Source organism: Pseudomonas sp. BS3782 TE3695 (genome assembly GCF_050435305.1).
GTDB lineage: Bacteria > Pseudomonadota > Gammaproteobacteria > Pseudomonadales > Pseudomonadaceae > Aquipseudomonas.
In genome coordinates, this window is record NZ_JBNDKB010000001.1 from 3,107,854 (window position 1) to 3,338,539 (window position 230,686).

Sequence of the window (230,686 nt, forward strand, 5' to 3'; positions counted from 1 at the left end):
TCGCTCAGGTGTTCGATTGAAGTCATCCGTGCGCATCCTCTTTTCTATCTTTTTATCAATCAGGCGCAGGGCGTTGGCGACCCTGGAAACCGGCAAAGGTGGCTACGTTTGGTGTCCGCTGAAATTTAGTGTCTGCGATACAGGGCGGCATATTTATTACAAATGAGATCTATTATCAATCTTATTCCTTTATTTTTTTTTTTGGATTAGACTCCCGCCGGCTGGGGAAACACAGCGTTCTGGACATAGAAAAAACACCAATATCTGTCGCAGGGGAACGGGGCGTGAACTTCAAGAAAACTACAATGGCACTGGCTGTGGGGTCGGCGATCTGCCTGTCCAACACTGTGTGGGCAGCTGAACAATCCAACACGATGGAGATTGCTCCAATCACGGTGAAGGGTGAAAAAATCGACCGCACCCTGGAGCAAACCCAGTCGAGTGTCGTCGTGGTCACCGACAAGCAACTGCGCGAGAAGGAGGATCACAGCCTCGTCGACGTGTTCGCCCGAACGCCAGGTGTCTACAACCAGTCAGGTAACGAAAACTGGGGTATTCGCGGCGTACCGGTATCCGGTTTCGAAGACCAGGGCCCGGCCACGCTCAACGGTGCGGTTTCGGTGTTCGTCGACGGCGCCGTGCAACCGAACCGCGCACTGACCCTCAGCCCGATGCCGCTGTGGGACGTCGAGCAGATCGAAGTGTTCCTCGGTCCGCAGTCCACTACCCAAGGCCGCAACTCGCTGGCCGGTGCGGTCGTCATCCAGACCAAGAACCCGACTTTCGAACCAAGCCTTTCATTACAGGGCAACATGGGCAGCTACGGTGAGAGCGGAGGGGCGTTTGCCGGTGGTGGCGCGATTGTCGATGACAAGATCGCCGGTCGTATCGCTGTGGATTACCAGGACGGTGATGGTTACATCGACAACATCGCGCTCGACAATGATGCCAACCCGACCCGCACCTACAATGCCCGGGGAAAACTGCTGATCCTGCCGAACGACGATCTGGATGTGCTGCTGACTTACGCCCATGGTGAAAGCCGCAAGGGTGACAACTCGGTCATGCGCGAAAACGGCAAGGTCCGCTATTACGACGTGTCGTCCGACACCAAGGCTTACGACAAACTCGAACAAGACACCCTCAGCGCCAAGGTGGATTACCGCCTGGACGATAACTGGTCCATTACCAGCCTCACCGCCAATACCCGTTCGGACTATGACGCCCGCCTGGACTTCGACCAGACAGCCGATGCCAACCAGGTCGTTCTGCGCAAGCAGGATGGTGACCTGTTCAGTCAGGAGCTGCGCCTGAACTACGCCGGTGACACGGTGAAGAGCTTCATGGGTGTCTACTACGGGCACAACACCAACAACTTCCACGACCGGTTGTTGTTTGGCAACGAGCTGATCGGCACCGTCAAGGGTGATACGACGATAGAAAACAAGGCGGTGTTCGGTGAAATCAACTGGACGTTCGCCCCGCGCTGGACACTGATCACCGGGCTGCGCTACGACCACGAGAAGAACGACACCGATATCGAACAGGACGACTTCTCCACCTCGGGCAAAACCAGCAAGTCGTTCGATGCCGTATTGCCGAAGCTGGGTATCGACTATGAACTGGCTGCCAATCAGTACGTAGGCTTCATGGTGCAGAAAGGCTATCGCGGTGGTGGCGTCAACGTTCGTACCGGTACCGGTCACGAAGCCTACGATCCGGAATACACCACCAACTACGAGTTGTCCTACCGCGGCTCGTTCTTCGACCAGACCCTGCGTACCCGCGCCAACCTGTACTACACCGACTGGAAAGACCAGCAGGTCAGTGTGCTGGATACGAACACTGACTTCGTTCACGTGTTCAACGCCGGGAGCAGTGACATCAAGGGCCTGGAAGTCTCCGTCGAGAAGGACTTCACCGAACAGCTGACCCTGACGGCCGGTGCCTCCGTTACCGATGCCAAGTACAAGGACTTCGTCACGGGCGATGGCAGGGACATGAGTGGCGAGGACTTCCTCTATTCGCCCAAGTACAAGATGTCGCTGGGCGGTACCTATCGCTGGAATGACCGGTTGACCCTGAACACCGACCTCATTTACCAGAGCACCTCACCGTCGGAGTACGAGTTCGATGACGCGGGTCAAGTCACTAATGAGCGCAAGAGCGACGCTTACTGGCTGACCAACTTCAACGCCGAGTACAAGATCACCAAAAACGTCGCAGTGTCCGGTTACGTGAAAAACGCCTTTGATAAGGAATACATCACCAACAACCGCGGCGGCGACATCATCGATGTCGGCGCACCACGCACCGTGGGTCTGGTTCTGCGCTACGACATGTAAAGCGACGACGAAATGGAAGCGGGGGAAGGATTTCCCGCGTCCGGTTTCACGGCTATCGATCTGAAGCATTCGTTTCAGGCAGCCCTGTTCCCTTCCAAACCCAGCCTCCCTGGAGGAAATCATGAGTGCTTTTTCGAATGTCACATTGGGTGGCGCGCAACAGCTACGCCTGTTGCATAGCGGTCTGTCGAGTCCGTACTGCCTTGATCCGACGCCGATGCTGGAACGCCAGCAACAGCAGGAGTCCAACGCCCGCAGTTACCCTCGGCGTATTCCGCTGGTGCTGGAGCGGGCCCACGGCATCTATGTGCAGGACAGTCGTGGACAGGTGTTCGTCGATTGCCTGGCCGGTGCCGGCACCCTGGCGCTGGGTCACAACCATCCGGTGATTATCGAAGCCATCACTCAGGTCATGGCCTCGGGTGTGCCGATGCATACCCTTGACCTCATGACCCCGGTGAAGGACGCATTCGTACAGGAAATCTTCGGCTGCCTGCCAGCCGACTTTGCGCGTAACGCGCGCATCCAGTTTTGTGGCCCCAGTGGTGCCGATGCCGTGGAAGCAGCGCTCAAGCTGACCCGCACCGCCACTGGCCGGCATTCGGTACTGGCCTTTGAAGGGGCCTACCACGGCATGACTCTGGGGACGCTGGCGATCAGCGGCAACCTGTCGCCGAAAAACGCCCTGGGCGGTTTGATGGCCGGCGTACAACGTCTGCCGTTCCCCCACGATTACCGTTGCCCGTTCGGGGTGGCTGGCGACCAAGGCGTAACGCTCAACGTGCGCTACCTCGAACATTTGCTCAATGACCCGGAAAGTGGCGTCACCGCGCCGGCAGCGATGATTCTTGAACCGATCCAGGGTGAAGGCGGAGTGATTACCGCGCCCGATCGCTGGATGCAGGAGTTGCGTCGCCTGACCCTGGCCCACGGCATTCCGTTGATCGTCGATGAGATTCAATGTGGCATCGCCCGCAGCGGCAGGATGTTCGGCTTCGAGCATTCGGGCATCATCCCGGACGTGATTACCTTGTCCAAGGCCATCGGCGGCGGCCTGCCGTTGTCGGTGATGGTGTACAACGATTCCCTGGACGTCTGGCAACCGGGCGCCCACGCCGGCACGTTCCGTGGCAATCAGCTGGCGATGGCGGCGGGTACCGCGACCTTGCGTTTCATCCGCAACGAAGGGCTGGTGGCCCACGCCGAGAAGGCTGGCGCGCATTTGCGCAAACAGTTGCTGGCGCTGCAAAGCGAATTTGACTGGATCGGCGATGTGCGTGGCCGCGGTCTGATGCTCGGCATGGAAATCGTCGACCCGCAGGGCGCCCTTGATGTTCAAGGCCATCCACCGGTGGATACCGCCCGGGCCAAGGCCTTCCAGCAGGCGTGCCTGCAACACGGTCTGATCGTCGAGTTGGGCGGTCGACACGGTGCTACCGTGCGCTTCCTGCCGCCATTGATCATCACCGAACAGGAAATCGATTTCGTCGCGCAAATCCTGTTCCGCGCGGCCTGTGCGATCAGCGAGCGTCCGCTTCGCTGAATCGCCGCAGCAGGGGGCCTGCCGAGCGCAATCGGCAGGCCTTTTTTCATTGGACAGGGAGTGACAATGCACACAGCTTTTGCCTCGATGAAACCCGCCTGGCTGTTGCTGACGGTGCTTGGATTAAGCGCTTGTGGTGATCAGAAACCGCCTGCCGAGTCCAGTGCGTCGATACCGCACGTAAAGACGCTAACGGTAAAGCCGCGAGCGTTTGCCATGACCACCGATTTGCCGGGGCGAGTTGAACCGGTGCGCATCGCCGAGGTGCGCGCACGGGTGGCCGGTATCGTATTGACCCGGCATTTCCAGGAAGGCAGCGACGTCAAGGCAGGCCAGTTGCTTTTCAGTATCGACCCGGCCCCGCTCAAGGCGGCGCTGATGCGAGCCGAAGGCGCGTTGGCCAAGGTCGAGGCCGATGTCTATCGCGCCAACGCTCAGGTCCAGCGCTTCAAACAATTGGTCGAAATCAATGCCGTCAGCCCGCAAGCGTTCGACGACGCCATGTCCGACCTCAAGAGCGCCCAGGCCAATCGTCTGGTTGCCCAGGCCGACCTGACCAGCGCACGGCTTAACCTCGGTTACTGCCAGGTACGGGCGCCAATCAGCGGCCGTGTCGGTCGAGCGCTGGTGAGCGAAGGGTCGCTGGTGGGCCAGGATGAGGCGACGCAAATGGCGCGGATTCAGCAACTGGACCCGATCTACGCTGACTTCACACAGTCCGCCGATCAGGTCGTGGCCTTGCAGCAGGCCTTGGCCAGCGGGCGCCTGACCCTCAATGGCAGTGGTTCGGCCAAAGTGACGGTGCAAGTGGGCACTCCCGCCCAGACCCGCCATGGCACCTTGATGTTCTCTGACATTTCCGTGGATCGCAGCACCGGGCAGGTGACCTTGCGCGGCGAGTTCGCCAACCCGGATTACCTGCTGTTGCCCGGCATGTATGTACGCGTGGTGGCACCGGCCGGGGTCGATCCGCAAGCCTTGTTCGTACCGCAGCAAGCGGTGCAACGCGGTGCCGACGGCCAGGCACGGTTGATGCTGGTGGATGCCAATGGCGTGGTGCGCGAACGAGTGGTCAGTACAGGCGTGATGGTCGGCTCCGACTGGCAGATCGCTCAGGGGCTGGTGGCCGGCGAGCAGGTGGTGATCGAGCGTGTCGACAAACTCAGCGCCGGGACGCAGGTCAACGTCATCACCTTGGCCGAGCAGCAGGCTCGCAACTGACGGCCAGTGGCCTTGGAAAGCAATCAATGCCCGATTTTTTCATCAACCGCCCGAACTTCGCCTGGGTCATCGCGCTGTTCATCTCGCTCGCGGGGTTGCTGACCCTCGGCACCTTGCCGGTCAACCAGTACCCGGACGTGGCGCCAACGCAAATCACGGTCAGCGCCAACTACCCTGGCGCCTCGGCACAAATCGTCAGCCAGAATGTCACCAGCCTGCTCGAAGAAGAACTCAACGGTCTGCAAGGCCTGATCTATTACGATTCCAACAGCGCCAACGGCGGTGCCGACATCACCATCACCTTCAACCCGGGCACCGACGCCGACATGGCGCAGGTCGATGTGCAGAATCGTTTGCAACGGGTGGTTGGTCGCTTGCCCCGGGCGGTGATCGAGCAAGGCCTGACAGTGGAGCAGTCGCGTTCCAATTTCCTGTTGGTGTATGCCTTGTCCTACACCGACGGCCAGCAGGATTCCATCGGGTTGGCGGACTATGCGGCCCGGGCCATCAACAATGAAATTCGCCGGGTCGCCGGGGTGGGGCGGGTGCAGATGTACACCGCCGAACGGGCGATGCGCATCTGGGTCGATCCTGCGCGATTGGTGGGCTACAACCTGTCCATGGCCGATGTTGGCAAGGCCATCGCCGGGCAAAACGTGCAAGTGCCTGCGGGCAGTATGGGGGAGCGACCGGGACCCGCCGACCAGCACATTACCGCCACGGTGATGGTGCAAGGCCAGCTCGAATCGGTGGAGGCGTTCGGCAATATTGTATTGCGGGCCAATGACGACGGTTCCAGCGTCCGGATCCACGATGTGGCACGCGTCGAACTGGGGCGACAGGACTACCGGTTCGACGCGCGCCTCAATGGCAAACCGGCAGCAGCCATGTCGGTGCAGTTGGCGCCCGGCGCCAACGCGCTGCAAACAGCGGAAGCGATCAAGGCACGGCTTGAACAGCTGTCGAGCACGCTGCCGGCGAACATGACGCTGAACGTACCCTACGACACTTCGTACTTTGTCGAGGTGGCGATCAAGCAAGTGATCTACACCCTGATCGAAGCCATGGTGCTGGTATTCCTGGTGATGCTGCTGTTCTTGCAGAACCTGCGCTACACGCTGATTCCGGCAGTGGTGGTGCCGGTCTGTCTGCTGGGGACGATTGCGGTCATGGCGCCGCTGGGGTTCTCGATCAATATGATGACCCTGTTCGGCATGGTGCTGGCCATCGGGATTCTGGTGGACGACGCCATTGTGGTGGTGGAAAACGTCGAACGGCTGATCACTCAAGAGCATCTGTCGCCCAAGGCCGCGACCCGCAAGGCCATGCAGCAGATCCGCGGGGCGATTGTCGGCATCACCCTGGTGCTGGCGGCGGTGTTTCTGCCGCTGGCGTTCATGGGCGGTTCGGTGGGGGTGATCTATCAGCAATTTGCCATGGCGCTGTCGGTGTCGATCCTGTTCTCCGGTTTTTTGGCGCTGACCCTGACCCCGGCCCTGTGTGCCACCGTGCTCAAACCCTTCGACCCCGTGCTTCAAGCCCGGCCCAACCGCTGGGCAGACGCTTTCAATCGACGCTTCGATGCCCTGGCCCGGCGCTACGAACGGCTGGGTGCGAGCTGGGTTCGACGCCGTTCGCGCAGCATGTGTCTGTACCTGATGTTGCTGCTGGTACTCGTCTTTGCCTATCAACGGTTACCGTCCTCGTTCTTGCCGGCCGAGGACCAGGGTTACATCGTCACCGATATCCAATTACCGCCCGCGGCGTCGGCCTCGCGCACCGACGTAACGGTCCAGGCGTGGGAGCGGTATGCGCTGGCGCAACCTGCCACCGACCAGGTGCTGGCGATCATGGGCTTCAGTTTCTCCGGGGAGGGTGCCAACGCGGCGTTGTCGTATGTCACCCTCAAGGACTGGTCGCTGCGAGACAGCGGGCAGGCCAGCGAGGCGGTGGCCGAGCGAGCGAACGAAGCTTTTGAACACGTCGCCGACGGCACGCTGTACAGCGTGGTGCCGCCGCCGGTGGATGGCCTCGGCAGCTCCAGTGGTTTCGATTTGCGTTTGCAGGATCTGGCGGGGCAGGGGCATGAGGCGCTTTTGAAGGCTCGAAGCCAATTGCTGACGGCCGCCAAGGCATCGCCGGTGATCGGTCACTTGATGGAGGACGGCCTGGCCGATGCGCCGCAAATCAACGTCAGCATTGATCGCGAAAAGGCAGAGGCCCTGGGCGTGAGTTTTGATGTGATCAGTGCGGCGCTGTCCTCGGCGTTGGGTTCGGAGCAGATCAACGAATTTGCCAATCAAGGGCGGATGCAGCGTGTGATCATTCAGGTGGATGGCATCAGCCGGCAGACGCCCGAAGCGCTGTTGCGCCTGCAAGTGCCCAACCGACAGAACCGCCTGGTGCCACTGGAGGCATTCAGCCGCTTCGAGTGGCAGGTCGGGCCGTTGCAGATCGCGCGCTACAACGGCTCGGCGTCGTTGCATTTTACCGGTGATGCCGCGCCGGGTTACAGCACCGGTCAAGCCATGGAGGAAATGCAGAAAATCTCCCGTCAGTTACCGGCCGGTTTCAGCCTGGAATGGTCCGGCCTGTCATTGCAGGAACAACAGGCCAGCGATCAGGTGCCGATGTTGGTGGGCTTGTCGTTGACCATGGTGTTGCTGGTACTGGTCGCACTGTATGAAAGCTGGGCGATTCCCTTTGCCGTGCTGCTGATCGTACCGGTGGGCATGCTCGGTTCTGTATTGGCGGTGACGGTGCTGGGCATGCCTAACGACGTCTATTTCAAAGTCGGTTTGATCACCATCATCGGCCTTTCCGCCAAGAACGCCATCCTCATCGTCGAGTTCGCCAAGGCGCTTCACGGGCAGGGGGCAAGCCTTGCGCAAGCCGCTGCGCAAGCGGCGCGTTTGCGTTTTCGTCCGATCGTCATGACGTCCATGGCGTTCATTCTCGGTGTACTGCCCCTGGCATTGGCCAGCGGTGCGGGCGCCGCCAGCCAGCGAGCCATTGGCGTTGGCGTCATCGGCGGCATGCTGGCGGCGACAGTGCTTGGGGTATTGTGCGTACCCGTATTTTTTGTCTGGGTCCTGTCTTTGGCGAATCGCTTGCGCCGTCGCCATGGGGCCAATATCCAGCCGGTTATTGAAGAGGAGGCGCGATGACAGGCCTGTGCGTTGGCGTCTCGCTGGCTGCATGCGTGAAGTGCCTAAGCGTCTTTGCCAAGAGGGTGTCGGTTCTCAATGATCGCAAAGACCTTCAAAGGTATTGCCTGAGGTAACGTATAAATTCTCGCGCCAGTTGTGACGGCTCTTCCTGCGTGGGAAGCAGCAGCGCAATTTCGTATTTGATCGCTGGCAAGAAAGGCTTCAGGACAAGATTACGGGTGAAGGGCAGGCTGACCACCGGATCTACGATACCGACACCCATACCGGAGCAGACCAGTTGGCATGCCGTCGCGAAGAACTCTGTTTCGGCCACGACGTTCCAGGATGACCCGTACGTCGAAAAAGCCATGGCCAACTGCTGGTAGACAGGGTCGCCCTTGAACAGCGAAACGAATGGCACGCCGTCCAGATCCGCGGGAGTAATCATGTCCAGTTCTGCGAGAGGGTGACCGATCGGCACCATGCACTGGCACTCATACGAAATCACCTCCATACAGGACGCCGGGTAGTCGAGCGGCAACTCGGCAATGGCCAGGTCGAATTGCTGCGTCGTTATCAACTCACGAACAGACTGGGAGTTTCGGGTGATGATCTTGAGCTCGAGCCCCGGACGCTCTTTGGCGAATTCGGCCATCAAGCGTGGTAGCAAGTCGATCGAGATACTGGGATAGGCGGCGATCGCCAGATGGCCTCGTTTTCCCGTCCGGATTTCCTTGGCGATGCGCTGGGTTTTCTCCACGGCTGCCAGCGCGCGTTCAGCCTCGACGAAAAACAGTCGGGCTTCTGGAGTGGGTTGCAGGCGACCACCTTTGCGCACGAATAGCTTGAGGCCTGTCTCATGCTCCAGATTAGCGATGGTGCTGCTTATGGCTGGTTGAGAAATACTCAAAAGCTCTGCTGCGCGGGTCATCGTGCCGTGGATCATCAAGGTTCTGAAGCATTCAAGCTGTCGGATTCGCATAGCCACCCTATAGATTTAACTTATACCGTGGCCACTTTATATTATTGGTTTGAGGTTTTCTTCTGTGTTTTCCTTGACTGCAGGCACACAACCGCCGTCTACCAGCCTTGAAGAAGAGAGCCGTGACATGAACACAATGACTTCGATTTGCCCCAGTGAACTGGTCCGCCTCCCTGCTCGGCATGGTGTCGCCATTCGGTTGAACCCGGGGCAAACCATCAAGGTGATTAACACTCATGGCAAACAGGTGGTAGACACCTGGGCTTTCAACCCGCATGACCTCTATGAGGCCATTTCGATGGAACACAGTCGTCCCTTCTGGTTGAAGCTCAACCCTCACAAAGGAGACAGCCTGCTCACCAACAAACGCCGGAAGATCCTGACGCTCGTCGAGGACACCACACCGGGTATCCACGACACCCTGGTTGCGGCTTGTGATCCGACTCGTTACGTTCAACTGGGAGTTGAGGGCCATCATGACAGCTGCAACGAAAATCTCTTTCTCGCCCTGGATGCCATCGGCCTGGTTGCGCCTGAAACGCCGAGTCCCTTGAACCTCTTTATGAACGTTCCGGTTCATCCGGACGGGCGCATAGAGTTCGCGCAGCCGGTCAGTGAACCTGGGCAGTACGTCTGCCTTGAAGCGCAAATGGAGGTTATTGTGGTTCTCTCTGCCTGTCCTCAGGACATCACTGCCGTCAATGGAATGCGGCCCCAGGACGTTCATTACTGCATCCTGTGATGCGCTGTCCATCGGCAGGAAACTGCATCCATCGCTTGCACACAGTCAGTGCCTGGAGAAAGCCATGCGCAAAATACCACCTCTGAATTCCGTGCGAGCGTTTGAGGCTGTAGCACGTCACCAGAGTTTTTCCGCTGCTGCGAACGAACTCTCTGTGACGGTCGCGGCAGTCAGTCATCAAGTCCGGCAACTGGAAGACGGGTTGGGGCAAAAGCTCCTGGAAAGGGGACGGACGGTGACCCTCACGCCGGCTGGCAAAGCGATCTATCCGCTGTTGCGAGACGGCTTTGACCAGATTGCCCAGGCGTTCGCCCTGCTAGGTGCGACAAAGGAGGGCGATGCTATCCAGGTTTCCACCACCCGCGCATTCGCGGAACGATGGCTCATGCCACGCCTGGCGAAGTTCAACGAGATTTATCCGAACATCGTGGTGTCTATCCACGCCTCGGAGAAAGTAGTGGATTTGCGTTCAGAAACCGTTGATCTGGCGATTCGATATGGTCCGGTCGATGCCGATGTGCGCGGGCCGGTGTTGTTCGAGGATCGGTACATCGCAGTCGCGGATAAGAGCATCTGTCCAGTGGATCGCAACGCAACCATCAACGACTTTCATAATCGCCCGCTGCTGGCGTTCAAATGGAAGAATCAGGCACTCGAGGTACCCTCATGGTCAGTGTGGCTGGCCCGGGTTGAACACGATACCTCCAGGGATTTGCGCATCTCGTGGTATAGCGAGGAAACTCTTGCACTGCATGCGCTAGAGAGAGGGCTAGGCCCTTTGTTGTGCAGCGATGTATTGATTGACGATGAGCTTCGCGCTGGTCGGATTCGTCGGGTGGAGGGCCCGACGTTGGCAGGTTTTACCTACCACCTGATCGAAGACAACAATGGCAGTCCACGGCGCAGCCTTTCGTTGTTCAGGGAATGGCTTCTGAGCGAGGCAAAGTCATTCAGGGCAAATACCCTGAATGACGTGGCAGGCCATCAACTGGCGCTTACGTCCTGAGACCTGTTGCCAGAAGCGTCGATTCTATCGCCAGGCATGCACCGAGCAATTGATCATCGCCACCTCGGGTCGTCGAGAACAGGGTCGAGGTGGCATACCCGATACAGTCCTTCCCGGAAGGGATTGCCACCCCCGGCATATCCAGCAGACTCCCGATCATGGTGAGCGACAAGGTTTCAAGGTTGATGGCGGCAAACAGCGCGTCGTCATTCTCCAGGGGCGCCATCGGCGGGGCGACATGCTTGACCGTTGGCATGACCAGAATGGCCCCGTCCAGCTCCCTCTCGATTGCAGACATCAGCTCCACGCGCAGATGCCGAATCCTGTCTTCGGTAGCCGAGTCGATTTTCTTGGCCGAGCGCAGGCGAGCACGCACCCGGCTGTCCATCCGAGAGCCTTGCGGCCCCTCCACTATCGGGCCCAGGAGGCGCCAGGCTTCTATCGCCCCCAACCAGCCTGCGCGGGCAATAAGTTCACGTGTACGGGCGATTGCGACCATCGGCCGATACTCAACCTGCGCACCGGTCACGCGAAGCCGTTCCATCATCCAGACAAGGTTTTGTTGTACCGCTGGCTGTAACGCCGGGTCAGACATCACGCCCTCGTCGACCACAAAACGCAGGCCTGAAAGATTGGCGGCCCGGGTGACCGTGTCTTTGAAACCACGCATCGCCGCATCAAGCGCAACGCAATCGGCTACGGTATGGGCGAAAGCGCCCAGGCTATCGAGCGTGATGGCCAGCGGGTGAACACCTTCCATGCTGTAACGACCAGTGGAGGCCTTATAGCCAACCAATCCATTGAAAGCCGCAGGAATGCGAATCGAACCGGCGGTGTCAGTGCCGATGGCACTATTGACGATACCCTGTTGAACCGCAATGGCCGAGCCGGAAGAAGAGCCGCCAGGAACGCGTCTTTCGCCAACCACGAGGTCACAGGTCGGCGTTCCAAAATGAGGATTCAGGCCCAGACCGGAATAAGCAAATTCAGTAAGGTTGGTTTTACCCAGCGGGATCATCCCCAGCGCCGTGAGTGCTGCGATGACTGCCGCATCCTCGACCGCTATTGGAGCGTCGACCCGAGTAATGGAACCGGCAGTTGTTCGACTACCGGCAACATCCAGCAGGTCCTTGACCGCATAGGGGATACCGTCAAAAGCGCTCAACTGAGCCCCTCGATGCCATCGCCGGGTTGACGCCTCAGCGTCATTAATGGCGCGCTGTTCAAGTATGGAAATGAACACGTGCTCCGAGTTTTTGGCTGCCGCCAATGCGGATTCGATCAACTCATCGGGTGTTGTAAGGCCCTGCCTCAATTGCTCAGCTGTTTGCAGCATAGTGATCATGATTTCTCCCGTTTTTGGCGGCGGTACGGAGTAGTCAAGCCGGGGACAGCTGGCTTTGTCGTTCTTCAATCATTTGCCTGGCCAGAACCGGAACGGCATCGAAAGCATCCGCGATGGAAGCTTCATGGCGAGCGTCGCCAAACTCCTGGTAGTCGATGGCGATGACATGGGTTTCATTCACGCCCAGATAGTGCGCGCAGGTCTGAATATGAGTGTCCAAATGGTTCATGGATTCGCGTACACCACCGGGACCAAATCCAAATTCGCCCCGGGAAGATAAAATGACCAGCTTCTTGCCGCTCATGATGGGTTCCAGGGGATAGTCGCCGCGGTCCAGATCAAACGTGAAGGTCTTTCCGATACGAATCACTTTGTCAAACCAGGACTTGAGGGACGCTGGCATTCCGTAGTTGTACATCGGGGTACCGATAACGATGACGTCGGCGCGATCGATTTCATCGATCAACTCATCCGAGAGCCGGATCTCCTCGCGCTTTTCGGGCGTCATGTGCTCTTCGGGTGTAAAGACCGCGGCAATCCAGGCTTCTGTCACGAAAGGAGGCGGGTTGTGCCCCACGTCGCGGGCGATGACGTGCGTCTTGTCATCGTGCTCGACCCAAGCCTCGACAAATGCCTGGGACAGTTTACGGCTCAGGGAGCGGTCAGATCGTGCGCTGGCATCAATATGAAGAAGGGTGGTCATGTAATGCTTCCTGTTAATCCTGAAGTGGAATTACCTCAGTAATGAAGCAAGTTGGCCACGACCCTCGACGGTTCGGCTATTGACATTTATTTGAGTGATGTCAAATAAAACTCAATGAGCAAATTTTCTTTGTCGAAGTGGGCTGAAAGACCTTTTGTTTCGAGGCTGGAATGGATGTTCCATGTTTTGGTGATTTACACAATTGAGTAAAACTTAATGCGGCAATTTTTCTAAAGAGCGGTTTAGTTATTATCAATTACGTAAAAGTACAGACCTCGCTTTAATGACTCGGGGCGATTCACGTGGTCGCCGGTCAGCGAGGAAAACAATAATGTCAACGCGTCGCGAGTCTGAAAAAAACTTAATTAACGAGGCCGATTATGATGCACTGGGCATCGAACCTGTGCCCGATAGCCATCGTACTTCAACGCCGTTAGACCAGTTCTGGATCTGGGCTGGGGCGAATGTGGCGCCGATCAACTGGGTGTTGGGTGCAATCGGTATCCAGCTGGGCTTGAGCCTGATTGAAACCCTGCTGGTGATTGTGGTCGGCAATCTGTTGGGCGCCGCGTTGTTCGGTGCCATCTGCATCATGGGCCACCGCACGGCGGTGCCCCAAATGGTGTTGTCCCGGCTGGCGTTTGGCCGGCGCGGTGCCTACCTTCCCACCATCATGCAGGTACTGATGCCGATGGGGTGGGTGGCCACCAACACATGGATAGTCCTGGACCTTGCGGTGGCCGCCCTGGAAAAAGTCGGCATCAGCGGTGGCATGGAACTCAAGTACGGTATCGCCTTGGGCGTCATGATTATCCAGGTTGGTATCGCGGCCTGGGGCTTTAATGCCATCAAGTGCTTTGAGCGCTACACCATGCCAGTGATTGTGCTGATCATGGTGGTGATGACCATGCTGGCCTTCACCCATGTGGATATCCAGTGGCAAACCTCGACCACCGAGGGCATCGGCAAACTGTCGGCCATGAGCAGTCTCATGACGGCGATAGGCATCGGGTGGGGCATTTCATGGCTGGTATACGCCTCGGATTACACCCGCTTCACCCAGAGCAAACTGTCTGATGGCCAGGTGTTCCGGTCGACATTTCTCGGCATGTTCCTGCCCACCGTATGGCTGGCCTTTCTTGGCGCTGCAATCGCTTCCGCGGGTGCAGGGTCGGACCCTGCGCAGCTCATCATTGCAGTCTTCGGCACGATGGCGTTGCCGGTACTGCTAGTGCTGTTACATGGCCCGGTAGCAACCAACATCGTGGTCATTTACTCGGCGGCACTGGCAACGCTGTCGCTGGATTTGCGAGTGCCACGCTGGATTGTTTCGACGGTCTCGGGAGTGGTGGCGCTATTCATACTCTATTTGTTCCTGCAATCAGGCGAGTTTGTGCATGCCTTTGAAAACCTGATGGTCTTTTTCGTGGTGTGGATCAGCCCTTGGGCAGGCATCACGCTGGTCGATTTTTTCCTGATTCGCCGAGGTCAGGTCGATCTGAAGTCGCTTTATTGCCATCACTCGCAAAGTACATGCACTGACGTGAACTGGAGAGGTGTATTTGCACTTGCAACGGGCGTGCTGGCGGCATGGTTATTCCAGGTGGGAACCATTAAATCGCTACAAGGCCCCCTTGCAATGGCATTGGGTGGAATTGATTTGTCCTGGTTGGCGGGGTTTGGTGTGGGAGGCGGTATTTACTACTTGTTGCACCGCTCACGACGAGCAGAAGTTGTTCGCTCATCCGTGTTGGCTAAGTAAAAGTTAGTGTTGTGCAACGATTAATTCATTAAAGAGGTAATCCAATGTCTCATCTTGAACAAACCAATGTACTGGCAGCGTTGAACGCCGGAGCCGAAATCGACGCGTTCCTGGGCAACGTCGTGGAGATTGCGATCGTTACGCGTGATCACAAGCGCACCATGGATGGCTTGCTCAAACTTGGGATAGGCCCATGGCGCGTGTACACCTTCAGCCCGGAAAATACCCAAAACCAGACTTACCACGGTGAACCGGCCGACTTTGTGCTGAAAGTCTGCTTCGCACAATCCGGAAACATGGTCTGGGAGCTGATGGAACCCGTCTCGGGGCCGACGATTTTCGCCGATTTCCTGGACAAGCATGGCGAAGGTATCCAGCACGTCGCCTATGACTGCAACAACATTCCGTTTGAGGATCGTATCGCTGAACTGCAACGACGCGGCTTCAAATGCGTGCAATCCGGTTCCTGGATGGGCGTGAATCATTTCGCTTTCTTTGGCACCGAGACAGATACCACCACGGTATTTGAAACCTATGCGTTTCCTTCCGATTGGGATTATCCGGAACCGGAGTCGTGGTATCCGCCGCGAGCGTAAGCCCATACGCGATTGTCTCGGCGCTGATGGCAAGCGCTGAGGCATTCGCCCTTCGAAATCACACCGGGAGTACAGTCTCATGAACAATGTTCGTATGGATAACATCAGCTGGGTCGAATATGAGCACCGGGTGCAATCAGGTGCGGTGGTCTTTTTGCCCATCGGCGCGACTGAACAGCATGGACCTCATTTGCCTTTGGGAACCGATGCATTGCTGGCCAGCGCAATCAGTGAAGATGTGGCCCGGGAAATCGATGGCGTCGTAGCCCCGGCGTTGTCCTACGGGTACAAATCCCAGCCAAAATGTGGAGGAGGGCAGCACTTTTGCGGAACCACCAGTGTCGATGGCACGACCCTGATTGCAATGGTGCGAGATGCCGTACGTGAGTTTCATCGCCATGGTGTGAAGCGCCTGGTTCTGGTGATTGGTCACTACGAGAATCAGTGGTTCGTGACCGAAGGCATTGAGCTGGCGATGCGGGATGCAGGGCCGAATACCGGATTGGAGGTCATGCGCCTCGAGCACTGGGAGTTCGTGAAGCCGCAGACGCTAGACAAGATCTTCCCCGACGGTTTTCCAGGCATTGCGCTGGAACATGCCGCGGTCATCGAAACATCGATGATGCTGCACTATTACCCGCAGCTGGTTTCGCTGGACCAGATTCCCGATCATGGCCCAGCCGAGTTCCCTGTTTACGATATGTATCCGACGCGGACCGAATGGGTACCCGCCAGTGGCGTGCTTTCGTCTGCGCTGGGCTCCAGCGCAGACAAGGGAAAATTACTGGTCAATGATGTTATCAGCGGAATCGTTCAGGCTGTTCGGTCAGAGTTCAGACTCGTCGCTCCATCTGCAGCCCGGATTATTTAGTACGCCGGGCCGCAGGCAGACTGACCAGCGTTTTCGCTGGTGAAACGACGCACCTGTGCCGCAACCAAGTGCGGCACAGGTGGATCAAGAGGTTGAATACTCGATATACAGCCTTTCCAGAGCCTCTTGGTATTTGTCTCCCTTGAGCGTTTTTTTCAGCACTGCCAGTGCCTCGAGCGCTGAGGCCGCAGCCAGCGCCTCGTTCTCTCCCCGGTAGGCGGCGCGCAGCCGTGCTGCTGCGATTATCGATTCTTCAGTCGTTGGCATGTTATTGCCCTCGAAGGTTTGAATCTCACTGATAGTCGCAACCTTCAAGGAATTCAAGTCCAGGGCGATGGCGTGAATCGAGCGCCTTCACCGAAAGGCCTTGGCCTGCCCGGTGAAGGCGATCCGATCAGCTTTGCACCGCCCCAATCCCATCCATTGCCACCGATTTATTTCGCACGCTCCTGTACAACACGCTGGACACCATGAAGCCGACAATGGCCAACAGACTCATCAAACTGAAGACATAGTTATAGCCTTGCTGACCCGGGAAATGGTCGAGGATTGCGCCGTAGATGACATAAGCGAACATGCCCGGTGCGTAGCCGATCAGGCAGCCGATGCCGAAGGCTGAACCGGTGATGTGCGCAGGGATGCCGACTTCGCCCATGGGCGCCCAGAACACGCCGCGCATGGAAAACACAATCAGCGCGAACGACAGCGTGGCAGCCATGCCCGCATAGATGAAGCCCGGGCTTTTCGGGATCAGCAGGATGACGCCCATCAGCGGCAGTAAGGCCAGGAAGGCCCATTTCAGATAGCGGCTGGTGCTCTTGAACTGCTTGTCGGCAATGAACCCTCCCGCAGGGCCGCCGAGGATCTTGAGGAAGTACTGATTGATGATGCCGTAAGCGCCCACCAGTGCCACGGGCAGCCCGTACATTTCCTTGAGGTAGGGAATGAAATAGGTCAGGCCACAGTAGACGATGTAAACCATGAACACGTTGAGGCTGACCAGCCAGATACCCGGTACCTTGATGGCCTCAAGGAGGTTCGCCAGACTGTTCTTCGGCTTGGCAATCGACTGCGCACTGCCGCCCTTGAGCAGGAACCAGGTCAGGGTTCCGGCCAGAATGTCGATGACCGAGTAGAAGAGAATGGCCGATTTCAGACCGGTTTCACCGGAGCCCATGGCGACGAAAACGCCCAGTGCAGAAAAGGCGACCAGGGTATCAATGACGCCACGCCCACCTTCCAACAGTCCAAATAACCGACCCTGTTCCTGATCGTCGCCCAGATTGCGGATGGCTTTGAGCAGCGAGGGCCAGAAGAAGCAATCGGCGCAGACGGCCAGCAGGCTGAATACGATCAGCAGATTGCTGAACGGCGGAAAGGTTGCCAGATACAACCCCAGGCCGCCGGTACCGATCAGGCCGATCGGAATCATTTTGCGCGTATCGTAGCGGTCGGCGAGCATGCCGCCGACGACAAACAGTGCGGTGGCGATGATGGCGTTGGCGCTCAGCAGCAGGCCGATTTCAGTGTGGCTCAAGCCCATGAATTCTTGCATGGGGATGTAGAAGGCGTCCTTGAGGTTCGCCAGTTTGTAGATGGTGCCACCACCGAGGATGAGAATCAGGAATCTGAGCCATTTGGCCTTGTCACGAGTTGTCATTATTGTTCTCCAGGCGTAATCAGGTAGTAACGTCAGGTTCAGGGATTAACGCGGTTGGCCAGGGTCAACTCGGCCAGGGTTCGGAACTCGGCCAACAGGCCTCGTACATAGGCGATCTGGTTGTTCGCCCAGCGGTGTTCGTCGGCGAGCATTCGTTCGAGCGAATAGCCGTCCGGGAGTGGCGTGTCACTCATTTCCCGGTACGCAATGAAGGGATCGGCAGCCTCAGAGGTCTGGCGGAACGCCGGGGCGATGTAGTGGTTTTCCTGCTCGAGAATGAAGGCGATCACTTGCGGGGTTGAGTCGCCGAGCATCAACAGTTCGAACAACATGCGGGCGCTTGGCAGGTCGTCTTCGTCGCTGCCCTGCAGCACGCCGTAATGGCCGAATCCGTGTTGCTCGGGGACGATGCGCACACCCTTGAGGTGAGTCTGGCGTATGTGCGGTGCCAGAGTCCGCAGCGCCGGCAGGGGCTGTTCGCAGGCGTTGATCATGTTGCCGAAGTCGAACAAGGCGTGCAGCCGTGGGTGGTTCAGCCGGCTCAGCAGTTGCGCGATCTCGGCGCTCTTGAGTTCCTCATGCTGCTCGAAGTCGAAGAACAGATCGTGTTCATCGGCCTGCTGCGCGAGGTAGTGCAGGTCTGACTCGATCACATCCATGACCCGGGACAGCGTCCCCTCGTAACGTGAGTAAACGCGGATGTTGCGAACCCCCAGCGCCTTGGCGATGGCGATCACCTGATCGACGTCTTTTTTCAGCGTGCTGCTGATTTCCAGGTGCACATCCAGTGCGAGCGCATTGGCCTTGTCGGCAAACGCTTGCAGCTGCGCGGGTGTCATTTGGCTCAGGCTGTTTTCTTCGCCGTCGAGCAAATGCAGGCTCAGACCCTGCTGCTCGTGGCGATAGGCGAAATCCAGCAGGTCGGCGGGCGTGACACGGCCATGGGTGAGGTTGGTCAGCAAGGGGTAGGCATGCGCAAACAAGCGCACCTGCCCGAGGCGGTCGAGCAGTTGGCGGGCCAGTGCTTCAGTCAGCAGGGGAGGTGTTCCATCCTCGGCAGCCTTGTGGCTGAGCAAGGCATTGAATCGCTCTTGGATCTTATTGTTCATTTCGAGTCGTTCCTGGTCAGACGCCGGGTCTACCGGCGCAGCCTTTATCGCGCCAGTCAGGAACTCTCGATAGATCCATTATCAGTTAAGTCATAAGACCACTTGCCTTGCTTCAAGTGGCCTGCAGGTACCCCATTTTGCTCAAGGCCCGGGCCAGCGCCTCGACGCGCTCTTGCGCCTGGCTCTCAGGCGTACCGGCAAAACCGATGAGCAGCGCCGGTGGCAGGACATGCTCAAGGCAATAGTCGCTCAAGGCATAGGTGTGGATATTGTGCTGGGCCAGTTCCCTGGCGATGGCGTCGTCATCAAGGGTGGGCGGCAGCCAGGCGATCAAGTGCATGCCGGCGTCCACCGGAGTGATATTGAAGAAGCCGCCCAGCTGTCGCTGAAGTTGCTCGAGCAGTGCTTGCTGGCGGGCCTGGTACAGCGCAAGCATGCGGCGAATATGGCCGAGGAAGTGGCCTTCGCGCATGAAGTCCGCCGTCGTCGCCTGGAGCAGCGTGGGCGGGCTGCGATCCATCACCGCGCGCAGGGTACAGAAGGGTTCGATCAGGGCTTGGGGCAATATCACATAGCCCAGCCTCAGGGAGGGGAAGAGCACTTTGCTGAAGGTGCCGACGTAGATCACTCGAGCCATCCGGTCCATGGCGTAGAGCGCGGGAAGGAGGCGGCCGCTGTAGCGAAATTCACTGTCGCAATCGTCCTCGATGATCCAGCTCTGATACTGCGCGGCCCAGTCTATGAGTGCCTGGCGCCGCGCATAACTCATGGTCACGCCCAAGGGATGCTGGCGAGAAGGCGTGGTAAACACCAGGCGGGCGTCAGGGCACTCGGCCAGGCCTTGCTGAATATCAATCCCCTGTTCATCGATCCGCAACGGGACCACTTGAGCCCCCTGGGCCTGCAATGCAATGCGCGCCGCGATGTGTCCCGGGTCTTCCATCCACACGCTGTCCTGCGGATTGAGCAACAGCATGCCTAACAGGTTGAAGGCTTGCTGCGCCCCTGAAACGATCACCACCTGCTCGGCACTGCAATCGATGCCACGGGCATCAAAAACGTACTCGGCAATCGCCGCGCGCAAGGCCTGTAACCCTTGCAGTTCGCCATAGCCAAGCATGGCTTTGGTCGGCTTGAGCAGGTGGCGGTTCATCAAGCGCCGCCATACCGCGAGCGGGAACGCGTCGTAGGTACTGTGGCTGGGCAGGAATGAGGTAGGGGTCGCGGGGTCCCAATCGGTATAGGAAACCCCACGAAAGTGACGGCTGCGCAACGACAGCATGGACTGGCTCAGGTCTGACAGGCGCGGTGGCTGGCGCTGCTGCTCTTCGTCGGCAATCCCTCGGCTCTCCCACTCATTGCCGACATAGGTGCCCGCTCCGGTGCGCGAGGCCAGGAAACCTTCGGCAATCAGCTGATCGAAGGCATTGAGAATGGTGATCCGCGACAGCGCCAATTCTTTGCTCAGGGTCCGCGTCGACGGCAGGCGCACGCCCCCTTGCATCTTTCCGCTGAGAATCTGTTTGCGAATCTGCAAATAGAGTTGGCGGTACAGGGGGATGGTGCTGGCACGGTCCAGCTCGATAGCCGATAGCAGCAAACCTGCAGGGGATTTCATTACATGCTCTTCTGGAGGGAGGTGGTTTGACCTGGAACACCATCAGGTACCCGCAGGGTATCGAGAGGCACTGGATAAGTCATCCATGGCCGCTGTTGATGCAATGCCCTTCTGTCATGAAATGAAAAGCCATTGTCGTCTGATGAGAAGCGACCCTGCAGACGGCGTCCTACAGTCCAATCAGCGCAATTCGACGCAGTACGCCCAACTTGAGACTGGAGAATAAGAAAAATGGCCAAAGCCGTACGCTTTTACGAAACTGGTGGTCCCGAAGTCCTTCGTTATGAAGAGGTCGACGTCGGCGATCCGGGTCCAGGCCAGGTTCGTCTTCGTCATGTGGCGGTAGGCCTGAACTATGCCGACACCTACTTTCGCAACGGCACTTACCCGATCCCGATGCCCAATGGCATGGGGGTTGAAGCGTCCGGTGTGGTCCAGGCCATCGGCGCAGGGGTGACCAACGTTCAAGTCGGTGATCGCGTCACCTACACCGGTTTTCTCAATACATTGGGCGCCTACAGCACCGAACGTCTGATCCCGGCCGCGCCGCTGATCAAATTGCCGGAAACCATCAGTTTCGAGACTGCCGCAGCCATGACCATGCGCGGCCTGACGTCCTCGTACCTGATGCGACGCATCTACGACTTCAAGCCCGGCGACAGCATTCTGTTGCACGCCGCTGCCGGTGGTGTGGGCCTGATCGTTTCGCAATGGGCCAAGCTGCTCGGCCTGAACGTCATTGGCACCGTGTCCACCGAGGCGAAGGGTGAAATCGCCCGGGCCCACGGCTGCGAGCATGTCATCAATTACAGCCATGAAGACGTCGCCCAGCGCGTTCGAGAGCTGACGGACGGCGTGGGAGTCAACGTGGTGTTCGACAGTGTTGGCAAGAACACCTTCATGGGCTCGCTGGACTCGCTCAAGCGTCGCGGTTTGATGGTGTGCGTCGGCACGGCATCCGGCCCGATCCCGGCTTTCGATCCGGTATTGCTGGCGATGAAAGGCTCGCTGTTCCTGACCCGTCCGGCCCTGGCCGATTACATCGCCGACCCGGCGGAAAAAGCCGCGTTGGCGGGCGAATTGTTCGATCATGTCGGCAGCGGCCGAATCAAGATCGAGATCAACCAGCACTATGCTTTGCAGGATGCCGTGCAGGCCCATCGCGACCTGGAATCACGCAAAACCACGGGCTCATCGATTTTCGTCATTTAAGGGAGTCGTCTGCCATGAAAGTCGAACAATTGACCTGCAACATTGGCGCGGAACTGGTGGGCGTCAACCTCGCCGATGCAGTCCATGACGACGGTCTTTTTGCCGAGATTCGTGCTCAGTTGCTCAAGCATAGGGTGGTGTTCCTGCGTGATCAGGACATCACACGCGAGGAGCACGTGGCCTTCGCCCGACGCTTTGGCGAACTGGAGGATCATCCGGTGGCCGGCAGTGATCCCGACCATCCCGGGCTGGTGCGTATCTATAAGAACCCGGACCAGCCGATGGATCGCTACGAAAACGCCTGGCACACCGACGCGACCTGGCGCGAGGCACCGCCGATGGGCTGTGTGCTGCGTTGCGTGGAGTGCCCTCCGGTGGGCGGCGACACCATGTGGGCCAACATGGTCGAGGCCTATGCGCGCTTGCCCGAAGACGTGAAGGTGAAGATCGCCGACCTGCGCGCGCGCCATAGCATCGAAGCGAGTTTCGGTGCCGCCATGCCGATCGAAAAGCGTCTGGCGCTCAAGGCGATGTACCCGGATGCCGAGCACCCGGTGGTGCGTACCCATCCCGAAACCGGGGAAAAGGTGCTGTTCGTCAACGCCTTCACCACGCACTTGAGCAACTACCACACCCCCGAGCGGGTGCGCTTCGGCCAGGATGCCAACCCGGGTGCAAGCGAGTTGCTGCGCTACCTGATCAGCCAGGCCTACATCCCCGAGTATCAGGTGCGCTGGCGCTGGAAACCCAACAGCATCGCCATCTGGGACAACCGCAGCACCCAGCACTACGCCGTCATGGATTACCCGCCGTGCCATCGCAAGATGGAACGCGCCGGCATCATCGGCGACAAGACTTACTGATCGACCGCCACTGCATTCGCACTCGTAAACACGCCTGCCCGGCACGATCCCGGGTGGGCGGGACAATCATAAGAACAGGAGTAACTCATGCAATTCTTCGACGATTCCCTGCACCCGGAAAACATGGAAAAGGTGGTGATCACCGTGGCCCCGTATGGCCCCGAGTGGATGCCGGAAGACTTCCCCGAAGACATCCCGCTGACCATGGACGAGCAGGTGCAGAAGGCGGTTGAGTGTTATGAGGCGGGTGCAACGGTATTGCACCTGCACGTGCGTGAATTGGATGGCAAGGGTTCCAAGCGTCTGTCCAAGTTCAACGAATTGATCGCCGGTGTGCGTGAAGCCGTGCCGGACATGATCATCCAGGTCGGCGGCTCGATTTCCTTCGCCCCCGAAAGCGATGGCGAAGCCGCCAAGTGGCTGTCTGACGATACCCGGCACATGCTGGCCGAGCTGACGCCAAAACCGGATCAGGTCACGGTGGCCATCAATACCACCCAGATGAACATCATGGAGCTGCTGTATCCGCAATACCTGGAAGGCACGTCCCTGGCCAATCCTGCCTATCAGGCGGCGTACAGCGAAATGACCGTGCCGGCCGGCCCGGCCTGGGTCGCCGAGCACCTCAAGCGTCTGATGGACAACGGCATCCAGCCGCATTTCCAGCTGACCGGCATGCATGCCATGGAAACCCTTGAGCGTCTGGTGCGCAAGGGTGTCTACAAGGGCCCGTTGAACCTGACCTGGATCGGTATCGGCGGCGGTTTCGATGGCCCCAATCCGTTCAACTTCTTCAACTTCATCCACCGCGCGCCAGACGGTTGCACCCTGACCTCCGAGTCGCTGCTCAAAAACGTCATGCCGTTCAACACCATGGCGATGGCCATGGGTATGCACCCGCGTGTGGGCAATGAAGACACTATCATTGATCACAAGGGCGATCGTTTCGGCTCAGTTGCGCAGATCAAGCAAACCGTACGCATCGCCCATGAACTGGGTCGCGAAATCGCCACGGGTAAAGAAGCCCGTGAGATCTACCGCATCGGTGTGCAGTACCAAAGCATCGAAGAAACCCTGTTGGCCAATGGCATGGCCCCCAACCGCAAGGCCGGGCAGAAAGGTGTGCCGCAACGCGGCTGATCGGCAGACGCAGCGGGGGGCAATGGCCTCCCGCTCGCTGCACTGCAACACGCTTGATAACAACAATAAAACGAAGCTTTGAGGAGGCTGCATGGCCTTTCACCCAATCGCCGCAGACGATGATGACTGCAGTGGCGTCGGCGTTGCGCGCAAGTACGCCTGGATTGTCTTTGCGCTGACGTTCGGTTTGTTGATTTCCGATTACATGTCGCGTCAGGTGCTGAACGCGGTGTTCCCGATGCTCAAGGGCGAATGGGCCCTGAGCGACGGCCAGCTCGGCCTGCTCAGTGGCATTGTCGCCCTGATGGTGGGGCTGCTGACCATTCCCCTGTCTTTGCTAGCGGATCGCTTCGGCCGGGTAAAAAGCCTGGCGCTGATGGCTTTGCTGTGGAGCCTGGCGACGCTGGGCTGCGCATTGGCGCAGGACTATCAGCAGATGTTCATTGCACGGTTCATGGTTGGCGTCGGCGAAGCGGCGTATGGCAGCGTCGGCATCGCCGTGGTGATCTCGGTGTTCCCAAAACACATGCGTGCAACGCTTGCCAGTGCGTTCATGGCGGGTGGCATGTTCGGTTCGGTGTTAGGGATGGCGCTGGGCGGTGCCATCGCCGCCAAGCTTGGCTGGCGCTGGTCGTTTGCCGGCATGGCGTTGTTCGGTCTGCTGCTGGCGGTGCTTTACCCGGTCATCGTCAAGGAAGCACGCATTGCGCCGCAACGTGCCGCTCAGGCGGCGAACAAGACGGCTGCCGCGGTCAAGCGTCCGTTGCGTACGCTGTTTTCCAGCCGCTCGGTGATCGCGGCCTACATCGGCAGTGGCTTGCAACTGTTCGTCGGCGGCACCGTGATTGTGTGGATGCCCAGTTACCTCAATCGTTATTACGACATGGCCACCGACAAGGCTGGTGGCCTCGCGGCGATCATCGTGCTGTGCAGCGGCGCGGGGATGATCCTGTGCGGCATGCTCAGTGATCGTCTGTGCCGCCATTCGCCGGAGCGCAAAGTCGCTTTGGCCATCGCTTATTGCCTGGGCAGTTGCCTGCTGCTGTCGGCGGCGTTCGCTCTGCCGGCGGGGCCTGGGCAATTGGTGCTGATCTGCCTGGGCATGTTGATTGCCGCCGGCACGACCGGCCCTTGCGGAGCCATGGTTGCCAACCTGACCCATTACTCGGTGCATGGCACGGCCTTCGCCACGCTGACCTTGGCCAACAATATGCTGGGGCTGGCGCCTGGGCCGTTCATCACCGGCAGGGTGTCCGACCTTATCGGCTTGCAGGCTGCTTTTCAGCTGGTGCCCCTGGTCAGCATCGCGGCAGCGGCGGTGTTCTTTTATGCCAAGTGTCACTACCGCAAAGACATTGCCCGGCTCAAGGGCGAGCAAGTTCTCGATTCGATTGGCAAAGCGGCGTTAGAGGTGAAGTTGTGAGTGGTCGTTTACGTATTGATGTGTTTTTCGATTTCATCTGCCCGTGGTGCCTGATCGGCAAGCGTCAACTGGAGCGCGCGCAAGACCTGTTGCGTGTGCAGCAACCCGAGGTGGAGATCACTACGGTGTGGCACGGGGTGCAATTGCTGCCGCAGCTGCCGGCACAGGGTGAACCCTTCGCCGATTTTTACCTCAAGCGTCTGGGCAGCCGCGAAGCGGTAGCGATGCGCCAGGCCCAGGTGCAGCAGGCGGCGATGGCGGTGGGCGTGCCCATCGATCTGAGCCGAATTCCCAACATGCCCAATACCGCCGATGCCCATCGCTTGCTGGAGCGGGCGAGGGCGCTGGGCAATAGCACCCAATGCGATGTGTTGCTGGAGCGTTTGTTCGCGGCTTACTTCCAGTTTGGCGAAAATCTTGGCTGCCCGGACACCTTGCTGCTCATTGCCCGCTCGTGTGGCTTCAACGCTGCGGCGATGGCGTCTTTCCTGCAAGGTGACGGCGATCCTTACGTCGGCAACGAGGCGGGAGCGGCCAGCGGCGTACCCAATTTTCAGTTCGACGGACGCCTGACATTGGTGGGCGCACAGCCTGTCGAGGTGCTGCTGGAGGCCATGTGCGAAGCCTTGGTTGAAAGTACTCGCAAGCGGCAACCGGCATGAGTCTTCGTATTCCCGTGCCTGCCGCAAAACTCCCGCCGGCAGGCGGTCGTGCGCTGTTCGAATTCGATGGCAAAAGCCTGGCGTTATTCAACGTCGAAGGTGACTTGTTCGCCATCGACGACAGTTGCCCGCACCAGGGCGCCTCGCTGTGTGGCGGGCGTCTTGAGGGGCGGGTGATTCAGTGTTGCGCCCATGGCCTGCGCTTCGATCTGCGCAGCGGTTACTTGCTCAATTCAACCCAGCTCAAAGTCGCCAACTACCCCGTCGAGATCATCGACGGTCAGGCATTCATCGTCATCGTTCCCCAGGAGTCCGTGCCATGAGCGCTCTCGCTCTTACCCGTATCCATAGCCGAACGCGCGAACTGGCGCCGGGTTTTGTCGTCAGCCTGATCGTAGCGGCGGCTGCGTCCTTTTTGTCCGAGCATTATGGCGCGCCGGTGATGCTGTTCGCGTTATTGCTGGGCATGGCGCTGAATTTTCTGGCCGGTGACGGCGCCTGCAAGGCGGGCATCGAGTTCACGGCACGCACGGTGTTGCGCATTGGCGTGGCGTTGCTGGGCATGCGCATCACCCTCGAACAGATTGCCGCGCTGGGCTGGAAGCCTGTGGCATTGGTGGTGATTGTAGTGGTGGTGACGATCGGCGTCTCGGTGATTGCGGCCAAAGCGCTGGGGTTTCAACGCTTGTTCGGCATGCTTACTGGCGGGGCCACTGCGATTTGTGGTGCGTCGGCGGCGTTGGCGCTGGCGGCGGCATTGCCGAACCATCCGCAGAAAGAACGCGCAACGTTATTCACGGTGATCGGGGTGTCGGCGCTGTCGACCCTGGCGATGATTGTGTACCCGATGATTGCCAACTGGCTGTCGTTGTCGCCGCAAGTGGCGGGCGTGTTCCTGGGGGCGACCATTCACGATGTCGCCCAGGTGGTCGGTGCCGGTTACAGCATGTCGACCGAGACCGGCGATACGGCCACGGTGATCAAGCTGATGCGGGTTGCCATGCTGCTGCCGGTGATCGTCTGCGCCGCGATGATTACCCGCATGCAAGGCGCCGACCCGACCGGCAAACGACCGCCGCTGCTGCCTTGGTTCGCCGTCGGCTTTCTGATTCTGGCCTGTATCAACAGCACCGGCTGGATAGCCCCGGTGGTGCAGGGATCGGTCAATGACTTGTCGCGCTGGTGCCTGGTGGTTTCCATCAGCGCCCTGGGCATGAAAACCCAGCTCAAGGAGCTGGCGGCGGTGGGCATCAAGCCGATCCTGCTGATGCTGGGGGAAACGGTGTTCCTGGTCGTGCTGGTGCTGCTGTTGCTGCGCTGGGGAATGTAGGCACACAAAACAGTGGCGAGGGAGCTTGCTCCCGTTGGGGTGCGAAGCGCCCCCTTTCCAAGGCCACTGCAACTTTTTCAGAAAGTACGCGGCGACCCGTTTTGGGGGCTGCTTCGCACCCCAGCGGGAGCAAGCTCCCTCGCCACAGGACTCCTCGGCCGGTGTGTCATAAGCACCGGTTCTTTTGCGGCGACTGTGCCAGCAGTCGCCGTTTTTTTTTGCCTGTTTTGCGTCCGCTTCAGGGTTCGCTGGAGCCGGGCAGGGGGCTCAGGTCCGACGGTGCTTTGGCGGGGTGCTTTTGCGCGCTGCGCCATGCGGCGGGCGGCATGCCGAACTGGGTGATGAACCAGCGTGTGAAGGAACTCGCCATGGAGTAGCCGAGCATGTCGGCAATGCGTCCCAACGAGTAATTCGGATTTTCCAGGTAGCGCAACACCAGGTCGCGGCGCACGTCGTTGATCAGGTCGTTGAAGGCGCAGCCATCGTCTTTCAGGCGACGTTGCAGGGTGCGTACGTTCATGCCCTGGGTCTGGGCGATCTGCTCGATGGTGGCGCGCCCCATCGGCAGCAGCAGGTAGATGGCTTTGCGCACCTCGAACAGCATCGAAGGACCTTCGTGGCTGAGCAGCGAGTCGAGGTAGCTCTGGGCGTAACGAGCCATGGCCGGGTCGGCATTGGGGTTGGTCACGTCGAGGCTGGCGTCGGAGCAGACGATGCCGTTGAACTCGCTGCCGAACTCCAGCTTGCAACCGAACAGGCGCCGATGCAGTTGCAGGTTGTCGGGAGGCTGGTGCGTGAAGTTGACGCTGTAAGGGTGCCAGTGGGTGCCGAGCAGCGCGGCGCACAGACGGAACATCACACCGATGGCCAGCTCAGTGGCTTGCCGGCTGGGCATTGGCGATTCGGTGACCACCTCTTCGCGAATGATCACCATCTTGCCGGCCTCTTCAATGAAGATGGCCAATGAATCGTTCATCAGATGACGGTAATGCACCACCACCTGCAAGGCGTCTCGCAGCGTTCGCTGGTGGCTGAGCAGCAGGCTGACCACGCCGAAGTCCGACAGCTGACGCGACTCGGCCATGCTCAGGCCGAAGCTCTGGCAGCCACTGGCGGCGGCCGAATCTTCCAGCAGGCGTACGGCGGCATCAATGGGAATGCGGTGCTCGGGCGCTTGCAGCAGCGCTTTGCTCAAGCCGACGCCGGCCAGTACATCACGCGGGTTGAACCCCAGGTATTGGGTGACCTCCAGGTAGTTGGTCAAGACAGCGGCGCGAACAAGCTTGGGCATGCGAAGTTCTTTCCTGGGCCGGTTGCGATTCGGATGAGCGTGGCGACTATATCCAGCACATCAGCAATTGAACAGTTGTGACGTTGTCGAGGTGACTCGCCCGATTCTGTCCAGAAGCCCCTGCGTGGTTGTCGAGCAAACGACGCTCACCCATTGATTACAGTGACCCACAGCGAAGCTGCGGGCTTTTTCGACCAGTGGTCGGGGCACGCCAGCCTCGGCAAATCTGTCATGAAAAGAAAAGTGCCTGACGTCCAATGAAAAGCACCTGGGGTGGGGGCTCTTTAATGTCAGTCCTACAAAAAGCCCCTGGCGTATAGAGCCAGTCGAGTCATCGAGAAAGCGAAGGTGTTGAAGTGGACAAACTGCAAACTGCCGCAACCGTTCTGATCGTACCGGGTCTGCGCGAGCACGTTGCCGAGCATTGGCAAACGCTGCTTGAGGCAAGACTCTGCAAGGTACGCAGTGTGCCGCCCCTGGAAACCGACAAGCTCGATTGCGCCAAGCGGGTCGAAGCGATCCAGCACGCACTGGAGCAGATCGACGGGCCGGTGATCCTGGTCGCTCACAGCGCCGGTGTGCTGATGGTCGCACATTGGGCAGCGCAGCACAGTCGGCCGATCAAGGGCGCGCTGCTGGCCACGCCTCCGGACCTCGATGCTCAATGGCCGCAAGGCTACCCATCCGCCGAAACCCTGCGTACCCAGGGTTGGAATCCTCTACCCAAAGAGCCACTGCCGTTCCGCAGTCTGGTGGCCGTCAGTACCAACGACCACCTTGCCAGCCTGGATGCCGCCACTCGCCTGGCGCACAGCTGGGGCAGTGAACTGCTCAACCTGGGCGAGGTGGGTCATCTCAATCCGGCAGCAGGGTTTGGCCACTGGCCGCAAGCCGAAGCACTCATCCTGGAGCTGGACCGCTAGTTCAGGCGCCGGTTGGCCCCAGCCATCCGGTATTTGCCCTCATTCCTGAAAAACGTAAGCCCGTGAAAGGGTTGCGCGAGGGCGGCTGCGCTTAAAACAAATACAAAAAGGCGGAGAGACAACGCAATGCACAACAATAAGAGTCACGACTTCGCACCCTCGCGATACACCTTGTTGGCCTCGGCCATTCTGGTCGCAGCCATGCCGGTCGCGCAGGCGGTCGAATTCGAGACAGGTAATCCGGACTGGACCGTGCGTGTTGATAACACCGTGAAGTACAACTACGGCGTGCGCACCGAAAGCGCCGACAAGCGGATGTTGGCGACACCGAACAACAACGATGGCGATTACAACTTCCGCAAGGCCGGAACCAACATCACCAACCGCATCGACCTGTTGACCGAAATGGATGTGGTCTACAAAAACCACATGGGCTTTCGCGTCAGCGCCGCTAGTTGGTACGACAAGGCCTACGAGAACACCGGTTCCAATTCCAATCCGTTCGTCAACGGCAATGACGCAAGGTCGGGTCTGGTCGCCAACGATCCACGCCTGGCCGGGGTCACCGGCGACAATGTCGGCAATGGCAGCCCGCACCTGAGCAACTACGCCCAGCGTTACTACACCGGTCCATCCGGCGAAATTCTCGATGCCTTCGTGTTCTACAGCACCGAAGTGGGCGAGGAGTCGCTGTTGAGCGCCAAGGCCGGCCAGCACAACGTGTTTTGGGGAGAAACCATCCTCAACCCGGTGCACTCGATCAGTTATGGCCAGTCCGGCCTGGACCTGGCCAAACTGGCCGCCTCGCCGGGGACCGAAGCCAAGGAACTGTTCGTTCCGCGTAACCAGTTGTCGATGTCGTTCACCGTCAATCCCGAGTTGACCGTAGGAGCCCAGTATTTCCTGGATTGGGATGCCGCCCGCCTGCCTGAAGCCGGTACTTACTATGGCGGTTCCGATCTGGTCGGCTTCGGTGCGCAATCGTTCCTGCTGGGCAACACCAATGGCGTGGTGCCGGGCAGTCCGCTGGGTTGTGGTCTGGCGCCCTGCAACGGGCTGACCAATGTGCGTCGCGGTCACGACCTGACGCCAGACAAGCGCGGAGACTGGGGCGTGATGGCCAAATGGTCGCCGGCCTGGCTGGATGGCACCCTCGGCGTTTACTACCGCGAAACCTCGGAAATCCTGCCGCAAGCCTGGCTGGATGCCAGAGGCCTGAGTTCGGCCAACCCCAACGGCACCCGGCCGGCAGGGCAAGTGCCTGCGGTGATCAACACGCTCAACTCGCTGAGCACCGCCACCTATCAAATGGCCTATGCCGACAACATCAAGATCGTTGGCCTGAGCCTGTCCAAGGACGTTGGCGGGATCAGCGTCGGGTCGGACCTGAACATTCGTCACAACATGCCGTTGGCCAGTATTCCGGCGATTGTCAGCACTAACAGCCCACTCGGTCTGGGCGCGGGCCTTGGCCTGTTGCCGGGGCGTACGGCGGCCACCGGTGTGGTTTATGACACCCCGCAGAAGGGCGACAGCATGGCCGCCACCGGTGACACCTTGCACTGGACGCTCAACGGTCTGATGACCTTCCCGAAAACCCCGGTGTTCGATTCGGCCAGCCTGCTCGCCGAGTTGTACTACAGCAACTTGCTCAAGCTCGATAGCAAGAACGAGGCGCTCTACAAGGGTAAGGATACCTATCGCGGCATCGACCAGCCGACCCGGGACAACTGGGGCATCGCGGTCAACTTCACACCGACCTGGTACCAGGTGTTTCCCGGTGTCGACCTCAACGCACCGATGTCCATCAACATCGGTCTCGATGGCGTGTCACCGGTGTCCGGTGGCGGTGCCAAAGACACCGGCAACTATGCCGTGGGCGTAGGGGCTGTTGTGTACAACAAATACTTCATCGACCTGAAGTACGTGGACTCCTTCGGCAAGACCGACAAGTGCGACACCAGCGGTCTGAGCAGCGGCGCGGCCAATGCCGGCAGCGGCGACGGTTCCACCCCCAATGCCTTTAGCGGCAATGAAAACTACGCGTGTTACGGCGGCGGCTACTCGGCCTTCTCCGGTGGTGGTGCCACGACTGAGGACCGTGGCGCCGTTTACCTGACGATGAAAACCACTTTTTGATGCACCACTGATTTGCTCAACGCAAGCAGGAGAATAACAAGATGAACTACGCAAAAACCGTGTTGGCCGCTTCGCTGGCCTTGGTCCTTGCCGCCCAGGCACAGGCCGCTGTTTCAACCCAGGACGCTGCCAGATTGGGCAGCAGCCTGACCCTGGTCGGGGCCGAAAAGGCTGCAAATGCCGACGGTTCCATTCCCGCCTATGACGGTGGCCTGACCACGCCGCCGGCCAGTTTCAAGTCCGGTGACAGCATGCGTCCGGATCCTTTCGTCAACGAAAAGCCGTTGCTGGTCATCGACGGCAAGAACGTCGATCAGTACAAGGGCTTGCTCAGTGCAACCACGGTGGAATTGGCCAAGCGTTTCCCAAGCTTCCACGTCAATGTCTACCCGACCCACCGCACCGTCTCGTTGCCCAAGGCAGTGCTGGACAATGGCGTGAAAAACGCCACCGGCGCCAAGTCCCTGGAAGGCGGCCTGGCGATCGATAACGTGCTGCCCGGTGTGCCGTTCCCGATTCCGCAGTCGGGCAACGAGGCGATGTGGAACTTCCTGTTGCGTTACCAGGGCGTCAACATCAACTCCAAGTACGACTCCTGGAACGTCGACTCCGCTGGCGTGCCGAGCCTGGCGACCACCGGACTGGCGTTCATTTCCTATCCGATCTACGAAAACCTTTCGCAGCCGATCAGCAGCGCCGACGTGTACTACCAGATGAAGCTGTCTTACACCGGCCCTGCGCGCCGGGCCGGTGAAGCGGTGATGCTCAAGGACGCCGCCAACCCGCTGCAGCAACCGCGCCGCGCCTGGCAATACTTGCCGGGCCAGCGTCGGGTCAAACTGGCACCGAACCTGGCTTACGACACGCCTAACCCTGGCACCGCTGGCGCCGGTACTTACGACGATGTTTTCGTGTTCAACGGTGCACTGGACCGCTACGACTGGAAGCTGGTGGGCAAGCAGGAAATGATCGTCCCTTACAACACCTACAAGCTGACCTACGCCCAGGACCCCAAATCGCTGACCACCGCCAATCACCTGGCACCGGATTACGTGCGTTGGGAAAAACACCGGGTCTGGGTGGTGGAGGGCAACCTCAAGTCCGGCGCCCGGCACATCTATCAGAAGCGTCGCTTCTACCTCGATGAAGACAGCTGGACCGCTCTGGCCTCTGACCAATATGACGCCCGTGGTCAGCTGTACCGTGGTTCCTTCGCATTCCTCAGCCAGAGCTACGACAAGCAGATCCCGGACTCCACGCCTTTCATGATCTATGACCTGGTGGGTGGCTCCTACAACATCAACGGTGTGGTCGGCCCTTACGGCGGCATCAAGTACATCGATCCGCTTTCCAAGGCGCAGTGGTCGCCTGAGTCCCTGGCCGGTAACGGGATTCGCTAAACAAACCGTGACAAAGCGTCCGTGCGGTCCACCGCCTGCCAGGCAGGGGACCGCACGACGGTCGGTGCATGCCGATCGTTTCGGGCGCCAGGTTGGAACGTCAGGCACACGGACGTGTGTCCCGACGCGGTTTTCCGAAGAGGACGCGGTATGTGTTCGTACAAGAATTATCTGCAGTTGGCGCTCGGCGCCTTGCTTGTAACGTTGCAGGGCCTGAGCCAGGCGTCCGCTTATGTCGACGTGCTGGATCTGCCGGCCAGGGTCAGCGCCTTGGCCGTCAACAGCCCGCTATCGGGCATGACCCGTGCCGGCGAGCGTCTGGTTGCTGTCGGGCAGCGTGGCCACATTCTGTATTCCGATGATGTCGGTAAACACTGGCAGCAGGCCGCGGTGCCGGTCAGTGCCGACCTCAATGCCGTGAGTTTTCCTTCCGCCACCCAAGGCTGGGCGGTGGGCGGTGACGGCGTGGTGTTGCACAGCAACGACGCCGGTGCGACCTGGCGCAAGCAACTGGACGGTCGTGAGATCGGTGCCTTGCTGGTCAAGCATTACGGCGCGTTGGCCAGTGCAGAACCGGGTAACGAACAATGGCCACTGCTGGTCGCCGAAGGTGAGCGCCTGATGGCGCAGGGCGCCGACAAACCGTTGCTCGATGTCTGGTTCGCCAACGAGCGCCTCGGTTATGTGGTCGGGGTGTTCAACCTGATCTTGCGCACCGAAGACGGCGGCCAGAGCTGGACACCGTTCCAGGACCGCACCGACAACCCGCAGGGCTTTCACCTCAACGCCATCGCCTCCACTGGCGATGCGCTGTACATCGCCGGGGAGCAAGGCCTGCTGCTCAAGTGGGATGACACCCAACAGCGCTTCGCCGCCGTGCAGACACCCTATCAAGGCAGTTTTTTCGGCGTGCTCGGCAAGCCTGGGGAAGCGCTCGTCTATGGCTTGCGCGGCAATGTGCTGCGCAGCACCGATGGCGGTCTGAGCTGGACCCTGCTGGACACTGGCCTGCGCGTCAGCATCACCGCCGGCCTGGTCGATGGCCATGGTAACTACCGCTTGTTCACCCAGGGCGGGCAGATGCTGGTCAGCCAGGGCACAGGCGCGCAATTGCATCTGGTTCAGCAACAGGCACCGACACCGGTGACCGGCGCCACTCAGTCAGCCGACGGTGCACTGGTGGTGGTTGGCAGCCGTGGTGCACGGACGCTGTCCGTCGATAAGCCCTCGAACCCTTAGAGCGAGTACCCAGACATGGGCAATATCAAACAAGAAACCATGCCGGTGATCCGCGAACTGCGGGATTTCGACCGCCATTCCGGCAACCTGCTGGAGCGGCTGGTATTCAACTACCGTCCGCTGTTCATGCTGCTGATGGCGCTGGCCACCGTGGTGTTGGGCTACATGGCCGCAACGCGCCTGGAGCTGCGCCCCAGCTTCGAAAAGATGATTCCGCAGAGCCAGCCGTACATTCAGAATTTCCTGGAAAACCGCCAGTCGCTGCGCGGTCTGGGCAACTCGGTACGGGTGGTGGTGGAGAACACCCAGGGCGATATTTTCGATCCTGCTTATCTTGACGTGCTCAAACAGGTCAACGATCAGCTGTTCGTCACCGAAGGCGTCGACCGCGCCTGGATGAAGTCGTTGTGGAGCCCGGCGGTGCGCTGGACCGAAGTCACCGAGGAAGGTTTCCAGGGTGGCCCGGTGATGCCCGATACCTACCAGGGCAAGCCGGAAGAAATAGAACAGTTGCGCCAGAATATTTCCCGCGCCGGTATCGTCGGCAGCCTGGTGGCCAGCGACTACAAATCGAGCATGCTCATTGTTCCGCTGCTGGACAAAGCCACGGCCAGCGGTCAACGCATCGACTACCACGCCTTTTCGCAGATGCTTGAAGAGCAGTTGCGCGACAAGATCGAATTCGCCGGCGACAGCGCTGCGCGCAAGGCCGGGGAGGAGGGCAAGGGCCAGTACAAAGTCCGGGTGATCGGTTTCGCCAAATTGATGGGTGACCTGATCGACGGCCTGATCCAGGTGATGATGTTCTTCGGCCTGGCCGTCGTCACGTCGCTGATCATTATTTACGCCTACACCCGTTGCGTGCGCAGCACCTTGCTGGTGGTCGGCTGCTCGCTGATCGCGGTGGTCTGGCAACTGGGCATCGTCGCCTGGCTGGGCTATGCCATCGACCCGTATTCGGTGCTGGTGCCGTTCCTGATCTTCGCCATCGGGGTGTCTCACGCGACGCAGAAAATGAACGGCATCATGCAAGACATCGCCCGTGGCACCCACAAACTGATCGCCGCGCGCTACACCTTCCGCCGCCTGTTCATTGCCGGTGTCACCGCGCTGCTGGCCGATGCTGTCGGGTTCGCGGTGTTGATGCTGATCGATATTCCAGTGATCCGCGACCTGGCGATCACCGCCAGCATCGGTGTGGCGGTGCTGATCTTCACTTCGCTGTTGCTGATGCCGGTGGCATTGTCTTATGTCGGCGTCGGCACCAAGGCGGCCGAGCGTGCGTTGAAAATCGACACCCGTGCAGACGGGCACAAAGGCTTCGGCAAACTGTGGGACTTGCTCGATCGCTTCACCACGGCCAAATGGGCCACGGGAGCGGTTCTGGTTGCGGCGCTGATGGGCATCGGCGGCTTCATGGTCAGCCTGCAGTTGAAGATCGGCGACCTGGAAAGTGGCGCACCGGAGTTGCGTGCCGACTCTCGCTATAACCGTGACAACGCCTACATCACCAGCCACTACGCGCTGTCCAGCGACCTGTTCGCGGTGATGATCAAGACCGCACCGGAAGGCTGCTTGAACTACAAGACGCTGGTCCTGGCCGACCGCCTGGCCTGGGAGCTGCAGCAGTCTCCAGGCGTACAAGCCACGGCGTCGTTGGTCAACGCGGTGCGGCAAATCACCGCCGGTACTTATGAAGGCAACCCCAAGCTCAACAGCATCCAGCGCAATCAGGACGTGCTGAACTATGCCGCGCAACAAGCCTCGGTCAACTCTCCGGAGTTGTTCAACACCGATTGCTCGTTGATGCCGGTGATCACTTTCCTCAAGGACCACAAGGCCGAGACCCTCGATGCCGTGGTGGGCATCGCCGAAAAGTTCGCCCGGGAGAACAACAGCGCAGATCGCCAGTTCCTGCTGGCGGCCGGGTCGGCCGGGATTGAAGCGGCGACCAACATTGTGGTGCGCGAGGCCAATCGCACCATGCTGCTTTACGTCTATGCGGCGGTCACGCTGTTCTGCCTGATTACCTTCCGCAGCTGGCGCGCCACGTTGGTTGCGTTGTTGCCGCTGGTGCTGACTTCGATCCTTTGCGAAGCGTTGATGGTGGCCATGGGCATTGGCGTGAAAGTCGCGACCCTGCCGGTGATCGCATTGGGCGTGGGCATCGGCGTGGACTACGCCTTGTACCTGCTCAGCGTGCAGTTGCATTACCAGCGCCAGGGCCTGCCGCTGAGTCAGGCTTACCGCAACGCCGTGTCGTTTACCGGTCGGGTGGTGGGCCTGGTGGGCATCACCCTGGCGGCGGGCGTGGTGTGCTGGGGCTGGTCACCGATCAAGTTCCAGGCCGACATGGGCATCCTGCTGACCTTCATGTTCCTGTGGAACATGCTCGGCGCGCTGATCCTGATTCCAGCCCTGTCGTACTTTTTGCTGCGCCACCCGGTTGCGCAAGCCGATGTGGCGCAAACCGGTGAAACCGGTACATCCCAACGTCAGGACATGTCGCATGCCCTGACCACTTCCGAGTAAGCCAACTATGTCTGATTACAAAGCTCCTTTGCGCGACATGCGCTTCGTGCTCAACGAAGTCTTCGAGGTGTCCCGCCTATGGGCCCGATTGCCTGGCCTGGCCGAGGTGATTGATGAAGAAACGGCCGCCGCGATCCTTGAAGAGGCCGGCAAGATCAGCGCCGAAGTGGTCGCGCCGCTGAACCGCAGCAGCGACGAGCAGGGCTGCACCTGGAACAACGGCGCGGTCCAGGCGCCGGACGGTTTTGCCGCGGCCTACCAAGCCTTTGCCGAAGGCGGTTGGGTGGGGGTGGGTGGCGATCCGCAGTTCGGTGGCATGGGCATGCCCAAGGCCATTTCGGCTCAGGTCGAAGAGATGGTCAACTCAGCGAGCCTGTCGTTCGGCCTGTACCCGATGCTGACCGCCGGTGCGTGCCTGTCGATCAATGCCCACGCCAGTGAAGAGCTCAAGGAACGCTATCTGCCGAACATGTATGCCGGCACCTGGACCGGCTCGATGTGCCTGACCGAGGCGCATGCCGGCACGGACCTGGGCCTGATTCGCACTCGCGCCGAACCTCAGGCCGACGGCAGTTACAAGATCAGCGGCAGCAAGATTTTCATCACTGGCGGCGAGCACGACCTGACCGAAAACATCATTCATCTGGTGCTGGCGCGGTTGCCGGATGCACCGGCCGGTCCCAAGGGGATTTCGCTGTTTCTGGTGCCCAAGGTGCTGGTCAATGACGATGGCTCGCTGGGTGAGCTCAACTCGCTGTCCTGCGGTTCTATCGAGCACAAGATGGGCATCAAAGCCTCCGCTACGTGCGTGATGAACTTTGACGGGGCGACCGGCTGGATCGTCGATGCGCCGAACAAGGGCCTGGCGGCCATGTTCACCATGATGAACTACGAACGTTTGGGCGTGGGTATCCAGGGTCTGGCGTTGGGTGAGCGTTCGTACCAGAACGCCGTCGAATACGCCCGTGACCGCCTGCAAAGCCGTTCACCGACCGGCGCGCAGAACAAGGACAAGGCCGCCGACCCGATCATCGTGCACCCGGATGTACGACGCATGCTGTTGACCATGAAAGCCTTGAACGAGGGCGGGCGTGCGTTCTCCAGCTACGTGGCGCTGCAACTGGATACCGCCAAGTACAGCGATGATGCGGCCACCCGCACCCGCGCCCAAGAGCTGGTATCGCTGCTGACCCCGGTGGCCAAGGCGTTCCTCACCGACATGGGCCTGGAAACCACCGTGCATGGCCAGCAGATCTTCGGCGGCCACGGCTACATTCGCGAATGGGGCCAGGAGCAACTGGTGCGCGATGTGCGCATCACCCAGATCTACGAAGGCACCAACGGCATCCAGTCACTGGACCTGGCCGGGCGCAAGATCGTCGCCAGCGGCGGGGCGCTTTATCGCTTGTTCGCTTCCGAAATCCGCAATTTCACCGCCAACGCCGATGCCGACCTCGGCGAGTTCTGCAAACCACTGGACGCCGCCGTGGACACCCTCGACGAACTGACCGCGTGGTTGCTGGATCGGGCTATCAGCAATCCCAACGAAATAGGCGCGGCCTCGGTCGAGTACCTGCAGGTGTTCGGCTACACCGCTTATGCCTACATGTGGGCACTGATGGCCAAAGCGGCCATGGGCAAACAGGCTGAGGATGATTTCTACGCCAGCAAGCTGGGTACCGCGCGCTTCTACTTCGCCCGCCTGCTGCCGCGCATCCACTCGTTGAGCGCGTCGGTCAAGGCCGGCAGCGAATGCCTCTACGAGCTGGAACCCGCGCACTTCTGATCGAAAGGACAAGGAACCCCAACCATGATGGCGACAAAAATAATTCCGCCCGCCGATGGCGCCTATGCCTATCCCTTGCTGGTCAAGCAATTGTTGCTGTCCGGCGTGCGCTACGAACCGGGACGGGAAATCGTCTACGCCGACAAATTGCGCTACAGCTATCAAACCCTCAACCAGCGGATCCGCAGGCTGGCCAACGCCTTGACCGCTGCCGGCGTCAAGGCCGGCGATACCGTGGCCATGCTCGACTGGGACAGCCACCGCTACCTGGAATGCTTCTTTGCCGTACCGATGATCGGTGCGGTGCTGCACACCGTGAACATTCGTCTTTCGCCGGATCAGGTGCTCTTCACCATGAACCATGCCGAGGACGATCTGGTGCTGGTGCATGATGATTTCCTGCCGCTGATTGAACAGATTCAGGGGCAGCTCAACACCGTCAAAGGTTACCTGCAGCTCACGGATGACACCGCAACCGACACGTCGTTACCGGTGCTGGGGGAATATGAAAACCTGCTGTCCAGGGCTTCGGACCAGTATGACTTTCCTGACTTTGACGAAAACTCGGTGGCGACCCTGTTCTACACCACCGGCACCACGGGCGACCCTAAAGGCGTGTATTTCACCCACCGCCAATTGGTCCTGCACACCTTGAATGCCGTGGGCACGTTGGGCGTCTATCAAGGCCTGCCGTTGCTGCGTTCCGATGATGTGTATATGCCGATCACCCCGATGTTTCACGTGCATGCCTGGGGTGTGCCTTATGTCGCCACCCTGATGGGGCTCAAGCAGGTGTACCCCGGCCGCTACGAACCCAACAGCCTGGTCAGGTTGTATCGTGAGGAAAAGGTCACTTTTTCCCACTGTGTGCCGACCATTTTACAAATGATCCTGAGCTGTGAAGAAGCAGCCCAGACCCGTTTCGATGGCTGGAAAATGCTTCTGGGTGGCAGCGCACTGCCGCTGGGAATTGCCAGCGAAGCGAGTGCCAAAGGTATTGAGGTGCACAGCGGTTATGGCATGTCGGAAACCTGCCCATTGCTGTGCCTGACCTACCTGCGAGATAAAGACCTCGAGCTGCCCATGCAGGCCCAACTGGCCTCCCGCATCAAGACTGGCACGCCGGTGCCGATGGTCGACCTGAAAATCATCGATGCCAATGGCAATGACGTTGCCCACGATGGCGAGTCTCTGGGCGAGATCGTAGTGCGCGCACCCTGGCTGACCCAAGGCTATTTGAAGGAGCCCGAAAAGGGCGCCGAGCTGTGGCACAACGGCTGGATGCACACCGGCGATCTGGCCTCCATCGACGCCTTGGGCTGGGTGGAAATCAAAGATCGAATCAAGGATGTGATCAAGACGGGCGGGGAGTGGATCAGCTCTCTGGAACTGGAAAGCCTGATCAGCGAACACGCGGCGGTGAAGTCAGTCGCGGTCGTGGGCATTGCCGATGAGCAATGGGGCGAACGGCCGATGGCGCTGGTGGTGTGCGAGCCTGGGCAGTATCTAGACAGCAAGATCCTGGAGGCGCACCTGCAAGGGTTTGTCGAGCGTGGGCGCATCAACAAATGGGCGATCCCCAAGCAGTTCAAATTCGTCGCCGAGATTCCTAAAACCAGCGTCGGGAAGATTGACAAGAAGCTGATCCGGCAAAACGAATTGGGGTGAAAAAGAAGAAGAGGACCTAGGGGCGAGTGTTCGAATCACACCGTCCCGACCCTATGATTCAATGACTAGTCCAATCTGAAAAGGTTGGGTTTTTCATGCCCGAAAAATACCCCCGATTAAAAAACGATCAGTAGTCACTCATTCCCCGGCTTTCGTCGATTTGATGAGATTGTTGCGCAGCTTCACGATCGCATTCTGCATCTGCGTGAACTCGTCCGGTGTCAGGCCCGTTGCGTCGGAGAGGCCCATTTCGGGACGGCCTTCACGCAACTCTCGACCATTCTTCGTCAGACTGATCCGCACCTGCCGCTCGTCCTCGGGATCACGCTGCCTCTGTAGATAGCCCATCGCTTCCAGCTTCTTCAGGATAGGTGTGAGTGTGTTCGATTCGAGAAACAGCTTCTCGCCCAGGCTGCCCACGGTTTGATTGTCTTCCTCCCATAACGCAACGATGGTGATGTATTGCGTATAGGTGAGCCCCAACTGCTCGAGTATCGGCTTGTAGGCCTTGCCGAAGGCCAGGTTCGTGGAATAGACCGCAAAACACAGGAAGTCGGAGAGCTTCAGGCTGGCGGGAGCCGTCTTGTCGGTGGGTTTCATGTGCTTCCTCGTTGGCCGTAGGAGCTGCCGAAGGCTGCGATCTTTCGATGCCGCCAAACATAAGCTCGTAAAGGCAAAATATACCGCGTATGCGATTGTGTCGGAACAGCTCTGATTGTCGACGTGGCCGGTTCGACAGTACGAAGGGGGTTCCAGATTCGCATGCGCTTAAAGCGCATGCGATATATACATGGAAAAAAAGGGCCAATCGCAGTGCGTCATGCCGTAAGAACATTCAAGGCCACGTCGATATTGCCCCGCGTCGCTTTCGAGTACGGGCAAATTTGATCTGCGGTATGCGCCAGCGTCGTCGCGATGTCATGCGCCAGACCTGGTACGCGCAGAGTCAACCGAGCCTGGAGGAAGTACGCCGCACCGGTCTGACCCAGATCGACTTCGATGTCGACGGACAGATCAGACGGTAGCACCACGTTCATTTCATTGGCCACCAGCCCGACGGCGGCGGTGTAGCAGGCCGACCATGCGCCGGCGAACAGCTGCTCGGCGGTTGGATGCGGTGCAATGGTTTTGAACTCGTGCGCCAGTTTCGCGTTTCCAGGCGACGAGAGCTGGATGTCGAGGCTGCCGCTATGGCCACGCGAAGTGTTGCCAGCGGCGCTAACGGTGGTGTGAGTCTTGCCGGTGGCCAGTACTTTTTCGATCTTGCTCATGGGGTGGATCCTCAACGTTTCAAAAGATGTGATTTATGTGTCGCATACGTTTGTATCGTATGCGATGTAATAATAATTGCGCAGCCCCCCATCGATGTCAATTGATCGCGTTGCGTCTGCCGACGAGTGGTGCGGCCACACAATAACGTCGACCGTTTCAACGATATGCCGAATTCGTCATCAACCCGACCTAAAGCGATCAAGCCGTGAGCCTTGGAGTGGCCCACCCTGACCGGTCTGTCCAAGGAGATGAGCATGATCCGACTGACCCTGATCGAAGCCCGCGAGTTGGCCGAATCGATCCTGTTGCACAACGGTTTTAATCTGGCCCACGCACAAGCGGTGGCGGCGACGGTGATCGCCGGCGAGCGCGATGGCTGTGCCTCCCACGGTTTGTATCGGATTCTGGGCTGCGTGAATTCCCTGCGGGCCGGCAAGGTCTCGGCCGATGCCGTGCCGCAGGTGATCGACCAGGCGCCGTCGATCGTGCGGGTAGACGCCGGGGGTGGTTTTTCACAGTTGGCGTTTCAGGCGGGGCTTGGGTTGCTGGCGGAGAAAACCCGGGCCAACGGGGTTGCGGCGTTGGCGATCAATCGCTGTGTGCATTTCTCGGCGCTGTGGGTGGAGATCGAGCAGTTGACCGCCGTTGGGTTGGTGGCGCTGGCGTGTAATCCGAGTCATGCCTGGGTAGCACCGGCCGGGGGACGTGTGCCGGTGTTCGGCACCAATCCCATTGCCTTTGGCTGGCCGCGGGCGGGGCAGGATCCGTTTGTGTTTGACTTCGCCACCAGTGCGATTGCCCGTGGGGATATCGAGTTGCATCGGCGTGCCGGCAAGGCGATTCCCGAGGGGTGGGGCGTGGACGCTGAGGGTCGGCCGAGCACCGATGCCAACGTCGTGCTCGACAGCGGCGCGATGCTGACGTTCGGTGGGCACAAGGGCTCGGCGCTGGCGGCAATGGTGGAGTTGATCGCCGGGCCTTTGATCGGTGATTTGACCAGTGCCGAATCGCTGGCCTATGACGCGGGCAGCAAGTCATCGCCCTACCATGGCGAGTTGATCATCGCGCTGGACCCGCGACGTTTTCTGGGGGCGGCCACCGAGGAACATTTGGCTCGGGCCGAAGTGTTGTTTCAGGGCATTGAAGGCCAGGGCGCACGCTTGCCGTCGCAACGGCGTTATGCGGCGCGGGCGCGCAGTATGGTGGAGGGAATACAGATTCCCGAGGCGCTGTACAACGACCTGAACGCACTGCTTGCTTGAATACGATGAACCTCCTGTAGGAGCGAGGCTGTGTGGCGAGGGGGCTTGCCCCCGTTGGGTCGCGAAGCGGCCCCTGCATTTCATATAACGGTTTTACGACTGCTGCGCAGCCGAACGGGGGCAAGCCCCCTCGCCACACAGGAGGTTGTGTTGTTAAACCGGTTCGCGGTGGATGTTGCCATCAACCAGTCGCGCAATGCCCAGCGGATTGGCGTTTTTCAGGGCGTCGGGCAGCAAGGCGTCCGGGCAGTTCTGGTAGCAAACCGGGCGCAGGAAGCGCTCGATGGCCAGGCTGCCGACCGAGGTGCCACGGGCATCGGAGGTCGCCGGATAAGGCCCGCCATGCACCATGGCGTCGCAGACTTCGACGCCGGTGGGGTAGCCGTTGAACAGCACGCGGCCGACCTTTTGTTCCAGCAGCACCAGCAGACCGGCGTGTTCTTTCAGGTCCTGTGCTTCGCCAATCAACGTGGCGGTGAGTTGACCGTGCAAACTGTTCAGCGCTTGTCGCAGCTCAGCCTCGTCGGCCACTTCGACGACAATGGTGGTCGGGCCGAACACTTCTTCCTGCAACAGTGGATCACCCTTGAACAGCAGACTGACGTCGGCCTTGAACAGTTGCGGCAGCGCCTGATTGCCGTGCTGATTCTGGCCCGCCAGGCGGGTTATTCCTGGATGGTCGAGCAAGGCCTGCACGCCTTTTTCGTAGCTGCCGAGGGTGCCTGCGTTGAGCATCGTTTGCGCCGGTTGTTCGGCCATCAAGGCACTGAGCCGCGCGATGAACGCACTGAAGCGGGGTGAGCGCATACCGATCACCAACCCCGGATTGGTACAGAACTGACCGCACCCCTGGACCACCGACGCCACCAGCTCACCGGCGATTTTCTCGCCGCGTACTTGCAAGGCTCCGGGCAAAACCAGCACCGGGTTGATGCTGCTCATTTCAGCGAACACCGGGATCGGTTGTGGCCGTGCAGCGGCCATGTCGCAGAGCGCGCGACCACCTTTTAACGAGCCGGTGAAACCGACGGCCTGGATCGCCGGATGCTTGACCAGCGTTCCACCGACGCCTGCACCGTAGATCATGTTGAACACACCTTTGGGCATGTCGGTTTGCTCGGCGGCGCGGATGATTGCATCGGCCACGCGTTCGGCGGTCGCCATGTGTCCGCTGTGGGCCTTGAACACCACCGGGCAACCGGCGGCCAGGGCAGCAGCGGTGTCACCGCCGGCGGTAGAAAAGGCCAGCGGGAAATTACTGGCGCCGAACACAGCTACCGGGCCGACGCCGATCCGGTATTGGCGCAGGTCGACCCGTGGCAGTGGCAGACGTTCGGGCAAGGCGCGGTCGATGCGCGCACCATGGAAATCGCCCCGGCGCAGAACCTGAGCGAACAGGCGCATTTGGTTGCTGGTACGACTGCGTTCGCCTTGAATGCGCCCGGTCGGCAGCGCGGTTTCGCGGGTGACCAGAGCGACGAATTCATCATCCAGTGCATCCAGTTGCGTGGCGATCGCTTCAAGAAATTCTGCACGGCGGGTTGCCGGTAGATTGCGGAAGGCCGGGTAAGCGGCAGCAGCGGCCTGGGCGGCGGCGTCCACTTCTTCCACGGTGGCTTGCATGAAAGAGAAGGGCAGCGCTTCGCCGGTGCTGGCGTCGTGGCTGTGCAGAGTGATGCTGCCGGCGGCGCTGCGGGCACCGCCGATGTAGTTGTGGCCGATGATCTGGGACATGGAAAAACTCCTGTCGGGAAAGGTGAGGCAGGACCGTTGCAAGTCAATCAAGGTGCTGAGCCGTGCGCTGTTTTGTGGCGAGCGAGCTTGCTCGCGTTGGGCTGCGTAGCGGCCCCAAAATAGCGGCAACAATTGTCTATTTTGCGAGTGCTGCGCACTCGAGCGGGAGCAAGCTCCCTCGCCACAGGGAAGGGTGTGACAGGTGCAAGGCTCAAGCCAGCGAATCGCCCCCAGCAATCACTCAGAGACCGACGTCTGGCAACTCCGGACGGTTAGCCAGGGCCTTGGCCATGATCTGCTCGACGAACACCCGATCGGCTTCCGGCAGGGCCAGGCGTGGCGGACGGGTCAGCGCGCTGCCGCGACCGGCGATGGCTTCGCAAAGCTTGATGCACTGCACCAGGTCGGCACGGGCATCGAGGTGCAGGATCGGCATCAGCCATTCGTAGATCGGCATGGCTTCGGCGAAGCGACCGGCCTTGGCCAGACGGAAGATGGTTTCGCCTTCTTTCGGGAACACGTTAGACATGCCCGAGACCCAGCCCTCGGCACCCACCGCGATGCTTTCCAGCACCACGTCGTCGAGACCTGCGAACAGCACGAAACGGTCGCCGACTTCATTGCGCACGTCGATGAAACGACGGGTATCGCCGGACGAATCCTTGAAGCACACCACGTTGTCGCAGTCGGCCAGGGAAATCAGGATGTCCGGGGTGACGTCGTTTTTGTAGATCGGCGGGTTGTTGTAGACCATCAACGGTACGTCGGCGTTTTTCGCCACGTAGCGGTAGTGCTCGGCGGTCTCGAACGGCTTGGAGCCATAGACCAGCGCCGGCATCAGCATCACGCCGTCGACGCCGACCCGGCGCACGGCATTGGCGACCTTGGCCGCTTGCACGCTGGTGAACTCGGCCACACCGCAGATCACTGGCACGCGACCCCGGGAGGCGTCGACCGCGACTTCGGTCACGGCGATTTTTTCTTCGGCGGTCAATGAGGTGTTTTCCCCCACCGAACCACACACCACCAGGCCCGAGACGCCGTCGCGGATCACGTTGGAAATCACCTGATGGGTTTTTTCCAGGTTGATGGAAAAGTCATCGTTGAATTGAGTGGTCACCGCGGGGAAGACGCCACTCCAGTTAATTCGTTTGCTCATTGTTGCCTCCGGTTCGTTAATTGTATTTCGTATACGATATTTCAAGTGGCAATATTCGGCTAGTGGTTTTTTCAATCAATCAGGGGGTGAGAAATCACTGTGGGGCGGTAGCTTGTGTGGAGAGGCAGCCCTTGTGGTAAGGGGGCTTTTGTGGCGAGGGAGCTTGCTCCCGTTCGGCTGCGCAGCAGTCGTGAAACCAGAGTACCGATTGTTTCAGACGAACTGCGATTACAGCATAGGGCTGCTGCGCAACCCAGCGGGAGCAAGCTCCCTCGCCACAAAAGCTGCCTTGCCACAAAAGCGCCTTCTCCATACAAACATCCTCGCCACAAAAGCTCCGTTTCGGCCTCAGCCCCCCGGCCACGTGTCTGACAGGCGATAGCCCTGCGGCCACGGATCGCTCGGATCGAGCAGCAATTGGTGGGTGCCGGTGATCCAGGCTCGGCCGGAAATGCACGGGTAGATCGCTGGGCGTCCGGCCACTTCGGTCAGGGAATCGATGCGGCAATGGAACTCGGAACCGATGATCGAACGGCCAATAAAGCGCTCGCCCACTTGCATCAGCCCCTTGGCCTGCATCACCGCCATGCGCGCCGAGCAACCAGTACCGGTGGGCGAGCGGTCGATCTTGCCGGGTTGAATCACCACCGCGTTGGCACCGGTGGCAATGCCGTTCTCCATGACGATGGGCGCGGCAATCTGGCAGAAGGAAATATGCGACCACTCAGGGTTCAGCGGATGGACGAAGCCCAGTTGTTCATTGGCCGCGCGAGTGATTTTCAACCCGACCGCCACCAGGTCGGCAGCCTCATCGGGACGAATGGAAAAGCCCAGGCGTTCGGCGTCGGCGATCACAAAGCTGTCGCCGCCGTACGCGGTATCGACCTGCAACGAGCCGAGGCCTTCGACTTCGATCCAGGCGTCGAGGCGATCAGCGAAGGAGGGTACGTTCTTGATTTCTACCCGCTCGACCTTGCCATCACGGCAGTCGGCCACGGCCTCGATCAACCCGCCGGGCGCTTCGAGTATCAGTCGGGTTTGCGGTTCGGTCATTGGCAGGATGCCGCTGTCGAGTAACACTGTGGCCACGCACAGTGAATTGGAGCCGGACATCGGTGGCGTGTCTGCCGGTTCCATGATGATCCAGGCCATCTGCGCCCGCGGATCCTTGGCCGGCACCAACAGGTTGACGTGACGGAACACACCGCCGCGAGGCTCGTTGAGCACGAAGTTGCGCAGAGTCTGATCCTTGGCGATCCAGCGCGATTGTTCCCACACGGTGGCGCCCGGTGGTGGGGCGACACCGCCGACGATCACATCGCCGACTTCACCTTCGGCGTGACAGCTGACTACATGAATGACTTTCGATGAGCGCATTGCCTGCTCCTTGTTTTGTCTGTTAGGGCCCCTTCGCGAGCAAGCCCGCTCCCACACTGGATCTGTGTCGCACTGAAGATCAAATGTGGGAGCGGGCTTGCTCGCGAAGGGGCCAGCCGTTACTTCACCGATTTCAGAAACGCCGCCGTTTCCGCCTGCTCCGGATTACCAATCACCTGATCCGGCGAGCCAATCTCATGCACCAGGCCATTGCGAAAGAACGCCACGCGGTCGGAGACGTCGCGGGCAAAGCGGATTTCGTGGGTCACCAGCACCATGGTCATGCCGTCTTCGGCAAGCATGCGCATGGTGTCCAGCACCTCCCCGACCAATTGCGGGTCGAGGGCCGAGGTGGCTTCGTCGAACAGCATGTAGTCCGGCGACATGGCCAAGGCGCGGGCAATCGCCATGCGCTGTTGCTGACCGCCGGACAACTTGCCAGGGAAGGTCTTGAGCTTGTCGGCAAGGCCCACGTGGGTCAGTTGCTGCACCGCCAGTTCCTCGGCCTCGCGCTTGCTTTTACCCAAGACTTTGCGCGGCGCCAGCATCACGTTTTCCAGCACCGTCAGGTGCGGGAAGGCGTTCCATTGCTGGAACACAATGCCGATTTTCTGCCGCAGGCGATTGAGGTCGGTGGCGCGGTCATGGACCTCGACGCCGTCGACGCGGATGTTGCCTTTCTGGATCGGTTCCAGGCCGTTGATGCACATCAGCAGGGTCGATTTGCCGGAGCCCGAGCCGCCGATGATCGACACCACCTCGCCCTTGTTCACTGTCAGGCTGACACCCTTGACTACTTCGAGGTCGCCGAAGGATTTATGTACGTTGTCGATCTCAATCATTTTCTTGCCACCTTCTTTCCAGACGAGCGCCCAGGCGTGCGACCACCAGGCTCATGACGTAGTAAATAAGGCCCGCGATGCACAGCACCAGCAATGGTTCCTGGATGCGGGTGACGATGGTTTGCGAGGCGCGCAGCAGTTCGACGATGCCGATCCACATCACCAGCGCGGTGTCTTTCATCACGCCGAGCACCAGGTTCAGCCAGCCGGGGAATGCCACCCGGGTGGCCATCGGCAGGACGATCCAGCGCAGGTCCTGCAGGAAGCTCAGGCCCAGCGAGCGACTGGCCCGACGCAGGGTGAACGGCACCGACAACACGCCAGCGCGCACGATCTCGGTGAAGTACGCGGCGGCGTAAACCCCCAGCACAATGCAGCCGACGCTGAAGGCGCTGATGTTCAAGCCGACGATGCTTTTGAGCGAGTTGAACAGCACGAACTGGATCAGCAACGGCACGCTGCGAAACACGTCCAGCACCCAGGCCAGGGGCAAACTGGCCCGCGGCAACAAGGCCCGCAGCAGACCGAAAAGCAAGCCTGCGAGGGTGCCGAGCATGATCGACCAGAACGTCAGTTGCAGCGTGACCCAGGCGCCATTGAGCAGGAACAACAGGTCATTGGAGGAAAAACCGGTGGCAAACATGCACAGCTCCTCAGTAACGGAACAACCGCCAGGCCATCAGCCGGGCTGCCGCGACGATCGCCTTGGCAATCAGGTAATACAGCACCGCTGCGATGGCGAAGAACTCGAAGGTGCGGAACGTTTTGACGTTGTAGTCCTGGGTCACGCCGGTCAGGTCATTGTTCAGCCCGACGATCACCCCCAGCGACGTCATCAGCACCGCCCAGACCATCTGATTAGTCAGTGGGTAGAAGACGATCCGCAGCAGCTGCGGGACGATGATCATGCGGTAGGCCTGAAAGGCGCTCATGCCCAGCGAACGTGCAGCGCGCACTTGTGTGTTCGGGACGGCCTTGAGGCCACCGCGAAAGTTCTCCGCCAGATATCCGGCATTGTTGAAGGTGATCCCGGCCAGCAGGGCCAGCCATGAACTGACGTGCAGGCCCAGCGAGCCGAGGCCGAAGTAGAGGACGTAGATCTGGAACAGCGACGGGGTGTTGCGTGCGATCGATACCCAGCCGTTGCCGATGCCGCGCAGCAGCGGGTTTTTGCTTTCGCGCATCACGGTCAGGGCCAGGGCAATCAGCACGCCGAAGATCATCGACAACGCCGCGGTCTCGAAGGTGACCAGGGCACCGGCGAGCATGTCCGGCAGGGCGCGCAGCGCTGAGCGCCATTGGAAGCTGTAATCAAACATGCGCAGGGCTCTCCAGTAGGGCGGCAGGTTGTAACCACGCCGGCAGGCGCCCGCTGGCGGTGCCCTTGCAGGCGGCATCGACGCATTCTTTGATGCTGGCGAAATGCACCTTGCGGCCCGTCAGGCCAGGTGCGTAATGGGCGTACTTGCCGGAGTTGGTCATCAGGGTTTTTGCGGCTAGCGGGATCACCGGCTCGCCGAGCATGCACCAGCAGGTATCGGTGACCAGGGTGGCGCCGAAAGCTTCGATCACGGCGATATGCCCGGCTTCGCGAGCCTGCTCCAGCACGGCGCGGCCGCAGGTAATGGCGAGGACCACGTCAGGGTGTTTATGCCGACCGAGACATAGCCGCGTGAGGTGGGCGAATTCGCTGAGGGAAAAATGCGGGTTGCCCAGCGAGACCACATCCACCCGATTGTCGCGAGCACTGTTGAGTTCGCGCCAGCTAAGCAATAGATCGTTCAGGCGGATTTTTTCTACGGGTAGAACCCCATCCACTTCCAGCACCTGCGCTGGGTCAATGGCCTCCGGGGTGACCCCAGCGATATGGAATAAGGGCGCGGCGGAGGTGGTGGCAAATGCCGCGCCGAACGCTTTGAGGTCGTCCAGGCTCGGGTTGCGGTTTTCCAACCCGCGCACCAGTGGAATCCGGCTGCCCGCCAGCGTACCGATGTGGTACCCGAGCAGCGGGTAGAAAGCGTCGTCCAGTTCACCCAGGGCGGACAACTCGATCTGCAGTCGGGCCTTGCGTTGCGCGTCCAGGTGGCAGCCGATCAACGGGGCGCGGCCGGTCAGTGCGATGCAGATGTCCAGGTAGTCCGGGTATTTGAGGGTACGTGCGCCGAGCACGCTGTTGGCGTAGACCACTGCATTGGATTCGGCCCAGACGATCTGCTCGCCAGCCTTCGGCGCGCTGTCGAGCAGGTAGGGCGCGCAGGTGAAACTCAGCTGTGCACCCATCGCCATATAGGCATCGCCCAAGGCACTGGCCGGTTCACCGAGAGCCGGGTCGATGCCCAGCTCGCGCCAGTGGCGCTGGTCCACGGAAATCGAATTGAGGGTGGTGGGTACCCGCACTGTTGCTCCCCATTGCACCAGCTGTTGGGCAAAACGCAGGCTCGCCGGTCCCGTGTAGATACAGCCGTCGATGTGCGCCTGGGTGACGTCCACCAGATGGCGGGCACCTTGCAGTTCGGCCATGCGCAGGATGATCTGCATCGCCACCTGTGCGGCTTTGCCATGCTGGCCGTCGAGCAGCGCCCGGTCGTGTTCGGTGAGTTCGATCAAGGCGCTGGTTTCTGCAAGTTGCGATGGGCTGTCGATTGCCTGCCAGTCATCGTCCGGCAGGTGCTCGAACAGGCTCAGTGTTGTGTCCTCGACCCGAGCGAAGACCTTGCCGCGCAGGGCGGCGAAGGCCTCCCGGCCGATGCACAGCACCGGCAGGGAACGCTCGAAAATGGTCTGTGCAACCAGCACGCCCAGGGTCAGGATCTCATCGGGTTCGGCCAGCACCAGTGCGGCCGGTGCGTGACCGTTGCTGATCAGTTCCATCAACACGCTACTGCCGGTGCACGAACCGCGACTGCCGGGGATGGCCAGCACGCGGCCGGCCAGGTATTCGCCGCTGAGTGGGTGGTGACGGTCAATGATCTCGCCGCTATACGGATCGACCCCGCCCCAGAAACTCAACCCGATCTCGGCGAACAGCAGGGCACCCTCGGCGGTGCCCGCGACCAGGCTGCGACCGGTCACAGAAGTGGGCCTAGGCATGCCGGACACCTTAGTAGTAGACCTGTGGCACGGTCAGGTTGGTCGGCGAAATTTCAGTGCCAACCCATTTGACGAACAGCTCGTTGTAACGACCGGTGCGCACCTGCTGGTTGACGAACAGGTTGAGGTAATTGAGCAGGCCATACTCATTGCGCTTGGCGCCGAGGGACACGTAATCGATCACGTATGGCGCGTTACCGGCGACTTTCAGGTTTTTGTATTTGCCCGACTTGAGAGTGGCGGCGGCCACGGTGTTGGTGACCACGGTGGCGGCGATATGGCCTTGGGCGACGGCCAGCAGGGTGTCGTTCTGCGACTGATAGGCGCGGAAGGTGCCGGTGCCCCAGCTCTTCACGTCTTTCTCCAGGGCGATGGCCTCATAAGTGCCGCTGGTGTTGCCGACGGGTTTGCCCTTGAGATCATCGAAGCTGTTGATGCCAGTGTCGTCGCGGGTCAGTACGACCATCTGGAAGGCAAAATAAGGCACGGTGAGGCCGACGGTCTTGGCCCGCTCGAGGGTGTCGGAGGTAGAGGCGACGATCACGTCGGCCCGTCCGGAGACCAACGCCGGAATACGGTCCGGGAACGGCGTCTCGACCACTTCGGCATCGACCCCGAGGATTTTCGCCAGGTCATGGCAGTAGTCCACGTCGAAACCGGCCGGGTTGTTGCCCGCATCGCGAAAACCCATGGGCGGGAAGTCCAGGGTCACGGCGCAGCGCAGTTTGCCCGAACCGATGAAGTCGTCGAGCTTGTCGGCTTGGGCGGTGGCGATAAAGGAGGTACTGAGAACAGCGCTGAGGGCTACGGCAAATGCGGGGTTTTTCATAGAGGCCTCGTTGATGTGAAGTGCTGTTGGATATCGTATTGGGGATTTCGTATACGATATTAACAATAGCAATCAACGTGCCTATTGCCAGGTCGAAGCGCGAATTTAGTGTCAGGGCTTGAAGTAGAGGTGTTGGATTGGCGCAATTGGAGGGGAGTGACGCCGTGAAGACTTGGGCCCGCAAAGGCAGGTGTTACAGATGGGAGCAATGGTTGTGCGGAGCGCCCCTTTAAGGAACACCGGCAGCTCCTGCCGGCAATTGTGTGCGACTGCGATAGGGCGGCGAACACCGAACCCTGTAGGAGCTGGCGAAGCCTGCGATCTTTTGATCTTTTGATCTTTGGCATTTTCGAAACCGCTGAAAATCAAAAGATCGCAGCCTGCAGCAGCTCCTACAGGTTCGGTGCTCGCCGCCATACCGGGTCGAACACAAATCCTCTGTAGGAGCTGGCGAAGCCTGCGATCTTTTGATCTTTCTGGCTAACCTCGCGGATCGAAATTATCCAGCACCCGGTTCACCGCCAGCTCCCCGAGCATCACCACCGATTGAATCCCCAACATCATGTTGCGATGGGGCATGTCCATCAATCCGGCGAACTCGCTGAGCATCATGCTGGCTGACGCCAGGGATTCGCAGGCGTTGACCAGCAGGGTTTCGTTATCGACCTCGGGGTCGACGTGGTAAATGGTGCTGGGTTTGCGCTTGGTGTCTTTGGGGATGGGTGGCTTGAGGTAATGGTCGAGGGCGCGGTCGGCGGCTTCGTTGAGCTTTTTCGAATCCAGGGATTCGTAGGGGGATGTTGGGTCGGTTTCCGGTGGGTTGGGTGTGGCTTTGAACATGGTGAAGCTCCTTGATGACTGGAGCTGCCGCCGTTCGCGGTCAAACGAACAAGGTGGCAGCTGTACGCGGGTTGACCGACCGGACATCAAGGAATCCGGCACACCCGAAGGTGTCCCACGCACAGCCACCGCGACACGATATTTCAGACAATGCCTGAATTAGGTCTTGGACGCTGGCGCGCCTTGATTGATTCGGACGGTCAAATCCGATCGCTGATTCGTCAGCGACCCGGAAACGATAGAGCCCGGCCTCAAGGCGCACAAGCCGGCGGATTCTGGCGCAGTCGTAGGCAACGGCGCAAGGATGTGTAGCCTGGGTGAGTGTCTGGAGATGTCCGTTAAACATCGCCTGTTTATCGGTCTGACACCGAGCCTTGTGGTGGCTGTACCGGCCTCTTCGCGAGCAAGCCCGCTCCCACACTGGATCTTCTGTGAACACATTATTTGTGTCCGACACAAATCAAGTGTGTGCGGGCTTGCTCGCGAAGAGGCCCGGAAGAACACCCTCCATCTCTCGGCCAAACCACCAGAAAATGAATCCGGAACAAAAAAATTGCGTACCTCCACCTAGCGTGGATTATCCCGAAACTGGCTCGGCGACAAACTGGTCAACCCGCGGAACTGTCGGCTGAAAGCACTGTGGTCGGTGTAACCGCAGCGCAGGGCGATTTCGGTGATGGGCAGGTCGGTGTGCAGTAACAGCCGCGAACCTTCTTCCAGGCGCGCCTTGTGAATCATCTGCCGTGGGGTGAGCTGGAACACTCGTTTGCAGTGACGCTCCAGTTGCGCCACGGAATAGCCGGCGATGGCGGTCAGTTCGGCGAGGCTGATGGCGCGGGCGAAGTGGCTGCGGATGTGCGCATCCACGGCGGCGAGTTTCTGGAAGGCGGGATGGTTGGACTGGGGGGATTGCAGGTCGCGGGAGATCCCGGCCAGGCCAACGATCTGACCCTGTTCATCCTGCAAGGCGAGTTTGTGGGTGAGGCACCAGATCGGCTGGTTGCCGTAATACAGGTGCAGCTCCAGTTGGTCGGACAGTTCGCGGCCGCTGGACAGGACCCGTCGATCCTGTTCGGTGTACAGCGGGCCGAAACGTTCCGGGAAGACCATTTCGGCGGTGAGCCCCAGCAGCTCTTCGCGATGTTTGAAACCGCAACGCCGGGCCAAAGTCTGGTTGACGAAGGCGTAGCGGGCTTGGCTGTCCTTGATGAAAAACACCACATCCGCCAGGGTATCGAGCAGCGGCGCGATCGGCTGCAGGCTGTTCAGCAGCGTTGGCAGGTCGCAGGGTTTGAAGGTGCTGAGCGAGGGATACATGGCGCTGGGGTCTGAGGGCGACCCCGGGATCATAGAGGCTCGGCAGCGTGGCCGAAACCCCCGAGGGGGAATCAGGCTGGCGGGGTGTCGTCCAGGCACATCAAGGTCTCGATTCGCGCCGGGCTGAAGGGTGGGCGGGGCGCGGAAGGTTGCCAGCCGAACAGGTGCTGCACCGCACCGCCGCACACCCGGCCCTGACAGGCGCCCATGCCGCAGCGACTGGCCAGCTTGGCTTCGCGCCAGTCCGTGTGCGAGGCCAATGCGGCGTAAGGCACGTCTTCGCAGCGGCAGACCAGGGTGTCGGGTTGGGCCAGGGACTTGAGTGGCGGGGCGAGGGCGAATGCCTGATTCAGTGCCTTGGCGAAACCCTGCCAGCGTGCCCGGCGTGGCCACAATTGGCGGGCCGCTTCAAGGTTACCGACCGCCGCGTGACCAGCAATTGCACCTTCGACCAACGCCAGTTCACTGCCACCAAACCCGGTGCATTCGCCTGCCGCATAATGATCGGCGCGGCTGCTCGCCTGCCAGGCATCCACCGCCAACGCCTGACCTTCGATGGCGTAACCCAGTGCCTGGCCCAATTGAATGTTCGGGATCAAGCCGAAACCACAGGCCAGCCGATCACATGCCAGTTCGATGATTTTGCCTTGCTGTTGCAGGCGCACACCTTCCAGTCGGTCAGTGCCGAGGGCGGCCAGTACATGAGTCGCGGTGCGGTAATGGCGGTCAAACAAGCTGAACGATTGCATCAGTTTGTTGGGCCAGCGGGGCAGTTGCGCGGCGAAACCGGCGACGGCGATGCGCGAGGCTTGCTCGGCGATGCGTTGTACCTGCGCCCCCTGCTTTTTCGCGGTGGCGGCACTCGCCAGTAATAGCGGGCCGCTGCCGGCGATCACCACGCGCTCACCCTGCACCGGCACACCCGCCTTGATCAGCGCCTGCAAGCCACCGGCCCCGGTCACGCCGGGCAATGTCCAGCCGGGGAAGGGCAGCAGCAATTCGCGGGCGCCGGTGCACAGAATCAGTTTCTCGTAACTGATCAACCAGCCATCGTCATCATCTTCGACCAACAGTTGTTTCGGACTGGGACTGGCGATCACCCGGGTGCCAGCGTGATGGCGGATGTTGCTGCAAGCCTGCAAACGCTCACGCAGGCGACGGGCCTGATCGGGCACGTTGGCTTGAGGGCCGTCACGCCAGATTTGCCCGCCCGGCAGCGGATTGTCGTCGAGCATGACAATGTGTGTGCCGCTGGGGGCGGCGGCGAGGGCGGCGGCCATGCCAGCGGGGCCGGCACCGATGATCAGCAGATCGGCGTATTCGTTCATGGGCATGTCTGCACCTGCATGCCGTCTCGGCACAAAGTCTGGCAGGCCAGGCGTCGCCGGCCGTCGATGGTCACCCTGCATTCCTGGCAGATGCCCATGCCGCACAGCGGTGCGCGGCGCTGACCACTGACCGACGTGCGCGTGCAGCCGTCGCTGCCCAACGCCAAGGCAGCGGCGACGCTGGTGCCCTCGGCCACCTTCAAGGCGCGGCCGTCCAGCAGTAATTCAGGCATAGGCAGTTTCTCCGAGAAAACGCTGGGGCAGATAGGGTTGTGCGGCCAGTGGCGGGGTTTCGTTGAACAGTTGCGCCACCAGCAAGTCGGCGGTGCCGGGGGCCGTGGTGACGCCCAACCCTTCATGACCGACCGCCAGCCACAAGCCTTGTCGCTGCGGGTGTTGGCCCACCAGCGGCAGGCCGTCGGGGCTGGCGGCGCGAAAGCCGGTCCAGGCGCGGATGCCGTTGAGCCGGGCCAGCCCCGGCATGTACTCGGCGGCACGCTTGAGCATTTTCGCCAGCATCCAGCCTTCGACTTGCGGGTCGGTGGTACCGAATTGCCGCGAGGCACCGATGAACAATTGCCCGGTGGGACGCGGCTGAATATTGCAGGCGGTCGACGGCCCGGTGGCGTTGTGGGCGCTGGTGACGTAACCCAGTTCCACCAGCGTGTGGGTGACGGTGCGGGGGTAGCGATCAGTAATCAGCAGATGACCTTTCTTCGGCTCGATGGGCAACTCCGGGCACAGTTCGTTAGCCTGAATCCCGTTGGCCAACACCACCGCTTCGGCACTCAACCAGTGGCCGTCATCGAGGCATACGCGGTTGCCATCGACCGCGCTGACCCGTGCCCGGCGTTGACGGATGTTCGGCGTGTCGAGCATCCAGCTGGCCGTCGCCGGCGCATAAAGAATGCCGTCGCCATTGATCAACAAACCGCCTTCCAGACCCTCGCGCAGTTCCGGTTCACGCTGGCGCAAGGCACTGGCGCTGATCAATTCGCACGCCACGCCCTGGGCTTTCAGGTTCAAGTATTTGCCATGGGCGACCGCCATTTCCTCGGCGTTGGCCGCCAGCCACAGCGTGCCGTTGTTGCGGTAGGCGCAGTCGTCGGGCAGGGCCGGCGCCAGTTCGCGCCAGCGTTGCAAGGAATATTGACTCAGGGCCAGCTCGGCCGGGTTGTCGTCGAGCACCAGCAAGTGGCCCATGCCCGCCGCCGTCGCACCGTGCAGGCCGGCGTCGAGCACCAGCACCTGCAAGCCACGACGGGCCAGCGCCTGGGCACAGGCGGCGCCGATGATGCCGGCGCCGATCACGATCACATCGGCCACAAGGCCCTCGTTCATGGACGAATGCCCCAGGCGAACGGGTCATCCTGTTCGATGATCAGACTGGCTTCGGCGCTGATAAAAGCGCGGCCGCGAATGGTCGGCACGATGCGCTCGCCCTGCCATTCATAAGAGCCTTCGAACTCGCTGCCGATGACACTGGCCTGGCGCCAGATCTGCCCCGGTTGCAACTTGTCGTCCGCGGCCAGGCACGCCAGTTTGGCACTGGTGCCGGTGCCGCACGGTGAGCGGTCATAGGCCTTGCCGGGGCAGAGGACAAAGTTGCGGCTGTCGGCGTGATCGTCATCGCTGAACAGCTCGACATGGTCGATCAGCCCGCCGTCTTCGCCACGTATACCCTGGGCCTCCAGCGCCTGTTGCACGGCGTAGGTGTAAGCGGTCAGCGCGTCGAGGTTATCGCCGTCAACCCGCAGGCCATGCTCGGCGATCAGGAAAAACCAGTTGCCGCCCCAAGCGATATCACCGACCACTTGACCGATTCCCGCCACCTGCAACACCAGCGCCTTGCGGTAACGGTAGGCCGGCACATTGCGCACGCTCACCGAATGGTCGTCGTGCAAAGTCGCCTGCACCGTACCCACCGGCGTCTCGATGCGATGGACGCCGGGGCTGATCTTGCCCAGATACGCCAACGACGCCACCAGGCCAATCGTGCCGTGGCCGCACATGCCCAGGTAACCGGTGTTATTGAAGAAAATCACCCCGGCACAGGCGCTCGGGTCGACCGGCTCGCAAAGCAGGGCACCCACCAGCACGTCGCTGCCACGGGGTTCGAGCACACAAGCGGCGCGCCATTGATCGTGATGTTCGGCGAGCAGCTTGCGGCGTTCGGCCATGCTGCCGGTGCCCAGGTCAGGGAAGCCGGCGATCACCAGACGGGTCGGTTCGCCGCCGGTGTGGGAGTCGATCACGGTGATGCGTTTCATGGGAGGGCCACGTCCGTTCAGATGAGTGAACGAAAGAGTGGCCTGTGCAGCGGGGTGTCGGCTTGATGGATTTAACCTGTGCCGATGACGAAATCAGCATAGCGTCCCGAAGACTCAGTGCGCGTGAGGCAGGTGTTCGAACAAGGTCTTGCAGACGCCGGCAATGTGCTCGTCCAGCAGCTTCACCGCCAGATCCACATCCCCGGCACGACAGGCTTTGATGATCTCACGGTGCTCGTGATCAGCCCGTTCCTTGCCGGCCGACAGGCTCATCTGCATACGCAGGTAGCGCTCCAGCTTATCGTTGACCGAGCGGATCAGGCTGATCAGAAACGGCCGTTGCGCCGGCTCGTAAAGGCAAGCGTGCAGCTCCCAATTGAGTTCGGCCCAGCGGCCCACGTCGTCTTCGCCAATGAATTCCTGACAGATACGCTCGGCACGGGCGAAGGTTTCTTCGGTCATGTTGGGAATGGCCAGGCGCAGTATCTTGTCCTCGAGCAACATCCGCACTTCGAACATCTGCGCCAGTTCGGCGTCGGAAACCCGCGTGACCATCGCCCCGCGATTGCGCTGGAACATCACCAGCCCTTCGGCCTCCAGCCGCTTGAGGGCCTCGCGCACCGGGATCTTGCTGACGTTGAACTGGCGAGCGATGTCGTCCTGGCGAATCGGCTCATCTTCGGCGAAATGCCCGGCGACGATCGCATCCCGCAGGTGACGGGTGATGATTTCCGAAGTCGAAGGGGTATTGCCAAGGTCGGGGGCGTTGAGTTTGGGTAGGTTCACGGCAGCGGTCGTTTGGAGTGAGATGGCGATAGGGTATACGAAATTCTTTCGCTGCGAAGTTCCGGGCGATGGTCGCCTCGAAGAAATGGCAGGATTGGCACCCGCCCGTTCCTGCAAGGGAGAGGGCAATGTGCGGTATCAGAAAGCGTTGAGCGTTAGCGCTTACGCCGATGGCCAGTGATCATCGACAGCGGCAGGTTTTCACGCAGGCGTATGCTCTCCACCAACGCCGCGACGATATGTACACAAACCAATGCGAGCAGTGCATTGGCCATCAACTCGTGGACATCACGCAGCCAGTCTTCGCCCCAGAAGTAATCCACTTCTTCCATCAAGAATCCGCTGATACCCAGACCGGTCATCAACAGCAGCATGAGAACCATCACCAGCGCACCGATGGGCGAATGACCCATGCGGTGATAGTCCTTGCCGGAAAACAGCGCGCGGCCATGCTGGACGACCCGCGTCGGCGTCGGCCAGAAGTCTGACCAACGCGCCGATGGCGGGCCGATGAACCCCCACACCACACGCACCAGCACGACAGCCACGGCGTAATAGCCGAGCCAGCGATGCCAGCTGTCACCTTCCTCATTGAGGAAGTAGTCGCTGATGAAGACAACCACCAGGGACCAGTGGCAAATGCGTACGAGCGGGTCCCAGAGGCGCAGGGTTTCAGCGTTCACCGGGGGCCTATTCGATCTCTTCTTTCACAACTTTTCCGCTGACCGGGTCGAAGTAGATCTCGACTTTGCGCTTGTCTTTGTCCCAGCCGTAGATCTCGTAGCAATTGCCGCTTGTGACCTTGAATTTCTTGATGTCATAGCCCTTGGCCTTGAGCTCTTCCTGAAATTTGGCCTGGTCTTGCCATTGAGCCTTGTCGGTGGTGGTGCATTCAGGGCCGGCGAAGGCCACGGGGGAGGCGGCAAGAAGCGAGAGCAACAGAAGTTTACGCATGGGTTTTCCTCTGAGTATTGTTGTCTGACAACGCGAGAGATTCTCATCACTCTGTGCGCGCTGAAGGTTAGTCGAGCTTTTGATCGCTGTCACGATGTCCTATTCACTGAAGATAGTCTTGAGTCACCGACATCTGTGGCGAGGGAGCTTGCTCCCGCTTGAGTGCGTAGCACTCACAAAAATCGGCAATGATTGTCAGATTTTTGGGGCCGCTACGCAGCCCAGCGCGAGCAAGCTCGCTCGCCACAAAGGTAAGCATGACTGAGGAATAGTGCTTGATTAGCATTGCCTGGGAGGCAGGCATTTGCTTTCAAATTTCCACTCAGAACCGGTAGTTGGTGCTCAGCTCCAGAGTTCGCGGTGCTCCGGGGGTGATCAAGTCCACCGAACCATGGGCCGAGGCGTAATAGTCTTTGTCGAAGACGTTACGCAAGCGCAGCGCCATGTCCCATTTCGGCAGGTTGTAGAGCAACGCCGCGTCGAAGGTGGTGTAAGCGGGCATGACCACCTGGTTATCCAGGGCGGTATAACGGTCATCGACATAGTTCGCCCCCATGCCTACGCGCCAGGTGTTGGTCAGCGAGCGCACCAGCCAGAGGTTGGCGCTGTGACGCGGGGTCAACGTTGGTGTCTGGCCTTCGTTGGCAACGCCATTGGTTCGGTTGTTGGACTTGGTGATCTCGGCGTCCAGATAGGCGTAGCCGGCATAGACCTGCCACTTGTCACTCAACTGCCCGCTGGCGGTCAATTCAAGGCCGTCGGTGCGCTGCTCGCCAGCCAGGACCAGTTTGGTCGGGTTCGCCGGATCGGTCGTTTTGATGTTGGTGCGTTCCAGCCGAAACAGCGCCGCGGTCAACTCCAGGCGATTGTCGAGCAGGTCCCACTTGCCGCCGATCTCGTAGTTGGTGGTTTGCTCTGGTTCAAGGTCCTGGTTGGTAGTGCTCAGGGCGAAGACTTCGGAGGAGGGTTGATAAGAGCGACTCACCGAAATGTAGTAGGACTGAACCTGGTCAGGCTGATAGACCAGGCCTGCACGCGGGCTCCAGGTGTTGTCGGTTCGGGACATGGAGGCGCCCGTCAGATCATCCGAATACTCCTGATCGAACACGTCATAGCGCACGCCCAACAGGGCTTTCCAGTGTGGGGTCAGTTCAATCAGATCCTGGACGTAGAAACCGGCCGTGTCCTGGGTGGTGGTGCCCTTGGCGGTTTGTCGGTTGGCCTGGAACGGCACGTCGACCAAACCATCGCGGTACACCGGAACCCGCGCCACGTTGCTTTGGCTGAAGACCGATTGATCCTTGACCTGACGTCCCAGTTCAACGCCATAAAGAAGGTTATGGTTCATCCCGGCCAGCGTGGCCTGTTGCTTCAGTTCGGTCTGGTTGAACCAGCCGTCTTCCTTGCGCTGCACGTTGCCGCGATTGAGTTTGACCAGCAATTCGCCGTTGGGGGCGGTGACGAAACGTGTCGGGCTGGAGTCGGCAAGTGTGTTGTTGCGATCCAGATCGTAGTGGTAATAGCGGCTGGTGTTGCTCAGGGTGAAATCGTCGTTGATGCGATAGTCGACGCCGGCCGTGAACGAAAACACTTCGCTGCGGGTGTAATCGTCATCCGGGTCGGCGGAACCGAAGCGCTTGTCCCGATCGACATCGACCGGGCGATCGCCCCGCGCGGGAATGCCGAAATCGATCAAGCGTTTGTCGTAGAGGTACGTCGCCCCCAGGTTCAGCTCAAGATCGTCGGAGAGCTTGAAGTAGGCTGAAGGCGCAATGGCCTTGCGATCGATATAGCCGTCATCGCGGAAGGTGTCGCTGTTCTCCAGCGCGCCGGTCACCCGGAATGCCTTGTCGTTTTGCTGCTGATCGGCCCAGCCAGCGTCGAACTGCGTGCGCTTTTTACCTTCGCTGTCGACGCTGACACCCACTTCCTGCTTGGGGGTGAAATTGGGCTTTTTACTGATGCTGTTGATCAGGCCACCGGATGAACCGCGACCATAGAGCACCGCTGCCGGCCCCTTGATCACTTCCACGCGCTCGACGTTGGACAGATCGCGGAAGTAAAGCGCGTCGTCGCGAACGCCGTCGACGTACATGTCGCCGATGGCACTGAAGCCGCGAATGGTGACTTGGTCGCGCTGGCCATCGCCATTGGAAAGACCGATGCCGGGGACGTTCTTCAACACGTCTTCCATCGACTGTGCGCCCTGATCCTTGATCACGCTCTGAGGGATCACGTTCACCGTTTGCGGGATATCCCGCAGCGGGGCGTCGATCTTCAGCGCACTGCGGCTGTCGGTCGGCCGATAGCTCTGCTCGCTGTAATCACTGGTCACAGCGGTTGCAGGCAGGGCCAATGTCGATTGGGTTTGTGCTTGCAAATCAGGTACTGCAAAAAGCCCCAACAGTGAGAGAGAGGCGGGGTGAATGCGCGGTAAAGCCACCATGAGCTCCTTTTTTAATTATCGCGTGAATGATAACGATTATCCTTTGTAAGTAAATAAATATCATTCACAGACGAAGTCGACACATTGGTCGTTGAATTTCACATGCGGAAAAACGTATATTCGGTAAATCGCATATGAGCGGCCCAACCCGGAGAAACCCAATGGCTGAACATCTGACGCCGACCACTGTTTTCAAATGCCTGGCTGACGACAACCGGGTCCGCATGATGCTGCTCATCGCCCATGAGGGAGAGCTGTGCGTCTGCGAGCTGACCTGTGCGTTGGATGAGAGCCAGCCCAAAGTCTCCAGGCACCTGGCGCAGTTACGCACTTGCGGATTGCTCTCGGACCGGCGGCAGGGCCAATGGGTTTACTACCGACTGCACCCGAATCTTCCGGGCTGGGTGCATCAGGTGCTGACCGTGGTGCTCGAGTCCAACAGACATTGGTTGAGCCCGGATGCCAAACGCCTTGAACAAATGGGTGACCGTCCCGAACGCGCAGCGGCTTGCTGCCCGGCTCGATGATTTCAGACGCGCTATTGCGCAGGACAATGACCATGCACGATGACCACATGCCCCATCTCGATACCGAACTGGTTGATCTCCCGTCGACCGACAAGCTCGGCATCGAACACACTTCCAGCCACAAACCGCGCATTTTGCTGTTGTACGGATCGACCCGTGAGCGCTCCTTCAGTCGCTTGCTGGTCGAGGAAGCTGCCCGTTTGCTGGAGCATTTCGGTGCCGAAACACGGGTGTTCGATCCGTCTGGTTTGCCGCTGCCTGATGATGCTGGCGACGATCACCCACGGGTGCAGGCGCTGCGCGAATTGATGATGTGGTCGGAAGGGCAGGTCTGGTGTTCACCCGAACGTCACGGTTCGATGAGTGCAGTCTTCAAGGCGCAGATCGACTGGGTGCCGCTCGCGATGGGCGCCATACGCCCGACCCAGGGCAAGACCCTCGCCGTGATGCAAGTGTGCGGCGGTTCGCAGTCGTTCAACGTAGTCAATCAGTTGCGGGTGCTGGGGCGCTGGATGCGCATGTTCACCATTCCCAACCAATCCTCCGTGCCGAAGGCCTATCTGGAATTCGACGATAACGGCCGGATGAAACCTTCGCCGTTCTACGACCGTGTCGTGGATGTGATGGAAGAACTGGTGAAATTCACCTTGCTGCTGCGCGATCGTCAGGACTATCTAGTCGATCGATATTCCGAACGCAAGGAATCGGCGCAAGCCCTCATGAAACGTGTCAATCAGCGCTCTATTTGAAGGAGGAAACATGACGATCAAAGTAGGCATCAATGGTTTTGGCCGTATCGGTCGCCTCGCACTGCGAGCAGCCTGGAGCTGGCCAGAGTTTGAATTCGTGCAGATCAACGATCCGGCAGGCGACGCAGCAACTCATGCGCACCTGCTGAACTTCGACTCGGTGCACGGCCGTTGGAATTATCAGGCGGACGCCGAAGGTGATTGCGTCGTCATCGAAGGCAAGCGAATCAAGGTAACGACCAACAAGGCGATCGCCGACACCGATTGGTCGGGCTGCGATCTGGTGATCGAAGCCAGCGGCAAGATGAAGACCGTCGCGGTGCTTCAGGCTTACCTCGACCAAGGCGTGAAGCGTGTGGTGGTCAGCGCCCCGGTGAAGGAGAAGGGCGCGCTGAACATCGTCATGGGCGTCAACCATCAGCTGTTCAACCCGGCGGAACATCGTATTGTCACCGCCGCGTCGTGCACCACCAACTGCCTGGCGCCGGTGGTGAAGGTGATCCACGAGAAACTGGGCATTCGCCACGGTTCGATCACCACCATCCACGACCTGACCAACACTCAAAGCATCCTCGATCAGCCGCACAAGGATCTGCGCCGTGCCCGTGCATCGGGCATGAGTTTGATCCCGACCAGCACTGGTTCGGCCACCGCCATTGCCGAAATTTTCCCGGAACTGCGCGGGCGTCTCAATGGCCACGCCGTGCGCGTACCGTTGGCCAACGCTTCGCTGACCGATTGTGTCTTTGAAGTCGAGCGCGCCACCACCGTCGAAGAAGTGAATCAGTTCCTCAAGAACGCGTCCGAAAACGAACTGAAAGACATTCTCGGTTTCGAGGAGCGTCCGCTGGTGTCCATCGACTACCGCACCGATCCACGCTCATCGATCATCGATGCGCTGTCGACCATGGTCATCAACGGCACCCAGGTCAAACTCTATGCCTGGTACGACAATGAATGGGGTTACGCAAACCGCACCGTCGAACTGGCCAGAATGGTCGGCCTGGCCGTTTAAGGAGCGCTGATGAAAGCGTTGTCAGCCCTCACGCCTCAAGTGCGGCAGTACCTGCTCGTGACGGGCAATTACTGGGCCTTCACCCTCACCGACGGTGCCTTGCGCATGTTGGTCGTGCTGCACTTTCACGCGTTGGGCTACAGCCCGCTGCAAATCGCGGCGTTGTTTCTGTTCTATGAACTCTTTGGCGTGATCACCAATCTGCTGGGCGGCTATCTCGGCGCTCGACTGGGCCTGAACCGGACCATGAACATCGGGCTGGGGATGCAGGTTGTGGCGCTGTTGATGCTGACGGTGCCAGTGGCCTGGCTGACGATTCCTTGGGTGATGGGCGCGCAGGCGCTGTCGGGGATCGCCAAAGACCTGAACAAAATGAGCGCCAAAAGCTCGATCAAGCTGTTAGTGCCCGATGGGCAACAGGGCAAGCTTTACCAATGGATAGCCATCCTCACCGGCTCAAAGAATGCACTCAAGGGTGTCGGTTTCTTTCTTGGCGGGGCATTGCTCGCCCTGATCGGGTTCAAAGGGGCATTGCTGGCCATGGCGGGGGTGCTGGCGTTGATCTGGGTCAGCAGCTTGATCCTGTTGAAAAAGGATCTGGGCAAGGCCAAAGCCAAGCCCAGGTTTCGCGACATCCTGTCCAAGAGCCGGGCCATCAACATTCTGTCGGCGGCGCGGATGTTCCTGTTTGGTGCCCGCGATGTCTGGTTTGTCGTGGCGTTGCCGGTGAACCTGAGCAGCGTCTTCGGCTGGGACTTCTGGAAGGTCGGTGGGTTCCTCGCGACCTGGGTGATCGGCTACGGCATCGTGCAATCGTTCGCTCCGCGAATCACCGGCAAGAAACGGGGGCATGTCCCTGATGGTCGAGCTGCGTTTCTGTGGGCGCTTGCTCTGGCGGGCCTGCCGGCGGCAATCGCTTTGGGCCTGAGCACCGGGTTTTCGCAGCAGACGGTGCTGTTAGGTGGGTTGATGGTTTTTGGGGCGCTGTTCGCGGTGAATTCCTCGCTGCACAGCTACCTGATCGTGTCCTATGCCAAGGAAGACGGCGTGTCGCTGGACGTGGGTTTCTACTATATGTCCAACGCCATGGGACGGCTGATCGGCACCGTGCTCTCGGGCTGGGTTTATCAGGCTTTCGGGCTGGTGGCGTGTTTATGGATTTCCAGTGTTTTTGTTATTTTCGCGGCCATGATTTCCGTGGCGTTACCGAGGCATGCCGAGATGCGTTAAATTGCGCTCGCGATGGCTGTTTCACTGGCTTTGCGCGAAGTGTCGAAAGTTGATTTCTGATTTTTTATTTAGGGTTTTGCCATTTTTCAGGCGTCAAATATTTGCAACTTTGTATATGGATCGAAAAGCAATTAGTCTTAGCACAATTTAGTTGTACGCATTCTTTACAACTTCAGCCATAAATAAACGCACCCGGGCAGGCTACGAGGAGAATTACAAAAACCGGACAACTAAAGATTCGCCACAATAAAAATCAAACCTCCTTATAAGTCGGTGATTATCATGATTAAAATCATGACCTACTTTTTAATAGGAGCTGGTATTGCAGGATGCAACGGTATGGTAAAGCCCGACTTGTCGGGGCCTGCCAACGATTCATATTTTTCCGTCTTCTCGGGCTTTCCCTTGCCCTATCTGTACATGGCCTCGGCCGTGCAATGGAACGAAGACTACGCCGTCACCACGCGCCACACCCCTCTCATTCGCAACGTGAAATACAGCTGCAGCACTGGTTGCGACCTTGTTTTCATCCAGCACAAGGCCGACGGCCGCTACCCGTCCTGGCGCGCACCGCGTGTGGGTGAACACATCACTGCCGTGGGCGCGAGCCCCTACATGACCACCGTCACCGGGCAAGGCAAAGTGTACCCGGCGCCTTTCATCAACAGTGATGAAGGCAGCGGCGAACGCTATGCCATCCATGATGCCCCGATGATAAAAGGGATGTCGGGTGGTCCCGTCATTGGCGGTGACGGCAACATTGTCGGCATCAATGTCGGTTTTTTCTCCACGACGCTTAATGACGTAAGTTTTCATCCTGGGTTAAAGGGGGCTCAGAGAGTCAGCATCTTTATCCCTTACGCGACTATTCAGCGTGAATGGCAGCTGATGCAAATGAAACTTAACGATCCACATGGCGCGCAGTATGCGAAGAAGTAATTTCATGTTGTCAATCAGTTAGCCGTCGGGAAGGGGTTCATCGTATGGTTTACGATGAACCCCTCTTGGCGGGTTAGTTGAATCCAGGCGTATATTGATTGTGTCGATCCGGAGCATTGAGGCGATAGCATATCGCGGTGCGACAGACCAGAGGCTGGGGGGCGAGCAGATATCCCGGAACGTTTGGAGGTGTGACATGAGCCAATATCAACGACTCTTTCTAATAGCCGGCCCCACCATGCGTCACACGCCGGCGCTGCAGCGAGCCGTCGCCCTTGCCGAAGCCACGGGCGCAGCGCTGCATATCACGGTGTTTATCGAAGATTTCAACATCCTGGGTTTGATCCACGCCAGTGCGCGGTTTCGTGAAGCTTGCCAGCAAGAAAACGAAAAATGGCTCAAGGATGAAGCCGACCTGATTCGTGGACGCGGAATCAACCTGAGTACCGAGGTGCTGTTCACTCGCGACGCACTGCAAGAGATCCTCCAGCACGTGACAACAACGCAGGCAGATCTGGTTATCAAGGATGTGCAGCATGAGTCGGCGCTCAAACGCGTTTTCATTACGCCTCTGGATTGGCATCTGCTGCGCGAATGTCCGGTGCCCGTCCATCTGGTCAGCGAAGTCAGTTGCCCACTTCCGCGGGTGATCGTGGCGGCCGTCGATCCATCGCATCCGGAGACTCAGATCACTGGAATCAACGACCTGATCATCCAGGCAGCGAACGAATTGGCAATGCAATGCCATGCAGAAATGCATTTGCTATATGCCTACGATCTATCGCAAACGCATATATCCGATGCGGGTGCGGGTGCAGTGACAATGCCCGGCTTCAATAGCGACGTGCGCAATTCTTTGCATAAGTCATTCATTGCATTGGCCGATCATTACGGCGTGCCCGCCGAACGCCAACACTTCGTTGCAGGGCCGCCAGGCAAGGCGCTGGCCGACTTTGCAGCGCATCACCGGGCCGACGTGATCGTCATGGGCAATGCGCATCGCAAGGGACTGGAAAAATGGGTGGGCAGTACTACCGAGCATGTTCTGTACCGGGTGCCCTGCAACATTCTCGCCGTCGCCGGGCAAGCGGATCAATGAATGGATTCGTTGTGAGGTGAGCTGGAACCTCGGCGGCCCGCGCGGGATTTTTTCAGGGCGCGCGCCGAGATATCCTGGAAGGTGTCACTGTCAGTCGCCGCGAGCAGCTTTTCGCCGTCCTTCAAGGTGGCCATAAAAGTCACTTCGGTATTTTTTCCGGCGAGCAGGTAGCCGGCGATGGCGCCAACGGGACCGAGCAACATGGCCCCCGCAAGCCCCAGGCCGATGGCGCTCTTTATATTTTTGTTGGAATCAGTGTTCTGAACGGTCAGGTCCTTGAACTCCGAGACCGGGAAGCTGGTTCCAACCCGGGGCTTGAGGGAGGTTTTGAGGGTGATGGTTCCAAGGTGATATTCCCCGTCGCACTGCGGGAAGTCACCGGCGAGTACTATGATCTTTGCCATATGAAATGTTCTCTTGGGCGATCATTTTTGGGTAGAACATTGCGCGCGCCCAAAGCCTAAACGTCAACGATCCGACGATGAGTGGCATCCATGAATTCGCGATATACAAGTGCCGATTCTGCAAAGAATTTCATTTGCAGGCGTCCTCGGGTCGAAGGGCATTTCAGGAGCGCGGCTCCCGGCGCTGCGACATGGACGTTTTATAACGTTTAGCTCAAGCAGGCAGAGAGTGCGCTTTAATCCTCCGCTGGTCCGACAGTTTTAATCGCGACCAGAATCAAATGTTCGGCATCATCAACAGACCTTTCAGCCGAGAGGGTTTAACGGGGGATTAATGGATTTCTGGACCACCACGCAAGTATCGATTTTAGGGTTGGTTGAAGGGCTTACAGAGTTTTTGCCCATCTCCAGTACCGGTCATCAGATCATTGCCGCGGACTTGCTCGACTTCGGCGGTGAGCGAGCCATGGCGTTCAATATCATCATTCAGTTGGGGGCCATTCTGGCGGTCGTCTGGGAGTTTCGTCGCAAGATTCTGGAGATCACTACCGGTTTGCCGACCCAGCGTAATGCGCAACGTTTCACTTTGAATTTGTTGATCGGTTTCTTGCCGGCGGTTGTTCTGGGTGTGATGTTCGCCGATAAAATCCATGAGTATCTTTTCAATCCGATCACCGTAGCCGTGGCGCTGGTGATAGGTGGCATCATCATGTTGTGGGCAGAGCAACGCGAGCATGTGGTGGTTATCGATCACGTGGACGAGATGCGCTGGACCGATGCCTTGAAAGTCGGTTGCGCACAGTGCCTGGCAATGATTCCCGGCACTTCGCGCTCGGGTTCGACGATTATCGGCGGGCTGCTGTTTGGCCTGTCACGCAAGACGGCTACCGAGTTTTCATTCTTCCTGGCGATGCCGACGATGGTGGGGGCCGCAGTGTACTCGGGCTATAAGTACCGCGACCTGTTCCAGTCCGCAGATTTGCCGGTGTTTGCCTTGGGGTTTGTTGCCGCATTCCTCTTTGCGATGATTGCCGTGCGCGGTTTGCTCAAGTTCATCGCCAATCATAGTTATGCGGTGTTCGCCTGGTACCGGATTGCGTTCGGTTTGCTCATTCTGGCGACATGGTTTTTGGGTTGGATCGACTGGAATCATCTCTCGACAGGGGCGTAGATTTTACTGGGCTTTGTGGCGAGCGAGCTTGCTCCGGGCGGCGTTCCGACGCTGGGCTGCGTAGCGGCCCCAAAAATCTGATAACCGATTTTTGTGAGTGCTACGCACTCAAGCGGGAGCAAGCTCCCTCGCCACAGGTTTCTTTGACTCAAGACTCCGGGCGGATCTAAATCTTGTTAACCCCTGCCAGTGGCAAGCTGATGCGCTGTTCACGTTGCAGGAAGTTCATCATCAACAGCACCCGTTCCTCGCCGTCCATGGCCAGGAACACCGCCTCAAGATCAGAGAACGGACCTTCAGTGATGCGCACCGTATCTCCGTGCCTCAACAATGTTGCAACAATCGCCTGATTGTCTTGCTCCTGGAGCTCGTCGATCAGCGCATCGCGGATTGGCAGTGGCTGACCGCCGAACCCGACAACTCGCGAAACGCCACGGGTCGAGCGCAGCGGGCCCCAACTGTCCTGAAGGCTCAGTTGGATAAACAGATAGCCCGGAAACAACGACTCGCTGATCACCCGACGCTGCCCGCGCAAAACGCGCTCACGCCGGTAGGTCGAACGAAAACAGGCGTAGCCCTGACGCTGTAAATGCTCTTGGGCGCGCTCATCCTGTTTGGGCTTGCACTGAAGCAGATACCAGGCTTTGGCGGCGTGTTCTGCAATCGCGTTCATTTAAATGCCCTCTCGGCGTCGATGTGCTTGAGCACCTCGGCGGTTTTGTGCTGCATGAACGAGCTGTCGCCGCGGCTTTCCACGGTCAGGCACGTCACGCATCCATCGTCCAGAAGACGCAAGCTGAGACGCCAGTCGGCAAAGACCAGGTTCAGCCCATCGCTCTCGTCGATGTCGAGGGCGTCGGCGGCATAACGTTGCTTGATGCGAGCCATTAACGCCGGACCATCCTTGACACGACGGCGGATTTCCCCGGAAGAGGGGAAGGCACCGATGCGTTCCACCAGCAGCACCGGCTGTTTCTGCACCCGGGGAAAGATCAGCTCCGATGCATAGGCACGCACGATGAGGTACGCGAGGTTGTTCTTAAGGTCAGCGCCATACGGGCGGCGACTGTCATCTGCCTTGAAACCGCTCAATGTCTTCATAGAGGCTTCGTCCATAGGGTAATAAAGACCAAAAAATCAATTCGATAACGCATACGTTTGTCAGGGTTCAGCGCCGTCAAAAGGTGTTCTTATGCAGGTGCTCGAAACAGAAGTTGGTGGCTTCGATGTAACCTTCGGCGCCGCCGCAATCGAAGCGTTGTCCCTCGAATTTGTAAGCCAGTACGCAACCATTCTGGGCCTGCTTCATCAAGGCGTCGGTGATCTGGATTTCACCGCCCTTGCCAGGCTCGGTGTCGGCGATCAGGTCAAAGATATCGGGAGTCAGAATGTACCGACCGATAATGGCCAGGTTGGACGGGGCGTCTTCCGGGCGGGGTTTTTCGACCATGCTGTTGACCCGGTAAATACCTTCGCGAATCAGCTCGCCGGCAATCACGCCGTACTTTTGCGTCTGCTCACGCGGCACTTCCTGGATCGCCACAATCGAGCAGCGGAATTGCTCGTAGAGCTTGAGCATTTGCGCCAGCACGCCATCGCCCTCAAGGTTCAGGCACAGGTCATCGGCCAGCACCACGGCGAATGGCTCATCACCGATCAGCGAACGACCGCTGAGAATGGCGTGACCCAGGCCCTTCATCTCTACTTGGCGGGTATAGGAAAAAGTACAGTTATCGATCAGCTCACGAGTGCCTTCCAGGAATCGCTCCTTATCAGTGCCGCGAATCTGGTGTTCGAGCTCGAAGCTGACATCGAAATGATCCTCCAGCGCTCGCTTGCCCCGGCCAGTGACGATAGCCATATGTTGCAGGCCGGCGTCGCGCGCTTCCTCGACGGCGTACTGGATCAGCGGCTTATTGACGATCGGCAGCATCTCCTTCGGCATGGCCTTGGTGGCAGGCAAAAAACGGGTCCCATAGCCGGCAGCAGGGAATAGGCATTTACGAATCATGGAAGCGTCCTTGAAAGTAGACAGATGAGTAATGGCAGTAGGAAAGGTTCGACTCAATTGTCGGAACCGGCACGCTGAAGAGTGCGGGCTCTAAATGGCCCGATCACTCGAGAAAAATATTCGCAACCCAGCAGGGGCTGTGAACTCTGTACGCCATGGTTAAGCGAGGCGCAGGCAGAGAAAATCGTGCGGTCGGTTGATAGGCGAGCATGCCTGATTGTTCCACGGCATGCTCCTGACGCAACCCGCTGTAAACATAGTTATTACCCAAGGCATCTCTTTACCTAACTTCTAACCGAATGTCCGACGCCCTGGCAATGCACTAACGGAACGGCTATATATTAGCCACTCGCTATTTCGGTGTAATTTAGATTGAACGGTCGCGGGAAAACGGCAATTGTTAGAAATTGTCAGGATAAATTTCCGAACTGTTATATTCAGCGTTCAAAGGGCGAAATGTTATTTTTTGTCTGAAGAAAAAGTTGGGGGCTGTTCAAACGTCATGGTAATAAATACGCACTGATGGTTTGAAAGTTTCAGCTGCAGTTACTGGGTTATGAATACCCGGATTCATTCGTAGTTTAAAGCTCTTATGTTCGGCAAGTGCTATGTCACCGCCAATGTTGACAAGACGGGGAAGGTTATCTTGCTTAAAAGGGTTTTGATTGTCTGCGTCGGCAATATTTGCCGCAGTCCCACCGCGGAGCATTTGCTGCGCGGGGCGCTCGTTCATTCCGATATCGAGGTCAGTTCCGCTGGTCTCGCTGCCTTGGTGGGCAAACCCATCGAGCCGACGGCACACGCCGTACTCAAAGAGCATGGTCATCTGCCCGATGGGCATGAGGCCGCTCAACTTACGCCTCAAGCCGTCAGCGAGGCGGACTTGATTCTGGTGATGGAGCGGCGGCACGTCAGCGGGGTACTCAACATTGCCCCTGAAGCGCGAGGCAAAGTGTTGCTACTGGGCAAATGGCAAGACGATCGCGAAATCAGCGACCCCTACCGTCACGGCAAACCTGCATTTGTGCACGCTTATGCGTTGATCGAAGAAGCCGTACTCGCATGGGCACAGCGCCTGGCGCGCTGATGGCCACTCCTTTTTGAATCGTAATACAGGCAAAGAATCCGACTTATGCAGCAAGCATCGGTAGTCGATGTGCGGGAGGGACTGATCAAGCGTAATTTGACAGAGTTCTGCCACCGAGGCGCTGAGCCGCCTCAACCCTTGCTGAAGAACATTGACCCCAGGCCAGACCGTCGCGGATAGATGCCTGAGCTCCTACCGGCCCTTGAGGCCTAAATGTAATCGGCATCCCGCGAGCTCACTCAATGTTGGCCAGAAGCCGATGATGGCTTCCTCGAACAGGGCCTTATACATAGATGCAACCGGGTAGCAGTGTTCAAAAGCGGGTTGAAAGTGGGGGCGAGTCCATACGACCGTGCCGCAATCGACTAGATCATCTTACGGTTCTGGTGCTCTGGACGCTTGTCTGCGCCCGTGTAACCCGCATCGCCAGACACGTACGTTTCCTCGCCATGCAACAACTGATCGACCTGGGTCACATCCGCGACATTCGCCGCCGTGCCTACCAGACTATGGACCAAGCCGGATTCGGCATCGACACCGATGTGCGCCTTCATTGCAAAATAGTATTGGTTTCCATTCTTGGTTTGATGCATTTCGGGATCACGTTTGCTGTCCTTGTTCTTGGTCGAACTAGGTGCGGATCGTCGCATCGACCACGGTGCCTTGGCGCAACAGCAAGCCTCGATCGCCCAGATAACCGTTGATGACCTGCAAAATCCAACCGGCCAGGCACGGATAGGCCGGATGACCACCGTCGCCCTTCGGATAATGCGGCTCGATCAAGGCAATCAAATCCTTCCAGAGCACCACCTGATCCATCTCGATCAGGAAGCGCCGCGTGTAACTGCGCCAGCACCGGCAGGCTGTTTTGCTGACGACCTTCATGGCGATGTTCATCGCCGACTTCTTTTAAATCTCGCTCGATACCGTACAGCTTGTTGATCAGATTCAGGGCGATATCGGCACGTCCGGTTTTGCCCTTGGGTTGCACTTTTTGCGCCTCGACAAACTTGCGTCGCGCATGTGCCCAGCAGCCTAAACGTTCGACACCAGCCTGCGCGCCCAAGGCGTTATAACCGGCGTAATCGTCGGTCATCAGATAGCCGCGATAACCTTCGAGCAGGCGCGACGGCACCTCTTGCGCTCGGCTGGTCGAGTAATCAAACAAGATAACGGGCTGATTCGGCGGTCCACCGGTTTGTACCCACATCCAGGATTGGCTAGTCGGCTCTCGATCAGGCTCTTTCATCACCTGGACCCGCGTTTCGTCGCAGTGGATGACGCGACTTTCCAGCAATCGATCCCGCATCAAGTTGAGCAAGGGTTGCAGGTGTTCGCTGCACTGGATCACCCAGCGCGCCAAGGTCTGGCCTGGGATATCGATACCGTGGCGGCCCACACTTTTTCGAAGCGGTGCAGTGGCAGGCCATCGACGTATTTGGTCGTCAGCAACATCGCCAACACACTGGGGCTGGCCATGCTCTTTTTCGATCAGTTGCGCCGGCTTGTCGGCGGTAACCGGGTCGGTTTCGCAATCGCGGCAACCGTAGACCTTGCGCACATGTTTGATCACACGGATTTGCATCGGCACGATCTCGAGCTGCTCGCTGATTTCCTCGCCAATGGCGTGCTTACGGCAACCGCAGGCGCAGGTCAGCTCGTGCTCGGGCAGTTCGTGAATGACCTCGATACGGGGCAAGTCGGCGGGCAGAGGCCTGCGTTTGCCGCGGCTGTAATTTGATAAAGCGCTTATTCTATAGCCGATGATTAAACGATAACCAGTTTTGCAGTAAGTGAGTACGCAACATGCCAGGCTAGGCTCGCAGAAAAATAATTTCGATTTCGTGCGCTAGTAAAGTTCTTCAGAACTCAGACTGCTACCCCTTGATCAGACCCATGAAAGAACTAGCGGGGGCGCTAGGTAGCCTTGGGAAAATACTAGAAAGTTGTTTGTCTGAAAGGTTTAATCCTTTTTGGCAAATATGCGAGAGCACATGTCGGAAATCCGTTGTGATGGCGACATCCCTTCGTTGATACAGTACATCATCTGAGAGACCGGGCCATTCACCGTAAATTTTCTCACCACCAACATTCCCTCCAAGAACCATCATTACGTTTCCATGACCATGATCTGTGCCGCCAGTGCTGTTTTCTTCAGCAGTTCTACCGAATTCTGACATCACGACTACAGTAGTAGATTGCCAATGGCTGCCAAGGAGTTTTGGTAGTTGCGAAAGACCGTTGCTTAGTTGAAAAAGATTAGTCGCGAGTATCCCCTTTGCACCGCCTTGATCGACATGCGTATCCCATCCGCTTAGTTGCATGAAAGCAAACTGCAAATCAGGTTGAGTGTTGATCAAGGAACTGAGCAAATTAATATCTCTGGAAAAAAGCGTAGGAGGTGCGGCGCCATTGTTTGCCATTAGCACCTCCTTGTCTAGTTCAGGAGCGTTAATGGACTTAACTATGTCTTCGCGAAATTTCAAGCCTTGGCTGTAGTTATGATGTAACGAGTTACTGGGCGAGTAGAGCGATGCCAAAGAACTTTGAAAGTCCCTCCTGTCAACTGGCAAACGATGCCCATAATTCTCCTGAGAGTTTATGCTGGCTATAGGTTTTTTTCCCGAAAAAATCTGAGGGACAGTTGCTCCAAAACTGACAGCGGTCATTTCATCCAAATCAGTGCTATTTTCTACAGCTAGTCTATTCATCCAGCCATCGAATGAACGGTCGGCATCTGGAATCCCGCACTCCATATTAAATTGCGCTGAAAAGTGCGAGCGAGTTTCGCTTGGGCACCCTGAAGCAGGAATAAAGGCGAGCTGGCCTGAACGCCAGAGAGGGAGTAGTGATGAAAGTGCTGGATGAAGCCCAAAATAGTTATTTAATTTATGCATACCTCCTTCATTGCCCGGTAAAGCAATCGCTGTCTTTTCTCGCAATCGGTAGTAGTTTTTTTCTGTGTAAGGGATTAATACGCTTAATCCATCTACTGCACCACGGAGCATCACCACAACCAAGCGTGCTTTTGAATCTGGCGAGTTGGATGGTAGCGTTGAAGCAAGGGGGGAGTTAAAAAAGTTATAGGTTCCGATCGCACCAAAAAGCTTTAAAAGACTTCTGCGATTCATTATGCGCTCCTCAGTTTTTGTTATCGGTACATAAAATCTGGGCTACTGAGAATCAAAGCTGAATGGACAGATTCTGGAGCACGTTTTATAACCGATATTGTACTCGGCGATAAGCCTGAGCCAATAGTCGAAAGCATATCTTGATCATTGGGATGAGGATTGCCACCCTCCGGATCACTCCCCCAGAGTGACATCCATCCGGCAGCCAATTTGTAGGAAAAATTTGCCCGGTTGATCAACACATCTGGAGACAACCAAGCACCCTCGGTATTTTTATAGCCATCCGGAGCTGGCCACGCAAAGAGCCCATTTCCGGATTGCTTAACCCAAGTCTGCAAAAGCCTAGAGTCTTGGATGGGAGGAAGCCCTGCCGCCCTTAAGCTGGAGATCATGTAGTAAAGTGGTGTCTTGAATTTTGTCTTGTGGTTTTTTGGCGACCAGAACTCATCACTTTGAAAAATCGTTATGAGGAGTTCTTTTATGTCACCGTCGCTTTCCATGTACCGTTGGGCCACCTTGTGTACCAGTAACTGAGGGGGCGTATCATTGACAAAAAGCTCAACTAGATCATGTGCAATATGCTGTGCGGTTTTTGGGCTATTAGCAAGATTTAATAGAGCTTGTTCGCCTTCGCTGTAACCGCCGCCAGCAGGAAATGAAACACCTAAAAACGTTTTTTCGTTCGGGTCGTGAGATTTTGCATCAAATAAAAAATTCCCTGCATTAGGAGCATTAGGGTCGGAGATGTAGGTCCAACCAGACAATAATCTCGCCAATGCCTTGATGTCCGATTGACTATAACCACCGACCCCGAGAGTGTGGAGTTCCATTACCTCTCTTGCGTAGTTTTCATTAATGTTTTTTGTGCTAGTGGATGTGTATCGGTTTCGCCAATTATCTAAGTAGTAGAGCATCGCCATCTCTTTGGCGTTTGCAAGTAGTAAATCCCTGAATTTTCCAAGAGCATAAGGCCGAATAGCATTGTTTTCGTAAGCACCAAGAATTGCGCCGTTAGTGGGTGTTTTGCTTTCCCAGATATTGAAGTGGTTGTACCAAAAATCTACCATCACTTCTTGAAGTTGAGCGGGACTATAAAGTGCTCTAAGTATTCTTGCCTCTCGAGCCTGATTTACAAAATTCGTTCTATCTAGAATGAAGGTTTTGCGTGCGGCGGTATCAGACTCAATTTCTTTAAAGGCTTGCGAACTATATTTTTTGTAAATGGTTGTTTGGTTCTGATTTATAGCATCAATTCTTGACAAGCGCTCACTCAACCAGTCGGGATCTTTAATGCTTTCGGGGTGGAGTTGTTGAGAGATGTATTGTTGTATTCCAATGGTGGATACGCTTCGGCTGTCTTCTGGAGAAGCTCCATAACCCAATCTATCTAACACATGAACTACTTTCTGATCAGATGACAAGCCTGGGTCCGCATTGGATGCGTAAACTGAATGCAAAGACACAAGAAAAGTAGCAGTTACTCCGAATCTTGATAGTGATTTCATTTGTTTGGCTGCCCCGTAACTGATGTAGGCGATCGCAAGAAATTCTTTCAAGGATAAGTTAAGTGGGGGAGTGCGTTAATACTATATTTACTGGTGCAGTTTGTGGGTTTCTTTTGGGGCGTTTGTACCCAGGATGTGCTCAGTGAATTAAAGTTTTGGATTTATACCAGTTCTGTTGCAGGTGTGGTTGCTGGTATTGGTTGAGCTATTTTTTTATCTACAAAACTTTTTAAATCATTACGAAAATTCTGACTCGAAAATTTTTCTGCGTTCGCTCTGATTAGCGCGGGGGAGAAAATGAAGGACTTTTCAAAATTATCAACAGCCTGCTGAATCGCCTCAGCGGTCTGGGTAGGAAAGAAGACCCCTGTCTCCCCGTCAATAACAGTTTCCAGTGCTCCACCTTTGGAAAACGCAATCACCGGCGTACCGCAGGCTTGCGCTTCTACTGGAATAATCCCAAAATCTTCTTCCGCAGCAAAAACGAAAGCACGAGCGCGCTCCATATAGTCACGCAGTACGGAAAATTCCTGATAACCCAGTATTTCGATATTTGGAGCAGCGTTCTCTTTGATTTTATTGAATTGTGGGCCATCCCCTATGACGACGAGTTTTCGATCCGGCATGTTTTTAAATGCATCAACTATGAGATCGATTTTTTTGTAAGGAACCAAGCGAGATGCGGTCAGATAGAAATCTTCCTTTTTCTCGATCATAGTAAAATTTTCAATTGCTACGGATGGATGAATGACGGTTGACTTTCGACGATATATCTTCCAGATCCTTCTGGAGATGAAGTCACTGTTGCATATAAAGTGATCCACCCCATTTGAGGTGCGATGATCCCATATGCGGATACGATGTAACAGGGTACGAGTCAGCCAGCTTTTTATACCAGTACTTAATCCGCCATCTCTTAGGTACTGAGCTTGCATATCCCACGCATAACGTATTGGAGAATGGCAGTAACAGATATGCAGTTGGTCAGGACCTGTGAGCACACCTTTAGCGACCGCGTGGCTACTACTGATGATAAGGTTGTAAGAAGAGAGATCGAACTGTTCTATCGCAATAGGCATCAACGGCAGATATGACCGATAGTTTTTCTTGGCGAAAGGTAGTTTTTGAATAAATGATGTTGTTGTTTTCTTGTTGAATATTTCGGTCCTTTGTTCTGGGGTCAGAAAGTCCACCACGGTAAAGATGTCGGCTTCTGGATAAATAGTTAGGATCTCTTTTAAAACCTTTTCCGCGCCACCCAGCGTTACCAGCCAGTCATGTATAATGGCTACTTTCATATTAAGATCTCTTTTTCGAAGTTAACAATAGTGCTGTTCAAGCAGTTGCGCGCGACAGCTTCATCATCGAAGTGAGGAAGTCATTCCTCAGGTTTTGAATTACAGCTGCGTTGTATGTTCTGGCAACTAACAAATTTCTGGATGACTGAGAGTGAAGCAGGTCGGGGGAAGATAGGAACTCTATAATTTTGTTAGCCAGAAGTTGTTCATCATCTGGGGGAACAAGCGCACACTCTTCCACTAACTCTGGGGTTCCCCCTACGCGCGTTGCAATAGCAGGCAAAGCCCTTGCCATAGCCTCCAGTAGTGCTCTAGGCAATCCCTCCTGACGTGACGGCAAGACAAATAAATCTGCGGTGTCCAGTATTCTCCTGATCGGCTCTCCTGACGCCATTTTGCCTGTGAATGTGACAAAATTTTCTAAGTTAAGATCCGCACACATCTTTCTATAAAGCGGCTCATTGTTGCCATACCCGATAATCGTAAGCTTCGCTTTAATGCCTTTCTTGTGAATAATTGCCAAAGCATTTAATAACGTATCATGCCCTTTCATTTTACCCTGCATATTGCCTGTTAAAACAATGTGCGGGGTGGATGTTTCGAAATCCTCAATTCTCTTGGCATTCAGCGCGTAAGCTTCCTCGAAGAGATCAATTGAGGTAAATGCATACGATGTCGCCGGTTCGCCAGGTGGATACCTCAGTTGTAGAGCGTTCCTTGTCACATAAGCTGTGGCCACAGCCTTACGACATTGCCATTTGACCAGACCGACAAAAAATTTCTGGAATAAGCGACTTAGAGGGTGATTGTTTAAAGCTTTTGCACTATAGGAGTCAAACGGGTCTGCGCAGACCTCGATGCAAAAAGGAATTCTTTTTAACCATAATACAAGAGCGTAGATGCTAGGAACATTTGCCGGGACGCGCAACAGATAAGCGCTTCCAGGAGAAGTTGTAGAAAGAACAGTCTTTAGGATCGAAGGAAGGCTCTTGATTAATCCAATCGGACCATGTCCGGCAGGTAATTTTAAAAAACTTACATTTGGACCGTCAACGGGCAGGGCAGTCGGATCCTGCTTCTCAAAAAGACGACCTACAATAATGACTTCAGAGAAAACTGATAGGTATCTTCGGCCGTAAAATTCGTAATGTAGGAGATTTGAGGCCGGACGACCATTAGTAGTTGTAAATACTCCATCTCTGACAAGGTAAATTTTCATGCATTGTACCTTTTTACAATCTCATTTATGTTGTCAAATGAAATTTGTTTTAACTTGTTTAGATGTGAATTATCTATGCCTATTTGTAAAACGCTCTCGATTGCTTCAAAGGCTACTGACGCCGTGGGTAATTTTTCAAAGCACCAAGATTCGCGCCCCATTATTTTGGCGAATGATTTGACTTTCGCATCCCAGCCAAGTTGTACGGTGGGTATGAGTAAAGAGTTTGCAATGATATTTGCATGGAGGCGGTGGGAGATCACTGCGTGAAATCTATTGATATTTTTGACCAGATCTACCGGCTGGAGTGGTGCAGCACTCAGCTCTACTTTTGAGGCATATCCTTGCTGTGCGAGGTTTGTGTAAACTTCTTCGCAGAATGAAACGTCCTCCGCAGAACCATTGGAAAACAAGACCGGTTTTTTATCTGCGTTGACAAGTTTTATCGTCAAGTCAGTCCAGAATTTAAGCGTTTCATCAGGTGATATTTTTTTGCTCTTTTCGATATGGGCTGAAAGTTCTAATGGGTGTGCAATACCCAAACCGATGGTTTCAGGATGTTCTTGCGTACGATCATTTTCAAGGCTGTAACACTCTCTTGTCCACAGTGCTGGATCGACAGTAAGAGATACATCTTTAGAATTGTTGACAAGTGTTTGTAGTGCTTTTTGACTTTCCTGATCTCTTACACTCAGATGAATCCACTTTTTAGAATTAAGAGAGTTGGTGTACAGCAGCTTCCCCACGGTAGACATCTTGGAGGAAACACCAATGGCATTGGTCGCCAGTTTTGCGTTTATTGACGTTGTTTTATTAATAAGGTGATTAAACTTTAATGGGAAGTTTAACGCCACATCGCTAATAAGCTGTCCGCCGCCAAACAATAATAGAAAATTTCCGTCAGGCGCATTTTTAGACCATGCGGAATCCAGGCGTTTTTTCATGAACAAATGCCAGGCAACTAATGTCATCACCGGTTGTAAGAAGTGAGGAATAAAAAAGAATATCTTTTTTGTGATTTTTATATCCTGCTTAGCGCTGGATCGATACTGAGTTCGGCCAGCAATATCTATATGATTAATAGATGAGTCTGGACTGGATTTATTTATCAGGTACTCAGTGCAGTCCGATATCACTCCGTCTCCCAAGTTGTCGCTGTATTTTGCGGTGCATATAAGAAATTTTTTGGGGGGGATATTTGGCATCGTTTGCGTCCATGTACGAATTTAAGCATGAAAGGGGTGTTCTAGGCTCGGGAAGTTGCATGAAACAAACTAAGTTAAAGTGCACGCATATATTTGGTGCGTTTGTTGTCAGTCAAGCTTGTAATAAAATTTATGCGGCACCACTAAGAGGAGTGCTCAGGTTCATTGGGGACAGGCTCGTATTCTTTTTCTTTATCTTGAGGCATAAGGCCGTAAGAATTAGCGGAATAGTTAGGTAACGCACCAATTGCATTAAAAGTACGTTCATGTCTGTGCCAATCATCAATAGAGGGATCAAACACGTCACAGGGATGAACAGGAGTCTTATATCGCACTTAGGTAAGTGCTTTATCAGGCTTCTTATTTTCCCAACAAATAGACCTAGCGCCGCATAAAATAGAAAAATACCCGGAATACCAAAATTAACTAATGATTCGCCAAACTGTCCCAGTACAAGCGTGGTCTGCCTGGCTTCACCGCGCTGATAACTGCCGCGACCATGGATAAGTTCGGTTTTTTCTTTGGTTACTTGGTCTGGTATAAAAGGCAATATCGATTTTGGTATACTCGAAAATATACTAACCAAATAGGTTCGGCCAAAAGACAATGGCTGCTCGCCCGATACGATTTTTTTGAGCGCTAGCGTTTGCATATCCATGCGTCCCAAGTCTCTAACGACAAGGTATTGGTCGACGTTTTGACGGCTGCTATGGAAGCTTTGACGGGCACTGGAGTCCACAATGGCACTCAACCCATCCGCACCTGCAATTTTGTACCAATAATAGGAGGTTGCAAATAGTAATGAGAATGCAACACCTGCAAGTAACATTCTAACCGGCAGCTTTCTGATCCAGAAATGGTACATGCCTGCGGCAAATATTAAAGAGAATAGTGTGCTGCTCCTGCTGCCTCGTAATCCTCCAAATAAGATGAAAGTAATCAGTAAGCCGATCATAATAATTGCGAAGCAATAATTACTTTTTGCCCACTTCCAATCCTTTATCCAATAGATTGCAAACATGGAAAACAGGAACTTAAAGCTCTCGGCGACTAGCATGAGCATGCCCATTCCGGCAAACGGGTCTTCGTCTTCAATTCCCGCAGCTTGTCTCGCTGTGAACGTAGCAATAAACCCAAGAATCCCACCGAAGGATGCATAGATATAGAGTTGGCAAACAGCACATAGTGCAAGAAGCATTAAAGATAAAAATATAAATCGTTTGTGATTGAATGTCGCTGGCGTAACGTATGTAGTGGCGCTACGTTTGAATTTGACTCGGCTGAAAAACTTATAAGTTAACGCGCCGAATAGATTTAAGACGGACCAAAAGGAAATCCAACTCGAATCATTGGTCAGGGCGGGCAAATAAGGCCAGAAGTCCCATGAGACCTGGGAAACCGGGCTGATCAGGAAGTACATGATGCCTGCCAGACCAAGAATCGCACCTGGGTCAAAACTATCCAGTCGCGAACGGGCCCAGTCGACAGTATCCTTTAGTAATATGGAGGACGTTAATATTCCGATAGCCAAGGGAATGCCGATCGCAGACTCACCGAATATAATGATCAGTATGAACGCGACACTTGCACAGCAAATGAACGACATTGTATAGGAGGATATTTTCTTCATTTGGCTTGTTCGGCAAGTTCAGGCGAGTTTTTCGAGGAGGCAGATTTAAGGGCATTTATCAGTGTGATGATATATCCCGATAATGCTACGCTATTTGCAATTAATGTAGCGGCTACAGCCCCTTTCAATCCGTACAGAGGAATCAAAATAAGCGATGCAGCCAGCGCGGCTATAGACGCGGCCGCTTGAACGCTAACCAGAGATATATTGCGTTTGGTGGAAGAAATGGCATAACCAAATAAACTTCCGAGGTATTGAACAGGCGAAATGGCAAACATCAAGGTAAGCAGGTGTGCATTCTTGGATACCTCGCTGCCGAAAGCCAACTCTAAAAAGTAGTCGGCGAAGAAAAATGATGCAATCGTGCCAAGAATGCTCAAGAGCAGTACAACGAGTGAAGCTTTGATAGTAAGAGCCAGAAACGCTTTAGTATTTTTTTGGCTAAACTGTACTGATAGCTTTGGAAGGATAGCTTGCCCAGTAGAGTTTATAATCAGGCTGCCGGTCTGTACTATAAAGGCCATGATGGAGTAAATGCCAATAGCATGCATGCCGTCAGATTGACCGATAAAGATACGTGGAATGCCGGTATTAAGATTTATGAGTAACGCGGAAATACCCAACGGTAGACCTGCATATACCAATGGCATAAGGTCTGCGTATCGAGTGTTTTTATTGTCTCCAATACTACTGATACTTCGGCGTGTACATTTTTTATCATAAAATATGCAGATGACCCACCAGGAAACGGTGTAGCAGATGACGCCAGTGATTAGATTTCCTGAAAAATAGGTCCCCGCGGCAAGACTTGTTGCGCCTATGACCCCTCTGATAGCCAGTGAAATTGCAACTATACGATGCTTGTATTGCTTTTGTAGGATGCCGTAAAACAGTTCCGACTGATTTTCCGCGGATTTTGAGAGCGTTACGAGAATAACTACAATGATTAGTTCTGTCGTCGATGACATAACAGCCGCGATAGCAACACAGAGGCCCGCGCCAACTGCGCTACAGAGTTGACGAAGTTTTTGATACTCACGCAGCGAGTAAGCGTTCTGTGTATCGGTAATAATCTGAGTGCGCAAACCTATGTTAGACAATAACATAATGGGAGCTGTGATCGCCAATGCGAAGCTAAACATCCCAACCGCTTCGACATTAACTAGTCTTGCCAGAATAGCTAAAGTCGCGGCTTGGCTAATGGCATAGATGCCATTTCCCATCACCATCCACGCTGCGCTGTGTTTAATCATTGTTCCCTCAATCTTCGGTTTGTCGGGCCTGACGTAATGCTATTTATGAAAGACAGTATTAGCGATAAGGCTTCTGTCTAAAAACGAACCAGCCCCGATGACGCAATGATCTCCAACATTGATGTGTCCGACAATGACACTATTAGGATAAATGATTGTATGGTTACCTATCTCTGGGTAACCGTTCTTTGAGCCAATCGTACTATTTTGGTATATGGTAATACTGCTGTGCAAAACGGCATTGTCCCCGATCACTATTCCAATTGGGTGTGGAAGTCTCAAGGCGGGACCAATTACCGCAGTTGAGCTAACATCCATTGAGTGTTTTGATATCAATAGGTTTCTGATAATGGCACTGAATATCTTGTTTTTACTGCGTACTAATCTGGTCAGTACGCATGCATGAACGCTTGGATTAAAAAAGGATTTAACAAGGGTTTTCAGGTTGATCGTATTATAGATCGCAGTGATGTCTGATTTTATCAAATCCCTAGTTTTCATTGTCGCTGCTCTTTTCTCTGTTGCTATACTTCAAGTACCAATCAGTAAATATTGCCATTCCGGTTTCTATATTTGTTGAGGGTTTGAAACCCACATCCTTAATCAAGTCGTCGACGTCAGCATACGTTAGAGGGACATCTCCAGGCTGCATCGGAAGTTCGTTTTTTATCGCCTTTTTTTCAAGCGCGCTCTCGATAGAGGATATAAATCGCTCTAAGGTGATCGGGTTGTTGTTTCCTATATTGTATATTTTGTATCGGGCGGGGGAGTTTGTATTGACAGTACTTTGCGAGGTAGGAATTTTATCCATAACCTTCACGATACCATTGACGATGTCGTCAATATAGGTGAAATCCCGCTCCATTTTACCTTTATTAAATACATTGATGGGCTCCCCCATGCAAATGGATTTACTAAATGAAAAATATGCCATGTCTGGCCTGCCCCAAGGGCCATATACCGTAAAGAAGCGTAAGCCGGTCGTCGGAATATCAAAAAGGTGGCTATAGGAGTGCGCCATCAGTTCATTAGATTTTTTGGTGGCTGCATACAAACTAATAGGATTGTCTGTGTTGTCATGGGTTGAAAATGGTATTTTGCTGTTCATTCCGTAAACAGAACTAGATGAGGCATATACCAAATGTGGTGTTTTCTGGGCTCTGCATGATTCTAGGATATTCAGAAAACCCACAATGTTAGAGTCAATATAGGCTTTTGGGTTTTCTATTGAATACCGAACCCCCGCTTGCGCGGCGAGATGTATAACTCGATCAAAATCATTTTCTTTAAACAATGAAGTTATGGCCGGAGCATCGACTAAATCCATTAGTTCAAATTTAAAATTTTCGCTTTTTTGAAGCTTCTCGCAGTATAGGTGTAAATCAGTGAGCCTATCTTTTTTTAGCTGTGGGTCGTAGTAGTCGTTGAGGTTGTCAATGCCGTAAACGATATGGTTCTCAGCAATCAATTTCTTCGTGACGTGATACCCGATGAAGCCCGCGACGCCGGTTACTAGAATTTTCATCAAGCGCGTCCTACGGAATAATAGGTCAGTTCTTTGTTTTTCATTGCTTTAGGGTCGAACAAGTTACGCCCGTCGAAAATAAGTGGGTTCTTCAATTGTGCTTTGATCATATCAAAATCGGGAGCGCGGAAATTTTGCCATTCGGTAACGATAATGAGCGCATCTGCTTGCTTCAAAGCGCTTTCCTTCGTTCCACATAGTGTCAAGCTATCCACTTCACCATAAAGCCTTTGTGTTTCTTCCATAGCTTCTGGATCAAAGGCTTGGATCTTCGCACCTGCTGCCCAGAGTGCTTCCATGATCACTCGGCTAGGCGCTTCGCGCATATCATCAGTATTTGGTTTGAAACTTAATCCCCACAAGGCAAATGTTTTATCGTGCAGATCACCGTTGAAATGTTTATGAATCTTCGAAAACAAAGTGGTTTTTTGTTCGTTGTTTCTATTTTCAACGGCTTTCAAAACTTTTGCATCGTAGTCAACGGATGTCGCTGTCTTAATCAAAGCCTGAACGTCTTTTGGAAAGCAAGAACCACCGTAACCCACGCCTGGGTAAATGAAGTGATAGCCTATCCGTGGATCCGCGCCAATACCTTTGCGGACCATCTCAATATCGGCCTCTAGTATTTCAGCCAAGTTCGCTATTTCATTCATGAAGCTGATTTTTGTAGCGAGCATGCAGTTGGCAGCGTATTTGGTCAGTTCCGCACTACGCACATCCATCATGATTATTTTTTCATGATTGCGATTAAAGGGAGAATAAAGTTCGCGCATTAACTCCTCCGCTTGCTCGCTTTCTGAGCCGATAATAATACGATCAGGACGCATGCAATCGTTAACTGCCGAACCTTCTTTTAGAAATTCCGGGTTGGACACTACATCATATGAAATTTTCAGATCACGCCGAGCGAGTACTTCTGAGATACGATCGCTTACGCGCTGTGCGGTACCTACGGGAACGGTGGATTTATTTACAATAATTCGATGTTCTTCCATGTTCAGGGCTATCGTTTCGGCTACTGCGAGCACATGTTTCAGGTCCGCCGATCCATCTTCGTCGGGAGGAGTGCCCACTGCAATAAACTGAATTGTTCCGTGATTCACTCCGAGTGCGGCGTCAGTGGAAAACTGAAGAGTTCCAGCGCTGTAATTCTTCTTGACGAGTTCTTCCAGGCCCGGCTCGAATATAGGGATGATTCCCTGCTTTAAACGCTCAATTTTTTTTGCGTCAACATCAATACATATGACGTTGTGCCCAACATCGGCAAGAACGGCTCCCTGTACAAGTCCTACGTAACCAGTGCCAAAAACAGTAACTTTCATGTTGATCACCTAAGAGGGTAAGAATCGGTTTAACGTATTTATCAGGCCAAAAGCTTGCGTAGGAATACTGTTGTAATACCCGTGATTGATACGGCAAGCGTGGTTCGCCGTACGCCTGTTTCGCGTGGCGGCGATTATTATCTTGAGCCTGAAGTGCAATTGAGTTTATTTTTTGTCGGTTACGTATGAATATTGATAATAACCGTAGGAGTTGTAGCCAGTTTTTGAGGTCGCACGTTTCTCTACATAATTGAGTATCGCGCCCTTCAAGTTAACTCCATTTTGGGCGAATCGCCGAATAGTCAGTTTTATTTCACCCACTGGATTCATGCCAAATCGAGTAACAATCATCGACGTTCCCGACAGGCGTCCGACGATAGCAGCATCAGTAACGGCCAAGATTGGCGGAGTGTCGAGAATAACCAGGTCGAATTGCTCACTGGCCTCCTCAAGGAAGTTACTGAAATTCTTGTGCATCAGGAGTTCTGCAGGATTCGGCGGTGTTTGTCCACGGCTGATCAAGTACAGGTTTTCCACTTCCGTCTCATGCAACGCACTGCTCAAACTGCTACGCGAAGTGAGAATGTCAGATAGGCCATTTTCCGCAGGTTTGCCGAATGACTTATGGAGATATCCCTTGCGCATATCAACGTCAACAATCAATACACGTTTTCCAGACTGCGCAATCAGTGCGGCGAGGTTTGAAGAAACAAAAGTTTTACCTACAGACGGACTAGGGCCAGAGATCATAAGACGGTTATTTTGTGCCTCTAGCATGGCGAAGTGCAGGCTGGTGCGTAGGCTTCGGACCGCCTCAACCGCGAGGTCAGTAGGTTGGCTTATGGCAAGTATTTGGGCATGATCTTGCGCACTTGTCTTTTTAGAACCGACCTCAGCCGATTTTTGTAAAGTGCTGAAGGGAATTGAAGCGTATACAGGCAGCCCCAGTTGCTCAATAACATCTGCACTTTCAATCCCTCGATTGATTGCCCGGCGGAACATCACGAATATGACCGAAAGGAAGGCCCCCAACAGAGTTGCCATCAGTACCACAAGCGCTTTTTTGGGGCGGACGGGTTCTCTCAGATCAACATCTGCATCGTCAACAATATGGACGTTACCTACGGAGCCGGCACGAACAATATCGAGCTCTTGTGCTCGGTTTAGTAGTTGGGTGTATATTTCTGTGCTGACTTGGACATCCCGAGTCAGACTCAACAATTCTTGCTGAGTCGCGGGAAGACTTTCGACCCTCTTGGAAAGCCCACTTTGTTTACTGCTCAACTCATCAATCTTTGTTAACAATGCTTTGTAAGCAGGGTGTTGAGTGGTGAATTTTCTATCCATCTCTGCTTGTTGCAGCTTTAACTCTGAAATGCTTGTATCAAGAGCAACGATCTGGTCCAGGATCGCTTTGGTTTCCAAGCTAATATCAATGGACTTACTGCGAGTTTGATATTTGTTAAGTGCGTCTTCTGCTTCCTCTAGATCCTTGTGTACCTGAGGCAACTGATTTTTGAGAAAGTCGAGGCTGGCAGCGGCTTCTGCAGAAGTACGCTCGACATTCTGGCGAACGTATAACCGCGAAATCTCGTTCAGTGTTTTGACCGCTTTTTGTGGATCGGTGCTTTCTAGAGCAAGGCCCAAAATTCCTGAGTCTTTACCGCGCTCACTGACATCCAGTGCTTCCTGATAGTCCTTAATACTGTTCAGGCGCGGTTCACGCACTACTGAGAATGTGGCGCCCGGGTTGGCTCGCAACTCGGAAACTAGAATCTCGACGCCGTTGTTTTCTGCCCGGGATCCCACATGTCCACTAACCAGAAGATTGCCGTCTTCATCCAATAGATCATAGGAGCCCTTCTCCTTGGATGTCAGCGTGAGTTCTTCTCCAAGTAATTCCTGGGACACGTCAAGTCTAGAAATTGTGAGTGATTCTCCTCCCCAATTATAGCTATTCATACCAAACCAAGGTGTGGCTAGAGAATCGGGCGTGTCTCCTGTATATCTTTTTGCTAAAAATCTGCCAAAAACTGGAAAGTAGTGAGGTTCGCTTATGATGTTAAGTTTTAAGTTGTCGATCGCTTTTCCTAGAACGGATCGAGATTTGATAAGCTCAATTTCTGTACCAGAGGGGGACTCTCCACCCAATAGACTGCTCATATCATTGAACCCGAGCACATCATTTTTTTTGGGTTCTACCTGGATGATGGCATTCGCCCTATAAACAGGGGCGGCCAATACCGCGTAGGCTAATCCGCCAATCATAAATACACTGGTGATCCCAGCGATAACAAATTTGTAGTCTATCAGGGTGCCTAACAAATCAAGCAAATCTATTTCTTCGCTTTCATTTGGGCTAATGGTATTTATTGGCGGCTGCTGCATGTATGGGCTTCTATATGATATTGGTATGAGAGGGGAGGGCTTCAAAGCGTTAATCGGGTAGCCCATGCTTGTATCGATTCTTTTATCAAGGCATGTGCATTTTCAAATGCAGCCTTTCCTTGGCGATAGGGGTCGGGTATTTCGCGTTCATCTTGCCATTTGCCGAGCAGAAAAACTTTTACACGAGTTTCGGAAGAGAGCTGGAGTACACTGGCTAACTGACGTTCTTCCATAACCAGCACAAGATCAGCGTCACCAAGCATTGCAGATGTTAATTGACGCGCTTTATGGGCCGCGGGTGTGTGAGCGTGTTTGCCTAACACGGCTAGCGTGGTTGATTCAATAGGCTGGTCGACCAGTGCGCCTAAGCCGGCGGACCTGATTTTTTTATCAGTTCCCTCTAACAACTCGGAAAATATTGTTTCAGCCATAGGGCTTCTGCATATGTTTCCGGTGCAGACGATCAAAATACTTTTAAACAAAGCAGTTTTCGCCTCTCATACTGGATGTTGATCGGATCGGATCGGATGCGTGTTGACGTGGGGGGTATTCAGAAAACTAAATACGATTTTTGAGTTGGGTATGCAATGGTGGGAGAGCTAAGCTCTGCCATACTTGTCTTCGAAGCGAACAATATCGTCCTCTCCTAGATATGAACCGGACTGCACCTCAATTAACTCCAGTGGAATCACACCTGGGTTTTCTAACGCATGTATTTGACCGATAGGAATATAGGTTGATTCATTTTCGGCGACGAGATAGGTGTTTTCACCGTTTGTAACTTTTGCGGTACCACTCACAACGATCCAGTGTTCTGCTCGATGATGATGCATCTGAACAGATAGTTTGGCCCCAGGTTGTACGGTAATACGTTTAACTTGGTAGCGGGGACCGTTATCAATCGAGTCGTACATTCCCCAAGGGCGGTAAACTTCACGATGATTGATGTGCTCGTGCCGTCCAGACTGTTTCAGTTGTTCAACCAGCTTCTTGATTTCCTGCTCATGGGATTTGTGAGCAACCAACACTGCGTCTTTTGTTTCTACGATGATGAGGTCTTGAACGCCTAAAGTCGCGACCAGACGATTGTTTGCATGGATATAGGTATTTAGTGTGCCTTCCATCAGAACGTCCCCTTTTGGGGTATTACCTGCTTCGTCTTTGGTCGAAACATTTGCCAATGCATTCCAAGAACCGAGATCACTCCAGCCTGCATTCAAAGGTACCAATACTGCATCGGTCGTATTTTCCATTACTGCATAGTCAATGGATTCATCGGCGCAGGTTGCAAAAATTTCGCTATTTATGCGTGTGAAGTACATATCCTCAGACCCGCTACTCAATGCGGATCGGCAGATAGATAACATTTCAGGACGGAACTTTTCCAGTTCCTCAAGGTAACGGCTGGCCTTGAACATAAACATTCCGCTGTTCCAAAGGTACCGTTTACTTTCGAGATAGTTCTTTGCTGTCGCAGCGTCCGGCTTTTCAACGAAACGTTTTACCCGGTATCCCTTTTCGCCAACTTCCTCGCCTATTTCGAGATAACCATATCCCGTTTCTGGTGTTTTAGGTAAAACGCCGAAAGTTACTAGTTTCCCATCTTCTGCCAGCGGTATCGCTGCCTTCACACTTGTATGGAACTCTGCGATATCTTCGATCAAGTGGTCAGCAGCAAGTACCAATAAAATAGGTTCGCTTTCTGTAGCGACAGCCTGAATCGCAGCAATTGCTATTGCGGGAGCTGTGTTCCGTCCGATCGGTTCAAGCAAAATTCGGAAGTCTTCTATTCCAAGATTGAGCAACTGTTCTGCTGCCAGGAAACGATGTGCTTCATTACAGATAAGCTGAGGTGCTTGTAGGCCCAATCCGTCTAAACGTTGGATAGTCGCCTGCAGCATCGAAAACGTGTCGTCGGAAAGAGGTAGAAATTGTTTTGGGCGTTGTTGACGAGATAGGGGCCATAAGCGGGACCCTGTCCCGCCTGACAAAATAATGGGGATCATAACGGTACTCTGCTGAAGTGATTTGTGATGTTCGACTTGGTGCAAACGACGCGGGCAATAAGGTCGCGCTTCGTTCCTTTTTTAGGGCGCGGACATCTGGATGAATTCAAAGTTGGCACGCTACCGCCCCAGGATTTAGAGTATTAGTCCTGAAAACTCTTTGGAGCAAGCGAGTACTCCAAGGTGTCAATCTGATGCTGTAAAAAATCCCTACGTATATTCGGGGTTTTGGTCGTACTAATGATTGTTAGTTTTCTTGCTCGGAATGTTATCTGCGCTATTAATTCGTATGGCTGGGTATTTTACGTAGTCAGAAAGTATTCGTCATGCAATTTAGAAAGTATCTTTGTGCAGGCTCAAGTTGACATAATTTCTAACATGATTTCTCTTTGTTGCGGCAATATTTTTACTGACCAAAAATAACAGTTATTTCGCTTGGGCTGCGCTCGCAAGTATCTGTTTTTGTTGTATAAATAACATTGCTGTGCGTCTTTTAACATGCTAGATTCGCTCCTGGTGATTTTTCTCGAGCGCCTCGCCAGTCAGTTGAAAGGAGGGTAATAGCTCTCAATGTCTCTACGGCGATGAAGCTGGAGTTTTTATGTTGGTGCAAATCAGACATTTATTAACATATTGCTCGATGGGGACTGTTGAAATTCCACAAAATAAGTCTGAAAGCGCCGGTAAAGTGCTGAATTTCATAGGAAAATGTGGGATAACATGGTTTTGAAAAACTAACCTTCGAACTGTGCGCTTGATCGAGCTCTATGCCCTCACTGGCATTAGCGATTTTTCAGTGATATGGTCTACTAGAAGGTGAAAAGAGGGGGGCGGCCACAGGCGTTTGATGCTTGTATTAGTCGGTGTCTGCTCACTCTTTCGTTTTTGGTACTTAGTATCAAACCCCCGTAACTAGAGAAGGAGTCTGATATGAAAAATTTTTTTGCTGTTAGTCTGTTGACTATTTTGAGTGCCTCAGCAATCGCGGCAGAAGAACCGCTGACTCTGAGTACTCCATTGGTGGGTTCAGTCACTGTTGGTACGAGTTTGCTTATCGGTGCTGCTGTGGTCGCGGGCGTGGTTGCTGCATCTAATAGTGGCGGAAGTTCAAATGGTGGTACCACCGGGACCACCGGTACCACCGGGACCACCGGAACTACTAATTGAAATTGCAGTAGCGTTCGGACAAGGTCACGCAGGGCTACCTGTGTGACCTTGTTTTTTTGGGTGAGCTCTTAACTAACGTAGTGCCAATATGATGCGAAATCTTTCTGTTGCCGTGCTGGCAAGTATTACTTTGCAGGGTTGTATGTTTTCTCCTGGCCAACATATGGACACCAGTCAAATCGTACGTGATGGAACGTCTGAGAACAGCCGTGTTGAGTTAATCCCGATCACCCCTAAATTGATCGCCATGGACGCGGCCACGAAAGAAGGTGAGATCATTTCGCCCGAACTATTGCGCTATTCACCCGCCAGTTATCGGATTGGAGCCAATGATTTACTGTTTATTACTGTTTGGGACCATCCGGAGTTAACGGCACCCTCTGGGCCGCAGCAGCAAATCGATGCGAACGGGCGTCTTGTTCGCCCGGATGGTAGTCTTTTTTACCCCTATGTAGGCAACGTCGCTGCAGCGGGTAAAACAATTGAAGAACTACGCGAGCATATCTCCAGTCGGCTGTCGCAGTTTATTGAAAGTCCACAAGTAGACGTGAGTGTATTGCGTTTCGCCAGCCAAAAAGTCGTTGTTTCTGGCGCGGTCATCAGGGCGGGGCAACAACCCCTCACCACTACACCACTGAGTGTTGTCGAAGCTGTTGGTGCTGCCGGCATCGATCCACTGAATGCTGACCTTTCGGGTTTGGTGCTTTTACGAGACGGTCATGAATATAAGCTGGACCTGGATGCGCTGAACCGTCAGAACAATTCCCCGTTGCCAAATGTTTACCTCAAGGCTGGCGATCAGTTGTATGTACCTTACAACGATCGCAAGCGAATCTATGTCATGGGTGAGGTTAACCAGCCCCGGGCATTGAGCTTCAAAACTAAAACCATGAACCTGTCCGATGTGTTGGGAACAGTGGGGGGCTTGAACCAGACGACTTCTAATGGCAACGCTGTTTATGTCATCAGGGGTGTAGAAAACTTGGATAAAGAACCAGCTAAGATTTTCCAGTTGGAGGCTTCTTCGCCCTCTGCAATGGCATTGGCGACACGGTTCGATGTGCAAGCGCAGGACGTAGTCTATGTTGGACCTGCCAACGTTACTCGTTGGAATCGCTTTATCAGCCAGTTGGTTCCATCTGCATCCATCGTGGGTATTGGAGCGAAGGCCAAGAACGACGTAAGCAACTAAGGGCAAAGCCTACCGGTGAACATTTTACGCAGCAGCGTCTACTTGGCGCTGGCTTTCATTTTGTGCGGGTGTAACCCGTTGATGAAAGCCTCTTTCGACACGCTTAAAGCGTCCACTATGGGGCCAGACTCTTTGCAGTTGACCCAGGCGCAGGTGGACGCCGTTCCCTATCCTCAAATTAAAGTGACAACATCTTCCAGCGAGGGCGTCATGGCGATGATTCGCCAACGGGGCGACCTGCAGTTCTGGGTTGCCTCCGGTAAGCAGGTGTTGTTGATGCGCGACGGCTTGATCGTGCGCAGCGTCGGGCTCGGTATCAACCTCGATGGTACCCGCTGGGAGAGCGAGTCGCCGTTCAAGCGTGGACTGCATCTACTACCCGACGGGTACAGCAGCACTCGCTGGATCGATATCAATGACGGCTACCGAGTCGGTATTGCCGTGAACAGCCGGTTTAGCAAAGAAGGCATCGAGGACATCAGGGTGATGGACAAGACTTATGCCTTGCTCCGTGTTGATGAGCGCATTGATGCGCCTGAAATAGATTTCCATGCAGTCAATCGTTATTGGATCAGACCAAGTGATGGTTTCGTCATTCAGAGCGAGCAACATCTAACGCCTCAAATTTCCCTGAAGGTCATTCAGTTGCGTTCTGCTCAGGGAGCTATCAATTGAAGCGTCTGAATATTGTGTTTGCGGGTTTACTATTAGCCAGCTCAGGTCTGAGTCATGCCGATGTTACTGTCATTGGCGACGTTCGCAGCCCTGGCTATTTCAAGATCCAGCCGGGTGCTCGTTTGCTGGATGTTATTACCGCTGCGCAGCCCAATGCTGAGAGTTACTGGTTGGGTGCCGCATGGCTCCGCCAGCCTTTGCTAGAGGAACAGCGCCGACTGAAAGTCGGCGTATTGTTTGATCTGAAAGTTCTACAGCGTAGTGCGTTGCTGTTTGACAAGCCTGCCCGGGCTTCCTTGGCGAATCAGCTCTTTGAGGAGATCGGCCGGTTACCGGTAACGGGTCGCCAGGTTGCGGTACTTGACCCCGTTGCCGTAGAGGTCGGGTTTGCGCTTAACGAGCATCTTGCTGATGGCGACCGTCTAGTCTATCCGCTTCGCCCGAATACCGTGGAAGTGTTGGGCGCTGTCGCGAAACCTTGCCGACTGCCTTATCGCGCGATGCAGGAAGCCCGTGACTATCTTCGATCCTGTCAGGCCTTGTCCGACGCAGAGACGGACTACCTGTGGGTTATCCAGCCCGATGGTCACACCCGGCGGATCGGTATCGCACTGTGGAATCGGGAAGAGGGGTATTGGCCCGCCGCCGGCAGCAAAATCCTCGTGCCAATCAAGAACGATGATCTTGATCCGCCTACACCTGAACTCAATCAGCAGTTGGCCGAATTCCTCGCCACTCAACCTGTGGCTGAGGTGGCCCCTTGAAGTTACGTTTTGCAGCGGTCCTGTTGTTGCCTTGTGGTTTAGCTCATGGAGAGCCGCGTTATACCCAGAATGATTTCGGTGGTGTGGGCTTGTTACAAACCCCTACCGCACGCATGGCACCTGCCGGTGAGCTAAGTGTCAATGCCAGTCGAACCGATCCCTATACTCGCTACAGCCTTTCGCTACAGCCCTTTGATTGGCTTGAAGGCTCGTTTCGATATACCGCCATTACCAACCGGGCGTACGGACCTGAGTCCCTCAGTGGCGATCAAAGCTACAAAGATAAAGCTGTCGATGCCAAAATTCGTTTGTGGCAGGAAAGTCACTGGCTTCCTCAAGTGGCGTTAGGTTTTCAGGACATCGGTGGTACTGGATTGTTTTCCAGCGAGTATTTTGTGAGTAACAAACGCGTTGGAAACTTCGACTTCAGCGTTGGTGTCGCTTGGGGATACATGGGCAGTCGGGGGGATTTTGATAACCCGCTTGGCTGGGTCGATGAGCGCTTTGATACACGACCACCCAGCGAAGGGACAGGCGACTTCAATACGAATTATTTTAGAGGATCGCCATCCTTGTTTGGTGGTGTCGCCTATCAAACACCTTGGGCCCCCCTCAGTCTGAAACTTGAGTACGAAGGCAACGACTATAAAAACGAGCCGAAGGATAACGACATCAAGCAAGACTCGCCGATTAATGTCGGCGCGGTTTTCAAGCTGACAGACTCGATTGACCTCAGCGCGGCCTGGGAACGTGGTAATACCGCGATGTTCGGTATCACGCTGCACACCAACTTTGCCAGCCGCAAGACGCCAACAAAGACCTATGACCCGCCAGCGGAACCTCTTCCGGCCCAGGCACCTGTCACCTCCCCGGACCAGGTCAATTGGGCCAATGTGTCCCAGCGCCTGCAAAACAACGCCGGTTATAAAGTGGAGCGCATTACCCAGCGTGGCTCTGAGTTGTTGGTGTACGGTGAGCAGTCGCGTTACTTCTATTCGGCGAAAGCCGTGGGTCGGGCTAGCCGGATTCTGGACAACAGCGTCAATGACGATATCGATTGGTTCACCTTGGTGAACAAGCGATACGACATGCCGCTGGAAGAAACCAGCGTGCCCCGCGAAACATTTCGCGAAGTGGTTAATCACCAGGAGCCCTTGCAGGACTTGCATCGCGCCACCGAGATCAATGCCGCGGTACCGCACACCGAGACCACGCTATTTACCGGGGCACGGGATCCCTTCTCTTATGGGCTGGGTCTGGGCTACAAGCAGAACATCGGTGGTCCCGATGGCTTGCTCTATCAGCTCACTGCCGATGCGGATGCCGAGTATCGCTTTACCCGTGATACTTGGTGGAGTGGTTTGCTGAGCGTTAATTTGTTGAATAACTATGACAAATTTACCTACGACGCACCGAGTGGACTGCCGCGAGTGCGCACTGACTTGCGCAAGTATCTGACGACATCGGATGTCACCATGCCGACGTTCCAGCTCAATCACGCCAAGCAGTTGGATAAAGACCTGTATGGCATGGTCTACGGCGGCTATCTGGAGTCGATGTTTGCCGGCGTCGGCGGTGAGGTGCTGTTTCGTCCGGCAGGCCAGCGCTGGTCCGTAGGTGCCGATCTGAACTTCGTTCGCCAGCGTGACTTTGATCAGGGATTCGGTCTGCGTGACTACTCGACCGTCACAGGCCACATCACTGGCTATACCGATTTGCCTTTCGAGGCCCAGGCGGCCGTTAGTGTCGGCCGTTACTTGGCTCGCGATTGGGGTACCACGATCGACCTGTCCCGTGAGTTCCGCAACGGTGTGCGATTTGGTGGCTGGGTCACGCTGACCACGGCGACTAAAGAGGAGTATGGCGAAGGTAGTTTCGACAAAGGCATCTACATCTCCATGCCTTTCGACGAGTTGATGAGCGTGTCGACGATGCGTCGCGCCAATATCGTCTGGGCGCCTTTGACCCGGGACGGTGGTGCACGGCTTAACCGTAGTTATTCGCTGCACACCATGACTGATAGCCGTGACAGTGATCTGTTCTATCGCAACTTTGAGAAGATCACGGAATGAGGGTTGCGATCGACAGGGCGGGTAAGCCCTGTCGTGAAGCGCATCACTCAACGCGGTTCGGAGCTGGTGGTGTATGGTGAGCAGTCTCGCTATTTTTATTCGTCCAAAGCTTTCGGACGAGCCAGTCGGATTCTCGATAACAGCGTCAATCAAGACATCGACTGGTTCACCGTGGTGAACCAGCGCTATGACATGTCCATTGAGGAAACCAGCATGCCGCGAGAGACTTTCCGCGCGGTCGTGAACAATGACCAGCCGCCGAAAGACCTGCACCGTACCACCGAGGTCAATCCGGCGATTGCGCACCGCGAAACCACGCTCTACACCCAGGCGTTGGAACCGTTCAGCTATGGCCTCGGCCTGGGCTACAAACAGAACATCGGCGGCCCCGACGGCCTGCTCTACCAGTTCAGCGCCGATGCCGACGCGGAGTACCGTTTCACACGCAACACCTGGTGGAGCGGCTTGCTCAGCGCCAATCTGGTGAACAACTACGACAACTTTACCTACGATGCGCCGAGCGGATTGCCACGAATGCGCACCGATTTGCGCAAATACCTCACCACCTCCGATGTGACGATGCCGACGTTCCAGTTCAACCATGCGGCGCAGCTGGATCGGGATTTGTACGGCATGGTCTATGGCGGCTATCTGGAATCCATGTACGCTGGTGTTGGCGGCGAAATGCTGTATCGGCCTACGGGGAAGCGCTGGTCGGTGGGCGCTGACCTGAACTTCGTACGCCAGCGCGATTATGATCAGGGCTTCGGTCTGCGGGATTACGACACCGTGACGGGCCATGTCACCAGCTATACTGAGCTACCCAATGACATGCTCGCGGCGGTCAGTGTCGGGCGTTATCTGGCGAAGGACTGGGGCACCACCGTCGACTTGTCGCGGGTGTTCAAGAACGGTGTGAAGTTTGGCGCCTGGGTCACCCTGACCAGTGCCTCGAAGGAGGAGTATGGCGAGGGCAGTTTCGACAAAGGGATCTATGTTTCCATCCCGTTCGACGAACTGATGAGTACCTCCACCATGCGTCGGGCCAACATCGTCTGGGCGCCACTGACACGCGATGGTGGTGCACGCCTGAATCGTGCCTATTGGCTGCAGACCATGACCGACGGACGTGATAGCGACCTGTTCTACAACAACTTCGAGAAAATTACCGAATGATCACGTGGCTCAAAGGCTTGGTCGAGTTGCCGTTCTGGCTTCGGGGCCTGGTCTTTGCCGCGGTCACCGTGATTCTGCTATTCGCGGGTTTGCGCGCTCAGCCGATCCCGGAGCTGTTCGCCGAAGAAGACAAGCTTCATCACTGGATTGGCTTTCTGATATTTGCGTGCAGTTGCCGCCTGGCCTTTCCCGCTGTGAAGTTTCGCTGGATCGCCGTGGGGTGCTTGCTCACCGGCGTACTCATCGAGGCTGCGCAAGATTTGATGCCGCTGCGCACGGCTTCGCCCTACGACATGCTGGCTAATACTGCCGGCGTGTTGATGGGATTATTGATTTCAAGGTATTGGGTGCGCTGAAAGGCGCGAAATACTTAGCCGCCTACCGGCATGCAGTCACCGTTGATTCCTCGCTATACCCCCTCCAGCAACATCTCTCTTGCCGTCCGGCACATGTCATTCTATTTATCCCTGATGCGATCAGTAACAGCTGTAGCAGTTGTAGCAGCTGCCGAGCCTGCGAGGCTGCGTTCGGCTGCGCAGCAGCCGTGAATCCGGCTGACGCGGTTTGTCTGATGCACCGCAAGTCCTGGCTTGGCGACGGCTTCGCCGCCGAACGCAGCCTCGCAGGCTCGGCAGCTGCTACAGGTCAACGCAGCCTTTGGCAGTTGCGACAAAAAAAGAGGAGGGCGGGTAGAAGGGCGGGCAGTCAGATATCTGACTGCCCGGTTTGAGGCCTTGTTAGCTACAAGCTGAAGAACAGGCGGGGAGCGACTCGCAACAGTTAATAGATGTCCTTGGAAAATAACGTAAAAGGTGTCTTGATCAGGATCTTGATATCGAGCCACAACGACCAGTTATTGATGTAGTTAAGATCGATTTCCACACGCTTTTGCATCTTGTCCAGGGTCTCGGTTTCGCCACGGCAGCCGCTGATCTGGGCGAGCCCGGTGATGCCCGGTTTGATTCGATGGCGAGCCATGTAAGCCTGGATCTTTCCGGTGTAGTAGTCGTTATGGGCGATCGCATGGGGCCGCGGACCAACCAGCGCCATATGGCCTTGCAGCACGTTGAAGAACTGCGGCAGTTCATCGATGGAGGTGCGTCGTATGAAACGGCCGACCGGCGTAATGCGCGGGTCTTCACGACCGGCCTGGCGGACCTGATGGTCGTCGTGCAGGCGCATGGAGCGGAACTTCCAGACCTTGATGATCTTGCCGTTCCAGCCATGGCGCTCCTGTTTGAAGATGATCGGGCCCGGGGACGAAATCTTCACCGCAGCGGCGATTATCAGAAGCAGTGGGCTGAAGGCGATCAGCGCCAGGGCGGCAAGACTTCGGTCCAGCATTGTTTTGCTTAGCGCCGCTGTCGGATAACTGGTCAGCGGGCTTTCATTGAGGTGAATGGCGGGCAGGCCATCCAGTTCGCTAACGGAATGGTTGAGCAACGTCATACTGCCCAGGTCAGGAACCCAGACTACATCGACATTCGAGTCGAGAAGGTCGATGTACAACGCTTCGACCTGTTTGGCTTCGCTCAGGGGCAGCGCGATGTATAGCCGGCGGACATCGTGCACCCGAATCAGCTCGCGCAATTCCTGCAGCTGACCGACGATTCTGTGGGCATTGACGTTGGTCGACAGTTCGTTGGGTTTTGAGCTGATCAGACCGACCAGCGGCGGGTATTCGGTTTTGGCCAGTTTGTCCGCCAGATTCACCGCCAGTTGGTCGGTGCCGATAATCAGGGTGTTGTTTTGGCTGTGCAATTGCCGATGGTAGTGCCTGGAAAAGCTGTGCAAAGGCAGGAACAGCAAGGCCTGCACGCAATAACCGGCCACAGCCCAGACAAGGATGATCTCCCGGGAAAACAATTCGCTGGTTTTGCTGATAAAGCCGATGCTGGTCAGTCCGGTCAGCGTTAGCAGCCAGCCGAGCAGCAATCGACCCAGGCCGGTGAGGTAGCCATGCTGTTTGTGATAAACCAGCAGCAGGGAATAGGAGGGGACCGAACCCAGTAGAGTAAGCACCGCTAACACACGGTAATGGGCCTCTATATCTCCTGTCTGATAGAGCGCCAGAGCAAATAACAGCGCGTTGACCGAAGTGATGGCAATTAACCATTGCCCCCAGAAAGTCAGTCCTTTGGAAATGTTATTCCGATTAATACGATTATGTACCATCGCGGTGTCCCTCGGGCATGCGCCACGTTGTGTATCAGTCGACGGTTAATAAATGGCAGCCACGCACAAAAGCTGAGCGAACAAGGTTCGGTCAGAAGTTATTTTTATTATTAGAGGGGAATAACATGAGCTGATGGCTGGCCATCCTGGCGTTGTTCTCAAGTCAGCTGATACGGTTGTCTCAGTGTCCAGTTTTTATACTAGTACCTAAATCTTTGTGGGTGTCTGACGAATTATAACGACCGCTCTTGGAGAAGGCCTGTTATAAAAGGTCGTGCTGTTTTGTTAGGAGTATATCGCTCAATCATCTATATAATTGCAACATTCGATAAACGTTTGCCAAGTAGCGAGGGACGAAGCGGAGCCGTAGCCGGGGAGGGTTTATTGCGCAAATCAGGGTGTGCTGTGCCAAGAGGCAAGTCACAGGAGAAAATGTATAAGTTAAGGGCTGGGCGGAGAATCGCGTTTATTGTTATTGTTTTTGCGATCTCGCTCAGTAGGCGACTCTTATCCTTTGTGCCAGGCAGTAACCACGGTTTCTGACCGAGCGAACCAGTCGTTCGCCATTAGCCGCAGTTTTGAACTTTTTCTGTAACCGGCTCAAGCACATTTCAAGCCCGCTATATTGATCCGGGTCTTTATCGATACGTAGAATAAGATCGTTTTTGCTGAGTACCCGTCGATCGCTGAGGATCAATTGAGTGAGCATTAACGATTCGGTACCGGTCAATGGGATGGTGATGTCTTCTTTGAACAGCGTTCGATCGTCAGCGTTAAACCACCAGATATCAGGATTGCCCTGGGACTCTTTAACCCGACTGACCGCCGAGATGAACTCTTCATCAGCCACTGGCTTCTTGAGAAAGCCATCAACACCGAAGTGCGAGAAGTGATTAAGTTCCGAAGGTTCTGAGTTGGGTGTTATGAGGATGATTTCCGCATCTTTTTGATTTTTACGGATGAAACTGACATCGCTTAGCGATATGTCCGCCTGGTCGAGCAGGATGTGCGTGAATCGACTCTTTCGGATGCGTTCGCTGCTGAGTTTACCTGACTCGATTTCAAAAGATAAATACAGGCGTTGCGCGAGAAGCGACTCGATTGCTTGTCGTGCCAGTTGGTCCCGGGTGAAAATCAGAAAGCTGTTATTCGGTGTGTTCACAATAAGGTTCCTTCCTAGTCTGGTGAAGTTTTTAAACTTAAATAAGCTCAGTCGGCGAGTAGTACCTCCCCTGAAAAAAGTCGAAGGGCATGCTGCGAGCCAGTGTGTGCAGTGCTTTGTGCTCCACCCTGTCCGCCACGAATTTGATCTTGCTGTCGTGGATCATGCTGCTCAGGCAGTCATAAGATCGATTGAAAAAGTCCTGGCTGTTTTCGACCATGATGTCGAAGTTGGATTTGGTCAGGTCCACTTTTATATAATCGAACAGCGTCAAACTAATCAGCTTTTCAGTGCTGTCGTCGCTTAAATCATAGCCGTCAAAGGCGATTTCGATCCCATTGTCTTTCAATAAGTGAATGTGATTGATAATGGTTCTTTTTTCTTTGAGGTTGAATGACAGGAACGAACTGCTGTTAATGCTGGGGATTAGCTGTTGCTCATACTTTTTGAGTATCGCTTGAGCATCGTTCATTTCCTTGATCAGCGTTTTATCCAACAAGGCAGATTGGTTCATGGTCACAAACAGTTTGTTTGGCACCGGTGCGGAATGAGAAGGCATGGCCTCAATCTGCGAGAGGGCATTCAATTGGATCCGTGTCAGGACTTCGTAATAAGTCGCCAGCGGATGGTCGGAATGGAGTTGTTGATACCCCTTGTTCAGCGGCGTCTCCTGTTTGGTCGCCTTGGCATAAATTTCGCTGCCAAACAGTTCATCGTTTCGTTTCAGAATCGATTGCCTGAAGAAGACCAATGCAAAGTTTTCGTGCGCTATAACTTGCCTGCCGGGCTCCATTTCCTAATCCTTTAAGAGTGAAAATTTGTTTGATTAACAGAGACGACGCCTCGAAGCAGTCGATAACCATAACCACGAACACTGTGAATGACGTTAATGCCAAAGTGTTTTTTGATTTTGTTTCGAAGCCGGCTGATGGATTTCTCCAAGACCCGTGAGTCGTAGAGTTTGATATTCAAACCCATGGACTCTGCCATACAATCATGGTGCAGGATATTACCTTCTGCATTGATCAGTGCATCCAGGGCTTTCATTTCCTGATAGGCCAGATCCAGTTTGTACTCATTGTTGTATAAGTGCAGGCATGTTTGATCCAGGGTCAACTTTACACTCGGCTGCCATTCGGGAGTTTCGAGCAGTTCTGAGAGTAGTCGGGCTTTTTCATCCTGATCGTTAGGGACATTGATGCAATGATTAGCGCCGGCCAGGTAGCATTCAATTTTAGCGTGCGGAGAGCGATAGTTGATTGCGACGATAATGGCCAGTTCTGTCGGATTTGTACGTAACTTCTTGATCAGCGCCAGGCAATCATTAAATATCGAGGGGTTTTCAATGTCGATCAATACGGTATTGGGTATTTGAGTTTCGATATCCTGGCTTGGCGAGTTTGGATAATCTAATGTATAAACATGTTTAAGATCAGGTACAAATAGTTGGCGAAGTTTCTCTGTCGAGCGCCAAGTGCGCCCGATAGCGAGAATACCCCTCTGGCTATCTTCGATTTTGCTCTCAGTACTCATCATGTAAATTACTCTATGTGCTGGCGTTGCAATCTTAATACACAAAATACTGACGATATCTGACTTTTTATAACATTTCCCGTCTTGACATACGTCACTCCGTGCCCAGTAGTTTTAGCTGATTCAATGACATAGGCAAATGCCGAGGCTTAAGCCCATTGGTGTTTGTGATCGGACGTTAGTTGGTGACTCCTTTCAGTCGGACTTGGCTTTTTAGGTTGACTTTTCTACGGGGCGATGCGCGATGGCCAATTGCCCACTTGGCTGCAGAATGAAGCACAACTGCGAAGTCTTGCGTTTGAACTGTGCGGATGTCCGCGTTTGAAAATTGTAGTTGATTTATATGGATATTCCACGGTGTTCCAAGCTGACGTAGTGCACGATCGGAAGGTGATCAACAAGCGACCGCTTCATTTTAGGGCGATTGACTCTATTAGTTGAGTAGTTGAGCCATTTTGGATTATATTCGTAATATTTTGCTCAGGGGGATAATTTGTCAACGTGTAGCTTATTCTGTTTGGCGATTGAAAAAATCCCAAACTTGATATTAAAGCGCCATTAAATTTTTATGTGCTAACCGGGGGAGGAGCCCGGTTGCGGACTCTTTTCGCAAACTAACCCTCCCGCATCGAATCGAACGACCCGCATGGTGGGAGCCATCCAGAATGCGTCGCTCTCGAATGCCGGCGGGTTTGCTTTCAGATAGCAAAGCCCTGAGCGCGTTGGCAGCAAGCGGCCGCCGAGGGCATGGCTGCATCCTTTTATAGAGCGTCTGGATCGCGGTTTCGCCATGCAATTGGGGAGATGGTTTGCCGGTGGGCTGGAATGATCCGGTGGGCAGATCTCACAGCTTACATGCGCCGCGATGCCGATATTCCGATTCTAAAATGAGCCGATCTCAGACCGGTCGGCGGAAGCAGCGGTGTTCGACATTTCAGTCAAAACACCGAAGACACCGGTTCTCTAGCGTGCATGATGCCGATCACATTCATCGTGCTCGACCAGGGCTCGATCCTTGAGCGGGGCGATTACGACAGCCTGGTCGCGACGGGGGGTATGCGCAGCTGTTCAACGAGCAGACTCGTGGTTATCGCTGTGCCAGCCCGCGCATTTTTATGTGGCGAGAGGGCCTCACGGCATCTGCGGCAACTCTTGCGCCCGCAAATCAAACACCAGCACCTCGGCATCCACGCCGTTGCTCAACGTCAGCACTTGCTCCTCACGCACCCGCACACCATCGCCTTCCTGCAATTGCACGCCATTCAACTCGACACTGCCGCGCGCCACATGCACATAGGCGTAGCGATCAGCTGCCAGTTCCAGGGTGGCGCTTTCCTTGCCGTCGATCAGGCCGGCATACACCCGTGCATCCTGCCGAACTTTCAGCGAACCGTTGGCGCCGTCCGGGGAGATGATCAGTTGCAAGCGCCCGCGTTTTTTCTGCGTGCTGAAGTGCTCTTGCTGATAACGCGGTTTGGCACCGCTGACCTCTGGCACGATCCAGATTTGCAGGAAGTGCACCGGACGTGTCGCCGAATGATTGTATTCACTGTGAGCGACGCCGCTGCCGGCGCTCATCAATTGCACGTCACCGGGGCGAATCACCGAACCGGTGCCCAAAGTGTCCTTGTGTTCCAGGGCACCTTCGAGCACATAGGAAAAAATCTCCATGTCGCGGTGAGGGTGCTGGCCAAAGCCTTTGCCGGCTGCCACGCGGTCGTCGTTGATCACCAGCAGGTCGGAAAAACCCTGCTCCCGCGGGTTGCGGTAATTGGCGAAGGAGAAGGTATGGAACGACTTCAACCAACCGTGATTGGCCGCGCCGCGATCCGAAGCTTTACGAAGGGTCAGCATGATGAAATCTCCTGTCAGGACGTGAATTCGTCCGAGTGAGGAGAAGGTTAATGTTTATTGTCTGGTGCAATAAGTAGATGAAAACTGAAATACTGTCTCTTTCGAGTTGACAATTTTTGGTGCCGGTTCACGTATTCTAGTGGTTACATTTGGCCCTGATGCTCCGCGCAGCTGGCGCTAACCTTCTTCTTTGATATCAGTGATGTCCAATCCATGAAAACCGTGGCAATGGTGCTGTTCCCCGACTTTCTTCTGCTCGACATGGCCGGTCCGATGGAGGTGTTTTCCATCGCCAATCGCTATCTGGAACCGGCGGACCGTTACGAGCTGTCGACCATCGGCACCGAGCCGGGTGCGCTGCGAGCCTCGAACGGCGTTAACGTTTAGGCCGATTTGCACATCGATCAGGCGAGTGATCGCTACGACTTGTTACTGGTGCCGGGCGGTCCGGGGGCCTACAACGAAAAACATCCACCGTTGCTGGGCTGGCTTCAGGGCGCGGTCAGCCGGGCGAACCGTTATGGGTCGATCTGCACTGGCGCATTCGTGCTCGGGCATGCCGGTCTGCTGGATGGCTATCGGGTGACCACTCACTGGCATTACACCGAACGTCTGATCAAAGGCTTCCCCAAGGCCACCGTCGAGACCGATCAGATTTACGTGCAGGACCGCAATCTCATCACCTCTGGCGGGGTCACCGCTGGCATCGACCTGGCGCTCGCGGTGGTTGCCGAAGACCATGGCAAGAAGGTGGCCCAGGATGTCGCCAAGGTGTTGTTGGTGGTAATGAAACGCCAGGGAGGGCAGGCGCAGTTCAGCCCATTGATGGCGGCAGTGGCACCCCATGAAACGCCGATCACCCGGGTGCAGAACCACGTGCTCGAACACCTCGATGAAGCGTTCAGCATCGAACGCATGGCCAGCCTGGTGAACATGAGTGCGCGGCACTTCGCCCGGGTTTTCGCCCGGGAAGTGAACATGACGCCCATGGAGTTTTTGCAAAGTGCGCGCATCGACTGCGCCAGGAATCTGCTGGAAACCAGCGACCTGCCGCTCAAGACCGTGGCCTATAAAAGTGGCTTCGGCAGCGTGCGGCATATGCGTTTTCTGTTCAGTGACAAGCTCGGCCTGACCCCCACTCAATACCGCGAACAGTTCAGTTAGGAAGCGTTGTCCGTCATGTGCACATGATGGTCGTGAGGCTTCTCCTGTGGTCGTTGTACCGACATCCATGCCTGCCAAGATACCCGTGAACTCTTTGCCAGGGAGGTGCAGGTGCACCATTAAAATTTAATAACTTTTAACTCGTCGTGCGTCCGGTCAACGCTCAATAATCCTCCTCTTCAAGATCAAGGCACCTGTCGGCTGATTCCGGTCGAGAAAGTGAGCACTGGGAGCGTCGCAACAATCCATGCATGAGGAGACATCACAATGAGTACCTTTACCACCCGAGACGGCACCGAGATTTACTACAAAGATTGGGGCACCGGTCAGCCAATCGTCTTCAGCCACGGCTGGCCATTGAACGCCGACAGCTGGGAGTCCCAGATGATCTTCCTGGCTTCCAAAGGCTACCGGGTCATTGCCCATGATCGCCGTGGTCACGGTCGTTCGAGCCAGCCATGGTTCGGTAACGAGATGGACACTTACGCCGATGACCTGGCGCAGTTGATCGAGCATCTGGACCTGCAAAATGCCGTGCTGTTCGGCTTCTCCACCGGCGGTGGCGAAGTGGCGCGCTACATCGGTCGCCACGGCACTGGTCGCGTGGCCAAGGCCGGGCTGATTTCCGCGGTGCCGCCGTTGATGCTCAAGACCGAAGCCAATCCTGGCGGCTTGCCGCTGGAAGTGTTCAACGGTATTCGTCAGGCGTCCCTGGCCGACCGTTCGCAGCTGTACAAGGATCTGGCCAGCGGTCCGTTCTTTGGCTTCAATCGCCCGGGTGCCAAGCCGTCCCAAGGCATGATCGACTGGTTCTGGCTGCAGGGCATGATGTCCGGCCACAAGAATGCGTATGACTGCATCAAGGCGTTCTCCGAAACCGACTTCACCGAAGACCTGAAGAAGTTCGACGTGCCGACCCTGGTGGTGCATGGTGACGACGACCAGGTCGTACCGATCGAAGCCGCCGGTATTGCCGCGGCAAAACTGGTCAAGGGCTCCGTATTGAAAATCTACCCGGGAGCACCCCACGGCCTGACCGATACTCATAAGGATCAACTCAACGAAGATCTGCTGACGTTCATCAAGGGCTGATCAAGATCAAATGATCGCAGCCTTCGGCAGCTCCTACGCGGTGATGTGAACGCCCGGAGCTGCCGGAGGCTGCGATCTTTAGCCAGTACGTTTGTTCTGAAAAAAGGTTCGCGCAGAGGGCGTCATTGTTAATCGCGCAGGCTTTGGCTTGCGAGTTAAACGTTGTTAATTTCTCAATGGGCATGGCTGTCTCAAGTACAGTCGGCCACACTCGTTAACCCCCGTGCCGGGCTGAAAACACCATGGGATTGTGCTTATGAACCGTAACGATCTGCGCCGCGTCGACATGAACCTGTTGGTGATTTTCGAGGCGTTGATGTTCGAAAAGAACCTGACTCGCGTCGCCGAGAAGCTGTTCATGGGCCAACCGGCGGTGAGTGCTGCGCTGGGACGGCTGCGTGATTTGTTCGACGATCCGTTGTTGCTGCGCAATGGTCGCGGCATGGAGCCGACGGCGCGGGCACTGGCGATTCTCAAGGAGTTGCAACCGGCAATGGACACCATCTCGGGGGCAGTCAGCCGGGCCAAGGAGTTCGATCCGGCGAACAGTTGCGATGTTTTTCGCATCGGGCTGTCGGACGATGCCGAGTTCGGACTGTTTCCGCCGTTGTTGCGCAAACTGCAAGAAGAAGCGCCGGGGATTGTGGTCGTGGTGCGTCGCGCCAATTATCTGCTGATGCCGGCGTTGCTCGCCTCTGGCGAGATTTCGGTGGGGGTGAGTTACACCACCGACCTGCCGGCCAATGCCAAGCGCAAGCGCCTGCGCGACATTCCCTGCAAAGTGCTGCGCGGTGACGATCGTCCAGGGCCGCTGACCCTCGACGAATATTGCGCGCGGCCCCATGCGATGGTGTCGTTTTCCGGTGACCTGAGCGGCAACATCGATCTGGATCTGGCCAAAGTCGGTCGCACCCGCCGTGTGGTGCTGGGCGTGCCGCAATTCAGCGGTTTGCGCGCGTTGCTCGCCCGCACCGAGATGATCGCGACGGTACCGGATTATGCGGCCTGCGCGTTGGTTGAGGGATGCGCCTTGCGCGCCGAGGATCCGCCGTTTCCTATCGACGCTGCGCAGTTGTCGATGGCGTGGAGCGGGGTGCATGACAACGATCCTGCCGAGAAATGGCTGCGTTCGCGGATCAGTCAGTTCATGTCCGAGCCCCTGAACATACCAACCCCGTAGGCGCTGCCGAAGGCTGCGATCTTTAGAGACGACCCATCTTGCATACCCACACCTCCAACTGTGGGAGCGGGCTTGCTCGCGAAGGCGGTGGGTCAGTCGACATCACCGTTGAATGACACACCGCCTTCGCGAACAAGCCCGCTCCCACAGGGGAATGTGTGTTGATTCGAGGGCTGTATTTAATGGTGTTTAGCGTTACTTCCTGAAAGCTACAGATCCTTGCGCCTTTGCCTACGACTGCGCCAGAATCCGCCGGCTTGTGTGCCTAATGGCCGGGTTCTATTGTTTCCCGGTCGCTGACAAATCAGCGATCGGGTTTAGCGACCCGAACCTTTGTAGGCGCAACAGCGCTCCAAACTCTCTTGCAAATTGTTCATGTCTGCGATTGATGTCATGGCGGCTGTGCGCGGGAGACCTTCGGGTCTGCCGGGCGCCTACACCCGGTTCGCTAACCTGCGTGCAGCCGCCACCCTTACCTGTTTAGCGACAGGTCTTGGTGGCTCCATTTCTTGTAGGAGATTCACCATGTTCAAAGCCACACCTAACCCGCCAGAAACCGACGACGTTTCCCCTTACGACTCCCTCGATCCCAAAAAACTCAACGAAGCCGCCGAGCGTGCTCTCGATCACTACCTCAAACCGTCCAATCCCGACGGCGCCAATCAGCCCCCGCGCAAACCGAGCACGATTTACACCGTCGCCCCGGGCATCGACATCGAAGAGCTACTGGCCAATGCCAGCGAGTCCTTTGCCTCGGCCAAAGTGATCGCCAGTGACTGTGCCGGGTTTCTGGAGGGGTCGCAGCGCAATACGATACTGGGCGTCGCGCAGCTCATCATGCTGGGTGAACTGGCTGTGAGCCGGGCGCTGGATAGTCTGGAATTGAAGGCAGCCCCGGCGCTATAACCTGATCCCTGTGGCGAGGGAGCTTGCTCCCGCTCGGCTGCGCAGCAGTCGTAAAACCTGTGTATGCGGTTTGCCAGACAAACCGTGATTGCGGCTATTTGGGGCCGCTTCGCAGCCCAGCGGGAGCAAGCTCCCTCGCCACAATTCCCGCCGTACAAAGAGAGCACGTACATTCAATTTTTCCCTACCCCGTCACTGCACTATTCAGGGCAATGATTGAATAAGGGTAGGGTCATGAACGCTTCGCAATGGAATGAACAGGCGCAAGATTTCGGGCTACTGTTTCTGCGTGTCAGCGGCGGGCTGTTTCTGTTGTATGTGCACGGCTTGCCGAAACTGCTCGATTACACCGCCGAGTTGCAACGCATCGAAGACCCGTTCCACCTCGGCGCCCACCTCACGTTGATCCTGGCGATTTTCGCCGAAGTCCTCTGCCCATTACTGATCGTCGCCGGTGTGCTGGTGCGTCTGGCGTGCCTGCCTGTTTTGTTTGTGCTGTTGGTAGCGCTGTTGATCGTGCATCCGCAATGGAGTGTGGCCGAAGGGCAGTTCGGCTGGCTGCTGTTGATCCTTTTCACCTCTGTGTTTATCGCCGGGCCCGGACGGCTGGCGCTCAATGTTCGTCTCGCTGGAGCCCTCCGTTATGCCTGATTCCAATCGATTCGAAGAAGTCGTGACGCTGATCGTCAAACACCGGGTCAAGGCCGGTTTCGAAGCGGCCTATGAAGCCTGGCTGCGCAACATCGTCAGTGTGGCCGGGCAACGCGAAGGGCACTTGGGCGTGGATGTGATTCGCGGCAAGAGCGGTGGCCTCGACCTGTTCACCTGCGTGCTGCGTTTTTGCTCCACCGACGCGATGCAGCGCTGGCTCGACTCGCCGCAACGCCAGGCGCTGGTCGATGAAGCTGCGCCGATGCTGGCCGACGGCGACCAGATCGAGGTCAACCCGGTCAATGAATTCTGGTTCGCACCGCTGGCTGAGGCCGGTTCGCCACCGCCGCGCTGGAAGCAGGCCGTGGTGACGTTGTTGGTGATCCTGCCGCACACCTTGCTGGTGCCACTGCTCTGGGGGCCGCTGTTGCAGCTCAATGCCTTCCTGTCCAACTACGTGGTCGCCACTTTTCTGATCACCCTGACCATCGTGCTGTCGGTGGTGTACGTCTTTATGCCGCTGGTCACGCGCCTGTTCGCGCCGTGGCTGGAAGCCGGCCAGTCCCATTCCACACAGCCTTAAGGAAACGCGATGAACGCCGATCTGATTTTGTTCAATGGCCAATTCCATACCGTTGACCGTGAGAAGCCTCTCGCCAGTGCCGTGGCGATCAGCGATGGCCGCTTCGTCGCGGTCGGTACCGATGCCGACGCCATGGCCCTGCGCGGTTCGGGCACACAGGTCATCGACCTCAAGGGCCGCTGCGTCATCCCCGGCCTCAATGACTCGCACTTGCACCTGATCCGCGGTGGTTTGAACTACAACCTCGAACTGCGCTGGGAAGGTGTGCCGTCCCTGGCTGATGCCTTGCGCATGCTCAAGGATCAGGCCGACCGAACGCCAACGCCGCAGTGGTGGGTGCGGGTGGTGGGTGGCTGGAACGAATTTCAGTTTGCCGAAAAACGCATGCCGACCCTGGAAGAGCTTAACCAGGCCGCACCCGATACGCCGGTGTTCGTGCTGCATTTGTACGACCGCGCCTTGCTCAACCGCGCCGCATTGCGCGTCGCCGGTTATACCCGCAACACACCGAATCCACCGGGCGGCGAGATTGTGCGCGATGCCAACGGTGAGCCGACCGGCATGCTGGTGGCGCGGCCGAACGCGATGATTCTGTACTCGACCCTGGCCAAAGGGCCGAAGTTGCCGCTGGAGTATCAAGTCAATTCGACCCGCCAGTTCATGCGCGAACTCAACCGCCTCGGCCTGACCAGCGCCATCGACGCTGGCGGTGGTTTCCAGAATTACCCGGACGACTACGCGGTAATCGAGCAGTTGGCCAAGGACCAGCAACTGACCGTGCGCATCGCCTACAACCTGTTCACCCAGAAGCCCAAGGAAGAACTGACCGATTTCAAGAACTGGACCGGCAGCGTCAAGCTGCATCAGGGCGACGACTTCCTGCGGCACAACGGCGCCGGGGAAATGCTGGTGTTCTCGGCGGCGGATTTCGAAGACTTCCTCGAGCCGCGTCCAGACTTGCCGGCAACCATGGAAGACGAGCTGGAACCGGTGGTCCGGCATCTGGTGGAGCAACGCTGGCCGTTCCGTCTGCACGCCACTTACAACGAATCCATCAGCCGCATGCTCGACGTATTCGAGAAGGTCAACCGCGACATTCCCTTCAACGGTTTGCCGTGGTTCTTCGATCACGCCGAAACCATCACCCCGCAGAACATCGAGCGGGTGAGGGCGCTAGGCGGTGGCATCGCGATCCAGGATCGCATGGCGTTCCAGGGCGAGTATTTCGCCGAGCGTTACGGCGCCAAGGCCGCCGAAAACACACCGCCAATCAAGCGCATGCTGGCTGAAGGTGTACCGGTGGGGGCCGGCACCGATGCGACTCGAGTGTCCAGCTACAACCCTTGGACCTCGTTGTACTGGATGGTCAGCGGTCGCACCGTCGGCGGGCTGGCGCTCCACAGCGAAGGCCTGCCCCGGCAGACCGCGCTGGAACTGTTCACCCATGGCAGTGCCTGGTTTTCCTCCGAACAAGGCAAGAAAGGCCAGATCAAGGTCGGACAACTGGCTGACGTCGCCGCCCTGAGCGCGGACTTTTTCAGTGTCGAGGAAGAAGCCATCAAGTGGATCGAGTCGGTGTTGACCGTGGTCGGCGGCAAGGTGGTGTACGCCGCTGGCGAATTCGAAAAGCTCGGGCCGGCCAGCGTGCCGGTGCTGCCGGACTGGTCACCGGTGGTCAAAGTGCCCGGTCACTGGCGTCCGGCTTCACCGATGCAGGCGCAAGTTCACCAGTGCAGCGGGCCGTGCGCGGTGCATTCGCACAGCCACGAACGGGCGCGTTTGTCGAACGCGCCGGTCAGCGATTTCCAGGGGTTCTGGGGCGCGTTTGGCTGCTCGTGTTTTGCCTTCTAATCATTTAAAAAAGCGCCGACCTGGTGTGTCGGCGCCCTAAGCAACGTCAATCCTGCGAGGAGTTTCACATGAGCAACGTTCCTTACAAACGTCTGAACAAAGATGATGCAGTGGTATTGCTGGTTGATCATCAGACTGGCCTGATCTCGTTGGTGCAGGATTTCTCGCCCAACGAATTCAAGAACAACGTGCTGGCTCTGGGCGACATCGCCAAGTTCTTTAATCTGCCGACCATCCTCACCACCAGTTTCGACAGCGGCCCGAACGGCCCGATCGTGCCGGAGCTCAAAGAGCAGTTCCCGGACGCTCCGTTCATTGCACGCCCGGGCCAGATCAACGCCTGGGACAATGAAGACTTCGTCAAAGCCGTGAAGGCCACCGGCCGCAAGCAGCTGATCATTGCCGGTGTTGTGACTGATGTGTGTGTGGCGTTCCCGACGCTGTCGGCGCTGGCTGAAGGTTTTGAAGTGTTCGTGGTAACCGACGCTTCCGGCACCTTCAACACCACGGTGCAACAAGCGGCGTGGGCTCGCATGTCGGCTACCGGTGCGCAACTGCTGAACTGGTTCTCCGTGGCGTGCGAGCTGCAGGGCGACTGGCGCAACGACATGGAAGGCCTGGCCAACCTGTTGTCCCAACGCATTCCGAACTACCGCAACCTGATTAACAGCTACACGACGTTCACCGCGAAGTAAGTGGTATGGCGGCCGGTCTCGGCCGGCCGCTTGAAAAGATCGCAGGCTTCGCCAGCTCCTACGGGAATTGAGTACAGGCAGGTGTACCCAATCATGTAGGAGCTGGCGAAGCCTGCGATCTTTTGATCTTTATATTTGGGGAGTCAGAAACGAAAAAAACGGCTATAAAGCGTTTGGCTGTCAATCAGAGCGCGACAATGAACCCGTTCGAAGATATGCGTATGTTTTGCCAGGTCATGGACGCTGGCAGCTTCACTGCGGCAGCCGATCAACTAGGGTTGTCCAAGCAGTTCGTAAGCCGCCGCCTGATGCAACTGGAAGAGCGCCTCGGCGTGCGCCTGCTCAACCGTTCAACCCGGCGATTGGACGTCACGCCGCTGGGGCAGAGTTATTACGAATCAGCCCTGCGCCTGCTCAGTGAAGTGGAGCAAGTGGAGCAGAGCATCGCCGGCCAGACCACCGAGCCTCGCGGCACTATTCGCCTGAGCGCGCCGTTGTCGTTTGCCGTCGCGCATCTGGGCTGTCTGTTGCCGGAGTTTTTGCAGCGTTATCGCGAGGTCACCGTGGAAGTCGATCTGAGTGATCGTCCGGTGGACTTGCTTGGCGAGGGTTACGATCTGGCATTGCGCATCGGCGTGCTGGAAGACTCGACACTGATCGCCCGACGCCTCGCCTCCATCGAGCGGGTGTACTGTGCCAGCCCGGTGTATCTGGCCGAGCGGGGTACGCCGCTCAAACCCGAGGATTTACACACCCATGATTGCCTGCCTTACGGCCACAGTCGTCAGGTGCAATGGCGTTTCGAAGGGCGAGGCAAGCCGCAGAACATCAACGTCACTGGGCGGATGCGAGTCAACAATGGTGAGCTGCTCAAGGACGCGGCCATCGCCGGCATGGGCATCACGTACCTGCCGACCTTCATCGTCGGTTCGGCCCTTGAGGACGGCAGGCTTGTGTCGGTGCTGGATGATTGGCGTCCCGAGCCGCTGACTTTGTCGGCCGTCTACCCGCAGCATCGCCAGAGGTCACGACCGGTGCAGGCGCTGATCGAGTTCCTGCGTGAGCGGTTGAATCAAGGTGAAGAGGGTTCGCACTACCGGTGATTACAAGATCACAACAAAGCTCGAATGGTAGTTTTGCTGACGCTGATCCAGACTCCTGCCGGCCAATCAAAGGCCCGAATTCTGGAGCGAGCAATGGAAATGCCGACAAAAGAAAAAGCCATCGCCAGCAATCGCGATGCCTGGAATGACTCCGCCCCACACCACAAAGACACCCCTGAGTGGCAGGCCTGTTTGAGTGCCGTGAGCCATGGCGATTTTTCCTGCCTGGATGACACCCTCAGCGGGTTGCTTCAACAGGTCGGCGTCGACGGCAAGGATGTGCTGCAACTGGGCTGCAACAACGGACGCGAAAGTCTTTCGCTGTTTGTGCTGGGAGCCCGCCGTGTGGTGGGAGTCGACCAGTCGGAGGCCTTTCTCGATCAGGCACGGGAACTGGCATCCCGTTCGCCCCATGCGCCCGAATTCATCGAGGCGGACATCCATCACCTGCCGACTGATCTTCACCAGCGCTTCGACGTGGCGCTGATCACCATCGGCGTCTTGAACTGGATGCCCGACATCGCCGAATTCTTGCGCCATGCCGCGCAAACCCTCAAGCCCGGCGGTGCTCTGGTGGTGTACGAAACCCACCCGTTCCTGGAAATGTTCGACCCCGAGTCAGCCGATCCCTACCGCCCGGACAGCTCGTATTTTCGCAGCGAACCTTTCGTCCAGCACCAGCCGATCGTTTACGAGGGCAAAGTCGAACAGCCCGTCTCAGCGTCTTACTGGTTCGTCCACACCCTGGGGGCCATCTTCACCGGTGCCATTGAGGCGGGGTTGCAGATCAGCCACTTCAAGGAGTACCCGCATTCCAACCGCGAAGAACTCTACGATCGGTATCAGCAGCAAAAGGCGCAGTTGCCGTTGTGTTACACGTTGGTGGCGGTGAGGCGCTGAGTGTCGGATCTGAGAAATGAGCTGCACTGACTGACGCTATCGCGGGCAAACCCGCTCCCACAGGAAGATGCGGTCAAATGTGGGAGCGGGCTTGCTCGAGAAGAGGGCGTGTCAGTCGATATTAATGTTGTCTGGCACACCGCTTTCGCGAGCAAGCCCGATCCCACATTGGTCTGAGTCGGACGCAAAACCAATCACACCTGCGCCGCAGTCACTGTCTGCTGTTCCGGTTTGCGCAACGCAGTCAGCCGCGAGCCGCTGTAGTAGGTTTCACGGAAGAAGCGAAAGCGGCCGAACAGGTCGTAGACGTGGGTGATGCGTCCCTGTTCCTGATAGTCCATGCGCAGGTGCATTTTCATGGCCTGGATGTTGCGGGCATCGCAGACGTCCATGACCTTGTCGCAACCTTGGGCCCGCATCGCACCCCAGATATTGTACTGGGCGTCCACCGACAGGCTGGAGCCGAAGTAGAGAGGGATCATTTCGCCGCCGAACTGGAAAAACTCCCCGGGTTTGACCCTGAACCAGCAGCCGTAATAGTGCTGGTCAAAGTAGTCACTGAGGCTGCCCCAGATGAATCCGACGGCATCGCCTTGCTCGTCCACGTACATGTGACCGGTATGACCTTCGGAGGCAATCTGGGCCATGGCCTTGACGCGGTTACCATAATACTTGGTGAACGCCGTGGCGTTTTCCTGGGTAATGGTCACCAGACGCAAGCCCGTATAGGGCCGCAGTTTGTTTGGCGCCACCGGGGTGACCAGATCGCGCCCCAGCCACAACAGCTCTCGGTGCAAATACACATAGCGCTTCCAGAGCGTCTGGAGCGTATGGAGCAGGCCTTTTTGTTTGATTCGTTCGCGAAGCTTGGCGATGGCGCTCATGAAGTCCTCCGAGGCTGAAGCCAGGGTTGGTTGGGGGAAACGTTTTTTCAACGGTGATCAATCAGGGTTGCAACGTAGGGTCAATCGAGTACGGCGGTTCCTCTTCGAACGTCCTTGGCACTGCGGCATAGGACACCCTCGGAATACCCGGAAGACGCAGCTCCAGGATGCGAGCCAGAGACTCTCCGGGGTTTAAATAGATATCGCCAAAATCGGCGCCGATATGGGTTGGGTGGACGACAATTTCCAGCAATCCGTCGATCGGCATCGCCACGTTGCGCAGGTCTACCGGTGTGCATACGTACTCGGCGGTCGCTCCCGCCAGACGGTTCAAACGATGGTTGAGCAATGTCTTGAACACCCGCTTGGGCACACTCAGGTTATTCCCCAGATGGCGCGCCAGTCGCACGGGCACCCCTTGATAGGCGGCGAAGCGCGCGACGATTTCGCCGATGGGCCAGATGTTATGCACGTGCTGATGGGAATCGATGTGGCTTGGGAGAAGGCCGTTATCCAGGCAACGTTGCCATTGGGCCTGGAGTTCCTCCAGCACCGCTTCGCGATCCAGGCGGTTGAGCCAGAGGCTGTGGCGGGGCAGATCGAGATCGAACATGCCCTGGCTGTCACAGAACGTCGAACGCGAGAGAATCGAGGGACTCAACGGCCGGCCATAGGTGAGGTTGAAGTGCAACCCGATTCGCCCCTGGAGCAACGGTTGCCGGGCCAGGACGCAGGCCTCCTCGAACGCCGGCATATTGGCCATGGCGGTGGCGGAACTGATGACCCCAGCCTGGAAGGCGCCGAGGATCACCGCGTTTTCGCTCGGGCTGAGGCCGAAATCGTCAGCGTTGACTATGACTTGGCGAGGCATGTTTGCCCTCCCTGTTTTTTTCGGTGGGCGCAGGGCCTTTGTCGACACTGGCGGGTGCCGAAGGGGAGGCAGGAGCAGTGGAGGCCCGCCAGGCCTGCCACTTTTTCAACCATGGCTTGAATTGATGCCAGGCGCGCATGGTCAGCCCCAAGGCGAGGCCGCTGGGGCGCCAGGAGTAGAAGCTCCAGCGCCAGTGCTCAAGTTGCCCGGTCATGCGCTCCTGGAGTTGATGGCTAGAGTTCTTCAGGCTGACTCGCGATGCATCGATCCAGTGCCAGTTATCGTCCAGGCCCCAGCGAATCCACTCTTCGAGCAACACACGACCGCTGCCCAGATCGGCGTATTTGGGCAGGAACGCCAGGTTGTAGTCGTACAGCCGGCCCTGTTCCAGCAACCCTAGCCGGTAGCTGATGCAGCGTCCGTCCAGCTCCAGCAATACCACCCGCAGCAGCCCCTGTTTGGCAAGGGCGGTGAAGGCCAGATTGATCCATTGTCGGCTGCGGTTGCTGGTGAAAATCCCCACGCCTTCGACGCCTTTCCAGCTCTGCGCTTCGACGTCGCTGAGGGCCTGCAATAAAGGCCCGATGGTGGCTGCGTCAGGGGTAATGCGTCGGACCTGAGCGCCATGGGCCAGGATGCGTTTACGCGCCCGGCGCAGTTTGTAGCGCGGGTCGCCGGAAACTTCCTGGTGGTCGGCCTCGCTGATCAAATGCACCGGTACCCGGCAACTGATGCGACGCTCGCCGGTGGAGCTGTGGGCCATCCATGCGGTCAGCGTGCTTTCTTCGCCGATGGGTTCGGACAATTCGTTGAGTTGCAGCATCGCATGGGGCAAGTGACGGCGGATGATCACCAGCGCCTTGCGCATGCTATCGGCATCGAGGCAGGTGAGCAGGGCCAGCCGATCGGTGAGGGGATAACCGAGGTGATGCAAGACCCGAAATGGCAACTTTCCAAAGCGCTCCACGGACGCGACCAGCGGCAGGCACAAGGCCAATTCATCACCTTGCCAGCCCAGCAGAACGTGAAGGCGTTCCCCGGCGGTCAGTGCCTGTTCCGATGCGCACAGCCAGGCGAGGGTGTTGAACGGCGTATGGTCCGTCACGCGCCTGCGCAACCCCTCATAAGCAGCTGCCGGAAAGTCCGGGGCGCACAGCGAGGTGCGCCATTCGAATCGAGCCATCATATTTTCACGCCGCAGACTCAGGAACAGGTGAACGGGACGGTTTGCGTAGCGCATCCAGGCGTGAGTCGCTGTAACGGGTCTCATGGAAGAAACGCCAGCGACCGAATAATCGATAGACGTGCTGGATGCGTCCTTGCTCTTGATAGCCCATGCGAATGTGCAGTTTTAGCGCCGGTACGTTGCGAGCGTCGCAGACATCCACGACCGTGTGACAACCTTGGGCCTGCATGGCTTTCCAGAGTTGCAGTTGCAGGTCCACCGAGAGCGTGGTGCCCCAATAGGCACGAGCCAGTTCGCCGCCGAATTCGAAGAATTCGCCTTGCTTTACCGGGAACGTGCAGCCGTAGAAATGCCGGTCGTGGTAATCCCGGGTGCTGCCCCAGATGAAAGCCACCGCGTCGCCTTTGCCATCCAGATACATGTGCCCGGTGTAACCCTCGGTGGCCAGTTCTTCCATGATGTTGACCCGGTCGCCAAAGTGACGGGCAAAGGCTGCGGTGTTGTGCACGGTGATGGTCTTCAACTGTAGCGGTGGGTAAGGCTTGAGCTGATGGGGCGGGACCGGGCTGACCAGGTCACGCTTCATCCACAGAAGCTCCCAGTGAACGAACATGTAGCGCCTCCAAAGGAGCCGGACCGTTGCACGCAGGCCTTTTCGTTTGATGTGTTGGCGAAGTTTTTCCAAGGCATTCATATCATTGCCTCCTGACAGAGACCGGTCACCGCTGGCGTAGTGGAACGCGCGGTCGAGAGCGGCACGGTCGTGGTGATGCAAGTTGGCGGCGTTCATGAGGCGCTCCAGCTCAAGGCGAACAGGGTTTCACCCGGCAGGTCGAAGCTGACACGATCGTCGTGACAGGTGAACTGAGCGCTACGACTGCGGTTGTCGGCACCGAAATACACCAGCGCTCCCTTGGCCAGCGGACACGTCGCCCCGCCCAGATCGACACGCTGCAAGCGCACCCCCTTGTTGACCCCCAGTAAACTTCGCTGGCGTTCGGTGGCCATGGCTAGCACATCGACTTCGAAGGCGTCGTTGTCCAGGCGCATGACGTTTTTCAGCCAGTGCTGCTGGATGAATTGCTGGGCCAGGCCCACCGGCTTGAGTTCGAAACGATCGCCGCCCAGCACCCGCACCATGCCTTTGGGGTAGGTCGGTTCGTCGGCGGCCTGGAACCAGTTGAGCATGTCCAGCAACCCATCCTGCGCCGAATTGATGACCACCGAAGTCCACCACATCGAGGCAAAGTGGGTTTCCTGATCATAGGGGCTCAGGCTTGAACCGCTGGACAGGTTGGTCTGATCCAGCAGCAAGGCTTTGCGTGGCCGGCCTTTGGCATCAAGGCCCACCAGCTCGGCGGCACGGCGCACGCTGTCGCGGTAGACCCGCGTCGCCAACAGGTCGCGAATCATCCATTCGTGCCAGGCGAGAGCGTCGATCTGCTCACCGGATTCGGCCAGCAGGCGCCGCGCCCAATCGATCCCGCGCTTGTCGGCGGCGTTGTCGGCGAACGGGCCGTTGACGAAGCGCGACGTGGCGGGCATGGCGATGCGCACACCGGCCTTGGCGTTGGCCGGATCGCTGCGCACCTGCCGGGCCATGCTGTTGAAAATCGACTGGTAGTCGGCGTAGCTCGAGTAGTTGAGGTTCGGCTCGTCGGCGAACGCGATGTAGTGCGTACCGGTGCCGCCGAGGGCGCGAGTGGCGGCGAGCCAGGCATCGAGGCCGGCGTTGCTTTGAGTGTCGGCGCGCAAATCCGCCTGACGCTGGCTGCCGGCCAACAGCGTGAGGTCCTGGGTGATGCCGAAGCGGTTCTGATAGAGCTGACGGAACGCATCTTCGTGGTGCGGATTCTGCGCGGTGACGTCAACGAAACTGTAATAGGTGCCCGCCTGAGGCTTGAGGGCATCGAGCACCGCGAAACTGGATTGAGGGGGCAGCACGTAGGGCAAATAAATGCCCAGGTTCGGGGTCGGGCCGAGCATTTCTTTGTGCAGGGTCAAGCGGGTCTGGCCATCGTCTTCGCGCAGCGGTTTGAGCTGCTGCGGTTTCTGCGCAAACAGATTTGCCGTGCCATCGAGCCAGAACGCGACCTTGCCGCTGCCTTGCAGGCGCAGGCGCCAGACCTGTTCGTCCTGAGTGACGGGCAATGCCACCTGATCGAACTGCCAATAGGCGCGATGGGGTTTTAGCGCCAGGGACAACTGTTTGTTGTCGCCCACGCGCTGGGCCTGCAGGGCGTTGATCCCACCGTGAAATTTGCCGGCCAGTACCGCGTGTTCCCCCGGCGCGACCTTGAAATACAGCTCATCGCCGCCGCGGGTTTCGGCACTGAAATGCACCTTGGCCGGGGCGAACAATGCCACGGTGTGTTCGTCGTGTTCGATGGTGTAGCGGCGGAAACTGTAGCCCGGGATTTCCAGTCGATAACTGGCTGCACTCGGTGCCAGTGGCCAACTGTGCTTGCCTCGGGTTTCACTGGCGGCAATCAGGCGTTCGCCCTTGAGGTTGCCGTTGCCGTCGAGCAGGTACAGGCGTTCTTCGTTGGCATCGGCCTGCCACGCCGGAGCCCAGCGAACAGTCAGCGTGTCAGGGCGATCTGTTTGCAGGTACAGGCTGCCGTCGCGAATATCAGCCCAGCGCATGGGCGCCGCCTGGGCGCTCAAACCGAGGCCCAGGCTCAACAGCAGCATGAGGCGTTTCATGCCGATTTCCGTTGCAGCATCTGAAGCATCGGCGCCACATCGCTGGGCAGGATGATCAGGGTTTGCCAGACCGGTACGCCGCTCAATCGGCAATACATCACCAGCAGCGCGAGGGTGACCGCCAGGTAGGCGATGGACGATGCCGTCGCGGCGCCGACGATGCCGTAAATCGGGATCAGCAACAGGTTCAGGGCCAGGTTCAGCAACGCGCCCAGGCCCATCAACAGCGAAATCGTGCCGGGGCGGTTTTTGCCCAGCAAGTCCAGGCGCAGGATGCTCGCATAGCAAAGGCCGAGCAGCCCCGGCAGCAGCGCCAGCAACGCCGGGTAGGCTGGCTGATAGGCAATGCCGAACAGCGTGACGATCAGCCATTCACCGATCACCGCCATGGTCAGGCAGGCACCGAGCATCACCGTGGCAGTCAGGCGTAGCGCCAACGGCGTCAGGCGATCCATGCCTTCGTCCTGTTGCAGCAGGCGTTTCATCAGCGGCGTGGTCACCGCCTCCGGGACGATCAGCAGCAACTCGGCGGCGGCGCTGGCCATGGCGTAATGCCCCAACGCGGTGCTGCCGAGCAGGGCGCCGATGAACAGGTAATCGGAGCGCAGAATCACTTGCTGGAACAGCAGGTCCGGATGGCTGCGAGCGCTGTAGCGCCACAGTTCGTTCTGGCTGGCACGGTCCCATTGCAATTTCAAGGGCTGAGCGCGCCTGAGCCAGAACCACCCGGCCAGCACCACCAGGCTGAGGCCGGCCAGCCAACTGATCAGCGCCGCTTCCAGGGCTGCGTCTTTCCACATCCAGAACAAAGCCAGAAACAGCAGCAGTGGCGCCAGGGATTCGACCAGCCGCAAGATATTGAACGCCACCACACCGCCCGACGCATTGTGCAAGGTCAGCAGGCCGCTCTTGAGCACGGTCAGCGGTACCGCCAGCAGCAACAGCCAGGCGAGCAGTCCCAGTTGCGTGGTGATGTCGAGTTCACCACCGAACTCGCGCACCAGCGCCACCACCAGCAACGTCAGCAAACCCGCCAGCAGGCAACCGAACACCAATACCTGGCTCAGCAACAATCCCATGGACCGTTGCTTGGCTGCCTGATACCCCACCGCCGAATTCAGCCCGCCGCTGGTGGCGGCGCTGATCAAGTCGGGCAAGGTACTGAGTAACGCAAACAGACCGCGCTCGCTGGGCCCCAGAATCCGCGCCAGCAATACATTGCGCAGCAGCCGCAGGCCGATCATCGCCAATTTGGTGCCCATGCTCAGGGCCAGATGTTTGAGATAGCGATTGCGACTCATGGCCGGGCTCCGCGGTAGATGCGCCAGGACAGCAACTCCGGATTGCGCGCCGTGCGATGGCTGATGCCGATTCGCGGCAAGGCCAATGGATCGCTGATACCCCGATAAATCCCGAGCTCGGTGCCCAGGGCAAACGGGAAATCGTGGTCCGCCACGTGTTCGCGCACCCGCGCATCATGGTTGCCATTGGGGTAGCAGTAGACCGGCAGCGGCCGGTTGCAACCGTTGAGCAAGGCATTGCGGCTGCGGCTCAGTTCTTCATCCAGACGTTGATCGTCCAGGTCGGTGAGAATCGCGTGGCTGGCGCCGTGCGGACCGAAGCGGATCAACCCGCTGGCTTCCAGCGCGCGTACCTGATGCCAGTCCAGGGCCTGGGGCAACGACTCTTCAGGGCATTGCTCGGTGAGTCGATTCAGTTCCCCCGACGGCAGGTTTTTCAGGCTGTGCAGAAAATGCAAAAGCGCCAGGCTACGGCGCTGCACATTCAGATCATCGAGCAGCACCGGTAACGGTCGTCCGATCTTTTGCAGGCAATCGATCAAATGCGTCCGGGCTTTTTCACCGTGGCTGTGCCACAGGGTTTCCCCCAGGCTTTCCCACCAGAAGCGTTGTCGGCTGCCGATGAAATCGGTGGAGAGAAAAATGCTCGCCGGCACCTGATACTTTTTCAGCAACGGGAAGGCATTCAGCGCGTTGTCGCGCCAGCCGTCGTCGAAGGTCAGCGCGATTTTTGGTCGTCCGGTTCTGATGGCGCCCGGTTGCAAGATATCCATCAGTGGCACGCAATCGAAGTTCTTTTTCAACCAGGCGAGCAGATGTTCGAATGCCTTCGGCCCCACGCACAGTTCATTGCGATGGGGCAGGTCGGCGGCACGGTCATTGGCCAGCACCCGATGCAGCATCAGGATCACCCCGGCACCGTGCAGTTGGTGACGGCCTACGGGCGAGTTGAGATAAAGCCAGCCGCTGGTGCGTTTTAATAGTTGTTTGATCGCCATGGCACGGTCCTTTCAACGATTTTGCTCGGGGTTCCATTGCGCGTACCGCTGGCCGCGCAAGAACTGCCAAAGACCGATACTCATCCCGGCCAGGGTCACCAGAACAAACGCGGCGAGGCGAAAGGGTTTGGGCAAACGGTGTTGCACATCCAGCAGGCCGACGATGGCCATCGCGTAACCGAGCAGCTGCGCGATCAGGCTCAGGCGATAGAAGCCATGAACATTCCACAGCCAGACATTGCTCAGCAGCAACGGCACCAACAGAATCGGCGCCAGGCGTCGAATCAGCTTGTGGCTGATCAGTGCAATCGCATACAGGCCATACCGCCAAGGGTTCAGCAGCTCCCGACGCTGGGCCAGGCTTTGCAGACCGCCGACGGTGACGCGCTGGCGACGGCGCCATTGCTTGGCGATTTCGTCGACGCCCTGGTCGCTCACTTGGGCTTGGGGCACATAGACAATGCGTTTGAACGCCACCGGTGCGCAGGTGCTGATAAAGAAGTCATCATTGACCTCCGCCGGCACCTGCTGGAACAACTCGCGGCGCAGGGCCAGCAGGGCGCCGTCGGCGGAAACCATGCAGCCGGTGCGATTTTCCACCCTGCGCAACCAGCCTTCGTAATGCCGATAAAGGCTATCGCCCAGGCTCAGGCCCTTGCCCGGCACCGGGATCAGCATGTGCCCGGCACAGGCGCCGACCTGTGGATCGGCCAGGGGGGCGAGCAATTGGCCGAGGGTGTCGGTCGACCATTGGTTGTCGGCATCGGTGAACACCAGAACCTCACCCGTGCTCAGAGCGACGCCGGCATTCAAGGTGGCTGCCTTACCCTGACGAGGCAGGTCGAGCACGCTGATGCGCGGGTCGATGACCTTATGGGCGCAGGCCACGGTGTCGTCGGTGGAGCCGTCGCTGGCCAGAATGATCTGTAGCGAGCGCGCCTGATAATCCTGGGCGAGCAGGATGCGTAATTTCTCTTCGATATGCCGGGCCTCGTTATGCGCGGCGATGATGATGCTCACGTTCATCGGTGGGGCTGGCGCATGACGTCGCGCGCGGAACAACGGCGCGATCAGTGTCAGCAGCAGCGGGTAGCCCAGCCAGGCATACACCGGCAATAACAGGCACAACCAGAAAATGAATTCAGCCACGGGCCGGCCTCCTGGCATTCCAATGACACAGGCTCAAAATGAGCGCGGCACCGGCCAGGTGCAGGCGCACCCAGTGCAGGCCCCACAGTTGCAGCATCAGGCCTATGTCATGGTGTTTCAGGCTTTGGCGCAGGCTCAACACCAGCGCTGGCAGGCTGGTGATGAATACGATGAACAACGCCGCTTTGGGAAAACCATTGAGCAGGGCAGACAGAGCGATGAAATCCAGTGCCCAGACGCCCATCGAAAAGACCGGGAATCGCAGCAAGCGCAGGCTCATCCCTTGGGTACGCAGCAGTTGCAAGTGACTGCCCTGGCGCCACAACTCCTTGCCCATCCATTCACGCCAACTGCCTTCGTAACCCCAATGCAAGGCGACGCTTTGGTTGACCGCGAGCAATCGCGCGCCGGCTTCGCTCAGGCGCAAGGTGAACGCTTTGTCTTCGCCGGTGCGCAGGGTTTCGTCGAAGCCGCCGACTTTGTCGAACCAGCTGCGACGCATCAGCAGGTTGGCGCTGGGCAGCCATTGCACCGGGTGCAAGGCGTGACTGGTGGGGCGGGCCATGCGGCGTTGCCAGGCCGTGGCAAACCATGGCGCCTGGATAGGGGTGTGCAAGTCCAGGGCGAGGACATCGGCCTGGCCGCCGGACTCGAGTTCGAAAAGCCGCGTCAACCAATCCTCGGGCATCTCGATATCGGCATCGATGAAGCCCAGCCACTCACCCGTTGCCACCGCCGCCCCGCGATTGCGCAAGGCGCCGATCAGCAAGCCGGGCAGCACCAGCACTTGCGCACCGAATTGGCGAGCGATGTGCGGGCCCTGATCGTCGGAGCCGTTATCGACCAAAATCAACTCGCATTCCAGCCTCGCCGCCTCGACGGCTTTTTTCGCGGCAAGCAATGTACGGCCGATGTGTCGGGCCTCGTTGTACATCGGGATGACGAGGCTGATGCGGCTCATGCGCTGGCCTCCGTCGGCGGACGTTCTTCAGCCTTCAAGCGCAACACGAACGTCAGCGCGAGCATGATCCACAGGTATTTGTGATTCGGTGCGCTGAGGAACATCAAGAACAGCAGCAACGACACATAGCTCATGCTCAGGTGCGTGATCAGGTCGGCCTGTTCCCAATTTCGTCGCAGCATCCAGGCGTGACGGGCGCGGACCAGGTTGTACATCCCCAGGCCCAGCATGCCGACGAACAACAGGCCGGCGGGAATCCCCACTTCGCTGAAGATTTCCAGGTAAGTATTGTGCGCGCGGCGGTACAGGTCGCCGGGCTTGCGGTTGGCGGAAAACACCTTGGCGTAACCGCTGGTGGCGTAGTGCAGCGGGAAGGTGCCGGGACCGGAACCGAGTAACGGGTGCTCCTGGATGATCTGGCTGCCGACCACGATGTACGACGCGCGACGGCCGAGGGATTCGTCCTGGCTCTTGGCACCGGCCTTCAAGATGCTCAAGGACTGGATGCGCGCGATGTAACCGGCCGGCATCGAGTAAATCGCCAGCGGGATGACGAGCGCAAGGCCAAGCATGGCAAAACCCAAGTGACGCGGACGGATGCGCGGCAGCTGTGCACGGTAGTGCCAGGCGCCGATCATCAAGCTGAGAAAAAGTACCACCAGCCCGGAACGGGAATCGGTCTTGGTCATGCCGCCCAGCAGCAAAATGCAGCAAGCGCCCCAGAACAATCGGTGCAACAGGTTCGGGCCGCGGATCACCAGCAACAGCGCCAATGGCACGGCGAAAGCGATCAGCAGGGCAAACGAGTTCGGGTCTTCCAGCAGTCCTGCAGCGCGGCCCTGGTCCTGATACTTGGTGGAGAACATGGCCAGCGCGCTGGTCGCGCTGACGCTGAGGGTCACCAGCCGGGCGAACATATCGAGGTTCAACTCACGGCCGATCAGCAAGGTGATCACAAACAGCACCAGGCCGACGCTCAGGTCCCGCAGATGACTCTGGGACATGTCCAGGTTATCGGTATTGATCATGCTCAGCAGGTACAACACCATGAACCAGATCAGGAAGCGCCAGATGTTGCTGCGCAGGCGCTCGGACGGAATCTGGTGGATAGCCAGTTGCAACATCACGATCAGCGCCAGTGACGCGCCGATGAATTTGGTGCCCGATAGCGCGCTGCCCTTGAAGAAACCTTCGAACGGCACCAGCGCCGCAATGCCCAACAAACCCCAGGCAGGTTTTCGGTACAGCACCGCGATAGCCACCAGGCCCAGTACGGCGCCTGGCGCCAGATAGGGATAAGGGCTGGCCAGCAAACCAAGGCAGACCAGGGCGAGCAGACTGACGATCGAGAGCGGAAAGATCACGCGCGTGCCTCCCGTGCAGTACGGATATAAAGCTGCGACCAGCGTTCGGCCAAGGCCTTCAGGTCGTAACGGTCCAATTGCGTACGTCTTGCGTTGTCGATCAATTCGCGAGCCAGGGCCGGCTCATTCAGCAGCGTAGCGATCTGCCGGGCGAGAGCGGTGGTGTCAGTGGGTGTCGCCAGCAGGCCGTTGTGCCGGTCCTCCAGCACATCGGGAATCCCGCCGACGCTGAACGCCACCACCGGCACTCCGGCTTGCATCGCCTCCAGTAAAATCATCGGCGTGCCCTCGGTGCGCGAGCTGATCACCAGCGCATCGAGTTGCTGCCACCACCGGTTCATGTCGGTTTGATAACCCGGCAAGGTGATGCGTTCGTGCAAGCCGGCAGCGGCAATCCGCGCCAGCAGGGTTTCCTGTTCCGGGCCATCGCCGAGCATCACGGCGTCCAGTTGCGGATGTTGCTGACAGAGTGGAATCAGGGCATCGAGAAACAGGTCCGGGCCTTTCTCATTGCTCAGCCGACCGACGTAACCCGCCAGCCAGCGCGGGTGCGTGGCAGTGTGCGGTAAAAGGCCGTTGGCTTTTGGCAGACCATTGGGAATCACTTGCAGTTTCTCCGTCCGGACACAGGCCTTGCGGTGCAGCACGGCGATGCTTTCGGCCACGCAAACCACGCGGTCCACCGACGCCGTGCGACACAATTGCAAACTCAGCCAGCCATAAACGCGTTGCTTGCGACTGCGCGGGGTGAAACCGTGTTGCGTAATCACCAACGGCAAGTCCAACAACGTGGCGGCCACCCAGCCAAATAGCAGCCCCTTGAAATTGTGCGTGTTGATCAGCGGCTGTTCAGCCCGCCGCTGACGTAAATGACGCAGCAATTCCCTCAAACCCGTGAAGCTGCGGCAGTCGACCCCAGCCCCGCGAAATCGCGCGATCAGCGCTGGCGGCGCATCGAGAAACAGCACTTGGTGCTGCCCCTGCGTCGCCAGGCAATGGTCCAGCAGCATCCGCTCAGCCCCATAGAAGCCGCCGCTGCTGATCAAATGCATGATCGGCAGGGCGCTGGCGCTGAGCGGCCCGTTCAATGGCGCACCCAATGCACGAAGCTATCCACGGTCCAGTTTTTGTGCGGGTTGTTCGGCGTGACGTCTTGCTCGTTGATCACCAACAGCACCGGCAAGCCCAGTTCATGGGTGATTTGTGCTGGGTGTTTGAAGCGGTGATCGAAGAACTCACGCACGTAGACGAAGGCAATCGCCAGCAGCAAACCGGTCAGCATTCCGAACGGAATGATCAGCATCGGCTTGGGAAACGCCGCATCGGCCGGTTCGTAGGGCGGGCTGAGTACCCGGGCGTTGGACATATCGTTGTCCAGCGAGCGGGAGGTGCTGCTTTCGGCAAAACGCTGGGCATAGGTGGAGAACGCTGCGTGCAAGGCATTGATCTCGGTGTCCATTTGCGCCAGTTTGCTTTGAGCCACTTGCAACTGATGGATGCGCTCCTTGAAGTCGGCGATGCGCGCGGTTTTCTGCTTGATCACCGAGCTGACAATCGCCAGGTCGTTGGTGCGCTCCTGAATCCGGTTGCTGACGATTTTCAGGAACTGCTGACGGGTGCGGGAAATCTGCTCACGGGTCAGCAGCATCGGTTCACTGCCCGGCTGGAAAACCGCCAGGTCGTTCATGTAGCGGCTGACCTGAGTGGTCAGTTGTTCACCGAGCTGTCTGATCTCCCGGTCTTCGAACGCAATATTGTCCACCGTGGTGGTGAAGGTGAAGGGGAAGGTGTACTCGCTGAGCCGGGACGTATTGGTGGCAGACGTCAGGGCGGTTTTCAGGTAGTCGAGCCAGCGCTGGCTTTGCAGCAGGCGATCCTGATAAAGGTTCAGGGCCTGTTCCTCGGTGTTGATGGCATTGAGGCGGAAGGTGATTTCTTCCTTCGGATCGGATGAAGCCACGCCTTCGAGCAACGCCAGCCGCGTGCCTTCCAAGCCATCGAGGCGTACCTGATATTGCTTCTTCTTGGTTTCGTAGAAGCTCTGCGGCAGGTCGATCGATTGCAGTTCCTGACGGCTGGTCAGGTAATTTTGCAGCAGGGCCGCGACAAACCGGGTGCCCTGGGCCGGATCTCCAAAGCTGTAGACAATGGAGATCACGTTGGAACCCGGTAGCGTTTCGATCGTCAGGTTTTCGATGGCTTGCTGGGTGAAGACATCCAGGTCGGTATCGCGCACGGGATCGGTCTCAAGCCCGAATGCATCGCGCACCGGATTGACCACGTATTCACGCAAGGGGGTGGTCACAAAGCGCTTGAACGGTTCGGTCACCAGTTTGCTGAAAATCCCGGGGTTGGGCGCGTACTCGCCTTTGGCCCGCAGGTCGCTGATGGTCTGACGGATCAGGGCCGGCGAACGCAGGATATTGCTCTCGGTTTCCATGTCTGCCAGTGACGGCGGAATGAACGAGGCATCGCCTTGGGTCAGGGACGTGGTGGCGTCTCCCTGGGAGAGTTTTTTGGATTGCACGATCACCTGCGCGGTGATGTCGAAGCTCTGTTTGAGCATCAGCGGCAAGATCAGGGCGATCACTGCAAAGATCAGGAAGACGCGTTTCACCAACTGCTTGTTGGCGAAAAAAATCCTGAAGAACTCATGCAGGTAGTTTTCCTTTGGGTTCATGGTCGGTCACCTGAGCGTTAGTTGTCGCTGTCTTTGTTGTCGACGCGGTAGGCGAATCCGAAGCCCACCCCCTGGAACAACACCACGTCCGCCAATTGCCGCGCGAGCTCACCGGCGCTGGCCAGTTTGGTCTTGGGCACGTAGAGCATGTCGTCCGGTTGCAGGTAAGCAATCTGCGACGCATCACCGGACAAGGCTTTTTCAACGTCGTAATGCACGGCCTGCACATGGTTGCCGGTGCGGCGCATGATCACTACCGAATCGAGCCGCGCCTTGACGTTAGTGCCACGGGCCAGGGTCAAGGCTTCGAGTACCGAGACCGGCCGGCGAATCGGGTAGGAGCCCGGTTGCGCGACTTCACCCAGCACATAGATTTCGTTACCCGACGTGGATTTGAGCATGACGTCGACCTTCATCCGCCCCGGCAATTGCGCGTAGCGTTGATTGAGGAAGGTTTCCAGTTGGTTGACCGTCATGCCTTGCAGCGGCACGGAGCCGATTTCCGGGAAACTCGCATAGCCGTCGTTGCCCACAACGATCTCCCGGCTCATGCCGGTAGCGGGGTGGTTCAGGTTGCTCTTGAGGTTTTGCTCGTCACTCAGCGGGCTGGTCACCAGCACCGTCACCTGATTGCGATTGGGCTGAAACAGGGATTTGCGCTCATAGGCACGCTGGATCTCCTGCCGCGCTTCGACAGCGGTCAGCCCGGCAATTTTCACCGAGGTATTGGCCCCCGGCAGTTCGATGGTGCCGTCGGGCAGCACCCGTTGAGTGCCGTTGAGCTGGCTGGCCGCGGTGAAGTTCAGGGCGACCTGGTCACCGGACTGAATGCGGTAAGCGCCCGAGCTACTGGTGCTGATGTGAAAGATCACATCCAGCACGTCCTTGGGCCGCAGGGTCTGTTCGACCTTGGGCATGTCAGTGGCCTGGGCATTGGCCGGCTCGGCCGTGAGGATCTGCACCGGCATTTGCTGGGTTTCACTGGTGCTGGAGCAACCTGCAAGCGGTAGCAACAGCAGGAGAAGCATTTTGGCGTTCATGGCGTCATCCTTTTCTGCGGTTGCTTACAGGTTTTTGTAAAGCCATTTGGGCATGTAGTACTTGCGCCGGTTGAAGACGCTGCCCACCAGTTTTGCGCCCGCCTGAGTCAGGCGCTGGGCGGCGGCCTGGGCCACCTCCCAACGCGTGTCTTCGGCGCGCACCACCATGATCACGCCGTCCACCAAGGTGCTGATGACCAAGGTGTCGGCGGCCGAATACACCGCGTCGCCGTCGATCACCACGAAGCGATAGCGATCGCCCAACTGGTTGAGCAACGGCGCCAGTTGTTCGGTGGTCAGGTGCTCGGCGCCGCGAATGTGCCGCCCGTTCGGCAGGATGTGGAAGGGCAGGCTGGAGACGTTCACCAGGCAGTCCTGCAGCAGTGGCGGGGAGGCGTTGAACAGCAGGTCGCGAAAGCCGCGTTCTTTGGTCAGCCCCAGCTGTTGCGTGAGGTTGCTCTCCGATTGGCTGGCGTCCACCAGCAGCACTTGGCCGCTGCTCATCGACGCCAGTTGGCTGGCCAGCGCCAGGGCGCTGGTGGTGGTGCCGGCGCCTGTGTTGGCGGCGGTCAGAAAAAGGATCCGCAGATCCAGGTCGAGCACGGTCGAGGTCAGGTTGGACTCGCTCGGGCTGGCGATGGTCAGGCTTTTATTCGATGAACCGTCCATTTAACTCGCTCCGTGGCCGCTGAATACTTTGAAGGGGGTTTTCAACAGGATCTTCAGATCAAGCAAAAGGCTCTGCTCGGCGATATAGCTGAGGTCCAACTCAACGCGCTGGTCGAAGTCGATATTGCTGCGCCCGGATATCTGCCACAGGCCGGTCATGCCGGGGTAGATGCTCAGGCGTGCAAGGTGGCTGTCTTTGTAGCGATAAGCGTTGAACGAGGTCGGTCGTGGACCGACCAGGCGCATGTCGCCGCTGACCACATTGATCAGGTTGGGCAACTCATCAAGGCTGCTGCGCCGCAAGAAGCTGCCGATAGGGGTAATCCGCGGGTCATTGTCGATCTTGAAATCGATGGCATCGGCGCCGTGCTTGTTCAGATGCCGCAAGGATTCCTTGAGCTCTTCAGCGTTGGTCACCATGGTGCGGAACTTGTACATGCCGAACAGACGGCCGCGGTAACCGGTGCGCTTCTGCACGAACATCACCGGCCCCGGGCTGCTGAACTTGATCACCAGCGCCAGGCCTAGCAGCACAGGGGACAGCAGCAGCAGAATCACCAGCGCGCCAAGGCATGCAACCACTCGGTTGGTGCGTGACAGCGTCCAGGGCCGACCACCGTCACGGCCGGTCATCCAGCCGCGGCCCTGCATGTGGATCGCCGTGTCCAGGCGCATTCGATGTTCGGGGTCCAGGCGTTTGTCACGCTGCATGTGATTGAGCAACACGCCTTTTTCATGTCCAGTCATAGAGTCCTCCGCTAAAGCCCTTGCGCGAGTGGCGAGTGGGCGTTGCGCAGTGAGTAGTAGTCACGGAACCAGGCGATGAATCGTCCGAGTCCTTCATCCAGCTCGATCCGTGGCTGGAAACCGGTGGCCTGGGCCAGATCGCTGGCATCGGCGCAGGTGTTGAGCACGTCGCCCGGCTGCAGGGGCAGCAACTCGACGAGGGCTTTTTGTCCGAGGTGTTTTTCCAGCAGCGCCAGGTAATCCGTGAGCTCCACTGGCTGTTGTCCGCCAATGTTGTAAATGCGCCATGGCGCCATGCTGCTGGCCGGGTCCGGTTGTTCGCGGTTCCAGTCCGGTGTTGCCTGGGGGGCGCGTTCGATCAGACGGGCGATGCTCTCGACGATGTCGTCGATGTAGGTGAAATCACGCTGGTGCTGGCCGTAGTTGAACAGCTTCAGCGGCTGCCCTTCGGCAATCGCCCGGGCGAACTGGATCGGCGACATGTCTGGCCGGCCCCAAGGCCCATACACCGTGAAAAAACGCAAACCGGTGCAGGGAATACCGAACAGATGGCTGTAGCTGTGAGCCATCAGCTCATTGGCTTTTTTGGTCGCGGCATACAGCGACAACGGGTGATCGACGCAGTCCTTGACCGAGTAAGGCGTGTGCTGGTTGGCGCCGTAGACCGAACTGGACGAGGCATAGATCAAGTGTTTGACCGGATGGTAGCGGCAGCTTTCGAGGATGTTCAAAAAACCGCTCAGATTGCTGTCGACGTAGGCCCGGGGATTTTCCAGGGAGTAACGCACCCCGGCCTGGGCCGCGAGGTGAATCACCACCTCCGGTTGTTCCACGACAAACAATGCGTCGAGGGCCGTAGCGTCGGCCACATCGACTTTTGCGAGCGGGAAATCGCCGACTTGCTTACGCACCCAATCCACGCGGTCATGCTTGAGTTGCGGGTCGTAGAAGTCGTTGAAATTATCCAGGCCGAGAACCTCATGCCCGTCGCGCAACAGCCGCAACAGGCAATGGGCACCAATGAAACCGGCCGCTCCGGTGACGAGAATTTTCATGGCTGCGGCGCCTCCGGAGCGATGTGCCGTAGCCCGATGCCGCTGTAGTGCAAGCCGGCCGCCGCCACCTGTTCCGGGTTGTAGAGGTTGCGCCCGTCGACAATCACCCGTGCGCGCAATTTGCTCGCCAGCAGGTCGAAATCGACCACGCGGAAGTTCTTCCACTCGGTGCAGATCACCAGCGCGTCGGCATCTTCCAGGGTGTCGTCGCGGGTCGCGCACAGGTGCAGGTCATTGCGGTAGCCGTAAATGCGCCGGCACTCGGACATGGCTTCCGGGTCGTAAGCCTGGACGCTCGCACCTTCTGCCCACAGCGCTTCCATCAGATAACGGCTGGGGGCCTCGCGCATGTCATCGGTGTTGGGCTTGAAGGCCAGGCCCCAAATCGCGATGGACTTGCCGCCCAGCCCATCGGGAAACAGCGCCTGCAGTTTGCTGAAGAGGATGTGCCGTTGGCTGTCATTCACATCGGTGACGCTGCGCAGCAGACGCAAAGACATGCCGTGATGTTCGGCGGTGTGCAGCAGGGCGCGCAGGTCTTTAGGGAAGCATGAGCCGCCAAAGCCACAGCCGGGGTAGATGAAGTGGTAACCGATGCGTGGGTCCGAGCCGATGCCTTTGCGCACCGCCTCAATGTCGGCCCCCAGCAACTCGGTGAGGTTGGCCAGTTCGTTCATGAAACTGATGCGGGTGGCGAGCATCGCGTTAGCGGCGTACTTGGTCAGCTCGGCGCTGCGGTTGTCCATGAACATGAGCTTTTCGCGGTTGCGGCAGAACGGTGCATAGAGTTCGCTCAATTGGTTGCGCGCTTCATCGTCATTGGTGCCGACAATGATCCGGTCCGGGCGCATGCAATCGGCCAGGGCGCTGCCTTCCTTGAGAAACTCGGGGTTGGACACTACTCGAGCGTTCAACGCCTCTTTGCCACGGCGTTGCAGTTCTTCATTGGCGGCGCTTGCCACTTGGTCCGCGGTGCCCACCGGCACGGTGGACTTGATGATCAGGGTGCGATCGGATTCCATGAAGCCGGCGATTTGCCGAGCGACACTCAGCACATGGCTGAGGTCGGCGGAACCGTCTTCATCGGCGGGAGTGCCCACCGCGATGAAAATCAGCTCGGCGTGTTCAACTGCGTCACTGGCCTGGGTGGAGAAGAGCAGGCGACCGGCCTTGATGTTGTCTTCCAGTGTGCTGGACAGTCCCGGTTCGCTGATCGGAGGCACGGCTTGTTGCAGTTGCTTGATCTTGTTCAGGTCAATGTCGACGCACAGCACGCGATGTCCGACATCGGCCAATGCCGCGGCTTGTATCAGACCGACGTAACCCGTACCAAATACGCTCACGTCCATATTGGCGTGCCTCGTAAAACGGTGGATGTAACTGAAATGAGACTGTCAAAAGGGGTATAGCCCAGCCATGGGAAAGCGAGTCAGCAAAATGACGGGTAACGCGCCCCGTAAAACCCCGGTTTCACGGGCTTTTTGCCATCAAGTGCTTGCCGCTGCTGGATTTGCCGCGGTTTTGAGGGGTTTTTGCGGATTTGAAGAAAACGATAAACGGTCGTAGGGCTTGAAACACAAGGGTTACAGACGCTTGAGTGTGTCAGATTCGAGGCAACGTTTTTTTGACGCTTTGGGAAAAAAACCGGCATTTCTTGCGCTTCGAGGGCTCGGTGCTAGTGTCAGAAAATGGCCGACCATCCATTGGCCACGGAGGTGCTGTCATCGCCATGATCCGTTACCTCAAGGAACTGTTGCTGGTTCTGTATCTGCTCAAGAATTACGACGACTACCTCGATCGTCTTGACGCGTTGGGCATCGGTTTTCCGATGCTGCTGTATGGCGCAATGTTCGTCGTGCTGACAGTGGCGCTGTTCATGACCGCGTACATCCGTCAGACGCTGATCCGTCATCTGTTCGCGTTGGTGATGTCTGGCTCGGCGGTGTTCTTCGACGTCTATACGCAAGTGACTGCCGGTTACATGACCTACAGCAGTTTTGTGTCGCTGGTGTATTCCGGCGGGTTCATTCAAGAGGCCGCGTACCAGTACCGCGATGCAATCATCAGCGCAATGGTCAGTGGTTTGTTGCTGCTGATCGGTCTCGGGCTCAAGCCGCGGCGACGGGCACCATTACCGGGTGCACTGCTGGTGGCGGCGCCAGTGCTCGGGGTGCTGATGCTCAGCACTGTGCTGTTCGTGCGGGCCGGCGAGGGCGCCCGTGGCTTGCCGATCATGTACACACCGTTGGCCTATCTCAATCTGTTCACCTATGAAGCGCTGCACAATACCGTCGGCCCGCGTGAGCCAGTGAGCCTGTCGCGCGTCGATCAGCCGGTGGGGCACGACATTGTGCTGATCATCGACGAGAGCATTTCCGGCAACTACCTGGACATCAACACGCCGTTCGGTGTGCACAGCAACCTCAAGGAACCGCGCCCGGGCGTGGACATCTTCAATTACGGCTACGCGGCGTCCATCGCCAATTGCAGCGCCGACACCAATGTCACCCTGCGCTACGGTGGCACCCGCACTGACTACATGCGGATCAACAGCACATTGCCGTCGATCTGGCAGTACGCAAAACGAGCCGGGCTGCGTACCGTTTACATCGACGCCCAGCGCACCGGCGGCCACTTGCAGAACCTGATGAACGCCGCCGAGAAAAAGGACATCGACGAGTTCGTGCAATTCGACCGCACCAGCGTGCGTGAGCGCGACATGGCCGCGGCGGCCAAGCTGATCGAGTTGCTCAATGACGGTAAGCCGGAGCTGGTAGTGATCAACAAGGTCGGTGCGCATTTTCCGGTGCACGACAAGTACCCGGACGCGTTTATGGCTTACCGTCCGACATTGCCTCGTGGACGGTTTGTCGAAGTGGCGGACACGGGCACACGCGATGGTTTCAACGGTCAGCCGGATGATTGGTTGCTGTACCGCAACGCCTACAAAAATACCGTGCTGTGGAATGTCGGCGAGTTCTTCGCACGGGTGTTTGCTCAGGCGGACCTGAGCCATGCGCTACTGATCTACACCTCGGATCACGGGCAGGATCTGCACGAGCGCGGTAACCCGGGGCTCAATACGCACTGCGGTGATGATCCGGTGGAGGAGGAAGGGTTGGTGCCGTTGGTGGTGATTTCCGGCAGTGGTTTGCAGACCCTGGACTGGCAGGCGCAATTGCCGGCCAACAAGGATCGCTCCAGTCACTACAACATCTTCCCGACGTTACTGCAGGTGATGGGTTATGACTTGGCGGGGATCGAGACGGTGTATGGCAAACCGTTAAGTGTGCCGACGGCGGATGAATTCACCTTCAACTATCGCTTCAACGCGCGGCTCGGTGCGGTGCCGGCGTGGAAGTACATTGACCTGAAGAGCATTGTGACGCCTGGGCGGGTGGTGCCGAGTGTGGCGGTGGGGCAGTGAGATGGTTTGTTGGCTGAGCCCCCTTCGCGAGCAAGCCCGCTCCCACATTGGATAGGTGTGAACACAGATTTTGTGTACACCGGCGATCCCTGTGGGAGCGGGCTTGCTCGCGAAGAACGATAACGCGGTCCCGCTGCCGTCCGCTATCCTAGGCCCACTGCCTTCAACGAGTCTCCCCACATGCTTTCGGTCCAGGGCGTCTTCAAAAGCTACGCCACCCCCCAAGGCCCGCTGCCGGTATTGCAAGGCGTCGACCTCACGTTGAAACCCGGCGGCAGCCTGGCGCTGATGGGTGAATCGGGCAGTGGCAAGAGCACCTTGCTGCACCTGATCGCCGGGCTGGACAAGGTCGACCGTGGCAGCATCCGCAGCGGCGAGCATCGGCTGGAGCAGATGAACGAAAGCCAATTGGCGAACTGGCGGCGCACCGAGATCGGTCTGGTGTTCCAACAGTTCAACCTGATCGGCAGTTTGCGCGTCGAAGACAATCTGGCATTTCAGGCGCGTCTGGCCGGGCGCCACGATCCGCGCTGGCAGGCGCATCTGGTGCAACGTCTTGGGTTGGCAGAGTTGCTGCGGCGTTACCCGGAGCAACTGTCCGGCGGGCAACAGCAGCGGGTCGCCTTAGGTCGCGCCCTGGCATCGCAACCCAAACTGCTGCTGGCCGACGAGCCCACTGGCAGCCTCGATGAAGCCACCAGCGATGAGGTGTTGAAGTTGTTGCTGGAACTGCTCGATGACAGCCCGACCACTTTGCTGATGGTCACTCATAGCACTCGGGTTGCCGCGCGGCTGGCAGACAAAGTGGTGCTGCACGGTGGCCGTCTGGCTGGCGCGGACGAGCGCTGAAGTGCGGGTTTTTCGTGAGACGCTGCGGGCGCTGCTCAGCCATTGGTGGCAGCACCCGGTGCAGTTTTTCAGTGTGCTGACCGGGCTCTGGCTCGCCACCAGCCTGCTGACCGGCGTGCAAGCGCTGAACAGCCAAGCGCGAGAAAGCTACGCCCGGGCCAGTCAACTGATCGGCGGCGAACCGCAAGCCAGTCTCACTGCACCCGGCGGCGGAGTGTTTTCCCAGCAAGTGTTTGTCGATCTGCGTCGTGCGGGTTGGCCGGTATCGCCAGTGTTGCAGGGGCGGGTTACGCTCAAGGGCCATGAAGACCAGCGCTTGCAGTTGATGGGCATTGAACCGGTGTCGCTGCCGGCCGGTTCCGCAGTGGCCGGGCGGGCGTTGCCGATCGAGCAGATCGTCGAGTTTTTCACCCCCCCGGGCAGCACCTGGATTTCACCGCAGACGTTGCAGGCGTTGGGCTTGCGCGAAGGCGAAACCCCGGTAGCCCAGAGTGGAGTCACCTTGCCGCCGCTGCGTGCCCAGACCGACATGGCGCCCGGTGTGTTGCTGGTGGACATCGGCTTCGCCCAACAGATTCTGCAATTGCCCGATCAATTGTCACGCCTGCTGCTGCCCAAGGATTTCACCGCGACCCTGCCTGATGAGCTCAAGGGCCAGCTTCAGTTCAAAAGCAGCGGCGAAGAAAACAACCTTGCGCGCCTGACCGAGAGCTTCCACCTGAACCTCGATGCCTTGGGTTTTCTGTCGTTCGTGGTCGGCCTGTTCATCGTTCACGCGGCGATCGGCCTGGCGCTGGAGCAACGCCGAAGCTTGCTCAGAACCCTGCGCGCCTGTGGGGTCAGTGCCCGAATGTTGATTGCCTGCCTTGCCATCGAGCTGGTTGGCCTGGCGCTGATCGGTGGTATCGCCGGCGTTGTCAGCGGCTACCTGCTGGCCGGCGTGCTGCTGCCGGACGTCGCTGCCAGCCTGCGCGGCTTGTACGGCGCCGAAGTGCCGGGGCAGTTGAATCTCAGTGCGCTGTGGTGGTTCAGCGGTATTGGTCTGAGCCTGCTCGGCGCTTTGCTGGCCGGCGCCAACAGTTTGCTGCGGGCGGCGCGTTTGCCATTGCTGGCACTGGCCAATCCGCAAGCCTGGCATCAGGCCCACGCACGCTGGTTGCGGCGCCAGGGTTGGGTCGCGGCGATAGCGGCGGTCATCGCGTTATTGGCGTTGAGCTTGGGCGACAGCCTGAGCAGTGGCTTCGTGTTGATGGCTGCGCTGTTGATCGGTGCCGCACTGGCCTTGCCGGTGGTGTTGAACAGCGTGCTCAACTGGGTGCTTGGGCGCAGTCGTTCGGTGCTCGGCCAATGGTTTCTCGCCGACTGCCGTCAACAACTGCCGGCCCTGAGCCTGGCCTTGATGGCGCTGTTGTTGGCACTGGCGGCAAACATCGGCGCCGGCAGCATGACCGCCGGTTTCCGTCAGACCTTCAGCAACTGGCTCGAACAACGCCTGACCGCCGAGCTGTACCTCAATCCGCAAAATCCCGCCCAGGCTCGAGAGCTGCACACCTGGCTCAAACAACAACCTCAAGTCACCGCAGTGCTACCGAACTGGCAGGTATCGATCCAGTTGCAAGGCTGGCCGACGGATATCTTTGGCGTGATCGATCACCCGACTTATCGTCAGCACTGGCCGCTGCTGGAAGCCTTGGGCGACAACCCTTGGGAGCGGCTGGCCAAGGATGACGCACTGATGCTCAGCGAACAACTGGCGCGGCGGTTGAAGGTACGGCTCGGTGATCACCTGGCGATCCCCACGCCGAATGGTCCATGGTCGCCGCAGATCGTCGGGATTTACGCCGACTACGGCAATCCCAAAGGGCATCTGCTGGTCAACATCAGTCATCTGCTGCGCGGCTGGCCCCAATTGACGCCCAACCGTTTCAATCTGCGCATTGACCCGACGTCGATTCCCGGATTCCTGACCGCGCTGCAAGCACGCTTCGCCCTGGACGACAGCCGTATCGTCGATCAGGCCCGGCTCAAGGGCTGGTCCACGCAAGTGTTCGAACGCACCTTCGCCGCCACCGCCGCGCTCAACAGCCTCACGCTGTGCGTCGCGGGCGTGGCGCTGTTCATCAGCCTGCTGACCCAAAGCCAAAGCCGCCTCGGACAACTCGCACCGCTGTGGGCGTTGGGCGTCACCCGGCGCCAATTGATGCTGCTGAACCTCGGGCAAACCTGGTTGCTGGCGGTGCTGACGCTGGTGCTGGCCTTGCCCTTGGGCATCGCGTTGGCGTGGTGCCTGGACACGGTGATCAACGTTCAGGCCTTCGGCTGGCGCTTGCCGTTGCGGGTGTTTCCGTTGCAACTGTTGCAGTTGATGGGCCTGGCGTTGCTCGCCACGTTGCTCGCATCCGCATGGCCGTTGTACTCGCTGTATCGCACGCAACCGGCGGATCTGCTGAGGACGTTTGCTCATGAAGATTAAGGTTGGCCTGTGGTTATTGGCCGCGTTGCTGAGCGGATGCGACAACACGCCTGCGCCGGAGAAAGGCTTCGCCGGCCTCGGTCATCAGGCCGAGGCATTTACCCCGGTGGTGCCTGGGCGCGTCTTCAATTTTCCGGCGGATCATGGCCCACACGATGGCTTTCGCATCGAATGGTGGTACGTCACTGCCAACCTCAAGGACGATCAAGGCCAGGAATTCGGCGCGCAATGGACACTGTTTCGCAGCGCCTTGAAAGCGACGCCCGAGCAACCCGGCTGGGGCAATCAGACCATCTGGCTGGGCCACGCCGCCGTGACTTCCGCCACGGCGCATCACGCCGCCGAACGCTACGCCCGAGGCGGCGTCGGCCAGGCCGGCGTGAGCCTGGCGCCGTTCAAGGCATGGATCGACGATTGGCATTTCAGCAGTCAGGCCAGCCATGAAGATCCTCTGGCGGACCTGCAACTCAGCGCTAGGGATAAGGCTTTCAGCTACCAGCTTCGACTGACCTCCACACGGCCGCTGGTGCTTCAGGGCGACAAAGGCTTCAGCCAGAAATCCGAACAAGGCCAGGCGTCGTACTACTACAGCCAGCCGTTTTTCCAGGCCAGCGGCACATTGCAAATCGATGGCAAAACCTACACCGTCAGCGGCCCGGCCTGGCTCGACCGTGAGTGGAGCAGCCAACCCCTGACCGCCAACCAGACCGGCTGGGACTGGTTCTCCCTGCACCTGGACAGCGGCGAACAGGTCATGCTCTATCGCATGCGGCAAAAGGACGGCGCGCCATACCTCACCGGCACCTGGATCGATGCCCAAGGGCAGACGCAGTTATTGCATGCCGACGACATCAGCCTCACGCCTCAGGAGAAGACCAGTGTCGCTGGCCGCTCGATGCCTGTGAGCTGGTCGATCAAAATCCCCGCCAGGCATCTCGATATCACCATCAGCGCCCTCAACCCCAAGGCCTGGATGGACTTGCGCATTCCCTATTGGGAAGGACCGGTGCGCCTGAGCGGCAGCCATGGCGGGCAGGGGTATCTGGAGATGACCGGGTATTAAGATCAAAAAAGGGTTATGCGCATGCCGCAATGTCGCGGGTGTACTCGGTCGGTGTAGGAGCTGCCGAAGGCTGCGATCCTTTGATCCTGCTCCTGATGCGTCCAATCCACAGGAACTCCCAGAGACCTCCATCTCTCTACCGTAATAATACCGGCAGGAGCCCGCCATGAGCGACGACCTCAAACCGCCCACCCTTGGCGCCTGGCAGCGGCTGTTCGACGACAAAGCCTACTGGCAGCAATCCCCCGACGCGCACTACAGCGAACTGCTGCGCATCGCCGACGATCTGCTGGGGCAGGGCGCCATCGACCTCGATCAGTGGCAAATTCTCAAGACCAAGGCCGATCAATCCCACAAAGACTCGCCTGCCGTGAACGTCGCCCATGAAGTCGAAGATCCCGAAGCCTGAGGACATCCCATGAATCGCAAACCGACCACTCCCTCGCAAAACCCCGACGAACCCCGGCCACCAGGCGAAGTCGAGCGCGACAACGACGCCCTGCGGCCCACCGATCCGACCCGGCGCAAGGAAAGTGGTAAAGGCACAGAGAGCGGCGAATCCACCGCGCAAGAAACTGCGAACACTCCCTGAGTAGAGTCTATGCAGGCGAAAATGAAAGATCTGAACGTAGAACAGAGCGTTGTGGTGACCTATACCGAGGTGCTGAAAGTAACCAGCCAACACCCAAGCTGATCATTACTTGTACCTGTTGATTGTTTCTGTACAGAAAGTTGTATAAGAACAATCAGTTTTAATGGTCGAACTGGTGAGTTTAAGAAGTTTGTATCTGAAGTTTTAGCAAAGGCTTACGAAATACTACGTGCATAAATTTCATGTTTATACCGAGGACATATCCGCCAAATTCTATTAAAATCCTTCCCGTTCGCCCGGTGTCAGGGCTCTTTACCGGTGCATGGATTGCCAGGCCATTACACTGGGCGAACACCTTCTTTGGAGGTGCTGTTTAAAAGTTTCGGATATAAAAAATGGGCGACCTTGGAGTCGCCCATTTTTATTGGCTGGGTTAAAGCGGCGGCGCCGGACACCCTACCGGGGGGTTGTAATGGCGTTTGTAGCCTGAGTCTATTTCAACCCGAAATTGTATCCATTATCGGAGTGCTGGCCTGGAGCTGCTGCCGGTAGTTGGCTGCACGCTGAAGCACTCGGCACAAGGCCTGAAAATTTGCCGGTTTGGTCAAAATATCATTGGCACCGGCGGCCCTGAAACGTTCTATCTCGCTCGAAAAAGCACTCGCGGTGAAAGCAACGATGTAGCAAATATCGCCCAGTGGGAGTTCGCGGATTTTACGGATGGCCTCCAGCCCATCCATGACAGGCATGTTGATATCCATAAAAATGATATCTGGAGTGGAAGTCATGCACTGATTGATCGCCTCCAAGCCATCTGACGCAAGGTCGGGCGCATAACCCAACTCTTGCAACATCGCCATGGCAACTTTCTGACTCACGGGATGGTTTTCCACCAGCAGAATATCGAGCGGGTAATCCTCGGCAAAAGATGAGTCGAAACCAACCGATGCATGATCATCCCGGATGGGTAGTTCCGAAACTGAAAAAAGCTCCATGGGGAGTGAGAAGGAGAACGTCGATCCGATGCCAGGCTGACTGGTAAAGGATAAAGTCCCCTGCTGCGCCTCGACCAGATTTTTGCAGATTGAAAGACCGAGCCCACTCCCGGTAAAGCGTTGACTGGCCGGTCCTTTAAACTGAGCAAAGGGCTTGAACAGGCTGTCTTGCCGCTCCATGGGGATACCTATGCCGGTATCGCGTATGGAGAACTCGAGTCGGGCTCGAGTGCCGTAACCGCTAGTCGTGACCATGAGCGATACCTTTCCGGCCTCGGTGAATTTCACCGCATTGCCCAGCAAGTTGATCAATATCTGGCGCAGGCAATTGGTATCGGTTTTGACCAAGGGAGGTACGTCTGGTGAGACCTGGGCCTCAAGTACTATTGGCTTGTCCTGCATGTTTTGCCGGATCATTTCAATACTGGATGAAACCAGAGCTCTTATGTCGAAGACACGAGGTTTCAACTCAAGTTTGCCTGCTTCGATTTTTGCAAGGTCGAGAATGTTGTCGATAAGAGACAGCAGGGCTCGTCCGCTTGTATTAATCGTTTGTAGCAGACTGCTTTGCTCGCGGTTCAGGGCAGATCTTGCCAGCAACTCCGTCGCGCCGATAACACCGTACATGGGCGTGCGAATTTCATGACTCATGGTGGCCAAAAATCTGGTCTTTGAACGATCAGCGTCCTCGGCGGCATTTTTTGCCTGATTCAATACCTCTTCGTTTATTTGCAATTGCTGGAGATGAGCGCGCATGCGTATAACGCTGAAGACGAGAAATACCAGAATGGCCAGGATGATATGGTGCAGGGAGTCCTGTTTAAGTTGCTGGTAGTAATCCGTCAACGTCATCTCCGCACCCGCAACATAAATCGTACCGTCCTGCGATTTCATAGGGACGAAGACTGCGCGAAAATCTCCCCAGTGATCCGAGTAGTCGATCCAGGTAGGTTCGGTGCGTTCAAAGCTGTCGAGCAAAGCCTGACTGGCATCCGGGTAGGGATCGAAAAAGCGTACGAAATTCTTCTCCTGGATCTCTTTTTTCGATGCGCTGGAGCTGACCAGATGAGCCTCGCCCGAGCGTTTGACCACACTGTAGACAAAAGCAGTACCCATGGAATCGTTGAAGCTGGAGAGCCGTTGAATGGCATTCCAGTCCTCCGCCTCGGATTTGGACTGTTTGTCGATCAGATTGTCATGGTAGCGATCGCCAAGGATGGCCGAAGCCCCCAGCGCGGCATGCAGCAGCTTGTTATTAATGTTGTCAGTGAGGATCCCTTGAGTCTCGACGTAGAGGTAGTAGATATAGCCACTGACACCTACTATGTAGACCAAGAGAAAAATCCACGTTTTCCGTTTGAGTTTGAACATAAATCACAGCCTCCATACTGTAGGGCCAAGCATAATTTGAAGGCGGGCTGAAAACCATTGTTTTGTTTTTTTGCTGTTTTCAGGTGAGGCGTTACTTGACCGAAGAGCCAGTTTTTTTACTCGCGATGTTGAGTCGATTTTTTGGATTGATCAGAAATTTAAAGACAGTTTTTAACAAACGCTTGTGAAGTGCAGCGTGCATAAGCCTGGGCGGCGATGTTTAAATGTTTCGGACATAAAAATGGGCGACCTTGAAGTCGCCCATTTTTATTGGGAAACCACCAGACTTTTCTTGGAATTATTTTTGGATTGCTCATTTTTGACCTTCAAATGGATTTGGCCAGTAGATTCGAATTGCTTCACCTTTGACAGGGTGTAGTTGTAAGTGCGGGCGATCACCATGAGGATCATTGGGGTCGTGGTTTGCCATGGTGACTTTCCTTGCAAAAAAGGGGACAGATTTTATTTTTAAGAAATATATCTGTCCCCTTTTCTGAGAAAAATGGGAGGCTTATGAGTTCGAAAGTAAATTTAGTTCTCCTACCCCATTATTTACCTTAATTTTCGAGCATATATGTCTCGATTTTACTTATGTATTCTTGTTTGCTTTTTGTTTTAAAAATCTCAATAGTTTGTACGGAGTCGCCGATAGGCTCGCCTTTTTTGTCGTATTTTATTGTTAAAAACTCAACGACGAACTCACCGTCAGGATCCCCCTCAGGTTCGACTCGTGAGTCAAAGCAGTATCCTGTGCCTTTACGGGCGCCACCCAACAATACAGAGCTGCTGAACCAATGTGCTGTTTCTGGTTTTAGGTCTACTTCAAAAAGATTGTTTATGGTAATGGTCCAGCCACTGGGCACTCTAATAGGCTGCAGCTCGAACTCTAGTTTCTTTTTCATTTGACTTTTCCCATGTATTTTTTAACTTGTTGGGGGGCTGGGAAGCTATGGATAACGGGTTTATTGCCGCCATTAGTTAATTCGATTCTTACCCAGTGTGTGAGTTGTCCTTCGTTATATCCAGGTTTGTCTGCTTTGTAAAACATGAAGCGAGTCCCTCCATGGTCGAATACATTACCCTCCTTGATTGCCCCATATGCTGCTTGTTTTTCGAACCCTTTGACATTGTTTGCAATGTCCGGAAGGTAAGAAGCTTCAGGTTGGCCACCTCGGGATCCATTTCCTACGCTTAGCTCTCTAGCTTGGTCAGCTGAGCGAGCGTTCAAGTGCTTAGTTTTATGGAAATCGCCAGGTCTTTGAGCGTTGTAAACGTCGGATCTTAAATCCTTCCGAGATTGGTAGTCACTCGTATCTACTTTCTTTGGGCATGGGTTAGGGACATATTGGAATAAAAGGGGGCAGATTTATTTTTATGAACGCTTAGAAAATAAATTTGTCCCCTTTGTAGAGTTTGGAGGGCTTAATCTAATGGATAATTGCATGTCCAAGGCGGCCTAAACAGGTCTGGGTTAATATTGTTTTTCTGTAGAAAATTATTGATGTTTTCTTCGGTTTCAATTTTTTGTAATCTTATTATTGTGATGTCGCTATCGTCAATGCTGTCTCTTGTTTCAAGTATATGTCGTGGGATGCTGAACTCGATGATGACATAATTTGAATTTTTTGCATTTTCTAAGAAGTCATAAAACAAGCGGGTTGCGCGTCGATTGATAAAGTCGATTTGATAAACTGCGTAGATGGCAATCCATCTGCGCAGAGAATCGTCATTTTCTGGAAGTTCTTGTGCAATTTCAAGATATGATTTGCTTTCAAGTCCATGCCAGACTTTTCTTGGGATCATTTGTTAAATGCTTCTCCTGTGAACGAATGTCGGCAATAAATAAATAGCTAAAGAGGGGTAGGTTGTTTTCAGGCGCATAGAAAATAAAGTTGTCCTCTTTTGCTTCTTGTTAAATGGATCTGTTCTGTTGTTCGAATAAATCTTTATAAGCTGATAAGGTCATTTTCCAATTTTCAAATAGCCTCTCTTCGGATCCTTCGACTCCTTCGGGGTAGGCATGTATCTAACTAAAGAGGCAATTTCTTCTGGGTAGTCGAAGTTTGCGTACAGCTCTTCAACTATTTCAAGAGGATCTTCATAGTCTTCTTGATGCTCAAGTAAAAAAGAAAGTAATAAAAGAATCCAAGGTTTGGTGGTGTCTGTTACTGGTGAGAGGTCCTTATCTGCCAGTGATTGGAGTAAGTCACTTGCCAAATAATTTTCTTGAGGTAGCAATGAGGCGAGTTCAATGGCTTCTTGTGAAGATTTTTCTGTTAGGGTTTTACAAGTGTATTCCGATACTCCTTTTTCATCTATAAAGCCATGCTCAAACCCATATAGAGGCTCTTTCCAATTTAACCATGGAGTTTTTTTGTACATATAATAGCTGTCAAGCGAAAAATTTTTCATTTTTGTATCTGCTTGCAAAAAAAGGAGCAGATTTATTTTCATGTGCATAGAAAATAAATCTGTCCCCTTTTGTACTGCCTTTTGTACTGTCCCCTTTTGGACTGATAGTTGTTTGTAAATTTACAGGGGGTAGTCACATCGCCACGGCGGTGTGAAAAGTTCAGGTGCAATATTGCTTTTTTCTAAAAGGAGGTTTATTTCTTCCTCCGAGTCCATTGTTTCAAGTTTTATTATTGTGATGTCTCGGTCATCAATGCCGTCGCTTGTTTTTATTGTTTCAATTGGTATTGAGAATTCTATTACTGCATAGCGTGAGTTCTTTGATGAGTTTATGAAGTCATAATATTGAAAGGGGTCATCTAACGAAAATTTAAATTTGTAAATTGCATATATGGCAATCCATTTTCGCAGTAATGAATCTTCAGACTTAAGTTCTTGTGCGATTTTGTCATAGCCTGTACCTTCGAGTCCGTACCAAACACTTCGCGGGATAATTTTTTGGTCGTTCATTTTTGCCCCTCAAATTGATTTGGCCAATAGATACGAATTACTTTTCCGTCTTTTGGGTGTAGTTGCAAATGCGGCAGTGCAGAGTGAGGGTCATTAGGGCTATGGTTGGCCATGTAAACTTTTTTAGTGTCTATGTCGGAAACAGGAGTGTCATCCCAGTGGTAGTAAGATTCTTTTCCTTTGGGGGTCTCAAAGTAGTCCTTTGCCGTCACTGAGTTAAAATCTTCAGCGTTTCTATAACCTTTGCCGACATATTTACCCCTGAAAAGTTCTTCGGCCTCTGCTCGGCTATTGACCGTTACATCTCGTGCTCCTTGATCGAGTTGATCTGAAGCTCTCTTTACAGAAGGACTTGACCAAGGAACATTGGGAGCCGGCGGTTCTTTGGTGTCTACCTTGGCTTTACCTGCGGGGTTTACCGAGGGATCTGCCTTATCTCCTGCCCCAGGGCACCCATTCAACCCCAACGGATCCACCCACCCCGTAGGGTTAGGCACGTACTGGTAGTTGTTCAACCCACCCGCAAGCTTTATCGGATCCGGCGTCAGAAACCGTCCAGTCCCCGGATTGTAGTAGCGATGCCGGTTGTAATGTAACCCTGTCTCGGCATCGAAATACTGGCCCTGAAAGCGCAGCGGGTTGTCGATTTCGGCGACGTCCAGCGCAGCGAGGTTGCCATAGGCGCGGTACTTGGCCGACCACATGATCTCGCCGCTGTAGTCGGTGAGTTCCTGCGGTGTACCGAGGTGGTCGAGTTGGTAGTAGAACGGCGCGGCCTTTAGCGGGCCTTCGCCGTCGAGCATGGCCAGTGGGCGGAAGCTGCCGGGTTCGTAGATGTAGCTGCGATAGCGGTTGTCGGCGCTCTCGGCGATGAGGCGTTCGCCTTGCCACAGAAATTCGGTGGTGTGGCCATCGACCGTTTTGGCGATGCGTCGGCCGAAGGCGTCGTATCTGTAGCTTGCGATGCTGCCGCCGGGGAGGTTGACGCCGATGAGGCGATGTTGGCAGTCATAGCGGTACTCGGTGACGAGTTTTTGCCCGGTGCCGCGACGTTCGCGGATCAGGTTGCCGTGGGCGTCGTAGTCGTAGTGGCGGTCGCCCTGCATCAGCAGGCGGTTGCCTTTGACGTTGGCCAGGTTCGCGGTCGGCTGGTCGCCTTGGCCGAGGAGGTTGCCCGCCGGGTCGTGGGCGAAGCTTTCCGGCGTGGTGCCACGGACGTTGATCAGGCGGTCAAGCGGATCATAGTGATACCTGCGGTTGCCTTTTCGGCTGTCGTCGATGCCCGCGAGGTTGCCATTGGCATCGTAGGCGTAGCGACGGTGGAACAGGTTGCGTTCTTGTTGGCTGACGGTGTGGGCTTGCAGTCGGCCTTGTTCGTCGTACTGATATTGGCTGAGCAGCAGGCCTTGTTGGCGCTGCTGTTCCCGGCCGGCGTTGAACTGGTGCGTGGTCAGGCGCGAGCCGTTGAGGTCGATGCTGCTCAGGCGGCCGCCGGATTGGTGGCGGTAGTCGAGTTTGCTGCCGTCGGGGAGGCGGCAGTGGCTGAGTTGGCCGAGGTTGTCGTACTCGTAACGCAAGGTGCCCCAGCCTTGGTGTTCGGTGATCAGGCGGTCTTGCAGGTCGTATTCGTACGCCAGCGGCCAGTTGCTGTCGTCGACGTTTACGAGGCGACCGAGGGCGTCATAGCTGTAGTGAATTTCCTCGCCATCGGCCAGGGTTTTCACCAGCAGGCGGCCGGCTGCGTCGCGCTGGTACTCGGTAATCAGCTCGCTATCGTCGTCACCGAATTCGGTTTTCTTCAGCAACTGGCCGTTGAGGTCGTACTCGTAGGCTGTACGGCGACCGTCGAAGCCGGTTTCCTGTTGGATCAGGCCGTTGGTGTAGTAATCGAGGTGGTAGTGTTCACCGCGCTCGTTCTCGATCTCGGTGAGCAGCAAGCGTGAGTTGTCGTAGCGGTAGCGAAGCTGACTGCCATCCGGGTTGAGGCGACGGCTGACCAGGTGCAGGCCATCGGCGTATTCGTAGCGGGTGACGCGGCCCAGTTCATCGCGTTCGGCAGTGACTTTGCCGTAGGCGTTGTAGGTGAACGCGCGGGTTGCACCGCCGGGCAGGGTGATTTGCGCGAGACGGTTGGCAGCGTCCCATTGGTAGTGAGTGATGGCGCCGGTTTCTTCCTGACGGGTGATCTGCCGGCCCAAGGCATCGTAGCGGTACTTGCGCTGACCACCGTCGGGCAGGTGCTCTTCGAGCAGTTGGCCGAGGTTGTTCCAGCCCAGTTGATGGCGACTGCCATCGGGATGACGGATTTCCAGCAGACGGCCCTGACGGTCGTAGCTGTAGAGGGTGGCATTACCGTCCGGGTCGATCTGCTGAGTGATGTCGCCCTGATTGTTTCGTTGATACTTCCAGGTGGCTTTGCCTCGGTGCACGTCGCTGACGAACCCGTTGCTGTATTCATACGAAACGGGTTCATCTTCCGGCGGAATGACGGCGGTCATCAGGCCGTCTTCGTCGTACCGATATTCGGTAACAGCGCCTAGCGGATCTTTCTCTGCAATCAGCTGGCCTTTATCGTTATAGGCCTTCAGGTGTTCAGCACCGTCGGGATCGATCTTGCTGATAAGCCGTGCTTTATCGTCGTGGGTGTAAACCTCTTCGCTGCCATCGGCGTTGGTAACGGTGACGCTGCCTTTATCGTCCCAGGCGTAATGCGCTTCCATCTGCGAGAAACTTGCCCAGTGATGGACGCAGCGCGCCAACTTGCCTTCGTTCTCCCACTCCCAGAAGAAGCTCGCGCCACCCGCCAGTTGCCGTTCAAGAATCACGTGCTGATCGTTGTAGCGATAGTGTTCGGCTTCACCGGCAGCGTTCTTCGCTTCAATCAGGCGATGCTGTGCATCGTAGCTATACGTGACCAGCGTCTGGATGGTGTTCCAGGCGTCTTCCAGATTGTCTGCGGGGATAAATTGTTGATAGTCGACGGCGATGATGTGCTTGCGGTCGTATCGCAAGAGCAGGGCGCGACCGGCACCATTGTCGAGGCGTTTGATCCTGCCGTGAATGTCACGGGTGACGTGCAACCGGTTGCCATAGCTGTCGCTAATGGCGATCAGGGTTGCGCCTTTGCTGTTGTAGCGGAAGTGGTAGAACGATGGTCGGCTCCCGGCTTGAGCCAGGACAAGCTCCGACGGATCGTCACCAATGAAAATCGCTGCCCGTGACAGGCTGTTGGTGATCGCTGGCCGTTGATGGCTTGGAAGCGGGAATGGCGTTGCGCGGTTTTCGTGGTCGGTCCAGATGACTTCATCGTCATTGATATCGACCCGGTGTGCCAGCGCGTGGCTCCAGCCATAACCCAGGCCGCAATCGATTTCCACTGCGCTGCTTCGGTAAAGACGTGTCCACTCAAACGGCAGCAGGCCGTCGAGCTGACCATCATTGAGCGTCAGTAACTCTTCACCGGTGACCATCGATACGGGGCACTTGTCGGTGCAGGTTTTGGCCGCGGGCTCAGCGCTTTGGTCGGCAGGTGTCTTGGCTTGCCTGGACGCGTCGTCGCCGGTTTTTCCCTTGCCCAGTTTTGTGTTTTTCTTGCCGTCAAAGCGAACCTGTGCCACCCCTTTATTCACCTGAGCCGTCACGCCACGAGCCGCCACCGCGGTGTATTTCGCGACGTACTCCATGAAGCCTTTGATGATCTTGAACACCGACTCCACAAAACCGGTCACGGCCTTGATGATGATTTCGCCGTACTTTTTCAATCGCGCGGCGAGGTAGATGACACCAGTACCCTCTGCAGCGATGGTCAGCACGATCGAAATCACGATATCGATCGCGATGCCGACGACCGCCGCCGTGGTCATTTTTGCGGCGTCACCGGCCATCTTCATCGGTGGCAGGCCGGCCAGCCAGATCACGGCACTGCGTACCATCAGGAACAGAGCGGCCTCGTCGCTGGCCAGCAGCATGGCCTTTTTCATCACGTCTGGCGTTTCTTTTGCCAGCGCTATCAGCTTTTGGGTACCTGCACCGAGGTCTTTCGCAAACTTGCTCGGGTCTTGCAGGATGTCGAGCACCAGGCTGATGCCGTCCCAGACCCCTTTGATCGCTTCCCAACCGCCTTCAAGGATGCCGTTGCCGACCGCCATGGCGGTCCCCGAAGCAGACATGTTCGACCATTGCGGTTTGAAGCCGGCCCATTCCTTGCGCAGGAAACCTTCCAGTTGACCGGTCAGGCCGTCATAGGATTTGAACAGGGTATCGATTTGCGCCGGCGTTACTTCGTTGTGAACGCGGATCTTGTAGAACTTGCCCGGAATACCGCCCGTCCAGCTGGCTTTGCCTTGGGCGTCGAGTTTGACTTTGCTGACCGCGCCGCCTTCTACCGCAATGATTTCGACTTCGATGTCACCCAATGGGATGTCATACACCGATTCGAATTTGCTCTCGATCAGCAGCGGCCCCTTGAGTGGGCACTGGGCAACGTTCGAGGCGAAATCGCCGTCGCTCATGCTTACCGATTTGCTGGTGTTACCGACCTTGATGACGCGCTCCATACCCAGCAGGGAGGGCAGGTCTGTTGCTCGACTGCCTTTGTCGGCGGCTTTCGCGTACCAGGTTTTGGTCTGTTCTTGATACAGCTTCAAGCTGTCCTTGAACGTGCTCAGTTGGTTGTCAACGTAGGCAACGCGATCCATCAGCCTTGCTCCAGAATCAGGTGGTTTAACAGTGCTTCATTAGGGTTTTTCGGAGCATCCGGGCGGCGCACGAAACGTGCGACTTTCAGCTTCAGATTGCTCTCGGGATAAGCGGCGTAGATGTCTGGACGTTCCTCTTCCAGCCATTGCATCAGGTTGCCGATCAGGGTCGACGGGTTTTGCTTGGCGAGGCTGTCGAGCAGCTTCTTCGGCACCTCCCACCAAGGCCAATCCTTAGCTGGCGGCACCACTCTCGGCCCCACCTCCAGGCTTTTGCCATTAATCAGATACCGATCAAACACCGGCAGCACTTCACCGGCGGCATCGCCGAGGCCTTCCAGAATCGGGTAGATATGCCGTCCATCCCAGAACCGGAAAAACACTTCAGTCCCGTCCTGCATCCGAACCTGAGTGAGGCTACGCAGATGTTCGAACACCACGTTCGGTTCGCTGCGGGAAACGGCTAGCCACCCCCAGTCGAGGGCGTCCGTTTCGGCAATCCATGACAGGAAGCTTGAGTTGGGTTTCAACTCGGTGAGGTAGGGCATCACCGGCTGCCAGGCCGCGTAGGGTGTACCGCCCCAGATTGGGATCGCCTGGGTTGTGGGTTCATTTTGGTAAAGCGACTTGAGCGCTTCGGCATCGCTGGCGGCGCTGACAATCAGGTATAAACGTTCGCCCGTCTGCAACGGCCGTTCAGCCAGCCAAACCTGTGGAGTCATCGGATCAGATCGCACAAACACCTGCCTTACACTTCTCGCACTCTTCACAGAACGGCGCATTACGTTTCAGCGTATTGATCTGCGCCGGGCTCAGCACCGCACCCGCCTTATCCGCATCCGTCTGCTTCAACGCCCCCGGCAACAACGGCGCAGCCCCCGTCCCACTTCCCGGCCCACCTCCAGAGTTGATGTTGATCACCGGCCCGCTCAGCGTTACGCCGCTGGCATCGATCTTGATGAAGCTGCCGCCGCCCTTGAGGGTGAGTTCGCTGCCGGCTTCAAGCACGACTTTCATGCCGCTGCTGAGGTGGATTTCCTGGCCGGCTTCGATGAACTGGCCGGTGCCGACCTTGATGTGCTGGTTCACGCCCACGGTCAGGTGGTCATTGGCGCGGGCTTCGACTTTGCGGTCGGCATAGACGGTGTGGTGTTCTTCGGCCTTGAATTCGCTGTAGCTGTTTTTCTCCACGGTGTCGTGGCGTTCGTTGCCGACGCGGATTTTCTGGTCGTGCTCGACGTTTTCGTCCCAGTCGCGCTGGGCGTGCAGGAAGATTTGTTCCTGGCCTTTCTTGTCTTCGATGCGCAGTTCGTTGAATCCGCCGCCGCCCGGAGAGCTCAGGGTTTTGAAGGTGCTGCGGGTTTTGTTCGCTGGCAGGGCGTACGGGACGACGTTTTCCTTGTGGTACAGACAGCCGCTGATCAGCGGTTGTTCGGGGTCGCCTTCGAGGAAGCTGACCAGCACTTCCATGCCGATCCGCGGGATGGCGATGCCGCCGTAATGGGCGCCGGCCCAGGCGGAGGAGATGCGCAGCCAGCAGCTGGTCTTGTCGTCGGCCTGACCTTCGCGGTCCCAGTGGAATTGCACTTTGACGCGGCCGTACTGGTCGCAGTGGATCTCTTCACCTTTGGGCCCGGTGACCACGGCGCTCTGACTGCCGAGGATCCGTGGTTTGGGGTGGTTCAGCGGCGGGCGGTTCGGCACGTCCCAGGGGGTGGCCTGGAAGCGGTTGCGGTAGCCCTGGTGGAAATCGTCTTTCAGATTAGTGGTGCTGCTGGTGACCGACTCTTCCAGCACTTGCGGCTGTTTGCCTTCGTGGAGGATTTCGGTCAGCAGCCACAGGTCGTTCCATTTGGCCTTGGGGTGTTGGGTCAGGGCCAGGAAGTGGCCGCTGACCAGCAACGGCTGATCGCTTTTGCCTTCGACGAGCTGGAAATCGCTGCGGTGACGTTCGAGGGCGCGCTTGGCCAGGTGCTTGCCGCGTTCGCGGTCGATGAAGCGACCGGGGTAGTCGTAGTCTTCGAGGTCGGGCAGGGCGTCGCCACGGTGTTCGCTTTCCAGGGTCAGGCGCGGTTTTTCGAAGTCGTAGTCGCGGCGGGTGGTGCGGCTGGTGCGGGTTTCCAGGCGCAGGTCGAAGCGCTTGATCACCGGGTCATTGGCGACCATGCCGGAGTCTTGCTGGTAGGCCACGGGCGGAAGTTTCGGGAACACCGTCTGGTCATCGCCGAACACCAGCTTGTGGGCCGTGGCGCTGTGCTGGAAGTGGTAGTGGATACCTTCTTCCTCGCACAGGCGCTGGATGAATTGCAGGTCCGATTCATCGTACTGAACGCAGTAAATGCGCTCGGGATAGATCGCCCCGACTTTGAATTGGTAGGCATTGCTTTGGATGCCGTGCTCTTCGAGGACCATGCCAATGATTTTCGGCACGCTGAGGTTCTGGAAGATGCGTTGGTTGATGCGGTGCGCCAGATAGGCCAACTGCGGACGCAGGGTCACGGCGTAGCGGGTCAGGCGTTTGCCCGAATCGCCCTGGGCGGCGCGGTAGATCTGGCCATGGATGCCGCTGCCGTCAGGCGAGAGCTGCAAAAAGGCCGGTTTGTGCAATAGCGTTTCGAGGTCCAGGGACGGCTGTTCACTGACCAGATCCACCTCAAACACAAAAGGCTGGCTGATGGCTTCCCGACCTTGCAGGGCAAGGACCTGGAGATCGTTCTCCAGACCTTCGACAGTCAGGGCAAAGTGAGTCTGATTGGCCAGCGCGAACATCCCTTGTTCCTCATGCAGTCTGCGGGGCACGCCGACACCCAAACGGGCGCTTGCGGGCGCGAAAATTCCAGGTAGGCGCAAATGACATCGACCAGCAGAGCTGGCCGATGCTTGAAACGGTCGGCCAGACTTAGCCAGTGACCGGGGAACGCCAGTCATCGGAACCCGAAGTACCGGATACTTCGTGGGTCCAGGTGATTTTGCGGTAGGTGAATTGCACTTCTTCCAGGTGCGTGAAGTGCGAGTTCGACAGATCCTGGCAGTTGTGCATTTTGTTGTTGATGGCGACGACGATCGCGTCTTCCAGTTTGGTGGTGTAGTAGTGCTCTTGGGTACCTTGAGCTGAAGTGCGGTACCACTGGATAACGATTTCGCTCAAGCGCTCGCTGGAGGTCAGTGCCGCTTGCAGCAGTGGCGAAGACTTGTCGTAGACCTTGGTGATCACGACTGGCTTGTGTACACGCTGAGCGGTCGGTTGGCCGGACTGTGGGTCACGCGGGACGATCACGTCGTGGCTGAACGCCTGAACCATGACCTGGTCTTCGTGGCCTTCCTGGTAGGTGTTGCCAACGGAGTCGGCGGTAAACGCGCCGGCAGTGATCAGGCCTTGTTTCTCGCCGGTAACGGACATGTACGCTGGTGTAGCCATGGATGTGCTCCTTGCTGAAAGTTAGGGTGCCCGGGAGGCGGTATCGCCCGGTGGGTGCCTGACTGTTATCAAGGAGCGTGCCATAAATGATTAATGCTATATAAATCAGATGGTTGAGGTGATTTTTTTCGGCGCCGAAGAGGTTTTCGGCAAGGATCAGCTGAAAAAGTGCGCAAGAAGTTGCGCACCACTGCGCAACTTCTTGCGCACTCGGCTGGAGGGCTTGATAAAGCTGGCGTCCAGCCTCGCTAGAGAACTTTTCACCGACACAGTTGCGCAACTTCTTGCGCATCAAGGCCATGAGCCGTCACCCCCGACAATGGGCGCAACGAACAGCGCTGCCCGGAGGTCAAACCCAGCATCTGGATTACTGAACAACCCTGACATCGACTGGAGAACGACATGAAAATCCTGATGGTTTTAACGTCCCACGATCAACTGGGTAATACCGGTAAGAAAACCGGCTTCTGGCTCGAAGAATTCGCCGCGCCGTATTACACCTTCAAGGATGCTGGCGCGCAGCTGACCCTGGTTTCACCCAAGGGCGGCCAGCCACCGCTGGACCCTAAAAGTGATGAGCCCGACGCGCAAACCGCGGCCACCAATCGCTTTCGCAAGGATTCCGCTGCCCAGTCTGCTTTAGCGTCTACCGGGCTGCTGGATACCGTGAGGGCCGAAGACTACGACGCTGTTTTCTATCCAGGAGGGCATGGCCCGTTGTGGGATCTGGCTGAAGACCCCTTTTCAATTGCGCTGATTGAAGCGTTTTACAAGGCGGGCAAACCGGTGGCAGCGGTCTGTCATGCGCCGGGGGTATTGCGTCACGTCAAGGATGAGGATGGCCAGCCGTTGGTTAAAGGCAAGCGGGTGACAGGCTTCACCAACTCCGAAGAGGCCGCTGTGCAGCTGACAGACGTGGTGCCGTTTTTGGTGGAGGACATGCTCAAGGCCAGCGGGGGACTTTTCTCCAAGGCCGATGACTGGGCGAGTTACGTGGTTGTGGACGGTCTATTGCTGACCGGTCAGAACCCCGCTTCGTCGGAAGCGACCGCCAAGGCGTTGTTGGCGAAGCTGCAATAAGATCAAAAGATCGCAGCCTGCGGCAGCTCCTACTTCGACCGCGTGCAACCGCACTGCAACGGGTGCACTCGACCCCGTAGGAGCTGGCGAAGCCTGCGATCTTTTTTGCAGCCATCACGCCTATTCGGAAACGTTCAAACCCAGTGCTGCAAAACACTCCCCAATCGACCGCCGCTGCGTCTCGGCATACAGCCCCAACTCATCAATCGTCGACCGTCCCAAGGCCTTTTCGAACGCTTGCTGGTTCGAATGCACGCCATAGTGGGTTTGCGCCGCGTCCCCCAGGTTCGACTGAAAAATCCCCGCCGCGCTGACAGGCAAAAAGTCTTCATACACCAGCGGTTCAACCCGCACATAGCCGTCACGGAGCAAATCCTCCAGCGACAAATCCTTCAGCCCCTTCGCCGCCAAGCCTTTTTCCGTCACGAAGTAGCGAAAATACGCCAGTTCCTGTCGGCGCATTTCCTCGGCAGTGTCAGGGAATTCGCCAAAGTGCTGCGTCATTAGTGCGTTGTAGCGTGCGGCGTTGGTTTCGTTGGGGAAGTCCTTCAGTTCATCACGGGCAGCATTGAGCAAGCGGTCGTAAAGCGCCCGGCCTTTGGGGGTGAGCGCCGCGCCGCGTTGCTCGATTTCACCGAAACGGGCGCTGTGGCAGCCGCGGGTCTGGGCTTGATCGGTGAAGGTGACGGGCTCGTCCAGCGCCTTGAAACTGGTTTGACGCAGCAGGATCGGGCATTGCCGGCGGGGCGGGCCTTCGATCACCGCTTTGGGGGTGATGCCATGGGCAGGCATTTGCGCCTGGACGATGTCGATGTCCAGGGTGCGTGGCGTCAGGTGGTTGATGTGCGGGCCTTTGAAGGCCACCACGTCGGCGATCAGTCGATGCTGGGCGCTGAGTTGCTGATACTGCTCGGCCGTGACGGTGGCGCTGTGGTGCCAGCGGAAGGTCTCCAGGGCTTGTGCGACGAAGTCCTGCGCCTCGTATTCAGTCAGGCCGCCTTGAGCTTCAGCGCGTTCGATGAGGGCCAATGCCGCCGGGGTGAAAATCGAGCGCTTATCCAGCACCGACTGGGCAAATGCCCGCAGTTCGGCGTCTTCGATCAGTTCCAGGCGCAGCAGCGAGGTGAACACCCGGAACGGGCTGACTTGCAACGCGGCTTCATGCATGGCGCGGAACGCAGTGGAATGCACCGGCACGCCGGCCGGGGTCAGGTCGTAATAGCCCACCGGCTGCATGCCCATCACCGCAAACAGGCGGGCGAGGGTCGCCAATTCGGCGGCAGTGCCGACCCGGATCGCGCCGTGGCGTTCCAGGTCCAGGCGCTGGATTTCGCCGGTGCTGTGCAGCTGTCGGGCGATCTGCGGGTCGCTGTCCAGCACATGGCGGTTGGTCTGTTCCACCAGTTCCATCAGCGCGCCGTACAGCGGCACTTCTTCGCGGTACATGTCGGACATCGCTTTGGAGAAGCGTTGGCGGATCAGGTCAGGGCTGACGAAGTTCGGATGGCTCATGAAAAGTTTCCTGGCGCAGTGACGTAACGGATGCCGGAAAAGATCGCAGCCTTCGGCGGCGTCGACAAACGAAGTTTCTGACGAACTTCATTCTGCCAAGGACTGTTCTTGCAACACTGCCCCGTTCGTTCAGCGCAGCACTTGGTCCACCAATTCGATCCAGTGCCTGACCGGCGTACGTCCGGCGCTGTTGAGGTGGCTCTGACAGCCGATGTTGGCGGTAGCGATGACTTCAGGGTGGCCACTTTCCAGAGCGTTGAGCTTGTTGTCGCGCAGTTGCCGGGCCAGTACGGGTTGGGTAATCGAATAGGTGCCCGCCGAGCCACAACATAAATGACTGTCGGGCACTGCCATGAGATTGAAGCCCAACCGCGTCAGCACGGCTTCTACCGCACCGCCAAGTTTTTGGGCGTGCTGCAAGGTGCAGGGGCAGTGGAAGGCGATCCGCTGGTCAGTGGCGGTGCAGACCCGTTCTAAAGGCTCATCGGCCAGCACTTGCACCAGGTCCAGGGCCAGTTCGCTGACCCGCTGGGCTTTGGCCGCATAGACCGGATCGCGCTCCAGCAGATGCCCGTAATCCTTGATGAATGCGCCGCAGCCGCTGGCGGTTTGCACGATGGCTTCGGCGCCGTTTTCCAGGTGCGGCCACCAAACGTCGATGTTATGCCGAGCGCGATCGAGGCCCGAGGCCTGGGCGTCGAGGTGATAGTCCAGTGCGCCGCAACAGCCGGCGTCTGGCACCGGAATCACGCTGATCCCCAGCCGATCCAGTACCCCGCGCGGTCGCGGCATTGGTGTTCGGCGACAGACCGGGCTGCACGCAGCCTTCGAGCATCAGCACCCGACGCGCATGCCGAGGGGCAGGGCGCTCGCCTGCGGCGGGGAGGCCGTGGGGCAGCTTCGCCTCGATGCCCCGTGGCAGCAACGGCCGGAATGTGACGCCGATCTGCAGCAAGGTCTTGAACAGGTTCGGATTCGGCGCCAGCGCCCGCAACCCCTGACGCAACAACCGCTGACTGGCCGGGCGCGGCACCGCTTGATCGATCACGGCGCGGCCGATGTCCAGCAGGTTGTGATAATCCACCCCGGACGGGCAGGTGGTTTCGCAGTTGCGGCAGGTCAGGCAGCGATCCAGGTGCAACTGGGCTTTGGCCGTGGCGGGGGCGCCTTCGAGCACTTGCTTGATCAGATAGATGCGCCCGCGCGGCCCATCCAGTTCGTCGCCCAGCAGTTGATACGTCGGGCACGTGGCGTTGCAGAACCCGCAATGCACGCAAGTGCGCAGAATCTTGTCCGCTTCTTCGGCGCGGGGCAGTAGTTTGGACTGTTCGCTGAGATTGGTTTGCATGCTAAAGCTCCGCGTACATTCGCCCAGGGTTGAACAGCCCTTGCGGGTCCAGTTGCGCCTTGAGTTGTCGGTGATAGCGCAGCAGTGCCGGGGCCAGCGGCTGGAATGGCGTTTCGCTGACGCCGTGGCTGAAACAGGTAGCGTGGCCGCCGAGTTCAAGGGCTCGCGACTGAATGTTGTCGGCCGCGGATTTCAACCAGCGTTGTGCGCCGCCCCAGTCGATCAGTTGCTCACCGGGCAAGTCCAGAGGCCCGAGGTTGTTGGGCAATGACAAGCGCCACAGCGGCAGGCCCTCATTGAAAAAGTCTAGTCGTTGTTCGTTCAGGTCGGACCAATAACCGGAGTCCAAGGGGTCGCCGCCGAGTCGTTGATGGGCGGCCGTCACCGAACCTTCGCCCCCTTCGAGCCGCAAATACAGACGCTGACCGTCGTGACAGGCGGCGCTGATGGGCAGTGGCTGCTGCCCCCATTGCGCCAGATTGTCCAAGGCGCGGGCGCAGTCGATGTCCAGGCTGATGCTCAAGCATTGCCGGGGTTTGGGTAGCACTTTGAGCGAGACTTCGGTCAGCACCCCAAGGCAGCCGTAACTGCCGACCATCAGGCGCGAGAGGTCGTAGCCGGCAACGTTTTTCATCACTTCGCCGCCGAAGCGCAGGTGGGTGCCGAGGCCGCTGATCACCCGGGTACCGAGGACAAAATCGCGCACTGAGCCAGACCACGGACGCCGTGGCCCGGACAGCCCCGTCGCGATCATCCCGCCGACGGTGGCGCCTTCACCGAACGATGGCGGCTCGCAGGGCAGCATTTGCCCCTGTGCATCCAGTGCAGCAAACAGTTCGCTCAGCGGCGTGCCGGCGCGAACGCTGATCACCAGCTCCGTCGGGTCGTAACTGACGATGCCGCGATGGACGCGGGTGTCGAGTATTTCTCCGGCCACTTCACGGCCGAGAAACGCCTTGGTGTTACCGCCCTGAATGCGCAGCGGCGTGGCGTTTTCCTGTGCCTGTTTGACCTGCTCCAGCAGGGCTTCACTGGCATCGACGTCCGGCATCAGAAACGCTCCAGCTCAGGGAACGGCAGTTGCCCGGCGTGGATGTGCATCGCGCCGAATTCCGCGCAGCGGTGCAGGGTCGGGATGTTCTTGCCGGGATTGAGCAGGCCCTTTGGGTCGAACGCGGTTTTCACTGCGTGAAACAGCGTTAACTCGTCACTGTTGAACTGCGCGCACATCTGATTGATTTTCTCGCGGCCTACGCCGTGCTCGCCGGTGATGCTGCCGCCGACTTTGACGCAGAGTTCGAGGATCTTGCCGCCGAGGGCTTCGGCCCGCTCCAACTCGCCGGGCTGGTTGGCGTCGAACAGAATCAGCGGGTGCATATTGCCGTCGCCGGCGTGGAAAACGTTGGCCACGCGCAAGCCGTATTCTTGCGCCAGGCTGGCGATGCCTTTGAGCACGCCGGGCAGTTCGCGGCGGGGGATGGTGCCGTCCATGCAGTAGTAATCCGGCGAGAGACGGCCGATCGCCGGGAAGGCGTTTTTGCGTCCGGCCCAGAACCGCACACGTTCGGCTTCGTCCCGAGCCTGGCGCACGTCGCTGGCACCGGCCTGTTGCAGCACCTCGCGAACCCGCTCGCAATCGTCATGGACATCCGCTTCGACGCCGTCCAGTTCGCAGAGCAGTATCGCTTCGGCGTCCACTGGATAACCGGCGTGGATGAAATCCTCGGCGGCACGGATCGCCAGGTTGTCCATCATCTCCAGGCCTCCGGGGATGATCCCGGCCGCGATGATCTCGGCCACCGCGCGGCCGGCCTTTTCCACGGAATCGAAACTGGCCAGCAGGACTTTGGCGACCTGGGGTTTGGGCAGCAGTTTGACCGTGACTTCGGTGATGATCCCCAGCAAGCCTTCGGAGCCGGTGAACAGAGCCAGCAAGTCGAAGCCCGGCGCGTCCAGCGAATCGGCACCGAGGGTCAGGTGTTCGCCTTCGAGGGTGAGCACTTCGAGTTTCAGCAGGTTGTGCACGGTCAGGCCGTATTTGAGGCAATGCACGCCACCGGCGTTTTCCGCGACGTTACCGCCGATGGAGCAGGCGATTTGCGAGGACGGGTCCGGCGCGTAATACAAACCGAAGGGCGCCGCTGCTTGGGATATCGCCAGGTTACGCACTCCCGGCTGGACTCGTGCGGTGCGGGCGGCAGGGTCGATGTGCAGAATGTTGTTGAACCGTACCATCACCAGCAGCACGCCTTTGTCCAACGGCAGCGCACCGCCGGACAACCCGGTGCCGGCTCCGCGCGCCACCACCGGCACGTTGCGGGCATGACAGAGCCGGAGCAGCGCCTGCACCTGTTCCAGCTGCCGGGGCAGGGCGACCAGCATCGGCGTGGTGCGATAGGCCGAGAGGCCGTCGCATTCGTAGGGTTTGAGTTCTTCTTCGCGCCAGAGAATGTCCAGGTCCGGCACCTCCTGCTGCAAGGCTTTGAGTAACGCAGCCTTGTCGACATTGGGCAGAACACCGTCGATGCGTTCGTCGTAAAGAATGTTCATCGTTTACCACCCAGAGCAAAGGGGCTTGCCCCCTTGTAGGAGCTGCCGCAGGCTGCGATCTTTTGACTTTGCTTTATAAAGGCAAGATCAAAGATCGCAGCCTGCGGCAGCTCCTACAGAGAAGGATCCCCTTTGTCACAAGGGATCTCATCAGATTTTCCTTTCCAGAAACTCCCGATACAGCCGCGCAGTCTTGGACGGTTGCTCAACCATCGGCATATGGCCGACACCGTCCCAGATTTCCACTTGCAGATCGGCGATGCCCTTGCTCCAGACCGGTACGCTGCTGACGTCGATCAAGCGGTCCTTGCGCCCCCACAGCAGCAGCGCCGGGCATTTGATGTCGGGCAGTTTTGGCTCCATCGGCGGGCTGGCGTGGAAGTCCCTGAAGATTTCTTCCAGCTCGTCGCGCTGCTGTTCGTAACGCTGGGCGACGGCGTCCAGCACGATTCCCGGCACCCATGGCGGCGAGACCATGGTCATGGCATAAAAATGCTGGAACTCTTCACGGGAATGAATCAAAAACGGGTTATGCCCGCGAGCCAGGTGGCGCTCCATGTCGCTGGGTTCCGGGGCGGTGACGCCGGCCGGGTCGATCAGCGCCAGCGAAACAATGCGCTCCGGGTAGTTGGCCGCCAGCCAGGCCGCGATGTAGCCGCCCATGGAGTTGCCGATCACATGGACCTTTTCGACCCCGCAAATATCGAGCAACTGGATCAACCGTTTGGCCTGGATTGGAATGTCATAGCCCCCGCCGGCCTTGAAGCCGGTTTCGCCGTGCCCCGCGAGATCAGGAATAATCACCCGGTAGTCGTCGACAAAATGGCGGGCGAAGCGCAGCCAGATGTTCTTGTCGGCGCTGTAGCCATGCAGCATCAGCACACTGCTGGAGGCTTCGTAAGGGCCGCCTTGCCACGTCGAAACGGTCATTTCGGGGATTGGCACAACGATCTTGTGCAACCGGTACAGCCGGGCCTCCAGCGCCATGTTCAAGTCATAGAGCCAGTAACCGATGGCCGGGTAGCTCAACCAGCTCCAGGCCACGAAGACGGCGATAGTGACAACCAACAAAAGCATCAGGCTATTCCTTTGCAGTGATCAGGACAGCGTGCGGTCGGCGGGTTTGAGCGCCCGGATCCTCTTTCTCGTTGTTATCGATCCCTCCCTTCATGTATAGACCAAACATTGGGCATTGAGCTCATGGGAGGTCACGCTATTCAGACCGCCAACCGGTGATGGCTATTTGCCGTTGCCCTGATAGACTTCAAACACACTTTCAACCCGTGTGTTGTCAGGCTCCTTCAGCGGTAAAGAGGCCTCTATGGAAAAAAAGGGAGGAAAGGGACTTTCACTGGCCAGGAGGCTTTATGGGTCGCGAATCCTGGGGCTGGCCTTGGGATTATTGTGCGTCGGCGCAGGAATGTATCCACTCGACCCGGCGCCATGGGTCTGGGGGGTAATGCTGTTCAACGGGCTGCTCTGGCCGCATGTGGCCTATCAATGGGCGCGGCGGGCGGAAATTCCTTTTCGTGCCGAACACCGCAATATCCTGGTGGACGCGTTTCTTGGTGGTTTCTGGGTGGCCGCCATGCAGTTCAATCCGCTGCCCAGCGCGGCGACCCTTTCGATGATGGCGATGCACAACGTGGCCATCGGCGGTGTGCGTTTTCTCTTGGTGGGCGCCGTCGCGCAGGTGCTTGGGATCGGCGTCGGGCTGCTGGTGTTCATGCCGGCTTTTGTCCCGCTAACCAGTCCGTTTCAGCTGTACGCCTGCCTGCCTTTGCTGTCGATTTATCCGCTGTCCCTGGGCTGGATCTGCTTCCGTCAGGCCGACACCCTCGGCCGACACAAGCGCGAATTGCTGGCCCTGAGCCGCACCGACAGCTTGACTGGCCTGCTAAACCACGGTGCCTGGAAAGATCAGCTGGAAATCGAATTTCAGCGTTGCCAACGCCAGCAGCAGGGCGGGGCGATTGCACTGATCGACATCGACCATTTCAAAACCATCAACGACACCTACGGCCATGTCGCCGGGGATATGGTCCTGCGTCGGCTGAGCAAAATGCTCAAGCAGAACCTGCGGGCAGCGGATCTCGCCGGGCGTTATGGCGGCGACGAATTCTGTGTGCTGCTGCCGGACCTGCCGCTGGACCGTGCTGCCCTGGCGATGGATGCGTTGCGTGATCGTTTCGCCACGTTGGGTTACGAGCAAAACCCGGCGCTGAAGGTCAGTTTGAGCATCGGCCTGGCCGCCTTCAACCCGGCACACAATGACGCGACCCTATGGCTCAACGACGCCGACCAGGCGCTCTACGAAGCCAAGACCACCGGGCGTAACCGCGTCATTTGCCACAGCGACGGTAAACCGCATAAGGCGTTGCTCAACTCTGTGTAAGCCAATCACCACAAATCCCTTGTGGGAGCGGGCTTATGTGGCGAGGGGGCTTGCCCCCGTTGGGGGGCGAAGCACCCCTAAAACCAGCCACCTCGATCTCGGATTAGAGCGCGGTGACTGGTTTTACGACTGCTGCGCAGCCGAACGGGGGCGAGCCCCCTCGCCACATAAGCCCGCTCCCACAGGGGATGTGTGGTCATTCAGGTTTGTATGTGTCGCATCCGGTGTAGAGCCTTGCGTCGTAGTCAGGTAGGGTATTTTCGACCCCCGACACGAAACAAGGATCGATTCATGACGTTCAAACGCTCTCGCTCCCTCCTGGCCATCAGCCTCGGCCTGACCCTCGCCCTCGGCGCCTTCTCAACAGCCTTCGCCGAACCCCATAAACAGATCCTCGCCGATGCCGAACAGTACAAAGGTGAAGCCCTGAAATTGCTGGAGCGGCTGGTGAATATCGACTCTGGCTCCGGTTATGAGCCGGGGCTGACTCAGGTGAGCGACATCGCCATCGAAGAGTTGAAGAAACTCGGTGCCACCATCGAACTCGTGCCCAACACCCCGGACAGGAGCAACCATGTGCTGGCCACGCTCAAAGGCACCGGCACGGCGAAAATCCTGCTGATGGCACACATGGACACCGTGTTCAAGGAAGGCTCCGCCGCCGCGCGCCCATTCCACATCAAGGATGGCCGCGCTTACGGGCCGGGCGTGATGGACGACAAGGGCGGCATCGTCGCCGGGATCTATGCACTGAAAGTCCTGAAAAACCTCGATTTCAAGGATTACGCGCAGATCACCTTCCTGCTCGACGCCAGCGAAGAAACCGGCTCGGACGTCGCCACCAACCTGATCAAGAAAACCGCCAAGGCCCATGACGTAACACTCAACCTCGAACCGGGCCGCCCGGCGGATGGTTTGGTGGTATGGCGCAAAGGCAGCGCCACCGCCGTGGTCGAGGTCAAGGGCAAGGCATCTCACGCTGGCGTCGCGCCGGAGCTGGGACGTAACGCGGCCATGGAAGCCGCGCACCAGATCTTGCAACTCGGAAAACTGGGGGATGCGCAGAAGAAAACCACCATCAACTTTACCGTGCTCAATGCTGGCGATCGCACCAATGTGATTCCGGATCAGGCCACCGCCAAGGCTGACGTGCGGGCAGCGGTACCGGAAGAGTTCGACCGGATCGAGAAGGATTTGGCGCGAGTCTCCAAGGACAAGCTGATTCCCGAGACTGAAGTGACCACTACCCTTAAACGCGGCTTGCCACCGATGCCGCAAACGGCGGAGTCGGATCGCTTGATGGCCATGGCCCAGGGGATTTACGGCGAAATTGGCCGCAAGCTGACGGAAGAAGGCAGCGGCGGGGCGGCGGATGCCAGCCTCTCGGCCGGAGTGGGTACGCCGACGCTGGATGGGTTCGGGATTGTCGGCGGCAATATCCATACCCCGGAGGAATACGCCGAGGTCGAGAGTGTGGCACCACGGATTTATCTGTTGTCGCGGATGATTATGGAATTGACCAAGAAGTAATCGGCCAGATCATTCCTTGATGTGGGGCGGTTCTGTGGTGAGGGGGCTGGCCCTGAGGAGGGAGGTTCAAGGTTGCGATTTAGCGCTGTCTCACCTGGCCCCTTCGCGAGCAAGCCCGCTCCCACATTTGATTGCGGGCGTGCACAAATAATGTGTCCACAGAAAATCCAGTGTGGGAGGGCTTGCTCGCGAAGGGGCCAGATGGGCCAGATGTCACACCATCATTTCAGCCGAACCCTCACTCCTTGACGCTCATGTATTCCTTCGCCCAAACGATGTATTCCTCAGGCTGCGTGTAGGTATGCGTCAGTTCAGTCGCGCTCAAGTCCGATGCCTGGGTGAAGATCTGGCGTTGTTCGCGCAGGCTGTCGTAAGTGGCCTTGATCGCCGCGAAGTACGCACCATGTCCGTCGATAGTGACGCGCACACCCAGTTCGGCCAGGCGCTTGTCGTCGTGCAGTAGCGGGTTGCCGTAGGTAACCAGCATCAGCGGCACGCTCAGGTGCTCGGCGATCTGTTCGAGGTGATCGAAGTCCCGCACACCCACCATGCAAATCCCGTCCGCCCCGGCCTGTTGGTATTGCTGGGTGCGGCTGATGATTTCCTGAACCGGGAGGATCCCGGCATTGGTCCGCGCAATGATCGCCATTTCCGAGTCGACCCGGGCTTCCAGAGCCGCGCGGATCTTGCCGACGCCTTCCGCGACCCCGATCAGGTCAGTGGATTTGCGACCGAATTGCGCCGGCAGCAAGGTGTCTTCAATAGTCAGGGCGGCCACGCCGGCACGTTCGAGTTCGACGATGGTGCGCATGACGTTGAGCGCGTTGCCATAGCCGTGGTCGGCGTCGGCGATGACCGGTAATTGGGCCACGCGGCCGATGCGGGTGGCCTGCTCGGCGAACTCGCTCAGGGTAATCAAGGCAAAGTCGGGGGCGCCCAGCACCTGCAATGACGCGACTGAACCGCCGAGAATCCCCACTTCAAAACCCAGGTCAGCGGCAATGCGTGCCGACATCGGGTCGAAGACCGACGCGGTGTGATAGCAGGTGTTGGAAGCGAACAGTTGGCGGAAATTACGGCGCAAATCTTGATGAGACAGCCTGGACATATGAGTTCCACCATACAAAGGAATGGAAGGGCTTGAGCAAAAGTGTCAACGCCGAAAGAACAAAAGGCTATCACGGTGGAAGGTGAAGAATGATGACGAATTTGCCGGCCAAGGGATGCAAGATCAAAAGATCGCAGCCTGCGGCAGCTCCTGCAGGATGTTCAACGATCGATGCGGACGGGTAAAGAATGATGTAGGAGCTGCCGAAGGCTGCGATCTTTTCCGATCACGCCGCCACCGCCTGCCGCTGTTGATTGCACAGCGGCACGGCACGCACCGAGTTGCCGGGTTGCAGTTGCAGGCGTTTGGCGGTGAGTCGGTCGACGACCAGGCTGTTGCCCATCAATCGCGCCTGGGCGGTGGTGATGCGGCAGTTTTCCAGGCGGCGATTGTGAATCAGCCATACTGGCGCCTGGTCGTCGGGCGTGCCGATGGCCAGCTCCAAACGTTGGCTGTCACGTACCGTGCGGATTCTCGATACCGGGGCTTCGATTACCGGGCCGGCGTCGAAGATGTCGATGTACCCCTTATGGGAAAACCCCTCGGCGGTGAGGATCTTCAGTGCAGGTTCGGTGTTCGGGTGCGGCTTGCCGATCACCGCCTGCGCCTCATCGGTGAGCAGGCAGGTGTAGAGCGGTTGGCGCGGCATCAGTTCGGCGATGAATGCTTTGCTGCCAAGCCCCGACAAGTGATCGGCATGGCTGAAATCCATCTTGAAAAAGTGCCGGCCCAGGCTGTCCCAAAACGGCGAGCAGCCATGTTCGTCGGCACTGCCGCGCAGTTCGGCGATAAGCTTGTCGCCGAACAAGTGGGGAAACTCGGCAACGAACAGCAGGCGCCCCAGCGACAGCAGTCGACCATTGTTGCCATGACGTTGATCATGTCGCAGAAACAGCGAGCAGATTTCCGATTGGCCGGTCATTTCATTGTTCAGAAACAATGTGGGAATCTGGCGCGCAATACCCAGGTCCGGCGATGAGCTGACAGTCAGGCCGACCCGATAGTTATACCAGGGCTCCCGCAGGCCGACGGCGCCTGTCAGGGCGCTGACGCCGACCACTTGTTGATCGTCATCCTCAAGCACGAACAGGTAATCGGCGTCCGCACGCTCGACCTGTTCGGCAAAAGTGCGCTGGGCCCAGCGCACACGGTGGGTCAGGCGCTCTTCACTGGCCGGCAGGGTGGTGAACCCGGGGCCGGCCTGTTGCACCAGATCAAGCAAGGCGGGCAGGTCGGTGACTTGAACCGGGCGGACAATCATGATGCAGCTCCTTCTTCGCGCCTGTTCGGACGCTGTCGTTGGGCACGGGACCGGTGGCGGCTCACAGGGCGATCAATCGGATTGCGCTGGTGTCGGTCACATTCAGGGCCGCGCACATCTCGGCACTCAAGGCCACGGGTTGCCCGGCGTGATAGTCCAGCTCGGCAACGATTGCGCGGTAGTCCTTCAACGAATCGTTGCTCACCAGGTAGTTGCTCACCAGGTAGTTGCTCACCAGGCAGTTGCTTACCAAGTAACTGCCGCGCGCATCGATGGCCGAGCCAGGAAGCACTGTGCCGGTTTGGCACTGGGCGATGGAGCGAATGTTCGAGGTGCGTGCGTACAGCGTCGGACCAGCGTCGAACAGGTCAATGTAGCTGTTGGTCTCGAAGCCTTCACGTTCAAGAATGTCGAAGGCTTCTTGACCGTCAGGATGAATCCGGCCGATACAGGCCTGTGCCGCCGGCGGCAGCATCGGCACGTAGATCGGGTATTGCGGCATCAGTTCGGCGAGAAACGTCCGGCTCTGCAAACCACAAAGCCGCTCGGCCTCGACGTACGGCAGGTCGAAGAAATGCTTGCCCAGCGCATCCCAGAACGGTGATTGGCCCTGTTCGTCGCTGTAGCCAACGATTTCGGTGATCACCGCTTCGGCAAAGCGCGTCTTGTGGGCGGCGATGAACAGCAACCGCGCCCGGGACAGCAGTTCGGAAAACCGCGTGCGTTCCAGTGCCGCGTTGATATGGAAACCGCGCAGCAAGGTATGACCACTGAGGTCGTGGCACAACGACAGCGCCGGCACCCCATGCTCGATGTTCAGCTCCCGCGAGGCACTGGTGAAATGGCGGTTGCGCAAACTGTAGAACGGCTCGTTGAACCCTGCGGTGGCGAGGATTTCCGAGCAGCCGACCAGATGGCGAGTCATGAGATCTTCCAGCACGAAGAAATAGTTCTCCGGGCCATGACCCTGGACGTCTTTCTCGAAAGAGGCGCAGGAGGCGAGAATCTTCTCGCGCAGGTGTTCGGTGTCGTCCGGCAAGGACGTGACTCCCACCAGACTGTCGCGCGCCAGTTGCTGCAACTGGGGCAGGTCGGTTAACTCCACCGGGCGTAAGACCAGCATGGATGTACTCCTGTATCAAAGGGTTCGGCGATTTGCACCGAACCTGACTATCACTGTCGGTCTCCACGTGTTAAATCGGCAGTCGCCTGAATTCATGTCAGACGCTGCTCTTTTTCTTGTCAGCCATTGCTTGGGTCGGGTAGGACAGTGTTGGCACCCAGTTTGTTGAGAAAGAACAGATAGACCAGGCCCAAGGCAATCCAGATCAGCCCGAGCTTTTGTGCGTCAACGCCCATGTTGTACATGATGGCCGCGACGATGATGAAGCCGATTACCGGGCAGATCAGGTGACGGATCACCTGGCCGGACTTCTGCCGACGCCAGTAATAGTTGATAACGGTCAGGTGCAGCAACATGAAGCCGCTCAGGGCACCGAAGTTCACCAGGGAAGTGAGAATGTCCACCGAGTTGATGAACAGGTAGCAGATCACCAGCGACAGCACCGCCACCAAATAGATGCTCAAGTACGGCGTGTTGTGTTTCGGGTGCACCTTGGCCAGCACTTTCGGCAGTTTGCCGTCCCGGGCCATGCCGAACAGCAGGCGCGAAACCGCTGCTTGCGAGGTGATTGCGACGGCTACGCCCCAAGCCAGGGCGGTGGCCACGGCGGTCAAGGTTGCCAGCCAGCTGCCGGCGGCGATTTCGGCGATTTCATAAAACGCAGTGTCGGCGCTCTTGAAACCCAGGCCGGCGGCCAGGTCCGTGGCAATCCAGGTTTGCACGACAAAGATCACGCCCATCACCAGCAATGTGATCAGCGCAGCCTTGCCGACGCTGCGGCCAGGGTCGCCCTTGATTTCTTCGGCGAGGGTGGAGATTGCATCGAAACCGAGGAACGACAGCACGGCAATCGACACTGCTTGCATCAGCAGGGCGAAGTTGAAGGCCTCGGGGTTGTACAGCGGCGCCAGGGTCAGTTGACCGTTACCGCCGCCGCTGTGCAGGGCATTCCAGGCGTAGAACAGGAAGATTCCCAGCACCACCAGTTGCGCTAATAGAAAGACGATGTTCATCCGCGCGGTGAAGGTAATGCCCCGCAGGTTGACGAAGGTCGCGCTGACCAGAAAGGCCAGGATGAAGCCGACTTTCGGGATGTCCGGGTACAAATGATTCAGCGCCATCGCCGCGTAGACGTAGAGCAGCGGCGGAATCAGCAAATAATCGAGCAGCATCAGCCAACCGGCGATAAACCCGACATGCGGGTTGAGGCCGCGTTGTGCGTAGGAGTACACGGAACCTGCAATCGGAAAGGCCCGGGCCATGCTGCCGTAACTGAGGGCAGTGAACAGCATCGCCACCATGCCGATGATGTAGGCCAGCGGTACCATCCCCGGGGCTTCGGCGTTGACGTAACCATAGACGCCGAACGGGGCGATGGGGATCATGAAAATCATCCCGTACACCACCAGGTCCGTCAGCGACAGGCTACGTTTCAACTCTTGCTTGTAGCCGAATTCTTCTATTTCCATGAAGCCCTTCTCCTTGATTTGAAAGCAGCTGCATGCTGCGAGTGTGAAGCTCTTGCTCTACAGCAGTGGCGCCAGATAGTCGGTCCAGCGGCCGATGTTTTCGGGTGTGCGCAGCAGATCGTTGCGCACCTCGATCAACACCGACTCAAGCCCTCGTGCATCACCGTGAAACGGCACAGTCATGTCGCTCAGCGGATCGACTTTGTACGGCTGATTACCCGCGACTTTCAAGGGATGCCGACTCAACCCGTCGATCACTCGCTGGGCGTACTGCTCGGCCTGTCCGTACAACACGCCGACTTCCAGCCCGCGTGGCTGACCGTGATATATCGGCGTGAAACTGTGAATCCCCACTACGCGAACCGGTCGACCTTGCGCCACACGGGCGTCGATCAAGGTTTGCAGGCGTGCATGAAACGGCGTGAACAGACAGTGCCGGCGATACTCACGGGTGGCCTCATCCAGATCCCGATTGGCCGGCACCTGATAAATCTCGCTCTGCACAGGAATGCTGTCCGGCGCATGGCGCGGGCGATTGAGGTCAATCAATAGCCGTGAATAGTTGGCCGCCAACAGCGTAGCGCCCAGTGCTTCGGACAAGCCCTCGGCCAGCGCCACGGCGCCGATGTCCCAGGCAATGTGTTCGCGGGCGGCTTCATGGCTCAAGCCCAGGTCATTCAACCCGTCCGGGATAAAACGACTGGCGTGTTCACACACCAGAATCAGCGGGTGCTCGGAGGCTTCCCGGCTCAGGGTGTACGCAGGCTGGGTATAGAGTCCCAGCTCGGCAGACTCAGTACAGGCGCGCATAGTGCTCACACAGATCGGCGGGCGAGAGCTGTTCCGTCAGCTTCAGTTCCTCGGTTTTAAGGGCGAACCAGGTGTCCAGCAAGGCGCTCGGCAGGGCTTCGATCAGCGCCTCGCTGTTGCGCAGGCATTCCAGGGCCTGGGACAGGGACGCGGGCAGGGCGACGATGCCGCGGGCCTGGCGTTGTTCTTCGTTCAGGGAGTCGGGGACTTCGTCGGTGATCGCATTCAGGGCCAGGCGCTGCTCGATGCCCAGGCGCCCGGCGATCAGCAACGCGGCCATGGCCAGATGCGGCGAGGCGGTGGCGTCCATGGCGCGAAATTCCAGGTTGTACTGCGCCGCCACGGCTTTGCCGCCCAGGCTCACGGTCGGGCAAATCCGCAGCGCCGCTTCGCGATTGCGTTGGCCGAGGCAAGCGTAGGAAGCGCTCCAGTGATGGGGCTGCAAGCGCTCGTAGGAAACCGGTGTCGGCGCGGTAAAGGCGCAGAGCGCCGGCAAATAATGCAGAACGCCGGCGGCCCAATGCTGGCCGAGGGTCGACAGACCGTTGCGGGTGTCGGCGTCGTACATCACCGGGTGGCCGGCCAGATCCTGCAGGCTCACGTGCAGATGCACGCCATTGCACACTGCCTGGGCAGATGTCTTGGGCGCGAAACTCAGGTTCAGGCCCATTTGCCGGGCGATCTCACGGGTGATCTCACGCACATTCACCGCGCGGTCGGCGGCGGCGACGCCGAGGGCCGGGCGGCAGGTGATTTCGTATTGGTGCTTGCCGTATTCCGGCAGGAACATCTCCGGCTCCACACCGCCGGCTCGCAGTGCACTGAGCAACCAACCGCCGAACTCGGCGCCCTGGCGCTGAGCCTCAAGAGAGAACGCCAGATGCTCAGCCGCGCCACTACCGAGGTTGAATTCATGTTCGAACGCGGCGTTGATCTGCAATCCCAATTCGCTGCGATAACGTTCCACTTCGTTGTGCAACAGCGTGCGCGGGCAGGCGCCCCACGGGCGGCCATCGGTTTCGCGAATGTCGCCGTGAATGAAGTCCAGCGCCGGGGCGTTGGTGTCCGGGCCGTTGTTGACAGTTACGCGGCTGCTCATGTCGGGGATCAGCCGCAAGTCGCCATAAGCGCCCCATGGATTGGCGGAAGCGATGATGTCTTGCGGGGTCAGGGCGCTGTTGGCCGGCACCCAGCCGCAGCCCGCCACTTGATAGGCCTCGAGTTCGTCCGTGGGAAAGGAACGGCCGCGGGTCACGCCGATCAGGTCGGTGGTGACGATGGTGGTCATGGGTAATGGCGACAGGCGTTCGCTCATGGCTGCATCTCCTGCAACCGGCCGAGCACGGTCTGGGTGTCGGTGATCCAGCAGTAGCCCTTGATGGCGTTCAGGCAGGCGTGATGCCGTTGTTCGGTGTAGGTGGCGCAGGCATCTTCGACCAGCGTCACCAGGTAACCGCGGTCGGCGGCATCGCGCACGGCCATGTCCACGCATTGGTCGGTGACGATGCCGGCGATGATCAGGTGTCGGGTTTCCAGGTTGCGCAGCACATAGTCGATGTTGGTGGAGTTGAAGACCCCGGAAGAGGTCTTGGGCAGCACGATTTCGTTTTCGATCGGCGTCAAGTCATCAATGATTCGCGCTTGCGGGCTGCCCTTGGGCAGGTGCATGTCCGAGAGTTTGTGATCCAGCGAACGATCGCGACCATCGGCGGTGAGGCTTTCGATGAGCGTGTGCAGCACGTTTTGTCGCGCATTGCGAAAAGCACTGAGCAACTGGCGTTGATTAGGCACCACTTGCACACGGGCGCGGGTCAGAAAATAGTCGCCTTCCGGCTGGTTGAGGTGCGCGTCGAACTGCGGCTCGAGCCAGGCACGCTGCATGTCCACCAGCAATAGCGCGGTGTGGTCAGCGGCAAATGGCAAGTCCCGGGGTGAGTGATGGGGGAGCGTGAACATCCTTATTTATCCTCCAACAGGTGAGTGTCGAAATCGTTGCGCAGGGCGTCGATGCCTTCCAGGCGATCGGCCAGATCGGGGCTGCGCAGTGACAGGCAGGCAACCAGCGCTTCTACCTGAGCCAGCGCCGGAACCATTGAGTCGAAGGCCGACGTCGATTCCACCGGTGCACTGATGATCAGGTCGGCCATTTCTCGCAGCGGTGACGCATAGATGTCGGTGAACAGCACGACCCGCGCATGTCGACTCTTCGCCGCATTGGCGACCCGCAGGGCTTGAGACTGGTAGCGGCGATAGTCAAACACCAGCACCACGTCCTGACGCTGCACGTCGAACAGCCGGTCCGGCAATTGCGCGTTGTCTTCCAGGGCAAAACAGCCGGGCCGCAGCAGGCGCAGATGGTTGAGCAAATAGTGGGCGAGGAAGCTGCTGAAGCGACCGCCAAAGCAATGGATCTGATGGCGGGTGTCGAGCAGCCATTCGATGAGAATTCGTACATCTTCGGGTTGGGTCAGCGCCTGGGTCTCGACCAATGCCCGATGGCTGTTGGCCAGATAATGACCCCAAGGATCATCTTTGTTGAGATGGGCGCGGGGTTGCAACAAGGTACTGGGGGAGCGCAGGCGGTCATCCATGTCGCGGAGCAAGGCTTCCTGAAAATCGGCGTAGCCGCTGAAACCAAGCTTCTTTACCAGCCGCACGATGGTCGGATCGCTGACACCGGCATGTTCGGCCAGACGTGACATCGGGCCCAGGCCGTTACGCGGGTACTGATCCAGCAAAGCACGTATGACTTTGCGCTCTGACGGCGTAAGTTCCAGGCCGGGATCGGTGATCAGGTCTCTGAGAGAGGGCATCCGGGCTCCTGCTGGATGAGTGTGTCTGTTTTGTTTCATAAACTGCTAAAACAGTATTTGTGTAACGTGTGCTACATGTCTAGTGAATTTTTGCGCGGATTTTGAAGGCCCAAGAATAGGGCGAAACCCCCCGTGCGCCGCGGGCTACACGGATGTCGACTGGCTTTGTAGGACATCGCTCATGGATGTGTGAGATATCGCCATTTTTTGGGGGAAATTGGAGACTGTAGGAGCTGTCCAGCCTGCGAGGCTGCGATCGGCTGCGCAGCAGTCGTGAATCCGGCTGACGCGTTCTGCCTGACACACCGCGAGTTCTGGTTTTACGACTGCTTCGCAGCCGATTGCAGCCTCGCAGGCTCGACAGCTCCTACGAGGAATGCGTTCAGAGTGCGCGCTTCTTGCGGCACAATGACCCGGTTGTTCGCGGCGTCGTGCCGTTCTCCACCTTATCGACAGAGTGATTTTCCGTGCAGGCGATCCGCTTGACCCTGATGTGCCACGCCCGAACCGTCGCACAAAAATTGGCGCGTTTTCCTACGAATGAGCCGTTGGAAATGGATTGGCAATCGGCGCAGGGTTCGCGTTGCCGCCAGTTCAAGGGCTCCCCCCGTTTGCTCTGCGGCCCGGAACTGCGGACCCGGCAAACCGCTGAGCTGTTTGGCCACGACGTGGAGATTGTCACGGCACTGGCGGATTGCGATTTCGGGCGCTGGAAAGGCACGTCGGTCGACGACTTGCAAACCTCCGAACCGGAGATGCTCCAGGCCTGGCTCAATGACCCGACTTCGGCACCCCACGGAGGAGAATCGGTGGCGCAACTCGGTGAGCGGGTGGCTGCGTGGTTGAATAGCCTTGAGGCGACGCCGGGGCATGTCGTTGCCATCACCCATCCTTTTGTCATCCGCGCCGCACTGATGCAGGTGTTGCAGGGCGCGGCGTTCAACCAGATCGACGTCGAACCGTTGTCGGCCATCGAGTTGCGGTTCAACGGTCGCTGGCGACTACGCTTGATGGGCACGGACCCTGAGGGAACACATTGATGAAAAAACTTCTGGTCATCGGTGTCGGCGCCGGCAACCCCGACTACATCACCATGCAGGCGGTGAAGGCGCTGAACCGCGTCGATGTGTTTTTCCTCATGGACAAGGGCCAGAGTAAAGACCAACTGATCGAGCTGCGTCGCGAACTCTGTGAGCGCTACATCACCGATCGCAATTACCGCTTCGTTGAAGCCCACAGCCCTGAACGGGAGCGCGGGGATGTGGACTACAAGGCCAGCGTCGAAGACCTGAACCGCGCCAGGCAGCAGACCTTCGAGCGGCTGATCCACGAGGAAATGACCGACGATCAGTGCGGCGGTTTTCTGGTGTGGGGCGATCCCGCGTTGTACGACAGCACCATTCGGATTCTGCAGGCGATTCTGGCGTCAGGCCGCTGTGTGTTCGAGTTCGAGGTAATCCCTGGAATCACCAGCGTGCAGGCGTTGGCGGCGCAACATAAGGTGCCGCTGAATCGCATTGGCCGCTCGATTGAAATCACCACCGGCCGGCGGTTGGCGGCGGGGCAGGTGAGTGACGCCGACAGCCTGGTGGTGATGCTGGATGCGCAAGATGCCTACCATCAGGTGGCCGATCAGGAGACAGAGATTTATTGGGGGGCTTACCTGGGGACGCCGGATGAAATTTTGATCAGTGGCAAGCTCAAGGATGTCGCGGATGAGATTGAACGGGTGCGTAAGGCGGCGCGGCTGGCGCATGGGTGGATTATGGATACCTATCTGTTGCGTAAGCCTTGAGGGTTTCGGTGGTTGGGCTGGCGCCTTCGCGAGCAAGCCCGCTCCCACACTGAATCTCTATTGAGCACAACATCTGTGTACGACGCAGACTAAATGTGGGAGCGGGCTTGCTCGCGAAGAGGCCCTCAAGCACACCTCAACAAATCGCCTTTACCTCCCGCCCAAACCGCTCCCGATACACCGACGGCGGCACGCCGACCACACTGCGAAACGCCACCCGGAAACTCTCCACCGAACGATAACCGCAGTGCTGGGCAATCTGCTCACTGTTCTGGTGGGTGCTCTCCAGCAACTCGCGGGCCCGGGCCAGGCGCTCATGTTGCAACCAGGCCTTGGGCGGCATTCCGCTGGCTTCGGTGAAACGACGCAGGAACGTGCGCTCACTCATGGCCGCTTCGCTGGCCAGGTCGCGAACTTCCAGCGGTTGGTGCAGGCGTTCCCGCGCCCACTGCATCACTCGCGACAGATCGCTGCGTGGCGTCGGGCTTACCGGTGACGGAATGAACTGCGCCTGACCGCCGGTGCGTTGCGGCGACATCACCAAGCGCCGCGCCACCGAGTTGGCCACCTGAGTGCCGAAATCCCGCGCGACCAGGTGCAGGCAGGCATCGATGCCCGCGGCACTGCCAGCCGAGGTGATCAATTGGCCTGAATCAACATAGAGCACGTCCGGGTCCACCTGAATGTCCGGAAAACGCTCGGCCAGCTCAGCGCTGTAGCGCCAATGCGTCGTGGCGCCGTGCCCGTCGAGCAAGCCGGTGGCCGCCAGCACGAATACCCCGGAACAGATCGACAGCAATCGCGCGCCTCGGGCATGGGCCTGGCGCAAGGCGGCGAGCAAGGGTTCAGGCACCGCCGCGCTGCGGTCACGCCAGCCGGGGATAATGATAGTCCGCGCCTCTTCCAGCAGTTCCATCCCGCCGTCGGCCAGCACCTGAATGCCGCCCATGGCCCGCATAGGCCCTTGGTCAACGGCAACGATTCGATGCGCATACCAAGGGAAATCGAACTCCGGTCGCGCCAGGCCGAAGATCTCCACGGCAATACCGAATTCGAAAGTGCAGAGGCCGTCATAGGCCAGAATCGCGACCAAGCCAGGGGTGGGCTGCATTTGGCGGAAAATTCCCGGTGAGTGTCTTGTGCGCCACTGTAGCGGCAAGCGCGGGGCGGATAAAGTCTTCCCACACCCACCAAGACTTTGGAGTACAGCCCATGCCCAGCCTGGTTCGCGAAATTCCCGCCGCCCCATCTGCCATTGCCCTGATGCATTTCAGCAACCGTCTGACCTTCGAGACCGATTGTTCCGACGTCTACGGCAGCCAACAGGCCGGCGAGGTGGATTTCGTCCTGGTCGACGTGCGCGGACCGTTGGCGTTCGAACGCGGACATGTGCCAGGCGCGATCAACATCCCCGGGCGGCTGATCACGGCTGATGGCCTGGCGGCTTATTCGACATCCACGCTGTTCGTGGTCTATTGCGCAGGGCCCCACTGCAATGGTGCCAACAAGGCTGCGGTGAAGCTGGCGGCGCTGGGTTACCCGGTCAAGGAAATGATCGGCGGGATAACGGGGTGGCTGGATGAAGGGTTTGAATTGAGTGTTGTGGTGCAACGGCCGGTCAGTACCGTGATTAGCTGCGAATGTTGATGTAGCCGAAAAGATCGCAGGCTTCGCCAGCTCCTACATAAACCGAGTGCGCCGGTGAAGTTACGGCAGTACGTCCTCTGTGTAGGAGCTGCCGAAGGCTGCGATCTTTTGATCTTGATTCAAACCGCCGTCCGCGCCGCTCACCACTGCTCAAGCGTCGCTTGTCCTACAGTCCATGCACCACCGTGGCGCACGCTTCAAGTGCCTTGAATCCCTTGGCTGTTTTTCTATAAGTATTTGTCGCCTAAACACAATTTGCCCTTCTGAAGCCGCTCTAGACTGCCGGCCACTTCGGTTTTCACTAACCGAAAGATGCCAATCGAAAGCTGCCAATAAAAAGCCTCCGCACACAGGAGTTATAAATGAAGAAGCGAGTGATGTTCGGTGCCTTGGCACTGTCGATGTTGTCCCTGACCGCCGTGGCCGATGACGCCAAGCCGATTCGCCTCGGTATCGAAGCCGGCTACCCGCCATTCTCGATGAAAACCCCGGACGGCAAACTCACCGGTTTCGACGTGGACATCGGCGATGCGTTGTGTGAGCAGATGAAGGTGAAGTGCACCTGGGTCGAGCAAGAGTTCGATGGCCTGATCCCGGCCCTGAAGGTCAAGAAAATCGACGCGATCCTGTCGTCCATGACCATCACTGACGACCGCAAGAAGAACGTCGATTTCACCATCAAGTACTACCACACTCCGGCGCGCTTCGTGATGAAGGAAGGCACCGACGTCAAGGACCCGCTGACCGAGCTCAAAGGCAAGAAAGTCGGTGTGTTGCGCGCCAGCACCCATGACCGTTTCGCCACGGAAGTGCTGGTACCGGCCGGTATCAACCTGGTGCGTTACGCTTCCCAGCAGGAAGCCAACCTGGACATGGTCGCCGGTCGCCTCGACGCCATGCTGGCCGACTCGGTCAATCTGGATGAAGGTTTCCTGAAAACCGACGCCGGTAAAGGCTTCGCTTTCGTAGGCCCGACCTATGAAGACGCCAAGTACTTCGGCGGCGGTGCCGGCATCGCCGTGCGCAAGGGTGATAAAGAGCTGGCGGACAAATTCAACACCGCCATCACCGAAATCCGCGCCAACGGCAAGTACAAGCAAGTGCAGGACAAGTACTTCAACTTTGACGTTTACGGTCATTAATACGCCGTAGAAGAAAGTGGCCACTGTTGACGCGGTGGCCACTTTTTTATTGCCCTGAAAAACGCATTTCCCGTAGGAGCTGCCGCAGGCTGCGATCTTTTGATCTTGTTTCAAAAAGCAAAATCAAAAGATCGCAGCCTTCGGCAGCTCCTACGGGGGGACGGTGCATCGGAGGGAGACGGTGCGTCGGCAGGAAGATGTTAGGCTTTGCCCCGAATCCTGCGCGCTGTGAAGGAAAGTTTATGTTGAAGTTGCTCGCTCTGCTCACGCTCCTGGCGTCCGCCGCCGTCCACGCTCAAGCCCCGCTGCACACCGATCTGCCGCTCAAGTACCTGGAGCAGACCCACGCTGAATCCCGCTACCAGCCTCTGGTGATTTTCCTGCACGGTTACGGCAGTAACGAGCAGGACCTGTTCGACATCAAGGATCAATTGCCGCCGCAGTACAACTATTTGTCGGTGCGGGCACCGATGACGTTGGAGGAGGGCAGTTACCAGTGGTTTCGCCAGAAAGGCGAGGGGGCCTATGACGGTGAGACGGCCGACTTGAAGGCCAGCGGCCAGGTGCTGAGGGATTTTGTCGCACAAGCGGCGAAGAAATATCATACCGAAGCGGACAAGGTATTCCTGGTGGGTTTCAGCCAGGGCGCGATGATTTCCTATGAGGTCGCGTTGCGTCATCCCGACGCAGTGGGTGGAATTGCGGCACTGAGCGGGCGAATTCTGCCTGTTCTCGAATCCGAGCTCAAACCGGATGAAAAACGCCAGCAGCTGGCGATTTTCATCGGTCATGGCACCGCCGACACACTCCTGCCCTACAACGACGGTACAGAGGCCGACAGCCTGTTGCAGCGCTTGTCACTCAAGCCTGAGTTTCATGCCTATCCGGGTGTCGGTCACAGCATCAGCGCCCTCGAGATAAAGGATTTGAGCGCCTGGTTGCAGCGCCTCAATCCCTGAATCGGTCGGGTTTATTTGCCGCTGACGATTTGTTTGACCAATGTTTCATGGCCGGTTTTGTCGTTGGGGCGGGAAATGATCTGAACGATGGCCATGCGTGTGCCAGAAGCAGCCATCAACGTGCTGTCCAGCGTCATGCCGCCGCCCTGGGTGGCGGTGCTGTCGAGCTGCCGAAGGCCCAGGCCCGTGCCTTTCTGGGTCAGGCTTTTCTCGCTGGTTTTGTTGAAATCCGGCAAGGCGTTGCGTTGCTCGGTGGCGAACGCGGACACGGTGGTGTCGAGGAACTCACCGTCATTGTCCTTGACGTTGACGCCGCCGGGGATGGTGTTTTCAGCGGCGATCACCACGGTTTTGGTGGTCTGGTTGGTGTACATCGTACCCGTCGCCCCGGCAGTGCCGGTGGCCGCATCGCCGGCGGGCAGCGGGTTGGCGATGAAACCCTTGGGCAGGGTGAAGGTAAACTTGCCGCCGAGCATCGAGACCTTCTGGGCCGGCGCTTTGTCGCCGGCAGTAGCCTTGGCCGCCTGCGCATTCAAGGCACCCAGGCTGGTAGCCGCCATCAGCAGCAGAACAACGGCTTTTTTACTCAACAATGACATTCAAACTCTCCAAGGGATAATCCGCGATTTGACGGCGATCATCCCATGGAGGTCAGGAAGCACTCCAGCGCGAATGTGCTGACTGGTTACGCAGTACTGGCGAATGAGTTGGTTGTGGCGAGGGGGCAAGCGCTCTCTCAAGCATCCACCGGCCACGTCCCACGCCGCACCATCTCCCTGACCCGATCGGCACCGTTGGCGCGCACCAGCAGTTCCATGCGGGCTTATTCGATGTCTTCGGCGCTCCACTTCTCCGTGGCCATGGTGGCTTTTTCATGAGACCAGCCGTTGTCGTAGTGGCGGACTACGTATTGCTGCTGGTATTCCCACATTTCAGTGCCCGGAATCGCGTGACGATAAAGGGATTGGCATAAGCCATGCCTGCGCCATCTCCACAGCTCCTTTACAACATTGATGTCAGGCTTTGGGCTGACCTGTTCGCGAGGTTGCGATAACGGCGCCGACGATAATCAGCAGGGCGGGAATAATCAGGAACGGGCTGGCATGGCTTTGCCCGATGGCCACCAACAGCAGGGTCGAGATCAGTGGCGCGAGGTACGACAGTGCGCCGAGCATCGACAGGCTGCCATGTTTGGTTGCGTGATCCCAGGCAAAAAACGCCAGCCCCACTGGCCCCAGGCCGAGGCCGACGATGGCCGCCCATTGGCCGGAGTCGGGGGTGACCGAGGTCTCAAACGCCAGATGACAGACCAGACCTGCCACCGCGACCAGGCCGCAGATGCCGCCGATGATGCTGCTTGGCACTTCGTTGAAGCGCCGGTTGATGACCGAGTAGGACGACCAGACCAACGCGCAGGCGAACGCGGCCAGGTAGCCGGCCACCGGCATGTCGGCGACTTCCGCCGAAGCACGCTGCTGCATGATGAATGCGGTCCCGGCCAGCCCCAGCAGCGCACCGAGCAGTTGGCGTTTGCGTAGCTGTTCACCGGCGGTGAAGGCCGAGAACAGCACAATCAGCAGCGGCCACAAGTAGGCGATCAGGCTGGCCTCGGCGGCTGGAGCGGCTTTGAGGGCGAAAAAATACAGCGCGTGGTAGACGAAGATCCCGAGAAAACCGACCGCCCAGACCGACCAGGGCTGGTTCCAGCTGCGAAACCCTGCCACACCGCGTCGCCCGAGAATGCACAGACTCGCCACAAACGCGACGCCGAAGCTCAGGGTCAGCAACTGAAAGGGGGGAATGCCTTCGGTAAGGGTGGTCAATAACGCCAGGCAGGACCATAGAAACACTGCGATCACACCGACGGCAGTGGCGGATGTCGCGGTCTTGGCGGACCCAAGTGTTTTGGTTGTCTGCGTCGCTTCGCTCATCTGTGCCTCGTCTGATTCTTCATGTCAGTGAGGCGATGATAGAAAGGTCTGGTGGGAAGGGTATTGACGGAAACTGCTGAAGATTTGTTCAGGCCTGTCGGATTCACGCCAAGCGCGAACTTCTGCGGACGGCGGCCGGGGTGAGGTCACGGTGCTTTTTCAGCGCATGGGTGAGGGCACTCTGATCGGCATAGCCGACCCGATGAGCGATTTCGGTGATCGACAGCGCGGTCTCGCAAAGCAGCTCGATGGCTCTGTTCAGGCGCAAGCTCGCAATGTGCGCGAAAGGTGTGGTCTTCAAGTGCTGATCGAACAACACGTAGAGGCGCCGTTCGCTGGTTCCGGCCGCCCGCGCGATGTCCGTGGCGGTGAGCGCACTGTCCAGGTTGCTTTCGATACAGGCCAGGGCTCGGGCGAGCGTGAACGGGCTGTGATCGAGGATGTTTCTGGAGGGCCGCGTCAGAGAGGACAACAGCAACGTGCTCCAGGATTCGGCCACCTGGGGCGAGCTGATCAGCATCGGCGCGCTGCGGGCGGCGTAATCGAGCAAATGGCGGATTTCCGGGCGCACCGGGAAGAAGAGTTTGTCGACCAGCAGTCTGCTCGACAAATCGATATTCTGCTGCCCGCCGAAAGGCGCCGCTGGCACGTCGAGCACCAAAAAGGTATTAGCCTTCTGCGCCAGAAACGCATGACGCGCACCGGCGGGAATCACCACTCCCTGGCTCCAGTCGACTTTGCCGCCTTGGCCGTCAACCTCGATGTCCATGGCGCCGGACTGCGGTAGCACGACTTGATGGAAGTCGTGATCATGCAGCTCGACCTGACCCGAATACGAACGCAGGGCCAGTGAAACCGATGGGCTATCGTTGCTGCTCATTACGCCTCTCCATTGGCTGAAGTTCGCATCATGCCTGAGTCACCGAACTCTGTGCCACCCTCGCAATCGTTCAAGAAAAACGGCCTCTTCATGGGGAAAGGACGGGACGCATCATGCCGTAATGCCTGCGGTTTTTGCCGGCGTGATGTCTAACCGCTGAAAAGCCAAGGCTATCGATTCATCTTGCGCAGCTTTCGTGTTCCTGGTGCATTGTTTCCAGATCGCAAAAGCAAGCGTTTCGTGATCAACAACATTCCCATCGATACTCCCACGCCCAAAACAAACCCCTGCCGCCCAAACTGCGGCAGCGCAAGCGCCAACACCAGACAAAACGCCGCAAACGAATACATCCCGGTCGCCGTTGCCCTGAGCAACGCGGCGGTAAACGCCGGCCCGCGAGTCTGCTGGGAAAACACGGCCATCACACTGCCCAGCACCGGGAATACCGCGAGCAGCCCGCTTTCAGTGTTCGCCGACGGTGCTGGCCAGCAACGTCACAGCCAAGGTGAGCAGGACTCCGAGCCAGGGAAATCATCAACAGAAACCCCGGAATCACCAGCAGTTTGAGCATCAGCACGCACGCGTCTCCATTCGGTGTGAGGCGGCCACGTTAGCATTGCGGGCGATGGATTGCTCAGGGCGGTTTCTGAGTCGGGAGGTGTTCTGCCTGGCCGGGCCTCTTCGCGAGCAAGCCCGCTCCCACATTGGAACTGTGCCAATCACAAAATGTGTGATCAACCCCGATCAACTGTGGGAGCGGGCTTGCTCGCGAAGAACGATTACGCGGTCTCCCGCCCAAACACCTCGACCAGATAATCGATAAACACCCGGGTCTTGGCCGGCATCAAGGTGCGGCTCGGGTAATACAACGAGATCGGCCCTGCGTCGGCATGCCAACCCGGCAGCAAACGCACCAGTTCACCACGCTGAATATTGGCGGCGACATCGGGCAATACCAGTAGCGTCACACCGAGGCCGAGCAGGGCCGCTTCACGCATGGCGGCCGGGTCATTAAGCACGATGTTTTCACTCATCTCGGCGCTGGCTTCATTGCCTGCGCCATCGCGCATGACCCAGTGACGCAGTCGCCCCGTGCGCACACCGCGCATCACAATCCCGTTGTAACGAGCCAGGTCCGCCGGGTTGTCGGGCGGCGTGCGCCCGGCCATGTAGGCCGGGGAAGCCACTGCCACCACATGTGCCGCCGCCAACGTCCGCGAGACGACTCCGGGCGTCAGTTCGAAACCACCACCGATGGCCGCGTCATAGCCTTCGGCGATCAGGTCCACCTGGCGATTTTCGAAATGCCACTCGGGGCGAATCAGCGGGTAACGCGCCAGAAACTCCGGCAACAATGGCAATACATGGCCGATGCCAAAAGTCGGCGCCAGGCTGACTTTGAGCACGCCCACCGGCTCCCCGCGATCACTGCTCGCCGCACTGATCGCCGCCTGCAACCCTTGCAGATTGCCGCTGATACTCGCCAGAAAACGCTCCCCGGCTTCGGTCAGTGACAACTTGCGGGTCGAGCGCTGAAATAGCCGCACACCGATGTTGCGTTCGAGCATCGCCACGTTGCGGCTGACGGCGGCGGGTGTCAGTGCGAGCAGCCGCGCCGCGGCGGAGAAGCTGCCGGTTTCGGCACTGCGCACGAAAGATTCGAGGTTGGCGAGGGTTTCCATCTCAGACACCTGATAGTAATGCTTGAAGATCATTCAAGTTATTACCGTCTAATCAAGTCGTAATGGCAAGCGCAGTATTCACTCCATCAACCCACCACGGAGTGAACACCATGAGCACAATCGGAATCATCGGCGCTGGCGCCATCGGCACGGCCTTCGCCAAAGCGTTATCCCGTCAGGGCATTGAAATCGTTATCGCCAACAGCCGCGGTCCGCAAACCCTGGCCGCACTGGTAGAAGAACTCGGGCCGACAGCGCGGGCCGGCACCCGAAAAGAAGCGGCTGCGCAGCCGATCGTTCTGGTCGCGGTGAACTGGTCGAAGTTACCGACGGCATTGGCGGGCCTGCCGGATTTCGGCGGGCGGGTTGTGATCGATGCGAACAATTCGATCGAGGCGCCATCGTTCAAAGCGGTGGATTTGCAGGGCCGTCCGTCCAGCGAAGTGTTTGCTGAATGGGTGCCCGGTGCGCGGGTCGTCAAAGCGTTCAATCACCTGCAGGCGCATCTGCTTGAGAGCGACCCGAAAGCGGAGGGCGGTCGGCGGGTACTTTTTCTTTCGGGTGACGATGCCGAGGCCAAGGCCCAGGTGGCGGCGTTGATCGAGCGGTTGGGGTTCTTCGGGATTGATCTGGGCGAGCTGAGTGTCGGAGCGCGGCTGGTGCAGTTTCCGGGCGGACCGTTGCCTGCGTTGAATCTGGTGAAATTCGCCTGACACAACGACTATCCCCCGTAGGAGCTGCCGAAGGCTGCGATCTTTTGATCTTGCTTTTGGGTTTTTTGAGGCCGCAGAAGATCAGGATCAAAAGATCGCAGCCTTCGGCAGCTCCTACAGGGCTTTCACATTTCGGTGATGTAGAGGACCCGGTGCGATGTGAATCGCACCGGGTGTTTTGCCAGGCTGCGGCGGTTCTTCGTGGGTCCCCGTGCAGTCTGTTGAACGCTTTATGCCCGTTCGATCGCCAATGCCACGCCCTGACCACCACCGATGCACAGGGTGGCGAGGCCTTTTTTGGCGTCCTGCTTGATCATTTCATGCAACAACGTCACCAGCACCCGGCAACCTGACGCACCGATCGGATGGCCCAGGGCAATGGCGCCGCCGTTGACGTTGACCTTGTTCAGGTCCCATTCCAGGTCTTTGGCCACAGCCAGAGATTGCGCGGCAAAGGCTTCGTTGGCTTCGACCAGGTCCAGTTGATCGATGGACCAGCCGGCCTTATCCAGGCAACGGCGAGTGGCCGACACCGGGCCGATGCCCATGATCGCCGGGTCGACGCCCGCGTTGGCATAAGCGGCGATCTTCGCCAGCACTGGCAGCCCCAGCGCTTTGGCTTTCTCCGCACTCATCAAGATCACCGCCGCAGCACCGTCGTTCAGCGAAGAAGCGTTGCCGGCAGTCACCGAACCGTCCTTCTTGAACGCCGCTTTCAGTTTGCCCAGGGAGTCGGCGGTGGTGCCGGCTCGAGGCTGTTCATCGGTGGCGAAGGACAGCGGGTCGCCCTTGCGCTGTGGGATCAGGATCGGCGTGATCTCATCGGCAAACCGCCCGGCTTCGATGGCGGCCACGGCTTTTTGCTGGGAGGCGGCAGCGAAGGCGTCCTGCTGTTCACGGGTCAGGCTGTATTTCTCAGCCAGATTCTCGGCGGTGATGCCCATGTGGTAATCGTTGAACGCATCCCACAAACCGTCGCTGATCATCGTGTCGACGATCTGCGCGTGACCCATGCGCAAACCGGTACGGGCGCCCGGCATGACGTAATTGGCCAGGCTCATGTTTTCCTGGCCGCCGGCGATGATCACTTCGGCATCGCCGCAGCGAATCGCCTGCGCCGCCAGATGCAGTGCTTTCAGGCCCGAGCCGCAGACTTTGTTCAGGGTCATGGCCGGCACGACGAAGGGCAGGCCGGCCTTGATCGCCGCCTGACGCGCCGGGTTCTGGCCGGCACCGGCGGTCAATACCTGGCCCATGATCACTTCATCGACCTGCGCCGGGTCCAGCCCGGTTTGCGCCAGCAACTGGCGGATCACCGCAGCGCCGAGATCAACGGCAGACACATTCGCCAGCGAACCCTGGAAGCTGCCGATGGCAGTGCGAGTGGCGGCAACAATCACGACTTCTTGCATGGAAAAATTCCTCACTGGGCAGCGAACTGCATTTCCGGGACGTGGTCAGGCACGATCAGTTTACCAGCGGTCTTGGCGACGATTTCCTCGACGCTGACGCCCGGCGCGCGTTCTTTGAGAATGAACGCACCGTTCTTGATTTCCAGGTAAGCCAGGTCGGTCAGTACGCGTTTGATGCAACCGGCGCCGGTCAGCGGCAGGCTGCAACGCGACAGCAGCTTCGACTCGCCGTCCTTGGAGGCGTGGGTCATGGTGACAATGATGTTGTCCGCACCGGCCACCAGATCCATCGCGCCGCCCATGCCCTTGACCAGTTTGCCGGGGATCATCCACGAGGCGATGTTGCCTTCGACGTCCACTTCAAACGCGCCCAGCACGGTCAGGTCGATGTGGCCGCCGCGGATCATCGCGAACGATTCGGCGGACGAGAAAATCGATGCGCCGATGCGCGCGGTCACGGTTTGTTTGCCGGCGTTGATCATGTCGGCGTCGACTTCGGCGTCGGTCGGAAAGGCGCCCATGCCGAGCAGGCCGTTTTCCGATTGCAGCATGACTTCCATGCCTTCAGGGATGTAGTTGGCGACCAGGGTCGGGATGCCGATGCCGAGGTTCACGTAGTAGCCGTCCTGCATTTCGCGGGCGACGCGCTGAGCCATTTGTTCGCGGGAAAGTGCCATTGTTGTTATTCCTTCATTCGGTCCGGGGCAGGGGATCACTTACGCACGGTGCGCTGTTCGATGCGCTTCTCGAACGTGCCGCAAATGACTCGATCGACGTAGATGCCAGGGGTATGGATCTGCGACGGGTCCAGCTCGCCGGGTTCGACGATTTCTTCGACTTCGACCACGGTGATCTTGCCGGCGGTGGCGGCGAGCGGGTTGAAGTTCTGGGCGGTGTGGCGATAGACCACGTTTCCGAAATGGTCGGCTTTCCAGCCTTTGACGATGGCGAAGTCACCGGTGATGGATTCTTCCATCAGGTACTGGCGGCCCTTGAATTCGCGGACTTCCTTGCCGTCGGCCACCGGAGTGCCGACGCCAGTGGCGGTGAAGAACGCAGGGATGCCGGCACCCCCTGCGCGCATTTTCTCGGCGAGGGTGCCTTGAGGGGTCAGGACCACTTCGATTTCGCCGCTCAGCAGTTGCTTTTCGAACAGCGCGTTTTCGCCGACGTAGGAGGCCACCACCTTGCGGATCTGCCGGTCCACCAGCAGCACACCGAGGCCGAAACCGTCGACGCCGCAGTTGTTGGAGACCACGGTGAGATCACGCGTGCCGCGGTGCTGAATCTCGGCGATGAGGTTTTCCGGAATCCCGCACAGGCCGAAGCCGCCGGAGATCACGGTCATGCCGTCTTCAAGACCTGCCATCGCTTCCTCGTAGGAATACACGCGCTTGTCGAACCCTGCCATATGCACCTCTTTTATTCTTTGTGGGCGGCTGGCTAGCCGGATGGGCAGGGAGTGTCTCGCTGGATGATTTATTTGTTAAGTTGATTTTTAAGGTGGATTGATAGATAAAACTCACTAATGCGTAGGGGCTGCCGAAGGCTGCGATCTTTTGATCTTCAGCATCTTCAAGGGCGCTGAAGATCAAGATCAAAAGATCGCAGCCTTCGGCAGCTCCTACATTGGATGTGCTTACCGTTGGAGAACGTGGTCATGACCGTCAAACAGATCCGAGCCTTCCTGGCCGTGGCCCAGAGTTTGAGTTTTGCCGTGGCGTGCGAGCGGCTGCACCTGTCCCAGTCGGCGTTGAGCCTGACCATCAAGGCGCTGGAGGAAGGTTTGGGCGGGCGCCTGTTCACGCGCAATACCCGCAACGTCGCGCTGACCGCCGAAGGCGAATCGCTGCTGCCACTGGCTCGTCGGTTGATCGCGGACTGGGACAACGCCGAGGATGAACTGCGGCAACGCTTCACCCTCCAGCGCGGTCGCGTGACGCTGGCGGCGATGCCGTCGTTTGCTGGCAACCTGCTGCCACCGATCCTCAAGACCTTTCGCGCGCGCTACCCCAAGGTCAACGTCACGGTGAACGACGTGATCAACGAGCAGGTGCTGGAAATGGTCCGCGACCGTCAGGTGGAATTGGGTGTGGCGTTTGAACCGACCCAGAGCTCGTCGCTGGAATTTACCCCGTTGTACATCGACCGGTTTGTGGCGGTGGTGCCCCTCGATTCACCGCTGGCGGAACTGGCCGACATCGATTGGCAGACGTTGCTCAAGGAGCCGTTCATTACCTTGCAGCGACCATCGACGGTGCGGGTGATGCTCGAAGAGCACTTGCAGGCGCGGGGCATGAAGTTGCCGGTGGAATTTGAAAGCCATCAATTGGCAACGGTCGGGCGGATGGTCGCCAGCGGATTGGGCGTCAGTGCGGTGCCGGCCTTGTGCGCCGGGCAGATGCGCGAGTTGGGCGCGCGCTGCATGACCTTGCGCGACCCGGTGGTGGAACGGGCGATCGGGGTGCTGACGACGGGGCATGAACTGTCGGCGGCGGCGCAGGCGCTGTTCGATATTCTCAAGGCCGAAAACCTTGGCGAGCGCCTCTCCATGCACTGAACACGGTCACCTGTGGGAGCGGGCTTGCTCGCGAAGGGGCCAGTACAGTCAACATCGATGTCGCCTGGCACTACGCCTTCGCGAGCAAGCCCGCTCCCACAGGGTCCGGTTTTGTCAGTTGCATCCGGGCAAACCAGCCTGTCCTTATTTACGCGCCTCCAGTATCAGGTTGAACGGCGTTTCCGTGGCTCGCCGGAACTGGGTGAACCCCGCTTCGGTGAAGACCTTGCGCAACCGTGCCTCACCCGCTTGGGCGCCGAGCCCGAGGCCGACCTCCTGGGACAGGGAATTGGGCGTGCAGACAAAGGTTGAAGCGGCGTAGAACAGTCGTCCCACCGGAGTGGTATTGGCGTCGAGCGTGTCGTTGGCGAAGGGCTCTACCAGTAGCACCGAGCCGTCGGGTTTGAGCGATTCATAGGCGTGCTTTGCGGCGCCGACCGGGTCACCCATATCGTGCAGGCAGTCGAAGTAGCAGACCAGGTCATAGTCGTCGCCCGGATAGCTTTTCGCGGTGCCCTGGAAGAACCGCGCCCGGCCGGACACGCCACCTTCTTCGGCGCGCTGGGTGGCGACGGTGACCGATGGCGCATGGTAATCGAAACCGACGAACCGTGAGTTCGGAAACGCCTGGGCCATGATCACGGTCGAGGCGCCGTGGCCGCAGCCGATGTCTGCCACCTTGGCGCCGGTTTCCAGTTTGGCGACCACTCCATCAAGGGCCGGTAGCCATTCGTTGACCAGATGCGCCTTGTACCCTGGGCGGAAGAACCGTTCGGTGCCGCTGAACATGCACGGATGGTGATCGCCCCAAGGCAGGGCGCCGTTGCCGCGCATGGCATTGACCAGTTTGTCCTTGTCATGGAAAAACGATGCAACTACGCCGACACCGCCGGCCACATAGACCGGTGAATCTTCAATCGCCAGCGCCAGGGCTTGCTCTTCGGGCAGGCGGAACTGGCCGTCGTGGTGTTCCATGTAACCCGACGCGGCGTGAGCGCTCAGCCACTCACGCAGCAGGCGGGTGTTGCAGCCGGTCTTTTCGGCGAGTGCTTCGGGGGTGACTGGTTGACTGTCGGCCATGGCCCGATACAGGCCGAGCTCTTCGCCGAGGATGACGTTGGCCAGCATCGCCGCGCCACCCATGTCGTTCACCAGTTTGCCCATGAAATCATTGAGTCTGGCCTCGTCCATCATGTGTGCTCCTTCAGCAGGATCAGGGTCCAGAGGCATTGTTTGTCGAGGCATGCACCTTTGGGCGGTGATCGTGGGAATGAACAGGACGATAACGGCGTCCTGTCCCCCTGCGGGGGTAATCAATAAGTCTAGTTCGTGTATCCCACTGTATCTGACTGCCTGTCCGATACAGTGGCCTGAGAAGAGCGGTGTTGGTGAACACACACCCGACACATCGCGGCGCTTGACTGGGCCTGCCGGCCGGCACTGAGTTGTCAGACGCTGGAGACCGGATCCCAGGATGAGATCGACACCATGCAGATTCCCCTCACATCAGCGAAGACGAGCGTCGGGTTAGGCTTGCGCCGCGGTTTGATGAAAGATCTTCAAGCCGCCCCGGTGGGCGTTTTCGACTTTCTGGAAGTCGCGCCGGAAAACTGGATCGGCATCGGCGGCGCTCATGGCGCGACATTTCGCGCCTTGGCCGAGCGCTATCCGCTGTCCTGTCACGGCTTGTCCTTGTCGTTGGGCGGACCGGCGCCGCTGGACGTCGGGTTTCTGCAAGAGGTGCGGGTTTTCCTCGATCACTACAAGGTGCCGCTGTACAGCGAACACCTGAGCTACTGCAGCGATGACGGGCATCTTTACGATCTGCTGCCGTTGCCATTTACCGAAGAAACGGTGCGCCACGTCGCCGCCCGAATCCGCCAGTCACAGGACATCCTCGGTCGGCGCCTGGCGGTGGAAAACGTCTCCTACTACGCCGCGCCACAACAGGACATGGACGAACTGACCTTCACCAATGCAGTGTTGCGTGAAGCCGATTGCGACCTGTTGCTGGACGTCAACAATGTCTACGTTAACTCGATAAACCACGGTTTCAATCCGCAGGCTTTTCTGGCCGGCATCGATGCGGGGAGGGTGGTCGCGATGCATGTGGCGGGGCATTTTGATGAGTCCGACACGCTGAAAATCGACACCCATGGCGCCTCGGTCAAACCGGTGGTCTGGTCGTTGCTGGCCAAGGCGTATGCGCGGTTCGGTGTGCAACCGACGCTGCTGGAACGGGATTTCAATTTTCCGGTGTTCTCTGAGTTGGTGAACGAATTGCAGACCATTCGCCGCCTGCAAGGTGAGGGGGTGAACCGTGGATAAGCCGAGCTTGTATCAACAGCAAGACACATTGACCCGCTACCTGCGCGACCCCGAACACTGTGCACCGCCCGCCGGGATGGACGTGGCACGGGCGCAGGTTTATCGCGACCTGGTGTTTTCGAATCTGTCGTCGTTGCTCAGCGGGACTTTTCCGGTGCTGGTGAAGATGCTCGGCGATGAACATTGGCGTGCATTGGTGCGGATCTTCCTGAGGGACTACCGCGCTCACACGCCAAAATTCGGCGAGATCGCCCAGGAATTTGTCGAGTTCCTCGCTTCTGAGCCACAGGCGCTTAGCGATGGACCGTGGCCACCATTCATGGTCGAACTGGCGCATTACGAGTGGGTCGAGATGGCGCTGCAACAATCCGACGCCGAGCCGTTGCCGGCCAGCGATGCCGGGTTGCTGCTGGACCGACCGTTGCAGGTTTCACCGCTGGCCTGGCCATTGGCGTATGCCTGGCCGGTGCAGTTGGTGGGGCCGGATTACCGGCCGGCCACGCCGCCCGTTCAGCCGACATTACTGTTGGTTCGTCGGGCCGAGGACTGGGGGGTACGGTTTTCCGAACTGAGCCCGCTGGCGTGGCGGTTGTTGCAGCGAATCGGGGAATTTCCCCGGCTCGGTGGCCGGGCGCAGCTGGAAGGGTTGGCGGTGGAGGCGGGGATGGTCGGATCGCCGGAGTTCATCGACAGTGGCTTGGCGTTATTGCAGCAGATGCACGGGGAAGGGGTTCTGGGAACGATCAAACACCACTGATCCAATGTGGGAGCGGGCTTGCTCGCGAAAGCGGTGTGTCATTCAACATTGATGTCGGCTGACCCGACGCCTTCGCGAGCAAGCCCGCTCCCACAGGGATTCGTGGTGTTTAGTGAGGTGTCGGCAACCTGAGCTCCGCACACAACCCACCACCCTCGCGATTGCTCAATTTCAACGACCCGCCAATCGCGATGGCCAACTGCTGCGCAATCGCCAAGCCCAAACCGGTCCCTCCCGTACTGCGATTACGTGAATTCTCCACGCGGTAGAACGGTTCCATCACCTGCGCCAATTCCTCTTCGGCAATCCCCGGTCCACGGTCCATCACTTTTACCGACAGGCTGCCATCTGCCTGCGTTTGCACCCACAGCTCTGCCGCGCCGGCGAATTTCAGTGCGTTGTCTATCAGGTTCACCAGCACCCGTCGCAAGGCATGGGGCCGAGTGTTGATCACGGCTGCGCTTTTGCCGTCGAGCTGCACGTCTTTGCCCATGTCCTGATAGTCGAACACCAGGCTGTCGAGGAATGAATCCAGATCGGTGCGGCGGCTTTCCTCGGTGGCACCATGAATGCTGCGGGCATAGGCCACGCCTTCGCGCACCAGGTGTTCCATCTCGCCGAGGTCGTTCCACAGTTTATCTTTCTCGCTGGAGTCATCCATGAACTCGGCGCGCAGTTTCATGCGGGTTATCGGGGTTTGCAGGTCGTGGGAAATCGCCGCCAACAACTGCATGCGTTCCTTGAGATAAGCCGCAATGCGCGCCTGCATCGCATTGAAGGCCCGCGCAGCGTAGGCGACTTCGGTCGGGCCTTTTTCATCCAGGTGTACGGCGTGGGTGTTGGGGTCGAGGGTTTCCACCGCTTGGGCGAGGCGGGTGAGCGGGCGGATGGCGATTCTCACGGCCAGCCAGGTGCAGGCAATCATCAGCGCCAGTTGCCCCAGCAACACCGCTGGCAACCACCGCGACAACGGCACCATCGAAGGTCGCACGTCGACAGTGACAGGGCTGCCGTCCTTGAGTTTCAGGTGGGCCTGGAAGTGTTTTTTCGGGCCGGGAATCTCGGTAAAGGTCAGTGGGTAATCATGGCCGATGGCGTCCTGAATCGAGGCCGCTGCAATCGGCACTTCGCGGGTTGCCATCGGCGTGCCCGGCGAGCCTTCATTCAATAGATAGCTGTAGTTGGCGCGCTCCAGACGCTGTAGCCAGTTCGGGCGCTCATCGGCGGGCAAGCGGTTGAGGATGGCGATGGAGGTCGAGACATCGGTTTCCAGATTGCCCAGCATCGTATTTTTTGCACTTTCATAACGCTCATAGTACTGAGCACCAAAGGACAACGCCTGAGCGAGGATCAGGCCGAACAGGAAAATCAGCGACAGTCGCGAAGCCAGTGTGCGGGGCCAGTGCAGCGCAAGGTTCATGACGGCGCACCGAGGATTTCCACCGCCAGGGAGAACACATAACCTTCACTGCGCACGGTCTTGATGTAGGCCGGTTCCCGGGCGTCGTCCAGCAGACGCTGACGCAAGCGGCTCACCAGCAAATCGATCGAGCGGTCGAACAGATCGGCATCGCGGCCCTGGGTCAGGTTAAGCAACTGGTCGCGATTGAGCACCCGCTGAGGATGATCGAGGAACACCCGCAGCAATCGATACTCCGCGCCACTGAGGGCGACCATGGTGCCGTCCTGATCCAGCAGATGCCGGGCCGAGGTGTCCAGGCGCCAGCGACCGAACGCCAGCAGACGACCGCTTTCGGTGATGATCAGGTTCGGCGGCAGCATCCGCGTGCGCCGCAGCACGGCGTTGATGCGGGCGAGCAATTCACGGGCGGCGAACGGTTTGACCAGGTAATCGTCGGCGCCCATTTCCAGGCCGATGATGCGGTCGGTTTCATCGTTGCGAGCGGTGAGCATCAGCACTGGCGTGGCCTTGTGTTTGCCGGCGCGGAGTTCGCGGCAGAGAACCAGGCCATCGTCCCCTGGCATCATGATGTCGAGCACGATCAAATCCACCGGCGTGGACTCCAGAAACGAGCGCATCTGCCGTCCATCCGCCACCACGGTGGTGCGCAGGCCGTTCTTTTTCAGGTAGTTGCCTACCAGTTCCCGGATCTCGCGGTCATCGTCCACGATGAGAATGTGATCGACGTGTTCCATGGTGACCAAGCCTCTTGAATGGGAGTTGTCGCGCAGTCTATCGAGCCTCGGCCCGCTCGCCTGCCGTCGATTGTATTGCAGTGTATCTGGCGTACCAGCAGATACACAGGGACGCAAAAAACAGCCGGTTTCAGGATGATGTTGTTCACAGTCACGCCAACCTTTGTGGCGAGCGAGCTTGCTCGCGTCGGGCTGCGCAGCGGCCCCAAAAAATCTGACAACCCTTGCCGATTTTTGTGAGTGCTACGCACTCAAGCGGGAGCAAGCTCCCTCGCCACAGGTTTCTCACTGACCTCAACACTCTCTTAAGTAAACGGCATTGCGATTTCAGGGGTTTTGTATCGCTGTGTATCGCAAGCAGGCGCGGATACACAGCGATTTACCCGCGCCGGTTCCCGACACAGACGAGATACCTCACGGGTTTCAAATAGGTTCCATCGAGGCACACCCAACCGCCTCGGCCCAATCAACGATGGACCTATTGAAGCCCAGAGGAACCCACCATGAACGCCAAAGCCGTGTCCGCCGCCTGCCTGTTTGCCGCCTTGAACATCTGTACTTTGTCGGCCCGCGCCGAAGCCGACGTCACCCCTCAAACCTACACCTACGGCATGCACCTGGACATCCAGAAAGTGCTGTCGATGAAACAGGACGCCGCCCCTGCTTGCGGGATTGTGAATGCCCGGATGACCTACCTGGATTCCCAAGGCCAAACCCGGGTCCTGGATTACAGCAAATTCGCTGACGGCTGCAACGAAGGCAACTGAGTCTTTCGATTACCCATCCCCTTTGAAACAGGAAGAACATCATGAGCAACATCACCCGCTTTTTCACCGCCATCGTTTTCTCCGTAGCAGGCGCCGCCGCCCATGCCAACGCTGCTGTTGAACAGAACAGCTGTGGCAGCAATATCTGCTTCCAACTGACTCCACTGCTGACTGAGGATGGTTCCAGCCGCACACCGCAAGGGCAACTGGTGGTAGAGAACGGCTACAGCCGGACGCCACAGGGCCAGCAGCTGGAATCCTGAAGTCTGCACAGTTCTGTCAATTTCCACCGTTCCGGTGTGGGAGCGGGCTTGCTCGCGAAGAGGCCAGTACATTCAACATTGATGTCGACTGACACTACGTCTTCGCGGGCAAGCCCGCTCCCGCATTGGAATTGCGGTGTATCGCCCTTCACATTCTCAAGGTGATCCCCATGTTCCTCATCGCATTCCTGGGCGGTGTCTTGACCGTCCTCAGCCCCTGCATTCTGCCGGTCGTGCCGTTTCTGTTTGCCGGGGCGAAACGCACCCGTTCTTCAATCCTGCTCACCCTCGGCGGCATGGCCCTGACCTTCGCCCTGATCTCCAGCCTGGCGGTGGTCAGCAGCGATTGGGTGGTGCAAGCGAGCAACACCGGCCGTCATGTGGCGCTGATCGTGATGGTGCTGTTTGCCCTGTCGCTGATCTCTGCCCGCATGGGTGGCTGGCTGGCGCGCCCGTTCGTGCTGCTGGGCAATCGCCTTGATCCCGACACTCGCAAAATGTCTGGCCCGTCAGGCTCAGTAATGATCGGCGTCGCTACCGGGCTGCTCTGGGCGCCGTGTGCCGGGCCGATTCTCGGAGTGATCCTCACCGGCGCCATGCTGCAAGGCGCCAACGCTCACACCAGTCTGCTGCTGGTGGCGTACGGCCTGGGCAGCGCGTTGTCCCTGGGCACTTTGATCTTCGCCGGTCGCGGCCTGGTCAATCGCTTGAAACCGTCGATTCCGCTTACCGGTTGGCTGCGGCGCGGTACGGGGGCTGCGGTGTTGGTTGCAGCCGCGGTCATCTCTACTGGCGCTGACAACAAGTTGCTCGCCAGCACCTCGTCCGAAGGCATCACCACGGTTGAACAGCGCCTGCTGGAAAACGTACCGAAAGTCATCGATTACTTCGTCAGCAAGGTCAAGGCCGACCCGACCCTGGACGCGGCCAAGGGCGCGATGCCGTCACTCTCTGGCGCGGTCCAATGGCTTAACTCACCAGCGCTGAGCAACGACTCCCTGCGCGGCAAAGTGGTGCTGGTGGACTTCTGGACCTATGACTGCATCAACTGCCAGCGTACCTTGCCCTACGTGAAGGACTGGGCGAAAAAATATGAGAAAGATGGCTTGGTGGTGATCGGCGTGCATACCCCGGAATACGGTTATGAACGCATCATCGACAACGTCCGCGATCAAGTGAAAAAGCTCGGTATCACCTACCCGGTGGCGATCGACAACAACTACGCGATCTGGCGCGCCTTCAATAACCAGTACTGGCCCGCTCACTACCTGATCGATGCCAAGGGGCAGGTGCGTTACACCCATTTTGGCGAGGGACGGTACGAGACTCAGGAGCAGATGATCCGGCAATTGCTGGAAGAGGCCAAATCGCCTGCCGCTTAACCCGTTTCGGCAACGCAAGCCAATCTGTCAAGGCGGCGTTACACAAGGCGACCACGCATCGGAGAAAGCCCTGTTTCGTGAGTTCTCCAGACGATCGGCAGGACGCCGGCGTATCCCGGAGCGATAGTTTGTGGACGACGGGATCATTGCCGACCCTGTCATCACCCTCAAGAAAAGGAAGTTGTCATGCCTAAATTCATTATTGAACGCGAGCTTCCAGGCGCCGGCGCACTGCCGCAACAGGAACTCAAGGCGATCTCGCAAAAGTCCTGCGATGTGTTGCGCGAGATGGGACCCGAGGTGCAGTGGCTGGAGAGTTACATCACTGGCGACAAGATCTACTGCGTGTACATCGCGCCGAATGAGGGATTGATCAGGGAACATGCCAAAAAGGGTGAATTTCCCATCAACAGCGTTTCCCGGGTCATGAACGTCATCGATCCCACCACGGCGGAGTGAGCCGGACGCGTTCCAACCCGCAACGGAGCAGATTTCATGAGCACACCCATTGACCTCACTGCCCTGAAAAACCGGCAAATGGCCTCGTGGGCCAGCGGCGACTACGCCGTGATCGGCACCACCTTACAAATCGTCGGCGAACAACTGGCTGAAGCCTGCGACTTGCTCTGTGATGAGCAAGTGCTGGATGTCGCCGCCGGCAACGGCAACGCAACGCTCGCCGCCGCGCGCCGGGGCTGCAAGGTCACATCCACCGATTACGTGGCCAAGTTGCTTGAACGCGGCGAAGACCGCGCACGGGCAGAACATCTGGACGTGACCTTTCAGGTGGCCGATGCCGAGGACTTGCCGTTCGAGGACGCCAGTTTCGATGCTGTGCTTTCGACCTTTGGTGTGATGTTTACGCCGGATCAGCCCAAGGCCGCAGCGGAACTGGCGCGGGTGTGCCGTCGTGGCGGACGGATCGGGCTTGCCAACTGGACGCCTGAAGGCTTCATCGGCCAGGTGTTCAAGACCCTGGGCCGCCACCTGCCGCCACCACCAGGCGCGCAACCCCCTTCGAATTGGGGCACCGAAGCCTGGTTGCACTCACACTTCGATCAGCGCGACTTCCAGCTCCAGGTGACGCGGCGGTTATTCAACTTCCGCTATCGCTCGGCCGCGCACTGGATCGATACCTTCCGTACCTGGTATGGCCCGGTTCACAAGGCCTTTGCGACCCTGCCACCCGAAGGGGGTACCGCCCTGGAAAACGACCTGACCGAACTGCTCAATCGCCTGAACCGGGCGGGGAAGCGGTCGCTGGTGGTGCCCGGTGAATACCTGGAGGTGGTGATTACACGGCGTTGAGTCTCTGACACGGTCCATGTAGGAGCTGCCGAAGGCTGCGATCTTTTGATCTTCAAGACCAAAATCAAAAGATCGCTGCCTTCGGCAGCTCCTACAGGGGACCGCGTGCGGCGCAATTACTCATCCAGCCGCTCGGTGTACACCACCCACACACTGCACGGCATTTTGTACAGCAGATGCTCCACGGTGCTGCCGATCAACCGGCCGATGCCACGATGGCCGACCCGGCCCATGACAATCACATCGACGTCATAGGTCTCGGCGTAGCGAGTCAGCACCTTGGTCGGGCTGCCCATGAGCATGTGCCGTTGCTCCGGGGCGATGCCATTGCGCGCGGCCAATTCGTTGAAGGCATCCTCCTGAAAATCGAACAGCGTCTTGGCCTTGTCCGAAGCGAAAAACGCCGAACCGTTTTCGAAGCTGAACTCGTCCGAGCTGATCGACGAAAGGTCATAGGCGTAGACCACGTCGAGCTCGGCATTGCAGGCACTCGCCAGTTTTGACGCCTCGTGCAGAATCCGGTCATTGAAGCTTTTGTAGTGATCATCACGATGGAAGGGGTCCACCGCTGCAACGATCTTGCGCGGCAACGCATGCTTGGCATGGCTGACGAAGTGCAGCGGCACCGGGCATTCGCGCAGCAAATGCACGTCGAGTGGGGTAAACACCAGCCGCGACAGCCGCGATTGATGTTCCAGCGCCTTGATCAGCACGTCCATCGGCTGCTCCTTGAGGTGCGTCAGGATTTCCTCCAGCGGATTCTCGACCCACGTCACCTCCGTGGTGACGTGCACACCGATCTTGCGCAAGGGACGAGCCTGTTCCTCAAGCCACTGACGGTGACGCTCGACATAACCCAGACGCATCTGCTCCAGAGCCTTTTCGTTGACCAGGCTGGCGGTCGCCAGGCCCTCCAGATAGTCGAAGGCCACGATATGCAGGGCCGCATCCTCGGCTTTGGCCAGCGCTGCGGCCCGGTCGAAGGCGGGGCTATGTTCCATCAAGGGCGAGGCGACCAGCATGAAACGAGCTTGACCAGACATGACAAACCTCCCATGGATAAACGAGCAGACGACGGTCCCCCTGGGCTGACATGGGAGAGCGCCAATGCGCCCGACGTATGGTCATTCGATAGCCATTCAATCTTCTCAGTATTGACCATGATCAAAATCTCGTCCGCAAGCGCGTCAGCGGAACAGAGATCCGCGGTGTGCAGGCGATGGGGGGCACGCCGAAGTTCTAATGTGGGAGCGGGCTTGCTCGCGAAGATGGCCCTTCAGTCGATAGAGATGTCGCCTGACATTCCGCCTTCGCGAGCAAGCCCGCTCCCACAGGGATTTGTGGTGTTTTCTTTATCTAGACAACCTTCGCGCCCCGTGCCTCCAGCAACTCCCGTAACACGGAACGGTGGCAGTGGGCTTCGTCTTCGCAATAACACCCGACCGCCAGCGACGTTTGATGGGAGAGGGCGGCCAGCAGGTCGAGCAGTTGACTGGGCGCGGAATGGTTCATCTCGGCCTTGAATTTGCGCTTGAAGGCGCCCCAGGCCTTGGCATCTTCGGCCGCTTTGGCTTCGGCCACCAACTCGGGGCTGGGGGACAGCAGCGGTTGCCACACGTCGTAAAAATCCCGGCTGGCAAATTCGGCCTTTGGCACGCCACGGGGCGGGCGGCGTACCGTGCCCAGGCGCAGGCCTTCATTCGCGGTGCGGGGTGAGCCGAGTTGCACGATGTGGATGGGCATGATCGCTGTGCCTATTTGAGCCGCGAGCTGTCGAACCACTCCAGCGCCGTACGCCAGAAGCAGATCCCCAGGAAGTACGCCGACATCAACAGCCACAAGCCCATCACCAGCGGATTGATGACCGGGTGATTGACCACCAGCGACAAGCTGCACAGCAGCCAGATGGCCGTCACGGCAATGTTGATCGGCATGAACCGGCGCACACGGAACGGGTGCAGGAACTTCATTCGGGTCACGGTCAATAGCGCCAGGCCGATGACGGTGAGCAGGGTGATCCATGGCGATGGATCGATGATGTACAGGCATAGCGCAACCACGTTCCACGCGGCGGGGAAGCCCTGGAAGTAGTTGTCTTTGCTCTTCATGTTGACGTTGCAGAAACAAAACAGTGACGACACCAGAATCAGCGACACGGTCAGCAGCAGGGTGTAGTCCGGCAACGGGATATAGCGGTAGATGAACAGCGCCGGGATAAACACATAGGTCAGGTAGTCGATCACCAGATCGAGGATCGAACCGTCGAAACTTGGCAGCACCGACTGCACATTGACCTTGCGTGCCAGTGCGCCGTCCAGACCGTCGACAATCAGCGCCACGCCCAGCCACAGCAGGCAATGGGTCGGCTGGTTCTCCAACAAGGCGAGGGTCGCGAGGAACGCCGTGACCACGCCAGTGGCGGTAAAACCATGGGCGCCCCATGCTTTGAGCCTGGCAATGTGTACGGTGGATATCACGGGGGCGTTCTCCATAAAGTGAAGCAAGCCAATGATCACCCTCGTGTGGAGGGCGTCGGCAAACCGGGTCGGGTTGCAGGTATCGACCGGATTTGCAGGGATAAGGTTCACCACCTATGAATCTTAGCCGCCGGGCAAAAAAATACCCCGGTAATATCCGGGGCAAGAATCAATGCGTTGTGGCAGGGTCAGTCTCTGTCGTGGGAAGGCCTAGGGCGGCGCGGCATCCACCTGTAGGAGCTGGCGAAGCCTGCGATCTTTTGATCTTCAGCGGTTTTGAACATGGCCAGGATCAAAAGATCGCAGCCTGCGGCAGCTCCTACACAAATTGTGCATCCCGGGATGCGACCAGTGGTAACCAGAGGCGTGAGTCCCCCTGCGCTGAACTGCGCCGCGAGCCAGTGCCACGGCGCTGGCCCGTCTGTCAGGCCAATTTCAACGCCAATGGAATTTTTTTCAGGCACCGCCGCTCTGCTGATAGAGACGTGCTGATCCAGCGTCCTGCTACTGGCCGCAGAGTGAGAAGACTATTCCATGACTGCCCTGACACGACTTGAGTCCCGGCCTGCCCATGAACACGTGATGACTGCTAATGGCGGCGTGAAGTCGTTCTATGAACAGTTGCTGCGAAGCGACGATGACGCAAAAAAACACGCGCTCGCCCGGGGCTTCCTGCAAGCACAATTGCAGCAAGCGGCGCAGCTGCCTGATGAGCTGCCACGGGACCTCTCGGCCCTGCAAAACTGGGTCGAGCAGCGCAGCGTCGATGTGGCCCGGCAATACGCCGATTACCTTCAGCAGCGCAAGGCGGGTGGGGCGCGACAGTTCTTCAGCAATAAAGCCCATGCGTTGTTTTTCCTGCAGGCAGTGGCCCCGACCAAACTGGTGGATGGTGCCTGGCTTTATGGGCTGTTGCCGCACTGGCAGGACCCGCGCTTTGACGGCCTGTTGTGCACCTATCTGGAGGAGTTGGGCGAGGGCAATCCGGCGCAGAATCATGTGGTGATCTACCGCAAACTGCTCGCCGAACATGGCTTGCCAGACACTGCTCCGATTGCCGATGAACGCTACCTGCAAGGCGCGATGCAACTGGCGCTCGGCTATTGCGCCGATGAGTATTTACCGGAAGTGATCGGCTACAACCTCGGCTATGAGCAGCTGCCGCTGCACTTGTTGATCAGCGCTTATGAACTCAGCGAGCTGGGCATCGATCCGCTTTATTTCACGCTCCACGTGACCATCGACAACGCCAGCATCGGCCATGCTCACAAGGCGGTGCAATCGGTGTTGCAATTGCTCCCGGTGGAGGGCGATCGCGATGAGTTTTTGCGTCGGGTGGCGCTGGGTTATCGGCTCAACGACCTGGGGCAGGGCAGCCGGGCGATCATCGAGTCGTTCGATCTCGTCAGTGAAGTCCTGAGCATGCTGGAACGCAAACGCCCGTTCGGCCAGCACATGCATTCCGACTACAGCCGCTTTGAAGGCAAGACCGTCAATCAATGGCTGTCTTCATCGGAGCAGTTGCCAGGATTGCTGGCGGCCATGGAAAACAAAGGCTGGATCAAGCGCCACCAGGACCCGCAGGCCAGTCGTTTCTGGCAATTGATCGACGGCGCCGGCGCGGCGATGTTCGGCGTATTCAGCCCTTACGAAAAACAGTTGCTGCATGACTGGATTGCCGGCGACTGGAGCCCTGAACATCCGGCGGTTGCCGTACGACGTGGCAGCAGTGTGACGGCAGAAATGCCGGTGCCTGACAGCGATCCGGATATCCAGCGCCTGCACACCGCGCTGAACGGTCTGAGCGGGCACGAGCAGATGCCGGTGTTGATGCCGTGGCTTTCGCCCCATCGGCATGCACATCCTGCGGGTCTGTTGGCAACGCGCCGGTTTGTCGAACTCAAATCCAGCCTTCTCTAGAACGCTTTTTTTATTAACGGGAGCGGTTTATGAGTCAGGAAGAACAGCTGTCTGTCGCCGACCTGGCGCTGGTGCAACTGGGACGGCGCCTGCAGGCTGACGGTTATCGTTTCATCACGCCGACGCCGCTGACCCATCAGCGCGTCAATAGCCGCGCCGAAGGCCGAAGGGCCGAGACCCTGCGCGATGTTTTTGGCTGGTCGCGACCGTTCGAGCCAGGGCTATTGTCGGCGGATGAACAACGCCAGTTGCAACAGGCGCAGGTGCTGGAGGCGTGCAACGGGCGGCTGAAAAGCCGGGTGCGCTGGTCCAGCCTCGACGACTTGCTGTTCGTGCATTCGGCCTTTCCGACGGAGGCCACCGATTCGGTGTTCTTCGGGCCCGACACTTATCGGTTCGCCCAACTGATTCACGCCCATTTGCAGCAGAATTTCGCCCCGATCAGGCGCGCCGTGGACGTGGGTTGCGGTGCCGGTGTCGGTGCCATTCTGATTGCCCGCGCCCGCCGCGAAGCCGAGGTGTTGGCGCTGGACATCAACCCCGAGGCACTGCGCATGACGGCCATCAATGCCGCGCTTGCCGAAGTGGCTAACGTCAGGGTCGAGGCCAGCGATCTGTTGCAGGATGTCGACGGATACTTTGACCTGATCGTCGCCAACCCACCCTACATGGCCGACCCGGCCGAGCGTGCCTATCGGCATGGCGGCGGCGCGTTGGGCGCGGAGTTGTCATTGCGGGTTGTCGAGCAGGCACTCGGTCGGCTGGCGCCCGGCGGCTCGTTGCTGCTGTACACCGGCGCGGCGATGGTCGATGGCCGCGACCCATTGCTGGAGGCCCTCGCTCCGCGCCTGGAGGCTCCGGGGTTCGGCTGGACCTATCGCGAACTCGATCCCGATGTGTTCGGTGAAGAGTTGTCGACACCCGGTTATCAACGGGTGGAACGGATTGCCGTCGTCGCGCTGACCGTGACGCGTCTCGGCCCAGGCATTGGGGAAATCGTTGATGAGCAGGCGCCTGAATTTCGGCATTGAAGAAGAGTACTTCCTCACCGACCTCGCTTCCCGGCGCATGCCGGGGCAGCCCTCGGCCCAGGCGATCGAGGCGTGCAGGGCGGCGCTGGGCCAGTCGTTCGCCTATGAAATGTTCCAGGGGCAAATTGAAGTCGCCTCACCGGTTTTCAGCTGTGTGCCGGAGGCCGCCGATTACCTGGCCACCACCCGCAGTGCTCTGCGACGTGCTCTGGAGCCGTTCGGCCTGGGCCTGCTCAGCGCCGGCAGTCACCCTTTGGCAGATTGGCGAATTCAGCAACCGACGGACCAGGTGCATTTCCATCAGCTGTTCGATGATTACCAGCGCGTGGCCCGGCGCAGCCTGTTATCCGGGCTGCACGTGCACGTCGAAGTGCCCGGTCATCTGGACCGTATCCGGGTCATGAACGAAATCTTGCCGTGGGTGCCGCTGTTATTGGCGCTTAGCACCTCGTCCCCGTTTTGGGAGGGAGTGGACAGCGGTTTCATGAGCTATCGCCAAGTGGCCTGCGACGAGTGGCCGCGCATGGGCATTCCGGAGTTCTTCGAGGATCAGGATGCGTTCGATGACTATGTCGCGCTGATGACCCGCACCGGCTCGATCCGCCAGCCCAGTGACTGTTGGTGGAGCGTGCGCCCGGCCGCGCGGTTTCCCACGCTGGAGCTGCGCATCACCGACGCTTGCCCACGGTTGGACGATGCGCTGTGCATCGCTTCGCTGTTTCGCCTGATGGTCGCTGACGCCGTCGCGCAGCCGTTGCCCGGGGCGAACTTCAACCGGACGGCTTACTGGATCCTCAAGGAAAATCGCTGGCGCGCCAAGCGTTACGGCATTCATGGCACCTTCATCCACAAGGACCACGAACCGACGATCTCGGTCGAGCAATGGCTGGCGTTGGCGCAAGTGAGATTTGCCGAGACCGCGCAGCAACTGGGTGTGCAAGACGTCTTCAAACAGGCTCGGCGCATGCTGATTGAGGGGACCAGCGCGGATCGGCAGCGGCACGCGGTGGAACAGGCCTTGTGCGACGGACGCTCGATGCCAGAGGCGTTGGTGCGAGCTGTCGATCAATTGCTGATGGAAACCGGCGAACAACCATGCGCCAGCCCGGCTCCGCAACGAGCGGTAGGTGAGTCATGAACAAGAACCTGGACGATTACAACCGCATGCGCGATTTCTCGGCGACCTCGGAACCGGCCGCCGTCAAACGCTCGGGCAAAAAAACAGCGAAGGATCATGCGTTGCAATTCTGCATTCAAAAGCATGATGCCTCGCACCTGCACTATGACTTTCGCCTGGAACTCGACGGCGCGCTGAAAAGTTGGGCCGTGCCCAAAGGGCCGTCACTGGACCCCAAGGTCAAGCGCCTGGCCATCCATGTCGAAGACCATCCGCTGGAATACGCCACGTTCGAGGGCACCATTCCCGAAGGGCATTATGGTGCTGGCGATGTGATCGTCTGGGATCGTGGAGTGTGGATTCCCCTGGACGATCCGGCCAAGGCGTACGCCAAGGGCCGGCTGAAATTCGAGCTGCAGGGGGAAAAGCTTGGCGGCCTGTGGAACCTGGTGCGTACGCACATGCCCGGAAAGCAGGAGCAATGGTTTCTGATCAAACATCAGGACAGCGCCGCCAGACCCGACAGCGAATACGACGTGGTCGCCGCCGAGCCAGACAGCGTGCTCAGCGACCGCACCATACTGGAAAAAAAGCACGGTACTGAAAAACCCAAACCGATCAAAAAAGTCCCGGCCAAGACGCGTAAGGAAAAGTCGGCACAACTGACAGGCGCGCGCAAAGCCAAGCTGCCGGAGCTGCTCAAACCCGAACTGGCGACACTGGTCGAATCCGCGCCAGGCGGCGAATGGAGCTATGAGATCAAATTCGACGGCTACCGGGTCATGGCGCGCATCGACCACGACGAAGTCAAACTCTTCACCCGCAACGGTCACGACTGGACCCACAAATTGCCCGGGCAAGCCCAGGCATTGGCGGCGCTGAGCCTGGAATCGGCCTGGCTCGACGGCGAAATGGTGGTGGCCAACGAGCATGGCGTTCCGGATTTCCAGGCGCTGCAAAATGCGTTCGATTCCGGCCGAAGTGGCAGCATCGTTTACTACCTGTTCGATTTGCCCTACCTCAACGGCGTGGACCTGCGCGAAGTGCCTGTCGAGGAACGCAGGGCGGCGCTGGCGACCGTGCTCAAGCCCAATGAAAACCCGCTGTTGCGATTTTCCGAGGCGTTCGGCGAATCCCCGGATGCCTTGCTCAACAGCGCCTGCGAAATGAAGATGGAAGGGCTGATCGGCAAGCGCCTGGGGTCGCCTTACGTGTCCCGGCGCACCAGTGACTGGATCAAACTCAAGTGCAAGCACCGGCAGGAATTCATCGTGGTCGGCTTCACCGACCCCAAAGGCGCGCGCAGTGCTTTTGGTGCGTTGTTGCTGGGGTTGCACGACCGCGACAGCGGTGAATTGCGCTATGCCGGCAAGGTTGGCACCGGGTTCAACGAGGCGACCCTCAAGCGCATTTACGAACAACTGAAGCCCTTGCAGACGAAAAAACCAGCGGTAGTCAATCCGCCCAGCGGTTTCGAAGCCAAAGGCGTGCATTGGCTCAAACCTACTCTGCTGGCGGAAGTGGCTTTCGCTGAAATGACCAAGGACGGCTCGGTGCGCCATGCCGTGTTCCATGGTTTGCGTGATGACAAGCCTGCCAAAGAAATCACCGAGGAGTTGCCGAAAACCGTGAACACCTCAGCCTCGAACACAACAAGCTCGAAAACCGGCGCAGCAAAATCCGCAGCGAAGAACAAATCCGCCGCCGAGAAACCTGACGCCGCCGACCCGAAAACTGCCCCGTCGACTGTCGCGCCGTCGCAGATTGGCCTGGCCAGCGGCAAAATTCGCATCACGCACCCGGAACGGGTGATCGACGCCAGCAGCGGCACCACCAAGATGCAACTGGCGGAGTACTACGCCAACATCGCTGAGTGGATTTTGCCGCAGCTCAAGGACCGGCCGGTGGCGCTGGTACGCGCGCCGGACGGCATCGCCGGCGAACTGTTCTTTCAGAAAAACGCCGAACGCCTGGCCATTCCGGGGATTGTTACCCTGGACAAGGAACTGACGGGCCAACCGGTGATGATCATCAACAACGCCAAAGCGCTGATCGGCGCGGTGCAGATGAGCACGGTGGAACTGCACACGTGGAATGCCACGTCAGTCGATCTGGATAAACCCGATCGCTTCGTCCTCGATCTCGACCCGGATCCGGCGTTGCCCTGGAAAAGCATGATCGAAGCGACCCAGCTAACCCTCACGGTGCTGGATGAACTGGGGCTCAAGGCGTTTCTCAAAACCAGCGGCGGCAAGGGGATTCACCTGATCGTACCGCTGACCCGCAAACACGGCTGGGACGAAGTCAAGGACTTCAGCCACGCGATCGTCAGCCACATGGCCAAATTACTGCCGGACCGCTTTTCTGCGGTGTCCGGACCGAAAAACCGCGTCGGGCGTATCTTCATCGACTACCTGCGCAACGGTCTGGGCGCCACCACTATCTGCGCCTACGCCGTGCGCACCCGCGAAGGGCTGCCGGTGTCGGTGCCGATCTTTCGCGAGGAGGTGGCCGAACTCAAGGGTGGCAATCAATGGAACGTACATAACGTTCATGAGCGTCTGGCCAACATTGGTGATGAGCCCTGGGCCGACCTGAAAAAAACCCGACAAACGATAACTGCCGATATGCGGCGGCGGGTGGGGATGAAAAAATAGTGACTCAGAGGGAAGGTGGCGAGGGGGCTTTCCCCCGTTTGAGTGCGTAGCGCTCACAAGATCTTTGGCACATCAGAGATTTTGGGGCCGCTTCGCAGCCCAACGGGGGCAAGCCCCCTCACCACAGGCTCGCCACCTCGATGACTATTGCTTGCCGACAGCGGCAGCCAACAGCGGCGCCACCTGTTCATCGGTCAGTGCGGCGTGGACTTCCATGCTCATGAGGTCGCTCCATTCCAGCACCCACTTCTGAATCGACACCGGATCACTGGCTTCTGCAATGCCAAAACCACTCGAGCCACCGACGGCATGCCAGCGCCCCAGCATCTTTACGCCTGCGGGTGGCGCGCCACCGGTCTTGAGAAAACGTTCGATTGCGCTATTACGCTGTTGCGGACTGATGGACCAACGGACCATGAATAACATCTGCCACCTCCTGCTACGGATTGGCACCTTTTATCTTCGCGCACATGGCTGGCGCCGGGGCCACGGCCACGCTTGTGTTTCCAGTTCCATCCTGGCTGGCCTGATACCCTATCTCCCATCAAAAGGCATAGCAGCGGCCCGCATTTCACGTACGACCGCTGATCCTCTTTCAGGACATTTGAAACGAACATATCGAGATAACAGCGAGAACCATCAGGCATCACGTAACAAGTCGTTGGCATTGAGCAGCTCGTAGGCAATCTCCGGGCGCTTCTCCAGCCCTCGACGAATCGCCGCCGGAATCGACTGACGGGTTTTGCGGCACAGGCCCGGCAATTCGCCGAGGGTGATGTTGATGCCGCGCATGGTACGCACTTCATTGAAGCCCGGGGCGATCTCGACGCGCAGACCCAATTGCTCGTACATCCGGCGTTGCAGACGCTCCAGATCGCCGAGGCTCTGGAGATTCTCCAGGCGCTCGACCAAGCGCTTTTCCTCCGATCGGGTCAGGCTCAGGATGCGCAGATCCGCGCCGGGGGTTTCCAGCAACGGCTCACGCTCGCAGATGCAGGCTCCGGGCGGGCAGGGTTGGCGGATTGGAAGAGAGGTCGTCATGGGGTTCAATCATAGAGCGCTATGATCGGGTTTGCCCATGGGGTTGTTGTGCCGTTGAGCGCGATGTCTACATTCCTCTGCCGCTCAGCTGCAGGATGCCAAGCATTGAAGGTGGGTTTGTGACGAAGATCGTTCGTCTGGATACCGACGCTGGCGTTGGCTGCGGAGTTTGCTTCATTGCCCTTTCGTTCATTCATCCATTGCTTTTTCTTGCTCTGCCTCTACCTTGTTTTGAGGTTGATAGAGTCGCGGTATGGTTGTGTGCCCGGTACGTGAGGCGGCATTGCCAGTCGCTCCCTGTAACCTTGCTTTTTCCTCTTTCAACCATTCGTCCATTGCTCTTTCTTGCTCTTCCGATACCTTGATTTGAGGTTGATAGAGTCGTGGTATGGTTGTGTGCCCGGAAAGTGAAGCGGCATCGCGAGTCGCTCCCTGTAACTTTGCGTTTTCCTCCTTGATCCATGCATCCATTGCTTTTTCTTGCTCCGCCGATACCTCGTTTTGAGGTTGATAGTGCCCCGGCGTGGCTATATATCCACTGCCGTCATAACTGGGCTCGTCGTTTTTAACTGTGCCATCCTTCAAGCGCTCCGATGAGCCAGCAATGCCTCCTGAACTTCTGTCGTCCTTTTTAGTTTCTGCCGCAACCTGGCTTGAGTTCTGATTGGCAGAGTTTTCACTCGATTTAGCGGTGTTTGCGGTGGGTGTATCACTAGCTGTGTTAGATTTCAGGGTGGGGGCAGCGGGAGCAGAGACGGTCTCTACTCTAACTTTTGATTTGTTTTTATTCGCCAATGTATTTCTACTTTTTTTAACTTTCTTGGTCGTTGAAAAAGCAGAGTTCAGTTCCTTTTTGTTCTTTTGAATAAGATTGTCAATTGGTACGTAGCTAATAATTTGGTTGGATTTTCTTTTTATGTTCGAGTTGTAAAATTTCACTTGCTTCTGTGTTAGTTGAATATCAGCAATGGGCGGCAACCGAATGAGGCCAATAATCGCCTCGCGAGCAATGGCGTATGTAAGTTGATCAAAGCTGTAAATAACATTGTTGCTTGGTTTTGGTAGGGTGGGGGAGAGTGTCATTACTTCAATGGCGCTATCATGCTTAGAGAGTGTTTTTCCTGCCACTAAATCTTTATATGTGTAAACAACGTTGCACTTCGTTCGGACTCCACTCCAGGTGTTGCTTACAGATACTGAAGATACTTCTGTGCTTATTTCAATGCGTCCACTGTGATGTCCAAATTCGATAAAGCGATCACTGTTATGAATTTCTTTCTGGGTCGCATTCTTGATAGCATTCCCCCAGTTTGAAATCTGTAGTTCACCTGAAAAGCTATTGTCAATATTTACATTTTCTTTGTTTTGTATTTCTGCAGGAAGCACAATAACATCTACATTGTATGCATAGTCATAATAGTCAATATCAGAAACAATGCTCTTGTCTCTTGCGCTTGAGGTTTCTGAATAGTTTCTTATGTTGGCACAACTTGTAACTCCGAAAAAGCTAAAAGCCAGCAGGAGTAAGGCCGTTCTTTTTTTTATCGACATGTTACTCTCCTGGCTTTGTCGCTAACGTATAACAGTGATTAGACCGAATTCGGCGATAACGAAATAATAGAAGTCTCTAGATAACTCTGCGCTACCGATTCCGACTTTTTTTAAAAGTCCCTATAAATCATAGGCCTATATTTCACGCCCAACACCTCAGCACCACTAGCCGATGGCAGACCGCGATCAATAGGTGGTCGGGGAAACTGAGTGCACCCCTTGGTTTCGGGAGGCCGCGTTTGGCCCAGGTTGAGAGGTTGCCTTCATGAACAACATCATCTACATCGTCGGGGTCGTTGTGATCGTCGTGGTTATCCTGTCGTTCCTCGGGTTTGCATAGCTTCGAAGACCCAGTGAACGAGTGCCGGGCGCCTTGCAGATGCATCTGAAGCAGTCAAGCCCTGACCCAGCGTTGACGGCTCCAGCTGCTCAATGTATCGACGGCGAATACCAGCAACAGCATGGCCAGAATCACCGTGCTGGCTTGCGCTTCCTGGAACAGGCTGAGGCTGACATAGAGCATTTGCCCCAAACCACCGGCGCCGACGAAGCCGAGTACGCTGGCCATGCGGATATTGTTTTCCCAGCGGTACAGAACGTAGGCCAGTAGCTGTGGCAACAGGTTGGGCAGGGTGCCGTAACAGAAAGCCCATACGGCGTTGCCGCCCTGCAAGCGGATGGCTTCGGCCGGTTCCGGCGGGGTGTTTTCCAGCGCTTCGGCAAACAGTCGACCGAGCACGCCAGTGGTGTGCAGGGCTAGCGCCAGGGTGCCGGCATTGGGGCCGAGGCCGGCGGCAAGGACCATCAGCGCGGCCCACACCAGTTCCGGAACCGCGCGCAAGGCGTTGAGCACCAGGCGCGATGCGCTCTGCAATGGCCAGCCAAAGCGCCCGGCCGCAGGCAAAGCCAACAACAGACCGAATACCGCCGCGAGCAGGGTGCCCAGGGCCGACATGGCAATGGTTTCCAACGCGCCGTGGCCGATGGCTTGCAGATGACCGGGGCTCAGGTCCGGGCTGAGAAAGCGCTGCGCATAGGCGCCCATCTGCTTCAGGTTGCCGGTGCCGCCCAGCTCGCCGAGGTCGATGCCCAGGTAGATGAACGAGGCGATCACCGCTGCGCCGATGCAGAGCAGCAGTGCCAGATTGATCAGGCGATTCATGCCAGCCTCCAGCGCAGCAGACGGCTGAGTTGATCGGCGAGCAGCACCAGCACGAGAAACGTCAGTAACAAACTGGCCACTTCACCGCCGGCGAACATGCGCAACGACAGATCTATTTGCTGGCCCAGACCGCCGGCACCGACAAAGCCCATCACCACCGAGGCGCGGATGGCGCATTCCCAGCGGTAAACCGTGTACGACAGCAATTCCGCCGCAACATTGGGCAGGATCCCGTAGCAGAAGGCAGCGAGCCGACCGCTGCCCGATTGCAGTAGCGCGTGGGCCGGGCGCTGGTCGACCGACTCGAAAATTTCCGCATAGACCTTGCCCAACATGCCGCTGTAGGTAATCGCAATGGCCAGCACCCCGGCCGTCGGGCCGAGGCCGACGGCGCGCACGAACAGCAGGGCCCAGACGATTTCCGGCACGCTGCGCAGGAAAATCAGCAAACTGCGTATCGGCCAACGCAGCAGTTGGCCCCAATAACTCGGGTGGCCGGCGCGGGAGGCCGCGGACAGTGACAGAGCGCGGCTGGCCAACAGGCTGGCCGGGACTGCCAACAGCAACGCCAGGGCCATGCCCGCCGTGGCGATGGCCAGGGTCTGCAGGGTGGCTTGCAACAACAGCTCAATGAACTCTTCGCCATGGGCCGGTGGCCAGAAGGCTGAGACAAACCGGCCCATCTCGCTCTGACTGTCACTCGCCACCAGCACGCTGAGGTCCAACTCGCTGAAATGGATGCCCGGCCACAGCAAGACGAGGGCCAGCAAGATGAACAGCAGGCGGGGCCGGGTGGCCGGATCTCGGGTATCACGGGTCAGCATCGGGGAATCTGCACACTCAAGGGCGCCGGAGCAATTGGTGGGGATAGCAGTTGTTCGTTGGCGTAGAGCTTGTCGAGCAACTCGCGGTCGACTTCGCTGGCCTGAAGGTCGAACAGGATCTGTCCATCACGCAAGCCGATGATGCGCGAAAAATGCGCCAGGGCCAGCTCCACCGCATGCAGGCTGGCGACCAGGGTGACGTTGTGCTGCCGGGCATGGCTGCAGAGCACCGAAAGCGTGTGATGGGCCAACACGGGGTCCATGGCCGAAACCGGCTCATCGGCCAGCAACACCTCGGGCGCCTGGTACAACACGCGGGCAATGCCCACACGTTGCAGCTGTCCACCGGACAATTGCTGGCATTGCGCGAACAACTTGTCACTCAGGTCCAGCCGGGCCAATGCCGCCCGTGCACCCGGAATATCCAGTGGGTGCAGCAGGTTCAACAGGCTCTTGCCTAGACCCCACTGCCCCAGCTTACCGGCCAGAACCGCGGTGATCACACGCTGGCGCGGTGGCAGGGGAGGCGACTGATGGATCAGGCCGATGCGCGCGCGCAGGCGCTGACGCTGGCGGGCAGACAGCTGCCAGGCTCGCTCACCGAGCACCTGCAGCTCACCGTTGCCCGGTCGCAGGGCGGTGGCCAGCAGATTGAGCAGGCTCGACTTGCCCGCGCCAGACGGGCCGATGATGGCGACCTGTTCGCTGGCGCCGATGTGCAGGTCCACGCCGCGCAGTGCCTGGACACCATTGGCGTGGGTAAGGCTTACCTGGGTAAGACGTAATGTCATTTGAGCAATTCGGCGGCGAGGGCGGCTTCCTCGATGCCCTTGTAGTTCTCGGGCTTGGTTTCGATAAATCGGCTGGCGGCCTGCAGATCCAGAATCTCCTTGTCCACAGGCTTCGCCGGATCGAGGGCCAGGAAGGCAGCCTTAATCTTGGCCGCCAGCGCCGGATCGAGGGTCCCGCGCACCGTCCAGTTGTAGTCGAAGTAGGCCGGAGTGGTCGCAAACACTTTGACCTTGGTGGTGTCGACCTTGCCGGCGGCGACCAGTTTTTCCCACACGCTGGCGTTCAGTACGCCGGCATCGACCTTGCCGGCCTGGACCCAGGCGACAGTGGCGTCATGGGCACCGGAATAACCAACTCGGCTGAAGTAGGTTTCAGGCTTGATGCCGTCCTTGAGCATAAAGTAGCGCGGCATGAGACTGCCCGACGTGGAGGACACTGAGCCGAAGGCAAAAGTCTTGCCCTTGAGATCGGCGAGAGACTTGACGTCGGGGTCGGCGGTGATGAATTTGCTGGTGAATTGAGCGTCCTGTTCGCGCTGTACCAGCGGAATGGCATTACCGGTTTTCAGGCGTGCCTGCACGAACGTGAAGCCGCCCAGCCAGGCCAGGTCGATGCGGTCAGTGGCCAGCGCCTCGACCACGGCCGGGTAGTCGCTCACGGGCACGAACTCGACTTTCATACCCAACTGTTGTTCCAGATAGGCACCAAGCGGCTTGAACTTGCGCAGCAGTTCGGTAGGGGCTTCATCGGGAATCGCGCTGACTTTCAGCGTATCGGCGGCCTGCGCCAACAGGGTGCAAAAAGGCAGGATCAAGCTGACGGCCACAGCCAGGGTACGCTTGAGCATGGAAAATCTCCGGTGTATTAACGAAAGAATGTCGAGGCGCCAGGCAGGCCTGGCGCTTTGTGAGGGTAGACGAAAGGGAGCGATATTGACCGGTTTTGGCTCAATTGCAATCTGTTGCATCGACGGGTTGAATCCCAAACGCAAAGCGGTCAATTTTCGCAGCGCACAACACCGTTCGGGGGATCACCCCCGACCAACGTAATGCATCATGATTTTTCTCGTTCCAGCGGCACCCCGCTAATTGCCGTCCGCCACCTTGCGTTCTATCTCCGCTATTTTTCGCCTGAGCTCTTCAGCCTCCAGCTCCCGGGCATGGGTTTCATTTATACCTTCAGCGTCACTGTCACTGTCACTGTCCTCAAGCTCTGTTTCAACCACATCGTCGGGTTTGCCAGAGGTATCGGCAGGCGGAACGTTCGAGGTCGTTTCTGATTCGTCGTCATTAACACGGTCATCATTGTTCATTTCGCTTACCTCCATTGGCCTATAAATTGGATTCAGCGGTATAGAGGGAGTTCGGGTTTTTCAGCCTTTATGACGCGGTCAGTGCTTGCCGTTTTCAGCCATTGCCATCTGTCGGTTTTTTTGTTCGCTTTTGCGCACTAATTGAGAACGACCCCTAGGGGTTTTTGAGCTTGTGCAGGTAGCATGACGCCTTATAAGCGCACCAAATGACAGATTGGCTAACGTAACCGAGTGGGTCGAAATTGATCGAACGACGTCAATTCAGCGGGGGCATGAAAGGGAAAAACCTCCGCTATCTGAATGAAAACACTGGCGAGCCTGCTCGAATGACTCGGGCGGGCTTTTTGCTGCTCGAGCATTTCTCGCTGCCCGCGTTCACGCAAGCGCTGGACACGATTGTCACCGCGAATCTTCTACGCCCCGGATTGTTCTCTTCCCGAACATTCGGCTTGAATGAGGGGGAGGTCGTCAGCGACTTGGGCCTGGTCATCCGGCCGGATGCACGTATCGACTCTTCAGCCATTCACGATCTGGACCTGCTGGTGATTTGTGGCGGCTACAGGACAGAACTGAAGGCGACTGATGAGTTCATCAGCCTGTTGCGAGCGGCGGCAGATCAGGGTGTCATTCTGGCCGGGTTGTGGAACGGTGCATGGTTCCTGGGCAGTGCAGGCTTGCTCGATGGATACCGTTGCGCCATTCACCCCGAACATCGTCCCGCACTGGCGGAAATCTCCAAGGCGACGCATGTCACCAGTGAGCCCTATGTCATCGATCGAGACCGGCTCACCGCGTCCAGCCCCTCTGGGGCATTTCATATGGCGTTGGACTGGATCAAGGAACTGCACGATAAAGCCTTGGTCGAGGGTATCGAGGACATTCTTGCTTTCGAGGAGTCTCGCTATCGGCGCATCAAACCTGCTGAAAATATCTGTGTGAGCGCGCCATTGCGAGAGGTGGTCAAGCTGATGGACGCCAACCTCGAAGAGCCTCTGGAGCTGGAGCAACTGGCGGTCTACGCCGGCCGTTCCCGGCGACAACTCGAACGCTTGTTCAAGGAGCAACTCGGGACAACGCCGCAGCGATATTACATGGAGCTGCGCATCACCGAAGCGCGTCGACTCCTTCAGCACACCGAACTGTCCCAGGTAGACGTGCTGGTTGCCTGTGGCTTTGTGTCGCCCAGTCATTTCAGCAAGTGCTATAGCTCGTATTTCGGCTACAGACCTTCCAAGGAAAAACGGCTGGTCAAATAGCCGTTTTTTGAGTCCCGGTGAAGATCGCCCGACGGCGCAGAATCCGCCGTCGGGACCGGACAAATCCGCGGATTCAGCCCTTGGCCGCCATCGCCGTGACTTCCACGCGCATACCTTCGACGGCTAGAGAAGCCACGCCAACGGCGGCGCGAACCGGCCAGGGCTTGGCGAAGAAGCGCTTGTAGACTTCGTTGAAAGCGGCGCGGTCGGCCATGTCAGTGAGGTAGATGGTCAGATGCAACACCCGGTCCATCGAACTGCCGGCTAGCTCCAACGCTACCTTGAGCGCTTGCAGCGTGCATTCACTCTGCTCGGTGATGCCACCCAGCTCCAGGCTGCCATCGACGCGGGTGGGGATTTGAGTGGAGACCAACAGGCCGCCGAAACCGGCGACATCGGAGGAGATGGAATCCGGGTCCGGGTCGGGGAGAAAGGTGATGTCGCGATTTGCCATGAGGATTCTCTTGCTTGAGGGCGATTGTGTATGGGGCAGCTGCTACGGGCGAACGCAGCCTTCTCATTACGACTTAACGTACGGCGGTCAGTTTATAGCATGAGAACATCTGCCAGCTTCATGGCCTGTTGAGTCGCGGCCTTACGCGCACTTTTCTTGACAAGTCGACGCCTACAGGCCGGCATTAAACAACTGACGGATCAAATTAGGCGTACTGCCGGTCCAGCGCTTGAACGAGCGACGAAAATTTGCCGCATCGTTAAAGCTCAGGTACTCGGCCACTGCTTCGTTGCTGAAGCCCTTGATCTGATACAGGTACAGGGCCACGTGCTTGCGCACCAAATCTACCTGCTGCTGGAAACCGGTGTCGTGTTTTTGCAGTTTGCGCTTGAGGGTGGCAGGGCTCATGGCGAAGGCCTGGGCGGCTTGTTCCAGGCTTGGGGTGTGGCGCACGTGGCGCTGTAAATAGCGGTACATGCCGTCGAGAAAACTCGACGTGCAGCCCAACTGTTGCAGTTGTCCCTGAGCTTCCTGGCGGGCGACCTGACCAGCAGTGGCCGACGCATCGGGCCATCGTTGGGCGAGAAATTCCCGGGGGATGCGCATCAGGTCCAGAGGCCGGTTGAACTGAGTGTGCTCGCCCAAATGCACCCAATACTGCTCGACATAACGGGGCTCGGCATGGCTGAAACTGCATTCCCACGGCAGACGCTGGCCGCTCAGCGCACGACTCATGGCCACCAGCGAGGTCATGCTCGCTTCCAGCAGAAAACGCCATTGCTCGCCGGCCCCGCAACTGTCCAGCCAATAGAGATAGGCGTGTTTTTCATCCAGCACCAATCGCGGCGTCATCAACGGGCTGAGCAGCGCCTGTTGTTGCACCAGGGTATCGAGTGCCTGGTGCAGGTTTTGTGCATGACGCAGGGCGTGGCTGGCGGCGCCGTAGTGGCCGGGCAGCAGGCGCTGACCGAACAGAAAACTGCTGTCGTCGGCATCCAGAAGACGTCGGCTGTTGCCGATCAGTGCGAAAAACTGCTGGGGGCTGAGGCGCGTCTGGCCGGCCAGAATGTCTTCATGGAACAGCCCGGTGCCGCGCAGCAGACGATGGCTGTCGATGTCCCGGGACAGCGCCAGATCGATCAGGGTTGCCGGCTGATAATGCCCGGGAATGAAGCGGCTGTCGGTTTCGTACCATGTGGTTTTCAGGGTCATGGCCGGGCCTCAAGCGGTTCTGGCCAGAGGCTGCTTGGCCCGCGCCAGCGCCAGGTTAAGGCGCTTGAGCAGGGCGTCCGGCGACTCGTTCAGCGCCATCACCACCGCCGTGCTCGCCGATAGTTGCAAGCGTTCGCCATGCTGTCGGGTTTTGTGCGCCAGGCCCTGCACCGCTTGTTGCAGTTCCAGCGCCAGCAAGCGTGCCTGGCTCTCGCCAGTGTTGGGCAACAGCACCACGAAACGGTCGCCGGCCAGTCGGCAGAGCAAGTCCTGGCGCCGCAGGTTGAGCAGCAGCAAATGACTGAGCGCTTGCAACACGGCGTCGCCTTCAGCATGCCCGAAGGCCTGATTGATGGCCGAGAAGTTGTCCAGGTCCAGCGCCAACAACGACAGCGGTTGTTGGTGGCTGTGGCTTTCCTCAAGGCTGCCGGCCAGTAGCCGCTTGAGGTAATCGGCACCGCCCAACGGCGTGAGTTTGTCGAACAAGCGGTGCTCGCGGAACAGCCGCTCGCGTTTCTCCATCTGCGCGCTGATCGCCAGTTGTTCGCGGTGCCAATGATAGATGCCGATGGTCAGCAGAATCATGCCGACCGGCATCGGCCCGGACTCGAGCCAATGATCCCAGGTGATGCTGTCAGGCAGGCGGATGAACTCGTCGAGGCTGTCGATCCACCAGGAAAAGAAGATACCGCTCAAGCCCAACACCAGGTAATTGGTGACGCGCCCGGCCGGCCGGCTCTTGAGTACCAACCCCAGCCAGACCAGTGCCAGCAGAGCCGAACCGCCTTCACCGACGATGTCCAGCCAGACCCATTCGCTGACCGGTTTCACCTCGCCGCAGGCCAGATGCAGGAGCAATCCCAGATTGGCGGCCAACAGCAGCAGGGCGAGTTTCCAACGGTGGGGTTTGAGCACTGAGAACATGGCCGCGATCCTTTGGCGAAGAAGCAATGCGCGCCAGCACAGCAGATGTTTGTGACAGTCGGGTGACGGGGTGGGAATGGGGCAGGGAGGTCGAATCAGCTCATGGTCCTATGGGATTTTCTGGCGAGTGAGGACCTGTGGCGAGGGAGCTTGCTCCCGCTGGAGTGCGCAGCGCTCCCCAACTTCGGTGGGTCAGGTAAAACCCATACGGCCGCTGCGCGACCGAGCGGGAGCAAGCTCCCTCGCCACAGAGTCCGTGTCGATCGGATGCAAACAAAGTCATTTCAGCTCACTTCCCGCCCCGAAACCCGGCAAAACCCCGGTTTACCGCATCTCCCGCCACCCCCTGTCACAGAACCGTCATCCCCCGTCCCTAGCGTGCCCTCCCAGTTGCCGGGCCTCTTGCCTGGCGTTAACGGACTCTTGGGGGAGGACATTCATGTACAAGCGCAGCAGCACCGCAGGAGTGGTCGGTTTCACGCTCACCGCCCTGGCCATTGCGATCGCCAGTGAACGCCTGAGCGCCGCCGAAGCCGTGGCGAACACCGAACACGTCGAAGTGGTGGGCCAAGCGGCCAGCATTGATCAAGCGCTCAAGGAACAGCGCAGTTCCGACAGTATCAAGAGCGTGGTGCATGCCGACGGCGTGGCGCAGTTGCCGGACGAAAACGTCGCCGAAGCGGTGCAGCGCCTGCCGGGTGTCAGCGTCGAGCGCGACCAGGGCGAAGGGCGGTTTGTCAGCGTGCGTGGCCTCGGTCCGGACCTGAACAGCGTCACCATCAACGGCACACTGGTGCCATCGCCGGAAAGCGAACGCCGGGCTGTGGCCCTCGATGTGTTGCCCTCGGAATTGGTGCAGTCCTTGTCGGTGATCAAAACCCTGACCCCGGACATGGACGCCAACTCCCTGGGTGGCACCGTGGAGGTGAAAAGCCTCTCGGCCTTCGATCACAAAGGACTGTTCTACACCGGCAGCAGCGAAGCCAGTTACGACAAGAATACCCACCAGACCAGCCCGAAATTTTCCGGTGCCGTCAGTGATCGCTTCAGCCTTGGCGACGGCATCGACAACTTCGGCGTCGCTGCGGCGCTGAGCTGGCAGAAGCGCGATTTCGGCTCGGACAACGTCGAAACCGGCGGTGCCTGGGATTTCGAGCAAGGCGCCAGGTTGCAGGAGTTCGAGCAACGCGATTACGACATCCGCCGTGAACGCGCCGGTGGCGGCCTGAACTTCGATTACAAACCGGACGACCTCAGCAGCTATTACCTGCGCACCCTGTACAGCCGCTACAAGGACAGCGAGACACGCAATTCCACCAGCCTCGAATTCGCCGACCCGCTGGCGGCGGAGGAGTTGGGCGACGCCGAAGGCTCACGCAAACTCAAGCAGCGGGAAGAGACCCAGGAAATCCAGTCCTACGTATTGGGCGGCGAGCGTATGTTCGGCCTCTGGACCCTCAGCGGCCAGGCCGGCTACAGCCGCTCCAGCGAAGACAGCCCGGGCCACATCGCCAACGCCGCATTCAACGGCACCGACGATTTCGCCGACAGCGGTTTCTACGACAACGACAAGCCGCGGCCCATCATCGGTCAGGGCTTCTACAACCCGGACAATTTCAGCCTCGACAAGGTCGACTGGGAAAAACAGAAAACCACCGACACTGAGAAAAACCTTCGCCTGGACCTGGCCCGCGACTACGACCTCAGCGGCTATGCGTCCCAGGTCAAATTCGGCGGCAAGGTCAGCCGCCGCAACAAAGACAACAACCTCGACGCCTGGGTCTATGAAGATTTCGACGATCTGGGTTTCAGCGATGAACAGCTCAACCTCAACCAATTCAAGAAAGGCACCGTTGACTACCGTCTCGGCCAATTCGGCCCGGGCATCAGCGGCAGCGCCATCAAACAATTGATCGGCGGCCTGAATCAGGCGGACTTCTACGACGAGACCGAATCGCGGGTCAACGACTTCAAGATCAGCGAAGACATCAACGCCGGCTACCTGATGAACACCATCGATATCGATGACTGGCGTTTCATTGCCGGCATGCGCTACGAAGGTACCGAGTTCGAAGCCAAGGGCACGGGCGCCACCGATGGCGAGTTCCAGTCCACCGAAACCAAACGCCGTTATCACCACTGGTTGCCGGGCCTGCATGCGCGCTATCAACTGGACAAGAACACCCAGGTGCGCGCGGCCTGGACCAAGTCCGTGGTGCGCCCGACTTTCGGCCAACTGGCGCCAGGTTTTGTCATCGACGATGACGAGGCGACCTTCGGCAACCCGGACCTCAAACCACTGGAATCCAGCAACCTCGACCTCGGCATCGAGCACTACATGGGCCATGCCGGCACGGTCTCGGCGTTCGTGTTCTACAAAGACATCAAGAACTTCGTCTACAACACCGACCTGGCCGGCACCGGCGCCTGGGCCGATTTCTCCGAGGCTCACACGTTTGCCAACGGCGACAGCGCCAAACTCTATGGCCTGGAACTGGCCTACTCGCAGAAATTCGACTGGCTGCCAGCGCCCTGGAACGGCCTGCTGCTCGGCGCCAACACCACCTTCAGCCGCTCCGATGCCGAGATCGAAGGCTTCGACGCCGCCAGTGGGATCAACCGCAAGCGCAGCATCGATTTGCCCAACCAATCGGACACCGTCGGCAACCTGATGCTCGGTTGGGAAGACGACAAGTTGAGCCTGCGCCTGTCGGCCAACTACAAATCCGATTACCTCTTTGAGCTGGCCTCGATCAACGACAAGGCCCACGACCTGCACGTCGATGCCCAGACCTTCGTCGATTTCAGCGCGCGCTATTCGCTGACCAAAAACCTGCAAGTCAGCTTCGAGGCACAGAACCTCACCGACGAGCCGTACTTCGTCTACACCGGCAACCGCTCCTACAACGGCCAATACGAAGAATACGGCCCGACCTACAAGCTCGGCCTGACCTTCACCCACTTCTAAGCCCCAGGGCGGCAGCCCGGTGCTGCCGCCGTGAGGGATGCACGACAAGGACTTTGCCTGTTCATGAGTATTTCGTGGTTACCCAAACACGGTCTGCTGGCCACACTGATCAGCTTGACCATCGGCCAGGCCATGGCGGCCGCGCCGAACCTGAGCCTCACACCCTGGGCGCCGAACCTGACGGTCGACGCAGTGGCGTTTTTGCCCGCCGACCTCGGCCCCGAACGCCTGGCCGCCAGCGAGCGCGACGGCTTGCTGCTGCTCGACGCGCAAGGAAAAGAGCTGGCGCGTTTGAAGGGATCGTTCAATAGCCTGGACAGCCGCGCCGCCGGCCCACACGTCTTGGTGGCCAGCCTCGATAACGCTCGTCAACAAGCGGTGCTGGTCAGCCTCGACCCGGCCAAGCGCAGTTGGGGGCAACCGGTGTATCTGCCGACGCGGGATTACCCGGTGAACGGTTTGTGCCTTTACCGCGACGAAGCCAGCAACCTGTTCCTGTTTCTGGTGGGCGAGGAGGGCAAGGGTGAGCAATGGCTGGTGGGCAACGGCGCCACTTTGAACCCACAACCGCAACGGGTGCGCGGTCTGCCGCTGCCGCCGTCGGCACAGTTTTGCCAGGTCGACGATGCGGCCAATCAGTTGGTGGTCAATGAGGAGAACGTCGGTTGGTGGGCCTACCCGGCGCATGCCGAAGCCGATGTGACGCGCTCACCGGTGGCCATGCGCGAACCGTTCGGCGAGATCAAACAGGCCGCGGGTGCGATGGCCCTGTTGCCGGGTGGCATCGTCGCACTCGACCCGAAAGCCGCGCAGTTACATCTCTATCAGCAGCAGGGCGAACGCTGGACGGCTCAGGCCACATTAGCGTTGCCAGGTTTGAAGGAGCCGGAAACCCTCGCCCTGCGCCCGACGGCCAAAGGCTTGGAAGTACTGCTGCGCGACGATGACGACGGCCGTCTGTATCAGGGCGAACTCGACTGGCAAGCCACGCCGGTGCCCTTGGCGCCGGTGTTGGCGAACGTAAAAGCAATCAGCCAAAGCGAGCCGGTAGGGCGTCAGGGCGATGCCGCGGATGATCCGGCGATCTGGATTCATCCGCAGCAACCCGCCCTGAGTCGGGTGCTGGGCACCAATAAAAAGCAGGGGCTGATGGCGTACGACCTGCAAGGCAAATTGCTACAGGAACTGCCGGTGGGGCGACTGAACAACGTCGATATACGACCGAATTTCAAGCTCGGTCAGCAGGCCGTCGACCTCGCGGTGGCGAGCAATCGCGATCACAACAGCCTCAGCCTGTTCAGCATCGACCGCACCAGCGGTGAGTTGCGCGAAGCCGGCGAGATTCCCACGCCGCTCAAGGACATCTACGGCATCTGCCTGTTTCAACCGGCCAGCGGCGAAATCTACGCGATCGCCAACGGCAAGGACGGCACCTTCCTGCAATACCGCCTGAGCGCGCCGAACGGCCGCGTACAGGGTGATCTGGTGCGCCAGTTCAAGGTCGACAGCCAGCCCGAAGGCTGCGTCGCCGACGACCAGCGCCAGCGCCTGTTTCTCGGTGAAGAAGATGTCGGCGTCTGGGCGGTGGATGCTCGCGCCGATCAACCGGCGACGCTCAGCAGCGTGATCAAGGTCGGTGCGCAGTTGCAGGCGGATGTGGAAGGGCTGGCGCTCTATCAAAGCGCGGCGCAGGACTATCTGGTGATCTCCAGCCAGGGCAACGACAGCTATGTGGTGCTCGATGTTGAACCGCCGTTCGCCTCTCGCGGCGCATTTCGCGTCGGGCTGAACGCGGCGGCGGGCATTGACGGCGCTTCGGAAACCGATGGCCTGGAAGTCACCTCGGCCAACCTTGGCGGGCCCTGGAGCCACGGCATGCTGGCGGTGCAGGACGGCCGCAAACGCATGCCCGAGCAAACCCAGAACTTCAAATTCGTGCCCTGGGCCGAGGTCACCAAGGCGTTGCAATTGCCCTGACCCGGCCAGTCATCAACCTGTCATCACTATTTCATCGAATAGCTCAACGGCCGTCGCGCATCGCCGGCCCGAGAGCGTCAGACAAGGAGTTTTACCATGCAAGCGACACTGGAACAAATGACCATCTGGGGCCTGATCAGTGACGCCAGCCTGCTGGTCAAAGCCGTCATGCTCATTCTGTTGCTGGCGTCGGTGCTCAGCTGGTACCTGATCATTCAGTGCAGCGGCGTGCTGCAACGTCGCGAGCGGCAGCTGAACGGCTTCATGCAGCGCTTTCGCAGCACGGCGGACCTGTTGCCGCTGTACCGCGAAACCGCACAGAGCTCCGATAGCGAAGCCGGTGTCGAGCCGATTTTTCATGCCGGGTTTCAGGAATTCAGCCACCTCAAGCAGCACGCGGGCAACGCGGCCGATGTGGTGCTCGAAGGCGTTGAACGGGCGTTGTACGTGGCCATCAGCGAGCAAGAAGTCCGCCTGGAGAAGGGCTTGCAGTTCCTCGCCACGGTCGGTTCCGTCAGCCCTTATATCGGCCTGTTCGGCACGGTGTGGGGGATCATGAACTCCTTCCTCGGCCTGTCCCAGGTGCAGCAGGCGACGCTGTCCACCGTGGCCCCGGGCATCGCCGAAGCGCTGATCGCCACGGCCATCGGCCTGTTTGCCGCCATCCCGGCAGTGATCGCCTACAACCGTTTTTCGGCGCGCAGCCAGACCCTGCTGACTCGCTACTACGCCTTCGGCAATGAATTGCAGGTGCGCTTGCATCGCACCTTGCATGGCACGCCGATGAACCTGGCCGTCGCAGCCTGAGAGGAGAATGCAGATGCTCGTCAGACCGCAACGCAAGCACGGGCCCAAGGCCGAAATGAACGTGGTGCCGTACATCGACGTGATGCTGGTGCTGCTGGTGATTTTCATGGTCACCGCGCCGATGCTGACCCAGGGCGTGAAGATCGAACTGCCCAAAGTCGCCAGTGAAGCGTTAGCCACCGACACCCGCCAGCAAATCCTTACCCTGTCGGTGAAGGCCGAGGGTGGTTATTACTGGAACCTGGGCGGTGAACTGGATACGCAGCACCAGACCGACAGTGCAGTGGCGCTCGACGAGATGCGCGCCAAGATCGCGCAGATTGTTGCCGAACGCCGTGACACTCATGTTTACATTCGCGCCGACAAGGACGCCGGTTACGGCAGTGTGGTCGCAGCCATGGCGGCATTGCAGCAGGGTGGTGTGAGCAACCTCGGGCTGGTGACCGAGGCCCCGCAATGACGGCGATGATCATGCCCAGTCCATCCATGACGTTGCAGGACGCTGCTCGCAGCGGGTTCTGGAAAAACAGTCTGGCGGCGAGCCTGGCGGTAGGGCTGCATGCCATTGTGCTGGCGTTGCTGGTGCATGGCTGGTCGCTGGAGAAACCACCGGTCGAGCAGCCTGCGGTGTTGCGAACGCAACTGGTGATGCTGCCACCGGCACCGCAGCCACAGGCGCCTGAACCGGTAGCGGTGTCGACGCCGGAACCGGTTGCCGAGGCGCCCATCCAACCCGTCAAACCGACTGTTGATCCGCAGATCCAGGCGCAGAAACTTGAACAGGCCGTTCTCGCGCGCAAACGCGTCGAAGACAAAAAAAGCGAACGCCAGGCCGAGCAACAACGCCAGCGTCAGGAAACGGAAAAACGCACCCATGACCTCGAACAGCAACGCCAGGCCCAGGAGCAGGCGCAACAGGCACATCGCGCCGAACAAGCGCGCCTGGCCGCCGAACACGCGCGTCAGCAGGCCGCCCAGGCAGCTGCCGACAGCCGCCAATACCTGCCCCTGAGCAAGGACGCCCCGGATTATCCGCAACGGGCGCTGGATAAAAACATCGAAGGCGATTGCACCGTGGAATACACCGTCAATCCCCAAGGCCACATCGAGAACCCCAAGGTGCTGGACGGTTGCCATCCGTTGTTCATGCGTCCGTCGCTGGCCGCCGCCAACACCTTCCGTTACCAGCCGAAAATCGTCGACGGCCACGCGGTTGCGGTGCCGGCCGTGCGCAATACCTTCCACTACCGGATCAAGTGAGCGGCACCCCTGGCGGATCGGCGTGCGGCCGGGCGGTCGTGAGATAGACTGATCAGCGGGCATCGGACGGGGGGGGTGACAGGTGGCGCGCTTCAGATGGATTCGCTGATCACAGCGGCAGCGCGTGCGCTCGCGGCGGGTGATCCCCTCGGCGCGCTGAACCGCATCGCCTTGCGCGACGATGCGCCTGCGCTCGCGCTTCGCGGCATCGCGATGGCACAGCTGGGCGACCTTGTGCGCGCGAAGGCGCTGGTGCGCAGCGCCGCACGTGCTTTCGGGCCGAAAGAGGCGTTGCCCCGCGCGCGATGTGTCGTCGCCGAGGCCGAGATCGCGCTCGCCTCGCGGGACCTGAACTGGCCAACCAAGGCACTCGACGCCGCGCGGGCAACGCTTCAGGCGCACGGCGACTGGGTCAACGCCGCCCATGCGCGGTACCTCGAGATCCGCCGCTTGCTGCTGATCGGGCACCTCGACGAGGCCGAACATCGGCTCACAGAACTCGATCCAACACCGTTACCCCCCGCATCGAGGGCAGCCTACGAACTGGTCGTGGCAGGCGTTGCGATGCGTCGCCTGCAAACAAAAGCGGCGCGCGCTGCACTTGAACGGGCCGAGCGTGCCGCAAAACATGCCGCAATCCCCGCGTTGACGGCCGAGGTCGAAAGCGCCGCCCGCATCCTCGATACACCGGCGGCGCGGCTGATTGTCGGCGGCCAGGAACAGCCGCTGCTGCTCGATGAGATTGAAGCGTTATTGGCATCCCCTAAGCTGGTCGTGGACGCCTGCCGGTATGTCGTGCGCGACGCAGGCTCGGCGGTTTCACTCGCCCGCCGGCCGGTGCTCTTCGCGCTCGTTCGGGCGTTGGGCGAAGCGTGGCCCGCTGATGTACCGAGGGAGAGGCTGATCGCGCGCGCCTTTCGGATGAAATTCGCGGATGACTCCCATCGTGCGCGGTTGCGTGTCGAACTCGGGCGGTTGCGCGCAGCGTTGCACCAAATCGCCGATGTCGTCGCGACCCCGCGAGGATTTGCGTTGGTGCCGCACGTTGCGCGTGACGTGGTGGTGCTGGCGCGGCCTGTCGAAGAGCAGCATGCGACGTTGCTCGCCTTCCTCGCTGACGGCGAATCGTGGTCGAGTTCGGCCCTGGCGTTGGTGCTTGGCGCCAGTCAGCGCACCGTGCAACGAGCCCTCGACACGCTGGCGGTGGCCGGTAAGGTACAGTCGTTCGGTCATGGCCGGGCCCGTCGCTGGATGACCCCGCAGGTTCCAGGATTCGCGACGGTATTGTTACTCACAGGGTTGCTGCCCAATGACTAGCATCCACTTCACCAACCCAGTGAACGAGGCGCAAGACATGAAACATTCAACGGCTGAAATCATCCGCGAATATGGACCTTTTCCAGGTGTCGACAGCGTGCATGGCGTCACCCATGACGGCCGGCAGGTCTGGTTTGCCTCCGGCGACAAACTCAACGCCCTCGATCCTGCGAGCGGCAAGACGCGGCGCTCGATCGATGTCGCCGCCCACGCCGGCACAGCCTTCGACGGTCAGCACCTGTTTCAGATCGCCGAGGATCGCATCCAGAAAATCGACCCACAGACCGGCCGCGTGCTCTCCACCATCCCCGCGCCCGGCGGCGGTGGCGATTCGGGGCTTGCATGGGCCGAAGGGACGCTTTGGGTGGGTGAATATCGCGAGCGCAAGATTCATCAGGTCGACCCCCAGACCGGGGCAGTGCTGCGCACCCTCGAATCCAACCGCTTCGTCACCGGGGTAACCTGGGTCGAGGGTGATCTGTGGCACGGCACCTGGGAAGGTGACGAGAGCGAGTTGCGGCGAGTCGATTCGACCACGGGCGAAGTGCTGGAGAGCGTCCAGATGCCGGCTGGCGTCGGAGTGTCGGGGCTTGAGTTCGATGGCCACGACCGGTTTTTCTGTGGCGGCGGCAACAGCGGGAAGGTGAGGGCGGTGCGCCGGCCTTGATAAGCGTTGGGGGCGGGTATCGGGCCGCAATACCCGCCCAGAAAAAACGAACTTGCGAAGCGGCCGCGTCTCGAATTTAAAAGACTCTAGAAGAAGGCGCCCAATGAGCACGTCGGTAGGCGCAAAAGACCTGAGTACTCACCACAGACCTCTGCCGGCCATGACGCCCAAGGCGCACCCGCGATACGACCTGGCGCTGTTGATTGCATTTCTTCTGATCGTCGTGGCGCTGGGGATTTCACCTCATAGTCGAGTGGATTGGGTCCTGGAAAATCTGCTGGCCCTGCTGCTGGTCATGGTCCTGATCGGCGTTTACCGACGGTTCCGCCTGTCTGCGGTTTCCCTCAGCCTGGTGTTCGTTTTTCTCTGTATCCACGAGCTGGGTTCGCACTACACCTACGCGTTGGTGCCCTACGACCGCTGGTGCTCAGCCTTGACCGGGATCAGCCTCAACAAAGCCCTCGGATTTGAACGCAATCATTACGATCGGCTGGTGCACCTGACCTATGGCCTCCTGATGGTGTATCCGATTCGGGAAGTGCTTGTACGAATCACGCCGCTGCGCGGTTTTTGGGTTGGGTTTATCGCGTTGAATATCGTGCTGTCGACTTCGGCTGTCTATGAAATCGTCGAATGGATAGGGGGGCAGTACCTGGGAAAAGACACGGCGAAGGCTTTTGTCGCGGCTCAAAATGACCCATGGGATTCTCAGGCCGACATGGCGCTGGCAGTGGTCGGTGCATTCTTCACATTGTTGGTTATTCGTTTCTGGCGATACTTTGTTCATCACAATGCTGAATTAAATAACCGGAAAAACAATTCATAAAATTTATAAAGTGTTCCAATTGAATGATGTCGATAAGCCGCTAATGTAAAGCGGGTGTGACACGTTGAATGGGCAGGCGTAGTTATTTTGCCGACGAATAACCTGGAACTTATTTTATGCCGGATAGTATCGCTGTCACACCAGTGTGCCTGTGATTTGGCGGACGTTTTTCAATTGCAGGCAATACGCATTTTCGCAGCCTGTATATCTATACAAAAAAGCCTTGTTGTTTAGCTTGCTATAGTCACAACTGATTGAATAAAAAGGATTTAATCTGAAATAATTGTCGGGCTGATAATCGTGATGGTAATAGGTGGCAGCAACTTTTTAGTGGCGATATTTTGGCGTTGTTAGTGTCAAAAAATAACTGGGTAATTAGTCGGGCATTTTTCTGGCGGGGTGCTAGTGTTGGTAGTCTTGTGTTGGATCACACTTAGCTCGCTTCTCAGGGGGAGTGCCTCATGTCGGCTCCAAATCCTCGTATTGCAGTGTTTGGTAATAAGGTTGTCAGTTCTAACATTCCTGAACTTGAACATTTTTCGGACCTGAGCAGTTTATTGGCTGCGCCGGTGTTTGATGTTCTGTTGCTCGATATGCCAGCAGCTTATGCCGGACGAGTGTTGCGCAAACTGCGCTCGACTCCTGCATATCGCTATCAGCTCGTGTACTGCTGCCGAGACCAGGACAGTTGGTGTGAAGCGCTGGGCGATGGCGCCTGCCCCACTGAAACAAGCGAAATAAAGATGTTGTGGGAGATCTGGCGAGAACGCTTCAACCTGTTCCAGCAGGGTACCGCGCCGGAGCGGTTTGAAAGTCGGGTGCTGTCGTGGCTGTGGTTGCGTGCCGACGCCCATGTGTATGCCCTGCGCGACCCCCAGGTCCCCCAGCATTATCGCTATCCGCTGCTTGAGGCACTGGCGGATAGCGAGCAGGTCAACCCGTTTGTCTGGCTCAGTTTGATGGTGCAGCACGACTGGCTGGAAGAGGGTGTGCTGGTCGATCGCGTACGTCTGTGTTCGGACTGTGGTTCGGGGCGCCTCAATTACATTGATGTGTGCGCCGAATGCCAGGCGATGGACATTTCACGGCAACCTTCATTGCACTGTTTTACCTGTGGCCACGTGGGTCATCAGGAGTCGTTTCTCAAAGATGGCCTGTTGCTTTGCCCCAACTGCCTGAACCGTTTACGGCACATCGGCAGTGACTACGACCGCCCTTTGGAAAACTACCGCTGCCGCTCATGCCAGGCGTTTTTCGTCGACGCCGATGTGCAGGCGCGCTGCCTGGATTGCGGTTTGTCCCACGCGCCCGACAAGTTGCGCATACGCGAAGTTCGAGACTTTCGTCTGACCGAAGCGGGGCGCTTCCGTTGTCGCCAGGATTTCAACGATCGATCGATCAACCATTTTGGTCGCCTCAATCTGCTGGGCGGCAAGGATTTCTATGAGCTTTTGAGCTGGCAGCTTCAGGTGGTGCGCCGTTACCAGCAGCCAGCGTTCTCACTGATCGGCCTGCGCTTCGTCAACCTGGCCGGTACGCTGGCGCGTCTTGGCGAGCACCGCGGGCATGCCTTCATCGATAGCCTGACAGATCGGCTGAAGGAATCTGTCAGGGAAACCGATCGCTGCTCACGAAGCACCGAAGAGTTCTTCTGGATCATGCTGCCGCACACCGATGGCACAGGTCTGGAGTTTGTTACCCAGCGTTTGGGCCGGATCGCCGAATTGTTTTCCGCGCCGGAGGTCAGTGACATTTCCCTGCGCGTCGTCAGTTTCACAGCTCCCGGGGATTTACTCGAGAAAGAAGACGGTGAGCTGCTGCTGGCCCGTCTTGCCAGTGAGTTGATTTAAGCCATGAGCCCGTTGATGGAGCAACTCTACAGCCTGCTCGGCGCAATCATGGGGACGGACGGTTTGAGCCGGTTGTTCTACATGCTCTTTCCGTTGTTTCTGGTGTTCGAATTGCCACTGACGATCCTGGTGCTGCTCGGCGTATTGCGCTGGTTTGCCCGTCGGCGCAGCAGCGTGCCGAGGACCAGTCTTTATCGCCCCAAGGTCTCTTGCATCATCACCTGCTACAGCGAAGGAATGGATGTGCAGACCACGCTGTTGAGCCTGTGCGAGCAGACGTACCCCGGCCACATCGAGATGATTCCGGTGGTGGACGGCGCCACGATGAATCAACCGACACTCAGCGCCGTGCGCCATTTCAATGTGGACCCGCTGTTGTATCCCCGGCGCCATTTACGCCCGATCGCCAAATGGCAGCGGGGCGGACGGGTGTCGTCATTGAATGCCGGCCTGGCCCACGCCAGCGGCGAAATCGTGATGGCGCTCGACGGTGACACGTCTTTTGACAACAACATGGTCAGCGCCATCGTGCGCAATTTCGAAGACCCTTCGGTGCCTGCGGTCGCTGGCAGCCTGCGGGTGCGCAATGCCTGGGGCTCCTGGGTCACGGCAATGCAGGCGCTGGAATACGTGTTGTCGATTCACATGTCGAAAATCGGTCTGGCCGAATGGAACCTGGTGAATAACGTCTCGGGTGCCTTTGGCGCGTTCCGCCGCAGTTTCCTGGTGAAAATCGGTGGCTGGAACACCCATACCGCGGAAGATCTGGACCTGACGCTGCGGATCAAAAGTTACTTCAAGCGACACGACTTGAAGATTCCTTTCGAGCCGGAAGCGATCGGGCACACCGATGCACCCGCGACCCTCAGGCAGTTTCTGATGCAGCGTTTGCGCTGGGACGGCGACCTGTTTTTTCTCTACGTCAGAAAGCACAACCACAACATCAACCCGGATTTACTGGGCTGGCCAACCTTCCTGATGATCCTGCTCAGTGGCTTCTTTTTTCAGTTGGTGCTGCCGTTCATCATCTTCATCTACACCTTGCTCGCGCTCTTCATTCTGCCGGGCAAGACGCTGTTGTTTCTGTTTGCGCTGATCTATTTGCTGTACCTGTTGATCACCTTGCTGCTGTTCGGCGCCATGTTGTCGATGGTGTCCGACCGACCTCGACAGGACGTGACCCTGGGGTTGCTGGTGCCTGTCTTCCCTCTGTTCATGCTACTCATTCGGTGCTGGAGCGCAGTGGCCATGCTCAACGAGATGTTTCGTCGAGGCCATGAAGAGACCTCCATGGCGCCGTGGTGGGTTCTTAAACGAGCCACGAGGTTTTGATATGCGAACCGTACTTCTAGCCTTCACATTGTCGCTGCCCCCAGTGGCGCTCGTCGCACAACCGCTGCCCCTTCAGGACTTGATCGACAAGCAGCAATCGGACCCGATGCTTCGCGCCGGCGAGGCCGACCTGCGAGCCCTTGACGGGGAAACCAGACTCCAGAAAGACAGGGCCGGCTGGCAGGCCTTTGCCACTGCCGGCACCGGTCGTTATCGGGAACTGGTGACTGAGGACATACGCGATGATTACTACGGGCGCAATGTCAGCCTGGGGATCCGTCACCCGTTGTTGGGGAGCCTCAAGCGTCAGCTGGATCTGGTGCAGGCCAGTCAGTACGAGCGGCAACGCCAGCAGATGCGGGTGGCGTTGGCGCGCGCCGCCCAGCGTCTGGCCGTGCGCAGCGCTTACGCCGATTGGTGGCGCGTGCAACAGGAGGTCGCGTTGTGCGGCAGGCTGACCCCGATTGCCCAGAATGCCGACAACGCCATTCGCACGCGGTTGCAGAGCGGCCTGATGCGCGTCTCCGAAGCCCAGTTGCAAATGAGTGACTGGGCGGGGGTCGCAGACCGCTGCCATGCATTGCATCAGGTCGAGACTGAAATCCGCGAGGATTTGTCCAGCGTCGCCATGACCGATATCCCGCCCTCCGCGCAAGCCGTGGCCGAGCCGTTGGCGCTCAGGCCGCAACCCTTGGCCCAATGGCAGACCGTGATGAATCAACACCCACGGGTGACCGAAAAACAGAACCTGCGCGAGCAGGCTGATCGAGAGCGCGACAACCCCTGGTATTCCTCTATCGATTCCGACGTGATCCTCGCCGGCTCGCAGGAATACCGCAGTGGCTCGGATAAGGCCGGCAGCGGCCTGGAAGCCAGTGTGGTGTTTTCCGTGCCGTTCGACCTGGTCGGCAACACGCGTGCCCGTCGGCAAGTCGCCGAAGCACGCTACGAGGCGGCGACCGAGCGGGTAACCGCCGAACAGCGTGCGCTGGCGCTGGAACTGAGCAAAACGCTACGCGCGCAGAGCAGCGCATTGGCGACCATCAATCAACGGACCCAGCAATCGCAAATCGCCGAAAGGGCCCTCGACGAAGAGCGAAAACGTTCCGTCTCGAGCAATAACCTGGACACTTCGCTGACCACCCAGCGCCTCTATTTTCAGGCCGGTTTCGACCGGATTGCAGCCTGGCACACCGCCTGGTTGCGTCAGGCCGATTTGAACCTGTTCACCGATGATAATCCGCGCTTTTCCGCGTTAATGGGCACTGAGCATCAGGAATGGACGCCGCTGCTGCCCTCGGTGGCGGCGACGTCCCTTGCGGCACCTGATTCCGCCTCAGCCGCATTTGAACTGGCGCAACCACGTTTCCTGCTGGCGTCTACGTCAGCGGCCGCGCCGAAAGCAGGGGCGGGGACAAACCCGGGGAAATGGTCCCAGGCCAGTTACGTCTGGGACAGCGAAGCGTTGCTCGACCCT

Annotated in this window: 202 protein-coding genes and 7 pseudogenes (2 of these 209 running past the window's edge); 89 read left to right on the forward strand and 120 right to left on the reverse strand. The window is 57.9% G+C overall.

Going from position 1 to position 230,686, the window contains the following annotated elements; all coding sequences use genetic code 11:
* Nucleotides 1-26: the 5' end (the start) of a TauD/TfdA family dioxygenase gene (locus ABH909_RS14165; protein ID WP_429434022.1), read on the reverse strand. It extends 952 nt beyond the left edge of the window; the window shows 26 of its 978 coding nt (coding positions 1-26); its start codon is at nt 24-26; its stop codon lies beyond the left edge, outside the window.
* Nucleotides 27-284: 258 nt separating this feature from the next.
* On the opposite strand from ABH909_RS14165, the gene ABH909_RS14170 reads away from it, so the two are divergent.
* From ABH909_RS14170 to ABH909_RS14185, 4 genes are all read left to right on the forward strand, one after another.
* Entirely contained in the window at nt 285-2,345 is a 2,061-nt protein-coding gene (locus ABH909_RS14170; protein WP_429434024.1) for a TonB-dependent receptor, read from the forward strand.
* Between the two features lie 121 nt (nt 2,346-2,466).
* The gene (locus tag ABH909_RS14175) at nt 2,467-3,888 is read left to right on the forward strand and encodes a diaminobutyrate--2-oxoglutarate transaminase (protein ID WP_429434026.1); all 1,422 of its coding nucleotides are present in this window, start codon (nt 2,467-2,469) and stop codon (nt 3,886-3,888) included.
* 66 nt (nt 3,889-3,954) lie between these two features.
* Nucleotides 3,955-5,109: an efflux RND transporter periplasmic adaptor subunit gene (locus ABH909_RS14180; RefSeq protein ID WP_429434028.1), complete on the forward strand. Its 1,155-nt coding sequence runs from the start codon at nt 3,955-3,957 to the stop codon at nt 5,107-5,109.
* 26 nt (nt 5,110-5,135) lie between these two features.
* Nucleotides 5,136-8,276 (forward strand): multidrug efflux RND transporter permease subunit, encoded by a 3,141-nt coding sequence (locus ABH909_RS14185; RefSeq protein ID WP_429434030.1) that lies wholly within the window; start codon nt 5,136-5,138, stop codon nt 8,274-8,276.
* Nucleotides 8,277-8,370: 94 nt separating this feature from the next.
* Here the strand turns inward: ABH909_RS14185 and ABH909_RS14190 are convergent, their stop codons facing one another.
* The gene (locus ABH909_RS14190; protein WP_429434032.1) at nt 8,371-9,240 is read right to left on the reverse strand and encodes a LysR substrate-binding domain-containing protein; all 870 of its coding nucleotides are present in this window, start codon (nt 9,238-9,240) and stop codon (nt 8,371-8,373) included.
* Between the two features lie 127 nt (nt 9,241-9,367).
* Between ABH909_RS14190 and ABH909_RS14195 the strand changes: the two genes are divergently transcribed.
* Nucleotides 9,368-9,982: a DUF1989 domain-containing protein gene (locus tag ABH909_RS14195; protein WP_429434035.1), complete on the forward strand. Its 615-nt coding sequence runs from the start codon at nt 9,368-9,370 to the stop codon at nt 9,980-9,982.
* Between the two features lie 64 nt (nt 9,983-10,046).
* Complete coding sequence (locus ABH909_RS14200; protein ID WP_429434037.1) at nt 10,047-10,988, forward strand: LysR family transcriptional regulator; 942 nt, start codon at nt 10,047-10,049, stop codon at nt 10,986-10,988.
* Here the strand turns inward: ABH909_RS14200 and ABH909_RS14205 are convergent.
* Complete coding sequence (locus ABH909_RS14205) at nt 10,978-12,333, reverse strand: amidase family protein (protein WP_429434040.1); 1,356 nt, start codon at nt 12,331-12,333, stop codon at nt 10,978-10,980. The genes ABH909_RS14200 and ABH909_RS14205 overlap by 11 nt on opposite strands.
* Nucleotides 12,334-12,367: 34 nt before the next feature.
* Nucleotides 12,368-13,036, reverse strand: coding sequence for an FMN-dependent NADH-azoreductase (locus tag ABH909_RS14210; RefSeq protein ID WP_429434043.1), 669 nt, complete (start codon nt 13,034-13,036; stop codon nt 12,368-12,370).
* 331 nt (nt 13,037-13,367) lie between these two features.
* Between ABH909_RS14210 and ABH909_RS14215 the strand changes: the two genes are divergently transcribed.
* From ABH909_RS14215 to ABH909_RS14225, 3 genes are all read left to right on the forward strand, one after another.
* Entirely contained in the window at nt 13,368-14,798 is a 1,431-nt protein-coding gene (locus ABH909_RS14215) for a purine-cytosine permease family protein (protein WP_429434045.1), read from the forward strand.
* Nucleotides 14,799-14,842: 44 nt separating this feature from the next.
* A complete protein-coding gene (locus ABH909_RS14220; RefSeq protein ID WP_429434047.1) occupies nt 14,843-15,394 on the forward strand; it encodes a VOC family protein in 552 nt (183 codons plus the stop codon).
* 79 nt (nt 15,395-15,473) lie between these two features.
* Nucleotides 15,474-16,265, forward strand: a complete 792-nt coding sequence (locus ABH909_RS14225; RefSeq protein ID WP_429434049.1) for a creatininase — start codon at nt 15,474-15,476, stop codon at nt 16,263-16,265.
* 84 nt (nt 16,266-16,349) lie between these two features.
* Here ABH909_RS14225 and ABH909_RS14230 read toward each other — a convergent pair whose 3' ends face one another.
* The 4 genes from ABH909_RS14230 to ABH909_RS14245 form a co-directional block, all read right to left on the reverse strand.
* Nucleotides 16,350-16,580, reverse strand: a complete 231-nt coding sequence (locus tag ABH909_RS14230) for a hypothetical protein (protein ID WP_429434051.1) — start codon at nt 16,578-16,580, stop codon at nt 16,350-16,352.
* Nucleotides 16,581-16,659: 79 nt separating this feature from the next.
* Complete coding sequence (locus tag ABH909_RS14235; protein ID WP_429434053.1) at nt 16,660-17,925, reverse strand: MFS transporter; 1,266 nt, start codon at nt 17,923-17,925, stop codon at nt 16,660-16,662.
* A gap of 38 nt (nt 17,926-17,963) precedes the next feature.
* On the reverse strand, nt 17,964-19,034 hold the full coding sequence (locus ABH909_RS14240) for a sugar phosphate isomerase/epimerase family protein (RefSeq protein ID WP_429434056.1): 1,071 nt from the start codon (nt 19,032-19,034) through the stop codon (nt 17,964-17,966).
* Between the two features lie 112 nt (nt 19,035-19,146).
* Nucleotides 19,147-20,652 (reverse strand): PLP-dependent aminotransferase family protein, encoded by a 1,506-nt coding sequence (locus tag ABH909_RS14245; RefSeq protein ID WP_429434059.1) that lies wholly within the window; start codon nt 20,650-20,652, stop codon nt 19,147-19,149.
* 231 nt (nt 20,653-20,883) lie between these two features.
* Here ABH909_RS14245 and ABH909_RS14250 point away from each other — a divergent pair, with 231 nt between their 5' ends.
* The 7 genes from ABH909_RS14250 to ABH909_RS14280 all read left to right on the forward strand — a co-directional run bounded on the left by ABH909_RS14250 (nt 20,884) and on the right by ABH909_RS14280 (nt 27,282).
* Nucleotides 20,884-21,864: a quinone oxidoreductase family protein gene (locus ABH909_RS14250; RefSeq protein ID WP_007897074.1), complete on the forward strand. Its 981-nt coding sequence runs from the start codon at nt 20,884-20,886 to the stop codon at nt 21,862-21,864.
* Between the two features lie 14 nt (nt 21,865-21,878).
* A complete protein-coding gene (locus ABH909_RS14255) occupies nt 21,879-22,727 on the forward strand; it encodes a TauD/TfdA dioxygenase family protein (RefSeq protein WP_192343353.1) in 849 nt (282 codons plus the stop codon).
* 87 nt (nt 22,728-22,814) lie between these two features.
* Nucleotides 22,815-23,867, forward strand: a complete 1,053-nt coding sequence (locus tag ABH909_RS14260) for a 3-keto-5-aminohexanoate cleavage protein (protein ID WP_429434063.1) — start codon at nt 22,815-22,817, stop codon at nt 23,865-23,867.
* A 91-nt stretch (nt 23,868-23,958) separates the two neighbouring features.
* Nucleotides 23,959-25,290 (forward strand): MFS transporter, encoded by a 1,332-nt coding sequence (locus tag ABH909_RS14265; protein ID WP_429434066.1) that lies wholly within the window; start codon nt 23,959-23,961, stop codon nt 25,288-25,290.
* On the forward strand, nt 25,287-25,952 hold the full coding sequence (locus tag ABH909_RS14270) for a DsbA family oxidoreductase (protein WP_429434069.1): 666 nt from the start codon (nt 25,287-25,289) through the stop codon (nt 25,950-25,952). The genes ABH909_RS14265 and ABH909_RS14270 overlap by 4 nt, the downstream gene beginning before the upstream one ends.
* Complete coding sequence (locus tag ABH909_RS14275) at nt 25,949-26,275, forward strand: Rieske (2Fe-2S) protein (RefSeq protein WP_095632936.1); 327 nt, start codon at nt 25,949-25,951, stop codon at nt 26,273-26,275. The genes ABH909_RS14270 and ABH909_RS14275 overlap by 4 nt, the downstream gene beginning before the upstream one ends.
* Nucleotides 26,272-27,282 (forward strand): YeiH family protein, encoded by a 1,011-nt coding sequence (locus ABH909_RS14280; RefSeq protein ID WP_429434072.1) that lies wholly within the window; start codon nt 26,272-26,274, stop codon nt 27,280-27,282. The genes ABH909_RS14275 and ABH909_RS14280 overlap by 4 nt, the downstream gene beginning before the upstream one ends.
* Nucleotides 27,283-27,520: 238 nt before the next feature.
* Here ABH909_RS14280 and ABH909_RS14285 read toward each other — a convergent pair whose 3' ends face one another.
* A complete protein-coding gene (locus ABH909_RS14285) occupies nt 27,521-28,573 on the reverse strand; it encodes an AraC family transcriptional regulator (protein ID WP_429434075.1) in 1,053 nt (350 codons plus the stop codon).
* Between the two features lie 356 nt (nt 28,574-28,929).
* Between ABH909_RS14285 and ABH909_RS14290 the strand changes: the two genes are divergently transcribed.
* The 7 genes from ABH909_RS14290 to ABH909_RS14320 all read left to right on the forward strand — a co-directional run bounded on the left by ABH909_RS14290 (nt 28,930) and on the right by ABH909_RS14320 (nt 40,260).
* Nucleotides 28,930-29,496, forward strand: coding sequence for an RBBP9/YdeN family alpha/beta hydrolase (locus ABH909_RS14290; protein WP_429434078.1), 567 nt, complete (start codon nt 28,930-28,932; stop codon nt 29,494-29,496).
* A gap of 126 nt (nt 29,497-29,622) precedes the next feature.
* On the forward strand, nt 29,623-31,635 hold the full coding sequence (locus tag ABH909_RS14295) for a DUF1302 domain-containing protein (RefSeq protein WP_429434081.1): 2,013 nt from the start codon (nt 29,623-29,625) through the stop codon (nt 31,633-31,635).
* Between the two features lie 41 nt (nt 31,636-31,676).
* Nucleotides 31,677-33,035 (forward strand): DUF1329 domain-containing protein, encoded by a 1,359-nt coding sequence (locus tag ABH909_RS14300; protein ID WP_429434083.1) that lies wholly within the window; start codon nt 31,677-31,679, stop codon nt 33,033-33,035.
* A 150-nt stretch (nt 33,036-33,185) separates the two neighbouring features.
* Complete coding sequence (locus ABH909_RS14305) at nt 33,186-34,274, forward strand: WD40/YVTN/BNR-like repeat-containing protein (RefSeq protein ID WP_429434086.1); 1,089 nt, start codon at nt 33,186-33,188, stop codon at nt 34,272-34,274.
* 15 nt (nt 34,275-34,289) lie between these two features.
* The gene (locus ABH909_RS14310) at nt 34,290-36,806 is read left to right on the forward strand and encodes an efflux RND transporter permease subunit (protein ID WP_429434089.1); all 2,517 of its coding nucleotides are present in this window, start codon (nt 34,290-34,292) and stop codon (nt 36,804-36,806) included.
* Between the two features lie 7 nt (nt 36,807-36,813).
* A complete protein-coding gene (locus tag ABH909_RS14315) occupies nt 36,814-38,592 on the forward strand; it encodes an acyl-CoA dehydrogenase C-terminal domain-containing protein (RefSeq protein ID WP_429434092.1) in 1,779 nt (592 codons plus the stop codon).
* Nucleotides 38,593-38,616: 24 nt separating this feature from the next.
* On the forward strand, nt 38,617-40,260 hold the full coding sequence (locus tag ABH909_RS14320) for a fatty acid--CoA ligase (protein ID WP_429434095.1): 1,644 nt from the start codon (nt 38,617-38,619) through the stop codon (nt 40,258-40,260).
* A gap of 138 nt (nt 40,261-40,398) precedes the next feature.
* Here the strand turns inward: ABH909_RS14320 and ABH909_RS14325 are convergent, their stop codons facing one another.
* Together ABH909_RS14325 and ABH909_RS14330 are read right to left on the reverse strand one after the other, a co-directional pair.
* Nucleotides 40,399-40,860 carry a MarR family winged helix-turn-helix transcriptional regulator gene (locus ABH909_RS14325; RefSeq protein WP_429434097.1) on the reverse strand — a complete coding sequence of 154 codons (462 nt, stop codon included), beginning with the start codon at nt 40,858-40,860 and terminating at the stop codon, nt 40,399-40,401.
* Between the two features lie 218 nt (nt 40,861-41,078).
* Nucleotides 41,079-41,531, reverse strand: a complete 453-nt coding sequence (locus ABH909_RS14330) for an Ohr family peroxiredoxin (RefSeq protein WP_429434100.1) — start codon at nt 41,529-41,531, stop codon at nt 41,079-41,081.
* Between the two features lie 255 nt (nt 41,532-41,786).
* On the opposite strand from ABH909_RS14330, the gene ABH909_RS14335 reads away from it, so the two are divergent.
* Entirely contained in the window at nt 41,787-42,794 is a 1,008-nt protein-coding gene (locus tag ABH909_RS14335; protein WP_429434102.1) for an Ldh family oxidoreductase, read from the forward strand.
* Nucleotides 42,795-42,947: 153 nt separating this feature from the next.
* On the opposite strand, the gene ABH909_RS14340 is transcribed toward ABH909_RS14335, so the two are convergent.
* From ABH909_RS14340 to ABH909_RS14425, 18 genes are all read right to left on the reverse strand, one after another.
* A complete protein-coding gene (locus tag ABH909_RS14340) occupies nt 42,948-44,528 on the reverse strand; it encodes an aldehyde dehydrogenase (NADP(+)) (RefSeq protein ID WP_429434105.1) in 1,581 nt (526 codons plus the stop codon).
* 241 nt (nt 44,529-44,769) lie between these two features.
* Complete coding sequence (locus ABH909_RS14345) at nt 44,770-45,687, reverse strand: dihydrodipicolinate synthase family protein (protein WP_007903713.1); 918 nt, start codon at nt 45,685-45,687, stop codon at nt 44,770-44,772.
* Nucleotides 45,688-46,035: 348 nt separating this feature from the next.
* Nucleotides 46,036-47,064 (reverse strand): trans-3-hydroxy-L-proline dehydratase, encoded by a 1,029-nt coding sequence (locus ABH909_RS14350; RefSeq protein ID WP_429434107.1) that lies wholly within the window; start codon nt 47,062-47,064, stop codon nt 46,036-46,038.
* A gap of 119 nt (nt 47,065-47,183) precedes the next feature.
* Entirely contained in the window at nt 47,184-47,906 is a 723-nt protein-coding gene (locus ABH909_RS14355; protein ID WP_429434110.1) for an amino acid ABC transporter ATP-binding protein, read from the reverse strand.
* The gene (locus ABH909_RS14360) at nt 47,899-48,549 is read right to left on the reverse strand and encodes an amino acid ABC transporter permease (RefSeq protein WP_218399217.1); all 651 of its coding nucleotides are present in this window, start codon (nt 48,547-48,549) and stop codon (nt 47,899-47,901) included. The genes ABH909_RS14355 and ABH909_RS14360 overlap by 8 nt, the downstream gene beginning before the upstream one ends.
* A 10-nt stretch (nt 48,550-48,559) precedes the next feature.
* Nucleotides 48,560-49,225 carry an amino acid ABC transporter permease gene (locus ABH909_RS14365; RefSeq protein WP_052965277.1) on the reverse strand — a complete coding sequence of 222 codons (666 nt, stop codon included), beginning with the start codon at nt 49,223-49,225 and terminating at the stop codon, nt 48,560-48,562.
* Complete coding sequence (locus ABH909_RS14370) at nt 49,218-50,996, reverse strand: aconitase X (RefSeq protein WP_429434115.1); 1,779 nt, start codon at nt 50,994-50,996, stop codon at nt 49,218-49,220. The genes ABH909_RS14365 and ABH909_RS14370 overlap by 8 nt, the downstream gene beginning before the upstream one ends.
* 10 nt (nt 50,997-51,006) lie before the next feature.
* Nucleotides 51,007-51,825: a transporter substrate-binding domain-containing protein gene (locus ABH909_RS14375; RefSeq protein WP_429434118.1), complete on the reverse strand. Its 819-nt coding sequence runs from the start codon at nt 51,823-51,825 to the stop codon at nt 51,007-51,009.
* Between the two features lie 480 nt (nt 51,826-52,305).
* A complete protein-coding gene (locus ABH909_RS14380; RefSeq protein ID WP_429434121.1) occupies nt 52,306-52,665 on the reverse strand; it encodes a DUF6124 family protein in 360 nt (119 codons plus the stop codon).
* A gap of 567 nt (nt 52,666-53,232) precedes the next feature.
* A complete protein-coding gene (locus tag ABH909_RS14385) occupies nt 53,233-53,982 on the reverse strand; it encodes a helix-turn-helix domain-containing protein (RefSeq protein WP_429434124.1) in 750 nt (249 codons plus the stop codon).
* A gap of 71 nt (nt 53,983-54,053) precedes the next feature.
* Complete coding sequence (locus tag ABH909_RS14390; protein WP_429439898.1) at nt 54,054-55,310, reverse strand: FAD-dependent oxidoreductase; 1,257 nt, start codon at nt 55,308-55,310, stop codon at nt 54,054-54,056.
* Nucleotides 55,307-55,543 carry a (2Fe-2S)-binding protein gene (locus ABH909_RS14395; protein WP_008074690.1) on the reverse strand — a complete coding sequence of 79 codons (237 nt, stop codon included), beginning with the start codon at nt 55,541-55,543 and terminating at the stop codon, nt 55,307-55,309. Before ABH909_RS14395 ends, ABH909_RS14390 begins: the two co-directional genes overlap by 4 nt.
* Complete coding sequence (locus tag ABH909_RS14400; protein ID WP_429434127.1) at nt 55,536-56,651, reverse strand: NAD(P)/FAD-dependent oxidoreductase; 1,116 nt, start codon at nt 56,649-56,651, stop codon at nt 55,536-55,538. Before ABH909_RS14400 ends, ABH909_RS14395 begins: the two co-directional genes overlap by 8 nt.
* The gene (locus ABH909_RS14405) at nt 56,648-57,580 is read right to left on the reverse strand and encodes a 4-hydroxyproline epimerase (protein ID WP_429434130.1); all 933 of its coding nucleotides are present in this window, start codon (nt 57,578-57,580) and stop codon (nt 56,648-56,650) included. Before ABH909_RS14405 ends, ABH909_RS14400 begins: the two co-directional genes overlap by 4 nt.
* A gap of 114 nt (nt 57,581-57,694) precedes the next feature.
* Nucleotides 57,695-58,366: a GntR family transcriptional regulator gene (locus ABH909_RS14410; RefSeq protein WP_429434133.1), complete on the reverse strand. Its 672-nt coding sequence runs from the start codon at nt 58,364-58,366 to the stop codon at nt 57,695-57,697.
* 155 nt (nt 58,367-58,521) lie between these two features.
* A complete protein-coding gene (locus ABH909_RS14415; protein ID WP_429434136.1) occupies nt 58,522-59,049 on the reverse strand; it encodes a cytochrome b/b6 domain-containing protein in 528 nt (175 codons plus the stop codon).
* Nucleotides 59,050-59,056: 7 nt separating this feature from the next.
* The gene (locus tag ABH909_RS14420) at nt 59,057-59,320 is read right to left on the reverse strand and encodes a PepSY domain-containing protein (RefSeq protein ID WP_429434139.1); all 264 of its coding nucleotides are present in this window, start codon (nt 59,318-59,320) and stop codon (nt 59,057-59,059) included.
* 322 nt (nt 59,321-59,642) lie between these two features.
* A complete protein-coding gene (locus ABH909_RS14425) occupies nt 59,643-61,766 on the reverse strand; it encodes a TonB-dependent receptor (protein ID WP_429434142.1) in 2,124 nt (707 codons plus the stop codon).
* Nucleotides 61,767-61,927: 161 nt separating this feature from the next.
* Here ABH909_RS14425 and ABH909_RS14430 point away from each other — a divergent pair, with 161 nt between their 5' ends.
* The 6 genes from ABH909_RS14430 to ABH909_RS14455 all read left to right on the forward strand — a co-directional run bounded on the left by ABH909_RS14430 (nt 61,928) and on the right by ABH909_RS14455 (nt 67,325).
* A complete protein-coding gene (locus ABH909_RS14430; protein WP_429434145.1) occupies nt 61,928-62,293 on the forward strand; it encodes a metalloregulator ArsR/SmtB family transcription factor in 366 nt (121 codons plus the stop codon).
* Between the two features lie 32 nt (nt 62,294-62,325).
* Nucleotides 62,326-63,042, forward strand: a complete 717-nt coding sequence (arsH, locus tag ABH909_RS14435; protein ID WP_095632908.1) for an arsenical resistance protein ArsH — start codon at nt 62,326-62,328, stop codon at nt 63,040-63,042.
* A gap of 10 nt (nt 63,043-63,052) precedes the next feature.
* Nucleotides 63,053-64,057: an ArsJ-associated glyceraldehyde-3-phosphate dehydrogenase gene (locus tag ABH909_RS14440; RefSeq protein ID WP_429434148.1), complete on the forward strand. Its 1,005-nt coding sequence runs from the start codon at nt 63,053-63,055 to the stop codon at nt 64,055-64,057.
* A gap of 9 nt (nt 64,058-64,066) precedes the next feature.
* Nucleotides 64,067-65,287, forward strand: coding sequence for an organoarsenical effux MFS transporter ArsJ (arsJ, locus tag ABH909_RS14445; RefSeq protein ID WP_429434151.1), 1,221 nt, complete (start codon nt 64,067-64,069; stop codon nt 65,285-65,287).
* A gap of 339 nt (nt 65,288-65,626) precedes the next feature.
* Nucleotides 65,627-66,226, forward strand: a complete 600-nt coding sequence (locus tag ABH909_RS14450) for a serine protease (RefSeq protein ID WP_429439900.1) — start codon at nt 65,627-65,629, stop codon at nt 66,224-66,226.
* A 196-nt stretch (nt 66,227-66,422) separates the two neighbouring features.
* Nucleotides 66,423-67,325, forward strand: coding sequence for a universal stress protein (locus ABH909_RS14455; protein ID WP_429434153.1), 903 nt, complete (start codon nt 66,423-66,425; stop codon nt 67,323-67,325).
* On the opposite strand, the gene ABH909_RS14460 is transcribed toward ABH909_RS14455, so the two are convergent.
* Entirely contained in the window at nt 67,319-67,729 is a 411-nt protein-coding gene (locus ABH909_RS14460) for a hypothetical protein (protein ID WP_429434156.1), read from the reverse strand. The two genes, ABH909_RS14455 and ABH909_RS14460, sit on opposite strands and share 7 nt — an antisense overlap.
* Before the next feature lie 334 nt (nt 67,730-68,063).
* Here ABH909_RS14460 and ABH909_RS14465 point away from each other — a divergent pair, with 334 nt between their 5' ends.
* The gene (locus ABH909_RS14465) at nt 68,064-68,900 is read left to right on the forward strand and encodes an undecaprenyl-diphosphate phosphatase (protein ID WP_429434158.1); all 837 of its coding nucleotides are present in this window, start codon (nt 68,064-68,066) and stop codon (nt 68,898-68,900) included.
* 166 nt (nt 68,901-69,066) lie between these two features.
* Here the strand turns inward: ABH909_RS14465 and rfaH are convergent, their stop codons facing one another.
* The 3 genes from rfaH to galU all read right to left on the reverse strand — a co-directional run bounded on the left by rfaH (nt 69,067) and on the right by galU (nt 70,911).
* Entirely contained in the window at nt 69,067-69,573 is a 507-nt protein-coding gene (rfaH, locus tag ABH909_RS14470) for a transcription/translation regulatory transformer protein RfaH (RefSeq protein WP_429434161.1), read from the reverse strand.
* A complete protein-coding gene (locus ABH909_RS14475) occupies nt 69,570-70,001 on the reverse strand; it encodes a phosphomannomutase (protein ID WP_429434164.1) in 432 nt (143 codons plus the stop codon). Before ABH909_RS14475 ends, rfaH begins: the two co-directional genes overlap by 4 nt.
* Before the next feature lie 76 nt (nt 70,002-70,077).
* Nucleotides 70,078-70,911: a UTP--glucose-1-phosphate uridylyltransferase GalU gene (gene galU, locus ABH909_RS14480; RefSeq protein ID WP_095632899.1), complete on the reverse strand. Its 834-nt coding sequence runs from the start codon at nt 70,909-70,911 to the stop codon at nt 70,078-70,080.
* Between the two features lie 646 nt (nt 70,912-71,557).
* Between galU and ABH909_RS14485 the strand changes: the two genes are divergently transcribed.
* The gene (locus ABH909_RS14485) at nt 71,558-71,998 is read left to right on the forward strand and encodes a low molecular weight protein-tyrosine-phosphatase (RefSeq protein WP_429434167.1); all 441 of its coding nucleotides are present in this window, start codon (nt 71,558-71,560) and stop codon (nt 71,996-71,998) included.
* A 368-nt stretch (nt 71,999-72,366) separates the two neighbouring features.
* On the opposite strand, the pseudogene ABH909_RS14490 reads toward ABH909_RS14485, so the two are convergent.
* From ABH909_RS14490 to ABH909_RS14560, 15 genes and pseudogenes are all read right to left on the reverse strand, one after another.
* Nucleotides 72,367-72,883 (reverse strand): annotated as a pseudogene (locus tag ABH909_RS14490) (transposase); the annotation flags it as partial.
* A pseudogene (gene tnpC / locus ABH909_RS14495) lies at nt 72,879-73,697 on the reverse strand (IS66 family transposase); the annotation flags it as partial. The pseudogenes tnpC and ABH909_RS14490, both read right to left, overlap by 5 nt.
* Nucleotides 73,698-73,875: 178 nt before the next feature.
* Nucleotides 73,876-75,129, reverse strand: coding sequence for a DUF1501 domain-containing protein (locus ABH909_RS14500; RefSeq protein WP_429434169.1), 1,254 nt, complete (start codon nt 75,127-75,129; stop codon nt 73,876-73,878).
* Between the two features lie 20 nt (nt 75,130-75,149).
* On the reverse strand, nt 75,150-76,685 hold the full coding sequence (locus ABH909_RS14505; protein ID WP_429434171.1) for a DUF1800 domain-containing protein: 1,536 nt from the start codon (nt 76,683-76,685) through the stop codon (nt 75,150-75,152).
* Between the two features lie 110 nt (nt 76,686-76,795).
* On the reverse strand, nt 76,796-77,932 hold the full coding sequence (locus ABH909_RS14510; RefSeq protein ID WP_429434174.1) for a glycosyltransferase family 4 protein: 1,137 nt from the start codon (nt 77,930-77,932) through the stop codon (nt 76,796-76,798).
* Nucleotides 77,933-77,969: 37 nt separating this feature from the next.
* Nucleotides 77,970-79,151, reverse strand: a complete 1,182-nt coding sequence (locus tag ABH909_RS14515; RefSeq protein ID WP_429434176.1) for a glycosyltransferase — start codon at nt 79,149-79,151, stop codon at nt 77,970-77,972.
* The gene (locus ABH909_RS14520) at nt 79,148-80,356 is read right to left on the reverse strand and encodes a polysaccharide pyruvyl transferase family protein (protein ID WP_429434179.1); all 1,209 of its coding nucleotides are present in this window, start codon (nt 80,354-80,356) and stop codon (nt 79,148-79,150) included. The genes ABH909_RS14515 and ABH909_RS14520 overlap by 4 nt, the downstream gene beginning before the upstream one ends.
* A gap of 130 nt (nt 80,357-80,486) precedes the next feature.
* Nucleotides 80,487-81,986 carry a hypothetical protein gene (locus ABH909_RS14525; protein WP_429434182.1) on the reverse strand — a complete coding sequence of 500 codons (1,500 nt, stop codon included), beginning with the start codon at nt 81,984-81,986 and terminating at the stop codon, nt 80,487-80,489.
* Nucleotides 81,983-83,239 carry a lipopolysaccharide biosynthesis protein gene (locus ABH909_RS14530; protein WP_429434184.1) on the reverse strand — a complete coding sequence of 419 codons (1,257 nt, stop codon included), beginning with the start codon at nt 83,237-83,239 and terminating at the stop codon, nt 81,983-81,985. The genes ABH909_RS14525 and ABH909_RS14530 overlap by 4 nt, the downstream gene beginning before the upstream one ends.
* Nucleotides 83,240-83,278: 39 nt before the next feature.
* Nucleotides 83,279-83,740 carry a hypothetical protein gene (locus ABH909_RS14535; protein ID WP_429434186.1) on the reverse strand — a complete coding sequence of 154 codons (462 nt, stop codon included), beginning with the start codon at nt 83,738-83,740 and terminating at the stop codon, nt 83,279-83,281.
* Entirely contained in the window at nt 83,730-84,764 is a 1,035-nt protein-coding gene (locus ABH909_RS14540) for an NAD-dependent epimerase (protein WP_429434189.1), read from the reverse strand. The genes ABH909_RS14535 and ABH909_RS14540 overlap by 11 nt, the downstream gene beginning before the upstream one ends.
* The gene (locus ABH909_RS14545) at nt 84,764-86,086 is read right to left on the reverse strand and encodes a UDP-glucose dehydrogenase family protein (RefSeq protein WP_429434191.1); all 1,323 of its coding nucleotides are present in this window, start codon (nt 86,084-86,086) and stop codon (nt 84,764-84,766) included. The genes ABH909_RS14540 and ABH909_RS14545 overlap by 1 nt, the downstream gene beginning before the upstream one ends.
* 165 nt (nt 86,087-86,251) lie before the next feature.
* On the reverse strand, nt 86,252-88,474 hold the full coding sequence (locus ABH909_RS14550; protein ID WP_429434194.1) for a polysaccharide biosynthesis tyrosine autokinase: 2,223 nt from the start codon (nt 88,472-88,474) through the stop codon (nt 86,252-86,254).
* 41 nt (nt 88,475-88,515) lie between these two features.
* Entirely contained in the window at nt 88,516-88,956 is a 441-nt protein-coding gene (locus ABH909_RS14555) for a low molecular weight protein-tyrosine-phosphatase (RefSeq protein ID WP_429434197.1), read from the reverse strand.
* A 117-nt stretch (nt 88,957-89,073) separates the two neighbouring features.
* Nucleotides 89,074-90,480, reverse strand: coding sequence for a mannose-1-phosphate guanylyltransferase/mannose-6-phosphate isomerase (locus ABH909_RS14560; protein ID WP_429434199.1), 1,407 nt, complete (start codon nt 90,478-90,480; stop codon nt 89,074-89,076).
* A gap of 930 nt (nt 90,481-91,410) precedes the next feature.
* Between ABH909_RS14560 and ABH909_RS14565 the strand changes: the two genes are divergently transcribed.
* From ABH909_RS14565 to ABH909_RS14595, 7 genes and pseudogenes are all read left to right on the forward strand, one after another.
* Nucleotides 91,411-91,647, forward strand: coding sequence for a hypothetical protein (locus ABH909_RS14565; protein ID WP_429434202.1), 237 nt, complete (start codon nt 91,411-91,413; stop codon nt 91,645-91,647).
* A gap of 88 nt (nt 91,648-91,735) precedes the next feature.
* Complete coding sequence (locus ABH909_RS14570; RefSeq protein ID WP_429434205.1) at nt 91,736-92,839, forward strand: polysaccharide biosynthesis/export family protein; 1,104 nt, start codon at nt 91,736-91,738, stop codon at nt 92,837-92,839.
* 15 nt (nt 92,840-92,854) lie between these two features.
* The gene (locus tag ABH909_RS14575) at nt 92,855-93,514 is read left to right on the forward strand and encodes a YjbF family lipoprotein (protein WP_374707262.1); all 660 of its coding nucleotides are present in this window, start codon (nt 92,855-92,857) and stop codon (nt 93,512-93,514) included.
* Nucleotides 93,511-94,278 carry a capsule biosynthesis GfcC family protein gene (locus ABH909_RS14580; RefSeq protein WP_429434208.1) on the forward strand — a complete coding sequence of 256 codons (768 nt, stop codon included), beginning with the start codon at nt 93,511-93,513 and terminating at the stop codon, nt 94,276-94,278. Before ABH909_RS14575 ends, ABH909_RS14580 begins: the two co-directional genes overlap by 4 nt.
* Entirely contained in the window at nt 94,275-96,350 is a 2,076-nt protein-coding gene (locus tag ABH909_RS14585) for a YjbH domain-containing protein (RefSeq protein WP_429434211.1), read from the forward strand. The genes ABH909_RS14580 and ABH909_RS14585 overlap by 4 nt, the downstream gene beginning before the upstream one ends.
* Before the next feature lie 33 nt (nt 96,351-96,383).
* A pseudogene (locus ABH909_RS14590) lies at nt 96,384-97,526 on the forward strand (YjbH domain-containing protein); the annotation flags it as partial.
* Nucleotides 97,523-97,882 (forward strand): VanZ family protein, encoded by a 360-nt coding sequence (locus ABH909_RS14595; RefSeq protein ID WP_429434214.1) that lies wholly within the window; start codon nt 97,523-97,525, stop codon nt 97,880-97,882. The pseudogene ABH909_RS14590 and the gene ABH909_RS14595, both read left to right, overlap by 4 nt.
* A gap of 424 nt (nt 97,883-98,306) precedes the next feature.
* Here ABH909_RS14595 and ABH909_RS14600 read toward each other — a convergent pair whose 3' ends face one another.
* The 4 genes from ABH909_RS14600 to ABH909_RS14615 all read right to left on the reverse strand — a co-directional run bounded on the left by ABH909_RS14600 (nt 98,307) and on the right by ABH909_RS14615 (nt 102,399).
* On the reverse strand, nt 98,307-99,701 hold the full coding sequence (locus ABH909_RS14600) for an undecaprenyl-phosphate glucose phosphotransferase (protein ID WP_429434217.1): 1,395 nt from the start codon (nt 99,699-99,701) through the stop codon (nt 98,307-98,309).
* 493 nt (nt 99,702-100,194) lie between these two features.
* Nucleotides 100,195-100,863, reverse strand: coding sequence for a winged helix-turn-helix domain-containing protein (locus tag ABH909_RS14605; RefSeq protein WP_429434220.1), 669 nt, complete (start codon nt 100,861-100,863; stop codon nt 100,195-100,197).
* A 37-nt stretch (nt 100,864-100,900) separates the two neighbouring features.
* Entirely contained in the window at nt 100,901-101,656 is a 756-nt protein-coding gene (locus ABH909_RS14610) for an EAL domain-containing protein (protein ID WP_429434222.1), read from the reverse strand.
* 11 nt (nt 101,657-101,667) lie between these two features.
* Nucleotides 101,668-102,399 carry a winged helix-turn-helix domain-containing protein gene (locus ABH909_RS14615; RefSeq protein WP_429434225.1) on the reverse strand — a complete coding sequence of 244 codons (732 nt, stop codon included), beginning with the start codon at nt 102,397-102,399 and terminating at the stop codon, nt 101,668-101,670.
* A 717-nt stretch (nt 102,400-103,116) separates the two neighbouring features.
* Here ABH909_RS14615 and ABH909_RS14620 point away from each other — a divergent pair.
* Nucleotides 103,117-103,490, forward strand: a pseudogene (locus ABH909_RS14620) (ABC transporter ATP-binding protein); the annotation flags it as partial.
* Between the two features lie 37 nt (nt 103,491-103,527).
* Here the strand turns inward: ABH909_RS14620 and ABH909_RS14625 are convergent.
* Entirely contained in the window at nt 103,528-104,250 is a 723-nt protein-coding gene (locus ABH909_RS14625; RefSeq protein WP_429434228.1) for a pirin family protein, read from the reverse strand.
* A gap of 213 nt (nt 104,251-104,463) precedes the next feature.
* Between ABH909_RS14625 and ABH909_RS14630 the strand changes: the two are divergent.
* The 10 genes and pseudogenes from ABH909_RS14630 (at nt 104,464) to ABH909_RS14675 (ending at nt 114,375) form a co-directional block, all read left to right on the forward strand.
* Nucleotides 104,464-105,414 (forward strand): annotated as a pseudogene (locus tag ABH909_RS14630) (GlxA family transcriptional regulator).
* Nucleotides 105,415-105,681: 267 nt separating this feature from the next.
* A complete protein-coding gene (locus ABH909_RS14635; protein WP_429434231.1) occupies nt 105,682-106,506 on the forward strand; it encodes an alpha/beta fold hydrolase in 825 nt (274 codons plus the stop codon).
* A 256-nt stretch (nt 106,507-106,762) separates the two neighbouring features.
* The gene (locus tag ABH909_RS14640) at nt 106,763-107,686 is read left to right on the forward strand and encodes a LysR family transcriptional regulator (RefSeq protein ID WP_429434234.1); all 924 of its coding nucleotides are present in this window, start codon (nt 106,763-106,765) and stop codon (nt 107,684-107,686) included.
* Between the two features lie 525 nt (nt 107,687-108,211).
* A complete protein-coding gene (locus ABH909_RS14645; RefSeq protein ID WP_429434237.1) occupies nt 108,212-108,592 on the forward strand; it encodes a DUF6124 family protein in 381 nt (126 codons plus the stop codon).
* 234 nt (nt 108,593-108,826) lie between these two features.
* Complete coding sequence (locus ABH909_RS14650) at nt 108,827-109,243, forward strand: DoxX family protein (RefSeq protein ID WP_429434240.1); 417 nt, start codon at nt 108,827-108,829, stop codon at nt 109,241-109,243.
* A complete protein-coding gene (locus ABH909_RS14655; RefSeq protein WP_429434243.1) occupies nt 109,236-109,826 on the forward strand; it encodes an antibiotic biosynthesis monooxygenase in 591 nt (196 codons plus the stop codon). Before ABH909_RS14650 ends, ABH909_RS14655 begins: the two co-directional genes overlap by 8 nt.
* A gap of 9 nt (nt 109,827-109,835) precedes the next feature.
* Nucleotides 109,836-111,677, forward strand: a complete 1,842-nt coding sequence (locus tag ABH909_RS14660) for an amidohydrolase (protein ID WP_429434245.1) — start codon at nt 109,836-109,838, stop codon at nt 111,675-111,677.
* A 68-nt stretch (nt 111,678-111,745) separates the two neighbouring features.
* The gene (gene ycaC / locus ABH909_RS14665) at nt 111,746-112,372 is read left to right on the forward strand and encodes an isochorismate family cysteine hydrolase YcaC (RefSeq protein ID WP_429434248.1); all 627 of its coding nucleotides are present in this window, start codon (nt 111,746-111,748) and stop codon (nt 112,370-112,372) included.
* 197 nt (nt 112,373-112,569) lie between these two features.
* On the forward strand, nt 112,570-113,475 hold the full coding sequence (locus tag ABH909_RS14670) for a LysR family transcriptional regulator (RefSeq protein WP_429434251.1): 906 nt from the start codon (nt 112,570-112,572) through the stop codon (nt 113,473-113,475).
* Between the two features lie 93 nt (nt 113,476-113,568).
* Entirely contained in the window at nt 113,569-114,375 is an 807-nt protein-coding gene (locus ABH909_RS14675; protein ID WP_429434253.1) for a class I SAM-dependent methyltransferase, read from the forward strand.
* A gap of 194 nt (nt 114,376-114,569) precedes the next feature.
* Here the strand turns inward: ABH909_RS14675 and ABH909_RS14680 are convergent, their stop codons facing one another.
* The 17 genes from ABH909_RS14680 to ABH909_RS14760 all read right to left on the reverse strand — a co-directional run bounded on the left by ABH909_RS14680 (nt 114,570) and on the right by ABH909_RS14760 (nt 133,335).
* On the reverse strand, nt 114,570-115,259 hold the full coding sequence (locus ABH909_RS14680; protein WP_429434256.1) for an N-acetyltransferase: 690 nt from the start codon (nt 115,257-115,259) through the stop codon (nt 114,570-114,572).
* 61 nt (nt 115,260-115,320) lie between these two features.
* Nucleotides 115,321-116,130, reverse strand: coding sequence for a ChbG/HpnK family deacetylase (locus tag ABH909_RS14685; RefSeq protein WP_429434258.1), 810 nt, complete (start codon nt 116,128-116,130; stop codon nt 115,321-115,323).
* Nucleotides 116,102-117,316 (reverse strand): GNAT family N-acetyltransferase, encoded by a 1,215-nt coding sequence (locus ABH909_RS14690; RefSeq protein WP_429434261.1) that lies wholly within the window; start codon nt 117,314-117,316, stop codon nt 116,102-116,104. Before ABH909_RS14690 ends, ABH909_RS14685 begins: the two co-directional genes overlap by 29 nt.
* Nucleotides 117,317-117,320: 4 nt before the next feature.
* Complete coding sequence (locus ABH909_RS14695; RefSeq protein WP_429439903.1) at nt 117,321-118,010, reverse strand: N-acetyltransferase family protein; 690 nt, start codon at nt 118,008-118,010, stop codon at nt 117,321-117,323.
* Between the two features lie 92 nt (nt 118,011-118,102).
* Nucleotides 118,103-120,022 carry a hypothetical protein gene (locus ABH909_RS14700; protein WP_429434264.1) on the reverse strand — a complete coding sequence of 640 codons (1,920 nt, stop codon included), beginning with the start codon at nt 120,020-120,022 and terminating at the stop codon, nt 118,103-118,105.
* A complete protein-coding gene (locus ABH909_RS14705; protein ID WP_429434267.1) occupies nt 120,019-121,323 on the reverse strand; it encodes a lipopolysaccharide biosynthesis protein in 1,305 nt (434 codons plus the stop codon). The genes ABH909_RS14700 and ABH909_RS14705 overlap by 4 nt, the downstream gene beginning before the upstream one ends.
* On the reverse strand, nt 121,320-122,321 hold the full coding sequence (locus ABH909_RS14710) for a polysaccharide deacetylase family protein (RefSeq protein ID WP_429434269.1): 1,002 nt from the start codon (nt 122,319-122,321) through the stop codon (nt 121,320-121,322). Before ABH909_RS14710 ends, ABH909_RS14705 begins: the two co-directional genes overlap by 4 nt.
* A gap of 12 nt (nt 122,322-122,333) precedes the next feature.
* A complete protein-coding gene (locus ABH909_RS14715) occupies nt 122,334-123,470 on the reverse strand; it encodes a glycosyltransferase (RefSeq protein ID WP_429434271.1) in 1,137 nt (378 codons plus the stop codon).
* Nucleotides 123,463-124,431, reverse strand: coding sequence for a glycosyltransferase (locus ABH909_RS14720; protein WP_429434273.1), 969 nt, complete (start codon nt 124,429-124,431; stop codon nt 123,463-123,465). The genes ABH909_RS14715 and ABH909_RS14720 overlap by 8 nt, the downstream gene beginning before the upstream one ends.
* On the reverse strand, nt 124,428-125,795 hold the full coding sequence (locus ABH909_RS14725; protein ID WP_429434275.1) for an O-antigen ligase family protein: 1,368 nt from the start codon (nt 125,793-125,795) through the stop codon (nt 124,428-124,430). Before ABH909_RS14725 ends, ABH909_RS14720 begins: the two co-directional genes overlap by 4 nt.
* On the reverse strand, nt 125,792-126,847 hold the full coding sequence (locus ABH909_RS14730) for a glycosyltransferase family 4 protein (RefSeq protein WP_429439906.1): 1,056 nt from the start codon (nt 126,845-126,847) through the stop codon (nt 125,792-125,794). Before ABH909_RS14730 ends, ABH909_RS14725 begins: the two co-directional genes overlap by 4 nt.
* A gap of 32 nt (nt 126,848-126,879) precedes the next feature.
* Nucleotides 126,880-128,475: a GumC family protein gene (locus ABH909_RS14735; protein WP_429434277.1), complete on the reverse strand. Its 1,596-nt coding sequence runs from the start codon at nt 128,473-128,475 to the stop codon at nt 126,880-126,882.
* A gap of 17 nt (nt 128,476-128,492) precedes the next feature.
* Entirely contained in the window at nt 128,493-129,515 is a 1,023-nt protein-coding gene (locus tag ABH909_RS14740; RefSeq protein ID WP_123497615.1) for a polysaccharide biosynthesis/export family protein, read from the reverse strand.
* A 24-nt stretch (nt 129,516-129,539) separates the two neighbouring features.
* Complete coding sequence (locus tag ABH909_RS14745; RefSeq protein WP_429434279.1) at nt 129,540-130,184, reverse strand: CpsD/CapB family tyrosine-protein kinase; 645 nt, start codon at nt 130,182-130,184, stop codon at nt 129,540-129,542.
* A complete protein-coding gene (locus ABH909_RS14750; protein WP_007900704.1) occupies nt 130,185-130,931 on the reverse strand; it encodes a sugar transferase in 747 nt (248 codons plus the stop codon).
* A gap of 11 nt (nt 130,932-130,942) precedes the next feature.
* The gene (locus ABH909_RS14755; RefSeq protein WP_429434282.1) at nt 130,943-131,986 is read right to left on the reverse strand and encodes an NAD-dependent epimerase; all 1,044 of its coding nucleotides are present in this window, start codon (nt 131,984-131,986) and stop codon (nt 130,943-130,945) included.
* A complete protein-coding gene (locus tag ABH909_RS14760) occupies nt 131,983-133,335 on the reverse strand; it encodes a UDP-glucose dehydrogenase family protein (RefSeq protein WP_429434285.1) in 1,353 nt (450 codons plus the stop codon). The genes ABH909_RS14755 and ABH909_RS14760 overlap by 4 nt, the downstream gene beginning before the upstream one ends.
* Before the next feature lie 380 nt (nt 133,336-133,715).
* Here ABH909_RS14760 and ABH909_RS14765 point away from each other — a divergent pair, with 380 nt between their 5' ends.
* The 6 genes from ABH909_RS14765 (at nt 133,716) to ABH909_RS14790 (ending at nt 140,390) form a co-directional block, all read left to right on the forward strand.
* Nucleotides 133,716-135,413 (forward strand): sulfatase-like hydrolase/transferase, encoded by a 1,698-nt coding sequence (locus ABH909_RS14765; RefSeq protein ID WP_429434288.1) that lies wholly within the window; start codon nt 133,716-133,718, stop codon nt 135,411-135,413.
* Nucleotides 135,414-135,593: 180 nt separating this feature from the next.
* Nucleotides 135,594-136,262: an ABC transporter ATP-binding protein gene (locus ABH909_RS14770; protein ID WP_429434291.1), complete on the forward strand. Its 669-nt coding sequence runs from the start codon at nt 135,594-135,596 to the stop codon at nt 136,260-136,262.
* 1 nt (nt 136,263) lies between these two features.
* Entirely contained in the window at nt 136,264-138,735 is a 2,472-nt protein-coding gene (locus ABH909_RS14775) for an FtsX-like permease family protein (protein ID WP_429439909.1), read from the forward strand.
* A complete protein-coding gene (locus ABH909_RS14780; RefSeq protein ID WP_429434293.1) occupies nt 138,725-139,798 on the forward strand; it encodes a lipocalin-like domain-containing protein in 1,074 nt (357 codons plus the stop codon). The genes ABH909_RS14775 and ABH909_RS14780 overlap by 11 nt, the downstream gene beginning before the upstream one ends.
* Nucleotides 139,799-139,964: 166 nt before the next feature.
* Nucleotides 139,965-140,207, forward strand: a complete 243-nt coding sequence (locus ABH909_RS14785; RefSeq protein ID WP_429434295.1) for a hypothetical protein — start codon at nt 139,965-139,967, stop codon at nt 140,205-140,207.
* 9 nt (nt 140,208-140,216) lie between these two features.
* The gene (locus ABH909_RS14790; protein WP_429434298.1) at nt 140,217-140,390 is read left to right on the forward strand and encodes a hypothetical protein; all 174 of its coding nucleotides are present in this window, start codon (nt 140,217-140,219) and stop codon (nt 140,388-140,390) included.
* 497 nt (nt 140,391-140,887) lie between these two features.
* On the opposite strand, the gene ABH909_RS14795 is transcribed toward ABH909_RS14790, so the two are convergent.
* The 10 genes from ABH909_RS14795 to ABH909_RS14840 form a co-directional block, all read right to left on the reverse strand.
* Nucleotides 140,888-142,756: an ATP-binding protein gene (locus ABH909_RS14795; protein WP_429434301.1), complete on the reverse strand. Its 1,869-nt coding sequence runs from the start codon at nt 142,754-142,756 to the stop codon at nt 140,888-140,890.
* 557 nt (nt 142,757-143,313) lie between these two features.
* Nucleotides 143,314-143,658: a hypothetical protein gene (locus tag ABH909_RS14800; protein WP_123499714.1), complete on the reverse strand. Its 345-nt coding sequence runs from the start codon at nt 143,656-143,658 to the stop codon at nt 143,314-143,316.
* On the reverse strand, nt 143,655-143,804 hold the full coding sequence (locus ABH909_RS14805; protein WP_429434304.1) for a hypothetical protein: 150 nt from the start codon (nt 143,802-143,804) through the stop codon (nt 143,655-143,657). The genes ABH909_RS14800 and ABH909_RS14805 overlap by 4 nt, the downstream gene beginning before the upstream one ends.
* A 374-nt stretch (nt 143,805-144,178) precedes the next feature.
* On the reverse strand, nt 144,179-144,559 hold the full coding sequence (locus ABH909_RS14810; RefSeq protein ID WP_429434306.1) for a hypothetical protein: 381 nt from the start codon (nt 144,557-144,559) through the stop codon (nt 144,179-144,181).
* 159 nt (nt 144,560-144,718) lie between these two features.
* Nucleotides 144,719-145,168, reverse strand: coding sequence for a DUF2247 family protein (locus tag ABH909_RS14815; RefSeq protein ID WP_429434308.1), 450 nt, complete (start codon nt 145,166-145,168; stop codon nt 144,719-144,721).
* A gap of 120 nt (nt 145,169-145,288) precedes the next feature.
* The gene (locus ABH909_RS14820) at nt 145,289-145,678 is read right to left on the reverse strand and encodes a hypothetical protein (protein ID WP_429434311.1); all 390 of its coding nucleotides are present in this window, start codon (nt 145,676-145,678) and stop codon (nt 145,289-145,291) included.
* Complete coding sequence (locus ABH909_RS14825; protein WP_429434313.1) at nt 145,675-150,375, reverse strand: RHS repeat-associated core domain-containing protein; 4,701 nt, start codon at nt 150,373-150,375, stop codon at nt 145,675-145,677. The genes ABH909_RS14820 and ABH909_RS14825 overlap by 4 nt, the downstream gene beginning before the upstream one ends.
* Nucleotides 150,375-151,097: a DUF4123 domain-containing protein gene (locus tag ABH909_RS14830; protein ID WP_429434315.1), complete on the reverse strand. Its 723-nt coding sequence runs from the start codon at nt 151,095-151,097 to the stop codon at nt 150,375-150,377. Before ABH909_RS14830 ends, ABH909_RS14825 begins: the two co-directional genes overlap by 1 nt.
* Before the next feature lie 4 nt (nt 151,098-151,101).
* Nucleotides 151,102-153,144 carry a type VI secretion system tip protein TssI/VgrG gene (gene tssI / locus ABH909_RS14835; protein ID WP_429439912.1) on the reverse strand — a complete coding sequence of 681 codons (2,043 nt, stop codon included), beginning with the start codon at nt 153,142-153,144 and terminating at the stop codon, nt 151,102-151,104.
* Nucleotides 153,145-153,274: 130 nt separating this feature from the next.
* On the reverse strand, nt 153,275-153,793 hold the full coding sequence (locus ABH909_RS14840) for an Hcp family type VI secretion system effector (protein ID WP_429434317.1): 519 nt from the start codon (nt 153,791-153,793) through the stop codon (nt 153,275-153,277).
* 402 nt (nt 153,794-154,195) lie between these two features.
* On the opposite strand from ABH909_RS14840, the gene ABH909_RS14845 reads away from it, so the two are divergent.
* Nucleotides 154,196-154,873, forward strand: coding sequence for a type 1 glutamine amidotransferase domain-containing protein (locus ABH909_RS14845; RefSeq protein WP_429434319.1), 678 nt, complete (start codon nt 154,196-154,198; stop codon nt 154,871-154,873).
* Between the two features lie 120 nt (nt 154,874-154,993).
* Here ABH909_RS14845 and hglS read toward each other — a convergent pair whose 3' ends face one another.
* The 5 genes and pseudogenes from hglS to ABH909_RS14870 form a co-directional block, all read right to left on the reverse strand.
* Nucleotides 154,994-156,385 carry a 2-oxoadipate dioxygenase/decarboxylase HglS gene (gene hglS / locus ABH909_RS14850; protein ID WP_429434322.1) on the reverse strand — a complete coding sequence of 464 codons (1,392 nt, stop codon included), beginning with the start codon at nt 156,383-156,385 and terminating at the stop codon, nt 154,994-154,996.
* Between the two features lie 129 nt (nt 156,386-156,514).
* Nucleotides 156,515-157,733 (reverse strand): annotated as a pseudogene (glcF, locus tag ABH909_RS14855) (glycolate oxidase subunit GlcF).
* Between the two features lies 1 nt (nt 157,734).
* A complete protein-coding gene (gene glcE, locus ABH909_RS14860; protein WP_429434324.1) occupies nt 157,735-158,784 on the reverse strand; it encodes a glycolate oxidase subunit GlcE in 1,050 nt (349 codons plus the stop codon).
* The gene (glcD, locus tag ABH909_RS14865; RefSeq protein WP_429434326.1) at nt 158,784-160,283 is read right to left on the reverse strand and encodes a glycolate oxidase subunit GlcD; all 1,500 of its coding nucleotides are present in this window, start codon (nt 160,281-160,283) and stop codon (nt 158,784-158,786) included. The genes glcE and glcD overlap by 1 nt, the downstream gene beginning before the upstream one ends.
* 150 nt (nt 160,284-160,433) lie before the next feature.
* Entirely contained in the window at nt 160,434-161,360 is a 927-nt protein-coding gene (locus ABH909_RS14870; RefSeq protein WP_429434328.1) for an alpha/beta fold hydrolase, read from the reverse strand.
* Nucleotides 161,361-161,604: 244 nt separating this feature from the next.
* On the opposite strand from ABH909_RS14870, the gene ABH909_RS14875 reads away from it, so the two are divergent.
* Nucleotides 161,605-162,678 carry a diguanylate cyclase gene (locus tag ABH909_RS14875; RefSeq protein WP_429434330.1) on the forward strand — a complete coding sequence of 358 codons (1,074 nt, stop codon included), beginning with the start codon at nt 161,605-161,607 and terminating at the stop codon, nt 162,676-162,678.
* A gap of 291 nt (nt 162,679-162,969) precedes the next feature.
* Nucleotides 162,970-164,208, forward strand: coding sequence for a M20/M25/M40 family metallo-hydrolase (locus tag ABH909_RS14880; protein ID WP_429434333.1), 1,239 nt, complete (start codon nt 162,970-162,972; stop codon nt 164,206-164,208).
* Between the two features lie 238 nt (nt 164,209-164,446).
* Here ABH909_RS14880 and ABH909_RS14885 read toward each other — a convergent pair whose 3' ends face one another.
* The 8 genes from ABH909_RS14885 to ABH909_RS14920 all read right to left on the reverse strand — a co-directional run bounded on the left by ABH909_RS14885 (nt 164,447) and on the right by ABH909_RS14920 (nt 172,792).
* Nucleotides 164,447-165,316 (reverse strand): isocitrate lyase/PEP mutase family protein, encoded by an 870-nt coding sequence (locus ABH909_RS14885; protein ID WP_429434336.1) that lies wholly within the window; start codon nt 165,314-165,316, stop codon nt 164,447-164,449.
* Between the two features lie 226 nt (nt 165,317-165,542).
* Nucleotides 165,543-166,577, reverse strand: a complete 1,035-nt coding sequence (gene astA, locus ABH909_RS14890; protein ID WP_429434339.1) for an arginine N-succinyltransferase — start codon at nt 166,575-166,577, stop codon at nt 165,543-165,545.
* Nucleotides 166,578-166,638: 61 nt separating this feature from the next.
* Nucleotides 166,639-167,700 (reverse strand): arginine N-succinyltransferase, encoded by a 1,062-nt coding sequence (locus ABH909_RS14895; protein WP_429434341.1) that lies wholly within the window; start codon nt 167,698-167,700, stop codon nt 166,639-166,641.
* Between the two features lie 119 nt (nt 167,701-167,819).
* Entirely contained in the window at nt 167,820-169,169 is a 1,350-nt protein-coding gene (locus tag ABH909_RS14900; protein WP_429434344.1) for an APC family permease, read from the reverse strand.
* 57 nt (nt 169,170-169,226) lie between these two features.
* The gene (locus ABH909_RS14905; RefSeq protein WP_429434346.1) at nt 169,227-169,979 is read right to left on the reverse strand and encodes an N-formylglutamate amidohydrolase; all 753 of its coding nucleotides are present in this window, start codon (nt 169,977-169,979) and stop codon (nt 169,227-169,229) included.
* Nucleotides 169,963-171,294: a glutamine synthetase gene (locus tag ABH909_RS14910; RefSeq protein ID WP_429434348.1), complete on the reverse strand. Its 1,332-nt coding sequence runs from the start codon at nt 171,292-171,294 to the stop codon at nt 169,963-169,965. The genes ABH909_RS14905 and ABH909_RS14910 overlap by 17 nt, the downstream gene beginning before the upstream one ends.
* Entirely contained in the window at nt 171,291-171,935 is a 645-nt protein-coding gene (locus ABH909_RS14915; protein WP_429434351.1) for an isochorismatase family cysteine hydrolase, read from the reverse strand. The genes ABH909_RS14910 and ABH909_RS14915 overlap by 4 nt, the downstream gene beginning before the upstream one ends.
* Nucleotides 171,936-171,937: 2 nt before the next feature.
* Nucleotides 171,938-172,792 (reverse strand): MurR/RpiR family transcriptional regulator, encoded by an 855-nt coding sequence (locus ABH909_RS14920; protein WP_429434353.1) that lies wholly within the window; start codon nt 172,790-172,792, stop codon nt 171,938-171,940.
* Between the two features lie 467 nt (nt 172,793-173,259).
* Here ABH909_RS14920 and ABH909_RS14925 point away from each other — a divergent pair, with 467 nt between their 5' ends.
* Both ABH909_RS14925 and cobF read left to right on the forward strand, forming a co-directional pair.
* The gene (locus tag ABH909_RS14925; RefSeq protein WP_429434355.1) at nt 173,260-173,832 is read left to right on the forward strand and encodes a histidine phosphatase family protein; all 573 of its coding nucleotides are present in this window, start codon (nt 173,260-173,262) and stop codon (nt 173,830-173,832) included.
* A complete protein-coding gene (gene cobF / locus ABH909_RS14930) occupies nt 173,832-174,587 on the forward strand; it encodes a precorrin-6A synthase (deacetylating) (protein WP_429434358.1) in 756 nt (251 codons plus the stop codon). The genes ABH909_RS14925 and cobF overlap by 1 nt, the downstream gene beginning before the upstream one ends.
* 136 nt (nt 174,588-174,723) lie before the next feature.
* Here cobF and ftrA read toward each other — a convergent pair whose 3' ends face one another.
* A complete protein-coding gene (gene ftrA / locus ABH909_RS14935) occupies nt 174,724-175,698 on the reverse strand; it encodes a transcriptional regulator FtrA (protein WP_429434361.1) in 975 nt (324 codons plus the stop codon).
* A gap of 101 nt (nt 175,699-175,799) precedes the next feature.
* On the opposite strand from ftrA, the gene ABH909_RS14940 reads away from it, so the two are divergent.
* The 3 genes from ABH909_RS14940 to ABH909_RS14950 all read left to right on the forward strand — a co-directional run bounded on the left by ABH909_RS14940 (nt 175,800) and on the right by ABH909_RS14950 (nt 178,335).
* Nucleotides 175,800-176,234 carry a rhodanese-like domain-containing protein gene (locus tag ABH909_RS14940; RefSeq protein WP_429434363.1) on the forward strand — a complete coding sequence of 145 codons (435 nt, stop codon included), beginning with the start codon at nt 175,800-175,802 and terminating at the stop codon, nt 176,232-176,234.
* A gap of 362 nt (nt 176,235-176,596) precedes the next feature.
* A complete protein-coding gene (locus ABH909_RS14945) occupies nt 176,597-177,376 on the forward strand; it encodes an ABC transporter substrate-binding protein (protein WP_429434366.1) in 780 nt (259 codons plus the stop codon).
* Nucleotides 177,377-177,618: 242 nt separating this feature from the next.
* On the forward strand, nt 177,619-178,335 hold the full coding sequence (locus ABH909_RS14950; RefSeq protein WP_429434369.1) for an alpha/beta hydrolase: 717 nt from the start codon (nt 177,619-177,621) through the stop codon (nt 178,333-178,335).
* 11 nt (nt 178,336-178,346) lie between these two features.
* Here the strand turns inward: ABH909_RS14950 and ABH909_RS14955 are convergent, their stop codons facing one another.
* The 5 genes and pseudogenes from ABH909_RS14955 to ABH909_RS14975 all read right to left on the reverse strand — a co-directional run bounded on the left by ABH909_RS14955 (nt 178,347) and on the right by ABH909_RS14975 (nt 182,828).
* Nucleotides 178,347-178,934 (reverse strand): hypothetical protein, encoded by a 588-nt coding sequence (locus ABH909_RS14955; RefSeq protein WP_429434372.1) that lies wholly within the window; start codon nt 178,932-178,934, stop codon nt 178,347-178,349.
* Between the two features lie 417 nt (nt 178,935-179,351).
* The gene (yddG, locus tag ABH909_RS14960; RefSeq protein WP_429434374.1) at nt 179,352-180,266 is read right to left on the reverse strand and encodes an aromatic amino acid exporter YddG; all 915 of its coding nucleotides are present in this window, start codon (nt 180,264-180,266) and stop codon (nt 179,352-179,354) included.
* Between the two features lie 103 nt (nt 180,267-180,369).
* Complete coding sequence (locus tag ABH909_RS14965; RefSeq protein ID WP_429434377.1) at nt 180,370-181,146, reverse strand: helix-turn-helix domain-containing protein; 777 nt, start codon at nt 181,144-181,146, stop codon at nt 180,370-180,372.
* A 170-nt stretch (nt 181,147-181,316) separates the two neighbouring features.
* Nucleotides 181,317-181,665, reverse strand: a pseudogene (locus tag ABH909_RS14970) (hypothetical protein); the annotation flags it as partial.
* Between the two features lie 260 nt (nt 181,666-181,925).
* The gene (locus ABH909_RS14975; protein ID WP_429439915.1) at nt 181,926-182,828 is read right to left on the reverse strand and encodes a LysR family transcriptional regulator; all 903 of its coding nucleotides are present in this window, start codon (nt 182,826-182,828) and stop codon (nt 181,926-181,928) included.
* 110 nt (nt 182,829-182,938) lie between these two features.
* On the opposite strand from ABH909_RS14975, the gene ABH909_RS14980 reads away from it, so the two are divergent.
* The gene (locus tag ABH909_RS14980) at nt 182,939-183,541 is read left to right on the forward strand and encodes an NADPH-dependent F420 reductase (protein WP_429434380.1); all 603 of its coding nucleotides are present in this window, start codon (nt 182,939-182,941) and stop codon (nt 183,539-183,541) included.
* Between the two features lie 230 nt (nt 183,542-183,771).
* Here ABH909_RS14980 and ABH909_RS14985 read toward each other — a convergent pair whose 3' ends face one another.
* The 3 genes from ABH909_RS14985 to ABH909_RS14995 are packed head-to-tail and all read right to left on the reverse strand — an operon-like array spanning nt 183,772 to nt 186,364.
* Nucleotides 183,772-184,953 (reverse strand): acetyl-CoA C-acetyltransferase, encoded by a 1,182-nt coding sequence (locus tag ABH909_RS14985; RefSeq protein WP_429434382.1) that lies wholly within the window; start codon nt 184,951-184,953, stop codon nt 183,772-183,774.
* Between the two features lie 11 nt (nt 184,954-184,964).
* Nucleotides 184,965-185,630 carry a CoA transferase subunit B gene (locus ABH909_RS14990; RefSeq protein WP_063340276.1) on the reverse strand — a complete coding sequence of 222 codons (666 nt, stop codon included), beginning with the start codon at nt 185,628-185,630 and terminating at the stop codon, nt 184,965-184,967.
* A 35-nt stretch (nt 185,631-185,665) separates the two neighbouring features.
* The gene (locus tag ABH909_RS14995) at nt 185,666-186,364 is read right to left on the reverse strand and encodes a CoA transferase subunit A (protein WP_007896014.1); all 699 of its coding nucleotides are present in this window, start codon (nt 186,362-186,364) and stop codon (nt 185,666-185,668) included.
* 249 nt (nt 186,365-186,613) lie between these two features.
* Here ABH909_RS14995 and ABH909_RS15000 point away from each other — a divergent pair, with 249 nt between their 5' ends.
* Nucleotides 186,614-187,513, forward strand: coding sequence for a LysR substrate-binding domain-containing protein (locus ABH909_RS15000; protein WP_429434385.1), 900 nt, complete (start codon nt 186,614-186,616; stop codon nt 187,511-187,513).
* 144 nt (nt 187,514-187,657) lie between these two features.
* Here ABH909_RS15000 and ABH909_RS15005 read toward each other — a convergent pair whose 3' ends face one another.
* The gene (locus tag ABH909_RS15005; protein ID WP_429439918.1) at nt 187,658-188,704 is read right to left on the reverse strand and encodes a class I SAM-dependent methyltransferase; all 1,047 of its coding nucleotides are present in this window, start codon (nt 188,702-188,704) and stop codon (nt 187,658-187,660) included.
* 297 nt (nt 188,705-189,001) lie between these two features.
* Between ABH909_RS15005 and ABH909_RS15010 the strand changes: the two genes are divergently transcribed.
* Together ABH909_RS15010 and ABH909_RS15015 are read left to right on the forward strand one after the other, a co-directional pair.
* Complete coding sequence (locus tag ABH909_RS15010) at nt 189,002-189,841, forward strand: HvfB family MNIO-type RiPP peptide maturase (protein WP_429434388.1); 840 nt, start codon at nt 189,002-189,004, stop codon at nt 189,839-189,841.
* Entirely contained in the window at nt 189,834-190,598 is a 765-nt protein-coding gene (locus ABH909_RS15015; RefSeq protein ID WP_429434391.1) for an HvfC family RiPP maturation protein, read from the forward strand. The genes ABH909_RS15010 and ABH909_RS15015 overlap by 8 nt, the downstream gene beginning before the upstream one ends.
* 109 nt (nt 190,599-190,707) lie before the next feature.
* On the opposite strand, the gene ABH909_RS15020 is transcribed toward ABH909_RS15015, so the two are convergent.
* Together ABH909_RS15020 and ABH909_RS15025 are read right to left on the reverse strand one after the other, a co-directional pair.
* Complete coding sequence (locus tag ABH909_RS15020) at nt 190,708-192,018, reverse strand: ATP-binding protein (protein WP_429434393.1); 1,311 nt, start codon at nt 192,016-192,018, stop codon at nt 190,708-190,710.
* The gene (locus ABH909_RS15025) at nt 192,015-192,755 is read right to left on the reverse strand and encodes a response regulator (protein WP_429434396.1); all 741 of its coding nucleotides are present in this window, start codon (nt 192,753-192,755) and stop codon (nt 192,015-192,017) included. The genes ABH909_RS15020 and ABH909_RS15025 overlap by 4 nt, the downstream gene beginning before the upstream one ends.
* Nucleotides 192,756-193,258: 503 nt before the next feature.
* Between ABH909_RS15025 and ABH909_RS15030 the strand changes: the two genes are divergently transcribed.
* The 5 genes from ABH909_RS15030 to ABH909_RS15050 all read left to right on the forward strand — a co-directional run bounded on the left by ABH909_RS15030 (nt 193,259) and on the right by ABH909_RS15050 (nt 196,475).
* The gene (locus ABH909_RS15030) at nt 193,259-193,522 is read left to right on the forward strand and encodes a DUF2790 domain-containing protein (RefSeq protein WP_429434398.1); all 264 of its coding nucleotides are present in this window, start codon (nt 193,259-193,261) and stop codon (nt 193,520-193,522) included.
* 41 nt (nt 193,523-193,563) lie between these two features.
* Nucleotides 193,564-193,785: a hypothetical protein gene (locus ABH909_RS15035; RefSeq protein ID WP_429434401.1), complete on the forward strand. Its 222-nt coding sequence runs from the start codon at nt 193,564-193,566 to the stop codon at nt 193,783-193,785.
* A 170-nt stretch (nt 193,786-193,955) separates the two neighbouring features.
* Nucleotides 193,956-195,167 (forward strand): cytochrome c biogenesis protein DipZ, encoded by a 1,212-nt coding sequence (locus ABH909_RS15040; protein ID WP_429434403.1) that lies wholly within the window; start codon nt 193,956-193,958, stop codon nt 195,165-195,167.
* A 186-nt stretch (nt 195,168-195,353) separates the two neighbouring features.
* Nucleotides 195,354-195,626 carry a DUF4242 domain-containing protein gene (locus ABH909_RS15045; protein WP_429434405.1) on the forward strand — a complete coding sequence of 91 codons (273 nt, stop codon included), beginning with the start codon at nt 195,354-195,356 and terminating at the stop codon, nt 195,624-195,626.
* A gap of 36 nt (nt 195,627-195,662) precedes the next feature.
* Complete coding sequence (locus ABH909_RS15050; RefSeq protein WP_429434408.1) at nt 195,663-196,475, forward strand: class I SAM-dependent methyltransferase; 813 nt, start codon at nt 195,663-195,665, stop codon at nt 196,473-196,475.
* Nucleotides 196,476-196,591: 116 nt separating this feature from the next.
* On the opposite strand, the gene ABH909_RS15055 is transcribed toward ABH909_RS15050, so the two are convergent.
* The 3 genes from ABH909_RS15055 to pcsA all read right to left on the reverse strand — a co-directional run bounded on the left by ABH909_RS15055 (nt 196,592) and on the right by pcsA (nt 198,952).
* Nucleotides 196,592-197,518, reverse strand: a complete 927-nt coding sequence (locus ABH909_RS15055; RefSeq protein ID WP_429434411.1) for a universal stress protein — start codon at nt 197,516-197,518, stop codon at nt 196,592-196,594.
* Between the two features lie 313 nt (nt 197,519-197,831).
* The gene (locus ABH909_RS15060; protein ID WP_429434414.1) at nt 197,832-198,218 is read right to left on the reverse strand and encodes a DUF488 domain-containing protein; all 387 of its coding nucleotides are present in this window, start codon (nt 198,216-198,218) and stop codon (nt 197,832-197,834) included.
* Between the two features lie 11 nt (nt 198,219-198,229).
* Nucleotides 198,230-198,952, reverse strand: coding sequence for a phosphatidylcholine synthase (pcsA, locus tag ABH909_RS15065; RefSeq protein ID WP_429434417.1), 723 nt, complete (start codon nt 198,950-198,952; stop codon nt 198,230-198,232).
* Nucleotides 198,953-199,486: 534 nt separating this feature from the next.
* Between pcsA and ABH909_RS15070 the strand changes: the two genes are divergently transcribed.
* The 4 genes from ABH909_RS15070 to ligD are packed head-to-tail and all read left to right on the forward strand — an operon-like array spanning nt 199,487 to nt 205,677.
* A complete protein-coding gene (locus ABH909_RS15070; protein ID WP_429434420.1) occupies nt 199,487-200,872 on the forward strand; it encodes an iron-containing redox enzyme family protein in 1,386 nt (461 codons plus the stop codon).
* 29 nt (nt 200,873-200,901) lie between these two features.
* On the forward strand, nt 200,902-201,903 hold the full coding sequence (locus ABH909_RS15075; protein WP_429434423.1) for a methyltransferase: 1,002 nt from the start codon (nt 200,902-200,904) through the stop codon (nt 201,901-201,903).
* A complete protein-coding gene (locus ABH909_RS15080; protein WP_429434425.1) occupies nt 201,875-203,041 on the forward strand; it encodes a carboxylate-amine ligase in 1,167 nt (388 codons plus the stop codon). The genes ABH909_RS15075 and ABH909_RS15080 overlap by 29 nt, the downstream gene beginning before the upstream one ends.
* The gene (gene ligD / locus ABH909_RS15085) at nt 203,038-205,677 is read left to right on the forward strand and encodes a DNA ligase D (RefSeq protein WP_429434428.1); all 2,640 of its coding nucleotides are present in this window, start codon (nt 203,038-203,040) and stop codon (nt 205,675-205,677) included. The genes ABH909_RS15080 and ligD overlap by 4 nt, the downstream gene beginning before the upstream one ends.
* Nucleotides 205,678-205,821: 144 nt before the next feature.
* Here ligD and ABH909_RS15090 read toward each other — a convergent pair whose 3' ends face one another.
* From ABH909_RS15090 to ABH909_RS15130, 9 genes are all read right to left on the reverse strand, one after another.
* Nucleotides 205,822-206,103, reverse strand: a complete 282-nt coding sequence (locus tag ABH909_RS15090; protein WP_123499616.1) for a DUF3303 domain-containing protein — start codon at nt 206,101-206,103, stop codon at nt 205,822-205,824.
* A 213-nt stretch (nt 206,104-206,316) separates the two neighbouring features.
* Complete coding sequence (locus ABH909_RS15095; RefSeq protein WP_429434431.1) at nt 206,317-206,718, reverse strand: hypothetical protein; 402 nt, start codon at nt 206,716-206,718, stop codon at nt 206,317-206,319.
* A 5-nt stretch (nt 206,719-206,723) separates the two neighbouring features.
* Nucleotides 206,724-206,915 (reverse strand): hypothetical protein, encoded by a 192-nt coding sequence (locus tag ABH909_RS15100; protein WP_429434434.1) that lies wholly within the window; start codon nt 206,913-206,915, stop codon nt 206,724-206,726.
* Nucleotides 206,908-208,269, reverse strand: a complete 1,362-nt coding sequence (locus tag ABH909_RS15105) for a hypothetical protein (protein WP_429434437.1) — start codon at nt 208,267-208,269, stop codon at nt 206,908-206,910. Before ABH909_RS15105 ends, ABH909_RS15100 begins: the two co-directional genes overlap by 8 nt.
* Before the next feature lie 394 nt (nt 208,270-208,663).
* Nucleotides 208,664-209,431 (reverse strand): phosphonate ABC transporter, permease protein PhnE, encoded by a 768-nt coding sequence (gene phnE, locus ABH909_RS15110; protein ID WP_429434439.1) that lies wholly within the window; start codon nt 209,429-209,431, stop codon nt 208,664-208,666.
* Nucleotides 209,428-210,255 (reverse strand): PhnE/PtxC family ABC transporter permease, encoded by an 828-nt coding sequence (locus ABH909_RS15115; protein ID WP_429434442.1) that lies wholly within the window; start codon nt 210,253-210,255, stop codon nt 209,428-209,430. The genes phnE and ABH909_RS15115 overlap by 4 nt, the downstream gene beginning before the upstream one ends.
* Nucleotides 210,249-211,046 carry a phosphonate ABC transporter ATP-binding protein gene (locus ABH909_RS15120; RefSeq protein WP_123499607.1) on the reverse strand — a complete coding sequence of 266 codons (798 nt, stop codon included), beginning with the start codon at nt 211,044-211,046 and terminating at the stop codon, nt 210,249-210,251. Before ABH909_RS15120 ends, ABH909_RS15115 begins: the two co-directional genes overlap by 7 nt.
* Nucleotides 211,043-211,894: a putative selenate ABC transporter substrate-binding protein gene (locus ABH909_RS15125; protein WP_429434444.1), complete on the reverse strand. Its 852-nt coding sequence runs from the start codon at nt 211,892-211,894 to the stop codon at nt 211,043-211,045. The genes ABH909_RS15120 and ABH909_RS15125 overlap by 4 nt, the downstream gene beginning before the upstream one ends.
* A gap of 237 nt (nt 211,895-212,131) precedes the next feature.
* Complete coding sequence (locus ABH909_RS15130; protein WP_429434447.1) at nt 212,132-212,359, reverse strand: hypothetical protein; 228 nt, start codon at nt 212,357-212,359, stop codon at nt 212,132-212,134.
* A 242-nt stretch (nt 212,360-212,601) separates the two neighbouring features.
* Here ABH909_RS15130 and ABH909_RS15135 point away from each other — a divergent pair, with 242 nt between their 5' ends.
* The gene (locus ABH909_RS15135) at nt 212,602-213,615 is read left to right on the forward strand and encodes a GlxA family transcriptional regulator (RefSeq protein ID WP_429434449.1); all 1,014 of its coding nucleotides are present in this window, start codon (nt 212,602-212,604) and stop codon (nt 213,613-213,615) included.
* A 73-nt stretch (nt 213,616-213,688) separates the two neighbouring features.
* Here ABH909_RS15135 and ABH909_RS15140 read toward each other — a convergent pair whose 3' ends face one another.
* From ABH909_RS15140 to ABH909_RS15150, 3 genes are all read right to left on the reverse strand, one after another.
* On the reverse strand, nt 213,689-214,069 hold the full coding sequence (locus ABH909_RS15140; protein WP_429434452.1) for a RidA family protein: 381 nt from the start codon (nt 214,067-214,069) through the stop codon (nt 213,689-213,691).
* Nucleotides 214,070-214,240: 171 nt separating this feature from the next.
* Nucleotides 214,241-215,281 (reverse strand): AraC family transcriptional regulator ligand-binding domain-containing protein, encoded by a 1,041-nt coding sequence (locus ABH909_RS15145; protein ID WP_429434454.1) that lies wholly within the window; start codon nt 215,279-215,281, stop codon nt 214,241-214,243.
* A 9-nt stretch (nt 215,282-215,290) separates the two neighbouring features.
* On the reverse strand, nt 215,291-216,205 hold the full coding sequence (locus tag ABH909_RS15150; RefSeq protein ID WP_429434457.1) for a GGDEF domain-containing protein: 915 nt from the start codon (nt 216,203-216,205) through the stop codon (nt 215,291-215,293).
* Nucleotides 216,206-216,644: 439 nt separating this feature from the next.
* Here ABH909_RS15150 and ABH909_RS15155 point away from each other — a divergent pair, with 439 nt between their 5' ends.
* From ABH909_RS15155 to ABH909_RS15205, 11 genes are all read left to right on the forward strand, one after another.
* Nucleotides 216,645-219,173, forward strand: a complete 2,529-nt coding sequence (locus ABH909_RS15155; protein ID WP_429434459.1) for a TonB-dependent receptor — start codon at nt 216,645-216,647, stop codon at nt 219,171-219,173.
* A 63-nt stretch (nt 219,174-219,236) separates the two neighbouring features.
* The gene (locus tag ABH909_RS15160; protein WP_429434461.1) at nt 219,237-221,150 is read left to right on the forward strand and encodes a phytase; all 1,914 of its coding nucleotides are present in this window, start codon (nt 219,237-219,239) and stop codon (nt 221,148-221,150) included.
* Nucleotides 221,151-221,246: 96 nt separating this feature from the next.
* Complete coding sequence (gene tolQ / locus ABH909_RS15165) at nt 221,247-221,957, forward strand: protein TolQ (RefSeq protein WP_429434464.1); 711 nt, start codon at nt 221,247-221,249, stop codon at nt 221,955-221,957.
* 13 nt (nt 221,958-221,970) lie between these two features.
* Entirely contained in the window at nt 221,971-222,417 is a 447-nt protein-coding gene (gene tolR / locus ABH909_RS15170) for a protein TolR (RefSeq protein ID WP_429434466.1), read from the forward strand.
* Entirely contained in the window at nt 222,414-223,217 is an 804-nt protein-coding gene (locus ABH909_RS15175; RefSeq protein ID WP_429434469.1) for an energy transducer TonB, read from the forward strand. Before tolR ends, ABH909_RS15175 begins: the two co-directional genes overlap by 4 nt.
* Nucleotides 223,218-223,313: 96 nt before the next feature.
* Entirely contained in the window at nt 223,314-224,534 is a 1,221-nt protein-coding gene (locus ABH909_RS15180; RefSeq protein WP_429434471.1) for a helix-turn-helix domain-containing protein, read from the forward strand.
* Nucleotides 224,535-224,571: 37 nt separating this feature from the next.
* Complete coding sequence (locus tag ABH909_RS15185) at nt 224,572-225,201, forward strand: glutamine cyclotransferase (protein ID WP_429434473.1); 630 nt, start codon at nt 224,572-224,574, stop codon at nt 225,199-225,201.
* 103 nt (nt 225,202-225,304) lie between these two features.
* Nucleotides 225,305-226,027: a DUF2238 domain-containing protein gene (locus ABH909_RS15190; RefSeq protein ID WP_429434475.1), complete on the forward strand. Its 723-nt coding sequence runs from the start codon at nt 225,305-225,307 to the stop codon at nt 226,025-226,027.
* A 461-nt stretch (nt 226,028-226,488) separates the two neighbouring features.
* Nucleotides 226,489-227,877 carry a diguanylate cyclase domain-containing protein gene (locus ABH909_RS15195; RefSeq protein WP_429434477.1) on the forward strand — a complete coding sequence of 463 codons (1,389 nt, stop codon included), beginning with the start codon at nt 226,489-226,491 and terminating at the stop codon, nt 227,875-227,877.
* A 3-nt stretch (nt 227,878-227,880) separates the two neighbouring features.
* Entirely contained in the window at nt 227,881-229,209 is a 1,329-nt protein-coding gene (locus ABH909_RS15200; protein WP_429434479.1) for a glycosyltransferase family 2 protein, read from the forward strand.
* Between the two features lies 1 nt (nt 229,210).
* Nucleotides 229,211-230,686, forward strand: partial view of a TolC family protein gene (locus ABH909_RS15205; protein ID WP_429434482.1) — the 5' portion only. The gene runs 702 nt beyond the window's last position; 1,476 of the gene's 2,178 nt are visible here — the first part of the coding sequence; the start codon lies at nt 229,211-229,213; the stop codon falls past the right edge of the window.

What these genes read in the sequence shown, in the direction of transcription:
- ABH909_RS15040 (WP_429434403.1), top strand. Translation starts at nt 193,956, where the DNA reads ATGTTCCTCATCGCATTCCTGGGCGGTGTCTTGACCGTCCTCAGCCCC.
- ABH909_RS15190 (WP_429434475.1), top strand. Translation starts at nt 225,305, where the DNA reads ATGAGCACGTCGGTAGGCGCAAAAGACCTGAGTACTCACCACAGACCT.
- ABH909_RS14675 (WP_429434253.1), top strand. Translation starts at nt 113,569, where the DNA reads ATGGAAATGCCGACAAAAGAAAAAGCCATCGCCAGCAATCGCGATGCC.
- ABH909_RS14600 (WP_429434217.1), bottom strand. Translation starts at nt 99,701, where the DNA reads ATGGTACATAATCGTATTAATCGGAATAACATTTCCAAAGGACTGACT.
- glcE (WP_429434324.1), bottom strand. Translation starts at nt 158,784, where the DNA reads ATGCCGGACGTCGATGCCAGTGAAGCCCTGCTGGAGCAGGTCAAACAG.
- ABH909_RS14670 (WP_429434251.1), top strand. Translation starts at nt 112,570, where the DNA reads ATGAACCCGTTCGAAGATATGCGTATGTTTTGCCAGGTCATGGACGCT.
- ABH909_RS14350 (WP_429434107.1), bottom strand. Translation starts at nt 47,064, where the DNA reads ATGCGCTCATCGAAAGTCATTCATGTAGTCAGCTGTCACGCCGAAGGT.
- ABH909_RS14400 (WP_429434127.1), bottom strand. Translation starts at nt 56,651, where the DNA reads ATGAACGAGGGCCTTGTGGCCGATGTGATCGTGATCGGCGCCGGCATC.
- ABH909_RS14800 (WP_123499714.1), bottom strand. Translation starts at nt 143,658, where the DNA reads ATGAAAAAGAAACTAGAGTTCGAGCTGCAGCCTATTAGAGTGCCCAGT.
- ABH909_RS14405 (WP_429434130.1), bottom strand. Translation starts at nt 57,580, where the DNA reads ATGAAACGCATCACCGTGATCGACTCCCACACCGGCGGCGAACCGACC.
- ABH909_RS14235 (WP_429434053.1), bottom strand. Translation starts at nt 17,925, where the DNA reads ATGACAACTCGTGACAAGGCCAAATGGCTCAGATTCCTGATTCTCATC.
- ABH909_RS15105 (WP_429434437.1), bottom strand. Translation starts at nt 208,269, where the DNA reads ATGTCGATAAAAAAAAGAACGGCCTTACTCCTGCTGGCTTTTAGCTTT.
- ABH909_RS14635 (WP_429434231.1), top strand. Translation starts at nt 105,682, where the DNA reads ATGAGTACCTTTACCACCCGAGACGGCACCGAGATTTACTACAAAGAT.
- ABH909_RS14300 (WP_429434083.1), top strand. Translation starts at nt 31,677, where the DNA reads ATGAACTACGCAAAAACCGTGTTGGCCGCTTCGCTGGCCTTGGTCCTT.
- ABH909_RS14840 (WP_429434317.1), bottom strand. Translation starts at nt 153,793, where the DNA reads ATGGCTACACCAGCGTACATGTCCGTTACCGGCGAGAAACAAGGCCTG.
- ABH909_RS14760 (WP_429434285.1), bottom strand. Translation starts at nt 133,335, where the DNA reads ATGGACGTGAGCGTATTTGGTACGGGTTACGTCGGTCTGATACAAGCC.
- ABH909_RS14845 (WP_429434319.1), top strand. Translation starts at nt 154,196, where the DNA reads ATGAAAATCCTGATGGTTTTAACGTCCCACGATCAACTGGGTAATACC.
- ABH909_RS14880 (WP_429434333.1), top strand. Translation starts at nt 162,970, where the DNA reads ATGACGTTCAAACGCTCTCGCTCCCTCCTGGCCATCAGCCTCGGCCTG.
- ABH909_RS15060 (WP_429434414.1), bottom strand. Translation starts at nt 198,218, where the DNA reads ATGCCCATCCACATCGTGCAACTCGGCTCACCCCGCACCGCGAATGAA.
- ABH909_RS14260 (WP_429434063.1), top strand. Translation starts at nt 22,815, where the DNA reads ATGCAATTCTTCGACGATTCCCTGCACCCGGAAAACATGGAAAAGGTG.
- ABH909_RS14945 (WP_429434366.1), top strand. Translation starts at nt 176,597, where the DNA reads ATGAAGAAGCGAGTGATGTTCGGTGCCTTGGCACTGTCGATGTTGTCC.
- ABH909_RS14240 (WP_429434056.1), bottom strand. Translation starts at nt 19,034, where the DNA reads ATGAACAATAAGATCCAAGAGCGATTCAATGCCTTGCTCAGCCACAAG.
- yddG (WP_429434374.1), bottom strand. Translation starts at nt 180,266, where the DNA reads ATGAGCGAAGCGACGCAGACAACCAAAACACTTGGGTCCGCCAAGACC.
- ABH909_RS14335 (WP_429434102.1), top strand. Translation starts at nt 41,787, where the DNA reads ATGATCCGACTGACCCTGATCGAAGCCCGCGAGTTGGCCGAATCGATC.
- ABH909_RS14940 (WP_429434363.1), top strand. Translation starts at nt 175,800, where the DNA reads ATGCCCAGCCTGGTTCGCGAAATTCCCGCCGCCCCATCTGCCATTGCC.
- ABH909_RS14500 (WP_429434169.1), bottom strand. Translation starts at nt 75,129, where the DNA reads ATGAATCGCAGAAGTCTTTTAAAGCTTTTTGGTGCGATCGGAACCTAT.
- ABH909_RS14770 (WP_429434291.1), top strand. Translation starts at nt 135,594, where the DNA reads ATGCTTTCGGTCCAGGGCGTCTTCAAAAGCTACGCCACCCCCCAAGGC.
- ABH909_RS14330 (WP_429434100.1), bottom strand. Translation starts at nt 41,531, where the DNA reads ATGAGCAAGATCGAAAAAGTACTGGCCACCGGCAAGACTCACACCACC.
- ABH909_RS15035 (WP_429434401.1), top strand. Translation starts at nt 193,564, where the DNA reads ATGAGCAACATCACCCGCTTTTTCACCGCCATCGTTTTCTCCGTAGCA.
- ABH909_RS15130 (WP_429434447.1), bottom strand. Translation starts at nt 212,359, where the DNA reads ATGAACAATGATGACCGTGTTAATGACGACGAATCAGAAACGACCTCG.
- ABH909_RS14455 (WP_429434153.1), top strand. Translation starts at nt 66,423, where the DNA reads ATGAGCCAATATCAACGACTCTTTCTAATAGCCGGCCCCACCATGCGT.
- ABH909_RS14365 (WP_052965277.1), bottom strand. Translation starts at nt 49,225, where the DNA reads ATGTTTGATTACAGCTTCCAATGGCGCTCAGCGCTGCGCGCCCTGCCG.
- ABH909_RS14915 (WP_429434351.1), bottom strand. Translation starts at nt 171,935, where the DNA reads ATGTTCACGCTCCCCCATCACTCACCCCGGGACTTGCCATTTGCCGCT.
- ABH909_RS14425 (WP_429434142.1), bottom strand. Translation starts at nt 61,766, where the DNA reads ATGGTGGCTTTACCGCGCATTCACCCCGCCTCTCTCTCACTGTTGGGG.
- ABH909_RS14255 (WP_192343353.1), top strand. Translation starts at nt 21,879, where the DNA reads ATGAAAGTCGAACAATTGACCTGCAACATTGGCGCGGAACTGGTGGGC.
- ABH909_RS14885 (WP_429434336.1), bottom strand. Translation starts at nt 165,316, where the DNA reads ATGTCCAGGCTGTCTCATCAAGATTTGCGCCGTAATTTCCGCCAACTG.
- tolQ (WP_429434464.1), top strand. Translation starts at nt 221,247, where the DNA reads ATGCAAGCGACACTGGAACAAATGACCATCTGGGGCCTGATCAGTGAC.
- ABH909_RS15090 (WP_123499616.1), bottom strand. Translation starts at nt 206,103, where the DNA reads ATGTTATTCATGGTCCGTTGGTCCATCAGTCCGCAACAGCGTAATAGC.
- ABH909_RS15080 (WP_429434425.1), top strand. Translation starts at nt 201,875, where the DNA reads ATGAGCAGGCGCCTGAATTTCGGCATTGAAGAAGAGTACTTCCTCACC.
- ABH909_RS14210 (WP_429434043.1), bottom strand. Translation starts at nt 13,036, where the DNA reads ATGACCACCCTTCTTCATATTGATGCCAGCGCACGATCTGACCGCTCC.
- ABH909_RS14295 (WP_429434081.1), top strand. Translation starts at nt 29,623, where the DNA reads ATGCACAACAATAAGAGTCACGACTTCGCACCCTCGCGATACACCTTG.
- ABH909_RS14385 (WP_429434124.1), bottom strand. Translation starts at nt 53,982, where the DNA reads ATGTATCCCTCGCTCAGCACCTTCAAACCCTGCGACCTGCCAACGCTG.
- glcD (WP_429434326.1), bottom strand. Translation starts at nt 160,283, where the DNA reads ATGAACATTCTTTACGACGAACGCATCGACGGTGTTCTGCCCAATGTC.
- ABH909_RS14560 (WP_429434199.1), bottom strand. Translation starts at nt 90,480, where the DNA reads ATGATCCCCATTATTTTGTCAGGCGGGACAGGGTCCCGCTTATGGCCC.
- ABH909_RS15125 (WP_429434444.1), bottom strand. Translation starts at nt 211,894, where the DNA reads ATGCTCAAGCGTACCCTGGCTGTGGCCGTCAGCTTGATCCTGCCTTTT.
- ABH909_RS14540 (WP_429434189.1), bottom strand. Translation starts at nt 84,764, where the DNA reads ATGAAAATTCTAGTAACCGGCGTCGCGGGCTTCATCGGGTATCACGTC.
- ABH909_RS14450 (WP_429439900.1), top strand. Translation starts at nt 65,627, where the DNA reads ATGGTAAAGCCCGACTTGTCGGGGCCTGCCAACGATTCATATTTTTCC.
- ABH909_RS14420 (WP_429434139.1), bottom strand. Translation starts at nt 59,320, where the DNA reads ATGCGTAAACTTCTGTTGCTCTCGCTTCTTGCCGCCTCCCCCGTGGCC.
- ABH909_RS14565 (WP_429434202.1), top strand. Translation starts at nt 91,411, where the DNA reads ATGAAAAATTTTTTTGCTGTTAGTCTGTTGACTATTTTGAGTGCCTCA.
- ABH909_RS15005 (WP_429439918.1), bottom strand. Translation starts at nt 188,704, where the DNA reads ATGGACGAGGCCAGACTCAATGATTTCATGGGCAAACTGGTGAACGAC.
- arsH (WP_095632908.1), top strand. Translation starts at nt 62,326, where the DNA reads ATGCACGATGACCACATGCCCCATCTCGATACCGAACTGGTTGATCTC.
- ABH909_RS14310 (WP_429434089.1), top strand. Translation starts at nt 34,290, where the DNA reads ATGGGCAATATCAAACAAGAAACCATGCCGGTGATCCGCGAACTGCGG.
- ABH909_RS14700 (WP_429434264.1), bottom strand. Translation starts at nt 120,022, where the DNA reads ATGAAACGCCTCATGCTGCTGTTGAGCCTGGGCCTCGGTTTGAGCGCC.
- ABH909_RS14920 (WP_429434353.1), bottom strand. Translation starts at nt 172,792, where the DNA reads ATGCCCTCTCTCAGAGACCTGATCACCGATCCCGGCCTGGAACTTACG.
- ABH909_RS14955 (WP_429434372.1), bottom strand. Translation starts at nt 178,934, where the DNA reads ATGTCATTGTTGAGTAAAAAAGCCGTTGTTCTGCTGCTGATGGCGGCT.
- ABH909_RS15030 (WP_429434398.1), top strand. Translation starts at nt 193,259, where the DNA reads ATGAACGCCAAAGCCGTGTCCGCCGCCTGCCTGTTTGCCGCCTTGAAC.
- ligD (WP_429434428.1), top strand. Translation starts at nt 203,038, where the DNA reads ATGAACAAGAACCTGGACGATTACAACCGCATGCGCGATTTCTCGGCG.
- ABH909_RS14280 (WP_429434072.1), top strand. Translation starts at nt 26,272, where the DNA reads ATGAGCGCTCTCGCTCTTACCCGTATCCATAGCCGAACGCGCGAACTG.
- ABH909_RS14380 (WP_429434121.1), bottom strand. Translation starts at nt 52,665, where the DNA reads ATGTTCAAAGCCACACCCAACCCACCGGAAACCGACCCAACATCCCCC.
- ABH909_RS14870 (WP_429434328.1), bottom strand. Translation starts at nt 161,360, where the DNA reads ATGCTTTTGTTGGTTGTCACTATCGCCGTCTTCGTGGCCTGGAGCTGG.
- hglS (WP_429434322.1), bottom strand. Translation starts at nt 156,385, where the DNA reads ATGAGCCATCCGAACTTCGTCAGCCCTGACCTGATCCGCCAACGCTTC.
- ABH909_RS14790 (WP_429434298.1), top strand. Translation starts at nt 140,217, where the DNA reads ATGAATCGCAAACCGACCACTCCCTCGCAAAACCCCGACGAACCCCGG.
- ABH909_RS15145 (WP_429434454.1), bottom strand. Translation starts at nt 215,281, where the DNA reads ATGACCCTGAAAACCACATGGTACGAAACCGACAGCCGCTTCATTCCC.
- ABH909_RS15200 (WP_429434479.1), top strand. Translation starts at nt 227,881, where the DNA reads ATGAGCCCGTTGATGGAGCAACTCTACAGCCTGCTCGGCGCAATCATG.
- ABH909_RS14375 (WP_429434118.1), bottom strand. Translation starts at nt 51,825, where the DNA reads ATGAAAAACCCCGCATTTGCCGTAGCCCTCAGCGCTGTTCTCAGTACC.
- ABH909_RS14215 (WP_429434045.1), top strand. Translation starts at nt 13,368, where the DNA reads ATGTCAACGCGTCGCGAGTCTGAAAAAAACTTAATTAACGAGGCCGAT.
- ABH909_RS14745 (WP_429434279.1), bottom strand. Translation starts at nt 130,184, where the DNA reads ATGGACGGTTCATCGAATAAAAGCCTGACCATCGCCAGCCCGAGCGAG.
- ABH909_RS15070 (WP_429434420.1), top strand. Translation starts at nt 199,487, where the DNA reads ATGACTGCCCTGACACGACTTGAGTCCCGGCCTGCCCATGAACACGTG.
- ABH909_RS15045 (WP_429434405.1), top strand. Translation starts at nt 195,354, where the DNA reads ATGCCTAAATTCATTATTGAACGCGAGCTTCCAGGCGCCGGCGCACTG.
- ABH909_RS15025 (WP_429434396.1), bottom strand. Translation starts at nt 192,755, where the DNA reads ATGGAACACGTCGATCACATTCTCATCGTGGACGATGACCGCGAGATC.
- ABH909_RS14950 (WP_429434369.1), top strand. Translation starts at nt 177,619, where the DNA reads ATGTTGAAGTTGCTCGCTCTGCTCACGCTCCTGGCGTCCGCCGCCGTC.
- ABH909_RS14755 (WP_429434282.1), bottom strand. Translation starts at nt 131,986, where the DNA reads ATGAAAATTCTCGTCACCGGAGCGGCCGGTTTCATTGGTGCCCATTGC.
- ABH909_RS14720 (WP_429434273.1), bottom strand. Translation starts at nt 124,431, where the DNA reads ATGAGCCGCATCAGCCTCGTCATCCCGATGTACAACGAGGCCCGACAC.
- ABH909_RS14735 (WP_429434277.1), bottom strand. Translation starts at nt 128,475, where the DNA reads ATGAACCCAAAGGAAAACTACCTGCATGAGTTCTTCAGGATTTTTTTC.
- ABH909_RS15175 (WP_429434469.1), top strand. Translation starts at nt 222,414, where the DNA reads ATGACGGCGATGATCATGCCCAGTCCATCCATGACGTTGCAGGACGCT.
- ABH909_RS14765 (WP_429434288.1), top strand. Translation starts at nt 133,716, where the DNA reads ATGATCCGTTACCTCAAGGAACTGTTGCTGGTTCTGTATCTGCTCAAG.
- ABH909_RS14355 (WP_429434110.1), bottom strand. Translation starts at nt 47,906, where the DNA reads ATGATTGAGATCGACAACGTACATAAATCCTTCGGCGACCTCGAAGTA.
- ABH909_RS14655 (WP_429434243.1), top strand. Translation starts at nt 109,236, where the DNA reads ATGCCTGATTCCAATCGATTCGAAGAAGTCGTGACGCTGATCGTCAAA.
- rfaH (WP_429434161.1), bottom strand. Translation starts at nt 69,573, where the DNA reads ATGAACGCGATTGCAGAACACGCCGCCAAAGCCTGGTATCTGCTTCAG.
- ABH909_RS14520 (WP_429434179.1), bottom strand. Translation starts at nt 80,356, where the DNA reads ATGCCAAATATCCCCCCCAAAAAATTTCTTATATGCACCGCAAAATAC.
- ABH909_RS14985 (WP_429434382.1), bottom strand. Translation starts at nt 184,953, where the DNA reads ATGCAAGAAGTCGTGATTGTTGCCGCCACTCGCACTGCCATCGGCAGC.
- ABH909_RS14250 (WP_007897074.1), top strand. Translation starts at nt 20,884, where the DNA reads ATGGCCAAAGCCGTACGCTTTTACGAAACTGGTGGTCCCGAAGTCCTT.
- ABH909_RS14975 (WP_429439915.1), bottom strand. Translation starts at nt 182,828, where the DNA reads ATGGAAACCCTCGCCAACCTCGAATCTTTCGTGCGCAGTGCCGAAACC.
- ABH909_RS14440 (WP_429434148.1), top strand. Translation starts at nt 63,053, where the DNA reads ATGACGATCAAAGTAGGCATCAATGGTTTTGGCCGTATCGGTCGCCTC.
- ABH909_RS14830 (WP_429434315.1), bottom strand. Translation starts at nt 151,097, where the DNA reads ATGACTCCACAGGTTTGGCTGGCTGAACGGCCGTTGCAGACGGGCGAA.
- ABH909_RS15185 (WP_429434473.1), top strand. Translation starts at nt 224,572, where the DNA reads ATGAAACATTCAACGGCTGAAATCATCCGCGAATATGGACCTTTTCCA.
- ABH909_RS15000 (WP_429434385.1), top strand. Translation starts at nt 186,614, where the DNA reads ATGACCGTCAAACAGATCCGAGCCTTCCTGGCCGTGGCCCAGAGTTTG.
- ABH909_RS14530 (WP_429434184.1), bottom strand. Translation starts at nt 83,239, where the DNA reads ATGATTAAACACAGCGCAGCGTGGATGGTGATGGGAAATGGCATCTAT.
- ABH909_RS14510 (WP_429434174.1), bottom strand. Translation starts at nt 77,932, where the DNA reads ATGAAAGTAGCCATTATACATGACTGGCTGGTAACGCTGGGTGGCGCG.
- ftrA (WP_429434361.1), bottom strand. Translation starts at nt 175,698, where the DNA reads ATGCAGCCCACCCCTGGCTTGGTCGCGATTCTGGCCTATGACGGCCTC.
- ABH909_RS14175 (WP_429434026.1), top strand. Translation starts at nt 2,467, where the DNA reads ATGAGTGCTTTTTCGAATGTCACATTGGGTGGCGCGCAACAGCTACGC.
- ABH909_RS14475 (WP_429434164.1), bottom strand. Translation starts at nt 70,001, where the DNA reads ATGAAGACATTGAGCGGTTTCAAGGCAGATGACAGTCGCCGCCCGTAT.
- ABH909_RS14535 (WP_429434186.1), bottom strand. Translation starts at nt 83,740, where the DNA reads ATGAAAACTAGGGATTTGATAAAATCAGACATCACTGCGATCTATAAT.
- ABH909_RS14705 (WP_429434267.1), bottom strand. Translation starts at nt 121,323, where the DNA reads ATGAGTCGCAATCGCTATCTCAAACATCTGGCCCTGAGCATGGGCACC.
- ABH909_RS14710 (WP_429434269.1), bottom strand. Translation starts at nt 122,321, where the DNA reads ATGGCGATCAAACAACTATTAAAACGCACCAGCGGCTGGCTTTATCTC.
- ABH909_RS14820 (WP_429434311.1), bottom strand. Translation starts at nt 145,678, where the DNA reads ATGAACGACCAAAAAATTATCCCGCGAAGTGTTTGGTACGGACTCGAA.
- ABH909_RS14785 (WP_429434295.1), top strand. Translation starts at nt 139,965, where the DNA reads ATGAGCGACGACCTCAAACCGCCCACCCTTGGCGCCTGGCAGCGGCTG.
- ABH909_RS14895 (WP_429434341.1), bottom strand. Translation starts at nt 167,700, where the DNA reads ATGCTGGTCTTACGCCCGGTGGAGTTAACCGACCTGCCCCAGTTGCAG.
- ABH909_RS14990 (WP_063340276.1), bottom strand. Translation starts at nt 185,630, where the DNA reads ATGGCACTTTCCCGCGAACAAATGGCTCAGCGCGTCGCCCGCGAAATG.
- ABH909_RS14275 (WP_095632936.1), top strand. Translation starts at nt 25,949, where the DNA reads ATGAGTCTTCGTATTCCCGTGCCTGCCGCAAAACTCCCGCCGGCAGGC.
- ABH909_RS14360 (WP_218399217.1), bottom strand. Translation starts at nt 48,549, where the DNA reads ATGTTTGCCACCGGTTTTTCCTCCAATGACCTGTTGTTCCTGCTCAAT.
- ycaC (WP_429434248.1), top strand. Translation starts at nt 111,746, where the DNA reads ATGAGCAACGTTCCTTACAAACGTCTGAACAAAGATGATGCAGTGGTA.
- ABH909_RS14195 (WP_429434035.1), top strand. Translation starts at nt 9,368, where the DNA reads ATGAACACAATGACTTCGATTTGCCCCAGTGAACTGGTCCGCCTCCCT.
- ABH909_RS14515 (WP_429434176.1), bottom strand. Translation starts at nt 79,151, where the DNA reads ATGAAAATTTACCTTGTCAGAGATGGAGTATTTACAACTACTAATGGT.
- phnE (WP_429434439.1), bottom strand. Translation starts at nt 209,431, where the DNA reads ATGAATCGCCTGATCAATCTGGCACTGCTGCTCTGCATCGGCGCAGCG.
- ABH909_RS15140 (WP_429434452.1), bottom strand. Translation starts at nt 214,069, where the DNA reads ATGGCAAATCGCGACATCACCTTTCTCCCCGACCCGGACCCGGATTCC.
- ABH909_RS14910 (WP_429434348.1), bottom strand. Translation starts at nt 171,294, where the DNA reads ATGAGCGAACGCCTGTCGCCATTACCCATGACCACCATCGTCACCACC.
- ABH909_RS14320 (WP_429434095.1), top strand. Translation starts at nt 38,617, where the DNA reads ATGATGGCGACAAAAATAATTCCGCCCGCCGATGGCGCCTATGCCTAT.
- ABH909_RS14340 (WP_429434105.1), bottom strand. Translation starts at nt 44,528, where the DNA reads ATGTCCCAGATCATCGGCCACAACTACATCGGCGGTGCCCGCAGCGCC.
- ABH909_RS14570 (WP_429434205.1), top strand. Translation starts at nt 91,736, where the DNA reads ATGATGCGAAATCTTTCTGTTGCCGTGCTGGCAAGTATTACTTTGCAG.
- ABH909_RS14625 (WP_429434228.1), bottom strand. Translation starts at nt 104,250, where the DNA reads ATGCTGACCCTTCGTAAAGCTTCGGATCGCGGCGCGGCCAATCACGGT.
- ABH909_RS15155 (WP_429434459.1), top strand. Translation starts at nt 216,645, where the DNA reads ATGTACAAGCGCAGCAGCACCGCAGGAGTGGTCGGTTTCACGCTCACC.
- ABH909_RS15150 (WP_429434457.1), bottom strand. Translation starts at nt 216,205, where the DNA reads ATGTTCTCAGTGCTCAAACCCCACCGTTGGAAACTCGCCCTGCTGCTG.
- ABH909_RS15100 (WP_429434434.1), bottom strand. Translation starts at nt 206,915, where the DNA reads ATGAATGAACGAAAGGGCAATGAAGCAAACTCCGCAGCCAACGCCAGC.
- ABH909_RS15010 (WP_429434388.1), top strand. Translation starts at nt 189,002, where the DNA reads ATGCAGATTCCCCTCACATCAGCGAAGACGAGCGTCGGGTTAGGCTTG.
- ABH909_RS14905 (WP_429434346.1), bottom strand. Translation starts at nt 169,979, where the DNA reads ATGCGCGCCTGTACTGAGTCTGCCGAGCTGGGACTCTATACCCAGCCT.
- tolR (WP_429434466.1), top strand. Translation starts at nt 221,971, where the DNA reads ATGCTCGTCAGACCGCAACGCAAGCACGGGCCCAAGGCCGAAATGAAC.
- ABH909_RS14980 (WP_429434380.1), top strand. Translation starts at nt 182,939, where the DNA reads ATGAGCACAATCGGAATCATCGGCGCTGGCGCCATCGGCACGGCCTTC.
- ABH909_RS14265 (WP_429434066.1), top strand. Translation starts at nt 23,959, where the DNA reads ATGGCCTTTCACCCAATCGCCGCAGACGATGATGACTGCAGTGGCGTC.
- ABH909_RS14610 (WP_429434222.1), bottom strand. Translation starts at nt 101,656, where the DNA reads ATGGAGCCCGGCAGGCAAGTTATAGCGCACGAAAACTTTGCATTGGTC.
- ABH909_RS15050 (WP_429434408.1), top strand. Translation starts at nt 195,663, where the DNA reads ATGAGCACACCCATTGACCTCACTGCCCTGAAAAACCGGCAAATGGCC.
- ABH909_RS14200 (WP_429434037.1), top strand. Translation starts at nt 10,047, where the DNA reads ATGCGCAAAATACCACCTCTGAATTCCGTGCGAGCGTTTGAGGCTGTA.
- ABH909_RS14815 (WP_429434308.1), bottom strand. Translation starts at nt 145,168, where the DNA reads ATGAAAAATTTTTCGCTTGACAGCTATTATATGTACAAAAAAACTCCA.
- ABH909_RS14740 (WP_123497615.1), bottom strand. Translation starts at nt 129,515, where the DNA reads ATGAACGCCAAAATGCTTCTCCTGCTGTTGCTACCGCTTGCAGGTTGC.
- ABH909_RS14825 (WP_429434313.1), bottom strand. Translation starts at nt 150,375, where the DNA reads ATGGATCGCGTTGCCTACGTTGACAACCAACTGAGCACGTTCAAGGAC.
- ABH909_RS14695 (WP_429439903.1), bottom strand. Translation starts at nt 118,010, where the DNA reads ATGAATGCCTTGGAAAAACTTCGCCAACACATCAAACGAAAAGGCCTG.
- astA (WP_429434339.1), bottom strand. Translation starts at nt 166,577, where the DNA reads ATGATTGTCCGCCCGGTTCAAGTCACCGACCTGCCCGCCTTGCTTGAT.
- cobF (WP_429434358.1), top strand. Translation starts at nt 173,832, where the DNA reads ATGAAAAAACTTCTGGTCATCGGTGTCGGCGCCGGCAACCCCGACTAC.
- ABH909_RS14245 (WP_429434059.1), bottom strand. Translation starts at nt 20,652, where the DNA reads ATGAAATCCCCTGCAGGTTTGCTGCTATCGGCTATCGAGCTGGACCGT.
- ABH909_RS15055 (WP_429434411.1), bottom strand. Translation starts at nt 197,518, where the DNA reads ATGTCTGGTCAAGCTCGTTTCATGCTGGTCGCCTCGCCCTTGATGGAA.
- ABH909_RS14545 (WP_429434191.1), bottom strand. Translation starts at nt 86,086, where the DNA reads ATGAAAGTTACTGTTTTTGGCACTGGTTACGTAGGACTTGTACAGGGA.
- ABH909_RS15095 (WP_429434431.1), bottom strand. Translation starts at nt 206,718, where the DNA reads ATGACGACCTCTCTTCCAATCCGCCAACCCTGCCCGCCCGGAGCCTGC.
- tssI (WP_429439912.1), bottom strand. Translation starts at nt 153,144, where the DNA reads ATGTTCGCGCTGGCCAATCAGACTCACTTTGCCCTGACTGTCGAAGGT.
- ABH909_RS14315 (WP_429434092.1), top strand. Translation starts at nt 36,814, where the DNA reads ATGTCTGATTACAAAGCTCCTTTGCGCGACATGCGCTTCGTGCTCAAC.
- ABH909_RS14285 (WP_429434075.1), bottom strand. Translation starts at nt 28,573, where the DNA reads ATGCCCAAGCTTGTTCGCGCCGCTGTCTTGACCAACTACCTGGAGGTC.
- ABH909_RS14810 (WP_429434306.1), bottom strand. Translation starts at nt 144,559, where the DNA reads ATGATCCCAAGAAAAGTCTGGCATGGACTTGAAAGCAAATCATATCTT.
- ABH909_RS14205 (WP_429434040.1), bottom strand. Translation starts at nt 12,333, where the DNA reads ATGATCACTATGCTGCAAACAGCTGAGCAATTGAGGCAGGGCCTTACA.
- ABH909_RS14220 (WP_429434047.1), top strand. Translation starts at nt 14,843, where the DNA reads ATGTCTCATCTTGAACAAACCAATGTACTGGCAGCGTTGAACGCCGGA.
- ABH909_RS14685 (WP_429434258.1), bottom strand. Translation starts at nt 116,130, where the DNA reads ATGCCTCGCCAAGTCATAGTCAACGCTGACGATTTCGGCCTCAGCCCG.
- ABH909_RS14460 (WP_429434156.1), bottom strand. Translation starts at nt 67,729, where the DNA reads ATGGCAAAGATCATAGTACTCGCCGGTGACTTCCCGCAGTGCGACGGG.
- ABH909_RS14595 (WP_429434214.1), top strand. Translation starts at nt 97,523, where the DNA reads ATGATCACGTGGCTCAAAGGCTTGGTCGAGTTGCCGTTCTGGCTTCGG.
- arsJ (WP_429434151.1), top strand. Translation starts at nt 64,067, where the DNA reads ATGAAAGCGTTGTCAGCCCTCACGCCTCAAGTGCGGCAGTACCTGCTC.
- ABH909_RS14965 (WP_429434377.1), bottom strand. Translation starts at nt 181,146, where the DNA reads ATGAGCAGCAACGATAGCCCATCGGTTTCACTGGCCCTGCGTTCGTAT.
- ABH909_RS14875 (WP_429434330.1), top strand. Translation starts at nt 161,605, where the DNA reads ATGGAAAAAAAGGGAGGAAAGGGACTTTCACTGGCCAGGAGGCTTTAT.
- ABH909_RS14780 (WP_429434293.1), top strand. Translation starts at nt 138,725, where the DNA reads ATGAAGATTAAGGTTGGCCTGTGGTTATTGGCCGCGTTGCTGAGCGGA.
- ABH909_RS14325 (WP_429434097.1), bottom strand. Translation starts at nt 40,860, where the DNA reads ATGAAACCCACCGACAAGACGGCTCCCGCCAGCCTGAAGCTCTCCGAC.
- ABH909_RS14805 (WP_429434304.1), bottom strand. Translation starts at nt 143,804, where the DNA reads ATGTTTTACAAAGCAGACAAACCTGGATATAACGAAGGACAACTCACA.
- ABH909_RS14550 (WP_429434194.1), bottom strand. Translation starts at nt 88,474, where the DNA reads ATGCAGCAGCCGCCAATAAATACCATTAGCCCAAATGAAAGCGAAGAA.
- ABH909_RS14430 (WP_429434145.1), top strand. Translation starts at nt 61,928, where the DNA reads ATGGCTGAACATCTGACGCCGACCACTGTTTTCAAATGCCTGGCTGAC.
- ABH909_RS14525 (WP_429434182.1), bottom strand. Translation starts at nt 81,986, where the DNA reads ATGAAGAAAATATCCTCCTATACAATGTCGTTCATTTGCTGTGCAAGT.
- ABH909_RS14645 (WP_429434237.1), top strand. Translation starts at nt 108,212, where the DNA reads ATGTTCAAAGCCACACCTAACCCGCCAGAAACCGACGACGTTTCCCCT.
- ABH909_RS14690 (WP_429434261.1), bottom strand. Translation starts at nt 117,316, where the DNA reads ATGATGGCTCGATTCGAATGGCGCACCTCGCTGTGCGCCCCGGACTTT.
- ABH909_RS14185 (WP_429434030.1), top strand. Translation starts at nt 5,136, where the DNA reads ATGCCCGATTTTTTCATCAACCGCCCGAACTTCGCCTGGGTCATCGCG.
- ABH909_RS14370 (WP_429434115.1), bottom strand. Translation starts at nt 50,996, where the DNA reads ATGCCTAGGCCCACTTCTGTGACCGGTCGCAGCCTGGTCGCGGGCACC.
- ABH909_RS15115 (WP_429434442.1), bottom strand. Translation starts at nt 210,255, where the DNA reads ATGCTGACCCGTGATACCCGAGATCCGGCCACCCGGCCCCGCCTGCTG.
- ABH909_RS15020 (WP_429434393.1), bottom strand. Translation starts at nt 192,018, where the DNA reads ATGAACCTTGCGCTGCACTGGCCCCGCACACTGGCTTCGCGACTGTCG.
- ABH909_RS15075 (WP_429434423.1), top strand. Translation starts at nt 200,902, where the DNA reads ATGAGTCAGGAAGAACAGCTGTCTGTCGCCGACCTGGCGCTGGTGCAA.
- ABH909_RS14615 (WP_429434225.1), bottom strand. Translation starts at nt 102,399, where the DNA reads ATGATGAGTACTGAGAGCAAAATCGAAGATAGCCAGAGGGGTATTCTC.
- ABH909_RS14900 (WP_429434344.1), bottom strand. Translation starts at nt 169,169, where the DNA reads ATGGAAATAGAAGAATTCGGCTACAAGCAAGAGTTGAAACGTAGCCTG.
- ABH909_RS14795 (WP_429434301.1), bottom strand. Translation starts at nt 142,756, where the DNA reads ATGTTCAAACTCAAACGGAAAACGTGGATTTTTCTCTTGGTCTACATA.
- ABH909_RS14730 (WP_429439906.1), bottom strand. Translation starts at nt 126,847, where the DNA reads ATGCATTTGATCAGCAGCGGCGGCTTCTATGGGGCTGAGCGGATGCTG.
- ABH909_RS14225 (WP_429434049.1), top strand. Translation starts at nt 15,474, where the DNA reads ATGAACAATGTTCGTATGGATAACATCAGCTGGGTCGAATATGAGCAC.
- ABH909_RS14640 (WP_429434234.1), top strand. Translation starts at nt 106,763, where the DNA reads ATGAACCGTAACGATCTGCGCCGCGTCGACATGAACCTGTTGGTGATT.
- ABH909_RS14750 (WP_007900704.1), bottom strand. Translation starts at nt 130,931, where the DNA reads ATGACTGGACATGAAAAAGGCGTGTTGCTCAATCACATGCAGCGTGAC.
- ABH909_RS15195 (WP_429434477.1), top strand. Translation starts at nt 226,489, where the DNA reads ATGTCGGCTCCAAATCCTCGTATTGCAGTGTTTGGTAATAAGGTTGTC.
- ABH909_RS15180 (WP_429434471.1), top strand. Translation starts at nt 223,314, where the DNA reads ATGGATTCGCTGATCACAGCGGCAGCGCGTGCGCTCGCGGCGGGTGAT.
- galU (WP_095632899.1), bottom strand. Translation starts at nt 70,911, where the DNA reads ATGATTCGTAAATGCCTATTCCCTGCTGCCGGCTATGGGACCCGTTTT.
- ABH909_RS14650 (WP_429434240.1), top strand. Translation starts at nt 108,827, where the DNA reads ATGAACGCTTCGCAATGGAATGAACAGGCGCAAGATTTCGGGCTACTG.
- ABH909_RS14390 (WP_429439898.1), bottom strand. Translation starts at nt 55,310, where the DNA reads ATGAACGAATACGCCGATCTGCTGATCATCGGTGCCGGCCCCGCTGGC.
- ABH909_RS14305 (WP_429434086.1), top strand. Translation starts at nt 33,186, where the DNA reads ATGTGTTCGTACAAGAATTATCTGCAGTTGGCGCTCGGCGCCTTGCTT.
- ABH909_RS14995 (WP_007896014.1), bottom strand. Translation starts at nt 186,364, where the DNA reads ATGGCAGGGTTCGACAAGCGCGTGTATTCCTACGAGGAAGCGATGGCA.
- ABH909_RS14345 (WP_007903713.1), bottom strand. Translation starts at nt 45,687, where the DNA reads ATGAGCAAACGAATTAACTGGAGTGGCGTCTTCCCCGCGGTGACCACT.
- ABH909_RS15120 (WP_123499607.1), bottom strand. Translation starts at nt 211,046, where the DNA reads ATGACATTACGTCTTACCCAGGTAAGCCTTACCCACGCCAATGGTGTC.
- ABH909_RS14180 (WP_429434028.1), top strand. Translation starts at nt 3,955, where the DNA reads ATGCACACAGCTTTTGCCTCGATGAAACCCGCCTGGCTGTTGCTGACG.
- ABH909_RS14395 (WP_008074690.1), bottom strand. Translation starts at nt 55,543, where the DNA reads ATGCCTGAATTACTGCTGGACGGCCGCGCCTTGAAGGTGGCCGAGGGC.
- ABH909_RS14660 (WP_429434245.1), top strand. Translation starts at nt 109,836, where the DNA reads ATGAACGCCGATCTGATTTTGTTCAATGGCCAATTCCATACCGTTGAC.
- ABH909_RS14465 (WP_429434158.1), top strand. Translation starts at nt 68,064, where the DNA reads ATGGATTTCTGGACCACCACGCAAGTATCGATTTTAGGGTTGGTTGAA.
- ABH909_RS14190 (WP_429434032.1), bottom strand. Translation starts at nt 9,240, where the DNA reads ATGCGAATCCGACAGCTTGAATGCTTCAGAACCTTGATGATCCACGGC.
- ABH909_RS14680 (WP_429434256.1), bottom strand. Translation starts at nt 115,259, where the DNA reads ATGAGCGCCATCGCCAAGCTTCGCGAACGAATCAAACAAAAAGGCCTG.
- ABH909_RS15160 (WP_429434461.1), top strand. Translation starts at nt 219,237, where the DNA reads ATGAGTATTTCGTGGTTACCCAAACACGGTCTGCTGGCCACACTGATC.